This is a genomic window from Albimonas donghaensis (assembly GCF_900106695.1).
Taxonomy (GTDB): domain Bacteria; phylum Pseudomonadota; class Alphaproteobacteria; order Rhodobacterales; family Rhodobacteraceae; genus Albimonas; species Albimonas donghaensis.
On sequence record NZ_FNMZ01000004.1, the window covers coordinates 57,183 to 281,615 of the forward strand.

At 72.3% G+C, this 224,433-nt stretch carries 194 protein-coding genes, 3 tRNA genes and 3 pseudogenes (1 of these 200 cut by a window edge); 102 read left to right on the plus strand and 98 right to left on the minus strand.

Annotated features, from left to right (window positions below; all coding sequences use genetic code 11):
• The 3 genes from hydA to BLV24_RS12410 form a co-directional block, all read right to left on the minus strand.
• On the minus strand, positions 1–649 hold the start of the coding sequence (gene hydA, locus BLV24_RS12405; protein WP_092682209.1) for a dihydropyrimidinase. 812 nt of this gene lie to the left of the window's left edge; only the first 649 of its 1,461 coding nucleotides appear in the window; it begins with the start codon at positions 647–649; its stop codon lies off the left edge, out of view.
• Entirely contained in the window at positions 646–1,167 is a 522-nt protein-coding gene (locus BLV24_RS21590) for a hypothetical protein (protein WP_143040306.1), read from the minus strand. Before BLV24_RS21590 ends, hydA begins: the two co-directional genes overlap by 4 nt.
• Positions 1,168–1,394: 227 nt before the next feature.
• The gene (locus BLV24_RS12410) at positions 1,395–2,645 is read right to left on the minus strand and encodes a Zn-dependent hydrolase (RefSeq protein ID WP_092682211.1); all 1,251 of its coding nucleotides are present in this window, start codon (positions 2,643–2,645) and stop codon (positions 1,395–1,397) included.
• 347 nt (positions 2,646–2,992) lie between these two features.
• Between BLV24_RS12410 and BLV24_RS12415 the strand changes: the two are divergent.
• Positions 2,993–3,583: pseudogene (locus BLV24_RS12415) on the plus strand (TetR family transcriptional regulator C-terminal domain-containing protein); the annotation flags it as partial.
• Positions 3,584–3,759: 176 nt separating this feature from the next.
• Positions 3,760–4,517 (plus strand): IS5 family transposase gene (locus BLV24_RS12420; RefSeq protein WP_092682215.1). Its coding sequence is split into 2 segments (ribosomal slippage): positions 3,760–4,069 and positions 4,069–4,517, totalling 759 coding nucleotides; the frame shifts between segments, so codons are not numbered across the junction.
• Between the two features lie 9 nt (positions 4,518–4,526).
• On the opposite strand, the gene BLV24_RS12425 is transcribed toward BLV24_RS12420, so the two are convergent.
• From BLV24_RS12425 to BLV24_RS12435, 3 genes are all read right to left on the minus strand, one after another.
• The gene (locus BLV24_RS12425; protein ID WP_143040307.1) at positions 4,527–5,081 is read right to left on the minus strand and encodes a hypothetical protein; all 555 of its coding nucleotides are present in this window, start codon (positions 5,079–5,081) and stop codon (positions 4,527–4,529) included.
• 99 nt (positions 5,082–5,180) lie between these two features.
• A complete protein-coding gene (locus BLV24_RS12430; protein ID WP_092682219.1) occupies positions 5,181–6,410 on the minus strand; it encodes a DUF2333 family protein in 1,230 nt (409 codons plus the stop codon).
• 444 nt (positions 6,411–6,854) lie between these two features.
• The gene (locus tag BLV24_RS12435) at positions 6,855–7,556 is read right to left on the minus strand and encodes a type 1 glutamine amidotransferase (RefSeq protein ID WP_092682221.1); all 702 of its coding nucleotides are present in this window, start codon (positions 7,554–7,556) and stop codon (positions 6,855–6,857) included.
• A 369-nt stretch (positions 7,557–7,925) separates the two neighbouring features.
• Here BLV24_RS12435 and BLV24_RS12440 point away from each other — a divergent pair, with 369 nt between their 5' ends.
• Together BLV24_RS12440 and BLV24_RS12445 are read left to right on the plus strand one after the other, a co-directional pair.
• Complete coding sequence (locus BLV24_RS12440; protein ID WP_092682223.1) at positions 7,926–9,317, plus strand: glutamine synthetase family protein; 1,392 nt, start codon at positions 7,926–7,928, stop codon at positions 9,315–9,317.
• A gap of 103 nt (positions 9,318–9,420) precedes the next feature.
• Positions 9,421–10,710: an NAD(P)/FAD-dependent oxidoreductase gene (locus BLV24_RS12445; RefSeq protein WP_092682867.1), complete on the plus strand. Its 1,290-nt coding sequence runs from the start codon at positions 9,421–9,423 to the stop codon at positions 10,708–10,710.
• 294 nt (positions 10,711–11,004) lie between these two features.
• On the opposite strand, the gene metF is transcribed toward BLV24_RS12445, so the two are convergent.
• Positions 11,005–11,895 (minus strand): methylenetetrahydrofolate reductase [NAD(P)H], encoded by an 891-nt coding sequence (gene metF / locus BLV24_RS12450; RefSeq protein ID WP_281242915.1) that lies wholly within the window; start codon positions 11,893–11,895, stop codon positions 11,005–11,007.
• A 463-nt stretch (positions 11,896–12,358) separates the two neighbouring features.
• Here metF and BLV24_RS12455 point away from each other — a divergent pair, with 463 nt between their 5' ends.
• The 4 genes from BLV24_RS12455 to BLV24_RS12470 all read left to right on the plus strand — a co-directional run bounded on the left by BLV24_RS12455 (position 12,359) and on the right by BLV24_RS12470 (position 17,015).
• Positions 12,359–12,685: a virulence factor gene (locus BLV24_RS12455; RefSeq protein ID WP_092682227.1), complete on the plus strand. Its 327-nt coding sequence runs from the start codon at positions 12,359–12,361 to the stop codon at positions 12,683–12,685.
• Between the two features lie 50 nt (positions 12,686–12,735).
• A complete protein-coding gene (locus BLV24_RS12460; protein ID WP_092682229.1) occupies positions 12,736–13,674 on the plus strand; it encodes a methylenetetrahydrofolate reductase in 939 nt (312 codons plus the stop codon).
• 150 nt (positions 13,675–13,824) lie between these two features.
• Positions 13,825–14,778 (plus strand): methyltetrahydrofolate cobalamin methyltransferase, encoded by a 954-nt coding sequence (locus BLV24_RS12465; RefSeq protein WP_092682231.1) that lies wholly within the window; start codon positions 13,825–13,827, stop codon positions 14,776–14,778.
• Between the two features lie 983 nt (positions 14,779–15,761).
• Positions 15,762–17,015: an MFS transporter gene (locus BLV24_RS12470; protein ID WP_092682233.1), complete on the plus strand. Its 1,254-nt coding sequence runs from the start codon at positions 15,762–15,764 to the stop codon at positions 17,013–17,015.
• Between the two features lie 368 nt (positions 17,016–17,383).
• Here BLV24_RS12470 and BLV24_RS12475 read toward each other — a convergent pair whose 3' ends face one another.
• Positions 17,384–17,920, minus strand: coding sequence for an outer membrane protein assembly factor BamE (locus BLV24_RS12475; protein WP_176954730.1), 537 nt, complete (start codon positions 17,918–17,920; stop codon positions 17,384–17,386).
• A 323-nt stretch (positions 17,921–18,243) separates the two neighbouring features.
• Between BLV24_RS12475 and BLV24_RS12480 the strand changes: the two genes are divergently transcribed.
• From BLV24_RS12480 to BLV24_RS12530, 11 genes are all read left to right on the plus strand, one after another.
• A complete protein-coding gene (locus BLV24_RS12480; RefSeq protein ID WP_092682238.1) occupies positions 18,244–18,807 on the plus strand; it encodes a YceD family protein in 564 nt (187 codons plus the stop codon).
• 634 nt (positions 18,808–19,441) lie between these two features.
• Entirely contained in the window at positions 19,442–19,645 is a 204-nt protein-coding gene (gene rpmF / locus BLV24_RS12485; RefSeq protein ID WP_092682240.1) for a 50S ribosomal protein L32, read from the plus strand.
• 369 nt (positions 19,646–20,014) lie between these two features.
• Positions 20,015–21,169: a phosphate acyltransferase PlsX gene (gene plsX / locus BLV24_RS12490; RefSeq protein WP_092682869.1), complete on the plus strand. Its 1,155-nt coding sequence runs from the start codon at positions 20,015–20,017 to the stop codon at positions 21,167–21,169.
• A complete protein-coding gene (locus BLV24_RS12495) occupies positions 21,166–22,143 on the plus strand; it encodes a beta-ketoacyl-ACP synthase III (RefSeq protein WP_092682242.1) in 978 nt (325 codons plus the stop codon). Before plsX ends, BLV24_RS12495 begins: the two co-directional genes overlap by 4 nt.
• Before the next feature lie 356 nt (positions 22,144–22,499).
• Positions 22,500–22,802, plus strand: a complete 303-nt coding sequence (ihfA, locus tag BLV24_RS12500) for an integration host factor subunit alpha (protein ID WP_092682244.1) — start codon at positions 22,500–22,502, stop codon at positions 22,800–22,802.
• A 134-nt stretch (positions 22,803–22,936) separates the two neighbouring features.
• On the plus strand, positions 22,937–23,521 hold the full coding sequence (locus BLV24_RS22865) for a MerR family transcriptional regulator (RefSeq protein WP_092682246.1): 585 nt from the start codon (positions 22,937–22,939) through the stop codon (positions 23,519–23,521).
• 162 nt (positions 23,522–23,683) lie between these two features.
• Positions 23,684–23,760: transfer RNA gene (locus BLV24_RS12510), tRNA-Pro, on the plus strand.
• Positions 23,761–23,838: 78 nt separating this feature from the next.
• On the plus strand, positions 23,839–24,957 hold the full coding sequence (locus BLV24_RS12515; protein WP_092682248.1) for a 2'-deoxycytidine 5'-triphosphate deaminase: 1,119 nt from the start codon (positions 23,839–23,841) through the stop codon (positions 24,955–24,957).
• Positions 24,958–25,095: 138 nt separating this feature from the next.
• Positions 25,096–25,653 carry an HdeD family acid-resistance protein gene (locus tag BLV24_RS12520; protein WP_092682250.1) on the plus strand — a complete coding sequence of 186 codons (558 nt, stop codon included), beginning with the start codon at positions 25,096–25,098 and terminating at the stop codon, positions 25,651–25,653.
• Positions 25,654–25,787: 134 nt separating this feature from the next.
• On the plus strand, positions 25,788–27,002 hold the full coding sequence (gene ftsY, locus BLV24_RS12525; RefSeq protein ID WP_092682253.1) for a signal recognition particle-docking protein FtsY: 1,215 nt from the start codon (positions 25,788–25,790) through the stop codon (positions 27,000–27,002).
• Positions 27,003–27,045: 43 nt separating this feature from the next.
• A complete protein-coding gene (locus BLV24_RS12530; protein WP_092682871.1) occupies positions 27,046–27,960 on the plus strand; it encodes an EamA family transporter in 915 nt (304 codons plus the stop codon).
• Between the two features lie 324 nt (positions 27,961–28,284).
• Here the strand turns inward: BLV24_RS12530 and BLV24_RS12535 are convergent, their stop codons facing one another.
• Entirely contained in the window at positions 28,285–28,842 is a 558-nt protein-coding gene (locus BLV24_RS12535; protein WP_092682255.1) for a fasciclin domain-containing protein, read from the minus strand.
• A 242-nt stretch (positions 28,843–29,084) separates the two neighbouring features.
• On the opposite strand from BLV24_RS12535, the gene BLV24_RS12540 reads away from it, so the two are divergent.
• On the plus strand, positions 29,085–29,918 hold the full coding sequence (locus BLV24_RS12540) for an enoyl-CoA hydratase (RefSeq protein ID WP_092682257.1): 834 nt from the start codon (positions 29,085–29,087) through the stop codon (positions 29,916–29,918).
• Positions 29,919–30,121: 203 nt separating this feature from the next.
• Here BLV24_RS12540 and BLV24_RS12545 read toward each other — a convergent pair whose 3' ends face one another.
• Entirely contained in the window at positions 30,122–30,499 is a 378-nt protein-coding gene (locus BLV24_RS12545; protein ID WP_092682259.1) for a VOC family protein, read from the minus strand.
• A 40-nt stretch (positions 30,500–30,539) separates the two neighbouring features.
• Here BLV24_RS12545 and BLV24_RS12550 point away from each other — a divergent pair, with 40 nt between their 5' ends.
• Both BLV24_RS12550 and BLV24_RS12555 read left to right on the plus strand, forming a co-directional pair.
• Entirely contained in the window at positions 30,540–31,136 is a 597-nt protein-coding gene (locus BLV24_RS12550) for a winged helix-turn-helix transcriptional regulator (protein ID WP_092682262.1), read from the plus strand.
• Positions 31,137–31,329: 193 nt separating this feature from the next.
• The gene (locus tag BLV24_RS12555; RefSeq protein WP_092682264.1) at positions 31,330–32,319 is read left to right on the plus strand and encodes an NAD(P)H-dependent flavin oxidoreductase; all 990 of its coding nucleotides are present in this window, start codon (positions 31,330–31,332) and stop codon (positions 32,317–32,319) included.
• A 36-nt stretch (positions 32,320–32,355) separates the two neighbouring features.
• Here BLV24_RS12555 and BLV24_RS21595 read toward each other — a convergent pair whose 3' ends face one another.
• The gene (locus BLV24_RS21595) at positions 32,356–33,489 is read right to left on the minus strand and encodes an endonuclease/exonuclease/phosphatase family protein (RefSeq protein ID WP_143040308.1); all 1,134 of its coding nucleotides are present in this window, start codon (positions 33,487–33,489) and stop codon (positions 32,356–32,358) included.
• 595 nt (positions 33,490–34,084) lie between these two features.
• Between BLV24_RS21595 and BLV24_RS12565 the strand changes: the two genes are divergently transcribed.
• Positions 34,085–35,281 carry a M24 family metallopeptidase gene (locus BLV24_RS12565; protein ID WP_092682266.1) on the plus strand — a complete coding sequence of 399 codons (1,197 nt, stop codon included), beginning with the start codon at positions 34,085–34,087 and terminating at the stop codon, positions 35,279–35,281.
• Here the strand turns inward: BLV24_RS12565 and BLV24_RS12570 are convergent.
• The 5 genes from BLV24_RS12570 to moaA all read right to left on the minus strand — a co-directional run bounded on the left by BLV24_RS12570 (position 35,271) and on the right by moaA (position 42,134).
• Positions 35,271–36,653 carry a cation:proton antiporter domain-containing protein gene (locus BLV24_RS12570; protein ID WP_092682268.1) on the minus strand — a complete coding sequence of 461 codons (1,383 nt, stop codon included), beginning with the start codon at positions 36,651–36,653 and terminating at the stop codon, positions 35,271–35,273. The genes BLV24_RS12565 and BLV24_RS12570 overlap by 11 nt on opposite strands.
• A gap of 210 nt (positions 36,654–36,863) precedes the next feature.
• Entirely contained in the window at positions 36,864–37,526 is a 663-nt protein-coding gene (locus BLV24_RS12575; RefSeq protein ID WP_092682271.1) for a glutathione S-transferase family protein, read from the minus strand.
• A gap of 253 nt (positions 37,527–37,779) precedes the next feature.
• Positions 37,780–39,237 (minus strand): IMP dehydrogenase, encoded by a 1,458-nt coding sequence (gene guaB, locus BLV24_RS12580; RefSeq protein WP_092682273.1) that lies wholly within the window; start codon positions 39,235–39,237, stop codon positions 37,780–37,782.
• Positions 39,238–39,412: 175 nt separating this feature from the next.
• A complete protein-coding gene (locus BLV24_RS12585; protein ID WP_092682275.1) occupies positions 39,413–40,990 on the minus strand; it encodes a tetratricopeptide repeat-containing protein in 1,578 nt (525 codons plus the stop codon).
• Between the two features lie 88 nt (positions 40,991–41,078).
• Positions 41,079–42,134, minus strand: coding sequence for a GTP 3',8-cyclase MoaA (gene moaA, locus BLV24_RS12590; protein WP_092682277.1), 1,056 nt, complete (start codon positions 42,132–42,134; stop codon positions 41,079–41,081).
• Positions 42,135–42,417: 283 nt separating this feature from the next.
• Here moaA and BLV24_RS22555 point away from each other — a divergent pair, with 283 nt between their 5' ends.
• Positions 42,418–43,173, plus strand: a complete 756-nt coding sequence (locus BLV24_RS22555; protein ID WP_176954731.1) for a helix-turn-helix transcriptional regulator — start codon at positions 42,418–42,420, stop codon at positions 43,171–43,173.
• Positions 43,174–43,389: 216 nt separating this feature from the next.
• Positions 43,390–43,941 (plus strand): hypothetical protein, encoded by a 552-nt coding sequence (locus BLV24_RS12600; protein ID WP_092682281.1) that lies wholly within the window; start codon positions 43,390–43,392, stop codon positions 43,939–43,941.
• A gap of 90 nt (positions 43,942–44,031) precedes the next feature.
• On the opposite strand, the gene BLV24_RS12605 is transcribed toward BLV24_RS12600, so the two are convergent.
• Entirely contained in the window at positions 44,032–44,958 is a 927-nt protein-coding gene (locus BLV24_RS12605; protein ID WP_092682283.1) for an LOG family protein, read from the minus strand.
• Positions 44,959–45,383: 425 nt separating this feature from the next.
• Here BLV24_RS12605 and dapD point away from each other — a divergent pair, with 425 nt between their 5' ends.
• From dapD to dapE, 3 genes are all read left to right on the plus strand, one after another.
• Complete coding sequence (dapD, locus tag BLV24_RS12610) at positions 45,384–46,235, plus strand: 2,3,4,5-tetrahydropyridine-2,6-dicarboxylate N-succinyltransferase (RefSeq protein ID WP_092682285.1); 852 nt, start codon at positions 45,384–45,386, stop codon at positions 46,233–46,235.
• Between the two features lie 8 nt (positions 46,236–46,243).
• On the plus strand, positions 46,244–46,615 hold the full coding sequence (locus BLV24_RS12615) for a DUF8846 family protein (protein ID WP_245710547.1): 372 nt from the start codon (positions 46,244–46,246) through the stop codon (positions 46,613–46,615).
• A gap of 535 nt (positions 46,616–47,150) precedes the next feature.
• Positions 47,151–48,299, plus strand: coding sequence for a succinyl-diaminopimelate desuccinylase (dapE, locus tag BLV24_RS12620; protein ID WP_092682287.1), 1,149 nt, complete (start codon positions 47,151–47,153; stop codon positions 48,297–48,299).
• Between the two features lie 892 nt (positions 48,300–49,191).
• On the opposite strand, the gene BLV24_RS12625 is transcribed toward dapE, so the two are convergent.
• The 5 genes from BLV24_RS12625 to BLV24_RS12645 form a co-directional block, all read right to left on the minus strand.
• The gene (locus tag BLV24_RS12625; RefSeq protein WP_092682289.1) at positions 49,192–49,710 is read right to left on the minus strand and encodes a CarD family transcriptional regulator; all 519 of its coding nucleotides are present in this window, start codon (positions 49,708–49,710) and stop codon (positions 49,192–49,194) included.
• Between the two features lie 361 nt (positions 49,711–50,071).
• On the minus strand, positions 50,072–50,410 hold the full coding sequence (gene fdxA / locus BLV24_RS12630; RefSeq protein ID WP_092682291.1) for a ferredoxin FdxA: 339 nt from the start codon (positions 50,408–50,410) through the stop codon (positions 50,072–50,074).
• 167 nt (positions 50,411–50,577) lie between these two features.
• The gene (locus BLV24_RS12635) at positions 50,578–50,988 is read right to left on the minus strand and encodes an RNA-binding S4 domain-containing protein (RefSeq protein WP_092682875.1); all 411 of its coding nucleotides are present in this window, start codon (positions 50,986–50,988) and stop codon (positions 50,578–50,580) included.
• A gap of 64 nt (positions 50,989–51,052) precedes the next feature.
• Complete coding sequence (locus BLV24_RS12640; RefSeq protein WP_092682293.1) at positions 51,053–54,298, minus strand: helicase-related protein; 3,246 nt, start codon at positions 54,296–54,298, stop codon at positions 51,053–51,055.
• 234 nt (positions 54,299–54,532) lie between these two features.
• Entirely contained in the window at positions 54,533–55,117 is a 585-nt protein-coding gene (locus tag BLV24_RS12645; protein ID WP_092682877.1) for a tetratricopeptide repeat protein, read from the minus strand.
• 306 nt (positions 55,118–55,423) lie between these two features.
• On the opposite strand from BLV24_RS12645, the gene BLV24_RS12650 reads away from it, so the two are divergent.
• Together BLV24_RS12650 and BLV24_RS12655 are read left to right on the plus strand one after the other, a co-directional pair.
• On the plus strand, positions 55,424–55,717 hold the full coding sequence (locus tag BLV24_RS12650) for an SCP2 sterol-binding domain-containing protein (protein ID WP_092682295.1): 294 nt from the start codon (positions 55,424–55,426) through the stop codon (positions 55,715–55,717).
• A 10-nt stretch (positions 55,718–55,727) separates the two neighbouring features.
• A complete protein-coding gene (locus BLV24_RS12655) occupies positions 55,728–56,777 on the plus strand; it encodes an alpha/beta fold hydrolase (protein ID WP_092682297.1) in 1,050 nt (349 codons plus the stop codon).
• 125 nt (positions 56,778–56,902) lie between these two features.
• Here the strand turns inward: BLV24_RS12655 and tgt are convergent, their stop codons facing one another.
• Positions 56,903–58,033, minus strand: a complete 1,131-nt coding sequence (gene tgt / locus BLV24_RS12660) for a tRNA guanosine(34) transglycosylase Tgt (RefSeq protein WP_245710548.1) — start codon at positions 58,031–58,033, stop codon at positions 56,903–56,905.
• A gap of 164 nt (positions 58,034–58,197) precedes the next feature.
• Between tgt and BLV24_RS12665 the strand changes: the two genes are divergently transcribed.
• On the plus strand, positions 58,198–58,566 hold the full coding sequence (locus tag BLV24_RS12665; RefSeq protein ID WP_092682301.1) for an SUF system Fe-S cluster assembly protein: 369 nt from the start codon (positions 58,198–58,200) through the stop codon (positions 58,564–58,566).
• 110 nt (positions 58,567–58,676) lie between these two features.
• On the opposite strand, the gene chrA is transcribed toward BLV24_RS12665, so the two are convergent.
• Positions 58,677–59,834, minus strand: coding sequence for a chromate efflux transporter (gene chrA, locus BLV24_RS12670; protein WP_245710549.1), 1,158 nt, complete (start codon positions 59,832–59,834; stop codon positions 58,677–58,679).
• Positions 59,835–60,221: 387 nt separating this feature from the next.
• Between chrA and BLV24_RS12675 the strand changes: the two genes are divergently transcribed.
• The 3 genes from BLV24_RS12675 (at position 60,222) to tpiA (ending at position 61,908) form a co-directional block, all read left to right on the plus strand.
• On the plus strand, positions 60,222–60,578 hold the full coding sequence (locus tag BLV24_RS12675) for a HesB/IscA family protein (protein ID WP_092682305.1): 357 nt from the start codon (positions 60,222–60,224) through the stop codon (positions 60,576–60,578).
• 1 nt (position 60,579) lies between these two features.
• Positions 60,580–60,921, plus strand: a complete 342-nt coding sequence (locus BLV24_RS12680; RefSeq protein WP_092682307.1) for a TfoX/Sxy family protein — start codon at positions 60,580–60,582, stop codon at positions 60,919–60,921.
• 246 nt (positions 60,922–61,167) lie between these two features.
• The gene (tpiA, locus tag BLV24_RS12685) at positions 61,168–61,908 is read left to right on the plus strand and encodes a triose-phosphate isomerase (protein ID WP_092682309.1); all 741 of its coding nucleotides are present in this window, start codon (positions 61,168–61,170) and stop codon (positions 61,906–61,908) included.
• Positions 61,909–62,016: 108 nt separating this feature from the next.
• On the opposite strand, the gene BLV24_RS21980 is transcribed toward tpiA, so the two are convergent.
• Together BLV24_RS21980 and BLV24_RS12695 are read right to left on the minus strand one after the other, a co-directional pair.
• Positions 62,017–62,742 (minus strand): helix-hairpin-helix domain-containing protein, encoded by a 726-nt coding sequence (locus BLV24_RS21980; protein WP_176954732.1) that lies wholly within the window; start codon positions 62,740–62,742, stop codon positions 62,017–62,019.
• A 394-nt stretch (positions 62,743–63,136) separates the two neighbouring features.
• Entirely contained in the window at positions 63,137–64,513 is a 1,377-nt protein-coding gene (locus tag BLV24_RS12695) for a DUF6456 domain-containing protein (protein WP_092682311.1), read from the minus strand.
• A 232-nt stretch (positions 64,514–64,745) separates the two neighbouring features.
• Between BLV24_RS12695 and BLV24_RS22560 the strand changes: the two genes are divergently transcribed.
• Positions 64,746–65,252, plus strand: a complete 507-nt coding sequence (locus BLV24_RS22560) for a DUF6477 family protein (RefSeq protein ID WP_245710550.1) — start codon at positions 64,746–64,748, stop codon at positions 65,250–65,252.
• A 93-nt stretch (positions 65,253–65,345) separates the two neighbouring features.
• Here BLV24_RS22560 and BLV24_RS12705 read toward each other — a convergent pair whose 3' ends face one another.
• Positions 65,346–66,959: a trimethylamine methyltransferase family protein gene (locus tag BLV24_RS12705; protein WP_092682313.1), complete on the minus strand. Its 1,614-nt coding sequence runs from the start codon at positions 66,957–66,959 to the stop codon at positions 65,346–65,348.
• A gap of 650 nt (positions 66,960–67,609) precedes the next feature.
• Here BLV24_RS12705 and guaA point away from each other — a divergent pair.
• On the plus strand, positions 67,610–69,172 hold the full coding sequence (gene guaA, locus BLV24_RS12710; RefSeq protein WP_092682315.1) for a glutamine-hydrolyzing GMP synthase: 1,563 nt from the start codon (positions 67,610–67,612) through the stop codon (positions 69,170–69,172).
• 321 nt (positions 69,173–69,493) lie between these two features.
• Positions 69,494–70,264 (plus strand): short-chain dehydrogenase/reductase, encoded by a 771-nt coding sequence (locus tag BLV24_RS12715; protein WP_092682317.1) that lies wholly within the window; start codon positions 69,494–69,496, stop codon positions 70,262–70,264.
• A gap of 260 nt (positions 70,265–70,524) precedes the next feature.
• Here BLV24_RS12715 and BLV24_RS12720 read toward each other — a convergent pair whose 3' ends face one another.
• Positions 70,525–71,334: an SDR family oxidoreductase gene (locus tag BLV24_RS12720; RefSeq protein WP_092682320.1), complete on the minus strand. Its 810-nt coding sequence runs from the start codon at positions 71,332–71,334 to the stop codon at positions 70,525–70,527.
• Positions 71,335–71,652: 318 nt separating this feature from the next.
• On the opposite strand from BLV24_RS12720, the gene BLV24_RS12725 reads away from it, so the two are divergent.
• Positions 71,653–71,728: transfer RNA gene (locus tag BLV24_RS12725), tRNA-Lys, on the plus strand.
• Between the two features lie 108 nt (positions 71,729–71,836).
• On the opposite strand, the pseudogene BLV24_RS22565 reads toward BLV24_RS12725, so the two are convergent.
• Positions 71,837–72,594, minus strand: a pseudogene (locus BLV24_RS22565) (transposase); the annotation flags it as partial.
• A gap of 63 nt (positions 72,595–72,657) precedes the next feature.
• Here BLV24_RS22565 and BLV24_RS12740 point away from each other — a divergent pair.
• Positions 72,658–73,080: pseudogene (locus BLV24_RS12740) on the plus strand (transposase); the annotation flags it as partial.
• Between the two features lie 97 nt (positions 73,081–73,177).
• On the opposite strand, the gene BLV24_RS12745 reads toward BLV24_RS12740, so the two are convergent.
• Positions 73,178–74,080 (minus strand): LysR family transcriptional regulator, encoded by a 903-nt coding sequence (locus BLV24_RS12745; RefSeq protein ID WP_092682328.1) that lies wholly within the window; start codon positions 74,078–74,080, stop codon positions 73,178–73,180.
• Between the two features lie 114 nt (positions 74,081–74,194).
• Here BLV24_RS12745 and BLV24_RS12750 point away from each other — a divergent pair, with 114 nt between their 5' ends.
• Positions 74,195–75,043, plus strand: a complete 849-nt coding sequence (locus tag BLV24_RS12750) for a DUF4437 domain-containing protein (protein ID WP_245710551.1) — start codon at positions 74,195–74,197, stop codon at positions 75,041–75,043.
• Positions 75,044–75,219: 176 nt separating this feature from the next.
• Here BLV24_RS12750 and BLV24_RS12755 read toward each other — a convergent pair whose 3' ends face one another.
• Together BLV24_RS12755 and BLV24_RS12760 are read right to left on the minus strand one after the other, a co-directional pair.
• Positions 75,220–76,551, minus strand: coding sequence for a tyrosine-type recombinase/integrase (locus tag BLV24_RS12755; RefSeq protein ID WP_092682330.1), 1,332 nt, complete (start codon positions 76,549–76,551; stop codon positions 75,220–75,222).
• Entirely contained in the window at positions 76,548–76,850 is a 303-nt protein-coding gene (locus BLV24_RS12760; protein ID WP_092682332.1) for a hypothetical protein, read from the minus strand. The genes BLV24_RS12755 and BLV24_RS12760 overlap by 4 nt, the downstream gene beginning before the upstream one ends.
• A gap of 424 nt (positions 76,851–77,274) precedes the next feature.
• On the opposite strand from BLV24_RS12760, the gene BLV24_RS12765 reads away from it, so the two are divergent.
• From BLV24_RS12765 to BLV24_RS12800, 8 genes are all read left to right on the plus strand, one after another.
• A complete protein-coding gene (locus tag BLV24_RS12765) occupies positions 77,275–78,978 on the plus strand; it encodes an ABC transporter ATP-binding protein/permease (protein ID WP_092682334.1) in 1,704 nt (567 codons plus the stop codon).
• Entirely contained in the window at positions 78,975–80,672 is a 1,698-nt protein-coding gene (locus tag BLV24_RS12770; protein WP_092682336.1) for an amino acid ABC transporter ATP-binding/permease protein, read from the plus strand. Before BLV24_RS12765 ends, BLV24_RS12770 begins: the two co-directional genes overlap by 4 nt.
• A 105-nt stretch (positions 80,673–80,777) precedes the next feature.
• The gene (locus BLV24_RS12775; protein WP_092682338.1) at positions 80,778–82,400 is read left to right on the plus strand and encodes a cytochrome ubiquinol oxidase subunit I; all 1,623 of its coding nucleotides are present in this window, start codon (positions 80,778–80,780) and stop codon (positions 82,398–82,400) included.
• A 5-nt stretch (positions 82,401–82,405) separates the two neighbouring features.
• Positions 82,406–83,566 carry a cytochrome d ubiquinol oxidase subunit II gene (gene cydB / locus BLV24_RS12780; RefSeq protein ID WP_092682340.1) on the plus strand — a complete coding sequence of 387 codons (1,161 nt, stop codon included), beginning with the start codon at positions 82,406–82,408 and terminating at the stop codon, positions 83,564–83,566.
• A gap of 14 nt (positions 83,567–83,580) precedes the next feature.
• Positions 83,581–83,718, plus strand: coding sequence for a cytochrome bd-I oxidase subunit CydX (cydX, locus tag BLV24_RS12785; RefSeq protein WP_092682342.1), 138 nt, complete (start codon positions 83,581–83,583; stop codon positions 83,716–83,718).
• Between the two features lie 158 nt (positions 83,719–83,876).
• Positions 83,877–84,557 (plus strand): Crp/Fnr family transcriptional regulator, encoded by a 681-nt coding sequence (locus tag BLV24_RS12790; RefSeq protein ID WP_245710552.1) that lies wholly within the window; start codon positions 83,877–83,879, stop codon positions 84,555–84,557.
• 89 nt (positions 84,558–84,646) lie between these two features.
• Complete coding sequence (locus tag BLV24_RS12795; RefSeq protein WP_092682344.1) at positions 84,647–84,856, plus strand: YgaP family membrane protein; 210 nt, start codon at positions 84,647–84,649, stop codon at positions 84,854–84,856.
• 497 nt (positions 84,857–85,353) lie between these two features.
• Complete coding sequence (locus BLV24_RS12800; RefSeq protein WP_092682346.1) at positions 85,354–86,829, plus strand: amidase; 1,476 nt, start codon at positions 85,354–85,356, stop codon at positions 86,827–86,829.
• Between the two features lie 48 nt (positions 86,830–86,877).
• On the opposite strand, the gene arsH is transcribed toward BLV24_RS12800, so the two are convergent.
• From arsH to BLV24_RS12820, 4 genes are all read right to left on the minus strand, one after another.
• Positions 86,878–87,591, minus strand: coding sequence for an arsenical resistance protein ArsH (gene arsH, locus BLV24_RS12805; protein WP_092682348.1), 714 nt, complete (start codon positions 87,589–87,591; stop codon positions 86,878–86,880).
• Between the two features lie 186 nt (positions 87,592–87,777).
• Entirely contained in the window at positions 87,778–89,064 is a 1,287-nt protein-coding gene (gene arsJ, locus BLV24_RS12810; protein ID WP_092682350.1) for an organoarsenical effux MFS transporter ArsJ, read from the minus strand.
• On the minus strand, positions 89,061–90,059 hold the full coding sequence (locus tag BLV24_RS12815; RefSeq protein ID WP_092682352.1) for an ArsJ-associated glyceraldehyde-3-phosphate dehydrogenase: 999 nt from the start codon (positions 90,057–90,059) through the stop codon (positions 89,061–89,063). Before BLV24_RS12815 ends, arsJ begins: the two co-directional genes overlap by 4 nt.
• A complete protein-coding gene (locus tag BLV24_RS12820; RefSeq protein ID WP_092682354.1) occupies positions 90,056–90,901 on the minus strand; it encodes an arsenate reductase/protein-tyrosine-phosphatase family protein in 846 nt (281 codons plus the stop codon). The genes BLV24_RS12815 and BLV24_RS12820 overlap by 4 nt, the downstream gene beginning before the upstream one ends.
• Before the next feature lie 270 nt (positions 90,902–91,171).
• Here BLV24_RS12820 and BLV24_RS12825 point away from each other — a divergent pair, with 270 nt between their 5' ends.
• Positions 91,172–92,767 carry a GMC family oxidoreductase gene (locus BLV24_RS12825; protein ID WP_218133405.1) on the plus strand — a complete coding sequence of 532 codons (1,596 nt, stop codon included), beginning with the start codon at positions 91,172–91,174 and terminating at the stop codon, positions 92,765–92,767.
• 147 nt (positions 92,768–92,914) lie between these two features.
• Positions 92,915–94,000, plus strand: coding sequence for a hydrogenase nickel incorporation protein HypB (hypB, locus tag BLV24_RS21985; RefSeq protein WP_176954734.1), 1,086 nt, complete (start codon positions 92,915–92,917; stop codon positions 93,998–94,000).
• On the opposite strand, the gene BLV24_RS12835 is transcribed toward hypB, so the two are convergent.
• Genes BLV24_RS12835 through BLV24_RS12850 form a run of 4 tightly spaced genes read right to left on the minus strand, consistent with a single transcriptional unit; the run spans position 93,982 to position 97,633 of the window.
• On the minus strand, positions 93,982–94,710 hold the full coding sequence (locus tag BLV24_RS12835) for a GntR family transcriptional regulator (protein WP_092682356.1): 729 nt from the start codon (positions 94,708–94,710) through the stop codon (positions 93,982–93,984). The two genes, hypB and BLV24_RS12835, sit on opposite strands and share 19 nt — an antisense overlap.
• Before the next feature lie 32 nt (positions 94,711–94,742).
• Positions 94,743–96,023, minus strand: a complete 1,281-nt coding sequence (locus tag BLV24_RS12840; RefSeq protein WP_092682358.1) for a TRAP transporter large permease — start codon at positions 96,021–96,023, stop codon at positions 94,743–94,745.
• On the minus strand, positions 96,023–96,583 hold the full coding sequence (locus BLV24_RS12845; RefSeq protein WP_092682360.1) for a TRAP transporter small permease: 561 nt from the start codon (positions 96,581–96,583) through the stop codon (positions 96,023–96,025). Before BLV24_RS12845 ends, BLV24_RS12840 begins: the two co-directional genes overlap by 1 nt.
• A gap of 36 nt (positions 96,584–96,619) precedes the next feature.
• Positions 96,620–97,633: a C4-dicarboxylate TRAP transporter substrate-binding protein gene (locus BLV24_RS12850; protein ID WP_092682889.1), complete on the minus strand. Its 1,014-nt coding sequence runs from the start codon at positions 97,631–97,633 to the stop codon at positions 96,620–96,622.
• A gap of 205 nt (positions 97,634–97,838) precedes the next feature.
• Here BLV24_RS12850 and BLV24_RS12855 point away from each other — a divergent pair, with 205 nt between their 5' ends.
• The 3 genes from BLV24_RS12855 to BLV24_RS12865 are packed head-to-tail and all read left to right on the plus strand — an operon-like array spanning position 97,839 to position 101,199.
• Positions 97,839–98,726, plus strand: a complete 888-nt coding sequence (locus BLV24_RS12855; RefSeq protein WP_092682362.1) for an SMP-30/gluconolactonase/LRE family protein — start codon at positions 97,839–97,841, stop codon at positions 98,724–98,726.
• A complete protein-coding gene (gene araD, locus BLV24_RS12860) occupies positions 98,723–100,459 on the plus strand; it encodes an L-arabinonate dehydratase (protein ID WP_092682364.1) in 1,737 nt (578 codons plus the stop codon). The genes BLV24_RS12855 and araD overlap by 4 nt, the downstream gene beginning before the upstream one ends.
• A 29-nt stretch (positions 100,460–100,488) precedes the next feature.
• Positions 100,489–101,199, plus strand: a complete 711-nt coding sequence (locus BLV24_RS12865; protein ID WP_092682365.1) for a ribonuclease activity regulator RraA — start codon at positions 100,489–100,491, stop codon at positions 101,197–101,199.
• A 13-nt stretch (positions 101,200–101,212) separates the two neighbouring features.
• Here BLV24_RS12865 and BLV24_RS21990 read toward each other — a convergent pair whose 3' ends face one another.
• The 3 genes from BLV24_RS21990 to BLV24_RS12880 form a co-directional block, all read right to left on the minus strand.
• Positions 101,213–101,425: a hypothetical protein gene (locus BLV24_RS21990; RefSeq protein WP_092682367.1), complete on the minus strand. Its 213-nt coding sequence runs from the start codon at positions 101,423–101,425 to the stop codon at positions 101,213–101,215.
• A 182-nt stretch (positions 101,426–101,607) separates the two neighbouring features.
• Complete coding sequence (locus BLV24_RS12875) at positions 101,608–102,618, minus strand: NADPH:quinone oxidoreductase family protein (protein WP_176954735.1); 1,011 nt, start codon at positions 102,616–102,618, stop codon at positions 101,608–101,610.
• Positions 102,619–102,629: 11 nt separating this feature from the next.
• Positions 102,630–104,192 (minus strand): AMP-binding protein, encoded by a 1,563-nt coding sequence (locus tag BLV24_RS12880; RefSeq protein ID WP_092682371.1) that lies wholly within the window; start codon positions 104,190–104,192, stop codon positions 102,630–102,632.
• Positions 104,193–104,364: 172 nt separating this feature from the next.
• Between BLV24_RS12880 and BLV24_RS12885 the strand changes: the two genes are divergently transcribed.
• Together BLV24_RS12885 and BLV24_RS22870 are read left to right on the plus strand one after the other, a co-directional pair.
• Positions 104,365–105,501: a metallophosphoesterase family protein gene (locus BLV24_RS12885; protein WP_092682373.1), complete on the plus strand. Its 1,137-nt coding sequence runs from the start codon at positions 104,365–104,367 to the stop codon at positions 105,499–105,501.
• A complete protein-coding gene (locus BLV24_RS22870; protein WP_092682375.1) occupies positions 105,498–108,137 on the plus strand; it encodes an AAA family ATPase in 2,640 nt (879 codons plus the stop codon). Before BLV24_RS12885 ends, BLV24_RS22870 begins: the two co-directional genes overlap by 4 nt.
• 82 nt (positions 108,138–108,219) lie before the next feature.
• On the opposite strand, the gene BLV24_RS12895 is transcribed toward BLV24_RS22870, so the two are convergent.
• On the minus strand, positions 108,220–109,488 hold the full coding sequence (locus tag BLV24_RS12895) for a cytochrome P450 (RefSeq protein ID WP_092682377.1): 1,269 nt from the start codon (positions 109,486–109,488) through the stop codon (positions 108,220–108,222).
• Between the two features lie 296 nt (positions 109,489–109,784).
• On the opposite strand from BLV24_RS12895, the gene BLV24_RS12900 reads away from it, so the two are divergent.
• The 7 genes from BLV24_RS12900 (at position 109,785) to BLV24_RS12930 (ending at position 116,848) form a co-directional block, all read left to right on the plus strand.
• Positions 109,785–110,777, plus strand: a complete 993-nt coding sequence (locus BLV24_RS12900) for an NADPH:quinone reductase (RefSeq protein WP_092682379.1) — start codon at positions 109,785–109,787, stop codon at positions 110,775–110,777.
• Between the two features lie 163 nt (positions 110,778–110,940).
• Entirely contained in the window at positions 110,941–111,876 is a 936-nt protein-coding gene (locus BLV24_RS12905; RefSeq protein WP_092682381.1) for an IclR family transcriptional regulator, read from the plus strand.
• A 134-nt stretch (positions 111,877–112,010) separates the two neighbouring features.
• A complete protein-coding gene (locus tag BLV24_RS12910; protein WP_092682383.1) occupies positions 112,011–112,811 on the plus strand; it encodes an enoyl-CoA hydratase/isomerase family protein in 801 nt (266 codons plus the stop codon).
• Between the two features lie 14 nt (positions 112,812–112,825).
• Positions 112,826–113,641: an enoyl-CoA hydratase/isomerase family protein gene (locus BLV24_RS12915; RefSeq protein WP_092682385.1), complete on the plus strand. Its 816-nt coding sequence runs from the start codon at positions 112,826–112,828 to the stop codon at positions 113,639–113,641.
• A 563-nt stretch (positions 113,642–114,204) separates the two neighbouring features.
• Positions 114,205–114,522, plus strand: a complete 318-nt coding sequence (locus BLV24_RS12920) for a hypothetical protein (RefSeq protein WP_092682387.1) — start codon at positions 114,205–114,207, stop codon at positions 114,520–114,522.
• A complete protein-coding gene (locus tag BLV24_RS12925) occupies positions 114,522–115,469 on the plus strand; it encodes an HTD2 family dehydratase (RefSeq protein WP_245710553.1) in 948 nt (315 codons plus the stop codon). Before BLV24_RS12920 ends, BLV24_RS12925 begins: the two co-directional genes overlap by 1 nt.
• Before the next feature lie 266 nt (positions 115,470–115,735).
• On the plus strand, positions 115,736–116,848 hold the full coding sequence (locus BLV24_RS12930) for a pyridoxal phosphate-dependent aminotransferase (RefSeq protein WP_092682389.1): 1,113 nt from the start codon (positions 115,736–115,738) through the stop codon (positions 116,846–116,848).
• Positions 116,849–116,867: 19 nt separating this feature from the next.
• Here the strand turns inward: BLV24_RS12930 and BLV24_RS12935 are convergent, their stop codons facing one another.
• Together BLV24_RS12935 and BLV24_RS12940 are read right to left on the minus strand one after the other, a co-directional pair.
• The gene (locus BLV24_RS12935; RefSeq protein ID WP_176954736.1) at positions 116,868–118,034 is read right to left on the minus strand and encodes an MFS transporter; all 1,167 of its coding nucleotides are present in this window, start codon (positions 118,032–118,034) and stop codon (positions 116,868–116,870) included.
• Between the two features lie 191 nt (positions 118,035–118,225).
• Complete coding sequence (locus tag BLV24_RS12940; RefSeq protein ID WP_092682893.1) at positions 118,226–118,957, minus strand: amino acid ABC transporter permease; 732 nt, start codon at positions 118,955–118,957, stop codon at positions 118,226–118,228.
• A 1,066-nt stretch (positions 118,958–120,023) separates the two neighbouring features.
• On the opposite strand from BLV24_RS12940, the gene BLV24_RS12945 reads away from it, so the two are divergent.
• Positions 120,024–120,806 (plus strand): transporter substrate-binding domain-containing protein, encoded by a 783-nt coding sequence (locus BLV24_RS12945; protein ID WP_092682393.1) that lies wholly within the window; start codon positions 120,024–120,026, stop codon positions 120,804–120,806.
• A gap of 32 nt (positions 120,807–120,838) precedes the next feature.
• Here the strand turns inward: BLV24_RS12945 and BLV24_RS12950 are convergent, their stop codons facing one another.
• Complete coding sequence (locus tag BLV24_RS12950) at positions 120,839–121,561, minus strand: 4-hydroxythreonine-4-phosphate dehydrogenase (protein ID WP_176954737.1); 723 nt, start codon at positions 121,559–121,561, stop codon at positions 120,839–120,841.
• 357 nt (positions 121,562–121,918) lie between these two features.
• On the opposite strand from BLV24_RS12950, the gene BLV24_RS12955 reads away from it, so the two are divergent.
• Both BLV24_RS12955 and BLV24_RS12960 read left to right on the plus strand, forming a co-directional pair.
• Positions 121,919–122,905, plus strand: coding sequence for an amidoligase family protein (locus tag BLV24_RS12955; protein ID WP_176954738.1), 987 nt, complete (start codon positions 121,919–121,921; stop codon positions 122,903–122,905).
• Positions 122,906–123,024: 119 nt separating this feature from the next.
• On the plus strand, positions 123,025–123,675 hold the full coding sequence (locus BLV24_RS12960; RefSeq protein ID WP_245710571.1) for a gamma-glutamyl-gamma-aminobutyrate hydrolase family protein: 651 nt from the start codon (positions 123,025–123,027) through the stop codon (positions 123,673–123,675).
• Between the two features lie 285 nt (positions 123,676–123,960).
• Here BLV24_RS12960 and BLV24_RS12965 read toward each other — a convergent pair whose 3' ends face one another.
• The 13 genes from BLV24_RS12965 to BLV24_RS13025 form a co-directional block, all read right to left on the minus strand.
• Positions 123,961–125,007: an NAD(P)H-dependent flavin oxidoreductase gene (locus tag BLV24_RS12965; protein WP_281242926.1), complete on the minus strand. Its 1,047-nt coding sequence runs from the start codon at positions 125,005–125,007 to the stop codon at positions 123,961–123,963.
• Positions 125,004–126,659, minus strand: a complete 1,656-nt coding sequence (locus BLV24_RS12970; protein WP_218133406.1) for a class I adenylate-forming enzyme family protein — start codon at positions 126,657–126,659, stop codon at positions 125,004–125,006. Before BLV24_RS12970 ends, BLV24_RS12965 begins: the two co-directional genes overlap by 4 nt.
• 1 nt (position 126,660) lies before the next feature.
• Positions 126,661–127,911 carry an acyl-CoA dehydrogenase family protein gene (locus BLV24_RS12975; protein WP_092682403.1) on the minus strand — a complete coding sequence of 417 codons (1,251 nt, stop codon included), beginning with the start codon at positions 127,909–127,911 and terminating at the stop codon, positions 126,661–126,663.
• A gap of 24 nt (positions 127,912–127,935) precedes the next feature.
• Entirely contained in the window at positions 127,936–128,985 is a 1,050-nt protein-coding gene (locus BLV24_RS12980) for a phosphotransferase family protein (RefSeq protein WP_092682405.1), read from the minus strand.
• 32 nt (positions 128,986–129,017) lie between these two features.
• Complete coding sequence (locus BLV24_RS12985; protein WP_092682895.1) at positions 129,018–129,812, minus strand: FadR/GntR family transcriptional regulator; 795 nt, start codon at positions 129,810–129,812, stop codon at positions 129,018–129,020.
• A 249-nt stretch (positions 129,813–130,061) separates the two neighbouring features.
• Positions 130,062–131,669, minus strand: coding sequence for an acyl-CoA carboxylase subunit beta (locus tag BLV24_RS12990; protein ID WP_092682407.1), 1,608 nt, complete (start codon positions 131,667–131,669; stop codon positions 130,062–130,064).
• Positions 131,666–131,890, minus strand: a complete 225-nt coding sequence (locus BLV24_RS12995; RefSeq protein WP_092682409.1) for an acyl-CoA carboxylase biotin carboxyl carrier protein subunit — start codon at positions 131,888–131,890, stop codon at positions 131,666–131,668. Before BLV24_RS12995 ends, BLV24_RS12990 begins: the two co-directional genes overlap by 4 nt.
• Positions 131,891–131,924: 34 nt before the next feature.
• Entirely contained in the window at positions 131,925–132,731 is an 807-nt protein-coding gene (locus BLV24_RS13000) for a TetR/AcrR family transcriptional regulator (RefSeq protein ID WP_176954739.1), read from the minus strand.
• A 248-nt stretch (positions 132,732–132,979) separates the two neighbouring features.
• A complete protein-coding gene (locus BLV24_RS13005; protein ID WP_092682897.1) occupies positions 132,980–134,590 on the minus strand; it encodes an AMP-binding protein in 1,611 nt (536 codons plus the stop codon).
• Between the two features lie 64 nt (positions 134,591–134,654).
• Complete coding sequence (locus BLV24_RS13010; RefSeq protein WP_092682413.1) at positions 134,655–137,996, minus strand: carboxyl transferase domain-containing protein; 3,342 nt, start codon at positions 137,994–137,996, stop codon at positions 134,655–134,657.
• A gap of 44 nt (positions 137,997–138,040) precedes the next feature.
• On the minus strand, positions 138,041–139,348 hold the full coding sequence (locus BLV24_RS13015; protein WP_092682415.1) for a TRAP transporter large permease: 1,308 nt from the start codon (positions 139,346–139,348) through the stop codon (positions 138,041–138,043).
• A gap of 3 nt (positions 139,349–139,351) precedes the next feature.
• Complete coding sequence (locus BLV24_RS13020) at positions 139,352–139,915, minus strand: TRAP transporter small permease (RefSeq protein WP_092682417.1); 564 nt, start codon at positions 139,913–139,915, stop codon at positions 139,352–139,354.
• Positions 139,916–139,928: 13 nt separating this feature from the next.
• Positions 139,929–141,068, minus strand: a complete 1,140-nt coding sequence (locus BLV24_RS13025; protein ID WP_176954740.1) for a C4-dicarboxylate TRAP transporter substrate-binding protein — start codon at positions 141,066–141,068, stop codon at positions 139,929–139,931.
• Between the two features lie 356 nt (positions 141,069–141,424).
• On the opposite strand from BLV24_RS13025, the gene BLV24_RS13030 reads away from it, so the two are divergent.
• Positions 141,425–142,225, plus strand: a complete 801-nt coding sequence (locus BLV24_RS13030; RefSeq protein ID WP_092682421.1) for a helix-turn-helix transcriptional regulator — start codon at positions 141,425–141,427, stop codon at positions 142,223–142,225.
• 60 nt (positions 142,226–142,285) lie between these two features.
• Here BLV24_RS13030 and BLV24_RS13035 read toward each other — a convergent pair whose 3' ends face one another.
• The 3 genes from BLV24_RS13035 to BLV24_RS13045 form a co-directional block, all read right to left on the minus strand.
• Positions 142,286–144,271 (minus strand): acetyl/propionyl/methylcrotonyl-CoA carboxylase subunit alpha, encoded by a 1,986-nt coding sequence (locus BLV24_RS13035; protein ID WP_092682423.1) that lies wholly within the window; start codon positions 144,269–144,271, stop codon positions 142,286–142,288.
• Positions 144,268–145,881: an acyl-CoA carboxylase subunit beta gene (locus tag BLV24_RS13040; protein WP_092682425.1), complete on the minus strand. Its 1,614-nt coding sequence runs from the start codon at positions 145,879–145,881 to the stop codon at positions 144,268–144,270. The genes BLV24_RS13035 and BLV24_RS13040 overlap by 4 nt, the downstream gene beginning before the upstream one ends.
• Before the next feature lie 240 nt (positions 145,882–146,121).
• Complete coding sequence (locus BLV24_RS13045) at positions 146,122–146,865, minus strand: DUF1428 domain-containing protein (protein WP_092682427.1); 744 nt, start codon at positions 146,863–146,865, stop codon at positions 146,122–146,124.
• A gap of 97 nt (positions 146,866–146,962) precedes the next feature.
• Here BLV24_RS13045 and BLV24_RS13050 point away from each other — a divergent pair, with 97 nt between their 5' ends.
• Positions 146,963–147,448: a MarR family winged helix-turn-helix transcriptional regulator gene (locus BLV24_RS13050; protein WP_092682429.1), complete on the plus strand. Its 486-nt coding sequence runs from the start codon at positions 146,963–146,965 to the stop codon at positions 147,446–147,448.
• 130 nt (positions 147,449–147,578) lie between these two features.
• On the opposite strand, the gene BLV24_RS13055 is transcribed toward BLV24_RS13050, so the two are convergent.
• From BLV24_RS13055 to BLV24_RS21615, 4 genes are all read right to left on the minus strand, one after another.
• A complete protein-coding gene (locus BLV24_RS13055) occupies positions 147,579–148,382 on the minus strand; it encodes an enoyl-CoA hydratase-related protein (RefSeq protein ID WP_092682431.1) in 804 nt (267 codons plus the stop codon).
• Positions 148,383–148,415: 33 nt separating this feature from the next.
• Positions 148,416–149,981, minus strand: coding sequence for a class I adenylate-forming enzyme family protein (locus BLV24_RS13060; RefSeq protein WP_218133407.1), 1,566 nt, complete (start codon positions 149,979–149,981; stop codon positions 148,416–148,418).
• A 153-nt stretch (positions 149,982–150,134) separates the two neighbouring features.
• Entirely contained in the window at positions 150,135–151,277 is a 1,143-nt protein-coding gene (locus BLV24_RS13065) for an acyl-CoA dehydrogenase family protein (RefSeq protein ID WP_092682433.1), read from the minus strand.
• A 245-nt stretch (positions 151,278–151,522) separates the two neighbouring features.
• Positions 151,523–151,843, minus strand: a complete 321-nt coding sequence (locus BLV24_RS21615) for a hypothetical protein (RefSeq protein ID WP_143040311.1) — start codon at positions 151,841–151,843, stop codon at positions 151,523–151,525.
• 424 nt (positions 151,844–152,267) lie between these two features.
• Here BLV24_RS21615 and BLV24_RS13070 point away from each other — a divergent pair, with 424 nt between their 5' ends.
• The 8 genes from BLV24_RS13070 to BLV24_RS13105 all read left to right on the plus strand — a co-directional run bounded on the left by BLV24_RS13070 (position 152,268) and on the right by BLV24_RS13105 (position 162,364).
• Positions 152,268–153,938 (plus strand): long-chain-fatty-acid--CoA ligase, encoded by a 1,671-nt coding sequence (locus BLV24_RS13070; protein WP_092682435.1) that lies wholly within the window; start codon positions 152,268–152,270, stop codon positions 153,936–153,938.
• On the plus strand, positions 153,935–155,746 hold the full coding sequence (locus tag BLV24_RS13075) for an acyclic terpene utilization AtuA family protein (protein WP_092682437.1): 1,812 nt from the start codon (positions 153,935–153,937) through the stop codon (positions 155,744–155,746). Before BLV24_RS13070 ends, BLV24_RS13075 begins: the two co-directional genes overlap by 4 nt.
• Complete coding sequence (locus BLV24_RS13080; protein WP_092682439.1) at positions 155,743–156,558, plus strand: enoyl-CoA hydratase/isomerase family protein; 816 nt, start codon at positions 155,743–155,745, stop codon at positions 156,556–156,558. The genes BLV24_RS13075 and BLV24_RS13080 overlap by 4 nt, the downstream gene beginning before the upstream one ends.
• A 19-nt stretch (positions 156,559–156,577) precedes the next feature.
• Positions 156,578–157,726: a nitronate monooxygenase gene (locus BLV24_RS13085; protein WP_092682441.1), complete on the plus strand. Its 1,149-nt coding sequence runs from the start codon at positions 156,578–156,580 to the stop codon at positions 157,724–157,726.
• 15 nt (positions 157,727–157,741) lie between these two features.
• On the plus strand, positions 157,742–158,542 hold the full coding sequence (locus BLV24_RS13090) for a TIGR03084 family metal-binding protein (protein WP_092682443.1): 801 nt from the start codon (positions 157,742–157,744) through the stop codon (positions 158,540–158,542).
• A gap of 348 nt (positions 158,543–158,890) precedes the next feature.
• Positions 158,891–160,375, plus strand: a complete 1,485-nt coding sequence (locus BLV24_RS13095; protein ID WP_092682445.1) for an ABC transporter substrate-binding protein — start codon at positions 158,891–158,893, stop codon at positions 160,373–160,375.
• Positions 160,376–160,547: 172 nt separating this feature from the next.
• Entirely contained in the window at positions 160,548–161,498 is a 951-nt protein-coding gene (locus BLV24_RS13100; RefSeq protein ID WP_092682448.1) for an ABC transporter permease, read from the plus strand.
• Positions 161,499–161,530: 32 nt separating this feature from the next.
• Positions 161,531–162,364, plus strand: a complete 834-nt coding sequence (locus BLV24_RS13105) for an ABC transporter permease (protein WP_092682450.1) — start codon at positions 161,531–161,533, stop codon at positions 162,362–162,364.
• 21 nt (positions 162,365–162,385) lie between these two features.
• Here BLV24_RS13105 and BLV24_RS13110 read toward each other — a convergent pair whose 3' ends face one another.
• The 4 genes from BLV24_RS13110 to BLV24_RS13125 form a co-directional block, all read right to left on the minus strand.
• Positions 162,386–163,147, minus strand: coding sequence for an SDR family NAD(P)-dependent oxidoreductase (locus BLV24_RS13110; protein ID WP_092682452.1), 762 nt, complete (start codon positions 163,145–163,147; stop codon positions 162,386–162,388).
• A gap of 72 nt (positions 163,148–163,219) precedes the next feature.
• Complete coding sequence (locus BLV24_RS13115; RefSeq protein ID WP_092682454.1) at positions 163,220–163,963, minus strand: aspartate/glutamate racemase family protein; 744 nt, start codon at positions 163,961–163,963, stop codon at positions 163,220–163,222.
• The gene (locus BLV24_RS13120) at positions 163,960–164,904 is read right to left on the minus strand and encodes a polysaccharide deacetylase family protein (RefSeq protein ID WP_092682456.1); all 945 of its coding nucleotides are present in this window, start codon (positions 164,902–164,904) and stop codon (positions 163,960–163,962) included. The genes BLV24_RS13115 and BLV24_RS13120 overlap by 4 nt, the downstream gene beginning before the upstream one ends.
• A 113-nt stretch (positions 164,905–165,017) precedes the next feature.
• Complete coding sequence (locus tag BLV24_RS13125) at positions 165,018–165,542, minus strand: BLUF domain-containing protein (RefSeq protein WP_092682458.1); 525 nt, start codon at positions 165,540–165,542, stop codon at positions 165,018–165,020.
• Between the two features lie 203 nt (positions 165,543–165,745).
• Here BLV24_RS13125 and BLV24_RS13130 point away from each other — a divergent pair, with 203 nt between their 5' ends.
• Genes BLV24_RS13130 through BLV24_RS13140 form a run of 3 tightly spaced genes read left to right on the plus strand, consistent with a single transcriptional unit; the run spans position 165,746 to position 168,613 of the window.
• Positions 165,746–166,747, plus strand: coding sequence for a TRAP transporter substrate-binding protein (locus tag BLV24_RS13130; protein ID WP_092682460.1), 1,002 nt, complete (start codon positions 165,746–165,748; stop codon positions 166,745–166,747).
• Between the two features lie 10 nt (positions 166,748–166,757).
• Positions 166,758–167,309 (plus strand): TRAP transporter small permease, encoded by a 552-nt coding sequence (locus BLV24_RS13135; protein ID WP_218133408.1) that lies wholly within the window; start codon positions 166,758–166,760, stop codon positions 167,307–167,309.
• Positions 167,306–168,613 (plus strand): TRAP transporter large permease, encoded by a 1,308-nt coding sequence (locus BLV24_RS13140; RefSeq protein WP_092682462.1) that lies wholly within the window; start codon positions 167,306–167,308, stop codon positions 168,611–168,613. The genes BLV24_RS13135 and BLV24_RS13140 overlap by 4 nt, the downstream gene beginning before the upstream one ends.
• Positions 168,614–168,800: 187 nt before the next feature.
• Here the strand turns inward: BLV24_RS13140 and BLV24_RS13145 are convergent, their stop codons facing one another.
• On the minus strand, positions 168,801–170,438 hold the full coding sequence (locus BLV24_RS13145) for a hydantoinase B/oxoprolinase family protein (protein ID WP_092682464.1): 1,638 nt from the start codon (positions 170,436–170,438) through the stop codon (positions 168,801–168,803).
• Positions 170,435–172,510 carry a hydantoinase/oxoprolinase family protein gene (locus BLV24_RS13150; protein WP_092682466.1) on the minus strand — a complete coding sequence of 692 codons (2,076 nt, stop codon included), beginning with the start codon at positions 172,508–172,510 and terminating at the stop codon, positions 170,435–170,437. The genes BLV24_RS13145 and BLV24_RS13150 overlap by 4 nt, the downstream gene beginning before the upstream one ends.
• Positions 172,511–172,936: 426 nt before the next feature.
• Between BLV24_RS13150 and BLV24_RS22000 the strand changes: the two genes are divergently transcribed.
• From BLV24_RS22000 to recQ, 5 genes are all read left to right on the plus strand, one after another.
• Positions 172,937–173,587, plus strand: coding sequence for a TetR/AcrR family transcriptional regulator (locus BLV24_RS22000; protein WP_176954742.1), 651 nt, complete (start codon positions 172,937–172,939; stop codon positions 173,585–173,587).
• Positions 173,587–174,780 carry an efflux RND transporter periplasmic adaptor subunit gene (locus BLV24_RS13160; RefSeq protein WP_092682470.1) on the plus strand — a complete coding sequence of 398 codons (1,194 nt, stop codon included), beginning with the start codon at positions 173,587–173,589 and terminating at the stop codon, positions 174,778–174,780. Before BLV24_RS22000 ends, BLV24_RS13160 begins: the two co-directional genes overlap by 1 nt.
• Before the next feature lie 27 nt (positions 174,781–174,807).
• Positions 174,808–177,975, plus strand: coding sequence for a multidrug efflux RND transporter permease subunit (locus BLV24_RS13165; RefSeq protein ID WP_092682472.1), 3,168 nt, complete (start codon positions 174,808–174,810; stop codon positions 177,973–177,975).
• A 230-nt stretch (positions 177,976–178,205) separates the two neighbouring features.
• Positions 178,206–179,246: an MBL fold metallo-hydrolase gene (locus BLV24_RS13170; RefSeq protein WP_092682474.1), complete on the plus strand. Its 1,041-nt coding sequence runs from the start codon at positions 178,206–178,208 to the stop codon at positions 179,244–179,246.
• Positions 179,247–179,437: 191 nt separating this feature from the next.
• Entirely contained in the window at positions 179,438–181,549 is a 2,112-nt protein-coding gene (gene recQ / locus BLV24_RS13175) for a DNA helicase RecQ (RefSeq protein ID WP_092682476.1), read from the plus strand.
• Positions 181,550–181,863: 314 nt separating this feature from the next.
• On the opposite strand, the gene BLV24_RS13180 is transcribed toward recQ, so the two are convergent.
• A complete protein-coding gene (locus tag BLV24_RS13180) occupies positions 181,864–182,478 on the minus strand; it encodes a sterol desaturase family protein (protein WP_176954743.1) in 615 nt (204 codons plus the stop codon).
• Positions 182,479–182,897: 419 nt separating this feature from the next.
• On the opposite strand from BLV24_RS13180, the gene xth reads away from it, so the two are divergent.
• The 4 genes from xth (at position 182,898) to BLV24_RS13200 (ending at position 186,735) form a co-directional block, all read left to right on the plus strand.
• Positions 182,898–183,683, plus strand: a complete 786-nt coding sequence (gene xth / locus BLV24_RS13185) for an exodeoxyribonuclease III (RefSeq protein ID WP_092682480.1) — start codon at positions 182,898–182,900, stop codon at positions 183,681–183,683.
• Positions 183,684–183,885: 202 nt separating this feature from the next.
• Positions 183,886–185,007, plus strand: a complete 1,122-nt coding sequence (locus tag BLV24_RS13190; RefSeq protein ID WP_092682482.1) for an Mrp/NBP35 family ATP-binding protein — start codon at positions 183,886–183,888, stop codon at positions 185,005–185,007.
• Positions 185,004–185,471 (plus strand): MmcQ/YjbR family DNA-binding protein, encoded by a 468-nt coding sequence (locus BLV24_RS13195; protein ID WP_092682484.1) that lies wholly within the window; start codon positions 185,004–185,006, stop codon positions 185,469–185,471. Before BLV24_RS13190 ends, BLV24_RS13195 begins: the two co-directional genes overlap by 4 nt.
• Before the next feature lie 442 nt (positions 185,472–185,913).
• Positions 185,914–186,735, plus strand: a complete 822-nt coding sequence (locus BLV24_RS13200) for a transglutaminase-like domain-containing protein (protein WP_092682486.1) — start codon at positions 185,914–185,916, stop codon at positions 186,733–186,735.
• Between the two features lie 79 nt (positions 186,736–186,814).
• Here the strand turns inward: BLV24_RS13200 and BLV24_RS13205 are convergent, their stop codons facing one another.
• Together BLV24_RS13205 and BLV24_RS13210 are read right to left on the minus strand one after the other, a co-directional pair.
• The gene (locus BLV24_RS13205) at positions 186,815–187,864 is read right to left on the minus strand and encodes a zinc-binding metallopeptidase family protein (protein WP_092682488.1); all 1,050 of its coding nucleotides are present in this window, start codon (positions 187,862–187,864) and stop codon (positions 186,815–186,817) included.
• 115 nt (positions 187,865–187,979) lie between these two features.
• Positions 187,980–188,615, minus strand: coding sequence for a glutathione S-transferase family protein (locus BLV24_RS13210; RefSeq protein WP_092682490.1), 636 nt, complete (start codon positions 188,613–188,615; stop codon positions 187,980–187,982).
• A 302-nt stretch (positions 188,616–188,917) separates the two neighbouring features.
• On the opposite strand from BLV24_RS13210, the gene BLV24_RS13215 reads away from it, so the two are divergent.
• A complete protein-coding gene (locus BLV24_RS13215) occupies positions 188,918–189,592 on the plus strand; it encodes a DNA-3-methyladenine glycosylase I (protein ID WP_092682492.1) in 675 nt (224 codons plus the stop codon).
• Between the two features lie 30 nt (positions 189,593–189,622).
• Here the strand turns inward: BLV24_RS13215 and BLV24_RS13220 are convergent, their stop codons facing one another.
• Positions 189,623–190,066, minus strand: coding sequence for a PaaI family thioesterase (locus BLV24_RS13220; RefSeq protein ID WP_092682494.1), 444 nt, complete (start codon positions 190,064–190,066; stop codon positions 189,623–189,625).
• A gap of 212 nt (positions 190,067–190,278) precedes the next feature.
• Between BLV24_RS13220 and BLV24_RS13225 the strand changes: the two genes are divergently transcribed.
• Both BLV24_RS13225 and BLV24_RS13230 read left to right on the plus strand, forming a co-directional pair.
• Positions 190,279–191,028, plus strand: a complete 750-nt coding sequence (locus tag BLV24_RS13225; RefSeq protein WP_092682496.1) for an SCO family protein — start codon at positions 190,279–190,281, stop codon at positions 191,026–191,028.
• A 236-nt stretch (positions 191,029–191,264) separates the two neighbouring features.
• The gene (locus BLV24_RS13230) at positions 191,265–192,068 is read left to right on the plus strand and encodes a DUF2189 domain-containing protein (protein WP_092682903.1); all 804 of its coding nucleotides are present in this window, start codon (positions 191,265–191,267) and stop codon (positions 192,066–192,068) included.
• Between the two features lie 12 nt (positions 192,069–192,080).
• Here BLV24_RS13230 and add read toward each other — a convergent pair whose 3' ends face one another.
• The 5 genes from add to BLV24_RS13255 form a co-directional block, all read right to left on the minus strand.
• Positions 192,081–193,067 carry an adenosine deaminase gene (gene add, locus BLV24_RS13235; protein ID WP_092682498.1) on the minus strand — a complete coding sequence of 329 codons (987 nt, stop codon included), beginning with the start codon at positions 193,065–193,067 and terminating at the stop codon, positions 192,081–192,083.
• Positions 193,064–194,314 carry a phosphopentomutase gene (locus tag BLV24_RS13240; protein ID WP_092682500.1) on the minus strand — a complete coding sequence of 417 codons (1,251 nt, stop codon included), beginning with the start codon at positions 194,312–194,314 and terminating at the stop codon, positions 193,064–193,066. Before BLV24_RS13240 ends, add begins: the two co-directional genes overlap by 4 nt.
• Positions 194,311–195,633: a thymidine phosphorylase gene (gene deoA, locus BLV24_RS13245; RefSeq protein ID WP_092682502.1), complete on the minus strand. Its 1,323-nt coding sequence runs from the start codon at positions 195,631–195,633 to the stop codon at positions 194,311–194,313. The genes BLV24_RS13240 and deoA overlap by 4 nt, the downstream gene beginning before the upstream one ends.
• 158 nt (positions 195,634–195,791) lie before the next feature.
• A complete protein-coding gene (gene deoC, locus BLV24_RS13250) occupies positions 195,792–196,595 on the minus strand; it encodes a deoxyribose-phosphate aldolase (RefSeq protein WP_092682503.1) in 804 nt (267 codons plus the stop codon).
• The gene (locus BLV24_RS13255; protein WP_092682504.1) at positions 196,592–197,377 is read right to left on the minus strand and encodes a purine-nucleoside phosphorylase; all 786 of its coding nucleotides are present in this window, start codon (positions 197,375–197,377) and stop codon (positions 196,592–196,594) included. Before BLV24_RS13255 ends, deoC begins: the two co-directional genes overlap by 4 nt.
• Before the next feature lie 174 nt (positions 197,378–197,551).
• On the opposite strand from BLV24_RS13255, the gene BLV24_RS13260 reads away from it, so the two are divergent.
• Positions 197,552–198,199, plus strand: coding sequence for a hypothetical protein (locus BLV24_RS13260; protein WP_092682505.1), 648 nt, complete (start codon positions 197,552–197,554; stop codon positions 198,197–198,199).
• Between the two features lie 152 nt (positions 198,200–198,351).
• On the opposite strand, the gene cdd is transcribed toward BLV24_RS13260, so the two are convergent.
• The 9 genes from cdd to BLV24_RS13300 all read right to left on the minus strand — a co-directional run bounded on the left by cdd (position 198,352) and on the right by BLV24_RS13300 (position 206,455).
• Positions 198,352–198,756, minus strand: a complete 405-nt coding sequence (gene cdd / locus BLV24_RS13265; RefSeq protein WP_245710555.1) for a cytidine deaminase — start codon at positions 198,754–198,756, stop codon at positions 198,352–198,354.
• Between the two features lie 10 nt (positions 198,757–198,766).
• The gene (locus tag BLV24_RS13270) at positions 198,767–199,363 is read right to left on the minus strand and encodes a histidine phosphatase family protein (protein ID WP_176954744.1); all 597 of its coding nucleotides are present in this window, start codon (positions 199,361–199,363) and stop codon (positions 198,767–198,769) included.
• A complete protein-coding gene (locus BLV24_RS13275; RefSeq protein ID WP_092682511.1) occupies positions 199,363–200,328 on the minus strand; it encodes an ABC transporter permease in 966 nt (321 codons plus the stop codon). The genes BLV24_RS13270 and BLV24_RS13275 overlap by 1 nt, the downstream gene beginning before the upstream one ends.
• 1 nt (position 200,329) lies before the next feature.
• Entirely contained in the window at positions 200,330–201,439 is a 1,110-nt protein-coding gene (locus BLV24_RS13280; protein ID WP_092682513.1) for an ABC transporter permease, read from the minus strand.
• Complete coding sequence (locus BLV24_RS13285; protein WP_092682515.1) at positions 201,436–202,356, minus strand: GIY-YIG nuclease family protein; 921 nt, start codon at positions 202,354–202,356, stop codon at positions 201,436–201,438. Before BLV24_RS13285 ends, BLV24_RS13280 begins: the two co-directional genes overlap by 4 nt.
• A gap of 23 nt (positions 202,357–202,379) precedes the next feature.
• On the minus strand, positions 202,380–202,520 hold the full coding sequence (locus BLV24_RS22005; RefSeq protein ID WP_176954745.1) for a hypothetical protein: 141 nt from the start codon (positions 202,518–202,520) through the stop codon (positions 202,380–202,382).
• 82 nt (positions 202,521–202,602) lie between these two features.
• Complete coding sequence (locus BLV24_RS13290) at positions 202,603–204,165, minus strand: ABC transporter ATP-binding protein (RefSeq protein ID WP_245710557.1); 1,563 nt, start codon at positions 204,163–204,165, stop codon at positions 202,603–202,605.
• On the minus strand, positions 204,150–205,214 hold the full coding sequence (locus tag BLV24_RS13295) for a BMP family lipoprotein (protein WP_092682519.1): 1,065 nt from the start codon (positions 205,212–205,214) through the stop codon (positions 204,150–204,152). The genes BLV24_RS13290 and BLV24_RS13295 overlap by 16 nt, the downstream gene beginning before the upstream one ends.
• A 236-nt stretch (positions 205,215–205,450) precedes the next feature.
• The gene (locus tag BLV24_RS13300; protein WP_092682521.1) at positions 205,451–206,455 is read right to left on the minus strand and encodes a BMP family lipoprotein; all 1,005 of its coding nucleotides are present in this window, start codon (positions 206,453–206,455) and stop codon (positions 205,451–205,453) included.
• A gap of 416 nt (positions 206,456–206,871) precedes the next feature.
• Between BLV24_RS13300 and BLV24_RS13305 the strand changes: the two genes are divergently transcribed.
• Entirely contained in the window at positions 206,872–208,233 is a 1,362-nt protein-coding gene (locus tag BLV24_RS13305) for an adenylate/guanylate cyclase domain-containing protein (RefSeq protein ID WP_176954746.1), read from the plus strand.
• A gap of 72 nt (positions 208,234–208,305) precedes the next feature.
• Here BLV24_RS13305 and map read toward each other — a convergent pair whose 3' ends face one another.
• Positions 208,306–209,118, minus strand: coding sequence for a type I methionyl aminopeptidase (gene map / locus BLV24_RS13310; protein WP_092682525.1), 813 nt, complete (start codon positions 209,116–209,118; stop codon positions 208,306–208,308).
• Positions 209,119–209,390: 272 nt separating this feature from the next.
• Entirely contained in the window at positions 209,391–210,095 is a 705-nt protein-coding gene (sfsA, locus tag BLV24_RS13315; protein ID WP_092682527.1) for a DNA/RNA nuclease SfsA, read from the minus strand.
• Between the two features lie 42 nt (positions 210,096–210,137).
• Between sfsA and BLV24_RS13320 the strand changes: the two genes are divergently transcribed.
• Both BLV24_RS13320 and BLV24_RS13325 read left to right on the plus strand, forming a co-directional pair.
• Positions 210,138–210,896: a competence/damage-inducible protein A gene (locus BLV24_RS13320; protein ID WP_092682529.1), complete on the plus strand. Its 759-nt coding sequence runs from the start codon at positions 210,138–210,140 to the stop codon at positions 210,894–210,896.
• Positions 210,897–211,120: 224 nt separating this feature from the next.
• A tRNA-Leu gene (locus tag BLV24_RS13325) sits at positions 211,121–211,206 on the plus strand.
• Between the two features lie 14 nt (positions 211,207–211,220).
• Here the strand turns inward: BLV24_RS13325 and BLV24_RS13330 are convergent.
• On the minus strand, positions 211,221–212,498 hold the full coding sequence (locus tag BLV24_RS13330; protein ID WP_092682531.1) for an NAD(P)/FAD-dependent oxidoreductase: 1,278 nt from the start codon (positions 212,496–212,498) through the stop codon (positions 211,221–211,223).
• A gap of 331 nt (positions 212,499–212,829) precedes the next feature.
• Between BLV24_RS13330 and aroQ the strand changes: the two genes are divergently transcribed.
• From aroQ to BLV24_RS13355, 5 genes are all read left to right on the plus strand, one after another.
• The gene (gene aroQ, locus BLV24_RS13335; RefSeq protein WP_092682533.1) at positions 212,830–213,273 is read left to right on the plus strand and encodes a type II 3-dehydroquinate dehydratase; all 444 of its coding nucleotides are present in this window, start codon (positions 212,830–212,832) and stop codon (positions 213,271–213,273) included.
• A complete protein-coding gene (locus BLV24_RS13340) occupies positions 213,270–214,205 on the plus strand; it encodes a DMT family transporter (protein ID WP_092682535.1) in 936 nt (311 codons plus the stop codon). The genes aroQ and BLV24_RS13340 overlap by 4 nt, the downstream gene beginning before the upstream one ends.
• Before the next feature lie 119 nt (positions 214,206–214,324).
• Entirely contained in the window at positions 214,325–214,861 is a 537-nt protein-coding gene (gene ppa, locus BLV24_RS13345) for an inorganic diphosphatase (protein WP_092682537.1), read from the plus strand.
• A gap of 318 nt (positions 214,862–215,179) precedes the next feature.
• Positions 215,180–216,055, plus strand: coding sequence for an ATPase (locus BLV24_RS13350; RefSeq protein ID WP_092682539.1), 876 nt, complete (start codon positions 215,180–215,182; stop codon positions 216,053–216,055).
• Between the two features lie 135 nt (positions 216,056–216,190).
• The gene (locus tag BLV24_RS13355) at positions 216,191–217,138 is read left to right on the plus strand and encodes a homoserine O-succinyltransferase (RefSeq protein ID WP_092682542.1); all 948 of its coding nucleotides are present in this window, start codon (positions 216,191–216,193) and stop codon (positions 217,136–217,138) included.
• Positions 217,139–217,165: 27 nt separating this feature from the next.
• Here the strand turns inward: BLV24_RS13355 and BLV24_RS13360 are convergent, their stop codons facing one another.
• Positions 217,166–218,509, minus strand: coding sequence for a hypothetical protein (locus BLV24_RS13360; RefSeq protein WP_092682544.1), 1,344 nt, complete (start codon positions 218,507–218,509; stop codon positions 217,166–217,168).
• Between the two features lie 170 nt (positions 218,510–218,679).
• Here BLV24_RS13360 and BLV24_RS13365 point away from each other — a divergent pair, with 170 nt between their 5' ends.
• Entirely contained in the window at positions 218,680–219,351 is a 672-nt protein-coding gene (locus BLV24_RS13365; protein ID WP_092682546.1) for a TetR/AcrR family transcriptional regulator, read from the plus strand.
• An 82-nt stretch (positions 219,352–219,433) separates the two neighbouring features.
• Positions 219,434–220,156 carry a sulfotransferase family 2 domain-containing protein gene (locus tag BLV24_RS13370; protein ID WP_092682548.1) on the plus strand — a complete coding sequence of 241 codons (723 nt, stop codon included), beginning with the start codon at positions 219,434–219,436 and terminating at the stop codon, positions 220,154–220,156.
• Positions 220,157–220,183: 27 nt separating this feature from the next.
• Here the strand turns inward: BLV24_RS13370 and glsA are convergent, their stop codons facing one another.
• The gene (gene glsA / locus BLV24_RS13375) at positions 220,184–222,061 is read right to left on the minus strand and encodes a glutaminase A (protein ID WP_176954747.1); all 1,878 of its coding nucleotides are present in this window, start codon (positions 222,059–222,061) and stop codon (positions 220,184–220,186) included.
• A 239-nt stretch (positions 222,062–222,300) separates the two neighbouring features.
• Between glsA and BLV24_RS13380 the strand changes: the two genes are divergently transcribed.
• Positions 222,301–223,137, plus strand: a complete 837-nt coding sequence (locus BLV24_RS13380; RefSeq protein WP_092682552.1) for a fused DSP-PTPase phosphatase/NAD kinase-like protein — start codon at positions 222,301–222,303, stop codon at positions 223,135–223,137.
• Positions 223,138–223,182: 45 nt separating this feature from the next.
• On the opposite strand, the gene BLV24_RS13385 is transcribed toward BLV24_RS13380, so the two are convergent.
• Both BLV24_RS13385 and BLV24_RS13390 read right to left on the minus strand, forming a co-directional pair.
• A complete protein-coding gene (locus BLV24_RS13385; protein ID WP_092682554.1) occupies positions 223,183–223,773 on the minus strand; it encodes a hypothetical protein in 591 nt (196 codons plus the stop codon).
• Between the two features lie 194 nt (positions 223,774–223,967).
• The gene (locus tag BLV24_RS13390; RefSeq protein WP_092682556.1) at positions 223,968–224,312 is read right to left on the minus strand and encodes a YbaB/EbfC family nucleoid-associated protein; all 345 of its coding nucleotides are present in this window, start codon (positions 224,310–224,312) and stop codon (positions 223,968–223,970) included.
• Positions 224,313–224,433 lie beyond the last annotated feature (121 nt).

A 224,433-nucleotide genomic window follows, 5' to 3' on the forward strand; every position in this document is an offset into this window, starting at 1 on the left:
CCTCGCCCTCGACCTCGGGGGGGCGGGAATAGGCGTGGCCCTCGGGGCCGGTGACGCCCTCGGCCAGGTATTTCTGCTGAAGCTCCGCGACCACGTCGCCGTTCTCGGCATGGACCAGCGGCATGGCGCCGAGTTCGGCGCAGCGCTTGAAGGACGCGAACATCTCGTCGTCCTGCACCATCAGCGCGCCCTTGTAGGCCATGAAGTGCTTGAACGTGTTCACGCCGCGGTCGACGACCCATTTCATCTCGTCGAAGATGGTCTCGTTCCAGCCGGTGATGGCCATGTGATACGAGATGTCGACGCAGATCTGGTCCTTCGACTTGCGGTCCCAGGCCTCGATGGCGTTTTTCAGCGAGCCGTCCTCGCCGGGCAGGCAGAAGTCCACCAGCATGGTGGTGCCGCCGGCGGCCGCCGCGTAGGTGCCGGACGCGAAGGTCTCGGCCGCGGTGGTGCCCATGAAGGGCATTTCCAGATGGGTGTGGGGGTCGATGCCGCCGGGAATGACATAGGCGTCGGAGGCGTCGAGGGTCTCGTCCCCCGTCAGGTTCTCCCCGATCTCGATGATCTTCTCGTTCTCGACCAGAACGTCGGCCTTGTACGAACGGTCGGCGGTGACGACGGTGCCGCCCTTGATCACTGTAGTCATTTTTGCACACCTTCTGATAGAACTTTGCCGCTCACCCCCAACTCCGACAGAGAAAAGAATATAGCGCCAACGAAAATTAAGTAGATCGCCGCCCTGTAGAAGCGATTCTGGCGACGACGCTCGACTTCATTTTCAGATACAGCTTCGTCCGTGTTCTCACAAAGTCCGCGAAATATCATTCCGAACGCGATGCCGTCTTCAATCGCCTTGTCCAGGCTTTTGTAGTCTGCACCTTGCACATGCATCTTCACGGGCATCGCCGACCAAGCGCTAAAGAAAAAAGCCAATATAAATAGCAGCACTGAAAGCACCAAATAAGGCTTGTTGGTCCAAGCTTCACCATCTCCACGGACCAACGCCGCAGCAGCTATGGATACCCCCGCAAGAACAAGTGAACGTTGATCGGCCGCCAGCCCAAATCCATTCTGAGCCTCGAGGCGTTTCTGACATGCGGCATATGCTTCTCGCCAAAACGCGAGTTCCGCTTGCTCCCTAAGCCGCCTTTTCTCACTTCCCATGTTAGCACCGATTGATTAGTTTGGAGGGAGTTGAAATCTCGAGGACCAAGCAATGTCTGGAAACGGCAAAAAACCTCCGACAAAAATTGGGAAACCTGAGAGGCTAGAGAGAAGCGCGATTTTGAATTTTGAGACTAGGCGAATTCCTCCAGCACTAAGGGACGCAACTAACGTTTCAAAGTCGCGTCTACCGAGCGAAAAGCCTGACACACCGAAGAAGTAGTTTCTCACCCCACGATCTCCGCCGTCTCCAGCACCGCATGCAGCAGCACCGCGGTCCCGGCCGCGGCCCATTCCTTCGAGATCTCTTCGTCCTCGTTGTGGCTCAGCCCGTCCACGCAGGGGCACATGATCATCGAGGTCGGGGCGACCCGGTTGATCCAGCAGGCGTCGTGGCCGGCGCCCGAGATGATGTCCATGGAGGAATATCCCAGCCGGTCCGAGGCCCGCCGCACCGCCGCCACGCAGCCCTCGTCGAAGGTCACCGGGTCGAAATGGCCGGTCGCCTCGATCTCGATGCCCAGGCCCAGCGCCTCGGCGATCTTCGGGGCCTCGGCCTCCAGCTCCGCCTTCATGGCGTCGAGCGTCTCCTGGTCGGGGGAGCGGAAATCGACGGTGAACACGGTCTTGCCCGGGATCACGTTGCGCGAGTTCGGGTAGACCTCCACATGACCGACGGCGCCGACCGCGCGGGGCTGGTGACGCATGGCGATGGTATGGACCAATTCGGTGATCCGGGCCATGCCCAGCCCGGCGTTGACCCGCATCGGCATGGGGGTCGAGCCGGTATGCGCGTCCTTGCCGGTCAGCGTGACCTGAAGCCACCACAGGCCCTGGCCATGGGTGACGACGCCGATATCCTTGCCCTCGGCTTCGAGGATCGGGCCCTGCTCGATATGCAGCTCGAACATCGCCTTCATCTTGCGGGCGCCGACTTCCTCCGCCCCGATCCAGCCGATGCGCTGGAGTTCGGTGTGGAAGGAATGGCCCTCGGCATCCACCCGGTCATAGGCCCAGTCGAGCGTATGCACCCCGGCGAACACGCCCGAGGCCATCATGGCGGGGGCGAAGCGGGTGCCCTCCTCGTTGGTCCAGTTGACCAGCACGATGGGATGTCTGGTCCTGATATTGAGGTCGTTGAGCGTCCGGACCGCCTCCAGCCCGCCCAGCACGCCGAGAATGCCGTCATAGCGGCCGCCGGTGGGCTGGGTGTCGAGATGCGAGCCCATGTAGACCGGCGGCAGTTCCGGGTCCTCGCCCTCGCGGCGGAAGAACATGGTGCCCATGCGGTCGACGCCCATGGTCATGCCCGCGGCCTCGGCCCATTTCTGGAAGAGGCGGCGCCCCTCGGCGTCGGCGTCGGTCAGCGTCTGGCGGTTGTTGCCGCCGCGCACGCCCGGGCCGATCTCGGCCAGCTCGTGGATCGAGTCCCAGAGCCGGTCGGCGTTGATCTGAAGGTTGGAGCCGAGTTCCGTCATGTCGAGGCCGTCTTTCCGCCGCCGGAAAGCGGCTCGTCGCTGGGGCTGCGTCGGGGTCCGGAGAGGCGGCGGGCGGGCCGGTCTCCGGCGAAAGCGCTTGCGGTGTGTTAACCGTCTGGTCAAACTTCACGCTATCAGGACCGCAGGTCCGGTCAACACGAAAAAGCCGCGGCCCCCGGGTCACGCGGCGCCCTGCCCCGGAGGAGCCCCGCCATGACGGCGACCGTCCCGCCCCCCCTGTCCGCCCCCCCGGAAGGGCGGCGGCGTTGAGCGCGCCCCCGCAAGGCCCCGACTCGGATCCGGCCCCCGATTCCCCCCGCGCCGCGCGCACCAAGCGGCGGACGCGCATCCAGGCGGAGAACGAGGAGAAGATCCTCGACTCAGCGCTCGACGCCTTCGCCCAGCACGGGTTCCGCGGGACCACGCTGGACCAGATCGCCGAGGGCGCGGGCATGTCCAAGCCCAACCTGCTTTATTACTTCCGCCGCAAGGAGGACATCCACGCCGCCCTGATGACCCGCCTGCTGGAGGAGTGGCTGGAGCCGCTGGAGGCGTTCTCGGCCCAGGGCGACCCGATGCGGGAGATCCGCGCCTATATCCGCCGCAAGCTGGAGATGGCGCGGGAGAAGCCCCGCGAAAGCCGGCTCTTCGCCTCCGAGATCATGTCGGGCGCGCCGCGGATCGAGGAATACCTCTCGGGCCGGCTGAAGGCGCTGGTGGATGAGAAGACGCGGGTGATCCGGGCCTGGATCGCGGATGGCAAGATCCGCCGGGTGGACCCGCATCACCTGATCTTCGCGATCTGGGCGACGACCCAGCATTACGCGGATTTCGACGTGCAGGTGCGGCTGCTGCTGGACGCGAAGGCCGGGGCGGACGGGCATCTGGACGACGCGGCGCGGTTCCTGGAGGAGCTGTTCCTGCGCGGCCTGGCGCCGGGGACGGAGCCTGACGGGAGCCCCGGCGCGGGGTCCGGCGGGAGAACAGGCGCGGGCCCCGACGGGAGAACGGGCGCGGGCCCCGACGGAAAAACGGGCGGCTAGGGCGCGTCCCCATAAACGGGATTCCCATGACCTCGCATCTTTGATTCACTCTCCGAGAGGAGGAGGTAACGATGCGCCGTCACGAACTGACCGACCGGGAATGGGCGATCATCCAACCGCTGCTGCCGCAGAAGTCGCGGGGCGTGCCGCGGGTGGATGACCGCCGTGTGATCAACGGCATCCTCTGGAGGTTCCGCGCAGGCACGCCCTGGCGCGACGTGCCCGAGCGCTATGGCCCGCGCACCACGCTCTACAACCGTTTCGCCCGATGGCGCGCGGCCGGGGTCTGGGACCGCATTCTGGAAGCGATCTCAGAGGCCTATGACGGCGATATCGTGATGATCGACAGTTCCTGCGTCCGGGTCCACCAGCACGGGGCCGCGGTAAAAAGGGGGGTGACGACCATGGCTGCATGGGACATTCCCGCGGCGGGCTGACCACAAAGATCCATGCGCTGGTCGATGCCGAGGGCCGCCCCATCCGCCTGAAGCTGACGCCCGGCCAGGCGGGCGACGCGCCGGTGGGAACCGAGTTCGTCGCCGATCTGGACCCCGGCGCGACCCTGATCGCCGACCGCGCCTACGACACCAACCCGATCCGCGAGGGCGCGGCGGCCCGCGGCGTCTGGGCCAAAATCCCGCCCCGCGTGATCCGCAAGGACGCTTTCAGCTTCAGCCCCTGGGTCTATCGCCAGCGCAATCTGGTCGAGCGCTTCTTCAACCGCATCAAACAGTTCCGCGGTCTTGCCACCCGATACGACCGGCGCGCCGACAATTACCTCGCCGCCCTCAAACTCGCCGCAATCCGCATCTGGATCGCGAAGATATGAGTCCGCGCCCTAGCCGGGCGCGGCCCGCCGCGGTCCGCCCGGCCCGGCCTCCTCGCGTCGCGCGCCGCCCTGCTCGGCCGTCCCGCCCGGCGGGCAGCCGTCGCCCGGGGCGAAGACGCCGAACATGCCGGTGGTCAGCACCGCGGAGACCGCCCGCTCCGGCGCCGCCGAATGGCCGGAGCGGCGCGCGTAGTCCCCGGTCATGCCCGAGGCCTTGAGCGTGGCGATGTCGACGACCAGCGCCGGCGACCGCTCCTCCCCGTATCGCAGGTTGAGCCGGCCGGGCATCTCCTCCAGCCGCAGGGGCCAGGTGGCGGCGGTCACGCCCAGGCAAGCGGCGACCTTGGCGGTGAAGCGGCGGCGGATCTCGAAGGCGGGTTCGGAGGCCACGGCGTCGATCTCGGCCGAAGCGGCGGTGGCCAGCGCCCAGCGCGCGGTGGTCCCTCGGGGGCCCAGCACGTCCTCGTAGCGCAGCATCGGGGCTGTCACCGCCAGCCCGACCAGAGCCAGCGCGGCGGCCCCCACGCCGATGCGCGCGCGGCGCATGGAGCGGTCTCTCGTCATCGTCGCTCCCGGGATACGCAGGAACAGGTGCGGAATACGCGGATCGGGCCCGCCCCGCCGCGACGTGCGGCGGGGCGACTCAGGCGGTCATCTTGGCGCTCAGCGGTTCAGGATGTCACGCAGCTCGACCATGTTGGCGCGGGCGCGAAGCACTTTCTGCCCCATGACCGAGAGATGATCGGGCGAAATCGCGCCGTCCTCGCGCCCGTTGGAAACGACCATCGGGTTCAGCTCGGCGCCTTCGGCCAGATGCGCCTCCATCCGGTCCCAGACCTGGCCGAGATCGGACTGCTCGATCGACTTGCCGAAATCCATCTTCACCGCCTGCATCAGCCCGTGCAGGGCGAAGAGCTGGCCGCGGGCCTGGTGGAACAGGTTGTCGGCGCGGAAGTCGAACCAGCCGCGGTTGTTGCCGTCGGCGGGGATGAACTCCTTGCGCTGCACGGACCATTGCGTGGCATTGGCCCGCTGGGCGAGCTGCGAGGCCATGGAGCCGAGATCGGCGGCCAGCCGGTCCACCAGCGTCCGCAGGTTGTCGCGGCGCACGTCGAACAGCGCGTCGCAGGCGGCCAGACGCTCGTTGTAGCGGCGGTAGAGCGGGATGGCCCCGCGATAGGAGGTCGAGGCCGCCTCCATCACCGTCTGCAGCTGGGCGTCGAAGGGGTTGTTGAGCACCCAGGCGCGTTCATTGGTGCGCAGGCGCGACTGGGCGGCCTGCAGATCGGCGTCGGCGGTGGAGGTGCCGCGCACCCGGCCCAGCGTGTCGGCGAGGTCGAGCGAGACGCGGCGCACCATGCTCAGCATGCCGATCTGGAACGAGGCCTTGTTGTCGAACCAGGGCGTGTCCTCGAAGTCGACCAGGCCGAAGAAGCCGAGGTTGTACTGGGGCGCGCCGGGGATCCAGTCGTTCTGGTTCACCATCAGGTCGATGAGACCGATCTGCATCTGCACGACGCGGGAGGGCGCGCAGGTCAGGGTCTCGGAGGAGCCGGCGGTGGTGCTCTCGTCGTTCACCTCCACCGGGGCGTCGGCGGCGGTCGTCGCCGGGGCCGGGCCGGCCACCTCGCCGCGGGACCCGGGCGGGGGCAGGATGGTCTGGGGATAGGCCAGGTCCATGCCGGGGTAAGTGGTGGTGCGCCAGGTCAGGATGCCGAGATAGCCGATGCAGAACAGGATCAGCAGCACCGGCAGGGCGCTGACGAGCCGACGCATCAGGCTGCGTTTCTTCGGGGCGAACGGGTCGGTGGGATCGGGCTTCCTGCGGCCGATGCCGAAGAGCAGGCCGATCCGCTCGAGGAGTTCGACGAGGAAGTCGATGATGCGGGTCATGGGCCTCTCCGTTGCTGCGCCGGGATTTTAACTAGCGGCTTCGCGACGGGCTTCCAAGGCGCATGGGCGCGCAGGGGGGCGGAAGTCGGCGCGAGGATCGAGGAAAGCAGGCGCCGCGTCCGACCGGACGCGGGCGGAACCGGCGCGCCCGCGGCGCGTTGCGATGCGGCGCCGGGCGGCGCGGGAGCAGGCGGAAACGGCGCGCCCGGATCCCGCATGGACGGCGTGGGCGGCGGGCGGGGCGGGGCGGGCGCCGGGCTCCGGAAGGCCGGGCCAGTCGCCCCATGGACACTGCTCCGCGCGACTTGTCCCGGCCGGCGAGGTTCCACCCGCCGCTCCCCGCCCGAGACGGCGCCGCCGGGCGCCCCCGCATCAACGCGCCGCGGGCGCCCGGCCGCGGCCAGGCGTCCGGGTCGTCGCGGCGCCCGCGCCGGCCTCTCGCCCTCAGGCCTCCGCCGTCGCGGCGTGGTCGAGGAAGAATCGCGCGATCCGCGTGCCCATCGCCGGACTGTCGATCGGCTTCGACAACCCGTCCAGCGCCGCGCGCGCCACCGGCTCGGGATAGAGCGTCCCGATCCGTTCCTCGATCAGCCCGCGCGAAAACGCCGCGCTCATCTCCGGATGCGGCTGCCAAGAGATCGACGGCCCGTCCGTCCAGGCCAGCCCCGCCAGCGGACAGAACGCCGACTCGGCGATCACCCGGGTATGCGGCGGCTGCGCCACCACCTGGTCCTGGTGCGAGGCGATGATCGAGATGTCCTCGCCCGCCTCCAGGTCCCGATAGGTCTGCACGCCGATTCCCCAGCCCTTGCCGCTCTGCTCCACCTTGCCGCCCAGCGCCTGGGCCATCAGCTGATGCCCGAAGCAGATACCCACCAGCGGCAGGCGGGCGGCGTGGATCTCGCGCACCAGGGCCTCGGCCCGGCGGATCCAGGGAATGTCCTCGTAGACCCCGAAGCGCGAGCCGGTGATGAGCCAGCCGTCGGCCTCTTCCGGTCCTTCCGGGAAATCGTCCTTCAGCAGGGGCCAGGCGCGGAATTCCAGGCCATGCCCGGCGAGCAGCCGCTCGAACATCTGCGGATAGGTCCCATGGGCCTCCTGCAGATCGCGGGGCGGGAAGCCGGTTTCGAGGATGCCGATGCGCATGACGCTCCTTTCGAGAGGCGTTTGGGGAACGGGGGGAGAGGCGGGCGGAACCGCGGGGCCGCGACGTGAGCGCGCGCCGCTTTCTTTCGGCCGCGCGCCGTCGCAATATAGGGGCTCACGCCGCCTGCGTCAGCGCCCTCGCGCGCGGGGCCTCGCGTCGCGCGCCGCACGGCTCCCGCCTGCGCCCTCGCCTGCCCGGCCGACCCTTGCGAGGGCGGGTCGGGGCGGCGCGAGGGCGCAGGCGGGGGCCGCGCCGCGCGCCCGCCGCCTCCGCCCCCGCGGACCGTCCCCACGCCGGACGCGCCCCTTTTCTCAAGCCGCGCCGCATCCCGGACGCGGCTCACCGCCTGGAACCGGACCCGTCTCTGAATGAGCAAGCTCGCCCCCGAGATCAGCCTCGCCGTCTCCCCCGAACTCGACACGCCGGACCTTCAGTCCCTGCGCGACTGGATCCGCGCCCACCGGGTCGAGGAGATCGAGTGCGTCACCCCCGACTTCGCCGGCATCGCGCGCGGCAAGGTCATGCCCGCCTCCAAGTTCCTGCGTGAGAGCGAGATCCGCCTGCCGGTCTCGATCTATTTCGCGGTGATCACCGGCGAATACGCCGACGTGGACCACCCCGAGCTCTATTCCGACGGCGACATCACGCTGGTCCCCGACCTGACCACCGCCCGCGCCGTGCCCTGGGCGGGCGAGGCGTCGCTGCAGATCATCCATGACGTGGTCGACCGCCACGGCGTGCCGATTCCCTTCGCCCCGCGCGAGGTGCTGCGCCGCGTGCTGCGCGCCTACGAGGCCAAGGGCTGGACCCCCGTCGTGGCGCCGGAGCTGGAATTCTACCTCACCAAGCCCAACACCGACCCCGACTATCCGCTGGAGCCGCCCGTGGGCCGCTCGGGCCGCCAGTCCACCGGTTCCCAGGCCTTCTCCCTGTCCGCGGTCGACGAATACGACGCGGTGATCGAGCATATCTACGACTACGCCGAGGCGCAGGGGCTGGAGATCGACACCATCATCCAGGAGGCCGGGGCCGCGCAGCTCGAGGTCAACATGATGCATGGCGACGCGATGAAGCTCGCCGACCAGGTGTTCCTGTTCAAGCGGCTGATCCGCGAGGCGGCGCTGCGCTGCGGCTCCTACGCCACCTTCATGGCCAAGCCGATGGCGCGGCAGCCGGGTTCGGCCATGCATATCCACCAGTCGGTGCTGGACCGGGACGGGAACAACATCTTCACCGCCCCCGACGGCGAGGCGAGCCCGCTGTTCGAGGCCTTCATCGGCGGCCAGCAGAAATACCTGCCCGCCTGCTCGGCGCTGACCGCGCCCTATGTGAACTCCTACCGGCGGCTGGTGAAATACATGTCGGCGCCGGTGAACCTGGAATGGGGCTACGACAACCGCTCCACCGGGCTGCGGGCGCCGCGCTCCGACCCGCGCGCCCGGCGGGTGGAGAACCGGCTGACCGGGGCCGACGCCAATCCTTACCTCGCGCTGGCGGGCTCGCTCGCCGCCGGCCTGATCGGCATGGAGGAGGGGACCGCCCCCCGCCCGCCCGTCACCGGCGGCGCCTATGACAACGCCCGCGACATCCCCTATTCGCTGCTGGAGGCGGTGGACCTGCTGCAATCCTGCGAGCCGATGGCCGAGCTGCTGGGCCGCGATTTCGTGAAGCTCTACGGCACGCTGAAGCAATTCGAATACGATCAGTTCATGACCGTCATCAGCCCGTGGGAGCGCGAGCACCTGCTGCTCAACGTCTGAGGCCCGCGGGCCGGCTGAACCGGCTTCGCGCGACGTTCGGGCCGCGCCCCCTGTCGGGGGGCGGCTTGCGCGTCGCGCCCCTGTCCCTATCGGAGCCCCGATGATCACGACCCTTTACGCCAACGAGACGCAAGGGACCCATCCCCCGTCCTGGTACGTCGCCTCGGCGCCCGCCTTCCCCGACCAGCCGCAGCTCGACGGGACCGAGACCGTGGACGTCTGCATCATCGGCGCCGGCTTCACCGGGCTGTCCACCGCGCTGCACATGGCGGAGCGGGGGCTGTCGGTGGCGGTGCTGGAGGCGCATCGCGTGGGCTGGGGCGCCTCGGGGCGCAATGGCGGACAGATCGGCGTGGGCCAGCGGCAGGACCCGGAGGCGGTGGCGAAAATGGCCGATCCCGGGCTGGCGCGGGCGTCGTGGGAGATCGGGCGCGACGCGGCGGATCTTGTGCGGGACCTGGTCGACCGGCACGGCATCGACTGCGGGCTGAAAGCCGGGCTGCTCTACGTCAATCACCGCGCGCGCTACGACGCGGGGTCGAGAGCGCATGCGGCGTTCCTGCGCGACGAATACGGCGCCGATATCGAATATCTGCCGCCGGAGGAGGTCCGCGCGAGGCTCGGCGCGGCGGGCATGTCGGGAGGCCTGTCGATGCCGTCCGGCGGGCACCTGCATCCGCTCGCCTTCGCCCGCGGTCTGGCCCGGGCGGCGATGGCGGCGGGCGCGCGGATCTTCGAGCGGACCGAGGCCAGCTGGCTCGACGGGACCCGCGTGATCGCCGCCACCGGAGAGGTGCGGGCCGAGCGGGTGGTGGTCGCCTGCAACGGCTATCTCGGCGGGCTGCTGCCGGAGGTCGCGGCGAAGGTCATGCCGATCAACAATTTCATCATCGCCACCGAACCGCTGGACGAGGGCCTCGCCCGATCCCTGATCCGGGACGACGCGGCGGTGGCCGACAGCCGCTTCGTGGTGAACTATTTCCGCCTGTCGGAGGATCGGCGGATGCTGTTCGGCGGCGGCGAGAGCTATGGCTGGACCTTCCCCAAGGACATCGCGGCGCTGGTCCGGCCGCGGATGCTGGCGCTGTTCCCGCAATTGGCGGAGGCGCGGATCGACCATGCCTGGGGCGGCACGCTGGCGATCACGCCGACCCGCCTGCCGGTCTGGGGAGAGATCCGGCCGGGCGTGTTCAACGCCTCGGGCTATTCGGGCTCGGGGGTGGCGCTGGCGACCATGGCCGGCGCGGTGCTGGCCGAGGCCGCGTCGGGGGACCGCAGGCGGCTCGACATCATGTCCGCCCTGCCCGTCCCGCGCTTTCCCGGCGGCGCGTCGCTGCGCCGACCGATCCTGACCGCGGCCATGCTGCTGGCCCGGCTGCGCGACGCGCTCTGATCCGCCGGGGCGGATGCGCCGCGTCGAGGTCTCGCCCCCTGGGCCGGTTCCGCCCGCGGCGCGCTGGACCGGAGGCGCCGGATGGCGACCGTGCCGACGGCGCCCGGTTGCCCCGCGCCGCGGGCGGAACCGCGAAACCCACGGGCGGGTCGTCGCGGCGCTCCCGCGCTGGTCGTTCCTGAAACCGTCGAGGGGTGGCGTGCCGGCGTCGCCCGCCGAAAACGAAAACGGGACGCCGAAGCGCCCCGTTTCGATCCGTCTCCCCGTGTCGATCCGTCCCGAGACCCGAAAGGCTCAGGCGCCGCCGGCGGCGGCCGCGCCGAGCGGCTGGGGCTCCACGCCGATGGCGCGGCACACGTCATAGGGCAGATCGGGATTGTTGAGCGTGTAGAAGTGGATGTGCTCCACCCCCTCGGCCAGCAGACCGTCGCACTGCTCGGCGCAGATGGCGCGGCTCAGGGTCTCGGTCATGCCCTGCTCGTCGGCATTGCCATAGGCGGTGACCAGCCAGTCCGGGATCGTCGCCCCGCAGCCCGCCGCGAACCGCCGCATCTTGCCGAAATTCTCGATCGGCAGGATGCCCGGATGGATCGGCGCGGTGATCCCCGCCTTCGCCGCCGCATCGCGGAAGCGCAGGAACAGATCGTTGTCGAAGAAGAACTGGGTCAGCGCGCTGTCCGCGCCCGCATCCAGCTTGCGCTTCAGGTTGTCGAGATCCTCCGCGAGATCCGCCGAGTCCGGATGCCGTTCCGGATAGGCCGCGACCGAGATCCGGTCATGCCCCGCCGCGCGCAGCCCCGTGACCAGCTCCGCCGCGTTGCGGAACCCGTCGGGATGCGGCTCGAACCGGTCGGCGCCCTTGGGCGGGTCGCCGCGCAGCGCCACCACCCGGCGGGCGCCCAGCTTGCGGTAGCCGTCGGCCTCCTCCAGCGTCTCCTCGCGCGTGGCGCCGACGCAGGTCAGGTGGCCGGCCACCTGCAGGCGGGCGCGCTCCAGGATCGCCTTGATGGCGTTGCGGGTGCGGTCGCGGGTGGTGCCGCCCGCGCCGTAAGTCACCGACACGAAACTCGGCGCCAGCGGCGCCAGCCGCTCGACCGAGCGCCACAGCCGCATCGCCCCGTTGGGCGTGGCGGGGGGGAAGAACTCGAACGAGATGGACAGGCTGCGGCCGGACGGATCGGTCACGAGGGCTACTCCACGAATGGGTTCTTTCGGCGCGGCCCCCGCTGCGCGGGACGCGAAAGCGCTTCCCGCCTTCATACGGTTTTGTTCGCGACGCTTCAACGTCGCTTTGCGGCGCCGCGGCGCCGGCGTCCGGGCGCGGCCCGCGAGCCGGGGTTTGACGCAGCGTATCCTGACTCACGCCGCTCAAGAACCTCTGAACGAAACCCGGACGCGCCGCGACGCTTTCGCGCGCCGTTCAGGCCCCGCCTCCCCCCGCCGCCCCCCGGAAACACCCCGCCCGCCGGAGCCGCGCGGAGGCGACGCCTGCCCGATCCGCGCGAATCCGCAGCGACGCCGCGAGCCGATGTCGCGTTTCTCGCGCATGCCGTCGCTCCCATCACGCGAACGCGCCCCGCGAGCGCGTATCCGGGATTGAAGGCGAGGCGGTATCGGACCGGACCTTCCCCGCCCGGAGGAGACGGATTTGGCGCAGATCACGGTGGTTTGGTGGCGGGACATCCCCGCCCAGGTGATCGCGGGCAAGGGCCGTCGGGGCGGCGCCAAGCGCCAGCTCCCCGAGCGGTTCGAGCAGGCGATAGACCGCTGCGCGATGAAGGTGGGGGCGAAGGAGTCCGACGCCTACCTGGCCGAGTGGCGGCGCGGCGCGCCCTACCAGGTCGAAGCCGGGAGCGACGAGGCCGCGGCGGAGGCGGAGGCCGCGAGGCTCGACGCCGAATACGGGCCGGAGAAGATCAGGGCCCTGATCGCCAATGACGGCCGCGAGCCGGGCGACGGGGCGGAGACCCAGTAACGGGGCGCAAGGGCGACGGTCGCCCGAGCCCCAGCCAAGGAGGGCCGGACATGTCCCGGGTGATCGACTTCCTCGCGCGGCGACGCGCCGTCTCTCCGTCCTCGCCTTCGGCCGCGCCCGCGGAACAGGCCGGCTTCCTGCGCGGCTTCTCGGTCGAAGTCATGCCGCGCACCGCCGCGAAGATCGCGCGTTTCGCCGATCTCCTGCCCCGGGGCACGCGGGTCTACATCGCCCATATCGACGGCACGCCGATCGAGGACATGGTCTCCACCGCCCGCCGCATCGCCGGCGAGGGCTTCGAGGTCATGCCGCATTTCCCCGCCCGCTCTATCCCCTCCAGGGCCGCGCTGGCCGACTGGATCGACCGCTACCAGGGCGAGGCGGGGGTGACCTCGGCGCTGCTGCTGGGCGGCGGCGTGTCGGAGCCGCGGGGGGACTTCCACTGCTCCATGCAGCTGATGGAGACCGGGCTGTTCGACCGCGCCGGCTTCCGCCGCCTGCATGTCGCCGGCCACCCCGAGGGCAACACCGACATCGACCCCGACGGGTCGGATCGGAACGTCATGGCGGCGCTGCGCTGGAAGCAGGCCTTCGCCGAACGCAGCGACGCCGAGATGGCGCTGGCCACCCAGTTCGTATTCGAGGCCGCGCCGGTGGTGGACTGGGCCGCGCGGCTGCGGGCGGCGGGGGTGAACCTGCCGATCCATGTCGGCGTGGCCGGGCCCGCCAAGCTTCAGACGCTGATCAGATACGCGCTGGCCTGCGGGGTGGGGCCCTCGGTCAAGGTGCTTCAGAAGCGGGCCATGGACCTGACCCGGCTCGCCCTGCCCTTCACGCCCGACGAGGTGCTGGCCGACCTCGCCGCCGCCCGCGCCGCCGACCCGGACCTGCAGATCGCGCAGGTGCATTTCTTCCCGCTGGGCGGCATCGACAAGACCGCCGAATACGCCGCCGACCGGGCCGAACGCGGGGTCGTCCGCTACGCCTGATCGGCGGGGCGGGGCGCCTCGCGGGCCGGCCCCCTGACGAGCCCCGCCCCTCACGCCAACCGGGTTCCCGGCCGTCGGGCGCCTCCGAGCCCACGCCCGCCCGTCATCGCCCGCCCTACCCCGCCAGGCCCCACAAGGATCGCATCGCGCATGACCCGCACCATCGTCGAGTCCAAGTCGAAAACCGTCGTCATCGGCTTCGACGAGCCGTTCTGCGTCATCGGCGAGCGCATCAATCCCACCGGCCGCAAGAAGCTGGCGGCCGAACTGGAGATGGACGACTTCTCCACCGTCGAGAAGGACGCGGCCGAGCAGGTGGCCTGCGGGGCGATGATCCTCGACATCAACTCGGGCGCGGTGTTCTCCAACCGGATGGAGGCCGACCCCCGCTACGCCGACAACAACTTCGTCGAGCCGATGCTGATGAAGGCGCTGATCGAGCGGGTGCAGGCCATCGTCGACGTGCCGCTGTGCATCGACAGCTCGGTCCCCGGCGCGCTGGAGAACGGGCTGGAGGCCGCCGAGGGCCGCCCCCTGCTCAACTCCGTCACCGGGGAGGAGGAGCGGATGGAGCTCGTCCTGCCGCTGGTCAGGAAATACAACGTGCCGGTGGTGGCGATCTCCAACGACGACACCGGCATTTCCGAGGACCCCGAGATCCGCTTCGCCGTGGCGAAGAAGATCGTCGAACGGGCCGCGGATTTCGGCATTCCCGCCCATGACATCGTGGTCGACCCGCTGGTCATGCCGATCGGGGCCATGGCCACCGCCGGCAAGCAGGTCTTCGCGCTGGTGCGCCGCCTGCGCGACGAGCTTGGCGTGAACACCACCTGCGGGGCCTCCAACGTGTCCTTCGGGCTGCCCAACCGGCACGGGATCAACGCGGCCTTCCTGCCGATGGCGATCACGGCCGGAATGACCTCGGCGATCATGAACCCGGTGCGCCCGCAGGAGATGAACGCGATCCGCGCCGCCAATCTTCTGATGAACAACGACCCTCACGGCATGGCCTGGATCCAGGCCAACCGCGAGCCGACGCCCGAGGGCGAGGCCCCCGCCGGCGCCCGCGGCGCGCGCGAGGGCCGGCGCCGGCGCCGCGGCTGACGCCCACCGCTGGCGGCGGCGTCGGCGCAGGCGCCGGGCCGCGGGGGGAACAGCGGCGGTGGGCCTGTCCCGCCGCTGCACGACAGGGCGCCCGAAGGCCCGCCCCCCTGCGCAACCTCGCCTGCGCAAGCCGCGATGCGACGCCCCCCCGTTCCCGAAGCTGACGAACGCGTTCCAAAGGCGGTCAAATCGAAAAGGCCCCGGGCGCCGGGCTCGCCCGCCCACGCCTCCCCGACCAGGCCGCCGCGCGGAGGGGTCGAATGGACGCGCGTCCGCGACCCACTTCGCGGACGCGCGTCCGGGCTGCGGCCCTGCGCTTGCCGGCCCCGTGCGGCGCGGTCGCGCCGCCGTCCGGCCCCGCCCGTCCCGCATCGCGGCCAGCCGGGCGAACGCAGCAAGGTCCAGTCCGTTCCCACCGCCAGCGCCTCCGCCAACGCCTCCGGGCCGCCTCCCCAGTGGAGCGGCGCGGGACGCGCGGGACGCGCGGGTTCGCGGCCGAAGAACCGCGCGCGACGCCCTCGACGGGCGCGCGCGTCCGTCGAGGGCGTCGCGCCCCGGGGCGGCGCGGGAACCGCTCCATTTCCGGTTGATTCGGAGCGGATTGCAAGCCTGTTCATGGGCGAAGCGCATCCGGTCCGGCTGGAGACGTCGCCGCCATCGCCCCCGTCGCCGCGCGCCGCGGGCGAGCGGCCGCCGCCCGCGCCCGGGTCGACGCGGCGCCTCCCCGCTCATCCGTCGGCACGCGGCGGCCGGCCTGGCCGCTCCCCGGGGGTCGGGACCGCAGCCCGCGCCGCAGCGGTTCAACCGGCCCCTCGGCGCCGCGGACATGCGCCCGCGGCGGGTCTTGAAACCGGGTCTTCCAGCCGGGACGTCCGGGCGCCTGACCGCAAAAGTTTTGAATTCCACGATCACGCGTTGTGATATTGTCCCTCACAACGCTTCGCTTGCCTTCGCGTCCAAGCCCCGGCTACCTGACCGGCGCCATGGTTTCCGCATCCGACACACCCCCCGCCTCGCCCTCCGCGCCGCTCCCCGATCCCGACCGCCGGGCCCGGCGCAATGTCGTGGTGCTGGTCATCGCCCAGGCGACGCTGGGCGCGCAGATGCCGGTCAACTTCGTGCTGGGGGGGCTGGCGGGACAGATGCTGACCCCGATCCCCTGCCTCGCGACGCTGCCGATCTCGCTGATCGTGCTGGGCTCGATGCTGGCTGCGCCCAATGTCTCGGCGGTGATGGGGCGCTACGGGCGGCGCGCGGGGTTCTTCATGGGGGCCGCGGGGGGCGCGACCGGCGCGTCGCTCTGCGTCGCGGCGCTGTTCCTCAATTCCTTCTGGCTGTTCCTCGCAGGCGCTTTCTGCACCGGCATCTATATGTCGGCGCATGGCTTCTACCGCTTCGCCGCCGCCGACGGGGCGTCCGACACGTTCCGGCCCAAGGCGATCTCCTGGGTGATGGCGGGGGGGCTGATCTCCGCCGTGATCGGGCCGCAGATGGTCAAGCTCACCTCCGACATGCTGGCCCCGGTGCCCTTCGCGGGCGCCTACGCCTTCGTGATCCTGCTGAACCTGGTCGCGTGCTCGGTGTTCTGGTTCCTCGACTCGCCCAAGCCGGCGAAACCGCAGCCCGGCGACGCGAAGGGGCGCTCGGTCGGGCAGCTTCTGCGCACGCCGCGCATCCTGGTGGCGATGATCTGCGGCATGGTCTCCTACGCGCTGATGAACCTGGTGATGACCTCCACCCCGCTGGCGGTGGTGGGCTGCGGCTTCGCGCAGGCGGACGCGGCGGATATCGTCATGGTGCACGTGCTGGCGATGTTCCTGCCCAGCTTCTTCACCGGCAACATCATCAACCGTTTCGGCGTGGAGAAGGTCATCGCCACCGGGCTGGTGATCCTCGCCGGCGCGGGGATGGTGGCCCTGGCGGGCGTGGACCTGCTGAACTTCTACGGCGCGCTGTTCCTGCTCGGGATCGGGTGGAACTTCGGCTATATCGGCGCGACCTCGATGCTGGCCGGCGCCCATTCGGTGGCCGAGCGCAGCCGGGTCCAGGGCATGAACGACTTCGCGGTGTTCGGACTGGTGACGGTGGCCTCGGTCAGCTCCGGCGGGCTGATGAACTGCTGGGGCGGCGATCCGCAGACCGGTTGGGCGGCGGTGAACTGGGCGATGATCCCGTTCCTGAGCCTGGCCGGCGCCGCGCTGATCTGGTTCGCGCTGCGCAAGCCCGAGGCCGCCTGACGGCGCCTCGGGGGGCCTTCGCCTCCGGCGCCCTGCACGACGCCTGTCCCTCAACGTCGCCCGCCCCCGGCGACGCCATGCCCCGAAGGCGCGGCCTCCGCCCGTAGGCCCTGCGGCCAGGCGGCCGCGGCACGCCGGCTCAGGGTCGGCGGCGCGGCCGGCGGACGCCCAGGCGCCCGTCTCCCGCCGCTTCGCGACGCGCCGCGCGAGGCCTTCGCCCCGCGAATCGATGAGAGGAAGAGACGCGCCGCGCTCGGCATGAGCGCGCCGCCGACGCCCGAACCGGCCCGGCCGCGCGCGCCGTCCCCAAGGCGCCGCAGCGGCGCCTGCCGCCGGCCCGCCTCGGGGACCGGCGGCGTGGCGTCGCATCAGTTGTTCGTCGCGCCCTCGGCCACGGCGGAACCGGCGTTGGCCAGGTTGCCGAAGACCTGCTGCAGGATGGTCAGCTCGCGCCCGAAGGTGGGCGTGGTGCGGGTCACCAGGTTGATCACCCGGCCGTCCTCCAGCCCGTAAAGATCGGTCGAGGCGAGCGTGCCCTGATCGTCGAAGCGGATCGCCACAACGCGGCGCTCGGTCACTTCGGGGGCGTTGTAGGCCAGGGTCTCGACCCGCGAGGACACGTAATACCACGCGTCGTTGCGCATCACGCCGGCCGTCGAGGGACGGCCGATCTTGGCGGTCACCGTGGCGGCGCTGTCGATGCCTGGCTCCAGCTGCGCCAGTTGCGCCTCGGCCGGGGCGTAGCCGTGCACGCGCACGACCGGCTCGCAGGCCGCGAGCGCCAGCGCGGCGAGGGCGCCCAGCGCGAGCGTCGCGCCCCGCGGACGCCGCCGCGGCGCGACGGGCGCGCCCGACGCGCCCCCGGCCGACGCGGCGCCGCCGATCGTTCCGTTGATGGAAGTCATGCGCGGGTCCCGCACCTGAAAACCCCGTGTCTTCCGGATCATCACCGCTCCCGGGTCATCGCGGCCGGGCCGCTTGGGCCGGCCAGTCCGCGCCCCGGACGCGCCCCGCGCCGTGGCCGCGAAGCCGCGGCGGGTGCGGGCGGGCCAAGGTCGCCGCTTGCAGGCCTTGCCTAGCGCGCGCATGTTCGCAGTTCAAGCGGCCCCGCCGCCCGAGCCACACCGCCGGCCTCGCCGTCCGTCCCCGGACCGGTCCTGCGCGCCGCATCGCGGCCCAGGGCGATACGAGGCCGATGCGACCCGCCCCGCGCGAAGGAGTAAGCGCCATGTCCCGCTCCGCCGCCGCCGTCCCGGCGCCCGAATTCTCCCGGCCGGTCCGGGTCAACGATCTGCCGCCCAACGGCGACAAACTGCAGGCCAAGGCCGGCGCGGAGGAGCGCGCCGCCCTCGCCCGCCGCTTCGGCGTGAAGAAAGTGGAGCGGTTCGGCTTCCGCGGCGAGGTGCGCCCGGAGGCCGACGGCTGGCGCGTGGAGGGCGAGGTCCGCGCCCGCGTGGTGCAGCCCTGCGTGGTGACGCTGGAGGACGTGGCGCAGGAGCTGGCGGAGCCGTTCTCGCGCCTCTACCTGCCCGGCGCGCCGGAGCCGGACCTGGCCGATATCGACCCCTCCGAGGACGACGACCCGCCCGAGCCTCTGGGCCATCGCATCGATCCCGGCGAGGTCGCGGCGGAGATCGCGGCGCTGGCCATCGACCCCTATCCGCGGGCCCCGGGCGCGACCTTCGCGGCGCCCGCGGTCGGTCCCGACGGCGCGGAGGAGGAGGACGGCGCCGCCCGTCCCTTCGCCGCCCTCGCCGCGCTGCGCGAGCGCCTGGACAAGGACGACGGCTGAGTCGGGGTCCACGCGCCATGCGCCTCACCTCCTGCCTGTCCCCGTTCCCGCCCCTGGCTGCGCCCGTGTCCCCGCCCCTGGCCGCGCGTGCGCCTGGCCGCCCGCAGGTTCCGCCTGTCCCGACCGGGCGCCGCGTCCTCCCGCCCGCGGGTGGCGAGGGCGCGCCCGCGGCGCAGGGAACCCGGTCGCCGGGTGGCGACGTGGCCACCTGCGCGACGCCCGAACCGCGCCGCGGGCGGAGCGGCCGCACCCGCGCCACGGTCGTCGCGGCGCTCCCGTCCGAGCCCCCCGCGCGCCGCGCGGCCGCCGCGCGCCGCAGGCCCCGTCATGACGCCCCGGCGCCGGACCGACCGCCTTGCGGGCGCGACGAAATTCTCCGCTCCGGCCCCGCCGCGGGCGCCGCCCGAGCCCGGCCGCGCGCCCCCCTGCGCGCCGCCGCTTCCGCGCCCCTCGGCCGGCCCTTGCGCTCGCTCGGGTTTCGCGTATGTTCGCCGCTCCTTTTTCACGGGATTCGGCGGCTCTCCGCGGGACCTCTCCGGCGCATCGGCGACGGGCGGTCCGGCAGGGGAGCCGAGAGGGTCCCGGCCCATACGCGCGGCCACGCGGTCGCCGCGGTCAACCGGAGATCGAGACCATGGCGGTCCCCCAGAATCGAACCACGCCGTCGAAGCGCAACATGCGCCGCTCGCATCATGCCCTGTCCGCCTCGAGCTACGCCGAGTGCCCGAACTGCGGCGAGCTGCAGCGTCCGCACCATGTGTGCGGCTCCTGCGGGCACTATGCCGGCCGCGAGGTCGTCAGCATGGTCGAAGAGCTCGACCTCGACGACGAGTCCTGATCGCGGCCGCCCTTCCCCGCGCCTGACCGGGCCCGCATTCGCGGGGCTCCCGGTTCCGGCGCGGCGGAGGGGACCGGCGCGGCGCGGACCTCGCGTCGCGCTCGTCGGAACGCTGCGCGAGCACGCCCCTGCGCCTGTCCGGGCTTCGGCCCGGTCGCAGGCTCTGTCAGGGGCTGCGGACAAGGCGAGACCCGCGCGCCATCGCGCACGGGAATCGCGCGGCGAGACGACCTCGGCCGGGCGCCGCCCCGGCGCATATCCCGGGATCGCCGCGCCCTTCGCGGGACGCGGCGCCGGAACGCCGCCTTGCGCATGCTGCGCCTCGACCGGTCCGGACTCTCTCATGAAACGGTCGCCGAAGCGCATCAGATGACCTTTCTCAGCTCCTCCCACGACGACGATGACGACGACGGCTTCAGCCGTGGCCGCAATGACGGGCCCGCCCGCGGCGGCGTGATCTCGGTCGACGCCATGGGCGGCGATCGCGGCCCGGCCGCGGTGATCGGCGGCATGTCGATCTCGGCCCGCCGCAATCCCGACATCCGCTTCATCGTCCATGGCGACGAGGCCGAGCTCACCCGCCTGATGCGCCGCCGCGGCGCGCTCGCGGAACGCACCGAGATCCGCCACGCGCCCGAGATCGTGCCGATGGGGGCCAAGCCCTCGAAGGTCATGCGCCAGGCCCGCGGCACCTCGATGATGAGCGCCCTGCAGGCGGTGAAAAGCGGCGAGGCCTCGGTGGCCGTGTCCTGCGGCAACACCGGCGCGCTGATGGCGCTGGCCATGCTGGCCCTGCGCCGGGCGCCGGGCGTCGACCGCCCCGCGATCGCGGTGTTCTGGCCCTCGCGCGGGCCGGCGGGTCACAACATCGTGCTGGATGTGGGCGCCGATATCCGCGCCGATCCGCGCAATCTGCTGCAATACGCGGTCATGGGCGCGGAATACGCCCGCGTCGGCCTCGGGCTCGAACAGCCCCGCGTCGGCCTGCTCAATGTCGGCGCCGAGGAGAGCAAGGGCGGCGAGACCCTGCACGACGCCCATGAGATGATCGGCGCCGCCGCCGGGCGGACGGGCGCGGGGTTCTCCTATGTCGGCTTCGTCGAGGGCGGGGACATCCTGTCCACCCGCTGCGACGTCATCGTCACCGACGGATTCACCGGCAATGTCGCGTTGAAGACCGCCGAAGGCACCGCCAAGCTGATCTCCGACAGCCTGAAGGACGCGTTCCGCCACACCTGGCTGTCGCGGCTCGGCGCGCTCGCGGCCTGGACGTCGCTGCGGCGGCTGGGCAAGCGCATCGACCCGCGCCGGGTCAATGGCGGCGTGTTTCTCGGGCTCAACGGATCGGTGGTCAAAAGCCACGGGTCCGCAGACGCCACCGGCGTGGCCTCCGCCATCAAGCTGGCCGCGACCATGGGTCTGTCCGGCTTCGAACGTCGCGTGGCCGAACAGGTTGCCAACACCTTCCCCGGCCGGGAAACTGCGCCCGGGGAATCGACCAGGAGCGGGAAGAGCACAGGATGACCGTCACGCGCGCCGTGCCCATGGGATGCGGCCACCATCTGCCCGACCGGGTTGTCGAGAACGCCGAGTTCGCCGCCACCCTGGATACGACGGACGAGTGGATCCGCTCCCGATCCGGCATCGAGCGCCGGCATTTCGCAGCGAAGGACGAGAAGACCTCGGACCTCGCCATTCCGGCCGCCGAGCGCGCGCTGAAGGCGGCGGGGCTGGAGGCGTCGGATATCGACGCCATCGTGCTCGCCACCGCCACCCCGGACGAGACCTTCCCCGCCACCGCCACCCGCGTGCAGCAGGCCATCGGCATGCGCTCGGGCTTCGCCTTCGACATCCAGGCGGTCTGCGCGGGCTTCATCTACGCGGTGGCCACGGCGAATTCGCTGATCGTCTCGGGCCAGGCGAAGACGGTGATGGTGATCGGGGCGGAGACGTTCTCGCGCATTCTCGACTGGACCGACCGCTCCACCTGCGTGCTGTTCGGCGACGGCGCCGGCGCGCTGATCCTGACGGCGGAGCAGGGGGCCGGCACGCTGACCGATCGCGGCGTGATGTCGGTGAAGCTGCATTCCGACGGCGACCATCACGACCTGCTCTATGTGGACGGCGGGCCGTCCTCCACGGGCCGGGCGGGCTGCGTGCGCATGCAGGGGCAGAAGGTCTTCCAGCACGCGGTCAACAAGCTGGCCGCGGTGGCGCATGAGGCGCTGGACGATATCGGCGCCACCTCCGCGGATGTGGACTGGATGGTGCCCCACCAGGCCAACAGCCGGATCATCGAATCCACCGCCCGCAAGACCGGGCTGCCGATGGAGAAGGTGGTGATGACCGTGCAGAATCACGGCAACACCTCCGCCGCCTCGATCCCGCTGGCGCTTTCCGAGACGGTCGCCGCCGGGCGCATCGCCAAGGGCGACCTGCTGCTGATGGAGGCCATCGGCGGCGGTCTGGCCTGGGGCGCCGCGGTGATGCGCTGGTAGGTCTCCGACGCGCGCCCGGGCTGCGGATCCCGGCGCGACAGCGACGCGTCTCGCTCAGGCCGGGACTCAGCCGAGCCTCGCAACGAATTGACCCGTTGTGATTTTTTCGGGCGGCGCGGGATTGTCGCGGCGCCCCGACATCGCGCCCGCCCCGGCGCCTTGACGCCGCGCCCCATGGGGCCGGGACGGTTTCGCCGCCGTCCTGAACCCATCTCTGCGCCGCTCTCGCCAAGTCATTGACATTGACTCTGAAATCCCCGCGCGCCTACGTTCTTCCCGCGGTCGGAAACAGTTCCGGCCGATGATCAACGCATCAACGCGGCCTCGGTCGCGGCAGAACGGCGGGGGGCCTGCGGATGGCGAACAAGACCCACACGCGGCTGGACCTGACGGAAGCGGTCTACCGGGAAGTCGGCCTGAGCCGGAACGAATCGGCCGAGCTGGTCGAAAGCATTCTGGCCCATGTCTCGGACTCCCTGGTGAAGGGCGAGACGGTGAAGATCTCCTCCTTCGGCACCTTCCAGGTCCGCCAGAAAGGCGCCCGCATGGGCCGCAATCCCAAGACCGGCGAGGAAGTGCCGATCGAGCCGCGCCGGGTGCTGGTGTTCCGCCCCTCGCATATCCTCAAGGACCGTATCAACGCGTCGCTGAGCGAGTGAACGTCGGCGGCGACGGGGGCCTCGCCCTCCGCGCCTGACGCCCCCCTCCTTTCCGGTCGTCGGCGCGCGCTTCGCGCCGGCGCCCTGCCCGACCCAGACAGCGTTCGCCGAAGCCGCGACGGAGCCCGCCCCGCATGGACAAGTCCCCCGCCGCGTTCCGCACCATCTCCGAAGTGTCGGAGACGTTGGACGTGCCGGCGCATGTGCTGCGCTTCTGGGAGTCGAAGTTCCCGGCGGTGAAGCCGGTGAAGCGGGGCGGCGGGCGGCGCTATTACCGGCCCGAGGACGTGACCCTGCTGGTCGGCATCCGCGAGCTGCTCTACGATGACGGCCTGACCATCAAGGGCGTCCAGAAGATCTTCCGGGAGAAGGGCGCGCGCCACGTCACCCGCCGCGGCGCCGAGCATCTGGGCGAGGCCTTGCCCGAGGATGCGGCCCCCGCGCCCAGTCCTGCGCCGGCGCCCGCGCCCGCTCCTGCCCCCGCGCCGGAAGCGGAGGCCGCGCCGGAGCCGGTCCTTGATCTCGCCCCCCCCGCGCCGGCCAGGGCGCCGGAGCCCGCCCCCCCGGCGACTGAAAGCGCGACGACCGAAGCCGAGCCCGACCCGGCGCCCGCGCCCGCCGAACCCGACCCGGCCGACGCGGAACGGATTCGCGCCGCCATCTCCCGCCTCGAAGCCCTGCGCGACCGTCTGCGCTCGGAACCCGCGCCGCGAAGCTGAGATCGTCGCCGTCGCCGACTTCATCGCCGTCGCCGTGGCGCCCGGCCGCGTCCGAAATCCCGTGAAAACCGCCTCCGCCCCCTGCCCTTGCGCAAGGCGTCGGAAATTCACGCGGGCCGGGTCTTGCCACGGGTCGCGCGCCCGTCTAAACCCCCGCTCGAACGGGCTGTAGCGCAGCTTGGTAGCGCGTCCGTCTGGGGGACGGAAGGTCGTGAGTTCGAATCTCGCCAGCCCGACCAGTTAAGCGCCAGCCGGCAACGGCTGGCGCTTTTCGCATGCGCCGGCCCCCCAGGCCGACCAGAAGGGGAGGCACGCGGATGGCCCAGTCCGGAACCGACGCGCAGGGGAACGCCCCCGCCGGCGTCCTCCCCTCCCAGACCCTGCGGGCGATGATCGCCTCGGGCGCCATCTCGGCCCCCGGCGGCGTGCCCGAGGCGCTGATCCAGCCCGCCAGCCTCGACCTGCGTCTCGGCGACCGCGCCTGGCGGATCCGCGCCTCCTTCCTCGCCGGACAGGGCAAGACCGTGGCCGAGCGTGCCGAGCGATTCTCCATGCATGAGATCGACCTGCGCCCCGGCGCGGTCCTGGAGAAGGGCTGCGTCTACCTCGTGCCGTTGCAGGAGCGGATGCGCCTGCCCGGCGACGTCTCGGCCATGGCCAACGCGAAAAGCTCGACCGGGCGGCTGGACCTGCTGACCCGGCTGATCGCCGACAACGGGGTGGAGTTCGACCGGATCGAGCCGGGCTATGACGGCCCGCTCTACGCCGAGATCAGCCCGCGGTCGTTCTCGGTGCTGGTGCGCCCGGGGATGCGGCTGAACCAGATCCGCCTGCGCCGCGGCGATCTCACGATGGACGACGACGCCCTGCGCGCGCTGCATGCCGCGGAGCGGCTGGTGGACGGTGAGGCGCATATCGACGGCGGGCTGGGCTTTTCCGTGGACCTGACGCCGCGCGGCGCGGCCCCGGTGGGCTGGCGGGCGCGCGCCCATGCCGGGCTGATCGACCTCGACCGCATCGGCGCCTATGAGCCGACCGAATTCTTCGACCCGATCCATCCCGCGCCGGGCGGCGGCGTGATCCTCGATCCGGGCGCCTTCTACATCCTGGTCAGCCGCGAGGCGGTGCATATCCCGCCCCTCTACGCCGCCGAGATGCAGCCCTATCACGCCATGGCGGGCGAATTCCGCGTCCACTACGCGGGCTTTTTCGACCCCGGCTTCGGCCATGCCGCGGCGGGGGGCGCCGGGGCGCGGGGCGTGCTGGAGGTGCGCTGCTACGAGGCCCCCTTCGCGCTGGAGCATGGGCAGGTGGTCGGACGGCTGGTCTACGAGCCCATGGCCGAGGCGCCGGACCGGCTTTACGGAACCGATGTCGGCTCGAACTACCAGGGCCAGGGGCTGAAGCTCGGCAAGCAGTTCCGCGACCCGGCCTGAGGCGGACCGCGGGCGCCCTCCCGCCCCCATCAGACGTCACGTCGCCTTGCGCGCCGGATCGAGGCGCCCTTGAGTGGCCGCCCGGACGGGCCGCGCCAGGAGGGCGCGCCCGCCGCCCAGACTGACCGGAGACTTCCGATGTCCCACACCCCCGAACCCATCGGCGAAACCCTGTCGCGCAACTGGGGCTGGATCGCCGGCGCCGGCGCGCTGCTGATCGCCATGGGCGTGCTGGCGATCCTCGCGCCCTTCTTCGCATCGGTCGCCATCGGCATGTGGATCGGGTTCGCCTTCCTGATCGCCGGCATCGGGCAGGTCGTGCAGGCCATGCGCGACGGCGGCTGGAAGGAATCGCTGGGGCACATGCTGATCGGCGCGGTCTACGTGATCGGCGGGCTGCTCGCGATCTTCGATCCGCTGGCGGGGCTCTTCGCCTTCTCGCTGATCGTTGTGGTGATGCTGGCGATCTCGGGCGGGGTGCGGCTGGCGCAGGGGCTGCGGATGCGGCCGGCCAAGGGCTGGGGCTGGATGGCGGCCTCGGGCGCCGTGGGGCTGGCGGCGGCGCTGATCATCTACGCCTCCTTCCCCGGCGCGGCCTTGTGGCTGCTTGGGCTGCTGGCCGGCATCTCCTTCGTCATGGACGGAACCACGCTGCTGGGCCTGGGCCTGGCGGCGCGCAGGGCCGGGCGGGGCTGAACGCCCCCTCTCCAGGGTTTGCAGCCGGCGGATAGAGGGCGCGCGCAGGGTCGCGCGCCCTTTCCTCTGCGCCGCCGCCGCGCTATTCCGGCCCCTGCCCGGGGTCTGCGGCCCGGGCGGCGCCGGGAGTTCTCATGTCGTTTTTCTCGAAGCTCAAGTCTCGCCTTACGAAGTCCTCTTCGCGGCTCGACCAGGGGCTGGACGCGCTGATGGAGACGGGCGAGCCCGAGGCGCCCGAAGCCGCCGCTCCGGCGCCCGTTGCGGAGCCCACGCCCGAACCGCAGCCGGCGCCGCGAGCCGAGCCTGCGCCGGCGCCCGCGCCCCGAACCGAACCGGCCCCCCTATCGACGCCCGTATCGACGCCCGAACCGGCCCCCGCGCCGGCGCCGCAGGCGGAGGCCCCGAAGCGCGGCTTCTTCTCCCGCCTCATCGGCGGCGGCGGAGAGCCCGCGCCCGGCGCCGCGACCTCCCCCCCCTCCGCCCCCAGAGCGCCCGAGCGCAAGCGGGTGCTCGACGACGATCTGCTCGAACAGCTGGAGGAACTGCTGATCTCCGCCGATCTGGGGGTGGACGCGGCGCTGCGCGTCTCCGCCAATCTGGCCGAGGGCCGCTTCGGCCGGCGCGTCGGCGCCTCCGAGATCAAGGCCCTTCTGGCCGAGGAGGTCGCCCGCGTGCTGGAGCCCGTGGCGCGGCCCCTGCCGCTGACCGGGCTGAAGCCGCAGGTGGTGCTGGTGGTCGGCGTCAACGGCTCGGGCAAGACCACCACCATCGGCAAGCTCGCCATGCAGCTGCGCGGCGCCGGCAAGTCGGTGATGATCGCGGCCGGCGACACGTTCCGCGCCGCGGCGGTCGAACAGCTTCAGGTGTGGGGGGAACGCGCGGGCGTGCCGGTGATGACCGCGCCCCAGGGCTCGGACCCCGCGTCCCTCGCCTTCGACGCGCTGACCCGCGCCCAGGACGAGGGCGCGGACCTGCTGCTGATCGACACCGCCGGACGCCTCCAGAACCGCGCGGACCTGATGGCGGAGCTGGAGAAGATCGTCCGCGTGATCCGCAAGAAGGACCCCACCGCGCCGCATGACACCCTGCTGGTGCTGGACGCGACCGTGGGCCAGAACGCGCTGAGCCAGGTGGAGCTGTTCCGCAAGGCCGCCGACGTCACCGGGCTGGTGATGACCAAGCTGGACGGCACCGCCAAGGGCGGCGTGCTGGTGGCGCTGGCCGACCGTTTCGGCCTGCCGATCCACGCCATCGGCGTGGGCGAGAGCATCGAGGATCTCGCCCCCTTCGACCCCGAGGAATTCGCCCGGGCGCTGGTCGGCATGGCCGGACCGGAGGACATCGCGTGACGTCGCCGCCGCCTCGCGCGCTCCGCCCGGAGACGCGAACATGCTGACGGACCTGGTGCTTTCCGTCGAAGGCACCGAATTCGCGGCCACCCTGGCCCTGATCCTCGCGCTGTGCTCGGCCTTGGCCCATGCGGTGCTCGGCACGCTTCAGAAATCCCGCTACGACCCGTGGGAGGCGCGGGGCGCCATCGACGCCTTCGTCTTCGTGATGGCGCTGATGGCCGGGCTTTTCATCCTGCCCTGGCCGGAACCCGAGATCATCCCGATCCTTTTCGGGGTCTGGGCCATCCACCTGTTCTACAAGTCCCTGCAGGCGCTGGCCTATGAGCGCGGCGCCTTCACCGTGGTCTACCCGGTGGCCCGCGGCACCGCCCCGATCTGCACGGTGATCTTCGCCTCCATCGCCTTCGGAGAGCATTTCGAGCCCGGCCAGTGGCTGGGCGTCGCGATGCTGTCGGGCGGGATCATGTCGCTGTCGGTGGTGAACCTGCGCGGCCGTGCGGTGTCGCTGCAATCGGAGACCATGCTCACCGCGCTCGGCCTCGCGCTGCTGACCGGGGTGATGATCGCGGTCTACACCACCTATGACGCCTGGGGCATCCGGCAGAGCGCGGACCCCTTCACCTTCATCGCCTGGTTCTTCGTGGCGGACGGGTGGAGCTTTCCGCTGATCGCCTGGCTGCGCCGCCGCAGGCGGGCCGAGGCCGACCGGCTGCCGCTGCGCCCGCTGATGTGGCGGGGGCTGGCGGGCGCGCTGATCGCCTTCGTCAGCTTCGGCTGCGTGATGCTGGCGACCCGGCTCGACAAGGTCGGCGAGGCGGTGGCCCTGCGCGAAACCTCGGTGATCTTCGCGGCCCTGCTGGGCTGGCTGGTCCTGCGCGAGCCGCTGGGCCCGGCCCGCGCCGGCCTGATGGCATTGATCGCGCTGGGGGCGGCGATGGTGGAGCTCGCCTCCTGACCCCAGGCGCGGCGCCGGCCCCCGCCTCCTGAGCTGACGTCGCAGCGTCGCGCGGGGCGGCTGCTCGGCTCCGATCCGGGCGCGGCCGCCTTCGACGATCCGATCCGCCCCGCCTGTCCCGCCCGCCTGTCCCGCCCGTCTGGCCCGCCCGTCTGGCCCGCCCGCCTGCGCCTGACGCGAAAACGCCCGCGTCGGCCGGGGCGCGACGCGGGCGTTCAACCGATGACGGACGGACCCGGGAGCCCGGGCGCGGAGACGAACGGGGTGTGAAAACGCCGCCGCCGCGCCGGGGGCCCGACGGGCCTCGTCCGCCGTCGGATCAGGTCACGACTTGGGCAGCAGCACCGTGTCGATCACGTGGATCACGCCGTTGGACTGCTCCACGTCGGGCTGGGTCACTGAGGCGACGTTGCCGTTCTCGTCCTCCAGCATGATGATCCCGTCCTTCTCCCAGGCGATCAGGTCGCAGCCGCCGATCGTGGGCACGACATGCTTGCCGCCATCGTCGGCGATCATGCCCTCGATGGCCGACGACATCGCCTTGGCCGAGACCACGTGGCAGGTCAGCACGGTCTGAAGGGTCTTCTTCATGTTGGGCTTGAGCAGGCTGTCGACCGTGCCCGCCGGCAGCGCGGCGAAGGCTTCGTTGGTCGGGGCGAAGACGGTGAAGGGCCCCTCGCCCTGGAGCGTCCCCGCGAGGCCCGCGGCCTTGACGGCGGCGACCAGGGTCGTGTGGTCCTTCGAGTTGACCGCGTTCTCGACGATGTTCTTGTTGGTGTACATCGGCGCGCCGCCCACCTGCGGATTGGCGGCGTAGGCGACGGTGGCGACGCCGGCGACGGCAGCGGCGGCGAGGGTCAGGGCGCGAAAGGCGTCTTTCATGGCGGAGATCTCCCGGTTGGTGCGTCGTCCCGCCAGCGGGGACGTTCGAGGGGAGTTACCGGCGCCGCGCGGGAAAAGTTTCGCGCACACGGTTCCGTGATCGCCGCGCGGCCTTTCGGGCGAAACGCCGCCGCGCCCGCCGGCCCGCTCTTTTCGCATGCGGCGCTGGCGCAAGCCGGCGCGGGATGGTTCTGTGTTCCCTGATCAGAGCCGCCAACCGGCCGACAAGGAGGAAACCCCGCATGACCGACTACACCCAGATTATCTACGATGTGACCGACCGGGTCGCGACCATCCGCTTCAACCGCCCCGACCGGCTCAACGCCTATACCGGGACCATGGCGGACGAACTGCGCGCCGCCATCTCGGAGGCCTCGGCCGACGCCGGCGTGCGGGCGATCGTGATGACCGGCGAGGGCCGCGGCTTCTGCGCCGGCGCCGACATGGAGGTGCTGCAGGGCATCGGATCAAGCGGCGGCGAGATCACCAGGAAGGCGGCGGAGCCCGACTTCTCCGCCGCGCCGGGCCCCGACGTGACCGCGGATTTCCCGGGCCGCTTCGGCTACATGTTCGCCTGTCCCAAGCCGATCATCGCCGCCATCAACGGCCCCTGCGCGGGGATCGGCATGGTGCTGGCGCTGTTCGCCGACCTGCGCTTCGCCGCGGCCGAGGCGCGGTTCACCACCGCCTTTTCCGCCCGCGGGCTGGTGGCGGAGCATGGCATGGCCTGGCTGCTGCCCCGGCTGGTGGGCGAGGCCAACGCGCTCGACCTTCTGCTGACCTCGCGCAAGTTCGACGGGACCGAGGCGCAGGCGCTCGGGCTGGTCAACAAGGCGATCCCGGGGGCGGATCTGATGGCCCATGTCCACGCGGTCGCGAAGTCCATGGCCGATGAGGTCTCGCCCCGCTCGATGGCGGTGATGAAGCGGCAGGTGCGCGCCTCCTACCACCAGAGCTTCGCCGAGTCGCTCACCGCGGCGGATGCGGAGATGGACGGCAGCTTCAAGGCGCCGGACTTCAAGGAAGGCGTGCAGAGCTTCGTGGAAAAGCGCGCGCCGGCCTTCGCCAGCGTCTGAGCCTCACGCTCCGATCCCGCGTCCGGCGCCGGCCCGAAACGGCCCCGCCGGGCGCCCCCTTCTCCGCGCGCCGCGGGCGCCCCCTTCTCCGCGCGCCGCGGGCGCCCCCATTTCCGCGCGCCGCGGGCGCCCCCATTTCCGCGCGCCGCGGGCGCGACGCCCCAACCCGGCGCCCGGGCCGACGCGGCGCCCCCGCCCCGCCGTCAGGCGCCGCCGGTCAGGTCCTGCGCGACCATCAGCGCGTTGCCGTCCGGATCGTAGAAGGTGGCCGTGGCCACCATGCCCTCGATCACCTCGGTCTCGCCGTCAAAGCGCACCCCCGCCGCCTCCAGCCCCGCGCGCGCCGCCGCGATGTCGGCCACGCCGAAAACCGGGACCGTGTTGCCGGGGCTCGGCTCCGCCTGCTCGCCCAGACCCAGCGTCACGCCCTCGGTCAGCGTGGAGAGCTCGCTCCAGCCCGCCTCGTCGGCGTGGTAGAGCGGCGCGAAGCCCAGCATCTCCGCGTACCACGCGGCGCTGGCATGGCGATCCCGCACCGAGATCGCGAGGGTTATCGTGGACTGGAGCGAGGCGGCGGGCATGGGCTTCCCTTTCCGGCATGAAGTATATTAACTATACAAAATGGACATTGAGTTTCTTGTCAAGCTGACTGCGCGCGCCTGGTCGCTCAGCATCCTCGCCCGACTTGACGCCGGGGTTCCCGGCCGGCAGGCGCCGCTGCTCGCCGCCACGGGCGCCGGGCGGACCGCCTTCGCCCAAAGCCTCGCCCATCTGCACGCCCTGGGCCTGCTGGAGCGCAATCCCGGCCATGGCCACCCGCTGCGCCCGGAATTCCGACTCACGCCCCAGGGCCGCGCCGCCGCCGCCGCCGCCGCGCGGATGGAACGGGCGGGCGCGGGCGAGGCGCTGTTGCGGCGGGCCTGGACCGCCCCCGTGCTCGCCGCGTGCCGGGAGCCGCGGCATTTCAACCAGATCCGCGCCGCGCTTCCGCCCATCACCGACCGGGCGCTGTCCCAGTCGCTCAAGCGGCTGGAGACCCAGCGTTGGCTGCGGCGCGAGGTGGCCGCGGACCGGCGCCCGCCGCGTCCCGTCTACCAGGCGGTCGATGCGGGGGCCGAAATCGCCCGCGCCGTCCAGGCGCCCCTCCCCGTCCCTATCCCCGTCCCCGCCCCCGCCCCCGCTCCCGCCCCGGCCCCCGCGCCCGGCAGGCCGGCCTGAGACGGCTCCGCCCGGCGCCCCCGCCTCAGCGCGCCGCGGGCGTCCGGGCGCAGTCGGGTGCGCGCCCCGACGCGGCGCCTTTCGCATCCCTGATATCCGCCGCCCACGCCTCGAATGTCCGACAATCCGACTTGACGCCGCCCCTCCCCCGTCGCACCCCTGAGCCAACCGTCCAGCCACCGGAGCCCGCCCCATGACCCTCGACGACCTGCTCGGCCAGCTCGAGATCCCCGCGATCGTCGCGCCGATGTTCCTCGTCTCCAACCCCGCGATGACGCTGGCCGCCTGCTCCGAGGGCATGGTCGGCTCCTTCCCCGCCCATGGCACCCGCACGCGCGAGACCTTCGAGGCCTGGCTGATCGAGATGCGCGAAGGCATGGCCCGCCTGCACGACCGCGACCCCGCCGAAGGCAAGGTCGCCCCCTTCGCGGTGAACCTGGTCATGCACGCCTCGAACGAGCGTCTGGCCGGCGATCTCGACCTTGTGGTGCGCCACAAGGTGCCGCTGGTCCTCACCTCGAAGTCCACGCCCGAGGGCGCGGTGGAGCGCATCCACGACTATGGCGGCATCGTCCTGCATGACGTGGCCTCCAGGCGGCATGCGGAAAAGGCGCTGGCCGCCGGGGTCGACGGGCTGATCGCGGTGGCCGGCGGCTCGGGCGGGCATTGCGGCACGCTCAACCCGTTCTCGCTGGTCAACGAGATCCGGCGGATGCATTCGGGCGCGGTGGCGCTGGCCGGCGGCATGACCACCGGGCGCGACGTGATGGCGGCGGAGGCGATGGGCGCCGATCTCGCCTATATCGGCACCCGCTTCATCGCCACGGAGGAATCCGACGCCGCCCCCGGCCACAAGCGCATGATCCTCGACAGCGTGGCGACCGACGTGATGCTGTCGTCCGCCATCGACGGCGCGCCGGGCAACTGGCTCGCGCCCAGCCTGGTCGCCGCCGGCATCGACCTGGAGGAGCTGAAGGTCACCCGCCCCGGCCGCATCCAGTCCAACCACGAGAAGAAGCGCTGGAAGGACATCTGGACCGCCGGGCACGGGATCGGGAATATCGACGACGTCCCCTCCACCGCCGCGCTCTGCCGGCGGCTGAAGGCCGAGTACCGCGCCGCGCGCGAGGGGTTCGGACGGCGGCTCGCGCAGGACGCCGCCGCGGATGAGCGGGCGGCCTGAGAAGGGCCGCGCCCGCCCGGATTTCGCCCCTGCCGGTCAGCCCCCGGGATCGGCATCGGACCCGGCATCGGGCGCGGCGTCGGGCGCGGCGCGTTCGGTCGGGCTTTGCGGGGGATGCAGCCGCAGGCGGGCCACCTGCGCCAGGTGGTCCGATCCCGGGACCGGGACCATCCGGATCGACAGCACCTCGACCGAGGGCGTGACCATCATGTGATCGATGGCGAGCCCCAGCCAGGGCCGCAGCGCCCGCGCCGCCGCGCCCGCGCCGGGCAGCCAGCTCGGCCGCCATCCGCCGACCTGGCGGGCGCGGAGCGCGCCGGCGATCTCCGCCAGTTCCGGGGCCCAGGGCGGGGCGTTGAAGTCGCCGACCGCCACCAGCGGGTCGGCGGCGATCTGCCCGAACTGGGCATGTCCCGCGCGCTGGTTCACATGGCTCTGGAAAAACGGCGAGGCGAAGTGCACGCCCACCACCCGCAGCATCCGGCCGGGCGCGATCTGCACATCCACCGCGCTGCGCGCCGGCATCCGGCGGAAGAACAGGATGCGGGGGCTGAGCCGGGCGGGATGCGGGCTCAGCGCCGTGACGCTGATCCAGGGATAGCGCGCGAGGACCGGGTCGCCCAAGGGCGCGGCGGCGGGCGTGTTCAGCGCGGCGGCGAGGGGGCCGCCCGGGCGGGCGTCGGCTTCGATCAGCACGGTCACGTCGGGCGAGAGCGCGGCCAGCGCCGCCAGCGCCTCCTTCATGCGGGGGTTGCCCCTGCGGATGTTCGCCGAGACCAGGGTGATGTCGATCGGCCCCCCGTCTTCGACCTCGCCCCCGTCTTCGACCCCGCCCCCGTCCTCGCCCCCGCGTTCGGGCGCGCCGATGGCGGCGGCGGCGGACAGGCCGGGCGCCGCCGCCCGCCCTTCCGCGGGGGGCGCCTGCGCTGCGCGCCAGACCGGGCCCAGCCCCGTCCCCACGCCCCACCCGGTCGCGAGCCCCAGCCCCAGCCCCCCTGCCGCCAGCGCCATGCCCAGCGCCGCCGCCGGCGAGGGCCAGCGCAGCAGCGCGATCCCCGCCGCGGCCAGCGCCGCCAGCACCACCAGATGCAGCCGCACGGCCTGCAGCGCCACCAGCGCCTGCTGCGCCAGGTCGAGCGGAACCCAGCCGGGGATCGGATCCGGCGTCATTTCCCGGGCGCCCTCGCGCCGCCCGCGCCCGGGCGGGCGAAGGCGACGGCTACGGCGACGGCGCTGACGCGCGGGCGGAAAGGACGTGCGGCGCGGCGCATGGCGGAACTCACCCGGAAAAGGAGACGCGACAGTCCCCGGGGCCGCCGCGGTTTCCCAAGTCCTGACCTCGCCCGGAGCGCCATGGCAAGAGCGCGCGGCGCAAGCTGTCGTGAAATCCGCCGCGACGCCGCTCGGCCCGCCTCCCCGCGCCGCCCCGCAGGCCGCGACGCGGCCGGAGACGAAAGGAATGCCTCGCAGAGGCGCCGCCGAGCCGCCTTCCGCCCTCGATCACGCCCGCCGCGGGATCGGATCGTCGCGCCTCCGTCACCGCGTGTTAACCCTTCTCGCCGACTGTTTCAGGCGCCGCCCGACCGCGCCCCGGCGACCCCGCGGCCCCACGTCGCCCCGGTCCGGCCCTTGATAGGGCGCCCCGCGGCGCCGCAGGCTCGCCAGCAGGGGACGCCGACGCAAGCCGCCCGGCCCGCGACCGCGCCCCCCGCCTCGCCCCGCGCGCCCGCGCCCCGCCGGCCGCCCTTCCGACCACGGAGCCCAGATGCCGGCCATCGCCCCCGCCTTCTCCGCCGCCGAATACGCCCGCCGCCTCGCCCTGACCCGCGCCGAGATGCGGGCCCGCGGCCTCGACGCGCTGTTCTGCGAAGACCCGTCCAACATGGCCTGGCTGACCGGCTATGACGGCTGGTCCTTCTACGTCCATCAGGGCGTGCTGGTGACCCACGACGCCGACCCCTTCTGGTGGGGCCGCCGCATGGACGCCGAGGGCGCCAAGCGCACCGCCTGGCTCTCCGACGACCGCCTGCGCTCCTACAACGACGACTTCGTGCAGGCCGTCGACCGTCACCCGATGCAGGACCTCGCGGCCCTGCTGCGCGAGCTCGGCCTCGCCCGCGCCGCCATCGGGGTGGAGCTGGACAACTACTATTACTCCGCCCGCGCCCATCTCACGCTCGCCCATGAGCTGCCCGAGGCGCATCTCTCCGACGCCACCGCCCTGGTGAACCGCCTGCGCGCCGTGAAATCGGACGAGGAGCTGGTGTTCATGCGCCGCGCCGCGAAGATCTCCGAGCGGATCCAGGACGTGGCCTATGAGAAGATCGAACCCGGCCTGCCCAAGAACCTGCTGGCCGCCGAGATCATGTCCGAAGCGCTCAAGGGCTATGAGGAGGACGGCGAGCAGATCTGGGGCGACTACGCCGCCATCGTGCCGATGCTGCCCTCGGGCCCCGACAGCGCCGCCCCGCACCTGACCTGGGACGGCCGCCCCTTCCAGAAGGACGAGGCGACGTTCTTCGAGCTTTCGGGCTGCTATCGCCGCTACCACGCGCCGTTCTGCCGGACCGTTTGGCTGGGCAAACCCCCGCAGGAGATCCTCGACGCCGCCTCCGCCGTGGCCGAGGGGATCGAGGAGGGGCTGGAAGCCGGCCGCGCGGGCGCGCGCGCGTCGGACGTGGCGCGCGCGCTCTATTCGGCGCTGCACCGGGCCGGGCTGCAGAAGGAGGGGCGCTGCGGCTACGCGATCGGGCTCAGCTATCCGCCGGACTGGGGCGAGCGGACGATTTCGCTGCGGCTTTCGGACGACACGGTGCTGGAGCCGGGGATGACCTTCCACTTCATGCCCGCCCTGTGGACCGAGGCCTGGGGGCTGGAGATCACCGAGACCATCGTGATCCGCGACGACGGCCCGGCCGAGTGCCTCTGCAACCGCCCGAGGGAGCTTTTCGTCAAGGATTGAGCCGGGACCGCGGGGGCGCGGCGGGGTCGGTCCCCGCCTTCCCAGCCCCCGCCTTCTCCCCAAGCCCCGCCTTCTCAGCCCCGGCCTTCTCCCCAAGCCCGGCCTTCTCCCCATCTTCGGGCGCCTCGCCCGGCTCCCCCGCCTCATGCGCGAGCGCCGGGCCGAACAGCCGCGCGGCGGGGGCGGCGGTGGCCCCGTGCAGCAGGGCCGAGACCGCGACCGCCACCGCCGCCAGCGCCAGGATGGCCTCGCCATGGACCAGCGCGCCGCGGTCGAGCGCCAGCAGCGCGAACAGCGCCGTCGCCAGCCCCCGCGGCCCGAACCAGCCCAGGAACAGCCGCGTCCGCCACCCCGCCCCGGTCCCCGCCAGCGACAGCCAGATCGCCAGCGGCCGGATCGCGAACAGCGACAGGGCCAGCAGCGCGAGCTCCGCCGGCTCCACCCGCGCCAGGGCGCCGGGCAGAAGGGTCAGCCCGATCAGCAGGAACGCGCCGAGAACCAGCAGCCGGCCCTCGTTCTCCAGGAACTCGCCGACGAAGCCGCCCAGCGGCGAGGGACCGCGCGTCCGCCCGCCGTTGAGCCCGTCGCCAAAGGCCAGCCCGCCTGCGAAACAGGCGACGAAGGCGTTGCCGCCCAGGGTCTCGGCCAGGAAATAGGCGGCGGCGACGGCGGCCATGGCGGCCAGGCCCTCGGAATCCGCGCTGGTCAGCCGCCGCGCCCCGGCCGCCGCCAGCAGCCGCCCCGCGGCCAGGCCGACCGCGATCCCCGCCGCGATCCCGAAGCCGATCTGCGCCGCGGCGAAGCCCAGCCAGTCCGACCAGTCGGCGCCCCCTCGCCCCGCCACATCCTCGGCCGCGGCGAGCGACGCAAAGAGCAGCACCGCCGGCAGGGCCAGCCCGTCGTTCAGCCCGCTCTCCACCGTCAGCGCCCGGCGCACCCGCATCGGCAGCGCGGGGTTGGAGACCACCGCCTGCCCCAGCGCCGCGTCGGTGGGGGCGAGGATGGCGGCCAGCGCCGCGACCTCCCAGACCGGCCAGCCGGGCAGCAGCACCAGCCCCGCCGCCAGCCCCAGCGCCATCGCCAGCGGCAGGCCCAGCGCCAGCATCCGCGCCGGCCACAGATGCGCGCGGATCAGCGCCCGCGCATCGGTGCGCGAGGCGTCGGCGAAGAGCACCAGCGCCAGCGAGACCTCCGCCACCAGGTCGAAGGCGAGCGCCTGCGCCGCGCCCTCGCCGAACCCCGCATGCGCCAGCCCGAAGCCAAGGGCCACGAAGACGATGGGCGCGGTGATCGCCGTGGTCGCGAGGCGCCGGTAAAGCGCCGCGTAGGCGAAGACGACGATGGCGATGAGCAGCAGCGCGGAAGGAGGCATGGAACCCTTGGCGGATGACGCGGGCCGGATGGAGGGGGGCGAATGACGGGGGGGCCGGATGGCGGGGAAGGACGCCCTTCCGCAAGACTGCGCGTCCTTTCCGCGCCGGCGCAAGACCCCGCCGCGCCCGGCGCAAGACCCCGCCGCGTCCAGCGCAAGACCCCGCCGCGTCCGGCGCAAGACGTAGACGCGCCCGGCGGGCCGGGCGGCTCAGACCGCGAGCGGCGACGCCTCCGGCCAGGTCAGCCCCTGGCGGGCCAGCGTGCGGCGGAAGGCGGGCCGGGCCGCGGCCGCCGCGATCACCCGCGCGAGGTTCGGCCAGGTCCACATCGGACGCGGCATGTCCCGGCTCCACCGCGCCAGCATCGCCAGATGCAGGTCCAGCGCCGAAAAGCCGGAGGCGAGGAAGCTCGTCTCCCCCGCCACCGCCTGGTCGAGCAGCGCGAAATCCGCCTCCAGCCTGGCGATGCCGGCGGCGCGGACGCGGGGCTCGTCCTCGGGGCCGGCGGCCCAGCGCTCGGGGTAGAAATATTCGTGAAAGGTGACCTGCGGCGTGGTCGTCAGATGGAACAGCCATTGCAGGAACAGCGCGTGGTCCCGCCCGCCCGGCGCGGGGGCGAGGGCGGCGCCGGGCCGGGCGCCGGGATGCGCGCCGATCAGATGCAGCAGGATCGCCCCGGTCTCGAACAGCGTCAGGTCGCCGTCGATCAGCGTCGGGATGCGCCCCGAGGGGTTCAGCGCCAGGTAGTCGGGCGCCTTCTGGGCCCGCGTCGCGCGGTCGAGCAGACGCAGCTCGTAGTCGAGCCCCAGCTCCTCCATCACCGCCTGGGGCGCGATGGCGGCGGAGCCGGGGGCGTAATAGAGCGCGAGCATGGGCGGAGGCTCCGGGGTCGTGGGAAGGATGCGGGCGAGCGCGGGGACCTGAGCCGATTTCGCCGCGCCCGGCAAGGGCGGGCGCGCGGGGCATGGCCGCCGGGACCACCGGCGGCGAGGTTCCGGACGACACGGGCGGCGACCGGCGCATGGCCGACCTCGGAGAGGCCAGGTTCGAGGGCGGAGCCGCCTGAACGACGAAGGGCGGCCCCTGCGGACCGCCCCTGCGTCGTCTCCCGTTCCTTTGGCGGCGTCAGCCGACCCGGTAGTTCGGGCTCTCCTGGGTCATCTGCACGTCGTGGACGTGGCTCTCCCGCAGGCCGGCGCCGGTGATCCGCACGAAGCGCGAATTGGCGTGCATGTCCGCCACCGTCCGGGCGCCCGTGTAGCCCATCGCCGCCCGCAGCCCGCCGGTGAGCTGGTGCAGCACCGCCCCCGCCGCGCCCTTGTAGGCGACCCGGCCCTCGACGCCCTCGGGCACCAGTTTCTCGGCCGTGACCTCCTTCTGGAAGTAACGGTCGGCCGAACCGCGCGCCATGGCCCCGACGGAGCCCATGCCGCGATAGGCCTTGAAGGACCGCCCCTCCCACAGGATCAGCTCGCCCGGGGCCTCGTCGGTGCCGGCGAGGATCGAGCCGATCATCGCGCAATGCGCCCCCGCCGCGATCGCCTTGGCGAGGTCGCCGGAGAACTTGATGCCCCCGTCGGCGATGACCACGGAGCCATGCCGCGCGGCTTCCTCGGCGCAGTCCATGACCGCGGTCAGCTGGGGCACGCCCACGCCCGCCACGATGCGGGTGGTGCAGATCGAGCCCGGGCCGATGCCGACCTTCACCGCGTCCGCGCCGGCGTCGATCAGGGCGCGGGTGGCCTCGGCGGTGGCGACGTTTCCGGCCACCACCTGCACGGCGTTGGACAGCTTCTTGATGCGGGTCACCGCCTCGGCCACGGAGGCGGAATGGCCATGCGCGGTGTCGATGACGATGAGATCGGCCTGGGCGTCGATCAGCGCCTCGGACCGCGCGAAACCGGCGTCGCCGACGGTGGTCGCGGCGGCGACGCGCAGCCGGCCCAGCCCGTCCTTGCAGGCGCGCGGATGCAGCACCGCCTTTTCCAGGTCCTTGATGGTCAGCAGGCCCGAGAGCCGGCCTTCGGCGTTGACCACCAGCAGTTTCTCGATGCGGCGATCATGCATCCGGCGCCGCGCGTCTTCGGGCGTCACGGGCTCGGTCGCCACCACCAGGCGGTCCTGGGGGGTCATCATGGCGCGGACCGGGGTGGCCTCGTTCTCGGTGAAGCGCATGTCGCGGTTGGTGAGGATGCCGATGGGGCGGCCCTGCCCGTCGACGACCGGAAAGCCGGTGATCTTGTAGCGGGCCTGCATGGCGCGGGCGTCGGCGAGGGTCTGGTCGGGGCCGAGCGTGATCGGCTTGTAGACCATGCCGCTTTCGAACCGCTTGACCCGGCGCACCTGGTCGGACTGCTGGTCGATGGTCAGGTTGCGGTGGAGCACCCCGAGCCCGCCGGCCTGGGCCATGGCGATGGCCATGTCGCTCTCGGTCACGGTGTCCATGGCGGAGGACAGGAGGGGGATGTTGAGTTCGATTTCCTTGGTGACGCGGGTGCGCAGGTCGGCGTCGGCGGGGAGGACTTCCGAGGCCCCGGGCACAAGCAGCACGTCGTCGAAGGTATAGGCCTCGCGAATCTCCATGGGGTCCTCTTCAGGGCTGGGATCGGTTGGCGCTTCCCTCTGTCATGGTCGGGGCGAAAAGAAAAGCGGCGGAGAGGCCGCAGGGGGGCGGAAAAAGGGGGGTGATTTGCGTGCACGGGGCGTGCACCGCGCGTATGACAAGCGAAAGACTCGGGTATCGGGGGCGAGGGCCGGGTCAGGAGGCGGCGGCGGGAGGCGCGGCGGCGTCGTCCGGGAGCCAGCGGGCGCGGGCCTCGGCCAGGTCGCGATGCTCGAACGCCTCGGGCGCGAGCCTGCCGGCATAGAGCGCCTCCGCCGCCTCGAAGCGCCGCGCGGCCCCCTCCCGATCCCCTTCCGCCGCGGCCAGTTCGCCGAGCGGAAGCAGCACGCGGCCGATCCTGGGGTTTCCCTCGCCGAAGACGGCGCCGAGATCCTCCGGCAGCCCCGCCGCCGCCTCCCGCGCGCCCGTCACATCGCCGAGCCGCGCCCGCGCCGCGACCAGCAGGGCGCGGGTGGTGAGCGTGTGGGGATGCGACGCGCCCTTCACACGCTCCTCGTCCGGCAGCAGCGCGCGCCAGGCCGCCTCCGCCTCCGCCGCCCGGCCCTGGTCGAGCTGCGCCCGGGCGATGGAGGCGCGGGTGGTGAGCGTGTCGGGATGCGACGCGCCCTTCACACGCTCCAAGTCCGGCAGCAGCGCGCGCCAGGCCGCCTCCGCCTCCGCCGCCCGACCCTGATTGAGCAGCGCACGGGCGAGCTCGTGGCGGGTGGCGAGCGTCCCGGGATGCGACTCGCCCTGCGCACGCTCGTAGTCCGGCAGCAGCGCGCGCAAGGCCGCCTCCGCCTCCGCCGCTCGGCCCTGCGAGAGCGCGAGCGAACCTTGAACGCTTCTGAGACTCAGCGTGACGGCGGCGTCAGGTCCCTGGGTGCGTTTCGCGGCCTCCAGAGCCGGGTCGAGCACTTGTTCGGCGCGCATGTGGCGGCCCCCGAAAATCGCGCTTTCGATCATCCGGAACCGGACCCGGAGCCCGAACTCCCCGTCCGGGTTGCGGCCCGCGGCAGCGGCGGCTTCGAGCGCGCGTTCGGCGACCGCTTCGGCCAGCCGGTAGCGGCCGCGCTCGAAGAACTTCGCGGCGACGCGACGCAGAACGTCCGGGTCCTCCGGCGCGGCCTCGATCTCGCCCAGCAGGGCGTCGCGTTCGGCGCGCTCGGTCTTCGCGGCCTCGGTCTCGGGCGTTCGCGCCTCGGCGTCGAGAAGGGCGTCCACCGTCTTCAGCGACGCCTGGGCGTCGAGGTCGTGGGGATCGGCGGCGATGGCGCCCATGGCGTGGCGGCGGGCGGCGAGCAGGGCGGATTCGCCGTATTCGACCTGCGCCAGCCGCGCTTGCAGGAGAACGCCGTAGGCGTCCTTCAGGGCGGGGGCGTGCCAGTCGACATAGGTCTCGGCCTCCGCCTCGGCGGCGGAGAGGGAGGTCCTGCGCGCCGTCGCCAGCGTCTTGCGGAAGCGGTCCGGGTCGAGCTGGTCGAGCAGGTCGGCGTTGGCGTCGCGTTCCTTGCGCAGGCCCTCGATGATCCCGAGCTGCTTGTCCAACCGGGCCTTGAGGTCCCGTTCCGTGCCGACGAGCACGTCCACGCGTTTGTTGACGCGGCGCACGAACCATATGGCGACGCCGAAGACCGCGCCCAGAACCAGCGCGACGAAACCGATCTGCGCGACCGGCCCTTCGGTCTTGAAGTCGATCAATACGGCGATCAGAAAATCCGCGACGGCGTTCATGGCGCTCCCCCTCTATTGGGGAAAGCTGCCACAGCGCGCCGAGGCGATCGACAGGTTCGTCAACGCAGCCGCGGGGAAGCGGGCCGGATCACCCCCCCGTGACGCTCATGTGGCGGGTGACCTCGCCGCGGACCTCGCGTCTCGAATAGTCGAAGTCGTGGCCCTTGGGCTTGCGGGTGATGGCCGAGCGGATCGCCGCGCGCAGGGGGGCGTCGTCGGACGAGGCGCGCAGGACGTCGCGCAGGTCGGCGTCGTCGTCCTGGCCGAGGCACATGTAGAGCTGGCCGGTGCAGGTCAGGCGCACGCGGTTGCAGCTCTCGCAGAAATTATGGGTCAGCGGCGTGATGAAGCCGACGCGGCCGCCGGTCTCCTCCACCCGCATGTAGCGGGCGGGGCCGCCGGTGTTGAGCGGGATGTCGGTGAGGGTGAACTCCTTCGCCAGCTCCTCGCGCACCTCGGTCAGGGGGAGATACTGGTCGAGCCGGTCCTCCTCGCCCATGTCGCCCATAGGCATGACCTCGATGAAGGTGATGTCCATGCCGCGTTCGTGGCACCAGCGGGTCATCGAGCGGATCTCGTCGTCATTGACCCCGCGCAGGGCGACGGCGTTGATCTTGACGTGCAGCCCGGCCTCCTGCGCCGCGTCGATGCCGTCAAGCACCTGGGCGAAGCGGCCCCAGCGGGTGATGTCCTTGAACCGGCCCTCGTCCAGCGTATCCAGCGAGACGTTCACCCGGCGCACCCCGGCGTCGTGGAGCGGCCTGGCGAAGCGGCGCAGCTGGGTGGCGTTGGTGGTCAGGGTCAGCTCGTCCAGCGTGCCCGCCTCCAGCCGCCGGCCCATGGCGTTGAAGAAGGTCATGATGTCCCGGCGCACCAGGGGCTCGCCCCCGGTGATGCGCAGCTTGCGCACGCCGAGATCGACGAAGGCGCCGCACAGACGCTCCAGCTCCTCGAGGCTGAGGAGGTCCTTCTTGGGCAGGAACTGCATGTGCTCGGACATGCAGTAGACGCAGCGCAGGTCGCAGCGGTCGGTGACCGAAACGCGCAGATAGGTGATCGCCCGGGCGAAGGGGTCGACCAGCGGCGGCAAGGCGGCGGCGTCTGCGGCGCGGGTCTCGGCGGGGGTCTCGGCGGGGGAGGTCATCGCGATCCTTTTGCAGCGCGGGACCGGAGGGCGGGGGCCCGCGCATGTGTCCAGAAGCTAGGCGCTGCGCAGCGGTGCGGCAAGACCGGGGGCGCGGGACTTTGGCGCCGCCGCCGTGATGCGCAGGCGCGGGATGCGGAACCGCAGAGTGGAGCGATCGGCGTCAATCGCCGCGAAAACGGCGGACGAATTCCGGATCACGATCAATTTACCTGGCGTCCGTCACCCAAAAGCCGTGAGCGGGCATGGAAGCGCAACCCTGACGTGCTACCCTTGTCCGGTCATGGAGCACACGCCTTTCCGCGCCTTCGTGCTTGCGGTGGACGCCGCGCCCACCCCGGAGGCCGTATGGCTCGCGGCCCACGGGTTCGCGCGCGCCTCGGGCTATCCAAGGCTGCTGGTCACGGAACATCAAGAAGAGGCGGTCTTCGCGCCCCGCTTGTTGCTGTCGCAAGACGCGCCGCGCGACTTCGAGCGGTTCTTCGGCTCAGACCGCGACCCTTCGGTCGATCCGGTCGCCGCGCAGGCCCTGAAGGGGCCGGAGCCGTTCCGGCTGTTCGATCCCGCCTGGCGCGGCGCGTTCTCCCCGGAGGAAGCGCGCTTCATGGCCGTGGTGCGAAGCACGGTGCCCAACGACGCGGTCATGTTCGGCGTCTTCGGTCCCGAAGGGCGCCACGCGGTCTGCGCGCTGGGGTTCGATCCCAGGCGCCAGCGTCCTTCGCACGAGACGGCGCTCGCGATCCGGACGGCCTGCCAGATCGCGCATACCGCCGCCGCCCGCCTGCACGCCGCGCAACCGGCGCCGCGGCCTGCGCCGGCGGAACCGGCCGCGGCGCCCCGGCCGCTGCTCAGCGCCCGGGAGAACGAGGTGATCCACTGGGTGGCGCGGGGCAAGTCGAACTCGGTGATCGGCGACATCCTGGGATGTTCGGCGCACACGGTGGACACCCATCTGCGCCGGATCTTCGCCAAGCTCGAGGTCAGCGACCGCATCTCGGCGGCCGTGCGGGCGGTGACGCTGGGGCTCACCTCGCCCTGACAAGCGGCTGGCCGCCGCCCCCTGCGAGGCGGAGAAGGGCGTGACGCGGGGCCGGGCGCGCAGGCTCCCGCGTCACGCGATCACGGGACTCACCCACTAAAGCAATCATAGTTAATTAGCCCGCGCCCAAGCTGGACGTCCCGAAAGCGTGCAACTCCGGCCGGGCTCGCCTTGTGAAAAAACGTTATTGCACGCCCACGGAGTTGTTGCCCCCCGATGCGTAGAAGCCCCTGCCCCCCGCCCGGCGCCGACGAGGCGCCCCCCGAGCCCCTTCGCGACGCCGCCGACGGATCCCAACCGCTGCGCCTTCTGCAGGAATGGCGGGCGCTCGACATGTCGCTCCAGTCCATGCGCGCCAGCGCGGCCCGCAGTCTCGCGGCGGAGGCGGAACTGGAGGACATGCTGAGGACGCTGGAATCGGCGCAGCGGCAACTGGCCCGCGACATGGCCGAGGCGCCGGCGGCGAATGACGACGACCTGCTGGCCAAGCTGCTGTTGTGGGAGACGATCACCCGCGCCGAGGCGGAGGACGACGACGAGGCGGCGATGCCGGAGGATGATCCGAGGATCGGGCTGGTCCTGTCCGTCGCCGCCAGCCTGCGCCGGCGGCGCGCGATGGGCGCGGGGAACGGAAGCGCCGCGGGCGACGCCCAGGGCGGAGCGACGGAACCGGCGCCCGCGTCTCGGGAAAGCCTGAACGGCGCGATCCGCCTCCCCGCCTCCGCGCCCCGCGCGGGGGAAGAGCGTCAGCCCTGCCGCGACCGCTGATCCTCCGCGCCTCCTCCGCCGCCCCCCCTTCCGGCCCCGCCGGCGTCCCCGGGCGGGCGGCGAGGCCGGAACGAAAGGGGGGGGAGCGCCTCAGCCCTCGATCAGGGCCGCGGCGGCGTCGGCGTCCTCGAAGGTCGGGCGCAGGGCCTCGAACGCCTCCTCGGCGGTTTCGACGAAGCGGAACAGCTCCAGGTCGGCCTCCGAGATCGTGCCGGATTCGGCCAGCGCCTCGAAATTGATGATCGAGCGCCAGAAGGACTCGCCGAACAGCAGCACCGGCGCCGGCGCCATGCGGCGGGTCTGGATCAGGGTCAGCGCCTCGAACAGTTCGTCCAGCGTGCCGAAACCGCCGGGGAAGGCCACGATCGCCTCCGCCCGCATCAGGAAATGCATCTTCCGGATCGCGAAATAGTGGAAGTTGAAGCTGAGCTCCGGCGTCACATAGGCGTTGGGCGCGCTTTCATGGGGCAGCACGATGCCCAGCCCGATGGAGCGGCCGCCGGCCTCCAGCGCGCCGAGGTTGCCGGCCTCCATCACGCCGGGGCCGCCGCCGGTGACGATGACATGGCGCCGGCCGCCGGCGGCGATCGAGGCCTCGGTGCACAGGGCGGCGAAGCGGCGGGCCTCCTCGTAATATTTCGCGAGCCCCGCCAGCGTCGGCGTGCGCGCATCACCGGCCTGGTCGGGCGACGGGATGCGGGCGCCGCCGAAGAAGACGACCGTTGAATCCACCCCGGCCTCGGTCATCAGCAGCTCGGCCTTGAGCAGTTCGAGCTGCAGGCGCACCGGGCGCAGATCCTCGCGCTTCAGGAAATCCTGATCGCGGAAGGAGAGCTGGTAGGCGGGCGATTCGGTCTGCGGCGTGCGCGGCTGGCGCTCGGCCGAGGCGATGTCCTCCTGGGCGGAGCGGAAGACGGAATGGCGCTCCTCGGCCTTGGCGCGCTCGACCGCGGGGTCGAGGGGGCGGCCGGCGGCGAGGGGGGCGGCGGACCGGGGGAAGGCGGGCGTGTCGGACATGGCCGTGGGACTTTCGCGATACGAAGAGCGCGGCCGGGGCCGGCGCAGGGCGCGCGCGGGGGCCGGGATGCGGCCGGCGCGCGGAAACGGACGGGGCCCCGCCGGCCGCTTCGGGGCGGCGTCGGGGCGGCGATGGGGCGGCGATGGGCCGGGGCGAAACAGCTCGCCCGTGAGCGGACCTCGCGCGCGGGAGCGATTGCGCGCGGCGCCCGCCCCCTCTATAGCCTGCGCCGGAACCCGATGCGATGGGATGCGGCGGCCGGCCTGCGGTCTCGCTTCCCCGAACCGAAGCGCGCCCCGACCCGCGCCCCGAACCACGCGTCGCTTCGCCCGCCGCCCCAGGCGCGGGCCGGCGCCGACGACCATACGCCTTCGCGACAGTCCATCACGACAGTCCATCACGACCGACCAGCCGGAGACCCGCCATGACCGACGCCCACGCCGCGCTCGAAACCGCCATCGAAGCCGCCTGGGAGGCGCGGGACGGCGTCACCTCGGCCACCAGGGGCGAGACCCGCGACGCGGTCGAGGCGGCGCTGGAGCTGCTGGATTCCGGCAAGGGCCGGGTCGCCGAGCGCGGCGCGGACGGGACCTGGGTGGTGAACCAGTGGCTCAAGAAGGCGGTGCTGCTGTCCTTCCGCCTGACCGACATGGCGCCGATCCCCGGCGGACCGGGCAAGTCCGACTGGTGGGACAAGGTGCCCTCCAAGTGGGACGGCTGGGACGCGGCCAAGTGGAAGGAGGCCGGGTTCCGGGCGGTTCCGGGCTCGATCGCGCGGCGCTCGGCCTATATCGCGCCCGGCGCGGTGCTGATGCCCTCCTTCGTCAATCTCGGGGCCTATGTGGACGCGGGCACGATGGTCGACGCCTGGGCCACCGTCGGCTCCTGCGCGCAGATCGGCAAGGACGTGCACCTGTCGGGCGGCGTCGGCATCGGCGGCGTGCTGGAGCCGATGCAGGCCAACCCGACGATCATCGAGGACAACTGCTTCATCGGCGCGCGCTCCGAGGTGGTCGAGGGCGTGATCGTGCGCGAGGGCTCGGTGCTGGGCATGGGCGTGTTCCTGGGCCAGTCCACCAAGATCATCGACCGCAACACCGGCGAGATCTTCATGGGCGAGGTGCCGCCCTATTCGGTGGTGATCTCGGGCTCGCTGCCCGGCAAGCCGCTGCCCTCGGGCGAGCCGGGGCCGAGCCTCTATTGCGCGGTGATCGTGAAGCGGGTGGATGCGGGGACGCGCTCCAAGACCTCGATCAACGACCTGCTGCGGGACTGAGGCGGGACATGAGCGACGACGCCCCCAGACGCCCGAAGACGGCCAAGGTTCCCAAGCCCGAGCGCGCGCCGCGTCCCCAGCAGGTGTTCACCCTGCTGGTGGAGGTGGGGCGCGCGGCCGAGGACGGGTTGCCCGAGGGCGCCACGGGGGCGGCGCTGATGTGCTACGCGACCGGGGTGGATGAGGCCGAGGCGGTGCGCGAGACGGTGGCGGTGCTCAAGACCGCCGACCTGAACCCGCTGGAGGTCACCGGCTGGGGCACGTTGCAGGAGCGGGTCGAGGCCGGTGAGGACATCGGCCCGGAGGACCGCGCCCTGATGGACCGCGCCCGCGCCGACAACGCCGTGATCGTGGCGCAGGTCCAGCCCTTCTTCGACTGAAGGCGCCTGCGGGGCGGCCGAGCGGGGCGGCGGTTCATCGCCGGCGGGTCCGCCCTTTCCCGCCGGGTGGGGAGCCGCGCGACGACCCGGACAAGGGCCGCGCCGTTGCGCCCGCGCGGCGCGTCGCCCGGTCGAGGGCGGAGGCGTCCCCTGCCCCCGGCCTTGCGCCCCCCCCCCAAAAGCCGCAGCGAGACAAGACCCGAGCGAGAGTCGGGGCGGGTCAGGGCTCGCGCCGCGACGGGCGCGGCCGGCCTGGCCTGGCCTGGCCTTGACGCGCCCCGACTCTCGCGCACGCCTGGCCAGAGCCCGCTGCGGGCCGTCTCAGGGAAACGCGCGCCTCCCCGACGCCGCCGCGACGCCATTCGGTCGCGCGCCGCCTCGCCGCCCGCGCCCGGGGCCGCCGGCGCCCCGCCCGCCGCGCCGCGCGGGCGCCCCCCGCCCCACCCGCGCCGCGGCCGACGCGCGGCTCCCCCGCTTGCCAGCTGCGCGCCGGCGCCCCACCCTCCCCTCCGCCTTCCAAGGAGACCCGAAGCCGATGTCCGCAGAACTCGACCCGCTCGATCCCGTCGCCCTCACCTCCGCCCTGGTCCGCTGCGCCTCGGTCACGCCCGAGGAGGGCGGCGCCCTGGTCCTGCTGCAGGGCCTGCTGGAGGCCGAAGGCTTCCGCTGCACGCGGGTCGACCGGAACGGGATCGCCAACCTTTACGCCCGCTTCGGGGAGCAGGGCCCGGCGCTGGGCTTCAACGGGCATACCGACGTGGTGCCGACCGGCGACGTTTCAGCCTGGACCCGCCCGCCCTTCTCCGGCGAGATCGCGGAGGGAAAGGTCTGGGGCCGCGGGGCCTGCGACATGAAATCGGGCGTGGCCGCCTGGGTCTCGGCCGCCATCGCGGCGGCGCGGGGCGGGGTGCGCGGCTCGCTGGTCCTGATGATCACCGGGGACGAGGAAGGCGACGCCCGGGACGGCACCGTGGCGCTGCTCGACTGGATGGACGCGCAGGGCGAGCGCGTGGACCATTGCGTGGTGGGCGAGCCGACCTCGCGCCAGGGATTCGGCGACATGGTGAAGATCGGGCGGCGCGGCTCGCTCAACGCCCGCATCATCGCGCGCGGGCGGCAGGGGCACTCGGCCTATCCGCACATGGCGCTGAACCCGCTGCCGGCGCTCGCCGGGCTGTGCGCGCGGCTGGCGGCGCATGAGCTGGACGCGGGAACCGACCATTTCCAGGCCTCGACCCTGGCGCTGACCTCGATCGACACGGGCAACATGGCGACGAACGTGATCCCGGCCGAGGCCTCCGCCCGGCTCAACATCCGCTTCAACGACGCCCATGACGGGGCCGGGCTGGTCGCCTGGCTGGAGGCGGAGGCGGCGAAGGCGGCGGAGGAGAGCGGCGTCGGCTTCGAGCTGCGCGCGCGGGTGAGCGGGGAGAGCTTCCTGACGCCGCCCGGTCGGCTGTCGGACCTGCTCTCGGCCGCGATCGAGGCGGAGACGGGGGCGGCGCCGGAGCTGTCGACCTCCGGCGGCACTTCGGACGCGCGCTTCGTGAAGGCGCATTGCCCGGTGGCGGAGTTCGGGCTGACCGGGCTGACCATGCACCAGACCGATGAATACGCGCCGGTGGACGAGATCGAGCGGCTGCGCGCGGTCTATGCGCGGGTGATCGCGGCCTATTTCGCCTGAGGCGGGCGGGCTTTCGCCCCCCGCTGCGAGCGGGGCGCCGGATGGCGGCGAGGGAGCCGCGCGTCGACCCGCGCGACGGCGGCGCCGGCGCGCCCGCGCGGCGCGGATCCCGGGATGCGGGTGAAGAGGTTCGGGGCGGCGCGGCGTCGCCCCCCCGCTCATCCGGACGAGCTCGGGGGCGGGCGCCTTTCGCCGGAGGCCGCCGGGCGCCTGGGCCTGACGGCCGCGCGGGCGGAACCGGGACACCGGCGGAGCGGCGGTCGCGCGGCTTCCCTGCGCGGGGACCGGCGACAGGCGTATCCAAGGGTTTCGGGCGACAAAGCATGGCAGGCCGCAAAACAGGCGAACGCCGCCAACCGCGCCAGATCCCGACAGCCCCGACAGCGCCGCCGCGGGCCTTGCCGCCGCTGGCCCCCGCCATTCGGCTGTCGGCGGAGTGGAAACCCGCGCGGGCGCTGGTGTCCGGCCGCGCCGCGGCGAAGCAGCCGACGCCGCGGACTTTCGCGGGCTGCGCCTGGGGCGGCTGACGAATGCGCCCCAGATCGGCGGCCCCTTTGGCGGCGATGACGTCGCGCCTCGGGCAGCGGCCGGGCCGGGACGCGCGCCCCGGCGCAAGAGGCGAAGGGCTGGGGCGGCCCCGCCCCCTTCTATCGCCTCCCCGGCCTTCCGACGCATCGGAGCGCGGCGGCGGGACGGGAGACGGCGCAACCGGAGATCACGTCTCCGGGCCGCGCGGGCGCCCGGGCGCAACCGGCGCGAGGGGTGTCGCGCGGCTTCGCCCCCCCACTGCGCCTCCCGGTCGCCCCCCCCGCCGACGCCCCACGAAAAACCCCCGCGCCTTGCGGCGCGGGGGGGCGAATTCCGGGTCCGGCGCGCGGCCGGCGCGGGCCGGTCAGGCGGCGGCGCGGGAGATCAGCATCTGGCCGATTCGATCGGCGGCGTCGGTCTCCTCGATCCGCTCGACGGCGGCGAGCTCGCGGATCAGACGCTCAAGCGCGGCTTCGTAGAGCTGACGCTCCGAGTAGGACTGCTCGGGCTGATCCTCGGCGCGGTGCAGGTCGCGGACCACCTCGGCGATGGAGATCAGGTCGCCGGAGTTGATCTTCTGCTCGTATTCCTGCGCCCGGCGGGACCACATGGCGCGCTTCACGCGGGCGCGGCCCTTCAGGGTCTTGAGCGCCGCATCCACGATGTCGGGCGAGCTGAGCGAGCGCATGCCGACGGAATTCGCCTTGGCGGTGGGCACCCGGAGGGTCATCTTGTCCTTGTCGAAGGAGATGACGAACAGCTCCATGTGAGTGCCGGCGACCTCCTGCTCCTCGATCCGAACGATCTGCCCGACGCCATGGGCGGGATAGACCACGAAATCATTGGGCCGGAAATCTGACTTCTTCGCGCCGGTCTTGGTCATGTGAGATCGCCATCCTTCTTGTGCAGGCGCCCAGGCGAACACGGCAGGCGCCAAGGCGACGAAAGCCCGCGCTCCGCTTGCCAGGAAGCGGCGCTTCGGGATGACTGTCGCTATGGAACCGGAACCGCTTGCGGCCTCTGCAGGAGGCCGGCGCGCGTGGGCTGCCCTTCATGTTGTGACAACAATATAGCACAACACGCCCCTGATTCCCAGAGGCGCCGCCCAACGCATGATCAACGGGCGCCCGCCATGCAGGCGCCGAAGCGAAACGCCGGCCTTCGCGCGGCGCCCCGCGAGGCGATGTCGCCCCGCCGTCTCCGCCCCACGCTCCCCGGCCGGACCGGAGACGCGGCGCGCAGGTTCAGTCGCCCTCGCCCGGCGCCTCGGAGAAATGGGTCTCCAGCTTGCCTTCCATGCCGTCGAACTTCTCCGCGTCCTCGGGATGGTCGCGACGGGTGGTGAGGTTGGGCCAGGCCTCCGAGAACTTGCGGTTGAACTCGACCCAGGTCTCCATGTCCGGCTCGGTATCCGGCTTGATGGCCTCGGCCGGGCACTCGGGCTCGCACACGCCGCAATCGATGCACTCGTCGGGATGAATGACGAGCATGTTCTCGCCCTCGTAGAAGCAATCCACGGGGCAGACCTCCACGCAATCCGTGTATTTGCAGCGGATGCAGTTGTCGGTCACGACATAGGTCATCGGCGGGGCTCTCCTGGGGCCAAGCTTGGGGCCGCGTATCGAGGCCGTTCTAGGGGCGGGAAACCGGAGGTGCAAGACACCGCGCCGCGACAATAGGGACGCGGTGGGCGTGGGCCGCGGAGGGACGCGCGCGGACAGCGGGCGGACGGCGGGCGGCGCGGGGCGGCTCAGTCGCCGGAGCCGTCGCCGCGGCCCCGGAGCCGGTCGAGCGCCCGGCGCTCGGCCCCGGTGGGGCGGCCGGCGCCGCGGTCGCGGGGGGCGGGAGGCGCGGTGGCGGGGTCCGGGGGCGGGGCGCGTTCGCCCGGCTCGGGCGGCGGGGCGAGGTCTTCGTAGAGCATCCGGGCTTCGGGCGCGGGGCCGCGGCGGGTTCCGGGGGCGAGGATCCGCACGACCCGCACATGGGGCCCGAGCGCGAAGGTCAGCACGTCGCCGGGGCGCACCGACTGGGCGGATTTGGCGGCGCGGGCGCCGTTGATCCGCACGCCGGTGTCGGAGACAAGCCTGGCCGCCACGCCGCGGGACTTGGCGAAGCGGGCGTGGAACAGCCATTTGTCGAGGCGAATCGCGGCGTCGCCCATGGAAACGGGCCCGGAGGCGTCGCCCCCGGGCCCGTCCGAGCGGGGGTTTCCCCCCGCCGCCATCTCAGTCCTTGTTCTTCAGCGCCATCAGGGCGGCGAAGGGATTGTCCGGATCGACCTCGTTGCGGCGCTTGTCGCGGGGGGGCGCGGCGGAGAATTCGCGCGGACGCTCTTCCCGCGGGCCGCCCTTGCCCTTGCCGCCCTTGAAGCCCTTGCCGCCGTCGCGACGCCCGCCGCCGCCGCCGGGACCGCCCGGCCCCTGGCCGGGACCGTCGCTCCGCCGGCCGCCGCCGCCGCCGCCGCCGCCGCCCTTGCCGCGGCCACCGCCGCCGCCGGGCCCGCGACCGCCGCCATCGGCGCGCGCGCCGGGCTCGCCGCGGGCGGCCTGGTCGCCGCCGCCGCCGCCGGCGTGACGCCGCGGACCGCGCCCGCCGCCGCGCGGACGGGGGGCCCAGGTGAAGGTGTAGAAGACCTGCATCTCCACCGGCTCGGCATTGGCCTCGCCGTCGGGCGCGGCTTCGGCCGCCGTTTCGGATTCAGCTTCCGCCGGCGCATCCGCCGGCGCGTCTGCCGGGGCCTCAGCGGGCGTTTCGACCGTCACCTCTTCGGAAGCCGCTTCGGGCGCGGCTTCTGCGGGGGCTTCTGCGGGGGCTTCTGCGGGGGCCTCCGCCTCGACCGGCGCTTCGGCCTCGGCCGAGGTTTCCGGTCCGGTTTCGGACCCGGCTTCGGCAGGCGCCTCGGGCGCGGTCTCGGCGGGCGCCTCGCCGCTTTCGGCCTCGACGCTCTCGGACCCGGTTCCGGCGGCCGCCGGCGCGTCGGTTTCGCCAGGCGCCTCGCTCGGGGCGGCCGCTTCCGCGGGTTTGATCGCGGGCGCCGGGGTCGGGGCGGGGGCGGGCTTGGGCCGCTCGCCCTTCTCCGCCTTGAAGCCCAGACCGGCCATCAGGTCGGCGAACTGGTCCAGCGTGCAGCCGGTGATCGACAGCATGTCCGCCGTCGCCTCGAAGCCCGCCCGCTGATCCTGACCGCGCAGCAGGTCGGCCAGACGCTCCAGCATGTCGATGCGGATCGCCCGCTCGCCGGCCAGGCGGTAGCCTGCGCGCGACCAGAAGCCGCCCGGCATGCCCTCGACCGCGGGAATCGTCACCAGGCCCGGAGGCGGCGGCGAGGGATACTCGTCGAGCTCCTCCCACAGCGCCCAGAGCGCGATGCGCAGGCGGGTCGGCGCGGGCTTGAGCAGCGCCGGCATGAACACCGTGTGCTGGCCGAAGCGGACCCCGTGCTTGCGCAGCAGGCCCCGGCCCTCCTGGTCGAGCTCCTTGACGTCCTTGGCGATCTCCTGCCGCGGGATGACGCCCAGCGTCTCCACCAGCCGGTAGCCGACGCCCTTGGCGAGCCCCACCAGGGCCTCGTCGTCGCGCATCTTGGTCAGCGGCTCGAACAACGCCGCGATGCGGCGGTTGATCCAGTGGGTCAGCCGACGCTCGACCTTCTGGCGCGCGTCGTCCGCGGCCATGTCGTCGACGAAGGCCACCACGCCCGGCGCCAGCAGGTCCGGCCCCTTGGCCAGGCGCCCCACCGCGTGTTCGCCCCACATCAGCCCGCCCTGTTCGGTCAGGTCGATCTCCGTGTCGGGCGCGTTGTAGAATCGGTCCGCGCGGCGCGAGAACTCCGCCTCCAGCGCCTGCGTGGAGGCCGCGCGCAGCGTCTTGGCCTCATCCCCCGTCGCGCCGGGGTCGGGCGTGAAGCGGAAGCCGTCGAGACGGCCCAGCACATGGCCCTCCGCCGACACTTCGCCCTGATCGTTCACCTCGGCCACCAGCCTCTCCTTCTGTTTCAACCGCCGCATCAGCACCGAGGTGCGGCGGTCGACAAATCGCTTCGTCAGCGCCTCGTGCAGCGCGTCGGACAGGCGGTCCTCGACGTCGCGCGCCGTTTCCCGCCAGGTCTCCGGCGCCTCCACCCAGTCGCGCCTCTGCGCCACATAGGTCCAGGTCCGGATGAAGGCGAGCCGCTTCGACAGCGCATCGATGTCCCCGTCGGTCCGGTCCACCATGCGGATACGCCCCGCCATCCAGTCGGAGGGTATAGCGCCCCGGTCCGACAGGAGGAACCGGTAAATCCGGCTGGTCAGCGCGGCGTGTTCTCCGGGCGATACCTTGCGGAAGTCCGGGATCTGGCAGACCTCCCACAGCTTGCGCACCGCCTTGCCGTCCGCGGCCATGCTCCGCACCGCCTCGTCGTCGGCCAGCGCGCGCAGGGTGGCGAGGTCGTCGGCCTCCCGCGCGCGGACCAGACCCGGAAGCTCGGGCGGGCGTTCGAGCGAGGCGATGAGCGCGTCCACGGTTCCGAAATCCAGCTTCGGATTGCGCCACATCAGGCGTCGAACCGGCGCGAAGCGATGGTTTTCAATGGCCTCTATGACTTCCGGGTCGAGCGCGTGGGCCTCTCCGGTCACGCCGAAGGTGCCGTTTTCGGTGTAGCGCCCGGCCCGCCCGGCGATCTGGGCGAGCTCATGCGGGCGCAGTTCGCGATAGCCGCGGCCGTCGAACTTGCCGAGGCTGGAGAAGGCGACATGCCGCACGTCCAGGTTCAGCCCCATGCCGATGGCGTCGGTGGCGACCAGGTGATCGACGTCGCCGTTCTGGTAGAGCGCCACCTGCGCGTTGCGGGTGCGGGGCGACAGCGCGCCCATCACCACCGCCACCCCGCCGCGCTGGCGGCGCATCAGCTCGGCGATGGCGTAGACCGAATCGACCGAGAAGCTGACCACGGCCGAGCGCGAGGGCATCCGGCTGAGCTTCTTGCCCCCCGCATAGGCGAGGGTCGAATAGCGGTCGCGGCGGGTGAAACGGGCTTTCGGGATCAGGGCGGCGATGGCGCCGCGCATCGAATCGGACCCGAGGAACAGGGTCTCGTGCAGGCCCCGGGCGCGCATCAGGCGATCGGTGAAGACATGGCCGCGATCGGGATCGGCGCAGAGCTGGATCTCGTCCACGGCGACGAAATCGGCGCCGATCTCCATCGGCATCGCCTCGACCGTGCACACCCAATACTGGGCGCGGGGCGGGGCGATCTTCTCCTCCCCCGTCACGAGGGCGACGACGGAGGGGCCGCGCAGCGCGACGATCCGGTCATAGACCTCCCGCGCCAGCAGGCGCAGGGGCAGGCCGATGACCCCGGTGCGATGGGCCAGCATCCGCTCGATCGCGTAGTGGGTCTTGCCGGTGTTGGTGGGGCCCAGCACGGCGGTGACGGTCGCGTCGCGGGGATGACCGGGCGCGGCGCCCTTGGCGGCGGGAGCGTCGAGCATCCGGGGCGTTCCCTCCGGGTTCGAGGGCGTGGCGGGGTCCGGATCGGGCGGGGGGCCTGAATGCGGACCGGGCGAGGCCGGGGCGGCGGGGGCGCGAAGGCGCGAGGCGAGTCGGGCGCGTGGGATCGGGCGCGTCTCGGGACGGTAGCGGGCGGGAGGCTCCGGGGCGAGGGGGGAGGCGAAGACGGGCGGGCGGAGGGGCGGGGGCGGAGGGCGGCGGCTCGGCTCGGGCGATCAGATGCCGCGGCCGTCCACGCTGGTCGCCAGCCGCGCGATGGCGTCCTGCGCCTGCTCGATATGCGGGTTGATGCGCGCGGCCTCCCGCCAGGCGGTCAGGGCGTCCGCGTCGCGGCCGAGCTGTTCGAGGATCACCGCGAGGCCGGTCATCGCCCCGTAATGCCGCGGCTCCAGCGCCAGCACGCGTTCGATATCCGCCAGCGCCTGGCCCAGATCGCCGCGCAGGTAGAAGGCGGTGGCGCGCAGGTTCCAGCCCTCGGCGAAATCGGGGGCGTGATCGGTGACGGCCCCGAAATGCTGAAGCGCGGTGGTCAGGTCCTCATGCTCCAGCGCCTCGCGCCCGCGGGTGAGCAGGAGGTCCATGCTGTCGGAGCCCGAGCGGTTCCAGATCCGCCGGATCTGCGATTCCGCCTTGTCGGCCGCGGCCTCGTCCCCCTCCGCCAGGTCGGCGAAGAGCGCGTCGAGCCGATCCGCGCGCGCCGCGTCGGCGTCCAGCGTCGGGTCCAGATCCGGGTCCACGAGCGGCGGAGACGATTCGGTTTCGGACCCCGGAGCGGGCGCGATCAGGGTCGCATCGGGCATGACGGGCGCGGCCCCGGGCGCGCCGGGGGCCGACTGGGCGAAGGCGGGGCCGCCCGCGACCCCGAAAGACGCGACGGCGCCGGTCAGGACCGAAAAGACGGCCGCGTGGATAAGAGCTGTTTGGCGCATCACGTCTGGCAGTTTAGCGTTGCGCGTGCGAAATGCGAGCGTCGCGCGCGCGACGTCCGCGTCAATTTCTCGGGATCGGCCCGGGACCGGAGGCGGGCGCCGCCGCGTCACGGCAAGACATCCGCGCGGGAGACGACCGCGCGACGACGCCACGATCGGCCGAAAGGACACCAGGCGATGAGCGAGACCCTGAACGAAGCCGCCGAACTGCTGCGCGAGCGGCTGGACGGCAACTCGGTGAACGGTTCGGTGAAGTTCGATGTCGAGGGGCTCGGCGCCCTGCGCATCGACGACGACGTGGTCAGCGTCGACGAGGGCGGCGAGGCCGACTGCACCATCTCGGCGGACGAGGAGACCTTCCGCGGGCTCGTCTCCGGCGAAACCAGCCCGACCTCGGCCTTCATGACCGGCAAGCTGCGGGTCGACGGGGACATGTCGAAGGCGATGGCGCTCGCCTCCGTCCTGTCCTGAGGCGCGGAAGATGAGCGCGCCGGACGTGGGCGGAGACGGCGGCGAGGCGCCCTGGCTGGGCGGGCTCGCGGGCGGGCCCGCGCCGGCGCGTTGCGAATGGCTGGGAGACGGGGCGGGCACGCGGCTGCGCGTCGCCCTGTGGCCGGCGGAGACGGGCGCCGGGGCGGGGACGGGGTCGGGCCCCGGGTCGGGGACGGGGGCGGGCGCCGTCCCGCGGGGTCACGTGATCCTGTTCCCCGGCCGCACCGAATACCTTGAGAAATACGCGCCGCTGGCCGGGTTGCTGGCGGCGCGGGGCTTCGCGGTGGCGTCGCTCGACTGGCGGGGGCAGGGCCTGTCGGACCGGCTGGCGGGGCGACTGGGCCATGTGGGCGATTTCGCCGAGTTCCAGCGCGACGTCGCCGCCCTGACCGCCTGGGCGCCGGTCGCCGCCCTGCCCGGCCCCCGCGTGCTGGCCGCGCATTCCATGGGCGGCTGCATCGGGCTGCGGGCGATCCTGACCGGGGCGTTGTCCTCGGCCGATGCGCGTCCGGCGGCGGCGATCTTCTCCGGTCCCATGTGGCGCTTCGGGCTGACCGGCGTGACGCTGGCCGCGGCCCGCTTCCTGTCCTGCGCCGCGGTGCGGCTGGGCTTCGGCCGCCACGCGGCCCGCAAGGGCGCGCCGGACAGCACCTATGTGCTCGACGTCGGATACGACGGCAACCTGCTGACCCCGGACCGCCCCGTCTGGGACGCGCTGGCCGAACAGGCCCGCGCCCATCCCGAGCTGACGCTGGCCATGCCGACCTGGGGCTGGCTGGACGCCGGGTTCCGGGAGACGGCGGCCCTGCGCGCGGCCCCGGCCCCCACCCCGGCCGTGCCGCGGCTGCTGCTGCTGGGCGCGGAGGAGGCGATCGTGTCGCCCGAAGGCGTGCGCGCGCACGCGGCCCGGGGCGAGGGCGCGGAGCTGGCGGTGATCGAGGGCGGCCGGCATGAGACGCTGATGGACGCCCCCGACAGCGCCGTGGGCCGGCAGGTCTGGGCGGCGATCGACGGGTTCCTGGCGAAGCAGGGCATCTAGGCGCGGCGCGAGGACGGGTTCGCGCGAGGATGTCAGGGGACGGGGGCGGCGGGTTCGCACCCGCCCTACCCGTCTTTCGCGTGGGCTGAAGGGCGGGAGCGAACCCGCCGCCCCCCACCGCCGCCTCACACCGGCGGCAGATCCCCCTGCGCCCGCTGCGCGTCGAAATCGGCGGCGAAGGCGTCGAGCCTCCCGGCCTCGATCGCGTCGCGCAGGCCCTGCATCAGCTCCTGATAATAGTGCAGGTTGTGCCAGGTCAGCAGCATCGAGGCGATGATCTCCCCCGACCGCACCACGTGGTGCAGATAGGCGCGGGAATAGCCCGAGCAGCAGGGGCAGGCGCATTCGGGGTCCAGCGGCCGCGGGTCGTCCTTGTGACGCGCGTTGCGCAGGTTCACCGGCCCGCGGCGGGTCAGCCCCTGCCCCGTGCGGCCGGACCGCGAGGGCAGCACGCAGTCGAACATGTCCACGCCGCGCCGCACCGCCCCCACGATGTCGTCGGGCTTGCCCACCCCCATCAGGTAGCGCGGCTTGTCGTCGGGCAGCTGGCCCGGCGCGAAGTCGAGGCAGCCGAACATCGCCTCCTGCCCCTCGCCCACCGCCAGCCCGCCGATGGCGTAGCCGTCGAAGCCGATGGCGGCGAGGGCCTCGGCGCTCTCGCCCCGCAGATCCTCCTCCAGCCCGCCCTGCTGAATGCCGAACAGCGCGTGGCCGGGGCGGTCTCCGAACGCATCGCGCGAACGCTGCGCCCAGCGCATGGACAGGCGCATGGACTCGGCGATCCGCTCCCGGTCCGCGGGCAGCGCCGGGCATTCGTCGAAGCACATCACGATGTCGGAGCCGAGCAGCTTCTGGATCTCCATCGAGGTTTCGGGGGAGAGCATGTGCTCGGACCCGTCGATATGGGAGCGGAATTTCACCCCGTCCTCGCTGAGGCGGCGCAGGTCGGCGAGGCTCATCACCTGGAAGCCGCCGGAATCGGTGAGGATCGGGCGATCCCAGTTCATGAAACGGTGCAGGCCGCCGAGGTCATGGACCCGCTGCGCGCCCGGCCGCAGCATCAGGTGATAGGTGTTGCCGAGCAGGATGTCGGCCCCCGTCTCGCGCACCGAGCCGGGCAGCATCGCCTTGACCGTGGCGGCGGTGCCCACCGGCATGAAGGCGGGGGTGCGGATCTCGCCCCGCGGGGTGGAGAGCGCGCAGCGCCGGGCCTTGCCGTCGCGCGCGCTGATCTGGAAGTCGATGCCCTGGGCCACGCGAGCGCCCTCCGATGCGGTTGGGGATGAAGCGGGCTGCATATCGCCGCGCGGGGACGGGGGAAAGGGCGGGAAAGCGGGCGCCGCGCACTGGACGCACCCCGTCGCGGTTTCTATATCGTGGGGCAGCACCCCGATCCCACGATCCGTCGCAAGGATATCCCATGGACGGCGCAGAGCCGCATACCCCGGCCGAGGGCGAGCCGCTCATCGGCGAATCGACCCCCGATCACCCGCTCTATGACTCGGTGGTCGAGGCGTGCCGCAGCGTGCACGACCCCGAGATCCCGGTGAACATCTACGACCTGGGCCTGATCTACCGCATCGCCATCGACGCGGAGGCGAATGTGGAGGTCGACATGACCCTGACCGCCCCCGGCTGCCCGGTGGCGGGAGAGATGCCCGGCTGGGTCGCCGACGCGATCGAGCCGCTGCCCGGCGTGAAGGCGGTGAACGTGACCATGGTCTGGGATCCGCCCTGGGGCATGGACATGCTGTCGGACGAGGCGAAGCTGGAGCTGGGCTTCATGTGAGCCGCGCGCCGCGCGGGTGACGATTTCGGGGGCCGGGCGAGAGGATCGCCCGGCCCTTTCCGCGTCCGGCCCCTTGGCGCGCGGGGGGGCGCGCGCGGGGGGCGGCGGCCTCAGCCGAGCCCGGCCCAGGCCAGCCCCTGCCCCAGGGCCGCGGCGCCGGCGACGACGATGACCGGCGACAGCTTCGCCTCGACCAGCGCCAGCCAGGCGGCGAGCGCCGTGACCGCGCCGCCCGCCGTGGCCGCGCCCTGCGCGAAGACCGGATCGTAGAGCGCCGCCAGCAGCAGCCCGACCACCGCCGCGTTGACGCCCATGAGCGCGGCGCGGGCGCCGGGGCGGGCGCGGATCGCGGCCCAGAAGGGCAGCGCGCCGGCCACCGCCAGAAATCCCGGCAGGAAGATCGCGGCCAGCGCCACGCAGGCCCCCGCCGCCCCCTCCGCCATCCAGCCCAGAAAGGCGGCGAAGGTGAAAAGCGGCCCCGGAACCGCCTGCGCGGCGCCGTAGCCGGCCACGAAGGCGTCGGCGGGGACAAGGCCGCGGGCCACGGTCTCGGCCTCCAGCAGGGGGAGCACGACATGGCCGCCCCCGAACACCAGCGCGCCGGAGCGGTAGAAGCCGTCGGCGAGCGCGGCGAGGGGGCCGAGGCCGGCGAGCAGCGGGCTCAGCGCCAGCAGCCCGGCGAAGGCGGCGAGGCAGGCGGCCCCCGCGCGCCGGGAGATCGGGGAGGAGAGGCCGGAGCCCGGAGCCTCCGCCGCCGGTTCGGGAAGCAGGAAGAGCCCCGCGAGCGCGCCGAGCCCGATGGCGCCGAGCTGCCCCGCGACCCCGGGCGCCAGCAGGGCCAGCGCCGCCGCGCCGCCGGCCAGCGCCTTTCGACGCGCGTCGGGGGCGAGGCTGCGGCCCATGCCCATCAGGGCCTGGGCGACCACCGCCACGGCCGCCGCCTTGAGCCCCATCAGCCAGCCGGCGCCGCCGAACCCGCCTGCGCCCGCGCCGGCCACGCCCGCCGCGAAGCCCGCCATCAGCAGGGCGGAGGGCAGCGTGAACCCGGCGAAGGCGGCGAGCGCCCCCGCCCAGCCGGCCCGCAGAAGGCCCAGCGCGAAACCGAGCTGGCTGGAGGCGGGACCGGGCATGAACTGGCACAGGGCCACGAGCTCGGCATAGGCGGCCTCGTCCAGCCAGCCCCGGCGCGCCACCACCGCCTCCCGGAAGAAGCCCAGATGCGCGGCCGGGCCGCCGAAAGACGTCAGGCCGAGGCGCAGGAACAGCACGAAGACTTCCGCGGCCCCGCCCGGGGGGCGCGGGACGGGACGGGGGCCGGGATGGAGGCCGGGATGAGGGTCCGAACGGGGCGCCGCGCCGGGGCCGTCCCCGGCCGGGGACGCCGCCGGCGGCGTCCCGGCGGCGCCTTTCGGGGCGCCTCCGTCCGATCCCGTTTCCGCGATCCCGCCGCTCGCCATGCGCGCACCCTCTTTTCTTCATGCTCTTCGCGACATAGATGACGTAGCAGACGCCGCCGCGTCCAATGACGCTTGCATGACGCGGTCCCGCGCCCCGAAGATTCGCCGTCCGGCGCCCGCCTGCGCGCGCGGCGAGGATGCGTCGACGACGCGGCGCGATTCGGCTATCATCGCCGCAAGCGGACAGGAGAGAGCATCATGTTCGGACTTCCCGGCCAGGCGCCCGTCACCCTGACCCCGGCGGCCGCGGCCCATGTGCGAAAGCTGATGGACAAGGCCGCGGGCGAAAGCGCCGGCCTGCGCATCGGCGTCAAGAAGGGCGGCTGCGCGGGCATGGAATACACCATGGACTTCGCCCCGGCGGCGGAGCCCCATGACGAAGTGGTCGAACAGGACGGCGCCCGGGTGATGATCGCCCCCATGGCGCAGATGTTCCTGTTCGGGACCGAGATCGACTACCGCACCTCGCTGCTGGAATCGGGCTTCGTGTTCAACAACCCCAACGTCACCGAGGCCTGCGGTTGCGGCGAATCGGTCAAGTTCGGGACCGCCTGAGATGGCCGTCGCGGGGCCTGCCTGCGAGGATCATCTGCGCGAGCTGTTCGGCGGCCTCGGCGACATCACCCTGCGCGCCATGTTCGGCGGCGCCGGCGTCTATTGCGACGGGGTGATGTTCGCGCTGATCGACGGCGAGTCCACGATCTTCCTGAAGGCCGAGGGCGTTCTGGCCCGGGCGCTCGCCGCGGGCGGGTCCGAGCCCTTCACCTATCAGCGCGACGGCGCGGCGCGGACCATCAACTACTGGCGCATGCCCGAGGACGGGCTCGAGGACCCGGCGGAGGCCCGGCTCTGGGCCTCCCGCTCGCTCGACATCGCGCGCGCCGCCCGCAAGGGCTGAGCGCGCGGCGCCCCTCCTCCCCCCCCGACCGACGAACACCGTTGAACGGCGCGCAGGCGCCGCGTCGACCCCAGCGCCTGCGTCGCGGTCGCGCCCGCGGCGCGGATCGGCGTGCCGCGGGTTGAGAGGGGCGCCGGACGGGCGTCGACACCCGCCCGCGACGGCAGGCCGTCTTTCCCCCTGCGGCCCGACGCGCTACCGCTTCGGCGACACCTAGGGACACCGCATCGAGGATCAGGAGAGGTCATGCGCCGCAAGCTCGCCGCCGGGAACTGGAAGATGAACGGGCTCGCCGCCCAGCTCGCCGAGATCGACGCGCTCGTCGCCGCCTGCCCCGCGCCCGGCTGCGACGTGCTGATCTGCCCGCCCGCCACCCTGCTGGCGCCGATGGCGGCGCGGGCCGCGGGCTCGGCCGTCGCCGTCGGCGGGCAGGACTGCCACCGCAACGCCTCGGGCGCCCATACCGGCGAGGTTTCGGCCGAGATGCTGGCCGATGCCGGCGCCACCGCCGTCATCCTCGGCCATTCCGAGCGGCGCGCCGACCATGACGAGAGCGACGCCGCCGTCGCCGCCAAGACCGAAGCCGCCTGGCGCGCCGGGCTGCTGGCCATCGTCTGCGTCGGCGAGACCGAGGCCGAGCGCGACGCCGGACAGGCCCTGAACGTGGTCTCCCGCCAGCTCGCCGGCTCCCTGCCCGAGGGCTGCACGGCGGCCAATCTCGTGGTGGCCTATGAGCCGGTCTGGGCCATCGGCACCGGGCGCACGCCCTCCAACGACGACATCGCCGAAATGCATGTCCACATGCGCAAGGAGCTGACCGCCCGCTTCGGCGAGGAGGCCGCGGGGATGCGCCTGCTCTATGGCGGGTCGGTCAAGCCGGGCAACGCCGCCGAGATCTTCGGGCTGTCGGACGTGGATGGCGGGCTGGTCGGGGGCGCGAGCCTCAAGGCCGCGGATTTCGCCGGGATCGTCGACGCCGCCGGCTGATCGGAGCGCGGGGCCACGCGCCCCCCTTTCCTTCCGGACAAAGCGAAACCGGCCGCGAACCCCCCAAGGTTCGCGGCCGGTTCCATGTTCGGCCCCCAGCTCGGTCGATCAGCTCGCGAGGAGCTTGTTCGCCTGGCCGATCCAGTCGTCGCGCACCGAGCGACCCTTGAAGGTCGTCAGGTTGTCGTCGATCCAGGCCAGGTTGGCCTCGTTCATCGAAGCCACCTGCGCGAAGGTGTAGATGCCCATGCCGTTGAGCTCGGCTTCGAGCTTCGGCCCGATGCCCTTGATCAGCTTCAGATCGTCGGTCACGTCCGGCGCGGCGTCGTAAAGCAGCGCCGGGGCGGCGGTCGCGGTCTCGGCGACGGCCTCGGAGGTGGTCTCCACAGCGGTCTCGGCGGTGGATTCGGCAGCGGTCTCGGCGGCTTCGGTCGCCGCTTCGATCGTCTCGACCGGCTCGAGCGCCTCGGTCCCGCCCGGCGCGGCTTCGGCCATGTCGTCGGGAATGGCGGGCGCGGCGGTGGCGGCCATGGCTTCGGCCACGGCGGCGCCGGCGTCGATCTCGGCCTCCACCACGTCCCGGGCCTTGGCCGTCGCCCGCGAGGCCGCCTTCTTCGCCTTCGCGGGGGCGGCCAGAGCCGGCGCCGGCGTCTCGGCCGCCGGCGGCGCCACGGGGAAGGGCATCGCCGCGTCCGGCGTGAGTTTCAGGAACGCCGCGAAGCGATAGGGCACGCCGAAGAACGGCGCCAAGGGCGAGAAGCTCATGGCGTAATCGCGCAGGGACTCATCCTCGCGCTTCATCAGGGAGAACCCGAGCGCATAGTCCGCATTCATCACGGAGCCTTTCTCTGTCGTTCTGTGGTCGTTCTGTCGGCGGTCGATCCGGGCGTCTTTCCTGGATCGATCCCGCCTTTCGCAGTGCGGCGACGATAGCGCAGATTTTTGTGCAATGCAACATCAGGCAGGCGACGTCGCGTCGAGATATCCACCTGCCGTTGTATGGCGATAGGCGGGAACCCGTGGATCGGCCGGCGCGACGGCCGATTTTTTCGATCGCATATCGGAAGGTCCGGGACCTCGGCCGGCGCCGCCCCCGACTCGCGGTCGGAACGGAAAACGCCCCGGCCCGTCGGACAGGACGGGCCGGGGCGCGAAGGCGGGGGAAAGGGATCGGGGCGCGTCGCCCCATATCGGATCGGGCGCGGATCAGGCGAGGATCAGGCGCGGGTCACGCGGCGGCGGGTCCGCCGGCGCGGCGACGTCGGACGGGGGCCGCGTCCTCCTCCGCCTCCGCGGGCGCGGCGGCGAAGCCGAAATGCTCCGACAGGCGGGTCAGCGCGATCTTCAGCACCACCTTGCCCGAGCGCGCCGACCATCCCATGCGGCGCTCGGTGGCCTCCAGCCCTTCGAGGAAGCAGCAGGCGCGCAGGGCGGCGTCGTTGAGCCCCGGCCCCAGCGCCTGAAGCGCGGCGGCGACGCGGGCGCGGGCCTCGGCCGGGCCCTCGGCGGGGGTGCGGCCGGAGCCGCGGGCGCCGCCATTGCCGCCCGGCGTCAGGAAGCGCGCCCAGTCCTGCGCCACCCGCGGGCCCATCTGGGCGCGCTCGAACAATTCGCGCAGCATCTCGCCGGCGGCCACCTCGCTGGAGGTCAGGAAAGGCTTGCCGTCCGGCCCCTTGCGGCGGGCGAGCCACCCCAGCGGGGTCTCGCCCATGTTGACCGCGAGGCTGCGGGCGCCGCCCTCCTCCTGCACGCGCCGCACGCCCGGGACCTGGTGCTGCCGCGCGAAGACGCCGGGGGCCTCGGCCATGCCGGCGGCCTCGGCGCCCGCCCGGTTCAGGCCCGCCCCCATGCCCGGCAGTCCGGGTGCGAGACCGGGGCGGGCGCGGGCGCGGGCGTCGCCGTCCTCGCTCAGCGTCCGCTTGAGCCAGGCGCGGCCGACCGAGGTGATCTCGTAACGCGCCATGCTGGCGCCGGTATGCACGCAGTGGATCCACTCCTGCGCGGCGAAGCCCCTGGCCATTTCCAGCGGGGTTCGGGCCAGCGTCAGAAGCGAGTCGTCGGCTTTCTTGAACACGCAGGCGACCTGGGCGCCGCGGGCCAGCGCGAGAAAGGCGCGAGGCTCGCTGAGACGGCGCAGGATGCGGCGGGCTTCCTTGGCCAACGCCCGCTCATCGGGGGCGCCCAGCCCGGAGGCGGAGGATTTTCGCGCCCGGGACGCGTCCGGACCGGGCGTGGCGGCGGGCATCGCGACGGTCCGATTCGAACCTTCGGGCGTTGCGCGTGGGGTCGGGACTGGGACTGAGGGGGACAACGCACTCTCCTTGGCAAGCGGCGCGGGGGCGCCGGGGTCGCGCGCGACGGCCTCGATCCGGGTCAGCAGATCGTCGAGGAGGGGATCGTCGCGGCGCTGCTCCACGCGCCTGACTGCGCGCAGAACCGTAGACGGGTGGCGCCCCGAAACCGCGGCCAGCCGGCGCAGCGGCTCTCCCAGCGCGACATGCGCGAGGTAGAGCGCGGCGTCTTCGGCGCGCAGCCCCCGCCCCTCGCACGACAGGGCCTGGCCGGTGAGGAGACGGCAGGACTGCAGGTGTTCGGCGGCGGGCATGGCGGGGCTTCCCTATGACGGCATTCGTCTAAAATTCACGCTATGGTTGATTCCTGAACAACTGATTAAACCCCTGTGGACAAGTTCGGGAAGCGCCATGCCGTTCAACCATTTGGATGGTGGGCGATCTGTGGACAGCGCGCGCTGCAATCGGAAGTTGCGCAACACCCGTTCGGGCGGAGGCAGGATGATGGCGGAAACCAAGACGACGTGAAGGACAAGGAGCCTTGCCATGATGACCTTCGCCGCCCCCCGCCGGACGATGCGCGACGCCGCCCCCCGGAACGTCCGCGCCGCGCCGCGCGCCGCCGAACCCCGAACTCGCGAACCCCGTATTCTGGAGGCCCGCGCCCCGGAGACCCGCGCCCCGGAGGCCCGCCCCTGCCGCCGCTCGGCCGAGCCGCGCCGCCCGGCCGCCGCCTCGCCCGTCCCGATCCACGCCCCCGCCGACCCGAAGGCGGACGCCTCCGCCCCCGCGGGGGAGATGCGCCGCCCCAGGGTGCTGGCCCGCGCCGCGCGCGCCGGCGCCGCGCTTTACCGGCGCGAGCATCACCTGCGGCTCGCCCTGCCCGGCGCCGCGACGGTGGCCGCGCGCGATGTGATCGCGCGGCTGTCCGCGCTGGAGGCGGATCTCGACGCCGCGCGCCGCGCCGGTCGCCCGGACTACGCGCCGCGTCGTCATGTGCTGGTGCTGTCGGCCCTGTTCGCCGAGACCGCATCGCGGATGGCGGGGGCCTGAGGCGCCGCCTCGCCGCCCCGCCGCCCCCCCGCCCCGCCACCCTGGGGCCCCGCGTCGCGCGGAGCGCGCCCGAAATGATCCGGGCGCGCGCGATCAGGTGAAGCTGTCGGGCTCCGCCGCCTTGCGCGCCGCCACGAAGGATTCGAGCGATTCGGCCACGCCGGGATCGAGCGCCGGGGCCTCGTAGTCGCCCAGCATCTTCTTCCACCGCGCCTCGGCCAGGCGCGCGGTGTCCGGGGCGCCGGCCTCGGACCAGGTTTCGAACGGGCGGTAATCCAGCGTCCGGGACCGCCAGAACGCGTCCTTGAAATTGCGCTGCGTGTGCTGGCAGCCCAGATAGTGCCCCCCCGGCCCCACCTCGCGGATCGCGTCCATCGCCTGCGCCTCCTCGGAGACGTCGACGCCCCGAGCCATGGAATGCAGGACGCCGAGCTGATCCTCGTCCATCACCCATTTCTCATAGGACGAGACCAGCCCCCCCTCCAGCCATCCGGCCGCGTGGAGCATGAAGTTCACGCCCCCGGTCAGCGCGGCGTTGAGGGTGTTCGCGGTCTCGTATCCCGCCTGCGCGTCGGGCAGTTTCGACCCGCAGAGCCCGCCGCCGGAGCGGAACGGCACCCCCAGGCGCCGCGCGAGCTGCCCCGCCCCCCACAGGATCATCGAGGCCTCGGGCGTGCCGAAGGTCGGGGCGCCGGAATTCATGTCGATCGAGGTGACGAAGGCCCCGAAGATCTGCGGCGAGCCCGGGCGCACCAGCTGGGCGTAGGCGATGCCGGTCATGGCTTCCGCCAGCACCTGGGTGAGCGTGCCGGCGACCGAGACCGGGGCCATGGCGCCGCCGACGATGAAGGGCGAGACGATGCAGGCCTGGTTGGCCGCCGCATAGACCTCGAGCGCGCCCATCATGGTGGCGTCGAAGTTCAGCGGCGAGTTGATGTTGATCAGCGAGGTCATCGCCGTGCGGTCCGCGAGCCCGCCCTGATCGGCGAAGAGCAGCTCGCACATGGCCACCGAATCGCGGGCGCGGGAGGGCTCCGTCACCGAGCCCATGAACGGCTTGTCGGTCAGCGTCATATGGGCGTGCAGCATGTCGAGATGGCGCTTGTTGACCGCCACATCGGTCGGCTCGCAGACCGTGCCGCCGGAATGCTGGAGCCAGCGGGACATGTGCCCCAGCTTCACGAAGTTGCGGAAGTCGGCGATGGTCGCGTAGCGGCGCCCGCCCTCGTTGTCGCGCACGAAGGGCGGGCCGTAGACCGGGGCCAGCACCAGGTCCTTGCCGCCGATCTTCACCGAGCGTTCGGGGTTGCGGGCGATCTGGGTGAAGCTGGCCGGGGCGGTGGCGCAGAGACTGCGGGCGAGGCCGCGGGGGATGCGCACCCGGTCGCCCTGCACGTCGGCGCCGGCCTCCTTCCAGCGGGCCAGCGCCACGGGGTTGTCCATGAAGGCGACGCCGGTTTCCTGAAGCACGGTCTCGGCGTTGGTCTCGATGATCGCGAGCGCCTCCTCGTCCAGCACCTCGAAATTCGGGATGCGGCGGGTGATGGCGGGGGCGGCCTCGACCACGCGGGCGGTGCGCTCGGCCCGGCGCGCGGCGCCGCCGCCGCCGCGGGCGCGCCGGCGGCCGGCGGGCGCCTCGCCGGACGCGGGGGCCGCCGCGGGGATCTGGGTCTGGTCGGAATGGGAGAAACCGTCGCCGTCCGCCATGGGAACCTCCTCGCGCGGGGATTCGGGTCACGCTCCGGCTCGCGGGGGCCGGAGGCGTGGTTTCCCGCAACCTAGAGCGCGGCGCCGCGGCGCGCGCCACGAATGCGCCGCCCCCCCGCGCATCTGCGACATGGACGGGGCGCGAAGCGGGCCGAACGATCGGGGGAAGGCGGAAGAGCGGGGCGGCGTCGCGGGCCCCGGCGGTGGGACCGGTTCGCAGGCCGCGCGTCGACCGCGGCGCCGGTCGCGAGGTCTCGCCCGCGCGGCCGCCATCGTGGCGCGCATGTCGCGGGCGCGGACGGCGCGGCCCGTCCCCTGCCCCGCCCGTGCTTCGCGCGCGGGAGAAACGCTTGCGGGGCTCCGGGCGGCACGCGGCGCGCGAAGCGACGGGCCAGGCCGCCCCGGTCTTGAAGCGCCCGCGTCCCGCCAGGCGCCGCCGCACGCGCCCCCGCCGCAGCGCCGCGCGGGCGCCGCGTCCCGACCCGCGCGACGGCCGACGCGCGGCTCCCGGCCCTGCCCCGCCCCGCCCCACGCCCCGCCCCGCGCCCGGCGCCGCGCCCGGCGCCGCGCCAGTCCCGCCCCTGCGCCTTCCCGCCCCCTGCGCCCTCCCGCCCGCTTGCGCGCCCCGGCCCCGCGCAGTAGCAAGCGCCATGACCCAGCCTGCGCATGACCTGATCCTCATCCTCGACTTCGGCTCCCAGGTGACGCAGCTGATCGCGCGTCGTCTTCGCGAGGCCGGCGTCTACTGCGAAATCCACCCCTTCGACCGGCTCGACGCCGGGGCGCTGGCCGAAAAGGCGCCCAGGGGGATCATCCTCTCCGGGGGCCCCGCCTCGGTGCTGGATGAGGGCGCGCCCAGCGCGCCCGAAGCGATCTGGGGCCTCGGCGTCCCGATCCTCGGCATCTGCTACGGGCAGCAGACCATGGTCCGCCAGCTCGGCGGCCAGGTCGCCCCCCATGACATCCGCGAATTCGGCCGCGCCCAGCTGACCATCGGCGACGCGCATCCCCTGTTCGAGGGGCTCGCCCCCGTCGGCGGGGCCGAGCAGGTGTGGATGTCCCATGGCGACTCGGTGGCCGAGCTGCCCGAGGGTTTCCATGTCATCGCCCTGTCTCCCGGCGCGCCCTATGCCGCCATCGCCGACGACGCGCGCCGCTTCTACGCCGTGCAGTTCCACCCCGAGGTCCACCACACCCCCTGCGGCGCCCGCATCCTGCGCAACTTCACGCATGAGATCTGCGGCCTGACCGGCGACTGGACCATGGCCGCCTACCGCGCCGAGGCGGTGGAGAAGATCCGCGCCCAGGTCGGCGACGCCAAGGTGATCTGCGGCCTGTCCGGGGGCGTCGACAGCTCCGTCGCCGCGGTGCTGATCCACGAGGCCATCGGCGACCAGCTCACCTGCGTCTTCGTCGACACCGGCATGATGCGGATGGGCGAGGCCGAAGAGGTCGTGACCCTGTTCCGCGACCACTACAACATCCCCCTGATCGCGGCGGATGAGAGCGACCGCTTCCTCGACGCGCTCGAAGGCGTCACCGATCCCGAGAAGAAGCGCAAGATCATCGGCGGCCTCTTCATCGACGTCTTCGACCACCACGCCTCGGCCACAGGCGGGGCGGATTTCCTGGCGCAGGGCACGCTCTACCCGGATGTGATCGAGTCGGTGTCCGTCTCCGGCGGGCCGTCCGTGACCATCAAGAGCCACCACAATGTCGGCGGCCTGCCCGAGCGCATGAAGATGAAGCTGGTCGAGCCCCTGCGCGAGCTCTTCAAGGACGAAGTCCGGGCCCTGGGCCGCGAACTCGGCCTGCCGGAGGCCTTCGTCGGCCGCCACCCGTTCCCCGGCCCGGGCCTCGCCATCCGCTGCCCCGGCGAGATCACCCGCGACAAGCTGGAGATCCTGCGCAAGGCCGACGCCATCTACCTAGACCAGATCCGCAAGCACGGGCTCTACGACGACATCTGGCAGGCCTTCGCGGTGCTGCTGCCGGTGAAGACCGTGGGTGTGATGGGCGACGGGCGCACCTATGAATATGTGCTGGCGCTGCGCGCGGTGACCTCGGTCGACGGGATGACGGCGGATTACTACCCGTTCCCGCATGACTTCCTGGGCGAGACCGCGACCCGCATCATCGGCGAGGTGAAGGGCGTCAACCGGGTGGTCTACGACGTGACCTCGAAACCCCCGGGAACCATCGAGTGGGAGTGATCCTCACGCGCGACTCCGCAAGCTGAAGGCGCTCCTCCCCTGGGGCGCCTTTCGCGTTTCGGGACGGGGCTCGCCGCCCGCGCCCGCCGTCACGCCCGCCGCCCGCGCCCGTCGCCACGCGCGCGCCGGGCGCAACGCCGCGCGGGCGCCCCCGGCCCCGCCCGCGCCACGGCGGTCGCGCGGCCCCGGGCCGTCCTCGCCCCGCCCCGGCCGCATCCGCCGGCCGCGGCCCCGCCTCCCCCCTCGCCAAGCCCCGACGCCTGCGCCAGACTGCGCGCCGAACGCCGCCTCGACGCGGCGACCCACAGGGAGGAGGACCCCATGGATCTGAACCTGCGCGGCAAGACCGCGATGATCACCGGCGCGTCCAAGGGCATCGGTCTCGCCACCGCCGAGGCGCTGGCCGAGGAAGGCGCGGATGTCTGGCTCGCCGCCCGCTCCGCCGATCAGCTCGAAGCGAACTGCGCCGATCTCGCGGCCCGCTTCGGGGTGAAGGCCACGCCCTGCCCCGCCGATATCCGCAACCCGCAGGACCTGGCCCGGCTGGCCGCCATCGCCGAGGGGCTGGACATCCTGGTCAACAACGCCGGCGACATCCCCGCCGGCCGCATCGACGTGGTGGACGAGGAGACCTGGCGCCATGCCTGGGAGCTGAAGGTGTTCGGCTACATCAACCTCTGCCGCCCGGTCTTCGGGGCGATGAAGGCGCGGGGCGCGGGGGTGATCGTCAACATCATCGGCGCGGCCGGGGAGACCTTCCCCGCCGGCTATATCGCGGGGGCGGCGGGCAACGCCTCGCTGATGGGCTTCACGCGGGCGCTGGGGTCGAACTCCCTGCATTCCGGCGTGCGGGTGGTGGCGATCAACCCCGGCCCGGTGGAGACCGACCGCATGATCACCCAGGCCCGGCAGCGCGCGACCGACCAGTTCGGCGATCCGGAGCGGTGGCGGGATATGCTCAAGGGCATGCCGCTGGACCGGGCCGCGAAACCGCGGGAGATCGCGGACATGGCGGCGTTCCTCGCCTCCGAGCGGTCAGGCTACACCACCGGCACGGTGATCACCATCAATGGCGGCGGCGCCCCCGCCTGACCCTGAGGAAGCCGCGCGGGAGCCGTCCCGCCCGGCCGCGCCCGGGCGCCCGCGCGGCGTTGCGACGGGGGCGCCTGGCGGGACCGTCTCCCCGCTCCGCAGGGGCCGCGCGGGGACATGGCGAGATCGCGCGAGATCGGGCGAGGTCAGGCGCGGTCGGAGGCGGCGAAGAAACCTCCCCGCCCTCGTCCCCCGCGACCCGCCGCGCGGGCGCCCCGGCGCGGCCTGGCGCGCGGGACGTCGCGCGGCGCCCCCCGCCCTCAGCCCGACACCACGATGCCGCCGTCGAGCGCGATCACCTGCCCCGTGACGTAGGACGACGCCTTCGAGGCGAGGAAGATCGCCAGCCCCGCCGCGTCCTGCGGGCTGCCCACGCGCCCCGACGGGTTCCGCGCGCCCACCGCGCCCCAGTCCACGCCCTCGGTCTCGCCGCCGAAACCCACGCCCGTCGACAGCATCCAGGTCGGGAACGGCCCCGGCGCGATGGCGTTTACCCGGATATGCTCGCCCGCCAGATGCGAGGCGAAGACCCGCGTCATGTAGTGGATCGCCGCCTTGGCCGGCCCGTAGGAGAGGTTGTCCATCGACGGCGTCCGGATCCCGTCGATCGAGCCGATATTGATCACCCGCGCCGGCGCCTCCGGGCTCGCCGCCGCGCGCAACTGGGGCAGCAGCGCCTGGGTCAGGAAGAACGGCCCCTTGGCGTTGGTGTCCATGACCTTGTCCCAGCCGACTTCGGGGAACTCGCCCAGCTTCGCCCCCCAGGCGGCGCCGGCGTTGTTGACCAGGATGTCCAGCTTCGGCTCGCGCGCCGCGATCTCGCGGGCCAGCGTCTCCACCCCCGCCATGCCCGAGAGGTCCGAGGGGATGGCGATGCACTCGCCGTCATAGGTCTCGGAAAGCCGGGCCGCGGTCGCCTCGCACACGGCCGCCTTGCGCGAGGAGATATAGACCTTGGCCCCCGCCGAGAGGTAGCCGGCCGCGATCATCTCGCCGATCCCGCGCGAGCCGCCGGTGACGAGCGCGACGCGCCCCTTGATGGAGAACAGGTCGGAGAAATCGATGGACATGAGGGGCCTCCCACAGCGTCTGCCGCAGCGTTTGCGCGCTTCGCGTTTCACGGGGCTCCGGGGGCCGGCGCGCGGCGGTCGCTTCCGGGCCTCAACGAGGCCGGGGCCGGACCGACGCGCGGCCCACGGGGCCGGGGCCGATCCTGTCATTCGTCAGTCCGCTTGAAAACACCTCGCGCCGCGGGGCGCGGGCGACGCCCTCGCGAGGCCGCAACGCCCCCCCGCGCCGGGCGCCGCAAGGTTCCCTGAAAAACCTGCGAGAAATCCGTCCCATCCCTCTTGCGTCCCCCCGAGCCGCAGGCTACCTAGCGCCCCGTCGGGTGATTAGCTCAGTTGGTAGAGCAGCTGACTCTTAATCAGCGGGTCGTAGGTTCGAACCCTACATCACCCACCATTATCAAGCACTTGGCGTGCGCACCGTCCGACTGTCCGAGGCCGTCCGAGTCGGACGGAATTCGGACGGCGAGACTGAAAACGGCCTCCCGCTTTGGGAGGCCGTTTTCATTTGGTTGGCGCTTCGATGGCTTTCCTGCGCACGCTTGGCGACCCGCGCCAGGCATTCCCGGGTGAAGTCGTCGACGACCGCCAGAACGCGGAACCGCCGCCCGCCGGTGAACGCGTCGGAGACGAAGTCCAGCGACCATCTCCGGTTCGGCCGATCCGGGATCTCCAGCGGCCGCCGCGTTCCCAGAGCCCGCTTGCGGCCGTCGCGGCGCTTCACCTGCAGCTTCTCCTCGGCGTAGAGCCGCCTCGGCTTCTTGACGTTCATCCTGACGCCCTGCCGTTCGAGCATGACGTGGACGCGCCTGCAGCCGAAGCGTCGGCGCTCGGCCGCGACCTCCCGGATCTTCGCGCGCAGCTCGGCGTCGTCGCCGCGCCGGCCGACATACCGGATCGACGATCGATCCACGGCGAGAACGGCGCACGCCCGACGCCGGCTCGCCCCGTGCGTCCCGCACAGATGCGCCACCGCCGCCCTCTTCGCATCGGGCTTCACCATTTCTTTGCCGCCACGTCCTTCAACATGGCGTTGTCGAGCATCGCGTCCGCCAGCAGCCGCTTCAACCGGGCGTTCTCGTCCTCCAAAGCCTTCAACCGCCTGGCGTCGGACACCTCCAGGCCGCCGAACCGCGCCTTCCATTTGCAGAACGTCGCCGAGCTGATCCTGTGGCGGCGGCAGACATCCGCCGTCGCCACGCCGCTCTCCTGCTCCTTCAGGATCGCGATGACCTGCTCCTCGCTGAACCTTGATCGCTTCATCGTCCGTCGCCTTCGTCACGACGGAACCTACCTCGGGATGGAGGAAAATCAGGGTCTCAGGTCAAAGGCTACGACGCCGGGAAACGCATCCATGGGCGCAAGCGGCATATCCTGACCGATACCGATGGCCGCCTGCTGGGAGTCGAGGTCCATTCCGCCGACGTTCAGGATCGCGACGGCGCGAAAGGCATGCCGAAACGGTGGCGGCGCGGCCACCCCTTCGTCGGGCGGGTCTACGCAGACGGCGGCTATACCGGACGCCTCATCGCCTGGGTGCGGACGAACGCCCATGTCGCGCTGGAGATCGTGAGGCGGCCGCGCGGCGCGACCGGGTTCGTCGTGATCCGGCGTCGCCGGGTGGTCGAGCGCACCTCCGCATGGATCACGAAGCACCGACGGCTGGTCCGAGACCACGAGCAGCTCAACCGCGTCGCCGAAGCTCTGATCATCATTGCGGCTATCGCAACCCTCGTCAGGAGGCGGTGAATGGCCCTCTCAAACGCACTATGAATGAGCAACACGATCCGAAATGGAGCCGTTCGCTGGATGGAACGCATGTTGCCCGGATATGGAAAACACCGCTTCACGGTCCCAAATTCGGCGCCTGCGCCATCTTCTGCTTGATGAACGACCTGAACTGCCGGACCCTAAGCGGCTCGATCCCGCCGGGCGGGCGCATGAAGTGAATGTTCCACTCCGGCACTATAGTATAGCCGTCCAGGACAGATACCAGTTCACCACTCTTGAGGTGCTCGGCGACTTCCCATGTGCATTTGCGCGCGATGCCGAAGCCGGCGAGGGCAGCCTCGGTAACACCCTCCGCAAGGTTGGTGACGAAACGCCCCGAGACTTTGACGGCGTCCTCCTCTCCATGAGGCCCTTTGAATTTCCAGTTCTGCAATGCGTCGCGAATTACGCAGTCAAAATGAACCAGATCCCGTGGCGTTTTCGGCGCGCCCATCGCGTTCAGGTAGTCTGGAGCCGCAACCAGAATACGCGGACATGAACTCAGCTTTTGCGCCTTGAGGCTCGAATTTTCCAGAGCACCCATCCGGATAGCGCAATCGAACCCGTTGTCCACGATGTCAAAAACCGTATCGCTGAGGTGGAGTTGCACCGTCAAAGCCGGATGCATCGACAAGAATTCCGTCACAAATGGCGCAATGTATTTCCGCCCGAATGAGGCGGGTCCAGCCAATCGCAAAGTGCCCCGCAAGACTTGATCTGCACCACTTACGTCAAGCATGGCGTCCTGCACGGTCTCGAAAATCCGCTCCGCATGTTTCAGCAACCGCTCGCCTTCAAGCGTCACGCTGACGCTTCTGGTTGTGCGGTGCAAAAGCTGCGCCCCCACCTCGGATTCGAGCGCCTGAATGCGTTGGGTCGCGCTCGTCGGCGACAAACCGAACTCCGCGCCGGCCTTGCCGATGGCCCCCAGGCGCGCTGCCCGAACGAACAATTCCAGCAATCTCAGATCGTTAATCATTATTTGTCACGGCCAAATAGTCTATTTACTTTTGACACCATTATCATCCCTCAGGCCCATAGTATCTCACGCCATGCAACCCGCCAAGACGCTCTGTCCACGAGAGTATATGACATGATGAAACACGCCCTTCTGCCCTTGGCCGCCATAGCCCTGTCGCTCAGCGCACAGCAATCCGTCGCGCAAGAAGCCAACGAGATCGTGAAGTTTTCGGATGTAACTTATCAGCCGCTCAACCCAGCGCGCGGGGACGCAAGCCCGCAGGCCGGTGTGCTGTGGGGGGACATCAGCAAAGACGTTCCAACCGGCGCCATCATCAAGTTCGGAGAGAACTTTTCTTCTCCGCCCCATATTCACAATATCACCTATCGGGGCATCGTTATCGAAGGCGCTGTCCACAATGACGATCCCGATGCCGCTGATATGTGGATGGGGCCGGGCTCTTTCTGGTCACAGCCAGCGGGTGAGCCACACATCACCTCCGCAGCGGCAGAGGGCGGCGCTACAATCTTTCTGGAAATTCTTGAAGGTCCTTATCTGGTCCAGCCGACCGACGAGGCTTTCGATAACCACGAACTTCCGGTGAACTTGGATTCAAGCAACGTTGTCTGGCTAAGCACGGATGATGTGACATGGATCGATCAGCCGGCGGCCAAGGACAACACCGCCGCCCCGCAGCTCGCCTATCTTTGGGGAGAGACCCGCGCGACGAACGCAACCTTCCTGAAAATTCCGGCAGGAACCTCTGGCACGCTTGAAAGCAATGCCGGGTTGCTCCGGGCCGTTACGATCTCTGGGAAAACTGACCTGACAATCCTGGAGGGCCCCACAGAAAACGCGTTGGTTCCCGGCAGCTATTTTGGCTCGGAAACGGGCGGAACATACGATCTGTCTTGCCTCCCCGAGGCTGACTGCATGCTGTATGTGCGGGCGGAAGGCAAATACACTTTCACGGGGAAGTGATTGCAGTGGCGCGGTCGCTTGAAATCTGGATGCGATTCCTCGTTCAAGCGACCGCGGCCCATTGGAAAAGGAGATACCGAGCTCCTGTCTCTTTCCTCCCCCGCTTCCCGAAGTTGAACAAATCGGCACGCGGGCATGACACCTTTTTTGCAGATATTACTTCAGACACCAAAGCCTCAGGGGTTCGTGATACGTCCGCTTTCTCTATTATATTTTCCGATATTTTGAACCCGCAGTGAACTTCTCATTTCCGCCCAAGCCGACCCATGCGGATAGGCTGCCTTGAAGGCTTGGCGGGCATGCATTGGGCGATAGCGCGCTAACCTAGGCGTGGGCTCCATGGGCCGGCCCTCTCGCCTCACCGGCCTCCGCATAGCCTCCACCGCCCGCCCTGCCCCGGCCTGGGAGGCCGGGTTGTAGGTGATCCCCAGCCGCACGTCCTTGTCCGACTGGTTCCCCATCCCGTCCGCCCGGTCGCGGTCGCTGGCGCCGCCCTCGCGCGCCCACCAGGCCCAGCTCCGGCGCAGGTCGCGGAACTGCACGTCCTTGATCGGGGGCATCGTCCGCGCCGCCCTGGCGCGGACCTTGGCGAAGTGGGTTCGGAAGTTGTCGGGAAGGTAGGCGGCGCCCTCGGCATTCAGGATCAAGGGCCCCTCGCCCTTCGCCTCCGCCCGGCGAGCTTCAATCAACGGCGCCAGCTCGGAGTGCACGGGCAGCACCGCCGCCTTCTGCTTGCTCCCCTGCTTCGCTTTGGAGCGCAGGAAACGCCACATGCCGTCCGGTCCGAAGTTCTCCACCCGCGCCGCCAGCACGTCGGCCTGGCGCTGGCCTTGATACCAGGCCACCGCAATCGCCAGGCGCATCCCGGCCAGGCCAAGATCCTCGGCTGCGGCGCAGAGGGCGTCGAACTCCTCCCAGGACAGCACCCGGTCGCGGGGCGGCGGCGTCTCCATCCTCAGGCGCACCGCCGGGTTGGCCGCGATCCAGCCGCGCAGCTCGCCATAGCCCAGCACCACCGACATGACGCGGATGTCATGCTGGGCGATCCACTTCCCGTTCTCGCGGTAGAGCGTTTCATACCACTCGCGCAGGATCGGCTTGGTGAAGGCCGCGGCCTGCGTGGCGCCCCACTTCTTCTCGATCCGCCGCAACGTGGCGTCGTAGTCGCGCCGGGTCGCCTCGCGCAGCTTCGTCCAGAGGGGCGAGCGTCGATACTCGGCCGCAAGGCGGGAGAAGGTGCGCCCGCCCCGATCCCGCACGGTGATCCCGTTGCGGGCGTCGTCCACCTTCCGGTTCAGCGCCGTCGCCTGGCGCATCGACCAGGTGAGGCGGTGCGGATCGAGCGGCACGGCCTCGAAGCCGAACGCCTCGCGCTCGGCCTTGGTCGGCTCCCACCACAGCCGCCAGCTTTCATCGGCCCGCTGACGCTGGCGCACGCGGGCCGGCACGGGCTCGATGTCGTCGAGCGGCCCGGCCTCCGGCTTCGACTTGGCGGCACGGCCCTTCATGCCGTCCTCGCCATGCGCATCATCACGGCGCGGTCCACGGCCAGGTCGGCCGCAGCCATGCCCGGCACCCCTTCCACCCGGGCCGGCGGGCGATTCATCCAGGCGACGATTTCATCCCGCCGCCATCGGAGCGGGCAGACGGCGCGCTGCTGGATCGGTTCCGGGAAGCCCTCGTCCTCGACCAGGCGCGCGCGGGCGCTCAGAAACGTGTCGGCCGAGGCGTAGCCGATCAGCTTGGCGACCTCGGCCGATGTCAGGAACAGCCGGCCCTCGCCGCGGGGGATACGGCGCCTGGTCATCGCCCTGCCCTCCGCAGCGCCTCGCGATCTTCGGCGGAACGCGCGGCCGGGCGTCTCGGGGGGAGACCCGCGATGACCGGCGAACGCTCCCCGGTCATCGCTCTTGCGCTCCATGCCATGGCCTGCGCCGTGCGGGGGCGGACCCGCGCGCCGGACGGCGCAAACATGGCGGCGGAGAAGGGCGACGTTTCGCCTCCGCGATCGCGATTTGCGTCGCCCGCGGGCGGGCGCCAAGTAAAAGAAACCCGCGGGCGGGCGCCAAGCAAAGGCAACCCGCGGGCGGGCGCCAAGTAGAAGGGATCCGTGGGCGGGCTCCCATCAAAGGAACCCGCAGACGGGCGTCAGTTCGCATGGCCCGCGGGCCGGCGCCGGAAAGCGACGAGGCCCGGATGGGGCCGGGCACGGCAGGGGGGGCGCAAGCCGCATGACGCATGCAAGGGCGCGGCGCGACGCCGACTGTCCCGCCCGCCGGGCCGCGGAGCGCATCCTCGCCCCGGCGCGGCGTGAGCTGACGCGGGCCGGGCTGCTGTCCGCGCTCGCCGGCGCGCTCTGGCCGGTGCAGGCCGCCGCCATCGCCTGGGCGGTCGCGGCCTGGGCCGAGGGCGCCGACCCGCTGCCCCCCGCCGCCCTCGCCGCCGCCGTGCTGCTGGCCTGCGGCGCGGCGCGGGCCGGGCTCGACCATCTCGCGGGCGGTCTCCTGTTCCGCGCCGCCGACCGGGTGCTGGCCCGCGAGACCGAGGCCCTGCTGCGGCGCGAGGCCCGCGCGCCCTCGGCCCAGGGCTCGTCCGCCGCCGCCGCGCTGATCGTCCAGAAACTGCCCCTGCTGCAGCCCTGGATCACCCGCCACCACGTCGCCATGACCCGGGTGCGGATCCTGCCCCTGCTGCTGCTGGCGCTGGTCTTGCCGATCTCCTGGCTCGCGGGGCTGACGCTGCTGGTCGCGGGGCCGCTGATCCCGGTCTTCATGGCGCTGGTGGGCATGGCGGCGGAGGACGCCTCGCGCCGGCAGCTGACGGAAATCGGCTCGATGAACGCCCTGCTGATGGAGCGGCTGTCGGCCCTGCTCGACATCCGCCTGCTGGGGGCGGAGGCGCGGGCCGCGGCGGATTTCGAGACCCGGGCCGAGGCCCTGCGCGACCGCACCATGGCCGTGCTGCGCATCGCCTTCCTGTCCTCGACGGTGCTGGAGCTGTTCGCGGCGCTGGGGGTCGCGCTGGTGGCGGTGTTCGTGGGATTCTCCCTGATCGGGGAGATCGGGATCGGCGCCTGGGGCACGCCCCTGACATTGGGCGAGGGGCTGTTCGTGCTGCTGCTGGCGCCCGAGTTCTTCCAGCCCCTGCGCGACATGGCGGCCGCCTGGCATGACCGGGCCGCGGGGCTGGCCGTCGCCGCGGAGCTGGAGGCGCTGGACGCCGAGCCCCGCATGGCCCCGCCGGGCCGGGGCGAGGCCGCCGCGCCCCTGCCCGGTCCGCTCTCGGTCCGGCTGGAGGGGGCCGCGGCCGCCCTGCCCGGCCATGCGGTGGCGCTGCCGGATCTGGCCCTGGGTCCGGGGGATAGCCTGGCGCTGACCGGGCCGAGCGGCGCGGGCAAGTCCACCGCGCTGGCGGCGCTGGCGGGGCTGGCGCCGCTCGCCTCCGGCCGGATCGAGGTCTGCGGGCGGGCGCTGGACGCCGCCACCGCCGACGCCTGGCGGGCGCGGCTGGCCTTCGTCCCCCAGCGCCCGCATTTCCCCGACGCCCGGCTGGGCGACTGGCTGGACCCGCGCGCCACCGGGGCCGATCCCTGGCCCGCCCTGCGCCTGGCCGAGGCGGCGGAGATCGTCGCCCGCCTGCCCGACGGGCTCGACGCCCGGCTGGGAGAGACCGGCGGCGGCGTCTCGGGCGGGGAGGCGCGGCGGCTGATGCTGGCCCGCGCGGTGATGGCGGGCGGAGACCTGGTGCTGGCCGACGAGCCCACCGCCGACCTCGACGCCGAGACCGCCGCGAAGATCATCGCCGCGCTGGCCCGGCTGAAGGCGCGCGGCGTGGCGGTGATCGTGGCGACCCATGACCCCGCGCTCGCCGCCGCCATGGACCGGCGCGCCGCGATCGCCGCGCCCTCGCCCGCCTCCGCCGAGGTCCCGGCATGAGCCCGGTCCTCCAGGTCATCCGCGTGCTGCTGGGCGGGGTCGAACGGCGGGCGGTGCGCCGCGCCATGCTGCGCGGCGCGGCGCTGAGCGTGGCGGTGCTGGCCATGGGGGCGGCGCTGCTGGGTCTGTCGGGCTGGTTCGTCACCGCCGCCGGGCTGGCGGGGATCGCGGGCATCGGCATCGGTTTCGACATGTTCCGCCCCTCGGCCGGGGTGCGCTTCCTGGCGCTGGGTCGGGCCGCGGCGCGCTATGGCGAGCGGGTGCTGACCCATGACGCCACCCTGCGGGCGCTGACCGCGCTGCGGGTGTCGCTGCTGCGCGGGCAGGCGAGGCGGGACGCGCGCGGGCTGGCGCGGCTTCGGGGGGAAACCGCGCTGACCCGGATCGTGGCGGATGTGGACGCGCTGGACGGTCTGGCGCTGCGGGTGCTGCTGCCCGCCGCGGCGGGGCTGGCCGCGCAGCTGGGCGCCGCGGCGCTGCTGGCCTGGCTGGTCGGCTGGCCGGTGGCGCTGGCGGTGGGGCTCGGGTTCCTGCCGGCCTCGGCCTGGATCCTGGCCCGGCTGGCGCGGCGCGGGCTCGCCCCCTCCGACCGGCTGGAGACGGCGCGCCAGTCCCTGCGCCGGGGCGTGATCGACATGATCCGCGACCGCGAGGCGCTGATCCTCGCCGGGCGCCTGGGCGCGCGGGAAACCGACCTCGTCGCGCTGGACGCGCAGGCGAGGGCCGGCGCCGCGGCGCTCGACCGGGCGGAGCGGCGGGCGGGGTTCGCGCTGGCCTGCACGGCCTCGGTCGCGGCGGCGGCGGCGCTGATGGCCGGGGCCTGGCTGCTGTCGCGGGGCGCGGTGGATCCGGCGCAGGCGGTGATCGGGCTTTTCGTCGCCCTGGCGCTGGCCGAGACCGTGCTGCCCCTGCGCCGCGGCTTCGCGGAGCTGGGCCGCATGGTCGGCGCCGCGCGGCGCATCGCGCCGGAGACCCGCGGCGCCCCCCCGCCCGCCGCCGCCCCTTCGCACGCCGCCCCCCTCGCCCCGCTCCTGCGCGTCGACCGCCCCGAGGCCGCCTTCGACCTGGGCCCCGGACAGACCGTCGCGCTGACCGGCCCTTCCGGCGCCGGCAAGACCACGCTGCTGCTGCGCATCGCCGGGCTCGCCCCGGGCGGCGGCGTCGCGATCTCCGGCCGCGCCCCGCGCGACTGGCCCGAGGGCGACCTGCGCGCGCAGGTCGCCCTCCTGCCCCAGCGCAGCGCCCTGATCGCCGGCACGGTGCGCGAGAATCTGGCCCTGGCCGGCCCCGCCACGGACGAAGAGATGCGCGACGCTCTCGCCGCCGCGGGACTGGAGACCGCGCTGGCCCCGCGCGGCGGGCTGGACGCGCCCCTGGGCGAGGGCGGCGCGGGGCTGTCGGGCGGCCAGGCGAGGCGCCTCGTTCTGGCGCGCGTCCTGTTGAAGCGACCCGCGCTTCTGATGCTTGACGAGCCGACCGAGGGGCTCGACAACTTCATGGCCGACGCCGTTCTGAACGGGGTTCGGCGGGCGCTTCCGCACGCGGCGATCCTCGTCGCCCTGCACAGAGGCGCGGACCATCCGGTATTCGACCGGGTCGTCCCGCTTCGGCCCGTTCCATACGGTGACGCGACCCCGCGTCCCGAAGCGGAGACCCGATGCGGCGAAATCGCCGCGCTCCCTCCGCTTCGGTGACCTTGTCACCGACCTCGGCGGACGCCCGGCGCCATAACCGCCCGACCGCGCCGCGAGGGGCGAATGCTCGCCCCCCGTCGGCGGCCGCGCTACCGGGAGACCCCAATGGAGCTCGATGTCGTCGAGCTGTCTCGCCTGCAATTCGCGATGACGGCGATGTTTCACTTCCTGTTCGTGCCGCTGACCCTGGGCCTGTCCGCCCTGGTCGCGATCATGGAGACCGTCTACGTCATGACGGGCCGCCCGATCTGGCGGCAGATGACCAAGTTCTGGGGGATGCTGTTCGGCATCAATTTCGCCATCGGCGTCGCCACCGGCATCACCATGGAATTCCAGTTCGGCATGAACTGGTCCTATTATTCCCACTATGTCGGCGACGTCTTCGGCGCCCCCCTGGCCATCGAAGGCCTCATGGCCTTCTTCCTCGAAGCCACCTTCGTTGGCCTGTTCTTCTTCGGCTGGGACAGGCTGAAGCCGGTGCAGCACCTCATGGTGACCTGGCTGGTGGCCATCGGGTCGAACTTCTCGGCGCTGTGGATCCTCATCGCCAACGGCTGGATGCAGAACCCGGTCGGGGCCGAGTTCAACCCCGACACCATGCGCATGGAGATGACCTCCTTCACCGAGGTCCTGTTCAACGAGGTCGCCCAGGCCAAGTTCGTGCACACGGTCTCGGCGGGCTACGTGACCGCCTCGGTCTTCGTGCTGGGCGTCTCGGCGTGGTATCTGCTCAAGGGCCGGCACACCCGGCTCGCCCGGCGCTCGATCACCGTGGCGGCCTCCTTCGGGCTGGCCTCGGCGCTGTCGGTGGTGGTGCTGGGGGATGAGAGCGGCTATTCGGCCAGCCACACCCAGAAGATGAAGCTCGCCTCCATCGAAGCGATGTGGGAGACGCATCCCGCCCCCGCGCCCTTCACCGCCTTCGGCCTGCCCGACCGCGCGGCGCGCGAGACGCATTACGCCATCGAGATCCCCTGGGTCATGGGCCTGATCGGCACGCGCTCGACCACCGAGATCATCCCCGGCATCGACGAACTGGTGGCGGAGGCGGACGCCCGCATCCGCTCCGGCCTCATCGCCTATGACGCGCTGATGACCCTGCGCGCCGACCGCGCCGACGCCCCCCAGGTGATCCGCGACCGGTTCGAGCGTCACTCCGCCGATCTCGGCTTCGCCATGCTGCTCAAGCGCTATGTGGACGACCCGCGCGACGCGACCGAGGCCGATATCGCCATGGCCGCCGACGACACCGTGCCCGGCGTCGCGCCGATCTTCTGGGCGTTCCGGATCATGGTGGCGCTCGGCTTCGCCTTCATCGCGATGATGGTCTATTTCTTCTGGCGCTCGTCCTTCCGGCAGCAGAGCTACCCGCGCTGGGCGCTGCGCATCGCGGTGGCGATGATCCCCGCCCCCTGGATCGCGGCGGAGATGGGGTGGTTCGTGGCCGAATACGGCCGCCAGCCCTGGACCGTGGACGGGGTGCTGCCCACGGCGCTGTCGGTCAGCCATCTGGGCGTGTCGGACCTGCTGTTCAGCCTGGCCGGCTTCTTCCTGTTCTACACCGTGCTGTTCGTCGTCGAGATGGGGCTGATGCTGAAATACATCCGCAAGGGCCCCTTCGAGGACGTCGAGGAGACCGAGGCCTGGGAGGCCCGCCACGAACATCGCCTGAGCACCCATGACGGCCGCGGCCCGTTCGCCGACGCCGCGATCAACCCGGCGGAGTGAGCGACATGATCCTGCATGAACTCATCGACTACGACGTGCTTCGGGTGATCTGGTGGCTGCTGCTGGGCGTGCTGCTGATCGGCTTCGCGATGACCGACGGCTTCGACATGGGGGTCGGCGCGCTGCTGCCCTTCGTGGGGCGCACCGACGTGGAGCGCCGGGTGGCGATCAACACCGTCGGCCCGGTCTGGGAGGGCAACCAGGTCTGGTTCATCCTCGGCGGCGGCGCGATCTTCGCGGCCTGGCCGCCGCTCTACGCGGTCAGCTTCTCGGGCTTCTACCTCGCCATGTTCCTGATCCTCGCGGCGCTGATCGTGCGCCCCGTGGCGTTCAAGTATCGCTCCAAGCGCGACGGGACGGCCTGGCGCACGACCTGGGACTGGGCGCTGTTCGCGGGCGGCGCGGTCCCGGCGCTGGTCTTCGGGGTGGCGGTGGGCAACGTCCTGCAGGGCGTGCCGTTCGAGCTGACGCCGGAGCTGTTCTCGCTCTATCCCGGCGGCGCGCTGGCCAAGCTCTTCGGGCTGCTCAACCCGTTCGCGCTGCTTTGCGGGGCGGTGTCGCTGTCCATGCTCGTCACCCATGGCGCGGCCTGGCTGGCGCTGAAGACCGAGGGCGTCGTGGCGGCGCGGGCGCGGGCCATCGGGTCGGTGACGGGCCTGCTGACGCCCGCGGGCTTCGTGCTGGCCGGCCTGTGGCTGTCGGTGGGGATCGAGGGCTACGCCTTCGCCGGAGAGGTCGCCACCGACGGCCCCTCCAACCCGCTCTACAACGACGTGGTGCGCACGGCGTCCTGGATGACCGCCTACGCGGAGCGGCCCTGGATCGCCATCGCCCCCCTGCTGGGGCTGGCGGGGATGGGCATGGCGTGGCTGGGGATGCGGGCGGGGCGCGAGGTCTCCACCCTGCTGTGGTCCAAGCTGGGGATCTTCGGCGCGATCTCCACCGTCGGGCTGACCATGTTCCCGTTCCTGCTGCCGTCCTCGCGCCATCCGAATTCGTCGCTGTCGGTGTGGGACAGCTCGTCCTCGCACCTGACGCTGTTCACCATGCTGGTGGCGACGGTGATCTTCATGCCGCTGATCCTGCTCTACACCGCCTGGGTCTACCGGGTGCTGTGGGGCAAGGTCACCGAGGCCGACGTGGCCGACAACTCCCACAGCTACTGAGAGGAGATGCGCAGATGTGGTATTTCGCCTGGCTCCTGGGCCTGCCGCTGGCCGCGATCTTCGCGGTGCTGAACGCCATGTGGCTGGAGATGCAGCGCGACCGGATCCTCGCCGACGAGGACGAGACGCGCCGGCCCGCGGTCTCCGACTGACCGCCGCGATCGACCGGAGATGCGTTGGGGGGGGGAGGCGCGGCGCGGCGTCTCCCCCCCCTTCGGTTTTCGCCCCCGCGCAGGTTGACGCGCGGCGGGGGCCGCATCCAGGGTCGCGGTGAAAACCACAGACGCCACGCGTGAAAGGGGGCCGCCCCATGGGCCAGACCAGGATGAGCTGGATCGACCGTTTCCCCGGCCTCTCCCGCCTGCCGCCGGAGGTCCGCGCCGATCTCGAATCCGGGGGAAAGGTCGTCTCCGTCCCCGCCGGCGCCGCGGTCTTCGCGCCCGGCCAGTCGGCCGACAACCTGCTGCTGCTGCTCGACGGCGTGGTGCGGGTCCAGCAGCGCTCCGACACCGGGCGGGAGGTGACGCTCTACCGCGTCCATGCCGGGGAAAGCTGCGTGCTGACCACGGCCTGCATGCTCTCGCACGAGGCCTATTCCGCCGACGGGGTGGCGGAGACCGAGGTCTCCGCCGTCGCCATCCCCCGCGCGGTCTTCGACGACCTGACGGGACGCTCCCCGGTGTTCCGCGCCTTCGTCTTCGCGGCGTATTCCCGGCGCATCGCGGACCTGTTCGCGCTGATCGACGACATCGTGTTCCAGCGCATGGACGTGCGCCTCGCGGCCCGCCTGCTGGAGCTGGCCGATGCGGACGGCGTGGTCCACGCCACCCACGCCGCCCTGGCGAGCGAGCTTGGCACGGCGCGCGAGGTCGTCTCCCGCGCGCTGGCCGAGTTCCACCGCCGCGGCTGGGTCGCGCAGGCCCGGGGCGAGGTCCGCCTGCTCGGCGCCGAGGGTCTGCGCCGGCTGGCCCGCCCCGCCGGAGACCGCTGAGCCCCCGGCGTCAGGTTCGGTGACTTGGTCACCGTGTCCGACTCGTTCCCCGTGCGATGACCCTTCGCACAGGTTCCGAGGAGGACGTCATGACCCGCAACATGGGCGCCATCGACCGCGCCATCCGCATCATCGCCGCCGTCGCGCTGCTCTACGCGGCTTTCGCCACCGATCTGACGGGAGGCGGGCTGGTCCAGGTCGCCGCCGTGCTGGTGGCGGCGGTGTTCGCGCTGACCGCCGCGGCCGGGCACTGCCCGCTTTACCGGATCGTCGGGTTGCGCACCTGCCGCCGCGGCTGATCCGCCCGCGCCCGCGCCCCGGACGCGCCGTCCCCCTGCGGTCGGCGCGCCCGGATCAGGTCCGGCGGCGTCCTGCCGTCGGCCCGCCCGTCCGGCGCCCCGTCGACAGGGACGGCCGCCGCCAGCCGCAGGCCTCGCGCGCCTCGGAGAAGCGCGGCGCGACCATGTTCCTGCGCAGCCTGCCGGGGATCGTCTTCTTCCCCCCTTTTGACGTCAGCACTCATTTCGCCATCCCGCGCGTCCCTCTCGCGCATCCGGACCGCCCCGCGGGAGGGTGGCGCAGGGCGCGGGATTTTCGGGACGGCCGGGGCGCCCGGGCTGGCCCGCGGGCCGAACCTGCGGCAATGCTGGCCATGCCAAAACCCGCCGGCTTGGCTAGCATCGACGGAGCGAACGCCAGATTTCTCCGCGACGCGCGCCCCCGCATCCCGGGCGGCGCCGGCGTCCCCGCCCCCCGGCCCGGGCCGCCGCCCGGACCCACGACAGACGGAAATCCGATGACGGTTCTGAGTTGGGACGAATGGTCCGCCCGCGACGGCCTGGGACTGGCCGAACTGGTCCGCGCCGGCGACGCGACGCCCGAGGAGCTGGCCGCCCAGGCCGCCGAGGGCTGCGCGCGGGTCGACCCCGAGATCCGCGGCGTGGTCGAGCTGTTCGAGGACGCCGTCGCCGACGCCTCCGTCAACGGCGCCGACCCCGCGGGCCTGTTCGCGGGCATCCCCTTCGGGCTCAAGGACCTCGGCCCCACGCTGGCGGGACGGCTGCAGGAACAGGGCTCGTTCTACATGGAGGAAAACCGCCCCGTCGCGGACGCCTTCCTGACCTCGAAGATGAAAGCCGCCGGGCTCAACATCATCGCCCGCACCACGACGCCGGAATTCGGCTGCTGCAGTTCGGCCGAGAACCCCGCGCTCTACGTCACCCGCAACCCGTGGAACACGGATTACACCTCCTGCGGGTCCTCGGCGGGCTCGGCCGTGCTCACCGCCGCGGGGGCGCTGCCGATGGCGCATGGCACCGATGGCGGCGGCTCGATCCGCATTCCCGCGGGGGTCTGCGGGCTGGTGGGGCTGAAGGCCTCGCGGGGGACGTTCTCGGTGGCGCCCTACGCCTCGGACCTCGCGGCGCCGGTCTCCACCCAGGGTTGCCTCACCCGCTCGGTGCGCGACACGGCGGCCTTCGCCGACGCCTGCCGGGGCGGGGCGCCGGGGGAATACATGCCCTACTGGTCCCCCGAAATCCCCTTCCTCACCCAGATCGAGCGCGACCCGGAACCGCTGAAGATCGCCGTTTCCCACGAATGGGGGCCCTACAAGGCCACCCCCCATATCGCGGCGGAGCTGGAGCGGGTCGCCAGGATGTTCGAGGCGCTCGGCCATCACGTCGAATGGCAGGCGCCCAAGGTGGATCTCGAACGCGCCTACGCCGCCCAGACCACCTGCTACATCACCCAGTTCGCGCAGACCGTGAACAACCTTCTGCGCGCCCGCGGGATCGCCTCGCCGCCGCCCGACCTGATCGAGCCCATGAACATCCGCATCTGGGAGGCGGGCAAGGACGCCTCCTTCACCGAGCGGTCGGACATGCAGCTCGCCTTCAACGACACCTCCCGCGCCTTCGGGGCGTTCTTCGAGGAATGGGACGTGATCCTGACCCCGATCACCGCGCGTGAGACGCCGCGGATCGGGACCATGGAATACCTCACCCGCACCGACGAGCCTTCGCCCCACGCCTGGTTCGAGAACCTGTGGGGCTTCTTCGCCTACACGCCGCTGAACAACCTGTGCGGCACGCCGGGGATCTCCCTGCCTATGGCGCGCCACGCCAACGGGCTGCCGCTGGGGATGCATCTGCAGACCCGGCAGGGCGGGGACGGGCTGCTGCTGCAGCTCGCGGCCCAGGTGGAACGCTCGCTGGGCGGCGACTGGCACGGCGGCGCGAAACCCGCCGTGCATGTGGGCGCGGCAGGCTGAAGGCGGCGGCAGGCTGAAGGCGGCGGGGGGCGCCGCCGCCCCCCCGCGTCAAAGCCGGGACTGGTTGACCCGCTGGGAGGTCTTCTCCGCGCTCTCCACCCGCTCCGAATAGCGGTCCGTCAGCGCGGCGGAGCGGGCGCGGGTCATCCAGGTGAACTTCATCAGCTCCTCGCACACGTCGACCAGCCGCAGATAGAGCGGCGAGGCCCGCATGCGCAGGTCGTCGTCGAACTCGTCCCAGGCGCGGGGGACGGAGGACTGGTTGGGGATGGTGACCATCCGCATCCACCGCCCCAGAATGCGCATCTGGTTGACCGCGTTGAAGCTTTGCGACCCGCCGCTGACCTGCGCCAGCCCCAGCGTCTTGCCCTGCGTCGGGCGCACGCCCCCCGTCGCCAGCGGGATCCAGTCGATCTGGGCCTTCATGATGCCGGTCATGGCGCCATGCCGCTCGGGCGAGACCCAGAGCATCCCCTCGGACCAGATCGCCAGGTCCCGAAGCTCCCGCACCCTTGGATGCGAGGGGTCGGCGTCGTCGGGCAAGGGCAGCCCGCTGGGATCGAAGCGCCGCACCTCGGCCCCGAACCAGGTCAGCAGCCGCTCCGCCTCGTCGCCCACCCCGCGCGAGAAGGACCGCGCCCGGACCGAGCCGTGCAGGATCAGCAGGCGCGGCCTGTGGCCGGGATCGTCCGGCGCGGCGTAGAGCGTGGGGTCGATGGGGCGAAGCTGCTCGGGGTCGATATGGGGCAGGCCGTCGATCATGCGCGGCGTCTCTCCTTGTTCGAGGTCAGGGGGTCGGGTCGTTCGGGGTCGGGTCGTTCGGGGCCGGGTCGTTCGGGGGGGGACGTTCGGGGGGGACGTTCGGGGGGCGGCAACGGCGGAACGGCGCGCCGGCGCGCACCGTTCCATGGCGGGCGGCCGGGGCGGGCCGCGAGGGAGGGGGCCGGATCAGGCCGCGACGGGCGTCGCCGTCTCGGGCCGCAGGCGCCCGGAGGCGAGCGCCGACAGCGCCACCAGCGCCGTGGCGGTCCCCAGCATCAGCGCCAGCCCGCCCAGCTGATAGGTCAGCCCCGACAGCACCGTGCCCAGCAACCGCCCCCCGGCATTGGCCATGTAGTAGAAGCCCACGTCCATGGTCACCCGCTCGGCCTTCGAAAAGGCGAGGATCAGGTAGGAATGCAGCGAGGAGTTCACCGCGAACACCGCGCCGAAGGCCAGCAGCCCCGCCACCAGCGTCAGGGTCAGCCACAGCGCGGGCCCGGACGAGGCCAGCGCGGCCAGCGTCAGCGCCGCGGGCACGGCCGCCAGCGCCCAGGCCCAGCCGCGGGCCGCGCCGATCAGCTCCGCCTCCGGCCTGCGGGCGGCGCGCAGAAGGCGCGGGGCCGCCGCCTGCACGCCGCCGTAAAGGATCACCCAGACCGCCATGAAGGTTCCGATCAGGAAGAAGGCGGCGCGCTCCTCCATCCCCGCCTGCTCGGCCAGCACGGCGTGGAAATAGATCGGGATGCCCACCACGAACCACACGTCCCGCGCGCCGAACAGACACACCCGCGCCGCGCTCAGCCAGTTGACGTTGGCGGACTTGGAGAACACCTCCGAGAACTTGGCCCCCTTGCGCCCGCGCGGCAGTCCCGGCGGCATGAAGACCAGCACCGCCACCAGGATCGCGGCCAGCGCCGCCGCCATGCCCAGCACCGCCCCGACGAAGCCGACGACGCCCAGCAGCGCCGCCCCCAGCAGGAAGCCGAGCCCCTTCACCGCGTTCTTGGAGCCGGTCAGCGCCGCCACCCAGCGGAACAGCCCGCCTTCGCCCGAAGGCGCCAGCAGCTTCACCGCGGATTTCGAGGACATCTTGGCCAGGTCCTTGGCCACCCCGCTCGCGCCCTGCACCGCCATCACGAAGGCGACGGAGACGCCCACCGCCCAGTCCGGGTCCAGCTGCGCCAGCGCCACCAGCGCCGCCACCTGGATGCCCAGCCCCGCGTAAAGCGTCGAGGTCAGCCCGAACCGCGCCGCGATCCAGCCGGCGCAGAGATTGGTGACCATCCCCGCGATCTCGTAGAGCACGAACAGATAGGCCAGCTGCACCGGGCTGAAGCCCAGCGTGTGGAAATGCAGCAGCACCAGCATCCGCAGCGCGCCGTCGGTGAGCATGAAGGCCCAGTAGGCCGCCGTCACCGCGATATAGGCGGACAGGCCCTCGGGCCGGGCCTTGGGCGCGCCCGCCCCGCTCATCGCGCCCGCCCCGCCATCAGCGCCACGTCGACCAGCCGGTGCGCATAGCCCATCTCGTTGTCATACCACGCGTAGATCTTGGCCTGCGTGCCGTTGACCACCATCGTCGACGGCCCGTCCACGATCGAGGACCGCGTGTCGTTGGTGTAGTCGGCGGAGACCAACGGCCGGGTCTCGTATCCCAGGATCCCCTTCAGCAGCCCGTCGGCGGCGGCCTTGAACAGGGCGTTGAGCTCCTCCACCGAGGTCTCGCGCTCCAGCTCGAACACGCAGTCGGTCAGCGAGGCGTTGAGCAGCGGCACCCGCACCGCGTGGCCGTTCAGCCGCCCCGTCAGCTCCGGATAGATCAGCGTGATCGCGGTGGCCGAGCCGGTGGTCGTCGGCACCAGCGAATTCAGCGCCGAGCGCGCGCGCCGCAGGTCCTTGGCCGGCCGGTCCACGATGGTCTGGGTGTTGGTCACGTCATGGATCGTGGTGATCGAGCCGTGCCGGATCCCGATCGCCTCATGCACCACCTTCACCACCGGGGCGAGGCAGTTGGTGGTGCAGCTCGCCGCGGTCAGGATGCGGTGAATCTCCGGGTCGTAGGTCGCGTCGTTGACCCCGTAGACGATATTGGCCGTCGGCCCGTCCTTGACCGGGGCCGAGACCACGACCCGCTTCACCCCGGCCTCGAAATAGGGGGCGAGCGCCGCCTCCGACTTGAAGACGCCGGTGCAGTCGATGACCACGTCCACGCCCTCCAGCGGCAGGGCGCGCAGGTCGCGCGTCCCGATGAAGGGCAGGCGCCTGCCGTCGATGGTCACGCTCCCGGCGTCATGGGCGAACTCCGCCGCCCAGCGCCCGTGCACCGTGTCGAATTCCAGCAGATGCGCGTGCATCTCCGGATCCCCGACCGCATCGTTGATCCAGGCGATCTCCGCCCCCCGCTCCAGCAGCGGCTTCAGGGCCAGCTTGCCGATCCGGCCCAGCCCGTTCAGCGCGTAGACGGTCATGCGGTCTCTCCGGTCGCCTGGCGGCCGATCTCGTCCACCGCGCGCTGCAACGAGATCCGGTCAAGCGACGCGAAGGGCAGCGCCGCGAAACCCCGGATGCGGTTGGCGAGCGACCCGTAGGCCTGCTGGAAGGCGAGGCTCTTCTCGGCGTCCGTGCCCTCGGCCTTCACCGGGTCGGGCATGCCCCAATGGGCGCTGACCGGCTGGCCGGGCCAGGCCGGGCATTCCTCGTTCGCCGCCCGGTCGCAGACGGTGAACACGAAATCGAAGCCCGGCGCGTCGGCCCCCTGGAATTCGGAGACGTTCTTGGCGCGCAGGCGCGACACGCCATGGCCGTTGCGCTCCAGCACCTCCAGCGCGAAGGGGTTGAGCTCGGATCGCGGCAGGGTTCCGGCGGAGAACGCCTCGAACCGGTCGCCGGCCTCCTTGCGCAGGATCGACTCGGCGAAGATCGAGCGGGCGGAATTGCCGGTGCAGATGAACAGGACCTTGTAGGGCGTCGCGGACATGGGTCTGGGTTCCGGGTTCAGGCTGGGAAAGGCGGGGGCGCAAAGCTCCAGGCGCCCGCGGCAACAGTCGAGCAGGAGATAATCGAAGCTCCGTCGCGTCTCCGTCATGTCGATGGCGTATCGAAGCGACGTGCCGGCGCGTTCCTGGCTCACCAGCCCGGCCTGCATCAGGGCCGCGAGATAGGCCGAGAGCGTCGAGGACTTGAGCCCCAGCGCCTCCGCCAGCTCCCCCGCCGGCACCCGGTCGGGATAGCGGCGCATGAGCAGGCGGAACACGGCCAGCCGCTGCGGATGGCCGAGGGTGGCGAGCCGATCTGCGATTTCTTTCTCCATATTTCATGAATATCCGAAATAATGCCCTGCCGAAAGCCCGAAACGGCGGTGTCGCGAACTCTTCACAAACCCGCCGCCGCGCCTCCCGCAGCGCGACCATTCGGCCCGCCCCGGCCCGATTGCCGCCCGCCCGCGCGGCCCGCATAGTTCGGCTTTCCGACGCGCGCCCGGCCCGGTCCCCACGCCGTTTCGCCCTCCGCGCGCCTCCCGTCTCCGGGCCCCAGGCGGCCCCCGAACCGCGCGGGCCGCCCCTGCGCAGGAGATCCCCGAATGAGCGACATGTTCGACGTCATCGTCGTCGGCGCCGGGTCCGCCGGCGCGGCGCTGGCCGGGCGGCTGTCGGAGGATCCGGGGATCCGGGTCCTGCTGCTCGAAGCCGGCGCCGACTGGCGCGGCGACGACGTCCCCCATGCCGCCCGTTCGGCCAACATCTACCCGTTCATGTTCCGCCCCGAGCACCAGGCCGCCTGGCAATGGCCGGGGCTCCGCAGCCGCCGCACCGCGGTGCAGGAGCCCCGCCACTACTGGCGCGGCCGGGGGCTGGGCGGGTGTTCCCTGGTCAACGCCCAGATCGCCATCTGGGGCGTCGGCGCCGCCTTCGACGCCTGGGCCGAGGCCGGCTGCGAGGGCTGGTCCGCCGCCGAGGTCCTGCCGCTGTTCGCGCGGATGGAGGACGACCCGGAAATGGCCCATGCCAACCATCACGGCCAGGGCGGCCCGATCCCCATCCACCGCGCCCCGCAGGACAGCTGGGGCCCCGTCGACAAGGGCCTGCGCGACGCCGCCCTGGCCGCCGGCCATCCCTGGAACCCCGACCTCAACGCCCCCGACGGCGAGGGCGTGTCCTGCTACCCGATCAACAGCCGCGGCCTGCGCCGGGTGACCACCAATGACGGCTATCTCGACCCGGCCCGCGACCGCCCCAACCTGACCATCGTCGGCCAGGCGCTGGTCGACCGGGTGATCCTGGAGGACGGCCGCGCCGTGGGCGTCGAGGCGCTGATCGACGGCGCGCCCCGCACCTTCCGCGGCCGCGAGACCGTGCTCTGCGCCGGCGCCGTGCATTCGCCGACCATCCTGATGCGCTCGGGTTTCGGCCCGTCCATGCAGCTCCGCGCCCATGGCATCGAGGTGAAGCGCGAGATGCCGGCCGTCGGGCGCAACTTCATGGACCATCCGATGCTGCGCATCACCCTCCAGCTCAAGCCCGAGCACGCCACCTCCGACCCCGACCAGCGCCACACCAACTGCTGCGTGACCTATTCCTCCGGTCTGGGCGAGGGCGGGGTCCGCGACATGATCCTGATCGGCTTCAACCACCGCAACGACGCCGCCGACGGCGCCCCCGACCCGCGCGGCACGGTGGGCATCGGGCTTTACGACGCGTTCTCGCGGGGCGAGGTCACGCTGGTCTCCGCCCGCCCCCAGGACGACCCGGTGGTGGAGGAGAACATGCTCTCCGACCCCCGCGACCTGGTGCGGATGCGCGACGGCGTGCGCCGGATGCGCGACATGGCCCGCCAGCCCGGCCTGCGCGACATCGCCGAGCGGTTCGGGCTGGCCGATTCCGGGGTCAGCCTGGAGGACGCCGCCGCCCTGCCCGACGCCGCGCTCGACGCGCTGATCCTGGCCCATGTGGGCGACATCCAGCACGCCGCCGGCACCTGCCGGATGAGCGCGTGGAACGATCGCGAGGGCGTGGTGAACCCGGATCTGGGCGTGAAGGGCGTGCCGGGGCTGCGGGTGGCCGACGCCTCGATCATGCCGATGGACTGCCGGGCCAACACCCACATGACCTGCGTGATGATCGGCGAATGGCTGGCCCAGCGCCTGCGGGAAGAGGCCCGCGCCGGCGCCGCCGCCTGACCCTCCCGCCGGGCGGGGGGCGCCTCGCCCGCCCGGCGAGGGCTGGCGTTCCGGCGCCATGCCCGGGATAATCGTCAGAACCGGACACCCCTCGTCGCCGCGGCGTCAGCGGCGACGGACGGACATGCAGGACAGGGAGGCGGCCCGATGCGCAAGCGCCGCGAAGACGGCGACGTCGGCCCGGAAGACCATGACCACGGGCCTCGCCCCGCGCCGTTCCAGGCCCGGCGCCCCGGCCAGGGGAGCGCCCCCTCCCCCGTCCTATCCCCCGGCCCCGTCCCCAGCCCCGCCCCCGCCTGCTCGCAGGGTCGCGCCCACCCGGGCGCCGCCTGCGGCTGCGGCCGGGATCACGCCGATCCGGACTGGGCCGATTACGGCAAAGACCGCGACGAAGCCGCCCCGGCCCCGCCCCCCGTCGACCTGAATTTCGACCGGGGCCCGGCGGAAGACGGGAACTCGGACGCCCCGCGGGACCCGATCGCCGGGGCCGATGTCGGGGCCGGGAGCAACGCCCGCGCGCGCAACGACGGCTTCGCCGCGGTCAACCGCCGGATGCTCCGCGCGCTGGGGGTGCTGGCGGTCAGGCTCGCCTCCGCGCCGGGCGCGGGCAAGTCCACGCTGCTGGCGCGCACCGTCGAAGCGCTCGCCGCCCGCCCCGCCTCCCGCCGCGTCGCGGTGATCGAGGCCGACCCGCGGGCCGCCGAAGCCCCCGACCGCACCCGCCCCGACAGCACCCGCCCCGCCGACGCGCCCCCCGACGTCCCCGCGCTGCGCATCGTCACCGGCCCGGACCGCGACCTGGACGCCCAGATGATCCAGCTGGCGCTGGGTCGGCTGCCGCTTTCGCCCGGCGCGATCCTGTTCATCGAGGATGCGGACGCGCCCGCCCGCCGGCCCCCGCTCGACCTGGGCGAAACCGCCGCGGTCGCCCTGCTGTCGGTCGCCGAGGGCGAGGCGGCGGCGCTCAAGCGTCCCGAACGGTTCGCCGGGGCCCGGCTGGCGATCCTCTGCAAGACCGACCTCGCGCCCCATTGCGACGTGGATCTCGACCGCTGCGAGGCCGATCTGCGCCGCGCCGCGCCGGGGATCAAGGTGCTGCGCCTTTCGGCCCGCACCGGCGAGGGGATGGAGGCCTGGCTGGACTGGCTCGCCGCCGCCGCCGCCGAAAACGAAGCCGAAGCCGAGGCCGCCGCCCCCGGCTCCGCCCCGCCCCCTCAGACCGGGCCGAAATAGTCCCGATGCTGGGCGATGATCTCCGGCAGGCGCTCGATCGAGCCTGACAGGTGCCGGCGCATGGCGTCGGCGGCGGCGTGACGGTCGCCGGCCTCGATCGCCTCCAGCACCGCCGCGTGCCCCTCCACCACCGAGCGCATCTTGCTTTCCCGCGGCAGGTCCAGCGCCCGCACCCGCGCCATCTGGCTGGAGCGGTCGGCGACCAGCCCGTGCAGCGGCGCCTGGCCGGCGGCGGCGAAAAGCTCCCGGTGGAAGTCGGAGTCGAGCCTGCGGAACAGCTCGATCTGGCGCATGTCGTCGGCCAGCGCCGCCTGCATCTTCAGCACCCCCCGCGCCTTCAGCAACACCGCCCCCGGATCCGCCGTCGAGGCCAGCGCATGCGCCACCTCGCACTCGATCCCGGCGCGCAGGAAGTTCTCCTGCCGCAGCTGCGCGGGGTCGATCAGCGTCACCTCGGTGCGCGACTGGCGGAAGGTCGCCACCAGTCCCACCGTCTCCAGCTGCTGCAACGCCTCGCGCACCGGCGACTGGCTGACCCCGAAGGCGGCCGCCAGCTCGGACCGCGACAACCGCGTCCCCGGCGGAAGCTGCAACGAGATGATGCGCGCGCGCAGGGTCTCGTAGACCAGCGCCGAGGCCGGCACATGCGCGCTGGGCAGGGGCGGCTCGGCGCCCGGATCGCTGGCCTGCGCCAGTCCGCGTGGGGTCATCGGGGCCTGCGCCCTCCTTGTCGGTTCGCCGCTCACATCAGGGTCCGCGGCAGGTAGGTGGACAACCACGGTACCGCGGTCAGCACCACGAAGAAAATCGCGAGCGCGAGAAAGAAGGGCAAGGACGCCCGCGCATAGGCGCCCGTCTTCACCCCGAGAACGCCGCAGACGGTGAACATGATCACCCCCACCGGCGGAGTCAGCCCGCCGAGATTGATCAGCAGCACCATCAGCACCCCCATATGGATCGGATCCCACCCCGCCTGGACCAGCATCGGCATGACGATGGGCGTCACCAGCAGGATGTTCGCCGCCCCCTCCAGGAACATGCCCGAGATCACCAGCACCAGCACCACCAGCGCCAGCACCCCCACCGGGTCGGAGGTCAGCGCCGTCACCGCCTCGGCGCTATGCTGGGGCGCGCGTTCCAGCGTGATGGCGTAGCCCAGCACCCCGGCCATCATGATCAGCAGCATGATCATGCCCAGGTCCTGCACCGTGTCCTCCAGCGCCGCGCGCATCCGGGCCAGCGTCAGCTCCCGGTAGATCACCCGGCCGATGAAGGCCGCGTAGAACACCAGGAAGGCCCCGGCCTCGGTCGCGGTGAAGATGCCGAAGCGGAAGCCCACGATCAGGATCACCGGGAACATCAGCGCCCAGACGCTCTCGCGGAAGCTCGCCCACAGGTCGCGCGCCTTCGGCGGGGCGGCGAGGTCGGGGACGTAGCCGCGCCGCTTCGCCACGATCCAGGCCGCCAGCATCAGCACCGCGGTCAGCAGCGCGCCCGGCAGGATGCCCGCCAGAAACAGCCGGCCGATGGAGACCTCGTTGATGAAGCCGAACAGGATCAGCCCGATGGAGGGCGGGATCGTCGCGGTGATGATCGACCCGAAGGCCAGGATCGCCGCAGCGGTCGCCGGCGCATAGCCCTGCCGCAGCATCGAGGGGCCGAGCAGCCGGCTCTCCATCGCCGCATCCGCGACCGCCGAGCCGGAGATGCCGCCCATCATGAAGCTCAGCACGATGGAGACCTGCGCCAGCCCCCCCGCGATCCAGCCGGTCAGCAGGCGGGAGAAGCCCACCAGCCGCTCGGTGATGCCCGAGGCGTTCATCAGGTTGCCCGCGAGGATGAAGAACGGCACCGCCAGCAGCGGAAAGCTCTGGGTGGCCGAGACCATCTTCTGGATGGCGACCGAGGGCGGCATGGTCCCCGAGAACACGAAGACCGGGATCGCCGCCAGCCCCAGCGCGAAGGCCACCGGCTGGCCGAGGAACAGGAACAGCGCGAACAGCGCGCCGATCAGCAGCAGCATCACGCGGCTCCCTTGGGTTCGCGGGGCGTTGAGGGGGGTGTTGAGGGGGGCGTTTCGGGGGGCTCCCCGGCCGCGGGCGCGGCGCCGGCGGGGTCGGAGGCCAGCAGCCGCGCCAGGTTCACCAGCAGGGTGCGCAGCAGCAGCCCGAAACCCGCCAGCATCGAGGCGTGCAGCCACGAGCCGTGCATCTGCGTCGCCCCGATCAGCCGGGGATGCATCAGGATCATGTTGCGCCAGGCGTGAAAGGCCAGGAAGGCGAGCAGCGCCGCCAGCACCAGGTGATTGAAGATCGCCAGCCGCCGCGCCGCCCGCGGGCTGAGCGCGTCGACCAGAAACGACAGGCCGAAATGCCGGTCCCTTTGCAGGGCGAGGTCGGCGGCGAAGATGCACAGCCAGGCGAACAGCAGCTGCGCCACCTCCACCGACCAGATGATCGGGACCCCGACGGCGCGGGACACCGACGCCCCCGCCACCAGCGCCACGATGGCGGCCAGCAGGAGGAGGGCCAGCCAGCCCTCCGCCTGCCGCAGGCGCGCATCGAGACGGGCGATCAGGCCCATGCCGCCGCCCCCTCCGCGCCGGCCGTCATCCGCGGATCACTCACCGAGCACCCGCTTCACGATCTTCGCCTCCTCCTCTAGGTTCAGCTTGGCGTAGACGCCCGACACCGCCTCCTTGAACGGCGCCAGATCGACCTCCGACACGGTGACGCCCGAGGCGGCGACGTCGGCCAGCGCCTTCTCCCCCAGCTCGATGGTCAGGCCGGAGGCGTAGCGGCCGTCCTGCACCGCCAGATCGCGCACGATCTTCTGATGCTCGGGCGAGATGCCGGCCCAGGTGTCGGCCCCGATCACCAGGGCGGTGACCAGCTGGATATGCCCGGTCTTGGTGACGTTCTCGATGACCTCGTAGAGCTTGGCGCCCCAGATCGCGGTCGGCTGCGCCTCGGCGGCGTCGAGCGCGCCGAGCTGAAGGGCGGAATAGACCTCGCCCCAGGCGATCGGCGTGGGCTCGGCCCCCATGGCGCGGATGGTCTCGATCCAGATCGGGGCGCCGATGGTGCGCATCCGCACGCCCGCCAGGTCCGCCGGCCCGGTCACCGGCTTCTGGGTCAGCGCATGGCGCGGGCCCTGATACCAGTTGGAGGCGAGCATCACGAGCCCCGCCTTCTCCTCCAGCGCCGCGCCCCAGCCGAGATATTCGTCGCTCAGCGCGAACGTGTCGGCCTGCTCGTAGGTGTCGAACAGGAACGGCGCCGACATGATCGCCAGCGACGGCACGAAGGCCGACAGGCGGGCGACGTCGGTGACGGCGCCGACATTGGCCCCGGCGCGGGCCTGGTCGAGCATCTCGGTGGTGTCGCCGAGCTGGGAGTTGTGGAACACCTCCACCACCACCTCGCCGCCGGTGGCCTCCTTCACATCCGCCGCGAATTTCTCCAGCCCCTGCCCCATCGGGTCGTTGGGCGCGAGCACGGTGCCGATGCGCAGCGTCGTCTCCGCCGCCGCCGGTCCGGCCAGCCCCGCGATCCCCGCCAGCGCGATCAGCGCCGCGGCGGACACCGAACCGCGCCGCGCGGCGCGCGCTTCCGTCCTTCTGGTCCTGGTCATGTCGTCCTCCCTGCCGGCCTGATCGGCCAAACTAATATTTCAGTTGTGGTGAAACACTAGAAACGTCATAGATGACCTGTCAACGGGATTCCGGCGGCGGCGGGATCGCCGGGCCGCGCGACGGGACGCGGGGGGAAACGGGGAGGCGAGGGTGAGCGAACGGCGCGATCCGGCGGAAACTTCCGCTACGGCAGGATTTTCCCCGATGACCGAGACCTGCGCCGAGCTGGGCGAAAGCCCCGTCTGGCGCGCCGAAGACGACATGATCTGGTGGGTCGACGTGGAGGGGCTGCGCCTGCTGCGCACCGATTCCCGCGGGCGCACCCGCTCCTGGTTCACGCCCGAAGCGCCGGGATTCGTCCAGCTCGACGCCGCCGGCGCGCCGCTGGTGGGCATGGGCGCCGGCCTCCACCGCTTCGACGAGACGACGGGCGCCTTCGCCCGCCTCGCCGCCGTGGACGCGCCGGGCCGGCGCTGCAACGACGCCTGCGTGGACGCGGCCGGGCGGCTCTGGTTCGGGACCATGGACGTCGACAACCTCCGCCCCAACGGCGCGCTCTATGTCATGGGCCCCGACGCCGTTCCGCACCTGGTGCAGGAAGGCTTCCGCACCCTCAACGGCCTCGCCTGGGACGCGGCGCGCGAACGGCTCTTCGTCTCCGACAGCCACGCCCGCGCGCAGACCCTGTGGACCCTGCGCCTGCGCGACGACCGCCCGCCCCTGCGCGAGGTCTTCGCCCGCTTCGACGCCCTGCCCGGCCGGCCCGACGGCGCGGCGATGGACGCCGACGGGCATTGCTGGATCGCCGGGGTCGGCGGCGCCGAACTTCTGCGCTTCGCCCCCGACGGGCGCATCGCCGCACGCGTGCCCACGCCCATGGCGCAGCCCACCAAGCCGGCTTTCATCGGACCCGACCTTGGGCGCATGGTGCTGACCTCGCGCCGGGGGCCCGGCGGGGGGGGGCGACTCGCCGCCTGGGACGCGGCTCGCGCCATGGGCGTGCGCGGCGTCCCCGCCCCGCGCTGGCGCGGCCCCGCCGCCGCCGCCAACACAGAAGACAAGAACAAACGTCAGGAGGACAGACCCGCATGACCGAGAGAAAAACGCCCGAGACCCTGCGCAGCGCCCGCTGGTTCGCCAAGGACGACATGCGCAGCTTCGCCCACCGCTCGCGCATGATGCAGATGGGCCTCGGCCCCGAGGACTGGGCGGGCCGCCCGATCATCGCCCTGATCAACACCTGGTCCGAGGCCCAGCCCTGCCATCTGCACTTCCGCGACCGGGCGCTCGACGTCAAACGCGGCATCCAGCAGGCCGGCGGCCACCCGATGGAGCTTCCCGCCCTGTCGCTCTCCGAGAGCCTGGTGAAGCCCTCCACCATGCTCTACCGCAACCTGCTCGCGATGGAGGCGGAGGAGCTGATCCGCTCCCACCCCGTCGACGGCGTGGTGCTGATGGGCGGGTGCGACAAGACCACTCCGGCGCTGGTGATGGGCGCGATCTCGGCCGGCGTCCCGATGATCTACATGCCGGCCGGGCCGATGATGCGCGGCCATTATCGCGGGCGGTCCCTGGGCTCGGGCTCGGACATCTGGAAATACTGGGACGAACGCCGCGCCGGCGCCATCGACGACAAGGAATGGACCGAGATCGAGGGCGGCATCGCGCGGTCTCCCGGCCATTGCATGACCATGGGCACCGCCTCGACCATGACCGCCATCGCCGAGGCGATGGGGCTGACCCTGCCCGGCGCCTCCTCGATCCCCGCCATGGACGCCAACCATGTGCGCATGGCCGCCGGCTGCGGCCGCCGCGTCGTCGACATGGTGTGGGAGAACCTGACGCCCGACGCGCTCGTCACCCCCGCCTCGGTGCGCAACGCGGGGGTCACGGCGATGGCCATGGGCTGCTCGACCAACGCCGTCATCCACCTGATCGCCATGGCGCGGCGGGCGGGCGTGACCTTCGGGCTGGACGACTTCGACGCGCTGGGCCGCGACGTGCCGGTGATCGCCAATATCCGCCCCTCCGGCGACCGCTACCTGATGGAGGACTTCTACCTCGCCGGCGGCCTGCGGGCGCTGATGGCCCGGCTGGGCGAGCGCATCGACCCCAGCCCGATCACCGTCACCGGGCGCCCCATCGGCGAGACGCTGACCAACGCGCAGGTTCATGACGACGACGTCATCCGCCCGCTCGACAACCCGATCTATCCCGAGGGCGCGCTGGCGGTGCTGCGCGGCAACCTCGCCCCCGACGGCGCGGTGATGAAGCCCTGCGCCTGCGCCCCCCACCTGCTGGTGAACGAGGGCCGGGCGCTGGTCTTCGACAGCTATCCCGAAATGAAGGCCGCCACCGACGACCCGGATCTGGATGTGGAGCCCAACGACGTGCTGGTGCTGCGCAACGCCGGGCCGATCGGCGGGCCGGGGATGCCGGAATGGGGGATGCTGCCGATCCCGATCAAGCTGATCCGCCAGGGCGTGCGCGACATGGTGCGCCTGTCGGACGCGCGCATGTCGGGGACCTCCTACGGGGCCTGCATCCTGCATTGCGCGCCGGAGGCCGCGGTGGGCGGCCCGCTCGCGCTGCTGCGCACCGGCGACCGGGTGGCCGTGGACGTGCCGGGCCGGCGGCTCGACATGCTGGTGGACGAGGCCGAGCTGGCGCGCCGCCGCGCCGAATGGGTCGCGCCCGCGCCCCATCACCCCCGCGGCTACGGCGCGATCTTCGCCCGCCACGTCACCCAGGCCGATCAGGGCTGCGATCTCGACGTGCTGGCGCCGGTCCCCGGCCCCGGCATCCCCGAACCCGACATCTTCTGACCCCGCCGCATCCGCCGGAAGGACCCGCCATGAACCCCCAGACCCGCGACCGCCTGATGGGCGTCACCTGCGCCACCCTGACCACGGCGCTCTACAAACGCGGCCTGCGCAACGTCTTCCTGCGCGGCGTCGGCCCGGTGGACTGGAAGGGCCGCAACATGGTCGGCCCCGCCTTCACGCTCCGCTACATCCCTGCGCGTGAGGACCGCAACGGGCTCGACGTCTTCAGGAACCCCGACCACCCCCAGCGCGTCGCCATCGAGACCTGCCCCGAGGGCCATGTGCTCGTCATCGACAGCCGCATGGACGCCACCGCGGCCTCGGCCGGCGACATCCTGGTGCGGCGCCTGATGAAGCGCGGCGGCGAGGGGGTGGTGACCGACGGCGGCTTTCGCGACAGTCCGGCGATCGGGCGGCTGGGGATCCCCGCCTACCACCAGCGGCCCTCGGCGCCGACCAACCTCGTCAACAACGAGGCGGTGGAGATCAACGGCCCCATCGGCTGCGGCGGCGTGGCGGTGTTCCCCGGCGACGTGATCGTGGGCGACGGCGAGGGCGTGGCGGTGATCCCCGCCCATCTCGCCGACGAGATCGCCGAGGAGGCCGAGGAGATGACCCGCTTCGAGACCTTCGTGGCCGAGCAGGTGGACGCCGGCCGTTCCATCACCGGCATCTATCCCCCGACCGATCCGTCGGTGTCCGGCGAATACGCCGCCTGGCGCGACGCGGCGCGGGGCTGAGGCGCGGGGCGCGTCACCCTGCGAGGTAGCGGTCCACGGCGCCGTTCACCAGCGTCTCGCGGGTCTGGCCGACGCGCGCCAGGGCGCCGTCGTCGAGCTGGTTGATGCGCGCGATCTCGGCGGCCGTCGCGCGGGCCGAGGCGACGGAGGAAACCCCGCGGGAGAGCGCCCGGAAGGCGGCGGAGGAGGAAGAGCGGAAGGCGGCGGCGAAGTCGAGGGCGATCATTTGAACGGAGTCCGGGTCAGTGGGTCGGTCGATGTCATGGCCCGCATGTAGGCCGGCCGTCGCCGCCGAGGCGCCCCCGATCGCGCATAGCCGGCTTGCGCCGCGCGGGCGGAGGCCGCCCGCGGCCCCCCGCTTCCCGGCCCCCGGCCCCCGCCTCCGCCTCCGCCTCCGCCCTCCGGATCTCAGAGGGTCAGGACCACGCGCCCGATCGCCTCGCGCCCGGTGACCAGGCCCATCGCCTCGCGGAACCGCTCCAGCGGCAGCGCGGCGTGGATCTTCGGCGCGATCCGCCCCTCCGCCCACCACTCGGTCAGCTGCGCCACCCCGGCGCGATACATCGGCGCGAACCGCGCCCGCTCATCGACCACGCCCCAGCCCACATACTGGCCCATGTTCAGCCCGCAGACCGAGATGTTCTTCAGCAGCAGGATGTTGGACGGCACCTGCGCGATGTCGCCCCCCACGAAGCCGATCACCACATGGCGTCCGTCGTCGGCAAGGCAGCGCAGGGAGCGGTGCAGCACCTCGCCCCCCACGGTGTCATAGACCACGTCCACCCCGCGCCCGCCCGTCGCCTCCGCCACATAGTCGCGGAAATTCACCTGCGTGGAGTCGATGACGTGATCGGCCCCGGCCGCGCGCCAATAGGCGGCCTTGGCCTCGCCGCGCACCACGGCGAAGGTCTCGCAGCCCATGACCCGCGCGATCTCCATCGCCGGAAGGCCGACGCCGCCCGCCGCGCCATGCACCATGACCTTGTCGCCGGGCTTGATCCCGGCCCGCCAGACCAGCCCGCCATAGGCGGTCATCCAGGACATCGGGACCGGCACGCCCTCCTGCATCGGGCGGCCCTCGGGGATCTCGAAGACATGGCGGGCATGGACCACCACCTGCTCCGCGTAGCCGCCGAAATCGAGCACCGCGAAGACCCGCTGCCCGGCCCGGAACCCCGACTCCGCGCCCGCCTCCAGCACCTCGCCGGCCACTTCGGCGCCCGGCGCGAAAGGCGTGGGCAGCTTGCGCTGATACTTGCCCGCCACCATCAGCGTCGTCGCCCAGCTCACGCCGGAGACCTTGATGCCGATCCGCACGTCCTCGGCGCCGATCGGGCCGGGGACGGGGACGTCCATGATCTCCAGGTCGTCATAGTCGCGGTAGCTCTCGCAGATCACCGCGCGCATGGTCTCGGTCATTCCCATCCCCCTCAGATCGCCCGGTCCCGGCCCTGCCAGAACCCCTCGCGGATCACCCGCTTGAGCACCTTGCCCACCGGGCTGCGGGGCAGGTCCTCCCAGAACTCGTAGCGCTTGGGCGTGTTGACGCCCGACAGCCGCTCCCGCGCCCAGATCCGCAGCGCCTCGGCGTCCAGCGACGCGCCGGGCGAAAGCTGCACCACCGCGGTCAGCGCCTCTCCCCAGCGGTCGTCCGGCGTGCCGATCACCGCGCAGTCCTGGATGGCGGGATGGCCGAGCAGCACCCGCTCGACCTCGCCGGGATAGATGTTGAACCCGCCAGAGATCACCATGTCCCGCTTGCGGTCCACCAGGTAGTAATAGCCGTCCGCATCCCGCCGACCCAGGTCGCCGGTATGGTGCCAGCCATGGGCGAAGGTCTCGGCGGTGGCCTCCGGATTGTTCAGATAGCCGGCCATCACCTGGTTGGAGCGGACCACGATCTCGCCCACCTCGTCGTCGCCCAGCAGCGCCCCGTCCTCGCCCATGATGGCGAGCTGGGTGAACGGCCCCGGCCGCCCGGCGGAGGCGAGCCGATGGGCCAGCGCCGGGTCCGCGGCCGCGTCCGCGTAGTCCTTCGGCCCCATCCAGGTGATCGACATGGCGACCTCGGACTGGGCGTAGAACTGGGCGAAGCAGGGGCCGAAGATGTCGATGGCCCGCCGGATCTTGTCCGGCGACATCGGGGCCGCGGCGAACATGAAATGGCGCAGGGTCGAATAGTCGAAATCCCGCGCCCTGGGGTGGTCCAGCATGGCGTAGATCACCGTCGGGGGCAGCATCAGGTCGGTGATGCCGTCCGCCTCGATCAGCTCCATGATCCGCTCGGGATCGGCCTTGCGCAGCAGCCGCACCATGCCGCCCAGCAGGAACACCGGCGGCGCCAGCCCGCCCGCCGCATGGGTCATCGGCGCCGCCAGCAGATAGCGCTGCGGGGTCTGCGCGCCCCACAGGATCGCATAGGCCGCCGCGTTGATCTCATGCGCGAGATAGCTGTGCGGCACGCCCTTGGGCCGCCCGGTCGTCCCCCCGGTGAAGTTCAGCCGGTAGAGCGTGTCGCGGTCGGTCATCTCCGCCGGCGGCGGGACCGGGGCGCCGTCGTCGCCCTCGATCAGGCTGCGCAGGCCGGGCCGCCCCGCGTCGTCGCGGTCCAGGCACAGCCCCGCCGCCACCGTCTTCGAGCGCGCCACCCATTCCGCCGCCTCTTCGGCATGGTCCGAGTGGTAGATCAGCAGCTTCGGCCCGGTCAGGTCGAGATTGCCGAGATTCTCCTCGAAGGTGGAGCGGGGGTTGAGCGGCACCCACACCGCCTCCGCCCGCCCCAGGCCGAGACAGGCGACATAGCCCCAGGCGTCGTTGGGGGTGATCACGGCCACCCGGTCTCCCGGCCCGATCCCCAGCCGGTTCAGCGCGCGGGCGATGGCATGGGTGGCCTTCCGCGCCTCGCGGTAGGAGATCGTGCGCTCGTCGTCCTTCAGGCACGGCGCGTCGGGCGCAAGCATCGCCCCGCGGTCGAACAGGTCGATGACCCTCATGATGCGGTTTCCACCCTGTTGGTTTCTTGGTTTCGCTGTGCAGTACTAAGGATCGCATAGCGTGCGGTCAAACCAAGTCTCGCGCCGGCGCGCCCGCGCGTCTGGCCCCTCCGCCGGCGATGCTCTATTCCGGGAGGCGACGGGGCGGACCTCCGCGCCCCGGGGGGATGTCATGCTGCGCCTGCTTCACAGTTCCGATCTGCATCTGGGAAAGCGCTACGGCCGCATGCCCGAGGCGCTGCGCGGGCGGCTGACCGAGGCCCGGCACGGCGCGCTGGAGCGTCTGGCCGACGCCGCACGGGCCTCCGGCGCCGCCCATATCCTGATCGCGGGCGATCTCTTCGACGCCGAGACCCCGGCCCCCGCCACGCTCCGCCAGGGGTTTCAGGCGATGGCCGCGGACCCCGCGCTGACCTGGGTGATCCTGCCGGGCAACCACGACTCGCTGGCGGCCGACGAGCTCTGGCCCCGCGCCGCCGCCGAGGCCCCGGCCAATGTCCGCCTGGCGCTCTCGCCCCGGCCCATGGACCTCGCCCCCGGCGCCGTGCTGCTGCCGGCCCCCTGCCCCTCGCGCCGCCCCGGCCGTGACCTGACCGAGTGGTTCGACCGCGCCGAGACCCCGCCCGGCGCCCTGCGCATCGGCCTCGCCCACGGCGCCGTGCAGAGCTTCGGGGAGGAAGGCGCCGTGGACGTGCTCGCCCCCGACCGGGCGCGGCGGGCGGGGCTCGACTATCTCGCGCTCGGCGACTGGCACGGGCAGGTGCGCATCGACGCCCGCACCTGGTATTCCGGCACGCCCGAACCCGACCGCTTCCTGCATCGCGGCCCGGGCGCCGCGCTGGCCGTCACCCTCGACGCCCCCGGCGCGCCCCCCGCCGTCGCCCCCATGGAGACCGGCGATTTCGGGTGGGAGACCGCGGAGCTGGCCCTTCTCCCGGGCGAGGACCCCGCCGCCCGCCTCGCCGCCGCCCTGCCCGCCCCGGCCCGGCGCCGACGCACCCTGCTGCGCATCCTCGCCACCGGCCGCGCCCGCCTGCCCGAGCGCGCCGCCTTCCTCGCCGCCGCCGACCACGCGGCCCCGGATTTCGCCTATGCGGAGATCCGCGCCGACGCCCTCGCGCTCGAACCCGAGGCGGCGGATCTCGACGCCATCGACCGCGCCGGGGCCCTGCGCGACGCCGCCGAAGCCCTGCTGGCCGAGGCCCGCGACCCCGCCCGTCCCGCCCCCGACCGCGCCGCCGCCGCCACCGCGCTGGCCCGCCTGCACGCCTACGCCGCCGAGGATGCGGACGAGGGGGCCCCGGCATGATCCTGCGCGCGCTCCGGCTTGGAAACGTCCGCCGCTTCGCCAATCGCGGCGTGGCGATCGAGGGGATCGGCGACGGCGTCAACGTGCTCTCCGCCCCGAACGAGGAAGGCAAGTCCACCTGTTTCGACGCGCTCAACGCGCTGGTCTTCGTCCCCTACACCTCGTCGGCCGCCGCCGCGAAATCGCTGCGTCCGCATTCCGGCGGCAACCCGCTGGTGGAGGCGGAATTCGAGTTTCCCGACGGGACCTTCCGCGTCGCCAAGCGCTGGCTGGGGGCGAAACGCGCGCTGATCCATGACGCCGGCTCGGGGCGGCTGGTGGCGCAGGGCGACGACGCCGAGGCCTGGCTCTCCGCCCGCCTGCCGGGCGGGCCGCGGGGGCCGGCGGGGCTGCTCTGGGTGGCGCAGGGGGGCGCGGAGCTGGGCGCCGCCGACCGGGGCGCCCGCGAGGACGCGCTCGCCGCCGTGGCCGGAGAGGTCGAGGCCCTGACCGGCGGCCGCCGCATGGTCCGCGCGCTGGCCCGGTGCAACGAGGAGCTGGCCGCGCTGGTCACCGCCACCGGCCGCCCCAGGACCGGCGGCGACTACGCCAGCGCGCTCGACGCCGCCCGGCAGCACGAACAGGCGGCCGAGGCGCTGACCGCCCGCGTCGCGGCCCTGCGCGACACGCTCGCCCGCCGCCGCGCCGACCGCGCCCGGCTCGCCGCGCTCACCGACCCCGAGGCCATGACGCGGCGGGAGGCGGAGCGCGCCGCCACCGCCGCCGCCCTCGCCGCCGCCGCCGCCCGCGCCGACCAGCTCGAAGCCGCCCGCGCTCGCGAAGGCCTGGCCGAGACCCAGGCCCGCGCCGCGGCCGAGACCCGCGCCCGCGCCGCCCAGGCCGCCCGCGACCGGGCCGAGGCCGCCCGCCTCGCCGCCGCCGCCCGGGCCGAGGCCGAAACCGCCGCCGCCGCCGAAGCCGCCGCCGACACCGCCCGCGCCGCCGCCACGGAGGCCGCCCGCGCCGCCGAGGCCGCGCTTGCCTCCGCCCGCGCCCAGGCCGCCCGCGCCGAGGCCCGCGCCCGCGCCGAGGCCGCCGCCGCCCGGCTCGCCGAACTGGAGACCCGCCTCGCGGCCGCCGAAGCCGCCCGCACCCGCGCCGAGACCGCGCAGGCCGAGGCCCGGGCCCTCGCGCTTCCCGACAAGGCCCTGGATACGGTCGAGGATCTGGAACGCCGCCTCTCCACGCTGGAAGCCGCCGAGGCCGCGCAGGCCATGCGCTTTCGCATCGACTACGCCCCCGGCGCCGCCGGCCGGGTCCGGCGCGACGGCGCGGCGCTGGAGGATGGCGGCGGCGGCGCGGCGCTGGGCGAAACCCGGCTGGAGATCGACGGCATCGGCCGGCTGACCCTGATCCCCGCCCCCGGCGCCGGCGCCGAAACCGCCGCCGCGCTGGCCAGGGTGCGGGAGACGCGGGATGCGGCGCTGACCCGGCTCGGCCTGCCCGATCTTCCCGCCCTGCGCGCCCGCGCGGCGCAGGCCGCGGCGCTGGCCCAGGCCGCCCAGGTGGCGGCGGCGGAGGCCCGCGCCTCGGCCCCCGACGGGCTCGACGCCCTGCGCGCCCGCATCGCCGCCCTCAAGGCCGAGGCGCGCCCCCCCGAGGCGCCGCAGGACGCGCCCGCCGAAGCCCCCGACCTGCCCGCCGCCGAGACCCGCGCGGCCGAAACCCGCGCCGCCGCCGCCGCCGCTTCCGCCGCCCATGCCGCCGCGCGCGAAACCGCGATCCGGACCGCCGCCGACGCCAGCCACGCCGAGACCGGGCTGGCCCGGCTCGACGCCGCCCCCGCCGCCGACCCGCAGGCCCTGCAGGACGCCGAGACCCGCGCCGCCGAGGCCCTCGCCGCCGCCCGCGCCGCCCGCGAGGCGCTGGAGGACGGCGCCGCCGATCTCGACGCCGCCCGCGCCGCCGCCGACCGCGCCGCCTCCGTGGTCGCCGCCGCGACGGAGGAAATCGCCACCCTGCGCGCCGCCATCGCCGGCCATGACGCCGCCATCGCCGCCCGCGCCGAGGAGGAGCCCGAGGCCGCGCTGGCCGAGACCGCCGGCCTGGCCGAAGCCGCCCGCGCCAGGGCCGACCGGCTGGCGGTCGAGGTCGCCGCCCTCACCCGCCTGAAATCCGCGCTGGAGACCGCCCGCGCCGCCGCCCGCGACCACTATTTCGGCCCGGTGATAGCGGAGCTGCGCCCCCTGCTCGCGCTGCTGCTGGAAGATACGCCCGGCGGCGGGGCGGGCGGCGGCGGGGCGGGCGGCTTCGACCTGCGCTTCGACGAAGCCAGCCTGCTGCCCGCGGAGCTGGAGCGCGGCGGCGTGGCCGAACCCGCCGCGATCCTGTCGGGAGGGATGCGCGAACAGCTCGCCCTGCTCACCCGGCTCGCCTTCGCGCGGCTGCTGGCCCGCGGCGCGCAGGGCGCCGCGCCGGTGATCCTGGACGACGCGCTGGTCTGGTCGGACGACGACCGGATCGAGCGCATGTTCAACGCGCTCCACCGCCAGGCCCGCGACCTCCAGATCCTGGTGCTCACCTGCCGACAGCGCGCGTTCGAGCGGCTCGGCGGCCGCCCCCTGCGCATGGTCGACTGGACGCCTCCGGAATTGTGACGGCAAGGGCACGGCGGGGGGGGGACGGCGGGCGGGGCGACGGCTCCCGACGGGAGCCGAGCGCCCGACCCCGTCCCCTCCCTCAGACCCGGAGCGTGACGGGCAGCTTCGAGAAGCCAAGCACGAAATTGGACATGACCCGCTCGGCCTCGCCGGTCACTTCGACCCGCTTGAACCGCTTCTGGATCTCCTCCCACAGGATGCGCAGCTGCATCTCCGCCACCCGGTTGCCCATGCAGCGATGCACCCCGAATCCGAAGGACAGATGCGACCGCGCCTTGGCCCGCGCGATGTCGAACTCGTAGGGATCGTCGAAGAAGGCGTCGTCGCGGTTGCCCGAGACATACCACATCACCACCTTGTCCCCCTGCCGGATGGTGCGCCCGCCGACCTCCACATCCTCCAGCGCCGTGCGCCGCATATAGGCCAGCGGCGTCTGCCAGCGGATGATCTCGGACACCATGTTGGGGATCACCGCCGGGTCCGCCGACAGCCGGTCATACTGCTCCGGGAAATCGTTCAGCGCCATCACCCCGCCGGAGATCGAGTTGCGGGTGGTGTCGTTCCCCCCCACGATCAGCAGCATCAGGTTGCCCAGCAGGGTCATCGGGTTCTCGGCCATGTCCGCCGTGGCCGGGTCATGGGCCATCAGCGAGATGAAGTCGAAGCCCGGCTCCCGCGCCTGCCGGTCGCGCCACAGCCCGGTGAAGCAGCCGACGCATTCCATGAGGATCTTCTTGCGCTCCTCCGGGTCCAGCGAGTTGTTGCCCACCTGCGGGGTCGAGGTCACCACGTCCGACCAGAAGGTCAGCTTGCGCCGGTCCTCGAAGGGGAAGTCGAACAGCGTCGCCAGCATCTGCGTCGTCAGTTCGATGGAGACATGCTCCACCCAGTCGAACTCCTCGCCCACCGGCAGCCCGTCGAGGATGTCGCAGACCCGGCCGCGGATCACCGCCTCCAGGTCCTGGAGCCGCTTCGGCCCCACGCCCGGCATCACCGGCTTGCGCCACTTGGCGTGAATCGGCGCGTCGGAGGAAATGAAGCTCTCGGAGCGAAAGCTCTCGTCCCGGTCGCCGATGAAGATGCCCTCGGCCGAGGAGAACTGCCGGTGGTTGGTGTCCACCGCCACGATGGTCTCGTAGCTCGACACCGACCAGTAGGCGCCGAACTCGCTCTCGGCGCAGTAATGCACCGGGGCCTCGGCGCGCAGCCGGTCGAAGAACGGCCAGTGCAGGTTCCGCGCGAAGCGGTCGGCCTTGGAGACGTCCAGCCTGGCCAGCGGCGTGGACCAAGCCTCTTCGCGCGCCTGCGCCAGCGCGGCGCCGATGGCGGAGTCGGTGGATTTGAGCATCGGTGTTTCTCCCTGGGACCCCGGTCGCGGCGCCCCTCCCAAGGCCGGCCCGCGCCGTTGATTGACGCGCAGGATAACCCGACCCGCCCCCGCGCGCCACAACCGAAGGACAAGGGAACGCCACGGAAATCGCCTCTGGCCAGAGCGCGCCCGGCCGGGGCATGGTCTGCCGGCGGCGCGCCTGACGTTGGTCAGGCGCGGGAGGTCAGGCGCTGGGGTCAGGCGCTGGGGTCAAGCTCCGGGGTCAGGCGCCGGCCGCGACCGAAGGCGACGACAGAAGCGGGGGAGGGTTCGATATGCGCGCGGCATGGTACGACCGGCAGGGACCGGCGGCGGAGGTGCTCCAGGTCGGAGATCTCCCGACCCCAGAGCCCGGCCCCGGCGAGGCCCGCGTCCGCCTTCGCGCCTCGGGCGCCAATCCCGCCGACATGGCGCGCCGCGCCGGCCCCGCCCATGTCATGGAGGGCCCGCGCATCATCCCCCATTCGGACGGCGCCGGCGTGGTCGACGCGGTCGGGCCCGGCGCCGATCCCGGCCTGATCGGGCGGCGCGTCTGGCTCTATAACGGTCAGCGCGGGGGGCGCGCGCATGGCACGGCGGCGGAGGCCATCGCGCTCGACGCCTCGCTCCTCACCCCCCTGCCCGATCATGTGAGCTTCGAGGAGGGCGCCTGTCTCGGCATCCCCTGCATGACCGCCTGGGCCTGCGTGCATTCCGACGGGCCGGTGACCGGCAGGACGGTCCTGGTCACCGGCGGCGCCGGGGCGGTGGGGAACTACGCCGTCCAGCACGCCGTGCGCGACGGGGCGCGGGTGATCGCCACCGTCTCCGACCCCGAAAGCGAGGCGGCGGCGCGCGCGGCCGGCGCCCATGCGGTGCTGCGCCGGGACGCGCCCGATCTCGCCGACGAGATCCTCGAAGCCGCCTCCGGCCCCGTCGACCGCATCGTCGAGGTGGATCTGGGCGGCGACGCCGCCGTCGCCCAGCGGGTGATCGGCGTCAACGGCGTGATCGCGGCCTACGCCTCCAGGGGCGACCCGCGCCCGGCGCTCGACGTCTACGGCCTGCTTCGGCGCAACGTGACCCTGCGCATGTTCCTGCTGCCGATCTCGCCCCTGCCGCTGCGGCAGGCCGCGCAGGCGGCCATCGCCGCCTGGCTCTCCGACCCCGCGCAGCCGGCCCGCCACGCGGTCGCCGCGCGCTTCCCGCTCGCCGACATCGCCGCGGCGCACCAGGCGATCGAGGCCGGGGGCAAACGCGGCACGGTGGTTCTGCTGCCCGAACGCTGACCCCGCCCCCTCCGATCGCCCCGTTAGATCGCCCCGTCAGACGGCGCCGTCAGACCGTCCCGCGCCCCGCCCTCCGCCCGGCCGGGACCGCCCGGCGGCGCCCGCAAGTGGACATTCCCCGCCCGATGCGCCAAGCCTTTGGTTTGGTCCCCAAGGAGATCCGATGACGCCGTCTCGCGCTGATCCCAACGCCCCGCCCACCGCCGAAAGCGCGAAGGATGAGCGGTTCGCCGCGCCCGAGACCGAGGGCGCCGCGCGGGAGAGCGCCGGCGACGCGCCCTCGACCTCGCGTTCGGCCATGCAGCTGGGCCTGGACGAGGAAACCTCCGAGCGGCTGGCGCGCGACCGCAAGTTCGTCTGGGCGCTGGCCCGCGGGCTGGAGATCCTACGCGCCTTCTCCGCCCGCCCGGCGCCGCTGGGCAATTCCGAGCTGGCCGAGATCACCGACCTGCCCAAGGCCACCATCACCCGCCTGACCCATACGCTGACCGAACTGGGCTATCTGCGCCTGATCCGCCGGCTGGGGAAATACGAGCCCACCGCCGCCCTGCTGACGCTGGGCTACCCGGTGATCTCCTCGCTGCGGGTGCGGCTGGTGGCGCGGGAGCCGATGCTCAAGCTCGCCTCCGACGTGGACCTGTCCATCGCCCTCGCCGCGCGGGACCGGCTGGGCATGATCTACGTGGACGCCTGCCACCCGCCCTCGATGACCACGATCCGGCTGGAGGTCGGCACCCGCGTCGACATCGCCACCACCGCGCTGGGCCGCGCCTTTCTCGCCGGCATCGACCCGTCCGAGCGCGACTACATCTTCGAGCGCCTGGCCCGGAAGCTCGGCCCAGCCTGGCCGGCGCTGCATGTGCGGGTGCTCGATTCCATCGCCGAGGTGGAGGAGCGGGGATTCTGCATCGTCGACGGCGAATGGCAGTCCGACATCCGCGCGGTGGCGGCGCCGGTGATCTCTCCCGACCGGTCCGAGGTCATGGCCCTGAACGCCGCCGGCCCGCTCTTCGCCGCCAGCCGCGACACGATGGAGCGGGAGGTGGGCCCGCGCCTGGTGCATCTGAGCCGCGCCATCGGACCGATGCTCAACCGCTGAAACGCGTGCGGATCGGACGGGTCGGGCGGATGGGACGGAGGGGCGCGAGGCTGCCGGGCCTTGCATTCCGACGTTCCGCAGCGCAGAACTGACCGAAGAAACCAGAACGGCGCGCACGCGCCGCGGGAGGAACCATGTCCGACGCCCCCAACCAGGCCGATCCCGGCAGGGTTCTCGTGACCCGTGACGGCGGGGTCGCGACCCTGACGCTCGACTGTCCCAGCAAGCGCAATGCATTCACTCCCGACATCAAGACCGGGCTTATCGATGCGCTCAGCGCATCGATCGAGGATCGTGATGTCCGCGTCATCGTCATCACAGGCGCCGCGGGGCACTTCTCCGCCGGCGGCGACATCACCGGGATGACGAAGTTCGCCGGCGCGCAGGAGGGGCGGGAGTCGCTGCTCAAGCTGCACCGTCTCACCCGCCTGATCGTGGACTGCGAGAAGCCGGTGATCGCGGCGGTGGAGGGCGCCTGCGCGGGCGGGGGCCTCGCGCTCGCGGCCTCCTGCGATATCGTCATCGCCGGCGAGGGGGCGAAATTCTCCTGCGGGTTCCACAAGATCGGCCTGATGCCCGACCTCGGCGCGGTCTGGAGCCTGCCCCTGCGCATGGGTCTTGGGCGGGCCAAGATGTTCATGCTGATCGGCGACCCGATCTCGGCCGCCGACGCCTGCCGCGACGGGCTGTGCGAAAAGGTCGTGCCCACCGGCGAGGCGCTGGACGCGGCCATGGCCATGGCCGGCAAGATGGCGAAATCCGCCCCGATGGCATTGGGTTACACCAAATCGGTGCTGGCGCGGATGCCCGACGGGCTCGACGCCATGCTGAAGGCCGAGGCCGACGCCCAGTTCGCGCTGATGGCCTCCGACGACTTCCGGGAGGGCCGGACCGCCTTCCTCGAAAAGCGCGCGTCCAGGTTCACCGGCCGCTGAGAGAGGGACCGATCATGACCGACCAGGCCAACGCCCGTCCCGCCGAACCCGGCCCCTCCGATCCGCTCTGCGTGGGGGTCCGCCACGGGACCACGCAGGTGATCTGGATGAACGATCCCAGGCGCCGCAACGCCCTCAGCCTCGAAATCCGCTCGGTGCTGATCGCCGAGATGGAGGCCGCCATGGCCGACCCGGAGGTCCGCGCCATCGTGCTCGCGGGGTCGGGCGGGTGCTTCTGCGCCGGCGGCGACATCGCGGGGATGAAGGACATGAAGGCCGGCGCCTCGCGCGCACGGTTGCAGGACATCCACCGGCTGGTGCGGCTGATGCATTACGGCCCCAAGCCGGTGATCGCCGCGGTCGAGGGCTGGGCGGTCGGCGGCGGGCTGTCGCTGGCCGCGGCCTGCGACGTGATCGTGGCCTCGCGGGAGGCGAAGTTCGCGCTGAGCTTCGCCAGGATCGGCCTGATGCCGGACCTCGGCGCCCTGCAGGCGCTTCCGGCGCGCATCGGGGTGGGGCGCACCAGGCTGCTGGCCTACACCGCGCGCACCATCGACGCCGAGACCGCCGCCGCCTGGGGCGTGGCGGACGAGCTCTGCGCCCCCGGCGAGGCCGTCGCCGCGGCGATGAGAATGGCGGAGGAGACCGGGCGTCTGGCGCCGCTCGCCATCGCCGCCACCAAGCAGACGCTGGCCCGGGCGCCCCAGGGCATGGACGAGCTGCTGTCCGGCGAGGCCGACACCCAGGCCCTGCTGTTCTGCACCGACGACCTGAAGGAGGGCGCCGCGGCCTTCCTCGAAAAGCGCCCGGCCGAGTTCCGCGGGGCCTGAGGCCCGCCCCCTTCGCCGCAGGCCGGCGGAGGGGGAGGCCCGCCCGCGCGCCATGCGCAGCGCTTTCATATCGCACGCGTTCTTCCCGCCGCCCTCCTGCATCTCGCGCGGATTTCACGCTCCCGCCCGCGAAGGCCGCCCCCTCGGCTTGACCTTTCGCGCCGGGGACGGGCTATGTGCGGGAAACGCCGAGCTTCCGCCGCCCGTCGCGCCGCCGCGCGCCCGGGGACGGCGGCGGACAAGATGGAGGAAGCCATGTTCCCGCGCCACCTCGCCCCCGATCCCACACGCCGCCTCGCCCGCGGCCTTGTCGCCGGGCTTGTCGCCGGCCTTCTCATCGGGGCCGGCGCGCCGGCCCCCCGCGCCGCCGCCGCCGATGCCGACGACGTGGAAGCCCGCTCAACGCCGCGCTGGAGGCCTACCGGGCCGGCGACATCGCCCTGGCGCGCGAGGAGACGGCCTTCGCCGCCACCCTGCTCGACCAGCTCAAGGCCGACGATCTCGGGGCCTTCCTGCCCGAGCCCCTGCCCGGCTGGACGCGGGAGGAGGGCGGCGACGCCGGCATGGCCTCGGCGATGTTCGGGGGCGGGCTGGTGTCCCAGGCGGTCTATGTCCGCGACGGCGAAAGCATCGAGATCACGCTGGCCGCGGACGGGCCGATGGTCACCGCGATGTCGGCGATGTTCTCCAACGCCATGGCGCTGAGCGCCATGGGCAAGGTCTCGCGCATCGGCCAGCACAAGGCGGTGACCGACGAGGACGGCGAGATGCGCGCCCTCATCGCCCGCCGGGTGCTGGTGTCGGTGTCCGGAGACGCCGGCCCCGAGACCAAGGCGGCCTATTTCGAAGCGATCGACCTCGACGCTCTGGCGGAGTTCTGATGACCATGACCGAAGATCGACGTCCCACCCTCGCGGTGGTTTCCGGCGGCGCGCCCGACGCGCCCTCCGACCCGTCCGCGCCCACGGCCGGGGCGGCCGCGCAGGTCAACGGCGACGACGCCCTGCCCGACAGCGCCGGCGCCCCCCTGGTGATGGACGAGCGGGTGGATCCCTGGCGGGTGGCCTCCTGGCATACCTCCCTGGGCCGGACCGATGCGGAGCCCGCGCCCGGCGACCCGCTGCCGCCGATGTGGCATTTCCTGTTCTTCCCCGAAGTGCAGCGCCCCGAGGGCCTGGGCGTGGACGGCCATCCGCGCCCCGGAGGTTTCCTGCCCGACACCGGCCTGCCGCGCCGGATGCGCGCCGGCGGGCGGATGGAATTCCTGGCCCCGCTGCCGATCGGGGCCGAGGCGCGCCGGGTCTCGGTCATCCAGAACGTGGCGATCAAGCAGGGCGGATCGGGCTCGCTGGCCATCGTCACCGTGCGCCATGAGATCTCGGGCCCCGACGGGGTGGCGATGCGCGAGGAGGAGGACCTGGTCTACCGGGCCGCGGCCTCGCCCGACGACAAGCCCCGCCCCAAGGCGCCGGCCAAGGACGAGACGCCGACCTTCAGCCGCGACTTCACGGCGGATCCGGTGCTGCTGTTCCGCTATTCGGCGCTGACCTTCAACGGGCACCGGATCCATTACGACCTGCCCTACGCGACGCAGGAGGAAGGCTATCCGGAGCGGGTGGTCCACGGTCCCCTGATGGCGCAGCTGCTGGCGGACCTGCTGCGCGACAAGACCGGCAAATGGCCCAAGCAGTTCGACTATCGCGCGGTGTCGCCGATTTTCTGCGGGCAGACCTTCCGGCTCTGCGGGCGGACCTTCGGGGACCAGGCGGAGTTGTGGGTGCTCAACCCCGACGGCGGCCTGGCGCTGGAGGCGAAGGCGAAGCTCTGACGTCCCCCAGGGGCTGAACGGGGGGCCTAACAGGGGCGGGGAACGGGGGGACGGCGGGCGGGGCGATGCGCCCCGCAGGGGGCGCGAGCGCCCGACCCGACGTCGCCCCGACGTCACCCCGCCGCGCTCCCCCGCCGCCCTCCCGCGCGCCCTCCCCTGCGGCGCGCAGGACGCGGGACGCTTGACGCGACTGCCCGCGTATGGAATTCCCCGCGGCCCTCAGGCGCCCTCATCCGCGCCGGGCAGCCCGATCCGGAGGTCCCGCCATGTCCCGTCCCCGCTTCACCCCGCTGGTGCAGTCCCTGCCCTCCACCGTCCCCTTCGTCGGGCCGGAGACGCAGGAACGGGCCATGGGCCGCGCCTTCAAGGCCCGCCTCGGCGCCAATGAAAGCGTGTTCGGCCCCTCGCCCGCGGTGCAGGCGGCCATGCAGGCGGCGCTGCCCGACATCTGGATGTATGCCGACCCCACCCACCTGGCCCTGCGCGAGGCGCTCTCGGCCCGCCATGACGTGCCGGTGGAGAACATCGTGGTCGGCGAGGGCATCGACGGGCTGCTGGGCCTGCTGGTGCGGGTGCTGGTGTCGGACGGCACGCCGGTGGTGACCTCGCGCGGGGCCTATCCGACCTTCAACTACCACGTCACCAGCTTCGGCGGGCGGCTGGTGCAGGTCCCCTATCGCGACGATCACGAGGATCCCGACGCGCTGGTCGCCGCCGCGCATTCGGAAGGCGCGCCGCTGGTCTACATCGCCAATCCCGACAACCCGATGGGGTCCTGGCATGGCGCCGAGGTGATCGAGGGCATGCTCGACGCCCTGCCCGAGGGCTGCGTGCTCTGCCTCGACGAGGCCTATATGGAATTCGCCCCCGACGGGACCGAGCCGCGCATCGACCCCGAGGACGACCGGGTGATCCGGATGCGCACCTTCTCCAAGGCCCAGGGCATGGCCGGGGCGCGGGTGGGCTACGCCATCGGCTCGCGGCGGATGATCGAGGCCTTCGGCAAGGTGAAGAACCACTTCTCCATGACCCGCCTGTCGCTGGTGGGGGCCGAGGCCGCCGCCCGCGACGCGACCTGGATCCCCCATGTGCGCCGCGAGGTGGTCGCCGCCCGCGCCCGCATCGCCGCCATCGCGGAGGCCAACGGGCTGACGGCCCTGCCCTCCGCCACCAATTTCGTGGCGGTGGATTGCGGGCGCGACGGCGATTTCGCCAAGGCGGTGCTGTCGGCGCTGATCGAGCGCGGGGTCTTCGTGCGCATGCCCTTCGCCGAGCCGGAGAACCGCTGCATCCGCGTCTCGGCCGGCACGCCGGAGATGCTGGACGTGCTGGAAGCCGTGCTGCCCGAGGCGCTGGCCGAGGCCCGCGCCGCGCGCTGATCGCGGGCCGCCGCCGGTCTCACGCCTCCGGCGGGCCGGCCAGCCGGCGCAGGCGCAGCATCGCCCCGAAGGCGCAGAGCGCGGCGACGAAGCCCGCGGCCACCGGCGCCATCGGTCCGCCATGGGTCGAGAGCGCCGCGAAGCCCGGCGGCGCCGCCGCGAAGGCCACATGCATGGGCAGGCCCAGCCGGGTCCAGTGTCGGGCGTAGGCGGCGGGGTCGAAGACCTCCAGCGGCAGGGTGGCGCGGGCGACCGACATCAGCCCGCTCGCCGCCCCGTAGATCAGCGCGAAGGCCACGGCGCCCGCGGTCCCGCCCCCGGCGAAGGCCAGCACCAGGAAGGCCAGCGGCATGGCGGCGGTGGCGCCGATGGCCAGCCCCATCGCGGTGGACCGGCCGCCCAGCGCCATGTCCAGCGCCCGCGCGCCCACCTGCGCGACCCCGACCAGGGCCGCGACCAGCACCGCGGTTTCGGCATCGAGGCCAAGCGCCGCCAGCACCTCGGGCAGCGCCACCATCAGCCCCCAGGTCACCACCCCGATCAGCGAAACCCCCAGCGCCAGCCAGGCGAAGCGCGCGGTCTCGGCCCCGCGATAGGCGCGAATGACGGGCGCCGCCCCGCCCCCCGCCGCGCTGAGATGGTCCGCGGGCCGCGGCCCGGGCGCGAACCAGTGCAGCGGCAGGCAGACCAGCAGATGCAGCGCCGCGAAGACCAGCACCGTGCCGCGCCAGCCCAGGCCCGCCTCCAGCCAGAGCATCGCCGGAAAGCCCACCGGCGCCGACAGGCCCGAGATCAGCATCGCCGCCCCGATGCCCTTGCGCGCGCCGGGGCCAAGGCGCTCGGCCAGCAGGGCGTAGGCGCCGGTCGAAAGCGCCAGCGCCCCGCCGACGCCCATCGCCGTCCAGGCGACGAAGTAGCCGACCGGCCCCTGCACGACCGCGAGCCCCGCCAGCGTCAGCGCCAGCAGGGCCGAGCCCGCGGTCAGCACCGGCCGCGCCCCGTGCCGGACCATCACCGGCCCCAGCAGCGGCGACGCCACCGCCAGCGACAGAAGAAAGGCCGAGGCCGCCGCGAAGGCGGCGGGCAGCGACATCCCCAGCGCCTCGCCCATCGGCCGGCCCAGCACCGCGGGCGCGTTGAAGGTGGTCCCCCAGCCGATCAGCTGGGTGACGGCGACGGCGACCACCAGCCGCAACGATCCGGCGGAGCGGGGAGGGGACGGCGCGGGCGCGGTCTCAGGCGCGGGCGCAGTCTCAGGCGCGGGCTCAGGCGCGGGCTCAGGCGCGGGCGCGGGCTCAGGCGCGGGCTCGGGGGATGGGCGGGGGCGCGGTTCCCCGGCCGCCCGCCCGTCCGGGGCGTCGCCGGCGCGCGCGTCGCTCACCGGTCGCTCCGCGCCATGCGCCGCTCCAGCCAGCGCACCGACTGGGAGACGGCGAGGATCAGCACCAGATATTCCAGCACCAGCACCGTGTAGATCTCCAGCGGCCGGTATTCCGTCACCACCAGCTCGTTGGCCCGCCGCGTCAGCTCCTGCATCCCGATGACCGAGACCAGCGCCGACATCTTCAGCATGTAGGCGAACTGGTTGGCCAGGGGCGGCAGGATGTGGCGCAGCGCCTGGGGCAGGATCACCTGGCGCATGGTCTGGGTCCAGGTGAGACCGAGCGCCTGGGCGGCCTCGGTCTGGCCCTTGGGCACCGACTGGATGCCGGAGCGGAAGATCTCCGCCTCGAAGGCGCTGTCGGAGAGGGCGAGCGCGAACACTCCGGCCCAGAACACGTTGATGGCGATGCCGGCCACCACCGGCAGGCCGTAATAGACCCACAGGATCAGCACCAGGATGGGGATGGCGCGGAACACCTCGACATAGACCATGTTGGCCCGCCGGCCCCATTTGTTCTTGCCGATGGCGGGCAGCGCCACGATCAGCCCGGCGAGGATCGAGATCGCCATGGCCGTGACCGAGAGCAGGATCGTGTCCCAGACCCCGCCGATGAGAAAGCCGAGATTGGAGCGTCCGGCGGGTGTGAAGGGCGAGACCACGTACCACCCCCATCCGCCGCCGCCCGCGCCCTGCCCGCAGCCGGCCAGCAGCAGCGCGGCCGCCATCGCGGCGAGGGCGACGGCGCGGCGCGGAAGCGCGGAGCGGCCCGGCGCGTGGATCGGGGCGCGGCCCGGCGCGTGGATCGGCGCGTGGATCGGCGCGGGGCCCGACATGTGAATCGAGGCGCGGCGGGCGGGCGCCGGCGCCGGGCGGAGGCTTTGGGGGATCATCGGAAGGCGTCTCCCTCGCGGCGCGGGTCGCGGCGGTTCGGCGGGACGATAGACGCCGGCTCCCGCCCGCGAAACGCGCGGAGAAGCCGCGGCCGCTTTGGGAACGGGGCTTTCGGGTGGGCTTTCGGGGGGGCTTGCGGGGGGGCTTTCGGGCGGGGCGTGCGGATGGGGCGGGGTGGCGCCGCGCCCGGACCGCGCAGGGCCGGCAACGGGGAGGATGGCGAAGGCAGCGGCGCCAGGGGACGTTTCGCCGGCCCCGCGCCGCCCATCAGGCGGCCGGCTGCGCGGGGCGGGTCGCAACCGCAGCCCGCAGCTAATCCCCCCCGATCCTGACTTTTCTCCGCCGCGCGCGACCTTTCCCCCAGGGCCCCCGGGCCGCCCGGCGCCCGGCCGAAACGCCGCGCGGGCGACACGGCGACGACCCGCGCGCCGGTCGACGCGCGGCCCGGGTCGCGGTCCGGGGCGCGCGCTGAGAAGGCGGGCCGTCATCGGCGCCGTCACGCGCGGCGGCGGGCCTGTTCACCTTCATGTCAAGTTTGCGCGCGCCAGCGCCAAGTTGAGACTGACAGCCCCGTCCAACCTGCTATCGTGGCCGCGCGGCGGGTCCGCGCCCGGCCCCGCCGGCCGCCCCGCCCCGCCCGATCCGCCGGCGCGTCCCGCGCCAAACCCGCCCGGCGCGTCCCGCGCCAAACCCGCCCGGCGCGTCCCGCGCCAAATCCGTCCGGCGCGTTCCGCGCCAAACCCGCCCGGCGCGCATCCTGCGCCAGCCCCTTCCGGCGCCCCCGCGCCGCCCCGTCCCGGCGCGCGACCCGCGCCCGGACGGCGCCCATACCCGGCCCGGAGGCCCGGCGCGCCCCGCTCGGGCCGCCCCACGCCTCCGCCGCCCGACACGGAGTGAGACATGCGATCCATCCTCGCCCTCGGCCTGGCGGCCGCCCTGGCGCTCGGCGCCGCGGCCGGCGCCCAGGCCCAGTCCGCCCTCGGCGAAATCCTCAACGGCGGCGTGCTCAAGGTCGGCACCACCGGCGACTGGAACCCGATGAGCGTGCGCGACCCAGCCTCGAATTCCTACAAGGGCTACGACATCGACGTGATGGAGGCGCTGGCCGCCGATCTCGACGTCGAACTGGAATTCGTGCCCACCGACTGGAAGACCCTGGTCAACGGCGTGGTGGCCAAGAAATACCACATGACCGGCTCGGCCTCGATCAGCCCGGCGCGCATGAAGGTGGCGGGCTATTCGGACAGCTACCTCACCGTGGTGATCCTGCCCTTCACCACCAACGAAAAGCTGGAGCGGTTCAAGGACTGGGACGACATCGACCAGTCCGACGTGATCGTGGCCACCACGCTGGGCACCACCTTCGAGAAATACGTGAAGGAATGGTTCCCCAACGCCCGCATCAACGTGGTCGAGGCCCCGGCCCGCGGCTATCAGGAAGTGATCGCGGGGCGCGCCGACGTGTTCGTGACCTCGAATATCGAGGGCGCGACGCTGATCGAGAAGTTCCCCAACATCGCCCGCGTGCAGGTGAGCACGGCCCGCTCGCCCTCGCCCATCGCGATGCTGCTGCCCCAGGACGACCAGGTCTGGATCAACTACGTCAACAACTGGATCAAGGTGAAGAAGCTGGACGGGTTCTTCCAGAAGACCGCCGTGAAATGGGGCCTCGCCGCCGAGTAAGGCGCAGCCGCCCGCCTCCGCCCCGGCCGGGTTCAGCCCGGCCGGGCGCCCGCTCCTCCCGCCCCCGCGCCCGCCCCGGCCGCGCGCCGGGTGGCGGCGGAGATGGCGGAGAGCTGATCGGTCAGCCCCGCCCCCGCCCCCGGAAACGCCCCGTCCAGCGCCGCCGTGCCGATGGTGAACCCCGCGGCGCCCGAGGCCGCGGCGGCCTCGATCCGGCCCGGATCGGCGATCGACCCCGCCATGATCACCGGCTTGGGCGTGGCCCGGCACACCGCGCGCATCAGCGCCGGCACGTCCCCCGCATGGCGATAGGCCAGCAGGTCGAGCCCGTGGACGTCGTCCCGCTCCGCCAGCCGGGCGGCGGAGGCGGCGATCTCCTCCACCCCGCCCTCCAGCACGCTGGGATGCCCGGTGATCCGCCCCGGAAACGGCGAATAGCGGATCCCGGCCGAGGCCAGCACCGGCGCCACCAGTTCCGCCCGCGTGCCGCCCAGCAGGTGATCCACCCCGATGGCGGCGGCGACGGAGGCCGACCGCAGTTCGGTCTCCGCATCCAGCGACACGACCTCCAGATAGGTCGTCGCCCCGCCGGCGCGCAGGCGGGCGTTGAGCAGGGCGAGCTCGCGTTCCGGCAGGCCCACGTCCTTGAACCCGATATGGCGCAGGCCGAGCGCCAGCGCCGTCTCGGCATGGGCCATGGCGTCCGGCACGGTGCGGTCGTTGCGGGTCAGCATGAAGATGAAATCGAAACTCATCGGCGGCGCTCCCTGTGCGGCGCGGGCGGGCGGACTGGGCCGGGCGGGCTGGGGCGGGCGGGCTGGGACGGGCGGGCTGGGGCGGACGGAATGGGCCGGGCGGACTCGGGCGCGCGCCCAGCATCGGCCCTGCGCGCGCGATTGAAAAGCGCCGAGACGCCGCCCGGATCGAACCGCCCCCTCCCATGCGGACCCGTCCCAATTCGGCACTGACGGTTGAAGGGCGCGCCGCGCGGGCTAGCCTTCTTCCCGACTCCATCGGCCCCGCCGCGCCCTTTCCCGGCGCCCCCCGGCCCCTCGCACGATCCTCCGCAGGCCGCGCCCGCATGACCGGCGCGCCGCATGAAAGGAATTGCCATGACCGCCCGCGCCTTCCGCCCGCCCCCCGCCCCCGACAACCGCGAGGGCGCCCCCCGCCGCGTGGGGGTGGAGCTGGAATTCGCCGGCATCGCCCCGGCCGACGCCGCCCGCGCCGTGGCCGCCGTTCTGGACGCGACCCCGCGTGAGACCGGCCCCGGCGCCTGGGAGGTCGACGGCCCCGGCGGGACCTGGGAGATCTATCGCGACAGCGCCCTGCGCAAGACCGAGCGGGGGCGGATGCTGGTGGACCTCGCCGCCTCGGTGATCCCGGTGGAGGCGGTGGCCCCGCCGCTGCCGCTCGCGGAACTGCCGCGGGTGGAGGCCGCGGCGACGGCGCTGCGCGAGGCCGGCGCCTCGGGCACCCATGACGGCGCCCTGCTGGGGCTGGGGATGCATCTGAACGTCGAGGCGCGGTCCACCGAGGCCCGCGACCTGGTGCCGGTGCTGCGCGCCTACGCGCTGATCGAGGACAGCCTGCGCGCCGCCGATCCGATCGACCTGGCCCGCCGCGCCCTGCCCTTCGTGGACCCGTTCCCCTCGGCCTTCGCGACGGCGGCGGCGGCGGGCGCGGACTGGGATTTCACCGCCATGGCGGACGCGTATCTGGACCACAACCCGACCCGCAACCGGGGGCTGGACGTGCTGCCGATCCTCAAGCTCGTGGACGCGGCGCGGGTGGAGGCGGCGCTCGGCTCCGAGATCAAGATCGGCGCCCGCCCGGCCTGGCATTACCGCCTGCCAGACTGCCGCATCGACGAACCCGACTGGTCCGTCGCCCGCGAATGGGGCCGCTGGCTGCTGGTCGAGGAGGTCGCGGACCGCCCTGAATTGCTGGAGGCGCTGGCCGCGGCGCGGCTCGAATTCGACGATCAGCTGCTGGCCCTGCCCGGCGAATGGCGCAAGCGGTCCGACGCGATCCTGGAGGATGCGGGCCTGTCTCCCTCCGCCCGCATGGCCGAGGGGTCGCCGGAGGAAGCGGCATGAGGGGGGCGTCGCTGGGGCGGATCGCCCAGGGGCTCTGGGCGGCGCTGATCGGTCCGGACGATCGGCCGGTGATCGGGGTCACCTGCTCGCGCCGCTCGGGCTGGCGGATCTTTCCGCTGATGCGCCTGTCGGTGGCGGCGGCGGGCGGCAGGGCGCTGCGCTGGGACGAGGCGCAGGACGTGGATCTCGACGCCGTGGACGGCGTGGTGATCGGGGGCGGGGACGACATCTCGGCCGAGCTTTACGGCGGAGAGCTCATCGCGACCTCCCGCGTGGACCCGGAGCGCGACCGGATGGAGCTGGCGGTGATCCGCGGCGCGCTGGAGCGCGGGCTGCCGATGCTGGGGATCTGCCGGGGGTCGCAGATGCTCAACATCGCGCTGGGCGGGAACCTGGACCAGGACGCCTATGCGACCTACGGAAGCTCGGACCCCACCCGCACCATCCTGCCCCGCAAGACCGTGCAGGTCGCGGCGGACAGCCGGCTGGCGGCCCTGGCGGGGTCCGAGCCGATGGTGGTGAATTCGTTGCATTCGCAGGCCGTGGACCGGCTGGGTGAGGGGCTGCGGGCGGTGGCGCATGATCCGTCGGGCATGATCCAGGCGGTGGAGCGGGACCGCGAGCCCTTCGCGCTGGGCGTGCAGTGGCATCCCGAGCATCTGGTCTACGCCCGCCGCCAGCGCCGCCTTTTCCGCGGGCTGGTCCGCGCGGCGGCCGCCGGCAAGGCGCGGCGGCCGCATCTGGAAGCGGTGGACGCGATCGAGGCCTGAGGCGCGCGAAAGGCGGCCGTGCGGGCGGCGGCGGCGGGGGCGGCGGGTTCGCACCCGCCCTACGCGGAGGGGACCGAGGCGCGAAGCGCCGCAAGGGCGCCGCAGCCGGCCATACCGAAAGAACGAACGCGCCGGCCGGGGCGGACCCGGCCGGCGCGCGGCGTTGCGGACAGAGGAGGCGCCGGCGGCCTGCAGGAAGGTCCAGGCCACGCAGCCTGTCCGCCACCACGGCCGCGCTCCAGGGAGGAGAACGCGGCCGATCCCTCAGCAGAGCGTATGGCTTCCTCAGGCGACCCGCGAAGCCGCCTGGGCGAGGCTGGCCCGGCAGTCCGCCACGATGCGCTCGATCAGCTCGGCGCAGGTGGGGATGTCGTCGATCAGCCCGCAGACCTGGGAGGCCCAGACCAGTCCGCCATCGGTGTCGCCCTCCTCCAGCGCCGCGCGGCCGCGGGCGCCGGCGACGAGGGGGTGGATGTCCTTGAACTCGGCGCCGCCGGGGCGGGTCTCGATGGCCACGACCTCTTCGGACACGGCGTTCTTCAGAACCCGGCCGGTGTTGCGCATGGTGCGGAAGATCAGGATCGTGTCGCGCTCGCCGGCCCGGACGATGGCCTGCTTGATGTTGTCGTGGATCGGGGCCTCGGCCACCGCGCAGAAGCGGGTGCCCATGTTGATGCCCTCGGCGCCCAGCGCGAAGGCGGCGGCCATGGTGGCGCCGTCGCCGATGCCGCCCGAGGCGATCAGCGGCACCTTCACCGCGCGCGCCGCGGCGGCGAAGAGCACGAGCCCCCCGATGTCGTCCTCGCCGGGATGGCCCGCCGCCTCGAACCCGTCGATGGAGATGGCGTCCACGCCCGCGCGCTCCGCCGACAGGGCGTGGCGCACGGCGGTGCATTTGTGCACGACCTTGCCGCCGGCGGCGTGGATCTGCTCGATGAATTCCTTGGGGCTGCGCCCGGCGGTCTCGATCACCTTCACGCCCGCTTCCAGCGCGGCGGAGAGGTATTCCGCATAGGGCGGCGGCGAGGCGGCGGGGAAGATGGTCAGGTTCACGCCGAAGGGCTTGTCGGTCATCTCCCGGCAGCGGGCGATTTCCCTGGTCAGATCCTCGGGCGTCGGCTGGGTCAGCGACGTGAGGATCCCCAGCCCCCCCGAATTGGAGACGGCGGAGGCGAGCTCCGCCCGCCCGACCCATTGCATGCCGCCCTGGATGATCGGGTACTGGGTGCCGAGAAGCTCGGTGACGCGGGTCTTCATCTGGGTTTCCTCCTGGTCGGGCGCGGCCTCTGCGGGGGCGTCCCGAGGGTTCGGGGGGTGGCGCGCGGCTCTCAGCCGAAGCCGAGGGCGGCGCGGATCTCGCGCTTCATGATCTTGCCGTTGGCGTTGCGGGGCAACGGGTCGATGCGGAAGGTGAAGCTTTCGGGGCGCTGGTAGTCGGCGAGCGCCGCCGCGCAATGGGCGGCCAGCGCGGGCTCCGACAGCGGCCCGTCTGGGGCGACCAGCACGGCGTGGACCCGCTCGCCCAGCACAGGGCAGGGTTTGGCGATGACGGCGGCCTCGACCACGCCGGGGAAGTCGTGCAGCACGCCTTCGACCTGCGCCGTGAAGATCTTGAAGCCGCCGCGGTTGATCATGTCCTTCTTGCGGTCGTGGACATGGACGAAGCCGTCCGCGTCCTTCGAGCCGATGTCCCCGGATTTCCAGAAGCCGGCGCAGAATTCGCGCGCCGTGGCCTCGGGGTTCTCCCAGTAGCCCGGCACCACGTTGGCGCCGCGATGCCACAGCTCTCCGTGGACGCCCGGGGGGCATTCGCGACCGTCATCGTCCATCACCACGATCTCCGCGCCCGGAGCGGGGAGACCGACGGAGAGGCGGCGGGCGGAGGTCTCCTCGGCCCGCATGACGGTGATGGGGGAGGACGTCTCGGTCGCGCCGTAGCAGTTCACCAGGCCCAGCGAGGGGACCTTGGCCGCCATCCGCTCGATGGTCGGGGCGGGCATGGGGGCGCCGCCGAACAGCCCGAGGCGCCAGGCGGAGAGGTCATGCGCCGCCGGATCGTCCTGGTGAAGCAGGAGGTTGTACATGGCCGGGACGAGCACGACGAAGGACATGCGCTCGGCCGCGGCGGTGGCGAGGAAACGGGCGGCCTTGAACTCGCGGATCACGATCAGCGGCGCGCCGGCGGCCATGGCGGCGTGCAGACCGGCGACGAGGCCGGTGACATGCGACAGGGGCGCCACCACGCACATGCGGTCATCGGCGGTCAGCCGGCAGGTGCGATTGTAGATCAGCGACGAATGGATCAGCCCCAGATGGGTCAGCACCGCCCCCTTGGGCGTGCCGGTGGTGCCGGAGGTGTAGAGGATGGTGGCGGGCGCGTCCTCCTCCGGCACGGCCGCGGGGGGGGCCGCGTCAGGGTCGACGCGCAGGGCGGCGTAGGGCTCGAAGCCGGGGACGGGGGCGGCGCCCAGCGCGAAGCGGCGGGTCAGCGCCGGGGTCTCGGCCGGATCGGGAAGGCGGGCGGCGGCGGCGGGTTCGGCGATCACCACCCGCGCGCCGGAATTGCTCAGCGCATGGCGCAGGCCCGGCGTCTGGTCGCGGGTCGAGAGCGGGACCAGCACCGCGCCGAGCCGGGCGACGGCGTAAGCCAGCGCCACGAATTCCAGCCCGTTGCCAAGCAGGATCGCCACCCGGTCCCCCTGCCCCACGCCGGCGGCGGCGAGGCCGGCGGCGAGCCCCCGGACCTCGCGGTCCAGTTCGGCCCAGGTCAGGCGGCGGCGCGCGGGCGCGCCGTCGTCGAGGATCAGCGCCTCGGCGTCGGGACGGGCGGCGAGGGCGGCGGCGAGCATGGCGTGCAGATGGGGCGGCCGGTCGGGAAAGCAGGCCACGACCCGCTCCCCGTAATGCCGTTCCCGGCGCAGGGGGAAGTCCCAGGCGTAGCCGCCCGCTTCCCCGCGCCCGCCTGTTCCGCCGCCCTCCTCCACGTCAGTGGGCCTTGACGTAATGGGCCATGTTGGCGCCGATGCGGCCCTTGGCCTTGCCCAGCTCATCGCGGGCGATGACCATGAGATGCACCTCGTCCGGCCCGTCGATGAAGCGCAGGGCGCGGCCCCAGGTCCACAGATAGGACAGCGGCGTGTCGGGCGTGATGCCCGCGGCGCCGAAGACCTGCATCGCCCGGTCGGTGATCGAGGTCTGAAGCCGCGCCGCCACCACCTTGATGGCCGACACGTCCACCCGCGCCGCCTTCGGCCCGTCCTTGTCCATCTTCCACGCGGCGCGCAGCATCAGCAGGCGGGCCTGGTCGATGTCGAAGCGGGCCTCGGCGATCCAGTCCTGGATATTGGCGCGCTCGGCCAGGGCCTTGCCGAAGGTCTTCCGCTCCAGCGCCCGCTCGCACATCAGCTCCAGCGCCAGTTCGCACTGGCCGATGGTGCGCATGCAGTGATGGATGCGCCCCGGCCCCAGCCGCGCCTGCGCCAGCATGAAGCCGTCGCCCTCGGAGCCCAGCATGGCGTCCACCGGCACACGGACGTTTTCGTAGAGCACCTCGGAATGCCCCTCGGGGGCGTGGTGGTGCATGATGGCGACGTCGCGCACGATCTTCACGCCGGGCGTGTCCATCGGCACCAGGATGAAGCTGTGCTTCTTGTGGCGGTCGGCCTCGGGGCTCGGGTCCGACACGCCGAAGACGATCGCCAGCTTGGCGTTCGGGTGCATCGCGCCGGTGGAGAACCACTTGCGCCCGTTGATGACGTATTCGTCGCCCTCGCGGATGATGGTCGTCGACAGGTTGGTGAGGTCGGACGAGGCCGCGTCCGGCTCGGTCAGCCCGACGATGGAGCGGATCTCGCCCATCATCAGCGGCTTGAGCCAGCGCTCCTTCTGCGCGGGCGTGCCGAAGCGGTGCAGGATCTCCATGTTGCCGGTGTCGGGGGCCGAGCAGTTGAAGATCTCGGAGGCCCAGGGCACGCGGCCCATGATCTCGGCCAGCGGGGCGTATTCGAGGTTGGTCAGGCGGGTGCCCGGCTCATCGTCGCCCAGGCCCGGCATGAACATGTTCCACAGGCCGGCCTCGAAGGCCTTGGCCTTCAGCGGCTCGATCACCTCCAGCGGGTAGGTCCCGGCGGCGGCGAGTTCGTGGAACTTCTGGTTGGCCGGCAGGATGTGGGACTGCATGAAGTCCTCGAGCCGGTCCATCAGGCCCAGGGTCTTGGCGGAATATTCGAAATCCATGTGCGGACGGGTCCTTGTGCGGGGTCAGGCCGCGGTCCAGCCGGCGGAACCGGCGAGGATCGCGGCGGCCTTGGCGGCGGCGGGGGCGGAAAGCGCGCCGACCGCGGCGGCGTCCTCCCCCGCGGCCGAGCCGGCCTGGTGGCGCGCCGCGATCCCTTCGAAGATCACGGCGAAACGGAACAGCGCGAAGGCGCGGTGGAAGGGCGAGAGCGCGGTGTCGGAGCCGCCGGCGGCGGCGTAGGTCCGCGCGAAGCCGGCGAGGTCGGGAATGCCGAGACGGTCGAGGTCCAGCCCCTGCACGCCGCCGAGCTGGCCGGGCTCGAATTCCCAGAAACAGGCGGCATGGGCGAGATCGGCCAGCGGCTGGCCCAGCGTCGACAGCTCCCAGTCCAGCACGCCGAGCACGCGGGGCGCGTCCTTCGCCCAGATCACGTTGCCGATGCGGTAGTCGCCATGCACGATGGTGGGCGCGTCGTCGGCCGGCACGTTGGCCGCGAGCCAGGTCGACAGCGCCTCGATATTGGCGTCTTCGCGGGTGCGGGCGGTGTTCCAGTTGCGGGTCCAGCGGGCGATCTGGCGGGCGAAGTAGTTCTCCGGGCGCCCGAAGCCCTCCAGCCCCGCCGCGGCCCAGTCCACCCCGTGCAGGCGGGCGAGCACGCGGGCGAGATCGGCGTAGCCTTCGGCCCGCTCGGCGGCGGACCAGCCGGGAAGCGCGCTGTCATGCTCGACCCGGCCGTCAAGACGCTCCATCAGGTAGAAGGCGGCGCCGATGACCTCGGGGTCCTCGACCAGCGCGATCATGCGCGGGGCCGGCACGCCGGAGCCGTCGAGCGCGGCCATCACCCGGTATTCCCGGTCCACCTGGTGGGCGGAGGGCAGCAGATCGCCGTTGGGCTTCTTGCGCAGCACCAGCGCGCGGCCGCCATGGTCGACGAAATAGGTGGGGTTGGACTGGCCGCCGGAGATGCGGCGGATGCGGACCTCGCCGCCGCCCAGATACGCCGACAGGCGGGCGGGGTCGAAATCCACCGGCCCCTCGATCAGGCCTTCGGGGCCGGAAGTCGCTTCGCTCATGCCTAGGGTCTCGCTCCTGTCCGGTCCTGCGCTCACGCTTTGGGTTCCGCGCCGGGGCGGGCGCCGCCGGGGACCAGCGGCGCGATGGGCACGTCCATGGGCAGGCCGGCCATCTCGTAGCCGCGGCGGAAGTCGCGGATATGCTTGCGCATCCAGTCGCCGGCGCGCGCGGGATCGCCGGCGCGGATCGCCTCGATCATGCCGGCATGGGCGTCGACCTGGCGGCCGGGGGCCTGCGGCAGGCGCGGCACCAGCGCCTCCATCCCCGAATAGAGCAGGAAGCCCACAGGCTCGCGGGCCAGCATCAGGGCGCGGTTCTTGCCCGCGGCGGCGACGAGGCTGTGGAACTGGGTGTCGAGCGCCACGATCTCGCCGCGGGCGTCGGGGGCGCCGGCCTCGGCGGAGGCGGTGGCGGCCGTGAGGCGGGCGTGGTTGGCGTCGAGCCGGGCGATGTCCTCGGCGTCGGCGTTGCGCGCGGCGAGCTCGGCGGCCAGCGGCTCGGTGGCGATGGCCGTGGTCCAGAGTTCGTCGAAGGTCACTTCCAGCAGGCGCAGGGCGCGGGACGATCGGGTGGCGAGGTCGCGGGACCGCGGGATCGACACCACCAGCTTGCGGGGCGAGGCGCGGCGCACGAGACCCTCGGTCTCCAGCTTGCGGATGCCCTCTCGGATGGTGGAGCGGTTGACGCCGAAGAGCGAGGCCATCTCGACCTCGCCGGGGAGCTGTTCGCCGGGACGGAGGCGGCCGTCGAGGATGCGGGCCTCAAGCTCCGCCGAGACCATCTGGTAGGCGTGCGCCACCTGAAGCGGCTTGGCATCGAGCCCCATGGCGGCCATCCTTTTCCTGCCCGCGAGCCGTCGCGCGCCCTGGATCGGCGGGTCGAGCGCGGGGACCACGGCGCCGGCGCGCGTGGATGCGCGCGGCTCTGTATGTTTGTCGGACATTACTAAGGGAGGAAGCGAAGTCAACCGCTTGCAGGCGCGCCGCCGACGGTCGCGCGGGCCGCGCCGGGGCGCCGCGGCGCGCGGGAACCGGGGGCGCGGGCGGCGAGGGGCGCCCGGTCCGGCGGCATGGCCTCAGATCGGAGGGATGGCGCGGAACTTGGGCGGCATGAACAGGTCGCGCCGGGCCGGGGCGCGGGCGAGGATTTCCAACAGCCGGGCGCGGGTTTCGGACGGGTCGATGGCGTCGTCGAGCCCGAAGCCCTCGGCCCCGCCGAAGGGGGTGACGCGGGTCCGCATCTCCGCCACGCGGGCGGCGCGGGCGGCGGCGGGGTCCTCGGCGGCGGCGAATTCGCGGCGGTGGATCACCTCCACCGCGCCCTCGATCGACATGGCGCAGATCTCGGCGGTGGGCCAGGCGAAGCTGGCGTCGGAGTCGAAGCTGCGCCCGCCGCACATGGCGAAATAGCCCAGCCCGTAGCCCTTGCGCAGCACGACCGAGACGCGCGGCACCGTGGCCTGCCCCAGCTCCGCGATCAGCTTGGCGGAGCGGCGGCCGAGCTGGGTCTTCTCCGCGCCCGATCCGATGAAGAAGCCCGGCACGTCGATCAGGTAGATCAGCGGCAGCCCGTAGGCGTCGCAGGTGGCGACATGGCGGGCCATCTTCTCGCAGGCCGCGGCGGTCAGCATGCCCCCCAGATGCAGGGCCTGGTTGGCGAGGGCGCCCACGGGGCGCCCCTCCAGCCGGGCGAAGGCGCAGACGGCGTTCCTGGCGAAGCTCGGCTTCATCTCGAACGCGGAGCCTGGGTCGAAGATCCCCTCGATCACCTTGCGGACGTCATAGGCGCGGCGGGTGTTGGCGGGCACCAGCGACGCCAGGGCCTCGGCGCGGGCGGCCTCCGCGGCCGGGTCGGGCGCGGGGGCCGGGCGCAGGGCGGGCTCGGCGCGGGCGTTGGAGGGGAGATAGGCGAGGAAATCCCGGATCGCGCCCAGCGCCTCGGCCTCCGTGTCCACGGCGAGGTCCGCGAGCCCGTGGCGATCGACCTGGGCGGAGGCGCCGCCGAGCGTCTCCTTGTCGATGACCTCGCCGACGCCGGCCTTGACCAGCGCCGGACCGGAGAGACCCATGTAGGATCGTCCCCGCACCATCACCACGAAATCGGCCAGCGCCGAGTAGTTGGTGGGCGCCGCGAACCCCGCCCCGAGGATCGCCGCGGCCATCGGAACCCAGCCCGACATGCGCGCGAGATCGTGGAACAGCGGGTTGGCCCAGGCGTAATGCCGGCTGTCCTGACCCGACGAGATCCGGTGCCCGCCGCCGTCGAGCAGCATGACCAGCGGGCAGCCCTCGCGCAGGGCGCGGCGGGCGGCGTGCTCCAGCTTGACCGAGCCGATGACGCCGGAGGACCCGCCCTCCACGGTGAAATCCTGGGAGACGAGCACCACCGGGCGGTCCTCGGCCCGGCCGATGCCGTAGATCATGCCGTCGGCGGGTTTCTCGCCGGGGGCGGCGTCCTCGTCGCGGGCGAGGCCGCCGATCTCGCGGAAGGTTCCGGGGTCGCAGAAGGCCTGCGCGCGGGCGCGGGCGGTCATCTCGGCGCGGGCGTGCTGGCGGGCGACGGCTTCGGGCCGGGCCGCGTCGTCGGACAGCCCGCGCAGCCGGGCCAGGTCGGCGCGGCGGGTCGCCATGTCGTCGGCAGCGGGGGCGGGGGTCGGGGTCGGGGCGGTAACCGGCCGGGTCATCGGTCGATCCGGGCGAGCACCTGGCCCTCGGCCACCGCCTCGCCGGGGGCGACGAGCAGTTCGGCGACCACGCCGGGGGCGGGGGCGGGCACCGGGATCTCCATCTTCATGCTTTCGAGCACCAGGATCTCGTCCCCCTCCGCCACCTGCGCGCCGGGGGCGAGGGCAACGGTCCAGACCGTGCCGGCCACTTCGCTGATCACCTCGATGCGGGTCGTCATGGCATGTCCTTTCCGGGGGGCGAGGGAGAGCGGCTCATGGCGCGGAGATGTCGCGCAGGATCCGGTCGCAGGCGTCGACCGCGTCCTCGGGCAGCCGCGCGGTGTCGCCGGCGCCCAGATGTTGCAGGCACAGCCCGTGGATGATGGAGAGCAGCACGCCCGCGGTGCGCTCCAGGTCCACGCCGTCGCGCAGCTCGCCCGCGGCCTCGGCCTCGCGCAGGTGGCGCAGGAAGCCCTCGCGGTAGGTGGCGTGGAGCTGGGTGACGCGCGGGGCCAGCTCGGGCTCCGGCCCCGAGGCGTCGACCATGAGCTGGTAGAGGCAGATGGCCGCCTCGGAACTGTCGCGCACGCCTTCGCCATGGGCGAGCACCCGGGCGCGCAGGGCGGCGAGGCCGGATTTGCCGGCGAGGCGGCTTTCCAGGTAGCGGTCGAACCAGGCGAGGGACGCGTCCATGACCGCGCCGAGCAGGGCGAGCTTGGCGCCGAAGCGTTCGGCGGGCAGGCCGCGGGAATAGCCGGCGGCGAGGCCGATCTGGGCGAGGCTCGCGCCCTTGGCGCCGTGGCGGGCGATCAGGGTGATGGCGGCGCGCAGCATCCGGCGGTCGGATTCGCGGCGACGTTCGGCCTGGGCGCGGCGGGCCGGAGGCTCGGCCGGGTCCGGGGCGGGGGCGGGGGCGGGGGGCGGCGCGGCGTCGGCGCGGCCGCCGAGCGCCGGGACCGGGCCGGGACCGAGCGGGGCGGGACCAAGCGAGGCGGGGGCGTGCGGGGCGGGGGCGTGCGGGGCGGGACCACGCGGGGCGGGGGCGCCCTGCCCCGCGCGATCGCCCTCGGCTTCGCCCATGGGCGCCGCCGCGTCCGCTGTCCCATGCTCGCCGGCCGCGTCTCTCGCGACCGCCCTGGCGCCGGCGGCGGCGCCCAGGGCCTTCGCCCCCTGCGACTCGCGCGCCGTCTTCGCCACGCCGGCCTTCCGCCGCGCCGCGTCGTCGCTATTTCCGTCCGAGGCCCCGCCTGAGGTCATGCCCGCTCCCTGCCGCGGGCGCCGGCCGGGCGCGGGCGTCGTCGCCCCGCCCGCCTCGCACGCCCCGCGCGTCATCCGCCGATCTTCTCGCGCCGCACCCGGACCCCGGCCGCCTCGCGGTCCCAGGTGTCCCGGGTCACGCCCGTCTCCCGCAGCTCCAGCTTGCGGACCTTGGCCGTGGGGGTCTTGGGCAGCGCCTCCACCACCCGGATGTAGCGGGGCAGCATGAAATGGGCCATGCGCGGGACGAGAAATTCCAGCAGCGCCGCGGGGTCGAGGCTGCGCCCCGGCGCAGGGGCGACGACGATCATCACCTCGTCCTCCGAGACCTCGGAGCGCACCGCCACGGCGGCGCATTCGTTGACGTCCGGATGGGCCAGCGCCTCGGCCTCGACCTCGTAGGAGGAGATGTTCTCGCCCCTCCGGCGGATCGCGTCCTTGATCCGGTCCACGAAGAAGAAGTTGCCGTCCGCATCCCGCCGGAACCCGTCGCCGGTGTGGAACCAGCCGTTGCGCCAGGCTTTCGCGGTGGCCTCCGGGTTCTTGTAATAGCCGGAATTCAGCACCCAGGGCGCGTCGGCGCGCACGATCAGCTCGCCCGCCACGTCCACGCCGACCTCGCAGTCGTTGTCGTCGACGATCCGCGCCTCGATCCCCGCGCGCGGCCGGCCCGCGGCGTGCACGATGGTGGGATCGAGCCCGGTGACGATGGGCACGCTGACCTCGGTCATGTTGAACAGCGACATGATCCGCACGCCGAAACGGGCGGAGAACTCGGTGGCGTCGAAATCGTAGGGGATCAGGCAGACCAGCCGCAGCGGGTTGTCGGCGTCGCCGGGGGAAGGGGGCTGCTTGGCGAGAAACTGGGCCATGACGCCGAGCAGGATGACGAAGGTCGTCTCCGTCTCGCGGATCATGTCCCAGAAGGTCTCGGTCCGGAAGGACTCGATCATCGAGAACGAGCCGCCGCGGGCCAGCATCGTGTGACAGGGCAGCGTGCCGCCGACATGGAACAGCGGCAGGTTCGCCATGTAGCGATCCTCGGGGCCCAGCGGCAGGGCCTCGCCGGTGGCGGTGAGATGGGCGTAGGACGACAGCACCCCCTTGGAGGGGCCGGTGGTGCCCGACGTGTAGATGATCGACTGCACGTCCCAGGGCTGGAGCGGACGGGCGAGTTCCGGCGGCTCGGCGCCCTGGGGGGCGAGCGCGTCGGGGCCGTGGAGGGTCAGGCCGGCGCAGGGCGACGCGTCGCCGGCCAGCCGCACCAGGGTTTTGAGGCGCGCGGTCGGCACGTCCTCCAGCCTCGGCGCCAGGTCGCGATGGGCGACGATCACCTCGGCGTCGGAATTCTCGATGACATGGGCGAGCAACCCGCCCCTGTAGGCGGTGTTGATCGGCACATAGACGGCGCCGAGATAGTTGATCGCGTACCAGGTGCGCAGCGCGTCCTGCCCGTTCGGCAGCCAGGAGACCACGTGGTCGTCCTGCTTCACCCCCAGGGCGGCGAGCCCGGCGGCGGCCTGGCGGACCTCGGCGCGCAGGCGGGCGTAGGTCCATCGCTCGCCATCGGGGAAGACGGCGTAGACCTTGTCCGGCGTCTCCGCGGCGCGGCGGTCGATCAGGGTCCGGGTCACGCAGTCCCGCGCGGCGGGCAGGCGCGGGTCGATCGGGGTCTCGGTCATCGCGGCATCCTCCCGGATTGGGCGGCCGGCCCGCATCTGGCGGCGGGCTCGGCCGAAGATCATGTCACCAGGCGTCGATCCAGGCGTGTTTCTTGCCGTTGGGGCCGCGGCCGAGCCCCTGCCAGGGCGTGTCGAGCGCGGAGGAGATCCAGTCCCGCGTCTCGGCCGGGTCGATCACGTCGTCGATCTCGAACAGGCTGGCGGCGGACAGCGCGGCGCCGCGGGAATATTCGGCGGCGACGAGGCGCTGGAACTCGGCCTCGCGCGCTTCGGGGTCCTCGATGGCGGCGAGCTTGTCGCGGAAGCCGAGCCGCACGAAGCCCTCCAGCCCCATGCCGCCGAATTCGCCCGTGGGCCAGGAGACGAGGAACAGCGGGTTGTGGAACCCGCCCCCCGCCATGCCCTGCGCGCCGAGCCCGTAGCCCTTGCGCAGCACCACGGTGAAGAACGGCACGGTCAGGTTGGCGCCGACCAGGAACAGGCGCGAGCAGTGGCGCACGAGGCCGGTCTTCTCCGCCTCCGGTCCCACCATGTTGCCGGGCGTGTCGCAGAGATAGAGCACCGGCACGTCATGGGCGTCGCACACGGTCATGAAGCGCGCGGCCTTGTCGGCGGCGGGGCTGTCGATGGCGCCGCCCAGATGCATGGGGTTGTTGGCGACCACGCCGACGGGCTGGCCTCCCACCCGGATCAGCGAGGTGATCATGCCGTGGCCGAAGCCGCGGCGCAGCTCCAGCACCGAGCCCTCGTCGGCGATCAGGTCGATGGCGGCGCGGATGTCATAGGCCTGCCGGCGGTTCTCGGGCACCACATGGCGCAGGCGGCGCTGGTCGGCGGCGGTCCAGTCCTTCACCGGCCCCTGGAAATAGGAGAGGTAGCGCTTGGCGACGTCCACCGCCTCGGCCTCGTCCTTGACCAGCACGTCCACGACCCCGTTGGGGACCTGCACGGACATGGGCCCGACTTCCTCGGGGGTGTAGACGCCGAGCCCGCCGCCCTCGATCATCGCGGGGCCGCCCATGCCGAGATTGGTGTTCTCGGTCGCGATGATGACGTCGCAGAGGCCCAGCGCCGCGGCGTTGCCCGCGAAGCAACGGCCCGAGACGACGCCGACCATGGGGGCGAGGCCGGAATGCCCCGCCATCATGTGGAAGGTGGGGGTGTCGAGCCCGCCGGAATTGATGAAATCGGTGTCGCCCGGCCGCCCGCCGCCGCCCTCGGTGAAGAAGATCAGAGGCAGGCGGCGGCGGTTGGCGATCTTGAGCAGCCGGTCGGTCTTGGCGTGGTTCTTCCAGCCCTGGGTGCCGGCGAGCACGGTGTAGTCATAGGCCAGCACCGCGCAGCGGGCCTTGTCGGCGTCGAAGCGGTCCCCGTTCACATGCCCGACGCCCGCGATCAGCCCGTCGGCGGGGGTGCGGGCGATCAGGTCCTCGATGGGGCGGCGGGTGCGCTGGGCGGCGATGACCAGGCCGCCGTATTCGGTGAAGGAGCCGTCATCGGTCAGGTCGGCCACGTTCTCGCGCGCCGTGCGCTGGTTGGTCTTGCGGCGGCGCGCCACGGCGTCGGGGCGGGCCTCGTCCAGCGTGATGCGGCGGCGCTCCATCGCCTCAGCGAGATCGGGGCGGATATGGTCGAGGTCGATCTCCGCGGTCTCGGCGGCATCGGCGCCGAGGCTTTCGTCCGGGGCGTAGATGGCGACGGGCTGGCCCTCGGTGGCCATCTCGCCGGGCTTGACCAGAAAGCGCAGGACGCGGCCGGCGGAGGGGGCGGCGACCCCGTGCTCCATCTTCATGGCCTCCAGCACGATGACCCCGGCGCCGGCGGGGATCTCCGCTTCCGGCTCGACGGAAAGCGCGATGACCGAGCCCTCGATGGGCGCGCGCAGGAACTCCGCGCCCTCCGGCAGATCGGGAAGCGCGTCGGGGGCGCCCGTGGCGGCGGCGGCGGCGTGGGGCTCGGCGGCGACGGCGTGGCGGGCGGGATGCGCGGCCTCGGCGGTCAGCTCGGGGCCGTGGGCTTCGAGAAAGCCGGTGTCCACATCATTGGCCAGGAAATCCGCGCGCCGCAGCAGGTTGCGCAGGATGGCGGCGTTGGTGGCCACGCCCTCGATGCGGAATTCGCAGAGCGCCCGGTAGGTCCGCCGCACCGCCGAGGCGTAGTCGGAGGACGGGTCATGGCAGATCAGTTTCGCCAGCAGCGTGTCGAAACCGGGATTGGTGCGGAAGCCGGCGAAGCCCGCCGTATCCACCCGCACGCCGGGGCCGGAAGGCAGGTCGAAGGCCGTCAGCGTGCCCGAGGCGGGCTTGATGAGGCCCTTCGCCCCGTAGGTCTCGGCGTTCAGGCGAAGCTGCACCGCGAAGCCGCGGGGCTCGGGCGGGGGACCGGCGAGGCCGAGATCGGCGAGGCTCGCCCCCTCCGCCGCCCGGATCTGGAGTTTCACCAGGTCCAGCCCGGTGACTTCTTCCGTCACCGTATGCTCGACCTGGAGGCGGGGATTGGCCTCCATGAAGGCGAACTGATCCTCGGGCCGGGCGGCGTCGCGGTCCACGAGGAATTCGAAGGTGCCGAGCGCGCGGTAGTCGGCGGCGCCCGCCATGGTCAGCGCGGCGTCGAGGATGCGGGTGCGAAGGGCGGGGTCGAGGAAGGGGGCCGGCGCGATCTCGACGATCTTCTGGTTGCGGCGCTGGAGGGTGCAGTCGCGTTCCCACAAATGCGTCACGGCGGCGCCGTCGCCCAGCACCTGCACCTCGATATGGCGGGCGCGGCGGATCAGGCGCTCGGCATAGACCTCGTCGGAGCCGAAGGCCATTTTCGCCTCCGACCTGCAGCGGGCGTAGGCTTCTTCGAGATCGGCGGCTTCGGTCACCCGGCGCATCCCGCGGCCCCCGCCCCCGGCGGCGGCCTTGATCATGATGGCGGCGTTCGGCCCGAGGCCGTCGAAGAAGGCGCGGACCTCCTCCAGGGACGCGTTCCGCCCGGTCCCCGGCAGCATCGGCACGCCCAGTTCGGCGGCCAGCGCGCGGGCGGCGGACTTGTCGCCGAAAAGCTCCAGCGCCTCCGGCGAGGGGCCGACGAAGGTCAGCCCGGCCTCGGCGCAGGCCCGCGCGAAGCCGGCGTTCTCCGACAGGAACCCATAGCCCGGATGCACCGCGTCGGCCCCGGCCTCCACCGCCGCCGCGACGATCCCGGCGGCGTCGAGATAGGCCCGCGGGCCCACCCCCTCCAGCGCCACGGCGCGGTCGGCCTTGCGCACATGCAGGGCCTCGGCGTCGTCGGCGGAGAAGACGGCGATGGTCTCGATCTCCATCTCCGCCGCGGCGCGCATGACGCGGACCGCGATCTCGCCCCGGTTGGCGACGAGCAGCCGCCGGATCGGACGCGGGGCGGAGGAGGCGGCTTCAGACATCGGGAACTCCGGAAAGGGGGAACAGGGACGAGCCGGGGGCCGGCTCAGTCCATCAGCTCGGGCAGCCAGGTGATGATCTCGGGGAAGGCGATGAACAGCGCCACCGCGATGGCGTCGGCCACGAGGAACCACAGGATGCCCTGGAAGATCTTGGTCAGGCTCACGTCGTCGCCGACCACGCCCTTGATGACGAAGACGTTCAGGCCGACGGGCGGCGTGATCATCCCGATCTCCAGGAACTTGGCGAGGAACACGCCGAACCAGATCAGGTCGATGTCCTCGGCCCGCAGGACCGGCAGCAGCACCGGCAGGGTCAGCAGCATCGCCCCGATCGGGTCGAGGAACATGCCGAGGAAGAGATACAGCGCCGAGATGCCCAGAATAAGCATCAGCGGGTCCGCCTGCAGCCCGATCACCGCCTGGGCGATCAGCTCTCCCGATCCCGACAGCGCGAGGAAGCGGGTCAGCAGGTTGGCGCCGATGGCGATGAGGAACAGCGCGGCGGTGGTGGTCAGCGTCTCCTGCACCGCGGCCCAGATCGCCGGCCCGGTGAGCGAGCCCTTGGACCAGGCGATGACGATCGAGGCGAAGGCGCCGACGGCCCCGGCCTCGGTCGCGGTGAACAGGCCCACGAACATGCCGCCGATCACCACGATCAGCAGGGCGAGGACGGGCCAGGTCTCCTTCAGGTGGGCGATGCGTTCGGCCAGCGGCGGGCGGGTGGAGAGCCGCGGCGCGCAGGCGGGGTCGATAGCCGCGCGGATCCAGATGACCGCGATATAGAGGATGGCGGTGACCAGCCCCGCGCCCACGCCGCCCATGAACAGCTTGCCGATGGGGGCCTCGGCGAAGACGCCGAACAGGATCAGCAGGATGGAGGGCGGGATCAGCGCCCCCAGGGTGCCCGCGGCGGCGATGGAGCCGGTGGCGAGGCCCTTGTCATAGCCCGCGCGCAGCATCTCCGGCACCGCGATGCGGCCCATGGCGGCGGCGCAGGCGACCGACGATCCGGTGACCGCCGCGAAGCCCGCGGACCCGATGACCGACGCGATGGCCAGCCCGCCGGGCAGCCGCGCCATCCAGCTTCGGCACGCCTCGAACAGCCCGCGGGTGAGGCCCGCATGGTAGCACACGAAGCCCATGAGCAGGAACATGGGGATCGACGACAGCGTCCACTTGGCCGCGAAATCGTAGGGGACGGCGGAGAGGATGCCCCAGGCGGGCCGCTCTCCGATCAGGATCCAGACGCCGCCGAAGGAGACGCCGATCAGGCTCAGCCCCACCGGCACGCGCAGCAGCAGAAGGATGACCAGCAGGGCCAGTCCGAAGACGCCGATGACCTCGTTGCCCATGGCTCAGACCCCGCGGGTTTCGTCGGGCGCTTCGGCGGCGTCGGCCGGCTGGTCCAGCGGGACCTCGCCCATGGCGCCGGAGATCCCGGTGACGGCGGAGGCGGCGCGATAGAGCAGCACGGCGGCGAACAGGCCGAAGCCGATGGGCAGCACGAAATAGCCCGGCCAGGTGGGCATGTTGATGTCGAGCTCCTGGATATAGGTGCCGGAGCGGAATTTCTTCATCGCCTCGAACCACAGCCGCCAGGCGATGCCGGCGCAGCCCAGTCCGCAGACCAGCGCCACGATCCCGCCCAGCGCCCGCTTCCACGAGGCCGAGAGATGCGCGAAGACCAGCTCGACCGAGATGTGACGGTTGAGCTTCTCGGCCAGGGCCAGCGGCGCGAAGGCCACGAACAGCATGTAGTAGTTGGCCACGAGGATGGAGGTCAGGGGGATCGGCCAGGAGATCAGGTTCTTCAGGGCCACGTCCGCCACGATCTGAAGCATCATCAGGATCACCGCCGCCGCGCCCAGAAAGGTCGCGGCGACGATGAGCCAGCCGAGCAGCCGGCCGATCAGGGTCATGTCGGAGACCCGCTCAGTTCAGGACGGCGGCGTCGACCTTCGAGAAGATCTCCGCATTGTAGAGCTCGGCCACCGCGTCGATGTCGCCCGCGTCGATCCCGGCCAGCAGGCCCTCCCACTTGGCGATCAGCTCCAGCATCCGGGCGACCTGGGCCTCGGCGTCGGCGATGCCGTGCTTCTCCATGTTGTCCTTGGCGACGGTCTTGATGTCGTCCTCGCGGAACTTGACGGAAGCCGCGTGCAGGGCCTCGGACGGCTCGACCAGCTCGACGCCCACCGACGCGGGGTCGGCCAGCAGCTTGGCGTTGTCCTGAAGGTAGGTGACGGTCGCCCAGGCGGTGGCGGAGCCGGCGGCCTCGAGGAAGGCGCGCTTGTCGTCATCGCCCAGATTGCCCCACAGGTCCTTGTTCACGGTGTACATGGAGTTGCCGTTGAACAGGCCGATCGGCTCGTTCAGCAGGTAGTCCACGACCTCGCCCAGCGACAGCGACTGCAGGATCTCGGGGGCGTGGGTGTTGCCGTCGAGCTGACCCTGGGAAATCGCCTCGTAGATGTCGTTGGCCGAGAGCACGACCGGCGTGGCGCCCATGGCGTCGACCCAGCGGCCATAGGGGCCGAAGCCGCGGATCTTCTTGCCCGAGAAATCCTCGGGCGTGGTCAGCGGATCGACCGACATCATGTAGTAGGGCCCGGTCACGACCATGCCGAGGAACACCTGGTTCTGGTCGGCGTATTCCTTGAGGCAGGGCGCGCAGGAGAACATGAACTCGTTCACCGCGCCGGCCATCACCACCGGGTCGGTGGTCGCGGTGGCGAGGTCGCCCACCAGGTTGGTGTTGGGAAACTCGGCCCGGTGATAGGCGGGCACCACGAAGGCGCCGTCGGCGATGCCGTCGCGCAGGCCGGTCATCGACTCGGCGAAGTTCAGCAGCGAGGCCTCGAAGATCTTGCCGGTATAGGCGCCGTCGGTATTGGCCTCGATGTTGTCGGCGAACTGATACATGCCGCGCACCAGCGCGCTGGAGCCGGACATGCCGACGGCGATGCGCAGCTCTTCGGCCTGGGCCGGGGCGGGGGTGGAAAGCGCGGTGGCGCAGAGCAGCGCGGCGGCCGCGGGCACGGCGAAAACGCCGCCGAAACGGGTCTTGGTCATCTGGAGACTCCTCCCTGAGTCGCTATGCGGGGCGACTCGGGTCGCCTCCTTATGGTCCGACGCTACGCATTTCATGGTCAGCCAGCAAGTTTTTTCAAACCGTCGTTTTCCGTTGACATTCTCCCGAGTATGTCCCGGGATGCCGCCTTGAGGAATCCACGCGCCGCCCGGCATGGGGCGGGCGAAAGGCACGCGGATCAACCGCGGCCGACCTCGGGGGAGGAGACGAGAACGCGGGGGCCCTGTCCCCGCGGGATGCGCCTGCGCGCGTCACGACCCCTCCCTCCCATCGGCCCCAGACGGGCCGGGCGACGCGCCCGGACCGCGGCGGGGCGCAAGCCGCGGGGAGGACGCGCATGAAGATGCTGGCGGAGGGCAATCCGAACGTGATGCTCGTCGGGCCGGACCGGGTGTTCTACAACGGTCTGCTCGGCAATACCGGCAAGGAAAGGCAGCTGGGGGGGTTCGCGATCTACACCGCCCCGGTCGGAGATTTCGAAATCGCCATCGAGGACGGCCCCAAGCGGCGCACCCGCATCGCGGCCGTGTCGCCGCATGTGCGCCACCGGATCACCGCGGAGGCGAACCTGATCGGCTCGGTGGTGATCGAGCCCGAAACCGTGGCCCCGGGGGAGCTCGACGCCCTGGCGCGCCGCACGCTCGACGCGCAGGAGGCCGCGCGGATGCATGCCCGCATCGCCGACGCCAAGCGGCGGCTGGATGGGTCGGAGGACCTGTCGGGCTTTTCCACCGAGGATTTCGACGCCCTGCTGCTGGGGGCTCCGCTGACCCGCCGGCATCTCGACACCCGCGTCGAGGGCGCGGCGCGGGCGCTGCGGGACCTGGGCGCCGACCAGCCGGTGGCGGCGGAGGATTGCGCGATGGAGGCGGGGCTTTCGACCTCGCATTTCCTGCATCTCTTCACCCGTGAGACCGGGCTGCGCTTCCGCTCCTGCCGGATGTGGAAACGGGGCCGGGCGCTGCTGCGCCATGTCACCAGCCCCGAGACGCTGACCAATGTGGCGCTGGACCTGGGCTATCCGGACAGCACGCATTTCAGCCACTCGATCCGCCGGATCTACGGGCTGACGCCGCGGTCGATCTTCAAGGGCTCGCGGGAGCTGGAGATCGTGGAGGGGGCGACGGCGGCGCACTGAGCGCCGCGCCGCGCCCCCCTGCCCTGCGTATCGGTCCGCGCGCGCCTTCACGTTTCCGCCTCAGGCCTGGGGCGCGAGGCGCGCGAGCACCTGCCCGGCGGAGACCTGGTCGCCCTTGCTCACCAGCATCTCGGCGACCTGGCCGCCGCCGCGCAGGCGCTGGACATGCTCCATCTTCATCGCCTCCAGCGTGACCAGCGGCGCGTTGGGGGCGACGGTCTCGCCCGGCGCCGCATGGACCGCGGCCACCTGCCCGGTCATCGAGGCGCGCAGCACGCCGTCATCGGCCCCGTCCTCGGCGGTTTTCGCGGGCGCGTGGGCGAGGTCGGTCAGCGCCAGGTCCACGCTCCCCGCAGAGATCCAGATCCGCTCCCCGTCCCGCGCCCAGGCGAGCCGCGCCGTGCGGCCGCGCCAGCGCAGGGCGGCGGCGCCGGGGGTGAGAGAGACGACCGCCACGGGCTCCGGCGCGGCGTCGCCCAGGGTCACGGACCAGTCGCCGGTCGCGCGGTCGCGGGCGATGGCGGCCTCGCGGGTCGCGCCGCCCATCGCGAAGCGGATCGGGGCGGCGAAACCATGGGCGAGCGGGTGGGCGCGGAAGCCTTCCGCCGGCAGGGGCGCGGCGGTGAGCAGGACCAGCAGGGCCGCGGCGGGGGCGAGGGCTTCGGCGGCGTCCGGGTCCGGATCGGTGAGCGCGGCCCCGAGGCGGGGGCAGAAGTCGGTGCGCGCCTCGCCCGACGCGAAGTCCGGATGGGCGAGGGCCCGGACCAGGAACCCCCGGTTGGTGGCGAGCCCCGGAACCGCCGTCCGTTCCAGCCCTGCGATCAGGGCCAGCCGGGCGGCCTCCCGCGTCGGGCCGGAGGCGATCAGCTTGGCGGCCATGGAGTCGTAATGCGGCGAGATCTCCGTCCCCGTCTCCAGCGCCGTCTCGACCCGCAGACCGGTCGGGGCGGACCAGAGCGCCACGCGCCCGGTCTGGGGGAGGAACCCGGCTTCGGGATCCTCGGCGCAGAGCCGCGCCTCGATGGCGTGGCCCGTGAGGCGGATATCGGATTGCGTCAGCGGCAGGGGCTCTCCCATCGCGACGCGGAGCTGCCATTCCACGAGGTCGAGGCCGGTGATGGCCTCGGTCACCGGATGCTCGACCTGGAGACGGGTGTTCATTTCCATGAAGTGGAAGCCGCCCGCCTCGTCGAGCAGGAATTCCAGCGTGCCCGCGCCCTCGTAGCCGATGGCCTTCGCCGCGGCGACGGAGGCGGCGCCCATCGCCTCGCGCAGCGCCGGGGTCACGGCGGGCGAGGGCGCTTCCTCCAGCACCTTCTGGTGGCGGCGCTGGACCGAGCAGTCGCGCTCCCCCATGTGGACGGCGGCGCCGAAGCGGTCTCCGAACACCTGGATCTCGACATGGCGGGGGCGGAGGATGGCGCGTTCCAGCAACACGCGGTCGTCGCCGAAGCCGGCCATGGCCTCGGACCTGGCGGAGGCCAGCGCGGCGGGGAAGTCGGCCGCGGCCTCCACCAGCCGCATCCCGCGGCCGCCGCCGCCCGCGACCGCCTTGATCATCAGGGGGAATCCGACGTCGCGGGCGGCGGCGGTCAGGGCGGCTTCGGATTGGTCGGTCCCGTCATGGCCCGGCACGCAGGGCACGCCCGCCGCCGTCATCGCGGCCTTGGCCGAAGCCTTGTCGCCCATCGCCCGGATCGCCGCGGCGGAGGGGCCGACGAAGACCAGCCCGGCGGCGGCGCAGGCCTCCGCGAAGTCGGGGTTTTCGGACAGGAACCCGTAGCCCGGATGGATCGCCTCGGCGCCCGAGACCGCGGCGGCCGAGAGGATCGCGGCGATGTTCAGATAGCTTTCGCGCGGGGTGGCCGGGCCGATGGCCACCGCGAAATCGGCGGCGCGGACATGGGCGGCGTCGCGGTCCGCTTGGGAATAGACGGCGACGGTCTCCAGCCCCATGGCGCGGGCGGTGCGCATGACGCGCAGCGCGATCTCGCCGCGATTGGCGACGAGGAGGCGGCGGAAGGGGGTCGGGCGCGGCGCGCTCATGGCCGGGCCACCGCGAACTGCACGGGGCGCGGGGCGCGGGCGTCGCCCTCGGCGCAGATGCGCAGGGCCAGCGCCAGCACGGCGCGGGTGTCGCGCGGGTCGATCACGCCGTCGTCCAGCAGGCGGGCGGAGGTGTGGAAAACGTCCATCTGGCTCTCGAATATCTCGGTGATGCGGGCGGTCTGGGCGGCCAGCGCGTCCTCGTCGGGTTCCACGCCCTTGCGGGCGGCGCCGGCGCGGGCGACGATCTCCATGGTGCCCGAAGCCTGCTCGGCCCCCATCACCGCGGTGCGGGCGTTGGGCCAGGCGAAGCAGAAGCGGGGGGCGAAGCCGCGCCCGCACATGCCGTAATTGCCGGCCCCGAAGCTGGCCCCGCAATAGAGGGTGATCTGGGGCACGTTGGCGTTGGTCACCGCCTGGATCATCTTGGAGCCGTGCTTGATCATGCCGGCTTCCTCGAACGCCCGGCCGACCATGTAGCCGGTGGTGTTGTTGAGGTAGAGGATCGGCGTGCCGGTCTGGCAGCAGGCCTGGATGAAATGGGTCGCCTTGTTGGCGCCGGCGACGTCGAGGGGGCCGTTATTGGTGACGATGCCGACCTGCTGACCCTCCACCCGCGCGCGCCCGACGACAGTGGCGGGGCCGTAGCCGGCGCCGGTCTCCTCGAATTCGGAGCCGTCGACGAAGCGCGCGATGACCTCGCGCATGTCCACCGGGCGGCGATGGTCGGAGGGCATGACGGAGAGCATGTCCTCGGGGTCGCAGGCCGGGGCCGGGGCCGGTTCGGCGGGCGCGACCCGGTCCCAGCCGAGATCGTCGACGATCCGGCGGGCGATGCCGATGGCGTGGCGGTCATCCTCGGCCATGTGGTCGCCGAGGCCGGAGACCGTGGTGTGCATGACCGCGCCGCCCAGCTCCTCCTCGGTGGCGACTTCGCCGGTGGCGGCTTTCAGCAGCGGCGGACCGGCGAGGAAGGCGCGGGTGCGGCCGCGGACCATGACGATGTGGTCCGAAAGGCCGGTCTGGTAGGCGCCCCCCGCCGTCGAAGACCCGTGCGTGACGGTGATGACCGGAAGGCCCGCCGCCGACAGCCGCGCGAGGTTGCGGAAGGTCGAGCCGCCATGGATGAAATCCTCGACCCGGTAGGCCATCAGGTTGGCGCCGGCGCTTTCGACCAGCTGCACGTAGGGGAGCCGGTTCTCCAGCGCGATTTCCTGCGCGCGCAGGGCCTTGTCGAGCCCGTAGGGCTGCAACGCCCCCGCCGCGATGCCGCTGTCCGAGGCGTTGATCATGCAGCGCACGCCGCGGATCACCCCGATGCCCGCGATGATGCCGCCGCCGGCGATGCTCTTGTCCGCGTCGGGCGTGTCGCAGCGATAGCCGGCCAGCGTGGAAAGTTCGAGGAACGGCTGGCCGGGGTCGAGCAGCAGGGCCACCCTTTCGCGCGGCAGAAGCTGGCCGCGGGCGGCGAAGCGGGGGCCGGCGGCGGCGGAGCGGGCGCGGGTGCGCGCCTCGATCACGCGCAGGCGGTCGAGGGCGGCGAGCAGTTCGGCGCGGTTGGCGGCCTGGGCCTCGGCGGCGGGCGAGAGGGCGGTCTCGATTCGGGGCATGGGCGGCGGCGTCTCCCTTTCGGCCTCTCTGACGGGGCCTGCGATGGAAGGGAGCCTAGCGAACGGTTCCGGAACCCCGCTTGCGCGGATCGCGGGAGAGGGCGGACGCGGCGCAGCGCCGCCGGATCGGCCTGCCGGAACCGGCGGCGTGCCCGACCGGGAGCGGCGGGGTCGGGGTCGGGACTCGCGGACGGCTGCGCCGCCCGCCTCGCCCGCCCGCCGACCCCGATCCTGCGCCCGCTATTCCGCCGCAGACGCGGTTTTCGTCAGCGTGTCGAAGATCGGCGTGAAGCCGCCGAAGACCATGCGGCGGCCGTCGAAGGGCATGGGATCGCCCGGTTTCGGCATCCGCGGATCGGCCATGATCCTGGGCCAGCCCGCGTCATGGGCGGCTTTCGAGGGCCATTCGACGATGGAGAACACGCAGGTTTCGCCCTCCTCCGCCGCGATGGCGCGGAGAAAGTCGGTGACCTCGCCGCGCATCAGGTCATCGCCCCAGCCGTCGGTGCTGCGCAGGGCGCCGGCGTCGCGGAACACGGCGTCGATATTCGCGGCGCTGGCTTCGAAGGCGGCGCGGTCGGCGGTCTTCACCGGGATCAGGCAGCCGTTCACATAGCCGGCGGGGATCGTCTCCGGCATCGGCCCCAGCGGCGCGAAGCCGGAATAGATCATGCGCTTGCCGTCGAAGGGCATGTCCATCATCTCCGCTATGCGCGGGTCGGAATGCATCTTTGCATTGGCGGCGTCGCGGGTGGCGCGGTCGGGATATTCGCACCAGGAGAACACGATCGCCTCCTCCGCCGTCGCCTTCACGGCGCGGCGGAAATCGGTGAGTTCGCCGTCGGGGACGTCATCCTCCCAGGCCTCGACCATGCGGGTCATGCCGAACTCGGCGAAGATCGGGGCGGCCATCCCGGCCAGCGCGAGATAGGCGGCCTTGTTCGCCTTCGGCACCGCCACCACGAAGCCATCGAAATAGGACATCGGATTTCTCCTCCCGTCGCGCCATCCCCCGGACCGCGACTCGCGGCCGCCTTCGCAGGCGCTTGACTGTTTAGGTTGATATCAACATAATCAGCTCATGTCAAAACCCCGCACGCCCCCCGATGCGAGCCGCGCCGCGACCGAGGCCGGACCGGTGCCCTTCGCCACCACGCTGCATGTGCGCGACCATTGCCTGTGCCTGGCCGCCCAGCGCGCGGCGCGGGCGCTGGCGCGGCGCTTCGATGCGGCGTTGAAGCCGGTGGGGCTGACCAGCGGGCAGTTCTCGTTGCTGATGTCGCTGAACCGGCCGGCGCCGCCGAATCTCGGGTCGGTCGCGCGGCTGCTGGCCATGGACCGCACGACGCTGACCGCCAACCTCAAACCCCTGCGGAAGCGGGGATGGGTGGAGAGCCTGCCCGACCCGAAGGACGGACGCGGGCGGCTGCTGAAGCTGACCGGGGCGGGGGCGGAGGCGCTGGCCGCCGCCGTGCCGATCTGGACGGAGGTTCACGGCGCCGTCGACGCGGAACTGGCGGAGGCCGGGCCCGGGGACCTGCGCGGCGGGTTGCGGGCGCTGGCCTGAGGAGGGGACCGTCGGGACGGCGGGTTCGCCCCCGCCCTGCGGGGTGGCGCGGGGGCGCGAGGCCCCCGGCCCGGTGTGGATCAAGCGCGGTGCGAGTCGGGCTCGCGCCCGCCCCCGAGCGCCGCCAGCCTCAGCGGCCCTTGTAGACCGCGGGGCGCTTTTCGAGGAAGGAGCGCGGCCCCTCCTTCGCATCCTCCGAGGCGAAGACCGGGGCGGCGAACTTGCGCTCCATGTCCATCGCCTCCGCCTCCGGCCGGCCGAGACAGGCGCGGGCCGACTGCCGGATCGCCTTCACCGCCAGCGGGCCGTTGCGGGCGATCTTGCCGGCGAGCTCATAGGCCTCGTCCAGCACCTTGTCCCGGGGCACGACGCGGTTGAGGAAACCCATCTCATAGGCCTGTTCGGCGGTGACCAGATCGCCGGTCAGCAGCAGTTCCATGGCCCGCGCGTAGGGCAGCTGCCGCGGCAGGCGCACGGTGGAGCCGCCGGCGGGGAAGATCGCCCATTTGACCTCCTGCACGCCGAATTTCGCGGTGTCGGCGGCGATGCGCAGGTCGGTGCCCTGCACCAGCTCCATCCCCCCCGCGATGGCATGGCCGTTGATCGCCGCGATCACCGGCTTTTCCACGTCGAAGTTCCGCAGCAGGCCCTTGTCGCCGAGATTGGGCTCGGAGATGTAGCGGCGGTCGAAGTCGTCCGCGGGCTCCTTCGACTTGGAGATCAGCGGGATCAGCTTGCCCAGATCCGCGCCCGCGCAGAACACGTCGCCCTCGCCATGCACGATCACCACCCGCACGTCGTCGTCGTCGCGCGCCGCCACGAAGGCGTCGGCGAGCCCGCAGAGCAGTTCGGGGTCGAGCGCGTTCTTCACCTCGGGACGGTTCAGGGTCAGGCGCAGGATGTGGTCGGCCTTCTCGATCAGAAGCTTGGGCATGGGGTCTCCCTCGGGTTCCTGGACGGTGGGGTCTCAGGCGGTTGCGGTTTCGGGTTCGGCGGCGAGCCGGGCTTCCAGCTCGTGCCGCTTGATCTTGCCGGTGGCGGAGCGGGGCAGCTCGGCCTCCGCCACGAAGCGCACCGCGCGGGGCGCCTTGTAGCGGGCGATGGCGGCGCGGCAGAGCTCGATGACCGCGGCCTCGGTCAGGGCGGGGTCGCGGGCGGCGACGAAGGCCACCGGGACCTCGCCCCATTTCGGGTCCGGGCGGCGGACGACGGCGGCGTCGATGATGCGGGGGTCGGCCAGCAGGACGCGCTCGATCTCGGCGGGGTAGATGTTCTCTCCGCCCGACTTGATGAGGTATTTGCGGCGGTCGACGAAGCTGAGCGTGCCGTCGGGGTTGCGCGTGAACACGTCGCCCATGCGGAACCAGCCATCCCGAAAATCCCTGGCGTTGACCTCCGGCGCCCCCCAGTAGCCGGAGAAGAGACCGGGGCCGCGCACCGCCGCCTCTCCCGGCTCGCCCGGGGGGACGTCGTTTCCGTCCTCGTCCAGCAGGCGCAGGCGCGACCAGGAGGATTGCCGCTTGTCCAGCGTGGTCGGCGCGACCCCGATCCCGATGCGCCCGCGCGAGGCGGGGGCGGAGCCGGTCTCGGTCGAGCCGAAGGTGTTCAGATAGGGGGCGTTGAGCCGTGAGGTGACGGCGACGAGCTGGTCATGGGGCACCAGGTCCGCCATGACGCCGGCATAGCGCACGCCCACCGGGTCGCCCCCGTTGCGGTCGAGCGCATCGAGGAAAGGCGTGATCATGCCGGGCATCAGGGTCAGGCGGCCGAGCTTTTCGCGGGTGACGATGGCGGCGAGCCGGTCCGGGTCGAAGCCGTCGGTGACGAAGATGCGGCCGCCCTGCATCAGGGTTCCGAAGACCGAGTCCGTGGACACCATGTGGAACATCGGCGCCCAGGCCACGAAGCCCTCGTCGGGTTCCACATGCAGGTCGGTGGCGCCGCACATGGCCCGCGCGATCTCGGCGCGGTGGGAGATCAGGGCGCCCTTGGGCAGGCCCGTGGTGCCGGAGGTGTAGAGGATCACCAGCCCGGACTCGGGGTCGAGATCCGGCGGGGCGGGCGCCTCGGGCGCGGCGGAGAGCGCGGCCTCGTAAGGCGCGCCGAAGGTCAGCGGCGCGGAGGCCAGGCGGGCGGCGAGCTCCGCGTAGCGCGGCGAGGCCAGCGTGGCGCGAGGAGCGACGAGGCCGAGGCAATGGGCCAGCTCCGCCTCCGCCAGCCGCCAGTTCTGGCAGCACAGGATGAAGCCGCCGCGGGCGCAGGCCATCAGCGCCTCGACATATTCCGCGCGGTTCTCGGACAGGATCGCCACCCGGTCGCCGGGCGCGAGCCCCCGCCCCGCCAGATGCCCGTGCAGGGCCGTCGCCCGCGCGGCGAGCGCGCCATAGGTCAGCACGGCGTCGCCGAGGTCGAGCGCCACGGCGTCGGGGGCCTCGGAGGCGCGCTCGAAGAACATCTCCCAGACGGTGACGGCGCCCGTGCGACGGGCCGTGGCGGGGTCGATGCCGTCGCGGGCCGGGAGGATCGGGGTCATCGAGCGGTCTCCTTGAAGGACCGGCGCTTGCGGTCGCGGACATCGTGGGTCTTGGCCTCGGGGGCCTCTCCGGGGGCGAAGATCGCCGCGGGACGGCCGCCCGCGGCGGGGCGCGCGCCCGACGCCGCCCTCGTCGCGTCGCCGCGCGTCATGTCAAAGCCCCATCTGGCGCACGGCGAGGTCGCGCATGATCTCCTCCGACCCGCCGCCGATGGCCTGGATCTTCACCTCGCGCCACACGCGCTCGATCAGGTTGCCGCGCATGTAGCCGGCGCCGCCCATGATCTGCATGCCTTCCGAGGCGACGTATTCCAGCGACTTGGTGGCGTGGAACTTGGCCTTGGCGAGCCCCGCCACCGGGATCTCGCCCTCGTTGATCTCCCAGCACAGCCGGTCCACCCAGCTTTCCAGCGCGTCGACGCGGGCCGACATCTCCGCGATCTTGTGGCGGATCACCTGGTGCTTGATGAGCGGCTTGCCGAAGGTCTGACGCTCCTGCGCCCAGTCGATGGACTGGTCGAGCACCCCCTTCATCATGCCCAGCGACTGGGCGATCAGGGTCAGCCGCTCCAGGTTGAAGTTGGACATGATGGAGGCGAAGCCGCGGTTCTCCTCCCCCAGCATGGCGGAGGCGGGGACGCGGGCCTCGTCGAAGCTCAGCAGGGCCTGTTCGGCGCACCACCAGCCCTGTTTGCGGTCCATGGCGATGCGCGAGAAGCCCGGCGCGTCGGAGGGGACGAGGAACAGCGAAACGCCCTCGATCCCCGGGCCGCCGGTGCGGGCGGCGACGACGAAATGGTCCGCCTTCATGCCGCCGGTGATATAGGCCTTCTGCCCCGAGATGACCCAGTGGTTGCCGTCGCGCACGGCCCTGGTGCGCAGCCCCGCCACGTCGGAGCCGCCCGAGGGCTCGGTGATGGCGAGGCTGGACCCGGTGCGGCCGGCGATCACGTCGGGGAGGATGCGGGCCTTGGTCTCCTCGTCCGCCAGCTTGACGATGGGGTCGAGCGAGATGCCCCGCCCGCCCACCGCGGCCATGACGCCCGAGGAGCAGCGCCGCGCCACCTCCTCCGCCCAGGCGGCGCGCATGAAGGCGTCGTCAAAGCCCAGCCCGCCCCATTTCTCGTCGATGCCGAAGCCGAAGACGCCCAGCGCGGCGACCTTCTGGTGCAGCTCCCACGGGACCGCGCCGGCCTCGTCCCAGTCGTTGATATGGGGAACGAGCTCGGTCCTGGCGAAGCGGATGACCTGGTCGCGGAAGGCCTGGCGTTCCTCGGTCTGGAAAGGGCGGGGCATGGGGTCTCCTGCGGATTGCGGCGGCAGGATGATGCGCGGCGCGGGCGCGGCGGCGCTTGCGTGGAGAGGGGGGCGTCGGGCGGCGCAAGCGCACCGGTCAGGCGAGAACGGCCTCACTGACAGGTCGGCGCATCAGCCGCGCCGCTGCTATAGCGACGCCGCGTATTGCTTTCCCGAGTGCTGCCCGTTCGCGCGGGAAACAAGGGCGCCATCTCGGAATTGGCGATCGCTCGGCGCCCGAACGATCATTCGTTCTTCACAAGACGAAGGTCGGGAATTGCGGCTCCCGGCTCCGGTTGGGAAGGAGTGGGGGCGCTTAATGCGATCGCCATACCCCTCAATGCGCTGGAAATTTCCGGGAACCGCCCAGCTTCATCCGTCGGCAATGACGCGAACCGGCTCGCTTCCGCTTCGAGTTGAATACTCATCGACTCTCTAAAGGCATCACCTTCAGGCGTCTGTGAAAGCCATTTAACCAGCTCTATCAGCACCGAATCCTGGACCATAAGACTAGCTTCGATCGCCGCCAGCCGCGCGTCGATTTCAACATTTTTCCGATCAGCCATCACATATCTCCCATCGCAAATCTGGGCCCCAAGGGACCCTGATCGTGCTTTTACATTCTGCTACAGACCAATCTTTAGTCAATTCGGCACTCTCCCCCCAAAATGGATGCGCTGCGCAAGCCGATTTTATTTCGAATTTCAGACGCCAAGCGAAAAAGCGCTCCCGCCCCGGCGAAGCTGGCGGCGAACGAATTGTCACGGATCGCATCTTCCCGGGACCAACCGAAAGTTCGGAACCCGTCATCTCCGCCAGCGTAGCCCAAGTCTGGCGATGCAGGGCCACGCCGCCCCCTCCCCCCGCCCCCCTCCCCCCGTTTACGCAAGCGGCCCGTCCCGCCGCCCCGCTACGATTCCTCCCGAAGGCGTCGGCGCTGGAAAAGCCCGGAAAGCGGCTCGGCGGCGCCCGGGATGGGAGGATCACGACATGCTCGGCATGATGATGGACGCGCCCCTGCTGCTCTCGGGCCTCATCGACTACGCCGCCGACAGCCACGCGAAGCGCGAGGTCGTCAGCCGCGAGCTCGACGGCCATGTCGCCCGCGAGACCTATGCCGAGGCCCGCGACCGCGCCCGCAAGCTGGCGCAGGGGCTGGAGGCGCTGGGCCTGCAGGAGGGCGAGCGGCTGGGCGTGCTGGCCTGGAACACCCGCGCCTATTTCGAGATGTTCTACGGCGTGCCCGGCATGGGCGCGGTGCTGCACACCATCAACCCGCGGCTCTACGAGGACCAGCTCGTCTACATCATCAACCACGCCGAGGACGCGTGGTTCGCCTTCGACGCCGGCTGCATCGACCTGGTGCGCGCCGTGGCCCCGCAGCTGACCACCGTGCGCGGCTGGATCTTCATGGGACCGCGGGAGGCGCTGCCCGACGACCTGAACCTCGCCCGCGTCGAGTTCTACGAGGAGATCCTCGCCGCCCAGCCCGGCGGCGGCGAATGGCCGGAGTTCGACGAGAACCGGGCGGCGATGATCTGCTACACCTCGGGCACCACGGGGAACCCGAAGGGGGTGGTCTATTCGCATCGCTCCATCGTGCTGTCGGTGGTGTTCATGATGCTCGGCGACACGATTTCGGGCTTCCGCTCCGGCGTGACCGAGACCTTCATGCCCTTCGCCCCGTTGTTCCATGGCGGCGGCTGGTTCGGCCCGTATTCGGCCCCGCTGATGGGCGCGAACCTGGTGCTGCCGGGGCGGGATTTCACCGCCACCGCGCTCTATGACCTGCTGGAGGACGAGGGCGTGACCCTGTGCTTCGGCGTGCCGACCATCTGGATGATCGTGGTCAACTGGATGAAGGACCACGGAAAAACCTTCTCCACCCTGCGCGCCACGGTGATGTCGGGCGCGAAGCCGCCGCGCGCGCTTCAGGCGGCGTTGTTCGATCTGGGCGTGGAACCCATGCAGGGCTGGGGGATGACCGAGACGCTGGGCTCGTCGCGCATGGCGCTGATCGGGGGAATGGCGGACCTGTCGCGCGAAGAGAAACTCGACCGCTACCAGTTCGGCGGGCGGCGGACCTTCGCGACGAAATACCGGCTGGAGGACGATGACGGGAACCCGGTGCCCTTCGACGGCGTGTCGCGCGGGCATCTGCTGGTGCGCGGGCCGGTGGTGGCGGGCGGCTACCTCAAGCTGGGCGAGGATCCCGAGGGCAGGCGGCCGGGCGAAATGAAGGACTGGCTGCACACCGGCGACATCGCCATCCTGCACCCCGACGGGCAGATCGAGATCGCCGACCGCTCCAAGGACGTCATCAAGTCGGGGGGCGAGTGGATCAGCTCGGTCGAGCTGGAGAACGCCGCCATGGGCCATCCGGAGATCGCAGAGGCCGCGGTCATCGCCATCGCGCATCCCAAATGGCAGGAGCGTCCGCTGCTGGTCTGCGCGCGGCGCGCCGGCGCGACCGTGACCGGGGCGGAGGTCATCGAATTCCTGCGCGGCCAGGTCGCCGACTGGTGGCTGCCCGACGCGGTGGAGTTCCTGGACGAGCTGCCCCGCACCGGCACCGGCAAGATCTGGAAACTGAAGATCCGCGACGCGTTCGAGGGCTATGAGCTGCCGCTGACCGCCGCCGGCGGGACGGCCCCGGCATGAGCGCCCCCGCCACGCCGCTGCGCATCGGCGGCGCCACCGGCTACTGGGGCGACAGCGGCATGGCCACGCCGCAATTCCTGAAGGCCGGGGCGGTGGACGCCATCGTCTTCGACTATCTCGCCGAGATCACGCTTTCGATCATGGCCCGCGCCCGCGCCACCGACCCCGCGATGGGCTATGCGCGGGACTTCGTGACCGCGGTGCTGAAGCCCAACCTGGCCGAGATCGCGCGGCAGGGGGTCAGGATCGTCTCCAACGCCGGGGGCATGAACCCCGAGGCCTGCGCCGACGCCGTGCGCGACCTGATCGCGAAGGAAGGACTGGGGCTGAAGGTGGCCGTGGTCTCCGGCGACGACCTGGTGGCGAAGGCGGACACGCTGGAGGCGCATGAGATGTTCTCGGGCGCGCCCTTCCCGGACCCCGCGAAGATCGCCTCGATCAACGCCTATCTCGGGGCCGCGCCCATCGCCGCGGCGCTGCGGGCGGGGGCGGATTTCGTGATCACGGGGCGGGTCGCCGACAGCGCCGTGACGCTGGGCCTGTGCATGGCGCATTTCGGCTGGGGGGCGGAGGACTGGGACCGGCTGTCGGCCGGCACGCTCGCGGGCCATATCCTCGAATGCGGGGCGCAGGCGACCGGGGGGAACTTCACCGACTGGGAGGAGATCGCGGGGACCATGGCCGACATCGGCTATCCCGTCGCCGAAATCGCCCCCGACGGAACCTTCGACGTGACCAAGCCGGAGGGGACGGGGGGCCGCGTCTCGGTCGGGACGGTGGCCGAGCAGATGCTCTACGAGATCGGGGACCCGCAGGCCTACCTGGTCCCTGACGTGGCCTGCGATTTCTCCGCCGTGCGGCTGGAGGAGATCGCCCCGGACCGGGTCCGGGTGACCGGGGCGAAGGGCCTGCCGGGGCCGGCGACGCTGAAGGTCTCCTGCACCTGGATGGACGGGTTTCGCGGCGGAATGCTGTGGACCTTCGCGGGGCCGGGATCGGACCGCAAGGCGCGGGCCTTCGGGGCGGCGGCGCTGACCCGGGCGCAGGGCGCGCTGCGGGCCTCCAATCTCGGGGATTTCTCGGAAACCTCGATCGAGGTCATCGGCGCCGACAGCCAGTATGGCGATTTCGGCCAGGCCGGGGCGCCGCGGGAAGTGGTGCTGAAGCTGGCCGCGCGGCATCCGGACAAGGCCGGGATCGGGCTGCTGATCAAGGAGGTGACGGGCCTGGGGCTCGCCGGGCCTCCGGGCCTGTCGGGCTTCGCGGGGGGGCGGCCGAAGCCGTCGCCGGTGCTGCGGCTGTTCTCCTTCGTGATCCCGCGCGAGGCGGTCCCGGCCGAGGTGCTGCTGGAGGGCGCGCCCGTCCCCCTGCCCGCCCCGCCCGAGACGGTCTTCGCCGCCGCCGACATCGTCCGCCCCCCGGCGCCCCCGGCCCCGACCGAGCCCGCCGACGCCGCCGTGCCGCTGATGGCGCTGGCCTGGGGGCGGTCGGGGGACAAGGGCGACAAGGCCAATATCGGGATCATCGCCCGGCGCCCCGAATACCTGCCCTGGCTCTGGGCCGCCCTGACGCCCGAGGTCGTGGCCGCCCGCTTCGCCCATTTCGTGACGGGCGGGGTCGACCGCTTCCTGCTGCCCGGCCCACCCGCCATCAACTTCCTGCTGCACGAGGCGCTGGGCGGCGGCGGCGTGGCGAGCCTGCGCAACGACCCGCAGGCCAAGGCCTGGGCGCAGCTTCTGCTCGACATGCCGATCCCCGTGCCCCGCGCGCTCGCCGACAGCCTCACCGGAACCGGACCCGCTTCATGACCACGCTGCCCAAGACCGAGACCCTTCGCCTGACGCTTGACGAGGGATGGCTGACCATCCTTCTCGACCGGCCCGAGAGCCGCAACGCACTTTCCAACCAGATGGCCGACGAGATCACCGCCACCTTCCACGCCATCGCCGACGACCGGACCGTGCGCGGCGTGACCCTGCGCGGCGCCAACGGAACCTTCTGCTCGGGCGGGGACCTCAAGGGGTTCAAGTCGGACCTGCAGGGCGGCGACGGCGGCGTGGCGGCGGCGGCCGCGGCCAACGCCAAGGGCGGGGAGCTTTACGACCTGATCAACGAGGCCCCCCAGCCGGTGATCGCGCTGGTCGAGGGCGCGGCCATGGCCGGGGGGCTCGGCATGGTGTGCTGCGCCGACCTGGTGGCGGTGACGGCGGACAGCAAATACGCGCTGACCGAGACGCGGCTCGGCTTCCCCCCCGCCCAGATCGCCCATTTCGTGGTGGAGCGCGTCGGGCTCGCCGCCGCCCGCCGCCTGACCCTGACCGCCGCCCGCTTCGACGGGCGGGAGGCCGGGCGCATCGGGGTGGCCGACGCGGTGGTGGCGGACGCCGCGGGGCTGGAGGCGCAGGAGGCCGCGTGGCGGGCCGACATCCTCTCCGCCGCGCCCAACGCCAACGCCTGGACCAAGCGGCTGCTGTTCTCCTCGCGCCGGCTGTCGCGCGCCGACCAGCGCGCGCTCGCCGGCCAGGGGTTCGGCGAATGCCTGATGGGCCCCGAAGGGCGCGAGGGCGTCGCCTCCTTCATCGAGAAACGCCGCCCCTCCTGGGCGCCGGCGAAACGCTGAGATCCGAAAGGCTCCCCCCATGAAAAACGTGCTGTGCGAGACGCTGGGCGTCGAATTCCCGCTTTTCGCCTTTTCCCATTGCCGGGACGTGGTGGCCGAGGTCACGCGGGCCGGCGGCATGGGCGTGCTGGGCATCGTGTCGATGTCGCCCGAGCAGCTGGAGGCCGAGCTGAGCTGGATCGACGAACGGGTCGACGGCAAGCCCTACGGCGTCGACCTGATCGTGCCCTCCAAGTTCATCGGCAAATCCGAGGGCGACGGCCGCGCGCCCGACCCCGCGCAGGTGCTGGCCGGCCTGCCGGAGGAGCACCGCGCCTTCGCGGCCGAGCTTCTGAAGGCCTCGGGCCTCGACCCCGACATCCCCGACGCCGACCGGATCGCGCGCATGCGCTCGGGCGCCAACATGACCGCGGAGGGCGCGCATGCGATGATGGACGTGGCCTTCTCCCACCCCATCAAGCTGATCGCCAACGCGCTGGGCGTGCCGCCGAAGGAGATGCTGGACCGCGGCAAGGCCGAGGGCGTGCCGGTGGCGGCGCTGGTCGGCACGAAGGAGCACGCGATCCGCCAGGCCTCCGCCGGGGTCGACGTGATCGTGGCGGCGGGGGGCGAGGCCGGCGGGCATTGCGGGTCGATCTCCACCATGGTCCTCGTGCCCGAAGTGGTCGAGGCGATGAAGGATTTCGGCAACCGCCCGGTGCTGGCGGCGGGCGGGATCGTCACGGGGCGGCAGATGGCGGCCTCGATGGCCATGGGGGCCGCGGGGGCGTGGTGCGGCTCGGTCTGGCTGACCACGGCGGAGGCCGAGACCAACGCCGCGGTCAAGGCCAAGATGCTGACCGCCAGCTCCTCCGACACGGTGCGCAGCCGGGCGCGGACCGGCAAGCATTCGCGCCAGCTCCGCTCGCCCTGGACCGACGCGTGGGAGCGCGAGGGCGCCCCCGACCCGCTGGGCATGCCCCTGCAATCCCTGATATCCGAACCGGCGCTGGCGCGGATCAACAAGATGGCCGATGCCGGGCACGAGGGCGCGCAGGCGCTGGCCACCTACTGGGTGGGCCAGGGCGTGGGCCTGATGAACGAGGCCATGACCTGCCGACAGGTGGTCGAGGGCTTCATGGAGGATTTCGCCGGCGCGCATGAGACGCTCGCCGCGTGTTTCGATTAAGGGAGAGGACCCCGCATGGAACAGGCCGAGGATTTCCGGGCCGAGAGCCGGGCGCTGCATGCGCTGATCGCCCCGCTGGACGGCGCGGCGATGGCGCAGCCCACCGCCTTCAAGGGCTGGACCATCGACGCGGTGATCCAGCATCTGCATTTCTTCAACCAGGCCGTGATCCTGTCGATCCGCGACCCGGAGGGGATGGCGACCTTCCTCGCCCCCCTGCGCGCGGCGATGGCGGGCGGGCGGACCATGGTGGACTACACCAACGAGGCGCTGGACGGGCTGACCGGCCCCGCGCTGGTCGCGACCTGGGCCGAGACCTGCGAGGCCACCGCCGACGCCTTCCTGGGCGTCGATCCCAAGGCGCGGCTGAAATGGGCGGGGCCGGACATGTCGGCGCGGTCCTCCATCACCGCGCGGCTGATGGAGACCTGGGCCCATGGGCAGGAGATCTACGACCAGCTGGGCGTGGTGCGCGAGGACGCGGACCGGATCAGGAACATCGCCGTGCTGGGGGTGAACACCTACGGCTGGACCTTCGCCAACCGCGAGGAGACCCCGCCGGAGCCCAAGCCCTTCGTGCGGCTCGACGCGCCCTCCGGCGCGGTGTGGGAGTTCGGGGAGCCGTCGGAGAGCGAGCGGGTCGAGGGTTCGGCCACCGAGTTCTGCCAGGTCGTCGCCCAGACCCGGAACATCGCCGACACCTCGCTGAAGACCACCGGGCCGAACGCGACGCGCTGGATGGCGATCGCGCAATGCTTCGCCGGCAAGCCCGAAACGCCCCCGGCGCCGGGCGTGCGGGGCATCCGCAAGGGCTGAGGGGGCTGGGGCGGTGGCGGTGGTGGGGGGCGGGGGATGGCGGTCGAAGCCCCCCGCCCTGCCCGGCGGTCGTGGCGGGATGGCGCCCCGTCGCGGGGGCCCGCGCAGGGTTTCGGGGGCGAGCCCCCGGCGATTCGCGTCGCCGCGCGCGTTCATTCGCCTGCAAACAAGGACATGGCGGACCCTGATGTCAGGGGCACGCGCCGCCGGCCGGCTTCCCGGCCCCATCGCGCGCAAAAAGCGCCCCGCGCCGGCCCGCCCGCGACAACGCGCCTTGCCCGGCCGTCGTCAGGGCGTCATTCAGAAATCCTAACGTCCCGCGCGCTTCAACAGACCACGGAGACCGTCATGCGCCTGCAACCGCTCCTCCTCGCCGCCGGCCTCGCGGCCGCCGCGGCGCTCGCCGCCCAGCCGGGTCTCGCGCAGGATCGCGTGTCCATCGGGCTCCAGCAGGAGCCGACGGTGCTCGACCCCACGGCGGATGCGACGGCCTCCATCGACTCGATGCTGGCCCACAACGTCTACCAGAGCCTGGTGCAGGTGAACGAGAAGGGGGAGATCGTCCCCGACCTCGCCGCGTCCTGGGAGGTGTCGGAGGACGGGCTGGTCTACACGTTCGCGCTGGTCGAGGGCGCGACCTTCCATGACGGGGCCGAGTTCGGTTCCTCGGACGTGAAGTTCACCTTCGACCGCGCGATGGCCGAGGACTCGACCAACCCCAGCAAGAGCATCTTCAAGCCCATCGCCTCGGTGGAGACGCCCGACGCCTCGACCGTCGTGATCACGCTGAGCCAGCCCGACGCCTTCTTCCTGTTCGGGCTGGGGGAGGGCGACGCGTCCATCGTCGATCCGGCCTCGGCCGAGACCAACGCGACCAACCCGGTGGGCACCGGCCCCTACCGCTTCGCCGGCTGGACCCGCGGCGACCGCATGACGCTGGAGGCGGTGGAGGGCCATCGCGAGGCGTCCCCGGACATGATCCGGACCGTGGTCTACCGCTTCATCCCCGACGCGCCGGCGGCGGTGGCGGCCCTGCTGGCCGAGGAGATCGACGCCTTCCCCGGCATGCCCGCGCCCGAGACGCTGGCCCAGTTCGAGGCCGATCCCCGCTTCACCGTCGCGGTGGGCTCGACCGAAGGCGAGGTGATCCTGGCGCTGAACAATTCGCGCCCGCCCTTCGACGACCTCAAGGTGCGGCAGGCGGTGGCCCATGCCATCGACCGGCAGGCGATCATCGACGGCGCCTATTACGGCTACGGCACGCCCATCGGGTCGTTCTTCCCCCCGCATAACGCGGCCTACGTGGACCTGACGGGGATGTATCCGCATGACCCCGAGAAGGCCCGCGCCCTGCTGGCCGAAGCCGGGAAGGAGGGGGTGGAGATCACGCTCCGCCTGCCGCATTTCGCCTATGCCAAGCGGTCGGGCGAGATCCTGCAGGGCCAGCTTCAGGCGGCGGGGTTCGAGGCGAAGATCGAGAACGTGGAATGGGGCTTCTGGATCGGCGAGGTCTACAAGCAGAAGAACTACGACGCGACGGTGATCGCCCATACCTCGCCCAACGACCTGGGCAACTTCGCGCGCGGGCCGGAATATTTCTACGGCTATGACGATCCCGCCTACACCGAGCTGTGGGCGAAGATCCGCGCCGCGTCGGACCCCGAGACGCTGGCCGAGCTTCAGGGCGAGGCGCAGCGCCATCTGGCCGAGAACGCGGTGCATGGCTTCCTGTTCCAGCTGCCCAAGCTGGGGGTCTACAAGGCGGGGCTCTCGGGCTACTGGGCCTCGTCCCCGGTGCTCTACGCGCCGCTGAAGGACCTGCGCTGGAACTGAGACCCGGCCCGTCCGGCTTGCGCGGCGCCTCCGGAAAGGGGGCGCCGCGTCGACCGGCCCGCGGGTCGGGACGGCCCGCCCGCGGCGCGCGGCCCCGTGGCGCTTGCGGCGCGGGCGCCCGGCCGGCAAGGTCCGGAAAAGCGCCCCATCCCCGACAAGAGGAGGCCGCCGGATGATCCGGCTGCTGGCCACCCGCATCTCGACGTTGATCGCCACGCTGGCGGTGGTCTCGGCGCTGGTCTTCGGGGTGATGAACGCCCTGCCCGGCGACCCGACGCTGGTGATCCTGGGCATCGATTCCACGCCCGACGCGCAGGCCGCCCTGCGCGCGCGCTTCGGGCTGGACGCCCCGCTGGGCGAGCGATACCTGGCCTGGATCGGCGGCGCGCTGACCGGGGATTTCGGGGAGAGCTACAGCTTTTCCGTCCCCGTCTCCGAGCTGATCGCGGAGCGGTTGCCGGTCACGCTGCCGCTCGCCCTTCTGGCCATGGTCCTGACCGGGATCGCGGCGCTGGCGCTGGGCGTCGGCGCGGCGCTGCATCACGGGCGGCCCGGCGACTGGGCGGCGATGACGCTGAGCCAGTTCGGGATCGCGGTGCCGGCCTTCTGGCTGGCGATCCTGCTGGTCCTGCTGTTCGCCGTGCATCTGCGCTGGCTGCCGCCGGGCGGGTTTCCGGGCTGGGATGACCCGCTCGCCGCCCTGCGCGCGCTGATCCTGCCCGCCACCGCGCTGGCGCTGGTGCAGTCGGCGATCCTGGCGCGGGTGACGCGATCCTCGATCCTCGAAGTCATGCGGCTGGACTTCGCCCGCACCGCGCGGGCCAAGGGGCTGAGCCGCGGCCAGACCATGCGCCGCCACGTGCTGCCCAACGCGCTGATCCCCATCGTCACCATCGTCGGGCTGCAATTCGCCAATCTGGTGACCGGGACCATCGTCATCGAGAACGTGTTCTACCTGCCCGGCCTCGGCCGGCTGATCCTGCAATCGATCACCAACCGGGACCTGTTCACCGTGCAGGCGCTGGTGCTGTTCTTCGCCACCGTGGTGGTGCTGGCGAATTTCCTGGTGGACCTCGCCTATATCCTCGTCGATCCGCGGCTGCGCCGCCCGGCCGCGCGATGAGCCCGCGCGGGATCCCGACCGCCGCCCCCCGGATGGGCCGTCTGCTGCCCGTCGCGGGGCGCGCGGGGCTGATGCTGGGCGGCGTGCTGGTGGCGCTGGTGTTCCTCGCGGCCGGCGTGTCGCTGGTCTGGACCCCGCATGACCCGACCGTGATCGTGGTGACGGCGCGGTTCCAGCCGCCCTCGGCCGAGCATTGGCTGGGGACGGATCAGCTGGGGCGGGACGTGGCCTCGATGCTGATGGTCGGCGCCCGGCATTCGGTGACGGTGGCCCTGCTGGCGGTGGGGATCGGGGGGAGCATCGGGACCGCGCTGGGCCTGGCCGCGAGCGCCATCGGCGGCTGGGTCGAGGAAGCGGTGATGCGGATCGCCGATATCGGCTTCGCCTTTCCCGCGCTGCTCTTCGCCATCATGCTCTCGGCCATCTACGGGCCGTCGCTGAGCAATGCGGTGGCGGCCATCGCCTTCATCAACGCGCCGATCTTCGCGCGGGTGGCGCGGGGGTCCTCGGCGCTGATCTGGCGGCTGGATTACGCCATGGCGGCGCGGGCGGCGGGGCGCAGCCGGGCGGCCATAGCGCTGGCGCATGTGCTGCCCAACATCTCCGCGGTGCTGCTGGTGCAGGCGACCATCGAGTTCGCCGTGGCGATCCTGGCGGAGGCGGCGCTGAGCTATCTGGGCCTTGGCGTGCAGCCCCCGACGCCGTCCTGGGGCCGGATGCTGTCGGAGGCGCAGACGCTGCTGTTCCTGGAGCCCATGCTGGCGATCTGGCCGGGGCTGTGCATCGTCGTCGCCGTCATCGGCTTCAACATGCTGGGCGACGGGCTGCGGGACGCGACGGACCCGCGGCTGGCGCGGGCGCGCTGAAACGCGCCCGCAGGCCGGCGCTCAGGCCAGCATGCCGCCGTCGATCTGATGGACCGAGCCGGTGATGTAGCTGGCCTCGTCGCTGGTCAGCCAGGCGATGAGGCGCGCGACCTCGGCGGCCTCGCCATAGCGACCCATGGGGATGCGGGACTCGACCTGGGCGCGCACCGACGCCGCCTGCCCCGGCGCGCGGCCATCGTCGAGCGAGGCCATCATCCGCGTGTCGATCGGTCCCGGCGCCACCGCGACCACCCGCACGCCATCCGCCGCGCCTTCCTGCGCCGCCGAGCGCGTGAGCCCGATCACCGCATGCTTGGAGGCGACATAGGGGCTGAGCCCCGCCGCCCCGCGCAGCCCGGCGACCGAGGCCAGCAGCACGATGGCCCCGCCGCCCTGCGCCTTCATCCGGGGCATCAGGTCCATCAGCCCCAGCATCACGCCGCGCAGGTTCACGGCGATCACCTTGTCGAATTCCTCGATGGAGAATTCGCCGATGCGCTTGATCGGCCCCTCGATCCCGGCGTTGAGCACCGCGCCGTCGATCCGGCCCAGGCGCCCGCGCCCCGCCTCATGCGCCGCGGCGACCGAGGCCGGGTCCGACACGTCGCATGCCATGAAACAGCCCTGCTGGCCGATCTCGGCGGCCAGCGCCTCCAGCGGTTCGGCGTCGCGGTCGAGCAGCCACAGCCGCGCGCCCTCGTCGGCCAGCCGCAGCGCGGTCTCGCGCCCGATGCCGCCGGCGGCGCCGGTCAGCAGGATCCCTTTTCCGTCGTGGCGGCCCATGCGTCTCTCCCTTGGCTGGTAGGGGGGCAGAGGACCAGACGGGGGGCCGGGGCGCTTGCGTCGAAGGGGGTCTCAGCCGCCGCCCATATGGCGGGCGAGCGGGGCGGCGAGCCCGACCGACGCCTTGCCCGGCGGGCGGGCCAGCCCGCCCTTGCAGGCGCCGCCGGGGGCGAGGCGGACCAGCATCTCCGCCTGCATCACCGCCGCGGCGATGGGGTCGACGGCCACGCAGGGGAAATCCGGCCCCATCTCGAAGGCCATGCCGGCCAGGGGCGCGCCGCCGAAGATCACCACATCGGCCCGATCCTCGCGCGCCGCGGCCAGGGCGAGATCCACCAGCGTCTCGCGCATGGTGGCGGCGACATCGGCCACCGGCCCCTCCGCCGCGGGGGGCGTGCGCAGGCCGGCGAAACGGGGGGCGAGGCCCAGCGCCTCGACGGAATCGAGGAACCAGGACGACATCAGCGGCGTGAAGGTGACGATCGAGAACCGCTCCCCCAGCGGCAGGGCGGCCATCATCGCCGCCTCCGCCATGCCGGTGACGGGGAGGTCGAAAAGCTCCCGCGCCGCCTTCAGCCCCGGGTCGCCGAAGGCCGCGATGACCACCGCGTCGGCGCCCTCCAGGTTCCCGGCGATCATCTCGAGCGCCACGGCGCCGGCGATCTGCGCCTCGGAGCGGGACGAGATGTAGGGGAAGCCATGGGTGGCGGTGAGCGGCACGATCTCCGTGCCCGGCGCGGCGACCCGGCGGGCGACGGCGGCGAGCCGGTCGGTCATCGCCTGCGTCATGTTCGGATTGACCAGCAGGATCTTCATGCGGCGGTCTCCGGCGCGGCCGACGTGGCGGGGGTCCATTCGGGCAGGCCCGCGGCCTCGCGCCAGCGGGCGGCGATCCGGGCGCGGGTGGCGAACCAGACCTCGCCCGAGGCCGACATGCGGTCCAGCAGCGCCTCCAGACCGCCGATGCGGGCCGGGCGGCCGATGATGCGCAGATGCAGGCCGACCGACATCATGCGGGCCTCGGTCGCGCCCTCGTCCATCAGGCGGTCGAAGGCGGCGAGGCAGTAGCGCGAGAAATCCTCGGCATGGACGAAGGCCCCGCCGGGTTCGAAGCGCATGTCATTGGTGTCGAAGGCGTAGGGGAGCAGGACATGGGGGCGGCCGGCGACCTGCGCGATGCGGGGGACGTCGTCGTCGTAGCAGTCCGAATCGTAGAGGAACCCGCCATGCTCCCCCAGCAGACGGCGGGTATGGGGGGAGGAGGCCGAGCGGGTGTGCCAGCCCCGCGGCGCGACGCCGGTCGCGGCCCCGACGGCGGCATGGGTGCGGGCGATGATCGCGCGCTCCTCGGCCTCGGCCATGCCGGCATGGGTCTCCCACAACCAGCCATGGCACGACGCCTCGTGACCCCGGCGCGCCAGATCCGCCATCAGCCAGGGCAGCCGCGTCGCCGCCCGCCCGCAGGTGGAGAAGGTGGCCGGAACCCCGTGGCGGGCGAGCGTCCCGGCGATGCGGCGGTAGCCCGCGCGGGGGCCGTAGGCGTAGTGGCTTTCCATGCAGGGATCGGGGGCGCCGACGACTTCCTGGCGGGCCTCGTAGACGCTTTCGTTGACCGGGTCGCCATCGGCGACGGAACGTTCGGCCCCTTCCTCGACATTCACCACGACGGAGACGGCGAGCCGCGCGCCTCCCGGCCAGGGGGCGGCGGGGGCGCCGTCCCAGGCTCCGCGGAAATCCCGCCGGTCGGTCGAGGTCATGGGCCCTGCCCCCCGTTGCTGCTGCGCGTCGCCGAAGGGGTGAGCATGACCCGACCCGGCCGGCTTCGCCAGAGCGGGCGGCGGCGCCCTTCGCCGCGGGGGGGGCGCCGCCCTCAGGCGACGCGGGCCGGGGCCGGGGACGGGTCCGATCGGCCGCACGGCGCGCCCAGCGCCATGGCGGGGTATTTGCGGCACGCCAGTTCCAGCACCAGTTCGGCCGCGGCGCCGAGCAGGCGGTCGTCGGCCGGGGCCTCCGACACCTGGCGGATATCGCGGCCAAGGCCCATGGCGGCGGCCTCGGTCGCGTCGATCACGCCCAGCGGCAAGTCCGGCGACAGCCTCCGACGCGGCGCCGGCCGATACGCCCAGCACAGGGGCGTGTGGCGCCGGTCGGATAGGATCGCCGCGGCAAGCGTGCGCAGCCCGTCCCGCGGTCCTTCCAGGGCCTGGATGTAGCTGTGCGCGTCCCAGTACAGCGCGCCCGCGCAGCCAAAGCCGGGATTGCGCCGCTCCGCGCTGCGCAGGACATCGAACATGACGGCGGCCGGCGGATCGCGCCAACAGCTTCGCATCACGAGCAAACTAATTTTTTGATCAACACTTGTCATTACGAAACTGTTTCTCCTGTTCAGCAGCATATCGAGCGATTTCGCTGAAAATCTCCCTAAAAACTCAAGGTTAATGGTTCGTTAATCAGCCGGGAGCCGCGCCGGGCGGCGTCTTTGCGTCACGCCGGGCGACGCGTCGTCAGGGGGGCGCCGTCGCGGATAATGGCACGATTATTGCGATGCAAATGACTGAAGAGCGCCGCGCGCGCCGCCATAACCAACAGGAGAGACCCATGTTCTTCCCCCGCACGCTCGCCGCCCCGCTGAGCCGGCTCGCGGTCGCCGGCGCCCTCGCGCTGGGCGCCGTCGGCGCCGCCGCCCCGGCCTCGGCCGAAGACTGGCTGATGGCTTCGGGCTATCCCGAAGACAACTTCCTGACCAAGAACCTCCGCATGTTCATCGAGGAAGTGGGCGAGAAATCGGACCTGACCATCGACCTCCAGTCCAATGACACGCTCATCAAGCTCAACGCCATCAAGACGGCGGTGCAGCGTCAACAGGTGCCGATCGGCGAAATCCGGCTCGGCGTTTACGGCAACGAGGACCCGATGTTCATCCTCGCCGGCCTGCCCTTCGTCGCCTCGACCTATGAGCAGGCCTGGGCCCTGAAGGATCTTCAGAAGCCTTACTTCGACGAGGTGTTCGAGGACGCCGGCCTGATGGTGCTGTTCTACCAGCCCTGGCCGGGCCAGGGCTTCTACACCAAGACCCCGGTGAACGGACTTGCCGATTTCGAAGGCAAGAAACTGCGCATCTATTCGACGGCCACGCAGCAGATGGGCGAGATGCTCGGGTTCCAGGCCACCATCCTGCCCTTCGCCGAGATCCCGCAGGCCTTCTCCACCGGCCTGATCGAGGCGCTGTTCACCTCGCCCCAGACCGGCATCGACATCCAGGCCTGGGACAACACCGACCACTTCACCTATGCCGGCGCCATCTATTCCAAGAACGCCGTCATCGTGAACAAGGACGCCTTCGAATCCCTGCCCGCCGAGACGCAGGAAGTGATCCTCGCCGCCGCCGAGACCGCCGAGGCCCGCGCCTGGGAGATGTCGGCCGCCACCACCAAGGAGCAGATCGGCGTGCTCGCCTCCAACGGCATGACCACCACCGACGCCCCCGAGGAAGTCGTGACCAAGATGGTCGAGATCGGCGGCGAGATGATGAAGGGCTGGCGCGAGACCGCCTCGCCGGAGGCCATCGCCGTGCTCGACGCCTATCTCGAAGCCCGCTGAGGCGGTGAACGTGAGCGACCGCGTGGCCTCCCCCCTGCGCCGCACGCTCGACGCGATCTACCTCGCGTCGGGCGCGCTTTCCGGCATCTGCCTGGTCGGCATCGCCGTGACCATCGTGGCCCAGGTGGTCGGGCGGGAGCTCGGCTTCGTGGTCGATTCGACCGAGACGGCGGGGTTCTGCCTCGCCGCCTCGACCTTCTTCGGGCTCGCCTACGCCTTCCGGGGCGGGGCGCATGTGCGGGTCACGCTGCTGATCCGCTACGCCGGGCCCCTGCCCCGCAAGCTGGTGGAGCTGTGGTGCATCGGCTTCGCCATCTGCGCCTTCGCCTACTTCCTCTACTGGGCGGTGGACCTGGTGTATTTCTCCTGGAAATTCAACGAACTAAGCCCCGGCCTGCTGGCGATCCCGTTCTGGATCCCGCGGCTGGCGATGGCGGTCGGATCGGCCGTCTTCCTGCTGGCGCTGGTCGATGAGTTCATCGCCGTCGCCCGGGGCGGGACGCCCACATACGAAGCCAATGCCGAGACCGCGCTCGGCGATCTTCCGGAGGCCGGGGAATGAGCGTCGATCCAGGCATGATCGCCCTGATCCTGTTCGGGGTGATGGGGCTGCTGCTGGCCTCGGGCATCTGGGTGGCGGTGTCGCTGACCGCCGTGGGCTTCGTGGCGATGTCCCTGTTCTCCAAGGCCCCCGCCGGGTCGCTCATGGCGGCCACGGTCTGGGATGCGAGCTGGAACTGGGCGCTGACCGCGCTGCCGCTGTTCATCTGGATGGGCGAGATCCTGTTCCGCACCCGCCTGTCGGAGGACATGTTCCGCGGGCTGTCGCCCCTTGTCGGCCGGCTTCCCGGCGGGCTTTTGCACGTCAACGTGATCGGCTGCGGGGTCATGGCGGCGGTGGCGGGATCGTCGGCCGTGACCTGCGCCACCGTGGGCCGCATGTCGGTGCCCGAGCTGAAGGCGCGCGGCTATGACGAACGCCTGATCATCGGCACGCTGGCGGGCTCCGGCACGCTGGGACTGCTGATTCCGCCCTCGATCATGCTGATCGTCTACGGGGTGATCGCGCAGCAATCCATTTCCCGGCTGTTCATCGCGGGGGTCGTGCCCGGGGTGATGATCATCGGCCTGTTCATGGGCTATGTGGCGATCCGGGCCAGGCTGAACCCCTCGCTGGCGCCGCCCTTCACCGAGCGGCTGACCTGGCGCGAGAAACTCTCCCGCGCGAAGCTGCTGATCCCGGTGGCGCTGCTGATCGCGCTGGTGATCGGGTCCATCTACGGCGGCGTGGCCACCCCGACCGAAGCCGCGACCATGGGCGTGTTCGGCGCGCTGGGCCTGGCGGCGTGGTCGCGCTCCCTCACCCGGGCGAGCTTTTTCGAGGCGCTGATGGGCGCGGTGCGCACCTCGACCATGATCGCCTTCATCCTGGCGGGCGCGGCGTTCCTGTCGATCGCCATGGGCTTCACCGGGGTGCCGCGGGCCATCGCGAAATCGGTGGAGGCGTGGGAGCTGTCGCCCTACGCGCTGCTGGCGGTCCTGACGGTGCTCTATATCGTGCTGGGCTGCTTCCTGGACGGGGTGTCGATGATGGTGGTGACCGCCTCGGTGGTGCTGCCGATGGTCAGCGATGCGGGCATCGACCTGCTGTGGTTCGGCATCTTCACGGTGATCGTGGTGGAGATGGCGCAGATCACGCCGCCGGTGGGGTTCAACCTGTTCGTGCTGCAGGGCATGACCGGGCGGGACATCCTTCAGGTGACGCGGGCGGCGATGCCGTTCTTCTTCCTGATGCTGCTGGGCATCCTGCTGATCGTGATCTTCCCGGGCATCGTCACCTGGCCGGTCAGCTACATGGTGAACTGACCCGGACGCCCGCCGCCCGCATCGCCGGACATGAAGAAAGGGGGCCGCGAGGCCCCCTTCGCGTTGCGCCCCGCCGCGCGACCGCCGCCCATCCGCCGTCGATCCGCCGACCGAACCCCGGCGCGTCGGGGGAGGGCGGGCGGGCCGCGCGCCGGGGTTCGGTCGGCGCCCGGCGCAGGCGGCGCCCCTATTCGCCCGCCTGCGTCGCGCCTTCCGCCGGGACCAGCCCCGCCTCAAGGTCCGCCGCCACGCGCGCCGGGTCGCGGTCCTCGACCGGCCCGATCCCGCCGCCGCCCGGCGTCAGCACCACCAGACGCTCCCCCGGAGGCACCATCTGGAAGCCCTTGCCGCGGAATGCGGCGCCCGACGCGAGCCCGACATAGCCCGGCGCCCCGTCGCCCCCGCCCTCGGCGCCCCTCGCGGGATGCTCGATCCGGTCATAGGCGGCGAGCAGCTCGAAGGGCTGGCCGATGCGGCTTTCGACCTCGATCCGCTGGCCAAGCCCGCCGCGGTCGCGCCCGGCGCCGCCCGAGCCCTCTCGGAACTCCTTGGCCCAGAACACCAGCGGCGTGACGGCCTCCGCGATCTCCACCGGGGTGCCCTTCACGCCCGAGGGATAGGCCGTGGCCGACAGCCCGTCCTTGCCCGGCCGCGCGCCTGTCCCCCCGTTCGAGGTCACCGCCATGGTGAACCCGTAATTCCCGCCCTCGGCCGCGGCCACCCCGCGCACGTTGAGGTTCCACAGGCAGGACGTGCCCTCCGCCGGCACCTTGTCGGGCACCGCCTGGCGCAGCGCCCCGAACACCACGTCCGGCAGCATCTGCCCGGTGACATGGCGGGACGCCACCGGCGCCGGCTTGATGGCGTTGAGGATCGAGCCCTCCGGCGCCGAGACCGTCAGCGGCCCGAGCGACCCCGCGTTGTTGGGCACGCCCGAGGCCACCACGCAGCCCAGCCCGAACACCGTGTAGGCGGTGGTGTAGCTGAGCGGCACGTTGATCCCGCGCGGCGACTGCGGCGAGGTCCCGTCGAAATCCACGTGGATCCCGGTCTCCGACACCGTGACGGTGCAGGCCAGCCGCACGGGCGCGTCATAGCCGTCCACCACCATCTCCGACGACCAGCTCCCCTGCGGCAGCCTGGCGACCTCGGCCAGCACGGCCTCGCGGCTCCGGGTCAGGATATGGTCGGCGAGCACGTCGAGGCTCTCCAGCCCGAACTCCCCCATCATCTCCGCCAGCCGCTTGCAGCCGACGTCATTGCAGGCGGCGAGCGAATAGACGTCGCCCTCGGTGTCCACCGGCAGGCGGGTGTTGGCGCGGATCATCGCCATCAGCGTCTCGTTCAGCACGCCGCCGTCGGCGAGCTTGAGGAAGGGGATGTAGAGCCCCTCCATGAACACGTCCGTCGCGTCGGGGCCGAAGCCGATGCCGCCGATGTCCATCAGGTGCGAGGTGCAGGAGAACAGCGCCACCGGCTTGTCGCCCAGGAAGCAGGGCGTTGTCAGAACGAAGTCGTTGAGGTGGCCGGTGCCCATCCAGGGATCGTTGGTGATGTAGATGTCGCCGGGCGACATGGTCTCCACCGGGAACCGCTCGATGAAGTATTTCACCGATTCCGCCATCGAATTGACGTGGCCCGGCGTGCCGGTGACCGCCTGGGCCAGCATCCGGCCGTCCAGGTCGAAGACCCCGGCGGAAAGATCGCCGCATTCGCGCACGATGGGGCTGAAGGCGGTGCGCAGCAGGGTCTGGGCCTGCTCCTCGACCACCGCGATCAGGCGCGCCCACATGATCTGCAGGTCGATGGGGCTCAGGTCGCTCATGCCGCGTCCTCCCGGCGTTCCAGAACTAGGGCGCCGCCGCCATCCACCGTCAGGTCGAAGCGGTCGGTCAGGTAGGTGGTGGTCGCGTCCTCGACGATCAGGGCGGGGCCCTTCAGCTGCGCGCCGGGGGCGAGCGCCGAACGGTCCCAGACCCCGACCTTGCGGGATTCCCGCGCATGGGGGTCGAAGACGATGCGCTCGCCCGACGGCGGGGGCGCCGGAAACGCCGCCACGACCGGCGGCGCGACGGCCGCGACGGAGGCCGCGCCGACGGAGACCGACCAGGACAGGATCTCGATCGCCGCGCCGGGGATGTGACGCTCGAACAGTTTTCGGTAGGCGGTCTCGAACGTCGCCCGCACGGTCTCGCCGTCGGCGGGCTCCAGCGCCCGCAGGGGCAGGTCCACCGCGATCTCGTGCCCCTGCCCGGCATAGCGCATGAAGGCGGCGCGGGTCTCGGTCACCGGGCCCTCCGCGCCCTCGGCCAGCGCGCGGGCCTCGGCCGCCATGCCCTCCAGCAATTCGGTCGCGGCGGGGGCGTCGAAGGCGTCGAGCCGCATGTAGCGGCTTTGCAGCGTCTCATAGGCCACCGGCGCGCGCAGGAAGCCGACCGCCGAGCCGACGCCCGCATCCGCCGGGATCAGCACCCGGGTCAGGCCCAGCTTCTCGGCCACGCGGGCGGCGTGCAGGGGCGCGGCCCCGCCGAAGGCGATCAGCGTGTGATCGGCGAGGTTGGCGCCGCGCTCGACCGCATGGACGCGGGCGGCGTTGGCCATGTTCTCGTCCACGATCTCCGACACGCCCAGCGCCGCCATCTCCACCGACAGGTTCATCGGCTGGGCCACGTCGCGGCTCAGCGCCCCGGCGGACCCGGCGGCGTCGAGGCTGAAGGCCCCGCCCGCGAAACGGTCCGCGTCGAGCCGCCCCAGCGTCAGGTCCGCGTCGGTCACGGTCGGCAGCGTCCCCCCGCGGCCATAGCAGACCGGCCCCGGCTCCGACCCCGCGCTGTCCGGGCCCACGGCGATGGAGCGGGTGGCGTCGAGACGCGCGATGGAGCCGCCCCCGGCCCCGATCTCGATCATCTCGATCACCGGGATGCGCACCGGCAGGCCCGAGCCCTTGAGGAACCGCGCCGAGCGGTCGACCTCGAAGGTCCGCGCCTTCAGCGGCTCGCCATCCTCGATCAGGCAGATCTTCGCGGTGGTGCCGCCCATGTCGAAGCTCAGGGTGCGGGCCTCCGACCGGGACGCGGCGATGTGGGCCGCGAGGATGGCGCCGCCGGCGGGGCCGGATTCGACCAGCCGGATCGGGAAGCGGCAGGCGGCGTCCACCCCCGCAAGCCGCCCGCCGGAGGTCATCAGGCGCATCGGGGCGCGGCAGCCGCGCGCCTCCATCGCCGATTCCAGCCGGCGCAGGTAGCTCGCCATCAGCGGCTGCACATAGGCGTTGGCGACGGTGGTCGAGGTGCGTTCGTATTCGCGGATCTCGGGGCAGACCTCGGAGGACAGCGACACCCACAGCTCGGGCGCCTCCTCGGCCAGGATCTCGCGCACCCGGCGCTCATGCGCGGGGTTGGCGTAGGCGTGCAGGAAGGCGACGCCGACCGACACGGCGCCCGAAGCGACGATGCGCGCCGCGACCGCGCGCACCGCGTCCTCGTCCAGCGCCAGCAGGGGGGCGCCGGTCACGTCCATCCGCTCGGGCACGGTGAAGCGCAAGGCGCGGGGGACGAGCTGGGCGGGCTTGTCGATCATCAGGTCATACTGATCGAAGCGGCTCTCGTCGGCGATGTCGAGCACGTCGCGGAACCCGTCGGTGGCGATCAGGGCGGTCTTCGCGCCCTTGCGCTCGATGATGGCATTGGTGGCGAGCGTGGCGCCGTGGACGAAGACGGTCACGTCCTCGAACCCCGCGCCGATGCGGGCGAGCACGGTCTCCGCCCCTTCCAGCAGCGCCTTTTCCGGGGCGCCATGGGTGGTCAGCACCTTGACCGAGACGCGGGTCTCGCCCTGTTCGGCCACGATGTCGGTGAACGTGCCCCCGATATCGGCCGCGAGTCCTATGCCGGTCATGCGTGCGGGTCCTTTCGTGTTGCGGGTCGTGTTGCGGGTCGTATTGCGGGTCGGGCCGCAGCCTGCGGCGGACGCTTTCACGCAGCAAGCGTCATGCCAGTTTCAGGCCCGAACCCGCCGCCGGAAGGTCGACGCAGCGTCGTCCGGGGCCGACGCCGGGAGGGGGGGCGACGGCGCGGTCAGGCGGGCCGCCGCGTTGGCGCGCGCCGGCGCCCGGAGAACAGGCGCCCGGCCGGGAAAACCGGCAGGTCGCCGCGGTTCGCCCCCGACCTCGGCCGCCCCCGCGGCGCCGGGGCCATCGCATCGCCGCCAGTCCCACGCCGAGGACCGGCATCAATGCTGCGGCGCAACGAAAAGGCGCTTGACGCCCCCCGCCGCCGCCGATACCCAACCATCTGGTCGGAAAAACTATCAGGATTCTTTATAATGGGCCGTCGCCGCTCCGTGGACCGGGATGCCTTGCTCGACGCCGCCGAGACCGTGGTCCGGCGCGACGGCGCCGCGCGCCTGACGCTGGAGGCCGTGGCGGCCGAGGCCGGCATCTCCAAGGCCAGCGTGCTCTATGATTGCGGGTCCAAATCCGGGCTGATCGCCGCCATCGTCGAACGCCGGATGGCCGAAGGCGCCGCCCGCATGCGCGCGCTGGAGGTCGAATGCGGCGGCGGCGCCGACGCCTGCGTGCGCTCGCGCATCGCGCTGGCCGCCGAGGACGACCCCAACATCGACCGCGAAGTCATCATGTCGATCTGCGGCGCGATGGCCGCCGATGCGGCCCTGGCGGAGCCGATCCGCGCCGAGATCGGCCGGCTCATCGCCGAAATCCGCGCCCGATCCAGCCAGCCGCGGGGCGCGATGCTCGCCTTTCTCGCCGTCGAGGGGCTCCAGTCGATGGAGCGCTTCGACATCCACAGATTCGACCCCCGGGACCGCCGCGCCCTGCTCGCCGACATAGAGCGTCTGGCCGCGCAGGACCCCGGGGGCTGGCCCCATCACGACCACGCGCCCGCGCGGGCGGAGGCCGAGCCGCAGGATGCGCTCCGCCCCGACGGCGCCGGCGACGGGCAAGGAGACGCCTGATGAAACCCTTCCGATACGCCGCGCCCGCGGCCGCCCTGCTGGCCGCGCTGCTGCTGGCCGGTTGCGACGACGATCAGGCCAACGGCGCCCCCGCGGCCGGCGGCGGCGGCGGGCGCCCCCCCTCCCCCGTCGCGGTGATCGAGGCGACGCCCGCCGCGATCCCGCTGGTCAACGAACTGCCCGGCCGCATCGCCCCCACCCGCATCGCGGAGGTGCGCCCCCGCGTCTCCGGCATCCTGGTGGAGCGGGTGTTCGAGCAGGGCTCGGTGGTCGAGGCGGGCGACGTGCTCTACCGCATCGACAGCGACCAGTTCCGGGTGCAGGTAGAGCGCGCCGAGGCGCTGCTCGACCAGGCCGAGGCGACCCGCAAGGCCGCCTCCCAGTCCGCCGCCCGCCAGGTGGAGCTGCGGGAGCGCAACGTGGTCTCCGCCCAGGCCTTCGACGACGCCAACGCCGCGCTGGCGGTGGCCGAGGCCGGCGTGGCCGTGGCCCGCGCCGCGCTGGCCGCGGCGCAGCTCGACCTGCAGCATGCCGACGTGCGCGCGCCCATCGCCGGCCGCATCGGCCGGGCGCGGGTGACGGAGGGCGCGCTGGTCACGGCCAACGCCGTCGACAGCCTCGCCACCATCCAGCAGCTCGACCCGGTCTACGCCGACTTCACCCAGTCCGCCGCCGACCTGATGGCCCTGCGCCGGGCCCATGAGAACGGCGGGCTGACCCGGTCCGAGACCGGCGAGGCGCAGGTGCGCCTGCTGCTCGACGACGGGTCCGAATACGCCCATGACGGCAAGCTGCTGTTCACCGAGGCGACGGTGGACGCATCCACCGGCCAGATCATCCTGCGCGGCGAATTTCCCAATCCCGACGGCGACCTGCTGCCCGGCATGTATGTGCGCGTGCTGATCGAACAGGGCGTGCAGACCAACGCGCTGGCGGTGCCGGTGCAGGCGGTGCAGCGCGACATGGGCGGCAAGCCCCAGCTCTATGTGGTCGGCCCCGAGGGCCGCGCCCAGGTGCGCCCGGTGACGGCGGGGCGGGTGGTCGGCGACCTCTGGGTCATCGAGCAGGGCCTGAACCCCGGCGACAAGGTGATCGTCGAGGGGTTCCAGAAGATCGGACCCGGCGCCCCGGTGGCGGCGGAACCCTGGAGCGGCGGCGCCACGGCCGCCGCCCGGACCGCCGACGCCGGCTGATCGCGCGAAGATCCGAGGACCCAAACGATGCCCGCCTTTTTCATCGACCGCCCGATCTTCGCGTGGGTGGTGGCGATCTTCATCGTCATCGCCGGCCTTCTGGCCATCCCCATGCTGCCGATCGCGCAATATCCCAGCGTCGCCCCGCCCCAGGTGCAGGTGACCACCTACTATCCCGGCGCCTCGCCCGAGGACCTCTACCTGTCGGTCACCAAGCCGATCGAGGAGGAGCTCAACGGCGCCGAGGGCCTGCTTTACTTCGAGAGCACCTCCGACGCTTCCGGCCAGGTCCAGATCACCGCGACCTTCGAGCCGGGGACCGCGCTGGAACAGGCCTCGGTCGACGTGCAGAACCGTATCCGGCGGGTGGAGCCGCGCCTGCCCTCGGTGGTCACCGACCAGGGCATCGAGGTCGAGAAGGCCTCGGCCGGCTTCCTGATGGTGGTGTCGCTGATCTCCACCGACGGAACGGTGGACCCGGTGGGGCTGGGCGACTACCTCAGCCGCAACGTGGTGGGCGAGGTCCGGCGCATCGACGGCGTCGGCGGGGCCACCGTGTTCTCCGCCCAGCGGGCGCTGCGCATCTGGCTCGACCCCGACCGGATGCTGGGGCTCGACCTCAACGCCGACGACGTGATCGCCGCGGTGCGCGCCCAGAACGCCCAGGTCGCGGCCGGCAAGATCGGCGCGGCCCCCAACCCGACCTCCCAGCAGATCACCGCCACGGTGCTGGTGGAGGGGCAGCTCGACAGCACCGAAGAGTTCGACGACATCGTGCTGCGCGCCAATGCCGACGGGTCCTCCGTGCGGCTGTCGGACGTGGCGCGGGTCGAGATCGGGGCGGAGAGCTACACGTTCTCCTCGCGGCTCAACGGTCAGCCCTCGGCGGCGCTGGGCGTGCAGCTCGCGCCCACGGGGAACGCCATCGCGACGTCCGCGGCCATCCGCGACAAGATGCAGGAGCTGGAGGCCTTCTTCCCCGACGGGATCGAGTATCAGATCCCCTACGACACCTCGCCCTTCGTGGAGCTGTCGATCGAGAAGGTGCTGCACACGCTGCTCGAAGCCGTGGGCCTGGTCTTCGTGGTGATGTTCGTCTTCCTGCAGAGCTTCCGCTACACGGTCATTCCCACGCTCGTGGTGCCCATCGCGTTGCTGGGCGCCTGCGCGACCATGCTGGTGGCGGGATTCTCGATCAACGTGCTGACCATGTTCGCCATGGTGCTGGCCATCGGCATTCTCGTCGACGACGCCATCGTGGTGGTGGAGAATGTCGAGCGCATCATGTCCGAGGAGGGCCTGTCCCCCAAGGAGGCCACCAAGAAGGCCATGGGCCAGATCCAGGGCGCGATCATCGGCATCACGCTGGTGCTGACGGCCGTGTTCGTGCCGATGGCCTTCTTTCCCGGCGCGGTCGGCGTGATCTACCAGCAGTTCTCGCTGACCATGGTGGTGTCGATCCTGTTCTCGGGCTTCCTCGCGCTGTCGCTGACGCCAGCGCTGTGCGCGACATTCCTCAAGCCCGTGGCCAAGGGCCATCACGCGACCAAACGCGGGCCGTTCGGCTGGTTCAACAAGGGTTTCGACCGGCTCACCCGCGGCTATGGCTGGCTGGCGCGGCTGTCGATCCGGCGCGCCGGCCTGATGATGCTGATTTACCTCTGCCTGCTGGGCGGGCTGGGCTGGGGCTGGACGCAGCTTCCGTCCTCCTTCCTGCCCAACGAGGATCAGGGCTTCCTGCTGGTCGACATGCAGACCCCGCCCGAAGCCTCGGTGAACCGCACCCTGGACGTGATCGAGACCATGGAGGGCATCTTCGCGCGCGAGGACGGGGTGGAGACGGTGATCGCCATCCAGGGCTTCTCCTTCTCCGGCGTCGGGCAGAACGCGGCGCTGGCCTTCGTGCCGCTCAAGGACTGGTCGGAGCGCGGACCCCAGGACAGCGCCCAGGCCATCGCCGGACGCGCCACCATGCAGCTTCTGGGGATCAAGGACGCCATCGCCTTCGCGCTGTCGCCGCCGCCGATCCAGGGGCTGGGCACCACCTCGGGCTTCGAGTTCCGGCTCCAGGACCGCAACGGCGCGGGTCAGGCCGCGCTCAACGCCGCGCGCCAGCAGCTGATGGCCGCGGCGGCCGAAAGCCCGGTGGTGACGGGGCTGCGCGTCTCCGGCCTGCCGGCCGCGCCGCAGCTGCGCCTGATCATCGACCGGGAGAAGGCCAACACCTTCGGCGTGCAGTTCGCCGCGATCAACGCCGCGCTCTCGGCCAATCTCGGCTCGGCCTATGTCAACGACTTCCCCAATGCGGGGCGGATGCAGCGGGTCACGCTGATGGCCGAGGACCGGGCCCGGATGCGGCCGGAGGACCTGCTCGACCTCAACGTGCGCAACGTGCATGGCGGGATGGCGCCGCTCAGCGCCTTCGCGACGGTGGAGTGGATCCGCGGGCCGCTGCAGGTGGTGGGCTACAACGGCTATCCGTCGGTGCGCATCTCCGGCGCCTCGGCCCCCGGCTATTCCACCGGCGAGGCGATCGCGGAGATGGAGCGGCTGGCCGGCGAGCTGCCCCAGGGCTTCGGCTATGAATGGACCGGCCAGTCATTGCAGGAGATCCAGTCCGGCGACCAGGCGCCGTTCCTGATCGCGCTGTCGATCCTGTTCGTGTTCCTGCTGCTGGCGGCGCTTTACGAAAGCTGGGCGATCCCGCTTTCGGTGATGCTGGTGGTGCCGCTGGGGGCCATCGGCTCGGTGCTCGCGGTGATCGAACAGGGCATGTCCAACGACGTCTATTTCAAGGTCGGCCTGATCGCGATCATCGGCCTGTCGGCCAAGAACGCCATCCTGATCGTGGAGTTCGCCAAGGACCTGGCCGCCGAGGGCCGTGACCTGATGGAGGCGACGCTGGAAGCCGCGCTGATCCGCTTCCGGCCGATCGTGATGACCTCGCTGGCCTTCACCCTGGGCGTGACGCCGCTGGCGATCGCGACGGGGGCGTCCTCGGCCTCGCAGAACGCCATCGGCGTCGCGGTGCTGGGCGGCATGATCTCGGCCACGCTGCTGGCGGTGGCCTTCGTGCCGGCCTTCTTCGTGTTCATCATGCGCCGGGTCTGGAAGGACGGGAAGGCGCCGCGGCCGGCGTCGGAGCCCCCGCGCCCGCGCCCGGAAGAGGCGCCGACCAACATCTTCACCGCCTGACCGGCGGGGACGGCACGCGACAGGGGGGGGCGCGCGGGGAACCGCGCGCCCCCCTTCGCGTTCGCCCGAGCCTCCGCGCAAGTTTTTTTCGCAGGCGCGGGCTAGAAGCGGATATGATAAGGTCTCCATAATACGCCGCCGCTTCGCGCCCGGCGCGCCGCGCCATGCGCAGGCGCCGCCGGAGCGGAAGCCGCCCGAAGACCGCAAGACGCCCGAGGAAAGGACCCCGCATGCCCCGAGACGATCAGGCCGCCGCCCCCCTGCCCTTCGCCGCGCCCCCCGCGCCCGGCGAGGCGATCGAGGCCGCGCCGGGCGTGCTGTGGATGCGCTTCAACCTGCCCTTCGCGCTGAACCACGTGAACATCTACGCGCTGGAGGACGGGCCGGGCTGGGCGGTGCTGGATACCGGGATCGGCGACGAACCCACCAAGCTGGCCTGGGAGGCGGCCTTCGCCGGCCCGCTGCGCGGCCGGCCGCTGACCCGGGTCATCGTCACCCATCACCATCCCGACCATGTCGGGCTCGCCGGCTGGCTGTGCGAGACCCATGACGTCCCCCTTCATATGGGGGAGACGGAATACCTGACCTCGCGCTTCTACCTGTCGGGCCGCGACGCGGTGCATGGCGACTTCCAGCGGGATTTCTACAGCCGTCACGGCATGGACGCGGGCCTGGTCGAGGCGGTGGTCGGGCGCGGGCATCGCTATCTGGAGATGCTGACCGGCATGCCGCCGCGCTTCGTCTCGATGGATGCCGGCGAGACGCTGGACATCGGCGGGCGGCGGTTCGAGATCCTCAAGGGCGGCGGCCACGCCCCCGACCAGGCCATGCTGTTCTGCCGGGACGAGGGGCTGTTCTTCGCCGCCGACCAGGTGCTGCAGCGGATCACGCCCAACATCTCGGTCCACGCGCCCCAGCCGGAGGGCGACCCGCTGGGCCGCTTCTTCCGCTCGCTCGCCGCGATCAAGGAGACGGTGCCCGACGGAACCCTGACCCTGCCCGGCCACGAACTGCCGATGACCGCCCTGCACCGGCGGGTGGACGAACTGCGCGGCCATCACGACGCCCGCTGCGACCAGATCATGGAGATGGTCGCCGAGGGTCCGCTGACCACCGCCGAGATCACGCCGCGCCTGTTCCGCCGCCAGCTCGACGCGCACCAGACCAGTTTCGCCTTCTCCGAGGCGCTGGCCCATGTGAACCGCCTGCTGTGCGACGGGCGGCTGGTCGCGGCCGACGATGACGGCGTGATCCGCGTCTCCGCCGCCTGAGCCCTGTCGATGCCCGGCCCCCGCGGGTCGCGGCGCCCCCCCGCCCGAGGTCGGGGAGCGGGGGGGCCCGGGCCGGGCCGGGGTTTCAGGCCGCCGGACAGGGCGGCCTCTCCCCCCTCGCGTCCCGCCTCCGGCCGGTCTAGGTTGCGCGCGCCCGCCCCCTCCCTCGCCGGAAAGACCCCACGCGCCCGATGACGGATCTCACGCCCCTCCTCCGCTCAGTTTTCGGCTTCGACGCCTTCCGCCCCGGCCAGGAGGAGATCGTCTCGGCCATCGAGGCGGGGCGCGACGTGCTGGCGATCATGCCCACCGGCGGCGGCAAGTCGTTGTGCTTCCAGCTCCCGGCGCTGGCGCGCGAGGGGGTGACGGTCGTGGTCTCCCCGCTCATCGCGCTGATGCGCGACCAGGTGGCGGGGCTGCGCGAGGCCGGCGTGGAGGCCGGGGCCCTGACCTCGGCCAACGCGCCCGAGGAGAACGAGCGCATCTTCGACGCCATCGACCGCGGGACGCTGAAGCTGCTCTACCTCGCGCCCGAGCGGCTGTCCTCCTCCCGCGCCCTGCTCGCCCGGCTGAACGTCAGCCTGCTGGCGGTGGACGAGGCGCATTGCGTCTCCCAGTGGGGGCATGATTTCCGGCCGGATTACCTGAAGATCGGCGACCTGCGCCGCAGCCTCGGCGACGTGCAGACCGCGGCCTTCACCGCCACCGCCGACGAGGAGACCCGCGAGGAGATCGCCGCCAAGCTGTTCGACGCGGCGCCCGAGACCTTCCTGCGCGGCTTCGACCGCCCCAACCTGTTCCTGGCCTTCGAGCCCAAGACCCGGCCCCGCCAGCAGCTGATGGACTTCGTGCTGCCGCGCCGCGGGCGGTCGGGCATCGTCTATGCGGGCTCGCGCAACAAGACCGAGGTGCTGGCCCAGGCGCTGCGCGACGCGGGCATGCCCTCGCTCGCCTATCACGCGGGGCTGGACGGGCCGGTGCGCGCCGAGGTGCAGGACCGCTTCGACCGCGAGGACGGCATGGTGATCTGCGCCACGGTCGCCTTCGGGATGGGCGTGGACAAGCCCGACATCCGCTTCGTGGCCCATGCCGACCTGCCGAAATCGGTGGAGTCCTATTACCAGGAGATCGGGCGCGCCGGCCGCGACGGGGCCCCGGCCGACACGCTGACCCTGTTCGGCGCCGAGGACATCAAGCTGCGCCGCATGCAGATCGACGAGAGCCCCGCGCCCGAAGAGCGTCGCCGCGCCGATCACCAGCGGCTCAACGCGCTTTTGTCGCTGGCCGAGGCGCCGGGCTGCCGCCGCCAGACCCTGCTCGCCTATTTCGGGGAGGCCCGGCCCGAGCCCTGCGGGAATTGCGACCTGTGCCGCAACCCGCCCGTGCTTTTCGACGCGACCGAGGCCGCGCAGAAGGCGCTGTCCGCGATCTATCGCACCGGCGAGAGCTTCGGGGCCGAGCACATCATCAACGTGCTGATCGGCAAGACCGATGCGCGGGGGGAGCGGCTGGGCCATGACCAGCTCGCGGTCTACGGGCTGGGCCGGGACATGGACAAGGGAACCTGGCGCGGCGTGCTGCGGCAGCTGCTGGCGCTGGGGATGGCGGCGGTGGACGGGCGCACCGGGGGCTGGCGGCTGACCGAGGAGGCGCGCCCGGTCCTGCGCGGCGAGACCCGGCTGCAATTGCGCAAGGACGCCATGGCGCCGCGCGGCGCGGGGCGGCCGGACGGGCGCGCCGCCCCCTCCGCCCTGGTGGACCCGGAGGACGAGGCGCTGCTCGCCGCCCTCAAGCGCCTGCGGCGGGAGCTGGCGGAGGCGCAGAACGCGCCCGCCTACATCGTGTTCCCGGACCGCACGCTGATCGAGATGGCGACGAAGAAGCCGCGCAGTCTCGATGAGATGGGGCGGATTTCGGGGGTCGGCGCGGCCAAGCTGGCGCGCTACGGCGCGGCCTTCCTGGAGGCGCTGACCGGCGCCCCCGCGCCCGAGGAGCATCCCGCCCGCAACCGCCTGTCGGCCGCGGCGGCGCGAGGGGCGGGCCGCAACGGGGCGCGGGACGGGGACGGACCCGACGCCGGCGCGCTTTTCGACGCGCTGCGCGCCGCCCAGACCTCGCTCGCCCGCGGCGCGGACGGGACCGGCAAGCCGCTGGCCTGCACCGCGGCCACGCTCGCCAAGATCGCCGAGCGCCGCCCCGCCGACCTGGAGACGCTCGCCGGCATTCCGGGCATGAGCGCCGCCAAGGCGGAGCGTTTCGGCCCCGCTTTCCTGTCGATCCTCGCGGGCGACCCGGACGCCTGATCGGCGACGACGCGCGTCTCGCCCGCCCCCGAGCGCGCCCCGCAAGGACCGGCCCGCGCGATCGCGCGCCCCCCTGACCTCAGGAAAGATCCGCGCGCGATCCGCGACGTCGGGCGCGCCCGGCATGTCGCGGCGTGTCGCGGCGTTCCCGGGCGGCGCCGCTCCGGCCGCGGCCGCTCTCCCACGGCTTCCGGCCCTTTCGCCGCCCCGGACGGAGCCGCCGCGGGGGGCCCTTCACACCGGGCCTTTCACACCGGGCCTGCGAACGGGGCCTGTCTCACGGCGTCCCCTCTCCTCCGGAGCGGCCCGGCGCCTCAGCGCGGGCCCCGCGCGCGAGGCCGCTCCGCTGATTGGTCGGCGCGCGTCCGCTCCGGTCGCCAGACGGTGCCGAAAACATGATCCCAAAGCGGGCTGGTGACGCCGAAATTCGCCGTCTCGTCCCGGTGGTGGTGGATCGCGTGATGGCGGCGCAGGACCCGCCCGATGCGGGAGGTCATGGGCAGCTGGTGGCAGGCGAAATGCACGAACTCGTAGGCCGCGAACCCCGCCGCGCCGCCGGCCAGCGCCGCCAGCGCGAAGCCCGCCGGGAAGCCCAGCGCCAGCATCCCGGCCAGCAGCGACGCCCCCAGCGGAAGGGCGAAGCCGTGCCGGCCGCTGACCACGTCGTCCGGGTCCTGCGGATCGCGATGATGGCTGCGGTGGCCGGGGAGCAGCCGACGCACCCGCCGCAGTCCGGGCGCGCGCGGGGTCCAGTGCAGCACGAAGCGATGCAGCAGATATTCCAGCAGGCTCCACCAGATCAGCCCGTAAAGCAGGCCGAGCACCGCCTCCGGCCCCGACGCCGCCGCCGCGCGCCCGCCCGTGAGCCCGTCCAGCGACAGCGCCGCCGCGAGCAGCAGGGCCGAGGCCGGGGCGAACACCCGCGCCACGCGGGACAGGTCGGGATGGCGCGCGGCGGCGCGCAGGGTCAGGGCGCGGCTTGGGCCCGGCGCCTGCGGCGATGCGGTCTGCGTTGCGGGCGATATCCGGGGCTGCGTTCGGGGCGGCGATCCGTGGGGCGGACCCTGCCGCGATCCGGTCGATCCCGACGATCCGGGGGGCGAGGCTCTCATCGGCGGCTCCTGCCTGCGCGCCGCGAGCGGGGCCGGCGGCTTGTCTGCGCCCAGACTCGGCCCTCAAGGCTAATACTTCTTTAAAGGCCCGCCCTCCGCCCGCCCCGAACGCTCGCCCCGAACGCTCGCGCCGGACGCCCGCGCCGCGTTGCGCCGGCGCGCCCGCCGCCCTAGTCTCCGCCCCCGTTCCCCGCGCAGGCCCCCGGCCCGCCGGACCGCCAGCGAAAGGGCCCCCGATGCGGATCGCCACGTTCAACATCAACGGCGTCAAGGCGCGCCTGCCCGCACTGCTGGACTGGCTCGCCCGCGCCGAGGCCGACGTGGTCTGCCTCCAGGAGATCAAGAGCCAGGACCATACCTTCCCGCGCGAACCCTTCGAGGACGCCGGGTGGAACCTGGAGACCCACGGCCAGAAGGGCTTCAACGGCGTCGCCATCCTGTCGCGCCGCCCGATCGAGGACGTGACCCGCGGCCTTCCCGGCGACGATGCAGACGAGCAGGCCCGCTATATCGAGGCCACGATCTCCGGCGACGCCGGCGGCGCGATCCGGGTCTGCGGGCTCTACCTGCCCAACGGCAACCCGACGCCGGGGCCGAAATACGACTACAAGCTCGCCTGGATGGAGCGTTTGCGCGCCCGCGCCGCCGAACTGATCGCGGGGGAGGAGACCGCGCTGCTGGCCGGCGATTTCAACGTGATCCCCCAGCCCGAGGACGCCGCCCGCCCCGAGGCCTGGACCGAGGACGCGCTGGCCCTGCCCGAAACCCGCGCCGCCTGGCGGCGGATCGTCAACCAGGGCTGGACCGACGCCATCCGCGCCTTTCATCCGGGGCCGGAGGTCTACACGTTCTGGGATTACCAGGCCGGCGCCTGGCAGAAGAACGACGGCATCCGCATCGACCATCTGCTGCTGAGCCCGCAGGCCGCGGACCGGCTCGCCGGCGCCGGGGTGGACGTGGCCGCGCGGGGGGGAGAGAAGCCTTCGGACCACACGCCCGCCTGGGTCGACCTCGACCTCTGATCGCGCCGAGGCCGCTCGCCCCGGCGCCGCCCTCGGCCGGGTTCGGGGCGGCGCCGGCGCCCGGCCGACGCCCGCGGGCCCGCGGGGGCGCCGCTTCCGCCGTCCCCCCCCCCGCGAGGCGCGCCGCGTCGCCCCGCCCCGCTTGCGCATGGGCCCTGGCTTCCATAGGTAGCGCTCAGCATCCCAAGGAGTCCCGGACCAGATGAGCGTCACGCGCGAAGACATCCTCAAGGCGCTGTCGCGCGTCAGCGACCCCGCGACCGGCAAGGACCTGGTCGCCGCCGACATGGTGCGCGCGCCCGGCTTCGACCCGGAGACCGGTCTCGCCCGCTTCATTCTCGAAGTCGATCCGGCCCGCGGCAAGGCGCTGGAGCCCCTGCTGAAGGCCGCCGAGGCCGCCGTCTCCGCCCTGCCGGGGGTGACCAGGGTCTCCGGCGTGCTGACCGCGCACGGGCCGGCCGCGGCGCCCTCCGCCGCCGCCCCCGCCCGCGCCGCGCGCCCTGCGCCGGACGGGCCCGCGCCCTCGCTGAAGCTCGGGCGCCATCCGACCCCGCAGGCCTCGAAGAAGCTGGCGGGGGTGGACCGCATCCTCGCCGTCGCCTCGGGCAAGGGCGGCGTGGGGAAATCCACGCTCTCGGCCAATCTGGCGGTGGCGCTGGCGGCCGAGGGGCGCCGCGTCGGCCTGCTCGACGCCGATATTCACGGGCCGTCCCAGGCCCGCATGATGGGCGTGTCGGACCGCCCCAAATCCGACGGCGAGACCATCCTGCCGCTCCACGCCCATGGCGTCACCGTCATGTCCATCGGGCTGATGCTGCCCGAGGACGAGGCGGTGATCTGGCGCGGCCCGATGCTGATGGGCGCGCTCCAGCAGATGATGAACCAGGTGCGCTGGGGCGATCTCGACGTGCTGATCGTCGACCTGCCGCCGGGCACCGGGGACGTGCAGCTCTCGCTCTGCCAGAAGGCCGAGGTGACGGGCGCGCTGATCGTCTCGACCCCGCAGGACGTCGCCCTGCTCGACGCCAAGAAGGCGGTGGCGATGTTCCGCAAGCTCGACGCCCCGATCCTGGGCATGATCGAGAACATGTCCGGCTTCGTCTGCCCCCATTGCGGGGGGGAGAGCCATATCTTCGGCCATGACGGCGCGAAGGAGGAGGCCGGACGGCTGGGCCTGCCCTTCCTGGGCGCGATCCCGCTGCATCTGGCGATCCGGGTGGCGGGGGACGACGGCGCCCCGATCGTCGCCCGCGATCCCGACGGACCGCAGGCGGCGGCGTTCCGCGCCCTCGCCCGGCGCCTGATCGGGGAGGGCAAGGCATGAGCGGTCACGGAACCGGAGACGCGCCGGGCGGCAAGCCCCCGGCCGCCGCCAAGTCCCGCGCGAAATCCGCCGCCAGGCCCGCGGCCGCGCCGGTCGCGCGCATCGCCGCCGCGGATGTGGAGGCGATGGCGCTGGCCCTGCCCGGCGCCGCGTCGGGCGGCCATTTCAGCGCGCGGGACGTGCGCGTGTCGGGCCGGATCTTCGCCAGCCTTCCGGCGGATGGCGGCGTGGTGGTGCGCCTGACCGCCGATCAGCAGGCGGCGTGGTCCACGGACGCGCCGGGCGCGCTGGCCCCCATCGCCAGCCGCTTCGCCCCCCATGGCTGGACCCGCGCCGACCCCGCCCGCCTGAACCGCGAGCAGGCCGCCCGCCTGGTGCGCAACGCCTGGGAGAACGTGGCCCCCCAGCCGCCGCGCGGCCCGCAGCCGCCGCGCCGCGCCGCCCGTCGCCGCTCGGGCGCCTGAGCGGAGCCTTGAGACCGCCGGCGGGGCGATTCGCCTCGCCGGCGGGATGCGCCGGTCCGCGGCGGGGATTCGCGGCCGCGTCGCGCCCCGGCGCCCCGCCGGAGGCGCGCGTCCCCGCGCCGTCGCGCAAACGAGGCGCGCCCCGTGCCGGCCTCACGGCGCGATTTCGGCGCCACGGCATGAAAAAGCCCGCCCGAGCGCCTTTTCCCGCCCGGCCGGCCCCGCTAGACAGCGCCCGTCGCGACCCGTCGCCCGGCCCTTGGCCGAGCCCGTCGCGACCCCGCTCACCGTCCGTCGTCCGTCGCCGCCCGGTCCCCCCGCGCGGCCATGACGCGGCTCATGTCGGCGGCCCGCGCTTGCGGCGCCGCCGTCCTGCCGACCATGCTTCACCGATGCGTCCGCAGCCGCCCCGCGGCCGACGCATCCAAACAGGAGGGCGACCATGCGCCTGCGCCTCGGTTGCCGGATCGCCTACGATCTGGCCGCGCCCACGCCCATCATCGCGCTGCTCAACGTGCATCCCTCGCGCGAGAGCTGGCTGGAACAACCCGACCGCCTGCGCATCTCCCCCGCCGTGCCGGTGGAGAGCTATCGGGACGGCTTCGGCAACTGGTGCGCCCGCTTCGTCGCGCCCCAGGGTCGGGTGGTGATCTCCACCGACGGGATCATCCATGACGACGGCCAGCCCGACCCGCAGGACCGCGAGGCCGGGCAGTCCGCGGTCGAGGACCTGCCCGCCGAGACCATCCAGTTCCTGCTCGGCTCGCGCTATTGCGACACCGACCGGCTGATGGACGAGGCCTGGCGGCTGTTCCAGCACACCAAGCCGGGCTGGGAGCGGGTGCAGGCGATCTGCGAATTCGTCAACGGCCACATCACCTTCGGCTATGAGCACGCGCGCCCGACCCGCACCGCCTGGGAGGCCTATAACGAGGGCGTCGGCGTATGCCGCGACTACGCGCATCTGGCCGTCGCCTTCTGCCGCTGCCTGAACATTCCGGCGCGCTACTGCAACGGCATCGTGTCGGATGTGGGGGAGCCGCCGCCCTATGCGCCGATGGACTTCGCCGCCTATATGGAGGTGTGGCTGGGCGGGCGCTGGCATGTGTTCGATCCGCGCAACCTCAAGCCCCGCATCGGGCGGGTGCTGGTGGCGCGCGGCCGGGACGCCGCCGACGTGCCCCTGACCCAGAGCTTCGGGCCCGCCAACCTGGCCGAGTTCGCGGTCTGGATCGATCCGTTGTCGGACCCGATGATTCCCTGAACGACGCCCCAACTTAACGACGAACGGGAAGGCCGGCGCGCACCGGCCTTCCCGCGAACGCGCCTGCGAACGCTGGTCTTCAGGCCGGCGCGGGCGGCGCCTCGGGCGCCGGGCCGGGGTCGGGGGCGGGAGCGGGCGCAGGGACGGGCGCGGGCGCCCGCAGCCAGCGATGCACGAAGGCCAGCTTCTCGCGCGCCGGTTCGGGCAGCACGAACGGATAGAGATCCGGCTGCCCCATCGCCCGGTTGACGTGGTTGAGCGCGAGGCCCAGCGCGCAGGCCCGCTCGATCAGCGCCGCGGCGTCGGTTTCGGCATAGGCGTCGTAGCCGGCCGGCAGATCGGGCGAGGACAGGCCCGCCGCCTCGAAACTGTCGGCGATGTCGGTCAGGTGCAGCAGATGCGCCGTGCTCTCCGCCCAGTCCTCATGCGCGTGGCAGGACGCGTATTCCGACACGAAGCGCGTCTGCCAGTCGGCGGGCGGGCCCTCGGCGTAGTGCCGCTCCAGCGCCGCGCCGTAATCCTCCCGCTCATCCCCGATCAGCGCCCGGAAGCCGTCGGCGAATTCCGGGGTCTGCACCAGCCGCATCTGCAGGAAATGCGCGAGCTCGTGGCGGAAATGGCCCTGGAGGGTGCGGAACGCCTCGCCCAGGTCTTCGCGCCGCTTCACCCGCTCGGCCGGATCGGCCTCCGCGAGATTGATGGTCACCAGCCCGTCGGCATGGCCCATGATGACGTCGGCGGGGCCGTGGCGGGTCTCCTCGGCCAGCAGGTGGAAGGACGGGCGCGGGCCGGGGTCTTCGGGCCCGAACCAGCCCCAGCGGGCGAGGTTGGTCAGCACCCAGCGCTTGGCGGCCTCGGCCTCGGCCCATTGCTCGGCGGCTTCGGGGACCACCGGGTCCGGGGCCACATCGGTCATCATGCACGACCGGCAATAGGCGCCCGGCCCGTCGGAATCGGCGCGCCAGTTGCAGCGGATCACCGTGCGGTTGGCGCAGGGCCGCGCCTCCGCATCCGCCAGCGCGACGAAGGCGGCGGCGTCCGGGTCGAAGGCGACCTCGGCCCCGCAGCTGCAGGCGAGGTTGCGGAAGTAAACGGTCGTCCCGCAGGCGGGGCAGGCGAACAGGCGCATCTGGCTCTCCGTGTCGCCGCGGCCCGGGACCGGCCTGGCGGCGGTCCCGGGCTCGGGGCATGAGGTCGGTCGGGCCTGGCCGGGGTCGCGCCGCGGGGTCGCGAGCGCCCTTCCGTCAGGCGGAAACGGGGTCGAGCCCCTCGGCCTCCAGCGCCGCGCGCACCGGGGCCCGGGTCTCCATCCGGGCGCGGTGGGCGGCGACTTTCGGGAAGTCGGCGGGGTCGAGCGAGTCGCCCTCCATCCAACGGGCGACGGTGTAGAGATAGGGGTCCGCGAGCGAATATCCATCGCCCATCGCCCAGGGCCCGTCGCGGAGGCATTCGTCCTCCACATGGCGGAAGGCGGCGCCGACGGTCTCGGGCGTCTTGCGGCGCATGTCCTCGTGGGAGGAGGGGTCGTCGGCCCAGCGGGAGCCGCGGAACTTGTGGGCATGGGCGACATGGAGCGTGGCGCAGAGGAAGGCGACGAGGCTGTCCATGCGCGCCCGGGTCCAGGGATCGGCGGGGAGAAGGCCGGCCTCGGGGTGGGTGGCTGCGACATAGCCGAGGATCGCCGGGGTTTCGGTCAGCACGCCGTGGTCGGTGACCAGCGCCGGCACCCGGCCCTTGGGGTTGATGGCGAGATAGTCGGGGCCGCGCTGCTGGGAGGACTTGAAGTCCACCCGCGCCAGTTCGAAGGCCGCGCCGGCGTCGCGCAAGGCGATGTGGGAGGCGAGCGAGCAGGCGCCGGGCGAGGAATAGAGGGTGAGCATGGCGGGGCTCCGGGCTGGATGCGCGCGGCGGCGCCGGGAAGGGAGCCGCAGAACCGCACGGGGCGCGGGCGGCGTCAAGCGGGGGCGATCTGGGGCGCGGGCGGCGGCATGGCGGCGCGGGCGGGCGGAGCGCCATGCCCGCCCGCGGCTCCCCCGCAGCCGAGGACACGGGCGCGGGCTGTCGATGCCCCGGCGCCGGCGCGAGCGGTTAGCTTGCGCGCGGCTTTACGCAGCGGCCGCTGGCGCGGATAGTCATGCCGCCCGTCCCCTGCCCGCGCCCGCCCCTCGCCCCCGGAGCCCCCATGCCCGCATTCGCCCCCATCTGGGACCTCGCCGCCGCGCGCCACGGCGGAGACGCGGCGCTCGAAGCCCTGCTCGACCGCCCTGCGACGCCCGAGGCGCTGCGCGCCGTGTCCGACGCCGAGTGGCTGGGCGACATGACCCGCCGCGTGTTCTCCGCCGGCTTCAGCCAGAAGGTCGTCGCCGCCAGGTGGTCCGCCTTCGAGGCGGCGTTCGAGGGCTTCGACCCCGGCCGCTGCGCCATGCTGGACGAGGACGCGCTGGACCGGCTCGCCTCGGATCCCGGGCTGATCCGCAACCGGGCCAAGATCGCCTCGGTGCGCGAGAACGCGGCCTTCCTGCGGGCGCTGGCCGAGACGCATGGCAAGCCCGCCGGCCATGTCTTCGCCGACTGGCCGGCCGAGGACCATGTGGGCCTGCTGGCGCTGCTGAAGACCGAGGGGACGCGGCTGGGCGGGATCACCGGCGCCTATCTGCTGCGCGGGCGCGGGGTGGACGGGTTCATCCTGACCCCGGATGTGGTGATGGCGCTGAACCGGGAGGGCGTGATCTCCGGCGCCGGCGTCTCGAAATCCGCGATGCGGGCGCTGCAGGCGGCCTTCGACGGCTGGCGGGCGGAGACCCGGCGGCCGATGATGCAGCTCAGCCGGGTGCTGGCGCTGTCGGTCGGGGCCTGAGCCGGGGCGACGCGCCGCCGGGCCGGCCTGTCAGACCGCGCTGAACGTCGCCGAGGCCCGCGCCACCACCCGGTCCCCCGCCATGACCAGCGCATCGACGAAGCCCAGACGGCGCCCCGCGCGGATCACGCGGGGCCGGACCTCCAGCCATTCGCCGAGCTGGCCGGAGGCGACGTAGTCCAGCGACAGCGACACGGTGACGGCCCGCGCCGGCGCCGGCGCCTCGCCGTCGTCCGCCGCCGCTCTCGCGCCCAGCGCGCGGCCATAGCTCAGCCCCATGGCGTTGTCCGCCAGCGCCGCGATCACCCCGCCATGGGCGAACCCGCGGGAATTGCAGTGCGCCTCGCGCAGCCGGAGGCCGAGCCGCACCGCCTCCGGCTCGACGCAGGAGAAGAGCGGCTCCCACGGGTCGGTGACGGGGCTCTTGCGGAAATGGGGGGCGAAGCCTTTCGGGGGGAGCGGGTCGGGCGTCATGCGGGGATCTCCTGGCGGGCGGGTGGGGAGCAACGAATCCTGACACATGTCCGCCTGAGATGTCAGAAAATTGACCCTGCGTCGACGGCGGCGCAGGCGGGACGCCGGGGCGGGCGTGAGGGCGTGAGGGCGTGAGGCGGCGGCGCTTCCCAGCCGGCCCGGCTTGTGCGAGTCTCGTCACCGAAGCCTTCGACTTGCCGGATGGACCCGCCATGCCCTTCGCCCGCCCCTGCCCGCCGCCGCGGCGCTCCGGCCGCGCCGCCATCGCGCGCGCGGGTCGGCTGGCCTTGTCCCTGACGCTGGCGCTGGCCGGCGCGGCCCTGTCCCCGGCGCTGGCCGCGAGCCCCCGGCCCGCGCCCCCCGCGGAGGCCCCCCGCTTCACCGCCGCCGAGGCCGCCGCGCAGCGCGACGCCCTGCGCGCCCGGGGCGAGGCCAGCCTCGCCGAAGCCCGCGCCGATCTGCCCGCCGACGCGCCGCCCCCGCCCGCCATGGCCCCCGATTTCCTCCTGACGAACCAGACCGGGGCCCCGGTCGGGCGCGACGCGCTCGCGGGTCGGCCCTGGCTGCTGTTCTTCGGCTATATCGTGGACCAGAGCCTGTGTTCGGCCTCCCTGCCCCGGATCGCGGGGGCGGTGAACATCCTGGAGGATGCGGGCGTCGAGGTGACGCCGGTCATCGCGTCCATCGACCCCGCCCAGGACCGTCCCGGCCCCATGGGCCCGGCGCTCGCGCGGTGGCACTCCCGCATGGAGGGGCTGACCGGAGAGGCCGAGGCGCTGGCGGACCTGCGCCGCGCCTTCGGGGTGGAGCTGGAGCAGGTCGGCGTGCTGCCCGACGGCGCCCCGATCTGGATCCATGGCGGGCTGCTCTACCTGGTCGGGGCCGATGGCAGGGTGCTCGCCGCCCTGCCCCCGCTGATGGAACCGCGCAGGTTGGCGGAGGTGGTGGCCCACCTGCTCTGATCCGGCCATGATCGAGGTCAAGGCGGGCGCCGCCGGGCGCCGCGAAACTGATCCGGCCGGACCCGGACGCGCCGATCCGGGAGGGGCCGAAGGAGAAACGCCCGATGACCGAAACCGAGCCCCCCGCGCCCTCTTCCACCTCCCCCTCTTTCACGCCCCCCTCTTCGACGCCCCCCGCGCCCGCGCCGTCCGCGCTCACGCCGCCCGGCGCCCGCGCGCCGACCGGCATGCGGCCCATGCCCCGGGTCCGGCGGATCGGCTTCGACGACCTCGCCTTCGCCCTGCGCGCCGGCGTCGCGGACTTCCGCCGCGCCCCGCAATTCGGCCTGTTCTTCGGCGGCATCTACGCGGCCGGCGGCTGGCTGTTCTACTGGCTGCTGGCGGTGGTCGAGGCCCCGTGGCTGATCCTGCCCATCGCGCTGGCCTTCCCGCTGGTCGGACCCTTCGTGGCGGTGGGGCTCTACGACGTCTCCCGCCGGCTGTCCCGCGGCGAACGGCTGAGCTGGAGCGCGGTGCTCGGCGTGGTGTTCGAACAGCGGCGGCGCGAGCTCGGCTGGATGGCCTTCGTCGTGCTCTTCATCTGCTTCGTGTGGTTCTACCAGGTGCGCACCCTGACCGTGCTGTTCCTGCAGAACATGAGCTTTTCGAGCGTCGAGGGCTTCCTGACCGTCGTGCTGACCACCACCAGCGGGCTCGCCTACCTGGCGGTGGGCACGGGGGTCGGCGGGTTCCTGGCGCTGACGCTGTTCTCCACCACCGTGGTCGCCATCCCGCTGCTGCTGGAGCGGGACCGGGATTTCATCACCGCCATGATCACCTCGATCAAGGCGGTGACCGCCAACCCCGTCCCCATGCTGGTCTGGGCGGCGGCGGTGACCGCGACCATGATGATCTCGATTCTCGCGGGGTTCCTGGGGTTGCTGGTGGCGCTGCCGATCCTCGGCCACGCCACCTGGCATCTCTACGGCCGGCTGGTGGAGCCGGAGCCGGCGCCGGAGACTGAGACTGAGACTGAGACTGAGGCCGGCGCGGCGCCCTGACCGCGCCGCGCCTCAGCCCCGCAGACAGGGGGCGATGAGGGCGCGGGTGGCGTCGTCGCAGAAGGCGGCGTCGAGGCTGGCCCGGGCGATGGCGCGGAACTCGGCCTCGTCCCAGCCGAAGGCCGAGGACAGGCCCGCATATTCCCGCGTCATGTCGGTGCGGAAAAAGGGCGGGTCGTCGGTGGACACGCCGACCGACACCCCCGCCTCGCGCAGGCGGGCGATGGGGTGGTCGGCCCAGTCCTCGTAGACCTCCAGCGCCAGGTTGGAGCCGGGACAGGTCGCCAGATGCACGCCCCGATCCGCCAGCCGGGCGACGAGCCGCGGATCCTCGATCGCCCGCACGCCATGATCGACCCGGTCGAGATGCAGCGCGTCGAGCGCCTGGGCCACGCTTTCGGGCCCGCCGAATTCGCCCGCATGGGCGGTGAGGCCCAGCCCCGCCTCCCGCGCGATGGCGTAGGCGGGGGCGAAATCGGCCGGTGCGTGCATCCGCTCGTCCCCCGCGAGGCCCAGCCCCACGATCCGCGGATGCCCGGCGCCGACGGCGAGCCTGGCCGCCGCCACCGCGCGCTCCGGCCCCAGGCCGCGGATGCAGGTGGGGATGAAGCGGGCGACGATGCCGGTCGCGGCTTCCGCCGCCGCGGCGCCCTCGGAGATGGCGGCGAGATATTCCGCCCAGCGCCCGGCGTCGCCCTCGGCCACATGGTCCGAGGAGATCGCCAGTTCGGCGTAGAGCACGCCATGCGCGGCGCAGTCCCGCAGCACCGCCTCGGCCAGCCTGCGGTGGTCGTCGGGGGTGGCGAACATCGCCGCCACCCGGTCATAGGCGGCGAGGAACTCGGTGAAGCCGCGCCAGATGTAGAAGCCGTCCGGGCCGATCAGGTCGTCGGTGGGGATGCCGCGGGCGTCGGCCATCTCCCGCACCAGGGCGACGGGGGCGGCGCCCTCGATATGCAGGTGCAACTCGATCTTGGGCAGGGCCTTGAGCGGGCTCATGGCAGAGGACCTCCTTGCAGGGGGCGGCCGGCGTCGAGGAAGCTTTCCCCGTGGGCGCCGGGGGCGAGGCCCAGATGCGCGGCCAGCGTCTCGCCCACATCGGCGAAGGCGCGCAGGCCGGCGGAGCCGGGGGTCAGCCCCGGCCCGGCGCAGAGGGCGGCGACCCGTTCGCGGGTATGGTCGGCGCCGGTCCAGGTCGGGTCGTTGCCATGGTCGGCGGTGACGATCAGCAGGTCGCCGGGGCGCAGGGCGGCCAGCGCCTCGGGCAGGCGGGCGTCGAACCGCTCCAATGCGGCGGCATAGCCGGGCACGTCGCGGCGGTGGCCGTATTCGCTGTCGAACTCCACGAAATTGGCGAACACGAAATCGCCCTCGCCGGCATCGCGGATCGCCCCCACCGCCAGGTCGAACAGGGCCATGTCGTCCTTGCCCTTGAGGCTTTCGGAAATGCCCGCGCCCGACATGATGTCCTTGATCTTGCCCACGCCCACCGTGCGCCCGCCCGCCGCGACCACCCGGTCGCAGAGCGTCGGCTGCATCGGCGGCACCGCGTAGTCGCGCCGGTTCGGGGTGCGGTGGAAATCCTCCGCCGAGGCCCCGACGAAGGGCCGCGCGATCACCCGCCCCACCAGCAGACCCAGGTCGTCGAGGATGGCGCGCGCGACCTCGCACAGCCCCAGCAGGCGGTCGAGCCCGAAGGCCTCCTCATGCGCGGCGATCTGCAGGACGGAATCGGCGGAGGTGTAGACGATGGGCTGGCCGGTCCTGACGCTCTCCTCGCCCAGCCGGGCGATGATCTCGGTCCCCGAGGCGTGCTGGTCGCCGAGGATGCCGGGGATCGCGCCCTCCGCGATCAGGCGCTCGGTCAGGACGGGGGGAAAGGACGGCTCGGTCCGCGGGAAGTAGCGCCAGTTCCGCGACAGCGGCGCGCCCGCCAGCTCCCAATGCCCGGTGATGGTGTCCTTGCCGGGCGAGACCTCCTGCGCCACGGCCCAGGTGGCGGCGGAGGCCGGCGAAAGGCCCGGCGGGAACACCCCGCAGGCCGCCGCGCAGGCGTCGCCGAAGCCCAGCGCCGACAGGTTGGGCAGCGACAGCGGCCCGGCGCGGCCCATGTGATCGGCCCGCCCCTCGGCGCAGGCCTGCGCGATATGCAGCAGGGTGTTGGACCCGGCGTCCCCGAAATCGGCGGCGTCGGGCGCGCCGCCAACCCCGACGCTGTCCATGACGAACAGGAACGCCCGGCTCATCCCGCATCCTCCGGGCCGAGCCGGGAGAGCACGGCCTCCGAGTCCTCCGGCGCCGCGTCGCCCACGGTGTAGGCGGCGAGCACGCGGGCCGCGGCGCGGTCGGCGTCGTCGCGGGTGGCGGCGTGGATGCGCGCCAGCGGGAAATCCCCGTCGACCAGCGCGCCGATGCCGGCGCAGTGGCTCAGGCCGACGCGCGGGTCGATCTCATCGGCCGCGCGCCGGCGCCCGCCGCCCAGCTCCACCACCGCGGTGCCCAGGCCCCGCCCGTCCACCGCCTGCACGAGACCGGAGGCCGGCGCCGGCACGTCGACCACCACAGGCGCGTCGGGAAGGTAGGCGTCGAACCGCTCCACGAAATCGGCCGGGCCGCCCAGCGCCGTGACCATGCGCCCGAAACGCTCGGCGGCGGACCCGTCCTCGAAGGCCAGCGACAGGCGGGCGCGGCCGGCCTCCGCGTCCTCGGCCAGCCCGGTGAGGAACAGCAGCTCCCCGCCCAGCGCCACGGTCACGTCCCAGAGCCTGGCGTCCACCTCCGCCCCCGTCAGGAAGCGCACCGCGTTGGCGACTTCCAGCGCGTTGCCGCAGGCGGACGCCAGCGGCTCGTCCATGCCCGTGACCAGCGCCGAGGTCCGGCAGCCGGCCCCGTTGGCGACCCCGACCAGGGAGGCGGCCAGCGCCTCGGCCTCCGCCACCGTGCCCATGAAGGCGCCGGAGCCCGCCTTCACGTCCAGCACCAGCGCGTCGAGCCCGGCGGCGAGTTTCTTGGACAGGATCGAGGCGGTGATCAGGTCCAGGCTCTCGACCGTGCCGGTCACGTCGCGGATGGCGTAAAACCGCTTGTCGGCGGGCGCGATCTCCGCCGTCTGGCCGATCACGGCGCAGCCCACGTCGCGGACCACGCGCTCCAGCGCCTCGGGCCCCGGCGCAACGTCGTAGCCGGGGATGGAGGCGAGCTTGTCCAGCGTGCCGCCGGTATGCCCCAGCCCGCGCCCCGAGATCATCGGCACGTAGACCCCGCAGGCCGCCAGCGCCGGCGCCAGCATCAGGGAGACATTGTCCCCCACCCCGCCGGTGGAATGCTTGTCGGCCACCGGGCCGGGCAGGTCCCAGCGCAGCACCTCGCCGCTGTCGCGCATGGCCAGCGTCAGCGCCACGCGCTCATCCATCTCCAGCCCCTTGAAGAACACCGCCATGGCGAGCGCGGCCACCTGGCCTTCGGTCACCGCGCCGGAGGTCAGGCCGTCAACGAAAAAGCGGATCTCCTCCGGGGTCAGGACCCCGCCGCCGCGTTTCTTGAGAATGATCTCCTGGGGGAGCATGTGATGTCCTGTCGCCGAATGCCGCGCGGAGAGGTCGGCGTCTCCGCCCCTCGCCGCGCCTTTGCGGTCCTAGATAGCGCGCCGTCTCGACCCGATCCACCACCGGAGCGTGCGCGGCCGCCCCGCGCTTTGCGTTCCCGGCGGCGGCGGCGGGACGGTCAGTAGCCCTCGCCCCGCGCGTCGCCCGCGCCGCCGCCGAGCGTGTCGAGCAGCGCGTCCAGCAGGCCCGAGGCCCCGAAGCGGAACGTCGTCGGCCCCGCCCAGTCCGGCCCCATCACCCTGGCGGCGATGTCCAGATAGGCCGCGGCCTCGGCCGTGGTGCGCACGCCCCCCGCGGCCTTGAAGCCGACCCGGCCCCCGCCATGTTCGGCGATCGCGGCCAGCATGAGCTCGGCGGCCGAGAGCGTGGCGTTGACCGGGACCTTGCCGGTGGAGGTCTTGATGAAATCCGCGCCGCCCTGGATGGCGAGGCGCGCGGCCTCGGCGATCATCTCGCCGTCCTCCAGCACCCCGGTTTCGAGGATCGCCTTGACCGGCGCGGTCCCGGCAGCGCGCTTCACCCGCTCGACCCGGGCGCTGACGCCGGCGCCGCGGCCCTCCATCAGGTCGCGATAGGGGATCACCATGTCGATCTCGTCGGCGCCGTCGAGGATGGCGGCGCGGGTCTCCTCCATCGCCTGTTCGTCGGTGGCGAGGCCGGTGGGAAAGACCACCACCGTGGCGACCTTCACATCCGGCGCGACGATGCGGCGGGCGAGCCCCGCGAAGCGCGGCCAGACGCAGAGCGCGGCGACCGAGCCGTAGGGCGTCACCGCCTTGGCGGCGAGCTCGCGGATCGCGCCCTCGTCGCAATCGTCGTTGAGGTTGGTGAGATCGAGACAGGCCAGCGCCCGCGCCGCGGACTGCGCGAGGGTCGGCTCCGGCGTCTCGGAGGCGGCGGCGGCGGCGTCGGTGTCGGTCATGCGAAGCTCCTGACGAAGGCGCGGACCAGGGCGCGGAACCGGGTCAGGGCCTTGGCGGCCTCGGACTTGGTTTCGGCATGGCTGAGCGGCTGGCCGGTCATTCCGGCCGCGTAATTGGTGACGACCGAGACCGCGGCGACCTCGAGCCCGAGGAACCGGGCGAGGATGGTCTCCGGCACGGTGGACATGCCCACCGCGTCGGCGCCGAGGATGCGGGCGGCGCGGATCTCGGCCGGGGTCTCGAAGGACGGGCCGGAGAACCAGGCGTAGACGCCTTCGTTCAGCTCCGGATCGGCGGCCTTCAGCCGGGCGCGCAGATGCGGCGCGTAGGCGTCGACGAGGGACACGAAACGGTCGTCGGTCGCCTCCCCGATCAGGGGGTTCAGCCCGGACCAGTTGATGTGATCGCAGATCGACATCAGCGCCCCCGGGGGCATCTCGTCGCGCAGGGAGCCGGCGGAGTTGGTCAGCAGCACCGCCTCCGCCCCCAGCGCCCTGATGGTCTCCAGCGGCGTGCGCATGACGCCGGCGTCGCCGTCCTCGTAGTAATGCGCGCGGCCCGACAGCAGCGCGACCCGCACGCCCTCCAGCTCCCCCACCACCACGGCGCCGGCATGGCCCGAGACGCCGGAGACGGGGAAGCCGGGCAGGTCCTCGAAGGGAAAGGCGTGGGCGCGGTCCAGCTCGGAGGCCAGCGCGCCGAGGCCGGAGCCGAGCACGAGGCCCAGGCGGACCGGCGCGTCGCCGGCGCTGGCGCGGATCTTGTCGGCGGCTTCGGTCATGCGCGCTCCTCGGTCTTCGGCGGGCCCGTCCTCGGCCGACGGGGCGACCGTCGCCCGTCCGGCTCACGGGACCGCAGGTTTCGGCCGGCGGTCTTTCGCATCTAGTCTTTTTGGACGCCGCGCGCCAGTTGAAGCAGGGTGGCGGAACGCAGAGCGTGAAAGGGAACCATAGTGATGACGCGGAATGACAGGATCACGGCGCAGGCCGGGCGGGTGGCGAGCGGGCTGGCCGGCACGATGATCGCGGCGCTGGCGCTGGCCGGCTGCACGCCGCAATCGCCCGGCATGGGTGCTGCGATCGAGAAGCCGGCCGCGGGCGCCCCCGACGCCTCCGCCGGCCCGAGCCTGACCTCGGACGGCTACGGGCCGCTGGGCGTGGGCATGAGCCTCGACAACATCGCCCACGCCTTCAGCCCCGAGGGCGGCGGCGAGCTGATCGGCCGGGCCGGCGGCGACGCCTGCCTGGAAGGCGTGCCCACCGGCGCCCCCGAGGGCCTGCGGGTGATGGTGGAGAACGGCAAGCTGACCCGCGTGACCCTGGGCGAGGGCGCGACCGCCCGCACGTCGCTGGGCGTGGGCGTGGGCGACCCGGCCTCGGCGGTGGAGGCGGCCTACGGGCATCGCGTGGTCACCGACGCGGCGCGTTTCGACCCGGCGCCGGCGCAGGTGAAGACGGTCTGGACCCGCAACGGCCCGACCGGCCGCCGCCCCACCGCCGACGAGACCGCCCGCGGCCTGCGCTTCGAAATCGGCGCCGACGGGATCATCCACACCATCCACGGCGGCGGCCGCAGCATCCAGTATGAGGAAGGCTGCTCCTGACGCCCCTACCGGGCCGCGAGGCGCGGCAAGGGGGGCGGAGGCCGACCGTCCGCCCCCCTGGCGCAACACGCGTAGGGCGGGCGCCAACCCGCCGTCCCCCGGCCTGAAACGCCGCGCATCGCATACCCGCCGACGCGCGCCGCGCCCCGGCGTCAGCCGTCCATGGCGAAGCCGGCGGGCAGCAGTTCGGCCAGGGTCCAGCTGGCGCGGATGCCCTCGGCGTTGGCGGAATGGACCACCGTGTCGGGCCGCCCGAACTCCGCCAGCCGCTGACGGCAGCCGCCGCAGGGCGTGAGCGGGGTGGAGAGCTCTCCGGCCACCACCACTTCCTTGATGATGCGATCGTCGTCGGTCTTCGCGGCCATGATCATGTGCGAGATCGCCGTGGTCTCGGCGCACCAGCCCTCGGGGAAGGACTGGTTCTCGATATTGGCGCCGGTGAAGATGCGCCCCGACTCGGTGCGCAGCGCCACCCCGACCGCGAAATCGGAGAACGGCGCGTAGGCCGACTTGCGCGCGGCGAGCGCGGCGTGGAACAGATCCTCGGGGCCGGTCACAGGCGCATCCTCAATGTTCGACGAGCGAGGCCGGCGCGGCGGGGTCGCCCGCCAGCTCCAGCTTGCGCCACACGCCGCGATGCACATGCGCCGCGGTGGGCTGGGTGATCTCGCGCCAGTTCGCATAGACGAAATCGTCGGCCAGATGGGTGAGCGCGATGGACAGCACCCCGAAATGGCAGGCGAGCACCGGCTTTTTCGCCCCGCTTTCGCGGATCGCCATGAGCGCGGCCTGGGTGCGGTCCCAGACCTCGTGCATGGTCTCGGACCAGGGCGCGCGGAAATGCCGGTCGCCGGTCACCTGCGGGGCCAGCTCGCGCATTTCGCGCAGGGCGGAGGCGCTGATCTGCCATTCCTGAAGGCGACCGTCGACGATGATCTCCAGCCCCATGCGCTTCGCGAAGGGCTCGATCGTCTCCTGGCTGCGCCGGTAGGGCGAGGCGAAGATGGCGTCGATCCCCTCCCCCTCCAGCCGGTCGGCCAGCCGCACGGCGTCGGCCGCGCCGCGCTCGGTCAGCGGATCGCACAGCCCCTCGCCGGATTTCTCGCAATGGCGGAGGATGACGAGATCCATCTCCCGCAGGGTCGGGTCGGCATGGTCGCGCATCATCGCTCCTTCACATAGGGCGTGCCGCCGGCCTTGGGCGGAACCGCCTTGCCGATGAAGCCCGCCAGCAGCACCACGGTCAGGATATAGGGCAAAGCCTGGATCAACTGAACCGGGGCGGCGCCGATCAGCGGCAGCTCCTGCCCCTGAAGCCGGATGGCGGCGGCGTCGAGGAAGCCGAACAGCAGGCAGGCGAACATGACCTGGATCGGCCGCCACTTGGAGAAGATCAGCGCGGCCAGCGCGATGAAGCCCTTGCCCGCCGACATGTCCTTGATGAAGCCCGCCGACTGGGCGACCGCCAGATAGGCCCCCGCCAGCCCGCACAGCACGCCTGCGCAGACCAGCGCCAGATAGCGCATCCGCACCACCGAAATGCCGGCCGTGTCCACCGCCGCCGGGTTCTCCCCCACCGCCCTCAGCCGCAGCCCGAAGCGGGTGCGGTAGAGCACCCACCACGAGAAGGGCGCCGCGGCGAAGGCCACGTAGACCAGAAGGTAGTGCCCGGACAGCAGCTCGGAATAGATGCCGCCGATGACCGGCACGTCCGCGAGGCTTTCGGCGAAGGGCAGCTGGAGGGTCTGGAACCGCTCGCCCCCCATCAGCGGCGGCGTGCGGCCGCCCTGGTGGAACCAGGCCGTCCCCAGCAGCGCGGTCAGCCCGGCCGCCAGGAAGTTGATCGCCACGCCCGAGACGATCTGGTTGCCGCGATAGGTGATGCAGGCCAACCCGTGCAGCAGCGCGAACAGGATCGAGGCCCCCATCCCCGCCAGCGCCCCCAGCCAGGCGGAGCCGGTGACGCTCGCCGTCGCCGCCGCGGCGAAGGCGGCGATCAGCAGCTTGCCCTCCAGCCCGATGTCGAAGACCCCCGAACGCTCGGCGTAGAGCCCCGCCAGCGCGGTCAGCAGCAAGGGGGTCGAGAGCCGGACGGTCGAATCCAGCATCAGGATCAGCGCGTCGAACATCTCAGGCCTCCCCGGTCTTGCGGGCCGGCAGCGCGGCGAACAGCCGGGCGACGGCGGGGCGGAACATGAATTCCAGCGCGCCGGCGAACAGCACCACCAGCCCCTGGATCACCACCACCATGTCGCGGGTGATCGCCGGCATTTCGAAGGCCAGCTCCGCGCCGCCCTGGTAGAGGATGCCGAACAGGATCGAGGCCAGCACCACCCCCACCGGATGCGCCCGCCCCATCAGCGCCACCGCGATGCCGACGAAGCCCGCGCCCCCCGCGATGTCGAGGAACATGCGGTTCTGGTCCCCCATCACCGGGTTCATCGCCATCAGCCCCGCCAGCCCGCCCGACAGCGCCATGGCGACCAGCGTGATCTTCACCGGGCTGATCCCGGCATAAACCGCCGCGGTGGGGTTGGCGCCGAAGGTCCGGATCTCGTAGCCCAGCCTTGTCCGCCAGATCAGCGCCCAGACGAAGACGCAGGCGGCGAGCGCGAGGAAAAAGCTCATGTTCGCCGGCGCCCCCCCGATGTCCTGCCCGAAGAGCGCGAGGAACCCGTCGAGCTTGGGCAGGCGGCCGGCCTCCTCGAAGGTGCGGGATTCCGGGGCCATGGCGCCGGGAACCTTGAGCACGTTGACCAGCAGGTAGACCATCAGCGAGGCGGCGAGGAAGTTGAACATGATCGTGGTGATCACGATGTGGGAGCCGCGCTTGGCCTGGAAATAGGCCGGGATCATCGCCCAGCCCGCGCCGAACAGGGCGCCCCCGATGGCGGCGAGCGGCGCGATGATCCACCACGGCAGGTAATGGTCGAGCGCGAGGCACACGAGCCCGACCCCCAGCCCCCCGATATAGGCCTGCCCCTCGCCGCCGATATTGAACAGCGAGGCGTGGAAGGCCACGGCGACGCAGAGCCCGGTGAAGATGAAGTTCGTGGCGTAGAACAGCGTGAACCCGATGCCCTCTCCGAAGCCCAGCGCGCCGTAGAGGATATGTTCCACCGCCTCGATCGGGTCCTCCCCGATGGCCAGCACGACCAGGCCCGCCACGACGAAGGCCGCGATGAGGTTCAGCAGCGGGATCAGGCCGAGGTCGACCCAGCGGGGGAGTTGGGCGTTCATTCCACATCCTCGGTGAGCGAAACCTGATATTCCTTGAGGGTCTGACCGCCCTCTTTCAGTCGCCAGGATGTCCGGCCATTGACATTTCGACCGTAAATCACCGCCGCGGCCTGACTGGGACTCGAAAACGAGACGTCGCGCATAAAGCGAAGTAGGTTGCCGCCGGATGCGGGATCGTCGGCGAGCGACCCGTCCTCGACAAGAGAATTTCTGAGGTTCTCCACGGGATTGCTTGCATGATCCGGCTTCGCATCCGCGGTCGAACCCGCTCGCACAACGACTTCGCCATCCACCAGAACGGCTTCGGCGGCCATGCCCCTCTGGGCGGCGCGAAGGCGCAAGGCCAGCGCAGTTGAAGCGGCTCCAGCAGTGCTGAAGGCCGGCTCGACCTCATCTTCGCTCTCGCTTTTCGCCAGCCTGCTCGCGGCAGACGCCCGCAAGATGTCGTATCCCAGAACAGGCAGAATGATTTCGACCTGAGCGCGAAAGAACTCCATGTCGGAGACATCAGATTCCGGGAGGACGCCTTGCGTGGGCTCGATGCGGTTCAGCACGATGGAGCGCCCCGCCGATTTCGCCAGTTCGGTGAGGCGATTTTCCAAGTGGCGCGCATGAGCCTTCGTCAGGTTTTGATCCTTGCTCGTCACAATGCAAAAACTTTCGAAGAAGTCTTTTTCATCGGACTTGCTATGTTGCGCGAGCCGCTTGCCGACGTCATCTGACTCACCGACATAGACTTCTCGACGCCCTGACGCGTCGAGAGGATCGCCGAACAGAAAATAGACCCCCGTCCGCTTCGCTTCCGGGCGCTGCAACACCTCCGGCAATCGCTCGCGCGGCGCGCTAAGCGCATGGCCGGACCAATTCATGATCTCCGCGGTGACGATCCCTTTCGGGTTGCCGTCCACCAGAAACATCCGCACCGTTCGACCTCGCGAACTCACGCCGCCTCCCCCTTCTCGACGCCGCTCATCAACAGCCCGATCTCCCGCTCCCCGGCGTCGCCTGGCAGCTCGCCCATCACCCGACCGTCGAACATGACCAACACCCGGTCCGACAGCGCGCGGATCTCGTCCAGCATCGTAGGGCGGGTGCGAACCCGCCGCGCCCGGTCCCAACCCCGCGCTCCATCGGCCGCCGAGGACGGCGGGTTGGCGCCCGCCCTACGCATGGGCGGCCTCGACGCCGCTCATCAACAACCCGATCTCACGCTCCCCGGCATCGCCGGGCAGCTCGCCCATCACCCGACCGTCGAACATGACCAATACCCGGTCCGACAGCGCCCGGATCTCGTCCAGCTCCACCGACACCAGCAAGATCGCCTTGCCCGCATCCCGCAGCTCGATCAGGCGGCGGTGGATGGCCTCGATGGCGCCGACGTCCACGCCGCGGGTCGGCTGGCCGACGATCAGGACGGCGGGGTCCTGCTCGATCTCGCGCGCCAGCACGATCTTCTGCTGGTTCCCGCCCGAGAAATTCGCGGTCTTCAGGTCCGGCGCCGGCGGACGCACGTCGAAATCCTGCATGTGGCGCCGGCAGGCCTCGAGGATCGCGCCGCGGTCGAGGAACAGGCCGGAGCGGTATTCCGCCCGGTCGTGATAGCCGAGGATCACGTTCTCCTTGGCGTCGAACTTCGTCACCAGACCCATGCGGTGACGGTCCTCGGGGACATGGGCCAGCCCCTCGGCCCGCAGCCCGTTCGGGTCGGTCCCCGCGCAGGGCTTGCCGCAGAGCGTGATCTCGCCCGAGGCCAGCGGCCGGATGCCGGCGATGGCCTCCAGCAGCTCCGACTGCCCGTTGCCCGCGACGCCCGCGACGCCCACGATCTCTCCGGCGCGGACCTCGAGGCTGACGCCGCGCAGACGCTCCACCCCCTGCCCGTCGACGACCCGCGCGTCCTCGACCTTCAGGCGGATCTCGGCCGGGTTCGCCGGCCCCTTCTCCACCCGCAGCAGCACGCGGCGGCCGACCATCAGCTCGGCCAGCTCCTCCACGCTCGTGCCCGCCGTGGGCCGCGTCGCCACCATCCGCCCCTGCCGCATGACCGAGCACGAATCGGTGATCGCCATGATCTCGCGCAGTTTGTGGGTGATCAGCACCACCGTCTTTCCCTGCGATTTCAGCTGGGCGAGGATGCGGAACAGCTGATCCGCCTCGTCGGGGGTCAGCACGCCGGTCGGCTCGTCCAGGATCAGGATATCCGCCCCGCGATAGAGCGCCTTGAGGATCTCCACCCGCTGCTGCTGCCCCACGGGAAGGTCGCCGACGATCGCGTCGGGGTCGACCCGCAGGTCGTATTCCCGCTCCAGCCTCACCAGCTCGGCCCGCGCCTTCGCCCGGCCGCGGTTCAGAAGCGCCCCGCCCTCGGCCCCGAGCATGACGTTCTCCAGCACCGTGAACGGCTCGACCAGCATGAAATGCTGATGGACCATGCCGATGCCGAGCGCGATGGCGGCCTGGCTGTCAGGGATGGAGACCTTGCGCCCCCCCACCAGGATGTCCCCGGAATCGGCCTGGTAGAAGCCGTAAAGGATCGACATCAGCGTGGATTTCCCCGCGCCGTTCTCGCCGATCACGCCGTGGATGGTCCCCGCCTCCACCCGCAGGGCGATGTCGCGGTTGGCCTGAACCGCGCCGAAGCTTTTGGAGATGCCGACCAGCTCGATGGCGGGCGGGCGGCGCTGGCCGGGCGAGGGGGGCGCTTGCGGGGTCACTTCACTGGGCACGGCCCCTCCGTGGTGCTGTCATGGACCTTGATGCGGCCGTCGGCGATCAGTTCGGCGGCCTCGTTGACGGCCTGCTCCATATCGGGCGAGATCAGGTCGCGGTTGTGCGCGTCCAGCGCCCAGCCGATGCCGCCCTCGGCGACGCCGAGGCTGGAGATGCCGGGTTCGAAATCCGCGCCGGCGGCCGAGAACACCTCCTGCACCGCCACGTCGACGCGCTTGAGCATGGTGGTCAGGATCTGGCCGGGATGGATCCAGTTCTGGTTCGAATCCGTGCCGATCCCCAGCACGTCGCGGTCGGCGGCGGCCTGAAGCACGCCCAGCCCTGTGCCGCCGGCGGCCTGCATGACCACGTCGGCGCCGCGCTCGATCTGGGAAATGGCGAGTTCCGCGCCGCGGGCCGGGTCGGTCCAGGCGGCGGGGGTGTCGCCGACCATGTTGACCAGCACCTCGGCCGAGGGGTTGGCGGCGCGCGCGCCCTGGATGTAGCCGCAGGCGAACTTGCGGATCAGGGGGATGTCCATGCCGCCGACGAAGCCCAGCACCTGGGTCTTGGAGGCCATGACGCCGAGCAGCCCGACGAGGAAGCCGCCCTCATGCTCCCGGTAGACGATGGAGCGGACATTGGGCTGGTCGACCACCGAGTCGACGATGACGAAATGCGCGTCGGGATATTCGGGGGCGATCTTGGCCATGGCCTGGGCGTGGGTGAAGCCGATGGCGACGATGGGGTCGAGCCCGCGGCGGGCGGCGGCGCGCAGCGCCTGCTCGGACTGGGCGGGGCCGTCGATCTCGAACTCGGCGAAGGTCTCGCCGGTGCGCTCGGCCCAGGCCCTGGCGCCGTGGAAGGCGCCCTCGTTGAAGCTCTTGTCGAATTTTCCGCCGGTCGAATAGACCAGTCCGGGCTCGGCGCGCAGGCCGTCCGGGACGGGGATCGCGGCGAGCGCGGCGGCGAACAGCGCCGCGGACAGGACGGCGCGGGGCGAGAGCGCGGCGCGTGCGGCGCGGGGCGAAATCGCCGCCGCGGCGGCGCGGAGCAGGCGGGTCATGCCGTGTCTCCAGAGGAGGCGCGGGGCCGGACGCGGGTGGGGCCGCGGGGCCGGGCCGGCGGGACGAGGACGGGCCCTGCGGTTCAGGGCGGGAGGGGACGGGCGCGGCCCGGCGCGACGCGCCGGGCCGCCTGCGAGGGGGAGACGGACGGACCCGCGCGGGACAGGGCCGAAGCCCCGCCCCGCGCGGTCCCGCCGCCGCCTGATCGGCAGAGGCCGGAGCCGCAGGGGCCGGATCAGTAGGGGCAGGCGCTGTCGGACATGTAGTCGTGGACGGTGATCTCGCCCGAGATGATCCTGGCCTTGGCGTCCTCGACCGCGGTCAGCATGTCGGCGGTCACCAGGTCCTTGTTGTTGTCGTCCATGGCGTAGCCGACGCCGCCCTCGGCGAGACCCAGCACCTCGAACCCGGTGGACCACGCGTCGTTCTTGACGTCCATGAAGGCGTCGTAGACGGCGACGTCGACGCGCTTGAGCATCGAGGTCAGCACCTGGCCCGGGGCCACGCCGTTCTGGTTGGAGTCGACGCCGATGGCGAGCTTGCCTTCGTCGGCCGCGGCCTGGATGACGCCGATGCCGGTGCCGCCGGCGGCGTGATAGACCACGTCCGCGCCCTGGGCGAACTGGGACTTCGCAAGCTCGCCGCCGCGCACGGGATCGGTCCAGGCGGCGCCGGTGGTGCCGGTCATGTTGGCGAAGATCTCGCTATCCGCCGAAACCGACTTCACCCCGCCCTTGTAGCCGCATTCGAAGCGACGGATCAGGGGGATGTCCATGCCGCCGACGAAGCCGACCTTGCCGGTCTCGGAGGCCATCGCGGCCATGACGCCGACCAGGTAGGAGCCCTCCTGCTCCTTGAACAGGATCGAGCGGACGTTGGGCAGGTCGACGACCATGTCGACGATGCCGAAATTCACGTCGGGGAATTCCTTGGCGACCTTCTCCACCGCCGAGGCCTGCGAGAAGCCGATGGCGATGACCGGGTTGTAGCCGCGCTGCGCATAGCGGCGCAGGGCCTGCTCGCGCTGGGCGTCGTTCTGGATCTCGAAGCCGGCGTAGTCGATGCCGGTCTCGGCCTTGAACGCCTCGGCGCCGGTATAGGCGGCCTCGTTGAAGGATTTGTCGGCCTTGCCGCCCAGGTCGTAGACCACGGCCGGCTTCACCTCGGCCAGGGCGGGAGCGGCGGCGGCGACGGCGCCGAGCGCGAGCGCCGAGGCGGCGGCTTTCAGGGTGCGGATCATCGTGAGGGTGTTCCTTTGCCTCGCGGACCGGTCGTTGGCCGGTCCTCCTGTCGGATGCGCTGGACCTCCGACCCGACGGCGCGCCCAAGGGACGCGGCCCCCGAAGGCGAGCGCGGTCCGGGCGCGGGACCTGCTGCGGCGACCACGGTCGCGCGGAATCGGGGACAGGGCAAGTGTCGACGCAGGGGAAACGACGCGCCCGCGGGCGATTCCGCGGCCTGGCGGGGCGCGTATCGGGCGGCGGTGATCCGTTTCGGGATCGGAACGGGTTCGAAATGGCGCCGGCGCGCGCCCGTCCCGACCACGATCCCGCGAGCGCGCCGTGGGAAGGGCCGCGCCGGTTTGCCTTGAGCGGAAACCGGCCTCTATCTGGAGGACGGGAAACGGATGGAACGGAACGGATGGCACGGGACGTCATGGATCGGGACGCACGGCCGCAGGGCCTTTCGGGCGGGAGCGTGGGGGAAGGCGCCGGGAAGCGCGGCGACAACCGCGAGGGAGGCGCCGCGAGTCGCAGCGACGACCCCAACATCGCCGACTGGCTGATGCGCCGGGCGCTGCGCCAGACGCGGCTCTCCGACGCCATTCCGGCGCTGGGGCGCAAGCTGGCCGCGGCGGGCCTTCCAGTGGCGCGGATCAATGTCGGGGGGTTCATGCTGCACCCGGTGCTGGGCGCGCTGGACCTGACCTGGGACGCGCAGTCCGAGGGCGCGGCGCGGTCCCAGACCCGCACCCGCCGGGCGCTGGGGTCGGAGGCGTTCAAGAACGCGCCGTTCTACTACCTCTTCTCCCGCGATCTTCCCGAACTCCGCCACCGGCTCGCCGATCCGGAGGCCCGCACCCGCTTCCCCCTGTTCGAGCGCCTGCACGAAGAGGGGCTGACCGACTATCTCGCGCTGTATGTGGGGTTCGAGAAACCGCTGGCGGCGCCGCTGGACGACGGGGTCGAGGGCACGGAATGCGCCATGTGCTCTTTCGCGACGCGGGATCCGGAGGGGTTTTCGGAAGACGACCTGGCGCGGCTGCGGGCGCTGGCCCTGCCCATCGCGCTGGTCATCAAGACCGCCATCGCCGACAATTTCGCCCAGGCGCTGCTGGACACCTATCTGGGCCGGCTGTCGGGACGCAACGTGCTGACCGGGCATGTGCAGAAGGGCGACGGGCGGCTGATCGACTGCGTGCTGTGGTACAGCGACCTGCGCGGCTCCACCGCCCTGTCCTCGGAGCTGGAGATCGAGCGCTATTTCAGCACGATCAACGACTATTTCGACTGCACCGCCGAGGCGGTTCTGGACCATGGCGGCGAGGTTCTGAAGTTCATCGGCGACGGGGTGATGGCGATCTTCCCCATCGACGGAGAGACCCGCACCGCCGAGGCCATGGGCCGGGCCGCGGCCGAGACGGCGCGGGATGCGCTGGCCCGCGGCCATGCGCTGAACCTGCGCCGGGCGCGGGAGCGGCTGGACCCCATCGCTTTCGGGATCGGGCTGCATGCGGGGCGGGTGATGCACGGCAATGTCGGCACCGACCGGCGCCTGGACATGACCGTGACCGGCCCCGCCGCCAACCAGGTGGTGCGGCTGGAGACGGCGACCAAGGCCGCCGGCGTGCCGGTCATCGCCTCGGCCGAGTTCGCGGAGCTCTGCCCCGAAGAGATGGTCCCGATCGGCGCGCGCGAACTGCCCGGCATTCCCGGCCTGACCGAGCTGTTCGCCCTGCCCGAGGATGTCGCCCCCGAAGACGCCGACGCCGCGCCGCAAGACGACGTCGCAGGCTGACGGGGGCCGGGGGGGCTGACGGGGGGGGCTGACGGCGGCTGACGGGGGGGGCGACGCTCGGCCCGCGGGGCTTCAGCGGCTCCAGGTCGGGTGGAAGAGGCCGCCGGGCGACAGGGTGAAGATCTCGCAGCCGTCCTCGGTCACGCCGATGGAATGCTCGAACTGGGCCGACAGGCTCTTGTCCCGCGTCACCGCGGTCCAGCCGTCGGCCAGCGTCTTGGTTTCGGCCCGGCCGAGGTTCACCATGGGCTCGATGGTGAAGAACATGCCGGGGCGCAGCACGGCGCCGGCGCCGCGGCGGCCGAAATGGAGGACGTTGGGCGGCTCGTGGAATTCGCGGCCCAGGCCGTGGCCGCAGAAGTCGCGCACGACCGAGCAGCGCTCGCTCTCGACATAGGCCTGGATGGCGGCGCCGATGTCGCCATAGGTATTGCCCGGCTTCACCTCGGCGATGCCGCGCATCAGGGCCTCATGGGTCACGTCGATCAGCCGCTCGGCCCGGCGAGCGGGCTTGCCGGCGACATACATGCGGCTCGAATCCCCATACCAGCCATCGACGATGACGGTGACGTCGATGTTGAGGATGTCGCCGTCCTTCAGCCTTTTCGGCCCCGGAATGCCGTGGCAGACCACGTGGTTGACCGAGATGCAGGAGGCATGGCGATAGCCGCGGTAGCCGATGGTGGCGGAGACCGCGCCGGCGGCGTTCACCGCGGCCTCGATGCGGGCGTCGAGCTCCCCGGTCGCGGCGCCGGGGACCACATAGGGGGCGATCTGGTCGAGGATCTCGGCGGCGAGACGCCCGGCGACGCGCATCCCCTCGAAATCCTCGGGACGGTAGACCCGGATGCCCTCGGCGGTGACGGCCGGCTGAGAAACGTCCATGGCCTGATCCTTCTTCTTCTCGCGCAATCTGCGCGCAGTCTACTCCAACCCCGATGGGGATGCGATGTCCGCGAGGTCGCGGCGGCGTGATCCGGGGTCCGCGCGGCGGCGCCCGAGGGGGGGCCGCGTGGGTTCGGGGGCCGATATAGGCGCGGCGGGCCCGCGGCTCCACCCCTGCGCCCGGGCGACCGCGCGACAGGCCGGGCGGGAACGGCGCGGGTATCTCGGGTCGAGTGTCTCGGGGGGGCTCGGGGGGGGGGGCGGCTCGGGCCTCAGCCCTCCACCGGCAGGGCGGGGCCGATGGAAACGCCCTCGGGCGTGATGCGGGCGGCATGGGCGACCGCCTCCACCCCCGCGGCGCGGGCGCGCACGAAGGCGGCGGCATAGGCCGGATCGATGTCGTCCGCCACCGCCATGCGGGCGCAGTCGGTGCGCTGCACGACATAGAGCATCGCCGCCCGCGCGCCCTGCCCCGCCATGGCGGCGAGGTCGTCGAGATGGCGCGCGCCCCGCGCGGTGACCGTATCGGGGAATTCCGCCAGGCCCGGCGCGCGGGACAGGCTGACCGCCTTCACCTCCAGCCAGCAATCGGGCAGGCCCGGCGCGCTCAGCAGGAAGTCGACGCGGGATTTCTCCCCGTAGCGGACCTCCGGACGCGCGGTCCCGTAGGCGGCGAAGGCGGGAATCGCGCGGGCGGCCAGCGCCTCCGCCACCATGCGGTTGGGCAGGCCGGTGTCGACGCAGGCGAGACCGCCCTCCGCCAGCCCGGCCAGCTTCCACGACCATTTCAGCTTGCGCCTGGGGTCGGCCGACGGCTCCAGCCAGACCGGGGTTCCGGGAGCGGCGAGCCCGGTCATGGCGCCGGGATTGGCGCAATGCGCGGTGACCTCGCGTCCATCGGCGAGCGTGACGTCGGCCAGAAACCGCTTATAACGGCGCAGGAGCACGCCTTCGATCAGGGGGGCGGAGAAGTTCATGGCCCGCGGTCTGGACCGGGGCCGATGCGAAAGGCAAGTGGCATGAGCGAGGCGCAGCCGACTTCGGCGATGGTGGTGATCGGGGACGAGATCCTCTCGGGCCGCACCCGCGACAGCAACATGCATCACCTGGCCCAGGTGCTGACCGAGGCCGGCGCGCCCCTGCGCGAGGTGCGGGTGGTGGCCGACGAGCGCGAGGAGATCGTGGCCGCGGTGCGGGAGCTGGCGGGGAAATACGACCACGTCTTCACCTCGGGCGGCATCGGGCCGACGCATGACGACATCACGGCCGAAGCGGTGGCGGCGGCGTTCGACACGCCGATCTCGGTGCGCGACGACGCGCGCGCGATCCTGCTGGCCCATTACGGCGATCCCGAAAAGCTGACCGAGGCCCGGCTGCGCATGGCCCGCATTCCGGACGGAGCGGAGCTGATCGCCAACCCGATTTCCGGGGCGCCGGGGTTCAAGCTGCGCAATGTGCACGTGATGGCCGGCGTGCCGATCATCTTCAACGCCATGGTCGAGAGCCTGCGCCCCACCCTGCGCGGCGGCCCGAAGATGCTGAGCCACGCGTTCCGCATTCCGGTGGCGGAGGGCGACATCGCCGGGCCGCTGTCGGCGCTGGCCGAGGCGCATCCCGCGATCAGCTTCGGCTCGTACCCGTTCTACCAGGGGGGCTACGGCTCGACCGTGGTGGCGCGTTCGACCGATCCGGAGGCGCTGGCCGCGGCGGCGGACGGCTTGCGGGCGATGTGCGGGGCGCTGGGCGCGAAGGACGTGACCGAGCTGCCCCCGGTCTGACCGGCTCGCCCGGGCGGCGGCGGACGGCGAAGACGGCGGGGACGGGAGCCGCGCGTCCGCCGTGGCGCGGGGGGCGGCGGTCGCGCCCGCGCGGCGCCGAGAGGCCGGCGCCCGGCGGCGAGGGTCGAAGGGCGGCCCCGTCGGGCTCCCCGGACGCCCCGGACGCCCGGGATGCGAGGGCGCCTCTTTCCGCGGCGGCGCGGCTCCGTTAATCGGGGGACGTCCCCCGCTTGGCGGAATTGGTAGACGCACGGGACTTAAAATCCCTTGTCCACAGGGCGTGCCGGTTCGAGTCCGGCAGCGGGGACCAGCCCGCCCCCCGGCTCAGAACCGGGCGGGCGAGACATCCGGGTCCGGGGCGCGCCGGCCCGCCGCCATCTCGGCCGCCATGCGCCCGATGCGCGGGCCCGCGGTCAGGCCCACATGCTGACCGCCGAAGGCCGCGACGACCCGCTCCGCCCCCGGGACCGGACCGATCACCGGCAGGCTGTCGGCGGTGGAGGGGCGGTGGCCGAGCCAGTCGGCCTCGCCCTCCCACGCCATCCCGGGCCAGAGCCGCGCGGCGGCCCGGCGCAGCAGCGCCGGCGGGCCGGCGGTGGGGCCGGCCTCGGTCCCGCCGAACTCCACCACCCCGCCCAGCCGCACGCCGCCCGCCATCGGCGTCGCCGCCACCTTCAGCGCGGTGGCCATCCAGGGATGCGCGGGACGGGCGTTGGAGGCCGAGCGCAGGTGCAGGTGATAGCCGCGCTCGCTCTCCATCGGGACATCGCGGCCCAGCCCGCGGATCAGCGGGCGGGAATGCACGCCGGCGGCGAGCACCACGCGGTCGGCCCGCATCTTCGCCCCGCCGACCAGCGCCACCCGGCCCTCCCCGTCGAGCGCCGCGACCTCGCCGCGCCGAAGGGTTCCGCCCTCCGCCACGAAACGGGCGGCGAGCGCGGCCACATAGGTGCCCGGGTCGTGAATCCAGCCATGGTCCGGGTAGATCGCGGCGAAGCCCCATTCAGGGGCCAGCGCGGGGTCGCGGTCGCGCAGGGCGGCGCCCTCGGCCAGCGCGGGCGTCATGCCATGGGCGCGGCGCAGGGCGTGGCCGAAGGCATCGGCCTCGTAGGCGGCGCGGTCGCGGTAGAGGAAGCCGTAATCGCCGGTGCGGATCAGGGCGGCGGCGTCGGGGGCGCCCTCGGCCAGCGCCCGGTGCTGGTCGACGGCGTCGGTCAGCAGGCGGGCGAGCGCGGCGGCGATGCGGCGGACCTCGTCCTCGCGCCCGTGGCGCAGGAAGCGGACCAGGAAAGGCGCCAGCCGCGGCAGATGGGACCAGCGCAGGAACAACGGCCCGTCGGGGTCGAGCAGCATTCCGGGCGCCTTGGCGAGCAGCCCCGGCTGGGCCACCGGCACGATCCCGGCGCGGGCCAGGATGCCGGCATTGCCGTAGGAGGCCGCGGCCGGATCGCCGGGCGCGGCGCGGTCGATCAGCGTGACCCGCCAGCCGAAGCGCAGCAGCCAGGTGGCGGCCGAGACCCCGGCGATGCCGCCCCCCACCACAATGGCGCGCCGCCCGGCATCGGGGTCTGGGCGCCGGGGGGTCTCGTCGTCGTCGTCCATCGCCCGATCCCTCGCCCGATCCATCGCCCGTCTCCGGTTTGTCCGGGGGCAGGCTCCGGCCGGAGCGGGGCGCTGTCAATGCGCCCCCATCGCCGGCGCCCCCGATGGGCGACCCGCCCGCGCCGCGCCGCGGCTCGAAGGCCGCCAACCCCGCGGCGGGCGCCCGGTCCAGGGCCGCGCGCGGGACCGGCGGCCCCACGGCGCGCCCCGCGGGCGCCGGCGCCGGGCTCCGCGCCGGCGCGCTCTTGCCCGCTCGCGCGCTTTGGGGTTGAGTGCCGCGCCCGCCCCCGCCCCCGCCCCAGCGCCTCGTCCCGCCTTCCCGGAGAGCCCCATGTCCGCCCGCATCCTCATCCTCAACGGCCCCAATCTGAACCTGCTGGGCCTGCGGGAGCCCGAGATCTACGGGGCGGACACGCTCGCCGACATCGAGACGCGCTGCCGCGACCGGGCCGAGCGGCGGGGCGCCGATCTCGACTTCCGCCAGTCCAACCATGAGGGCGCGCTGGTCGACGCCATCCAGGCGGCGCGGGGCGATCGCGACGTGATCATCCTCAACGCCGGAGCCTATACGCACACCTCCGTCGCCATCCTCGACGCGCTGCGGGCCTTCGAGGGGCGCGTGATCGAGCTGCACCTGTCCAACACCCATCGGCGGGAGGAGTTCCGCCACCACTCCTACGTCTCGTTCCGGGCGGACGGGGTGATCATGGGGTTCGGGGCGCCGGGCTACCTGATGGCGCTGGACGCGGCCTGCGACATGGCGGAGGCGGCATGACCTCCGCCCCCGATCCGACGGCCCCGCTGGCGGCCGGCGAGGGCCGGTCGCGCGACGACCGCCCGCTGGCCGCCGCCGCATGGATGTGCGGCGCGCTGTGCTGCTTTTCGGCCATGGCCGTGTCGGGGCGCGAGGCGGCGGCGGAGCTCGATACGTTCGAGCTGATGTTCTACCGCTCGGTCATCGGGGCGGTGGTGGTGATCGGGGCGCTGATCTTCGCCGGCAAGATGCGCGAGGTCCGCGCCCGCCGGCTGGGCCTGCATCTGGGGCGCAACATCGCGCATTTCGCCGGGCAGAACCTGTGGTTCCTGTCGGTCACGCTGCTGCCGCTGGCGCAGGTCTTCGCCTACGAGTTCACCAACCCGCTCTGGGTGGCGATGCTGGCCCCCCTGCTGCTGGGCGAGCGCTTCCGTTGGAGCCGTCTCGGCGCCGCCGCCATCGGCTTCACCGGCATCCTGGTGGTGGCGCAGCCCTGGCAGGCGGGCGGCGCGGTGGGCGGGTTCGGCATCGGCCAGCTGGCGGCGCTGGGGGCGGCGCTGGGCTTCGCCTTCACGGTGATGAGCACCAAGGTGCTGGGCCGGACCGAGAGCACGGCCTCGATCCTGTTCTTCATGACGGTGATGCAGGCGGCGATGGGCCTTGTCTGCGCGGGCTGGGACGGGGACATGGCGTTTCCCGCCGCCACCCTGCCCTGGGTGGTGCTGGTCGCCTTCTGCGGGCTGGGCGCGCATTTCTGCGTGACCACGGCGCTGTCGAAGGCGCCGGCCTCCATCGTGTCGCCCATGGAATTCGCGCGGCTGCCGATGATCGCGGTGGTGGGCATGCTGATGTATGGCGAACCGCTGGAATGGTCGCTGGTGGCGGGGGCGGCGCTGGTGCTGGGGGGCAATTTCCTCAACCTGCGGGCGGAGCGGCGGCGGGCGGCGGGCTGACGCCGCGGCCCCCGCGCCTCATCCACGGCGCCCCCTGCGTCCGCGCGTCCCTTCCGCGGCGCGGGAACCCGTGCTATCCGCCGCGCGGCTGATACCGGACGCCGAACGAAGGACCAGACATGAACCTCGACGCGATCCCCGCGGGCAAGAACCCGCCCTCCGACATCAACGTGGTCATCGAGATCACCGGCGGCGCCGGCGGCGGCGCGCCCGTGAAATACGAGATCGACAAGGACTCGGGCGCGGTCTTCGTCGACCGCATCGTCAACACGCCGATGTTCTACCCCTGCAACTACGGCTTCGTGCCCAACACCCTGCATGCGGACGGCGACCCGACCGACGTGCTGGTGCTGTGCGACTTCGACCTCGCCCCCGGCGTCGTCATCCGCTGCCGCCCGGTGGGCGTGCTGAAGATGGAAGACGACGGCGGCATGGACGACAAGCTGATCGCCGTGCCGGTGGAGAAGGTCGACCCGTTCCAGGCCGGCATCCAGGACCTGACCGACATCCCCCAGAAGACCCGCGACCGCATCAAGCACTTCTTCGAGCACTACAAGGATCTCGAAGAGGGCAAGTGGGTGAAGGTCATCGGCTGGGGCGACAAGGCCGAGGCTGAGACCATCCTCAAGGCCTCGCTGGACGCGATGAAGAAGTAAGCGCCGCCGCACGCGACGCCGAACATGCGAACGCCCGGCCGATCGGCCGGGCGTTCCGCGTCTGGGGGGGGCGTTTCGAAACCGCCCCGCCGGACGCCCGGCGCCCGGCAGGGATCGGACGCCGTTCAGGCCGCGCGACGGCGCCGGCCCGGCGCCGCGAACGCGTCGCGCCGGGCCCGCCCCGCCCTTCACAAGCCCCGCCCTTCACAAGCCCCGCCCTTCACAAGCCCCACCCTTCACAAGCCTCGTGGCTTGGGCTACCCGATTGGGGTCGGCGCGCCCCGTCCGGGGCCTGCGCCCGCCCAGGAGGACCCGCAGATGCTCTATCCCGACGCCGCGAGCTGGCGCGCCGCCGAGCGCCGCTCTCTCGCCCTGATCGGCATGTCCGGCGTGGGCAAGACGCGGCTGTCGAGCCTGCTGCGCGACGAGGGCGACTGGTTCCACTACTCGGTCGATTATCGCATCGGCACCCGCTATCTGGGCGAGCGGATCACCGACGAGTTCAAGCGCGAGGCGATGAAGTCGCCCAAGCTGCGGGAACTGCTGCGCTCCGACAGCCTGTCGCTGCGATCGAAGCTGAGCTTCCACAACCTCACGCCGCTGTCGAACTGGCTGGGCAAGCCCGGGGACCCGGAGCTCGGGGGCATGGATTTCGACGAATACGTCCGCCGCCAGCGCCTGCACCGGGAAGCCGAGATCGCCGCCATGCTGGACGCGCGCGGCTTCGCCGATCGGGCGCGCGAGCTTTACGATTACGACCATTTCGTCTGCGACACCTCCGGCTCGATCTGCGAGGTGGTGGAGCCTGACAATCCCCGCGACCCGGTGCTGAGCGCGCTGAGCCGGGCCATGCTGCTGGTCCATATCCGCGGCGGCAGGGCGCATGAGGCGGCGCTGAAGGCGCGGTTCGACCGGGCGCCCAAGCCGATCTACTACCGCGAGGAAATGCTCCAGGGCTTCTGGACCGAATACCTGGCCGAGACCGGCCAGACGCCCGAACAGGTCGACCCGGACGCCTTCATCCGCTGGGGCTTCGCCCGCCAGATCGACGCGCGCCGGCCGCGTTACCAGGCCATCGCCGACGGCTGGGGCGTGACGGTGGAAGCCGACGAGATCGCCGAAGTCGAAACCCCCGAGGCGCTCTTCGAAGTGATCGCGCGCGCCCTTGAACGCCGCGACGCCGCGCAGATGTGAGAGCGGCCGCGCCGCGGCCGCCGAACCTCGAAAGGCCCTGATCCCGACCGCCGCTTTCCGAAAGCCCCCTGCCAGGCGGAGCGCGCCCCGACCTCCCCGTCCGCGCGCGCCCCCCGTTCAAGAGGCCCGACCGCCATGCCCATCAAGATTCCCGAGGGACTTCCCGCCATCGACGTGCTCGACCGCGAGGGCGTCATGGTGATGTCCGACGCCAGCGCCGCGCGTCAGGACATCCGTCCACTGCATGTGGGTCTTCTGAATCTGATGCCGACCAAGGTCGCGACCGAGATCCAGTTCGCCCGGCTGATCGGCTCCGGCCCGCTTCAGATCGAGCTGAGCCTGATCCGGATGACCGAACACCAGAGCCGCAACACCTCGGCCGAGCATCTGGAGGCGTTCTACGCCCCCTTCGCGGAGATCGAGGCCTCGGGCCGCAAGTTCGACGGGCTGATCGTCACCGGCGCCCCGGTGGAGCGTCTGCCCTTCGAGGCGGTGACCTATTGGGACGAGCTGGTGCGGATCTTCGAATGGTCCCGCACGCATGTGCATTCGACCTTCGGCGTATGCTGGGGCGGCCAGGCGATGCTCAACCATTTCAACGGGGTGCCGAAGCGGGACCTGCCGAAGAAGGCCTTCGGGATCTACCGCCACACGGTGCTGGCGCCGGCCTCGCCCTATCTGCGCGGCTTCGGGGACGTGTTCGAGACGCCGGTGAGCCGCTGGACCGAGAACCGGGCCGAGGACATCGTGCGCGCCGGGGGGCTGGAGATCCTGGCGAGCTCGCCCGAGGTCGGCCCCTGCCTGGTGCAGGACGCGGGCGCGCGGCGGCTCTACATGTTCAACCACCTGGAATATGACCGGGAGACGCTGGGCGCCGAATATGAGCGCGACGTCGCTTCGGGCGGCGAGGCCCAGATGCCCCTGCGCTATTTTCCCGACGACGACCCGACCCGGTCGCCCAGGGACCGCTGGCGCAGCCATGCGCATCTGCTTTACGGCAACTGGGTCAACCAGATCTACCAGACCACGCCCTACGAGATGGAGCGGATCGGCCTGGGCGAAGCCGTGGACGCCGCCGGCTGAGCCCTCGGCCCGGCGCCTGGCCGTCCCCTAGCGTGAGGCGCCCGCGGGCCGTTGGCGCGGCGGAACCGAGGGTTCCCGCCGCGGCGGCGCGGCGGCGGGCGCGTCCTCCAGGCCCAGCAGACGGGCGAGTCCGAACCAGCGGCGACGGACCGGCGCCGGCGGCGCGGCCGGCCGGGCGGCGAGCGGCGCCGGTCCCCGCTCCGGCTGCGGCGGCGCCTCCGCGGCGGGCGAAGGCGTATCCGGGGCGCCTGTCGCCCGGGCGTCTCTGGCGGGCGCGGGCGGCGCGCTTGGGGGCGCGGGCGCGGGCGCGGCGCGCGGGCCGGCTGCGGACGACGGCGCGACGACCCGGCGTGCGGCGCGGTCCGCAACGGGCGTGGGCGGCGACGCGGCCTGCCAGCGGGCGGGTTCCGGCTCGGCCCCCCGCTTGCCGGCGGGCGCGGCCGCGCTTCGCGCCTTCGCGTCGGCGGCCTCCGCCGCCGCCGCCCGTTCCCGGCGCCGCGTGGCCCAGCGCCGGCGCACGGCCTGGGCCCGCGTCCGGCTTCGGGGCGGCCCCTCCAGCGGCAGCTCCTGCTGGTCGGGATGCGGCTCCGCCTGCCAGTCGGTGTTGCGGCGATCTCCCGGCGCCGGCCCCTCCAGCGTATCGCGCGAGACCATGTTGCGCAGCGTGCCGGCGATGCCCGAGCGCCGCGCGCCCGGCGCGCCCGGCGCGCCCGCGGCCGCGGAGGGCAGCGCCGCGCCGATGAAGGCGGCGCGGGCCTCCGCGGCTTCGCGGGCCTCGGCTTCGGCCTCGCTCTCGGCTTCCGCATCCTCGCCTTCGATCTCGGGCGAGGGCAGCTCGACCCCATGGCTTTTCGCGCGCAGGCGCAGGCGGACGTCGGCCTCCCGGAACCGGATCAGCCGGGGCTCCAGCCCGTCGAGGATGAACCGCGCGTCGCGGCGGGAGGCCTCGGTGTCGATCAGCGCGCCGACGGGCGCCGAGAACATGCCGAACACGGTGTCGCGGATGCAGGTGCTGTCATGCACCAGCCCCTCCAGCAGGCCCATCGCGTCCATGTCGATGCGCACGCCGTTGCGGCTGGCGGCGAGGCGCAGGGCGTCGGCCGCGGCCTCCATCTCCGCCTCGAAACTGTCGTGGAGCGCGCGCAGGCGCAGACGTTCCGTCTCCGGGATCGCCTCCCCCTCCGCCAGATGGCGCAGGAAGCCGAGCGCGCCGCGCTCGTCGAAATAGAGCCGCCGGATGCGTCCCAGGATGACCGCGGCGCGGAGATCCCATTCGACGCTGGCGAAGCGTGATTCCAGGGTCAGGGTGACGCTGAGCAGCCGATCGAGGCTGCGCAGTTCCTGCTCGACGCGGTCATTCCAGTTCGGCAAGGCGCATCCTCCGGCCAGACGGGGCGGGACCATAGGACCGCGCGGTGAAGGAGAGGTTCAGGAAACCGGTGAACGGCGCGTCTCCGCCCCGCCCCGCCCCGGGCGGTTCCCGACGCCGCGGGCGCGCATGGCCGATTGGTCTCCCCCCTCCGCCCGTCTATAAGGGCGCGATGAGCGATGCGGGCGAAGAACGCGGAAACGGGCGCGGGGGCGAGGAAGGCGGACGCGCGCGGCGCGGCTACCACCACGGCAACCTGCGCGAGGCGCTGGTCGAAGCCGCCCTGCCCCTGATCGCCGAGCGCGGCCCCCAGGGCTTCACGCTTGCCGAAGTGGCGCGGGAGGCCGGGGTCTCCGGCGCCGCCCCCTACCGCCATTTCAAAGGCCGCGAGGACCTGATCGCCGAGATGGCGCGCCGGGGCTTCGATCTGTTCGCCGACCTGCTGGAACGGGCCTGGAACGGCGGCGAGCCGTCGCCGATCTCGGCGTTCGAGAAAATGTCGCGCGCCTACCTGCATTTCGCGCGGGCCGAGCCGGGCATGTATATCGCCATGTTCGAAAGCGGCGTGACGGTGGGCGCGGACCCGGCGCTGCTCGCGGCCTCGGACCGGGCGATGGAGGTGATGCGCCGCGCCTCCGAGGCGCTGGTGATGCGCCTGCCGCCCGAGAAACGCCCCCCGGTGCAGATGATGTCCTATCACATCTGGGCGCTGAGCCACGGGGTGGTGGAGCTGTTCGCCCGCGACAGCGCCGGGCGCAAGGCCTCGATCTCGGCCGAGGACCTGCTGGAATCGGGGGCCATGGTCTACCTGCGCGGGCTCGGGCTGATCCCCGGCGCGGACTGACCGCCAGCGCTGATCCGCGCACTGGACGCTGCGCGTTTCGCGCCGTTACGTTTTCCCCGACCGAGATCTCAGGGAGTTCCGCATGGACATCGCCAAGCTGGTCGTCACGGCGCGCCGGATGCGCGCCAAGTCGTCCTACCACGACGCCGCCACGCTCGGCTCGGCGCGCATCGCGCAGAATGCCGACCAGATCCGCGGCGTGTTCATGCATATCCACAAATGCGCCGGCACATCGGTGATCAACAAGCTGCAGGCCCAGCCGGAGACGATCTGCTGCGTGGCGCGCCCCGGCGATTTCGACGGCCGCACGGGGCGGGAGCGGATCCCCGACGAGATCTGGAACCGGGCGAAGAAGTTCACCTTCGTGCGCAATCCCTACGCGCGGATCTACTCGTCGTGGACGATGTTCTCCAAGGCCTGGATGTGGCGGCTGGTGTGGAAGGACTTCGACGCCTTCGTCGAGTCCATGTATTTCTGCGACGTCGACCGGCAGTTCATTCGCCATGAAGCGCCCGAGAGCGAGTTCAACGCCACGCTGGACACGGTGATCCATCACTGCTCCAGCTTCCACAACCCGAAATACCATATCGACGAGATGGACCATATCGGGAAGGTGGAGACCATGTCCGAGGACATGGACGCCATCTCGAAGATGCTCGGGGTCGACATCGGCTCGGTTCCGCATCTGCGCAAGAGCACGGGCGGCGGCGGCGGGAGCTACCGCGACCATTACACCGACCATTCCCGCAAGCTGATCGCCGACAAATACGCCGCCGACCTGGAGCGGTTCGAATACAGTTTCTGACCGGGGCGCGGGCCGCGCGCGCCGGGCCTATTCCAGCGCCCGGATCTCGTCGCTGGCCAGCCGCAGGCGGGAGGACAGCTCCCGCGACAGGTTTTCGAGAATGGCGATGAGGATGCCGGGGCGGGTCCGCGCCAGGTCGCGCAGCCGGTCGACGCCCAGCGCGTAGGCCACCACCGGCTCGTCCGCCACCACGTCGGCGGAGCGCGCGCCGCCGTCGAGCAGCGCCATCTCCCCCACCGACAGGCCGGGGCCGAGGCAGGCCAGCCGGCGGACCCGCCCGTCCTCACGCGGGACGGTGACGGAAGCCGAACCCCGCGCGATCACGAACAGCGCGCGGGCCGGGTCGCCGCGGCGCAGGATGGTCTCGCCGGCGGCGAACTGCATGGGCTGGACGATCTGCTCCAGCTCGCGGCAATCGTCCTCCGACAGGCCCTGGAACAGGTCCAGCTCCTTCAGCGCGTATTTGGCCCCGTGGCGCAGCTCCGGCGCGGCGGCGAGGAGGGCGTCCTCGCTCAGTTCCAGCGCCGCGTCGGCGTCCTCGATCAGCGCCAGCCGCGACGTCCCCAGCGCCTCGGAGACCTCCGACATCGCGGCATGCAGGCCGGCCAGCGGGCCTTCGGCGGTCAGGTGGGACAGGATCAGCGACGCGTCCCCGGGCGTCGACGCCTCGGTCATGTGGCGCATCAGGCCGATGGCGGCGGCGTCGGCCGATTGCGCGCGCTTGAAGTCGAGGATCAGGCGGTCGGTCTCCCCGGCCAGCGCCGCGGCGCGTCGGAGCAGACGCTCGACCGAGCCGAAATAGAGCTCGCCCTGCACCTCGATCACCGCCACCCGGGCGCCGCGGGCGGCCAGCAGGTCGCGCTCCCTCGGGGTGCGCAGGCGCTTGGAGGCGACCTTGTCGGCCCGGTATTCGCGCCGGATCACCGCGCGCACATTGGGCCGGGCGTTGAACACGTGCAGGCCGAAGGCCGAGGAGACCGCCTTGCACGCCTCCACCCCGCGCACCGAATTGCCATGCGCGTCGAGCCGCGGCGACCAGACCCCGATGCCGAGCTGCCCCGGGATCACCGCGATCACCCCGCCCGAGACGCCGCTTTTGGCCGGCACGCCGACCTCGTAGGCCCATTGGCCCGCGTAATTGTACATGCCGCAGGAATGCATGAGCGTCAGCACGTCGCGCACCGCCAGCGGATCGAGCACCTTGTCCCCGGTCAGCGGGTTCGCGCCGTCATTGGCCAGCGTCGCGGCCATCACCGCGAGATCGCGGCAGGTCACCGACACCGCGCATTGCTTGAAGTACAGGTCGAGCACATCCTCCGGGTCCCGCCGGATCATGCCGGAATTGAGCATCATGTAGGCGATGGCGCGGTTGCGGTGCCCCGTGGCGTGCTCCGACCGATAGACGGAGTCGTCGATGCTCAGCTCGCGCCCGGCGAACTGGGAGAAGAGCTCGCGCATGTTGCGCTCGCGCTGGGCCATGGTGGCCCCCTTCATCAGCTCGGCCACCGCGATGGCGCCGGCGTTGACCATCGGGTTGAAGGGGCGGTTGTGGACGTCGTCGAGGATGATCGAGTTGAAGGCCTCGCCGGTCGGCTCGACGCCCACATGGCCCAGCGTGAAATCCACGCCGTATTCGCGCAGGGCGTAGCCATACATGAACGGCTTGGAGACGGACTGGATGGTGAAGGGCTCGGCCTGGTCGCCGACGCCGTAGACCTGGCCGTCGACGGTGGCGATGCAGATGGCGAGGCCGTCGGCGTCGGCGCGGCTGAGTTCGGGGATGTAGTCGGCCACCGCGCCGCGCACGTCGTCGGCGAGCCGCCCGCGCAGACCGTCGAGCCAGGCTTCGATCGTGGCGCCCGAGGGCGTGGCTGCCGCGTTTTCGGGCGTATCCCTGCCGTCCATTCCCATGCGCGCGCCTCCCCCGATCCATTTCTGTTGACGAAGGCGAAGCAAGAACCCTGCCATTATGGCAGGTTTCGCCCCCTTCGACGGTCCGCCGCGGTGGGGCCGCGAGGTCGGTCGGGCGAGGCGCGCGCCCTTCCGAACGGCCTCGCGCTGGCCATGCGCCGCCCGAGGCGCTAGGGAACGCGCCAGGCGCCCGACCGGCGCCGCCCCCTTCGATCCGCCCTCCGGAGCGCGCCATGACCCGACCCGACGACGACCGCGAGCCGACCGCGCCGGATGCTTCGGGCGCGGCGCCTGTGGCCAGCGCCGACCCGCTGCAGCCCGATCTGGTGATGGAGCCCCCGCGCAACGCCAAGGAGGCCCGCAAACAGGCCCGCCGGCGCGCGGCCCAGGCCGACTGGCGCTCGGAACTGGAGGGGAAGGGCGCGCGGCTGCGGGCCTGGCTCGACATGCTCTTCGCCGATCACGCGGTCCTGCGCTATGTCTTCCTCAACCTGCACCCGGTGGGCGGCTCGGCCTGGCGTTCGGCCCAGCCGCTGCCTCACCAGGTGCGCCGCATGGCCCGGCGCGGCGTGCGGGCGGTGATCTCGCTGCGCGGCGGCGTGCTCTTCGGCTCCTACCCGCTGGAACGCGAGGCCTGCGAGGCGATGGGGATCGAGTTCCGCCGCGCCGTCCTGCGGTCGCGCGGTTTGCCCAGCCGGGAGGAGCTAGCCGCCCTGCGCGCCCTGATCTCCGAGATCCCGACCCCGGTGCTGTTCCACTGCAAGTCGGGCTCGGATCGGGCGGGCTTCATGGCGGCGCTGTGGATGATCGAGCGCGAGGGGGCGACGGCGGCCGAGGCGCAGGGCCAGCTGTCGCTGCGCTACCTGCATCTGAGCCGCGGGCCGACCGGGATCCTCGACCTTTTCTTCGCCCGCGCCGCCGAGGCCGAGGCCCGCGGCGTCCCCTTCGACCGCTGGGTGGACGAGGAATACGACCGCGACGCCCTGCTGGCCGAACATCGCGCCGGCAAGAAGAGCCTGGGCGCGCGGATCTCCGGCTGGATCACCGACCGGCTGCTGCATCGCGAGTAACCGGGGGCGCGCGATCGCCCCCCCGCACGTGAGGTCGGCGCGCGATCAGCGGGCGTCGGGCGGCGCTTCGGGCATGAGCGGAATGTCGGGGGCGGTCCCTCCGGCGAGCGCATCCGGCGCGATCATGTCCGAAGGCGTGGGCCGGCGCAGCGCCTCGACCTCGCGTCGGGTGAGACGGCCCAGCGGATTGGCCGCCGGATCGGCCAGCGGATTGGCCAGCGCCGCGGCACCGGACCCGCCCCCGGCCTCCACTGTCACCGCCATGTCCCCGAAAGCCTGGAATCCGAACGGTCCGATCAGGCCGGCCGAAGCGCGGGGCGCGGCGATGTCGATGCGCGGATACGGCCCCCCGGTGACCGCGACCGAATAGGTCCGTCGATCGGGATCGTCGAGCGCCCGGTGGACCTGGAAGGCGGCTTCCCGCGGCCCGATCTCGCCCCGCGCCATGGAGGCCAGCGCCGCGCGCCCCGCGCTCCGCATCCCGACCTCGGCGCGCACCACGACCAGCCAGTTGGCGAAGGCCAGCACCATGAAGGCCGCCACCGGCGCGACCAGCGCGATTTCGGAGGCGCCGCGCCAGCGGCGCGGACGGGCGAAAGCGGGCGCGGAGGCGCGGTCGGAATCGTCGCCTGGCATCGGCGCAGCGGGCCTTCCCGTGGGTCGATCCCGGCGAACGGCCGGGTTCGGAAGCGGACGAGGTTACGCGGTTGAGGCAGGCGACGCTGGAGGCGGCGGCGAAACGCGAACGCCGCCGCCGGCCGATGCGGCGCCGCCCGGAACGACGGGCGGCGCGGAGGTGGGCGGCGCCGGGATGGACGGCGCCGGACGGATCAGAAGGGCAGCTTCATGCCCGGGGGCAGCGGCAGGCCCTCGGCGGCCTGGGCCATCTCGGCCTGGGCGGCTTCGGCGGCGTTCTCCTGGGCGGTGCGGATGGCGGCGATGATCAGGTCCTCAACCGCCTCGCGGTCCTCGGGCACGAACAGGGACGGGTCGATGCTGAGGCCCCGCAGCTCGCCCTTGCCGGAGACGCGGGCCTTGACCATGCCGGCGCCGGCCTCGCCCTCGGCCTCGATATTGGCGATGCGCTCCTGCGCCTCGGCCATCTTGCCCTGCAGCTCCTGCGCCTTGGCCATCATCTTGGCCATGTCGCCGATGTTACCCAGTCCCTTGAGCATGGGAGGCTCCTTGTCGTCTGGCCGCCCGAGGGGGGCGGCGGAATGTCGGGGCCGGCGGGGGAGAGGCGGCGGAGAATCGCGCCCGGCCCCCCACGGCGCGGCGGATGGTCAGCATATGCGC

What these genes read in the sequence shown, in the direction of transcription:
- BLV24_RS21590 (WP_143040306.1), bottom strand. Translation starts at nt 1,167, where the DNA reads ATGGGAAGTGAGAAAAGGCGGCTTAGGGAGCAAGCGGAACTCGCGTTT.
- BLV24_RS12410 (WP_092682211.1), bottom strand. Translation starts at nt 2,645, where the DNA reads ATGACGGAACTCGGCTCCAACCTTCAGATCAACGCCGACCGGCTCTGG.
- BLV24_RS12425 (WP_143040307.1), bottom strand. Translation starts at nt 5,081, where the DNA reads ATGACGAGAGACCGCTCCATGCGCCGCGCGCGCATCGGCGTGGGGGCC.
- BLV24_RS12430 (WP_092682219.1), bottom strand. Translation starts at nt 6,410, where the DNA reads ATGACCCGCATCATCGACTTCCTCGTCGAACTCCTCGAGCGGATCGGC.
- BLV24_RS12435 (WP_092682221.1), bottom strand. Translation starts at nt 7,556, where the DNA reads ATGCGCATCGGCATCCTCGAAACCGGCTTCCCGCCCCGCGATCTGCAG.
- BLV24_RS12440 (WP_092682223.1), top strand. Translation starts at nt 7,926, where the DNA reads ATGAGCAAGCTCGCCCCCGAGATCAGCCTCGCCGTCTCCCCCGAACTC.
- BLV24_RS12460 (WP_092682229.1), top strand. Translation starts at nt 12,736, where the DNA reads ATGTCCCGGGTGATCGACTTCCTCGCGCGGCGACGCGCCGTCTCTCCG.
- BLV24_RS12465 (WP_092682231.1), top strand. Translation starts at nt 13,825, where the DNA reads ATGACCCGCACCATCGTCGAGTCCAAGTCGAAAACCGTCGTCATCGGC.
- BLV24_RS12470 (WP_092682233.1), top strand. Translation starts at nt 15,762, where the DNA reads ATGGTTTCCGCATCCGACACACCCCCCGCCTCGCCCTCCGCGCCGCTC.
- BLV24_RS12475 (WP_176954730.1), bottom strand. Translation starts at nt 17,920, where the DNA reads ATGACTTCCATCAACGGAACGATCGGCGGCGCCGCGTCGGCCGGGGGC.
- BLV24_RS12480 (WP_092682238.1), top strand. Translation starts at nt 18,244, where the DNA reads ATGTCCCGCTCCGCCGCCGCCGTCCCGGCGCCCGAATTCTCCCGGCCG.
- rpmF (WP_092682240.1), top strand. Translation starts at nt 19,442, where the DNA reads ATGGCGGTCCCCCAGAATCGAACCACGCCGTCGAAGCGCAACATGCGC.
- plsX (WP_092682869.1), top strand. Translation starts at nt 20,015, where the DNA reads ATGACCTTTCTCAGCTCCTCCCACGACGACGATGACGACGACGGCTTC.
- BLV24_RS12495 (WP_092682242.1), top strand. Translation starts at nt 21,166, where the DNA reads ATGACCGTCACGCGCGCCGTGCCCATGGGATGCGGCCACCATCTGCCC.
- ihfA (WP_092682244.1), top strand. Translation starts at nt 22,500, where the DNA reads ATGGCGAACAAGACCCACACGCGGCTGGACCTGACGGAAGCGGTCTAC.
- BLV24_RS22865 (WP_092682246.1), top strand. Translation starts at nt 22,937, where the DNA reads ATGGACAAGTCCCCCGCCGCGTTCCGCACCATCTCCGAAGTGTCGGAG.
- BLV24_RS12515 (WP_092682248.1), top strand. Translation starts at nt 23,839, where the DNA reads ATGGCCCAGTCCGGAACCGACGCGCAGGGGAACGCCCCCGCCGGCGTC.
- BLV24_RS12520 (WP_092682250.1), top strand. Translation starts at nt 25,096, where the DNA reads ATGTCCCACACCCCCGAACCCATCGGCGAAACCCTGTCGCGCAACTGG.
- ftsY (WP_092682253.1), top strand. Translation starts at nt 25,788, where the DNA reads ATGTCGTTTTTCTCGAAGCTCAAGTCTCGCCTTACGAAGTCCTCTTCG.
- BLV24_RS12535 (WP_092682255.1), bottom strand. Translation starts at nt 28,842, where the DNA reads ATGAAAGACGCCTTTCGCGCCCTGACCCTCGCCGCCGCTGCCGTCGCC.
- BLV24_RS12540 (WP_092682257.1), top strand. Translation starts at nt 29,085, where the DNA reads ATGACCGACTACACCCAGATTATCTACGATGTGACCGACCGGGTCGCG.
- BLV24_RS12545 (WP_092682259.1), bottom strand. Translation starts at nt 30,499, where the DNA reads ATGCCCGCCGCCTCGCTCCAGTCCACGATAACCCTCGCGATCTCGGTG.
- BLV24_RS12550 (WP_092682262.1), top strand. Translation starts at nt 30,540, where the DNA reads ATGGACATTGAGTTTCTTGTCAAGCTGACTGCGCGCGCCTGGTCGCTC.
- BLV24_RS12555 (WP_092682264.1), top strand. Translation starts at nt 31,330, where the DNA reads ATGACCCTCGACGACCTGCTCGGCCAGCTCGAGATCCCCGCGATCGTC.
- BLV24_RS21595 (WP_143040308.1), bottom strand. Translation starts at nt 33,489, where the DNA reads ATGACGCCGGATCCGATCCCCGGCTGGGTTCCGCTCGACCTGGCGCAG.
- BLV24_RS12565 (WP_092682266.1), top strand. Translation starts at nt 34,085, where the DNA reads ATGCCGGCCATCGCCCCCGCCTTCTCCGCCGCCGAATACGCCCGCCGC.
- BLV24_RS12570 (WP_092682268.1), bottom strand. Translation starts at nt 36,653, where the DNA reads ATGCCTCCTTCCGCGCTGCTGCTCATCGCCATCGTCGTCTTCGCCTAC.
- BLV24_RS12575 (WP_092682271.1), bottom strand. Translation starts at nt 37,526, where the DNA reads ATGCTCGCGCTCTATTACGCCCCCGGCTCCGCCGCCATCGCGCCCCAG.
- guaB (WP_092682273.1), bottom strand. Translation starts at nt 39,237, where the DNA reads ATGGAGATTCGCGAGGCCTATACCTTCGACGACGTGCTGCTTGTGCCC.
- BLV24_RS12585 (WP_092682275.1), bottom strand. Translation starts at nt 40,990, where the DNA reads ATGAACGCCGTCGCGGATTTTCTGATCGCCGTATTGATCGACTTCAAG.
- moaA (WP_092682277.1), bottom strand. Translation starts at nt 42,134, where the DNA reads ATGACCTCCCCCGCCGAGACCCCCGCCGAGACCCGCGCCGCAGACGCC.
- BLV24_RS22555 (WP_176954731.1), top strand. Translation starts at nt 42,418, where the DNA reads ATGGAGCACACGCCTTTCCGCGCCTTCGTGCTTGCGGTGGACGCCGCG.
- BLV24_RS12600 (WP_092682281.1), top strand. Translation starts at nt 43,390, where the DNA reads ATGCGTAGAAGCCCCTGCCCCCCGCCCGGCGCCGACGAGGCGCCCCCC.
- BLV24_RS12605 (WP_092682283.1), bottom strand. Translation starts at nt 44,958, where the DNA reads ATGTCCGACACGCCCGCCTTCCCCCGGTCCGCCGCCCCCCTCGCCGCC.
- dapD (WP_092682285.1), top strand. Translation starts at nt 45,384, where the DNA reads ATGACCGACGCCCACGCCGCGCTCGAAACCGCCATCGAAGCCGCCTGG.
- BLV24_RS12615 (WP_245710547.1), top strand. Translation starts at nt 46,244, where the DNA reads ATGAGCGACGACGCCCCCAGACGCCCGAAGACGGCCAAGGTTCCCAAG.
- dapE (WP_092682287.1), top strand. Translation starts at nt 47,151, where the DNA reads ATGTCCGCAGAACTCGACCCGCTCGATCCCGTCGCCCTCACCTCCGCC.
- BLV24_RS12625 (WP_092682289.1), bottom strand. Translation starts at nt 49,710, where the DNA reads ATGACCAAGACCGGCGCGAAGAAGTCAGATTTCCGGCCCAATGATTTC.
- fdxA (WP_092682291.1), bottom strand. Translation starts at nt 50,410, where the DNA reads ATGACCTATGTCGTGACCGACAACTGCATCCGCTGCAAATACACGGAT.
- BLV24_RS12635 (WP_092682875.1), bottom strand. Translation starts at nt 50,988, where the DNA reads ATGGGCGACGCCGCGATTCGCCTCGACAAATGGCTGTTCCACGCCCGC.
- BLV24_RS12640 (WP_092682293.1), bottom strand. Translation starts at nt 54,298, where the DNA reads ATGCTCGACGCTCCCGCCGCCAAGGGCGCCGCGCCCGGTCATCCCCGC.
- BLV24_RS12645 (WP_092682877.1), bottom strand. Translation starts at nt 55,117, where the DNA reads ATGCCCGATGCGACCCTGATCGCGCCCGCTCCGGGGTCCGAAACCGAA.
- BLV24_RS12650 (WP_092682295.1), top strand. Translation starts at nt 55,424, where the DNA reads ATGAGCGAGACCCTGAACGAAGCCGCCGAACTGCTGCGCGAGCGGCTG.
- BLV24_RS12655 (WP_092682297.1), top strand. Translation starts at nt 55,728, where the DNA reads ATGAGCGCGCCGGACGTGGGCGGAGACGGCGGCGAGGCGCCCTGGCTG.
- BLV24_RS12665 (WP_092682301.1), top strand. Translation starts at nt 58,198, where the DNA reads ATGGACGGCGCAGAGCCGCATACCCCGGCCGAGGGCGAGCCGCTCATC.
- BLV24_RS12675 (WP_092682305.1), top strand. Translation starts at nt 60,222, where the DNA reads ATGTTCGGACTTCCCGGCCAGGCGCCCGTCACCCTGACCCCGGCGGCC.
- BLV24_RS12680 (WP_092682307.1), top strand. Translation starts at nt 60,580, where the DNA reads ATGGCCGTCGCGGGGCCTGCCTGCGAGGATCATCTGCGCGAGCTGTTC.
- tpiA (WP_092682309.1), top strand. Translation starts at nt 61,168, where the DNA reads ATGCGCCGCAAGCTCGCCGCCGGGAACTGGAAGATGAACGGGCTCGCC.
- BLV24_RS21980 (WP_176954732.1), bottom strand. Translation starts at nt 62,742, where the DNA reads ATGAATGCGGACTATGCGCTCGGGTTCTCCCTGATGAAGCGCGAGGAT.
- BLV24_RS12695 (WP_092682311.1), bottom strand. Translation starts at nt 64,513, where the DNA reads ATGCCCGCCGCCGAACACCTGCAGTCCTGCCGTCTCCTCACCGGCCAG.
- BLV24_RS22560 (WP_245710550.1), top strand. Translation starts at nt 64,746, where the DNA reads ATGATGACCTTCGCCGCCCCCCGCCGGACGATGCGCGACGCCGCCCCC.
- BLV24_RS12705 (WP_092682313.1), bottom strand. Translation starts at nt 66,959, where the DNA reads ATGGCGGACGGCGACGGTTTCTCCCATTCCGACCAGACCCAGATCCCC.
- guaA (WP_092682315.1), top strand. Translation starts at nt 67,610, where the DNA reads ATGACCCAGCCTGCGCATGACCTGATCCTCATCCTCGACTTCGGCTCC.
- BLV24_RS12715 (WP_092682317.1), top strand. Translation starts at nt 69,494, where the DNA reads ATGGATCTGAACCTGCGCGGCAAGACCGCGATGATCACCGGCGCGTCC.
- BLV24_RS12720 (WP_092682320.1), bottom strand. Translation starts at nt 71,334, where the DNA reads ATGTCCATCGATTTCTCCGACCTGTTCTCCATCAAGGGGCGCGTCGCG.
- BLV24_RS12745 (WP_092682328.1), bottom strand. Translation starts at nt 74,080, where the DNA reads ATGATTAACGATCTGAGATTGCTGGAATTGTTCGTTCGGGCAGCGCGC.
- BLV24_RS12750 (WP_245710551.1), top strand. Translation starts at nt 74,195, where the DNA reads ATGATGAAACACGCCCTTCTGCCCTTGGCCGCCATAGCCCTGTCGCTC.
- BLV24_RS12755 (WP_092682330.1), bottom strand. Translation starts at nt 76,551, where the DNA reads ATGAAGGGCCGTGCCGCCAAGTCGAAGCCGGAGGCCGGGCCGCTCGAC.
- BLV24_RS12760 (WP_092682332.1), bottom strand. Translation starts at nt 76,850, where the DNA reads ATGACCAGGCGCCGTATCCCCCGCGGCGAGGGCCGGCTGTTCCTGACA.
- BLV24_RS12765 (WP_092682334.1), top strand. Translation starts at nt 77,275, where the DNA reads ATGACGCATGCAAGGGCGCGGCGCGACGCCGACTGTCCCGCCCGCCGG.
- BLV24_RS12770 (WP_092682336.1), top strand. Translation starts at nt 78,975, where the DNA reads ATGAGCCCGGTCCTCCAGGTCATCCGCGTGCTGCTGGGCGGGGTCGAA.
- BLV24_RS12775 (WP_092682338.1), top strand. Translation starts at nt 80,778, where the DNA reads ATGGAGCTCGATGTCGTCGAGCTGTCTCGCCTGCAATTCGCGATGACG.
- cydB (WP_092682340.1), top strand. Translation starts at nt 82,406, where the DNA reads ATGATCCTGCATGAACTCATCGACTACGACGTGCTTCGGGTGATCTGG.
- cydX (WP_092682342.1), top strand. Translation starts at nt 83,581, where the DNA reads ATGTGGTATTTCGCCTGGCTCCTGGGCCTGCCGCTGGCCGCGATCTTC.
- BLV24_RS12790 (WP_245710552.1), top strand. Translation starts at nt 83,877, where the DNA reads ATGGGCCAGACCAGGATGAGCTGGATCGACCGTTTCCCCGGCCTCTCC.
- BLV24_RS12795 (WP_092682344.1), top strand. Translation starts at nt 84,647, where the DNA reads ATGACCCGCAACATGGGCGCCATCGACCGCGCCATCCGCATCATCGCC.
- BLV24_RS12800 (WP_092682346.1), top strand. Translation starts at nt 85,354, where the DNA reads ATGACGGTTCTGAGTTGGGACGAATGGTCCGCCCGCGACGGCCTGGGA.
- arsH (WP_092682348.1), bottom strand. Translation starts at nt 87,591, where the DNA reads ATGATCGACGGCCTGCCCCATATCGACCCCGAGCAGCTTCGCCCCATC.
- arsJ (WP_092682350.1), bottom strand. Translation starts at nt 89,064, where the DNA reads ATGAGCGGGGCGGGCGCGCCCAAGGCCCGGCCCGAGGGCCTGTCCGCC.
- BLV24_RS12815 (WP_092682352.1), bottom strand. Translation starts at nt 90,059, where the DNA reads ATGACCGTCTACGCGCTGAACGGGCTGGGCCGGATCGGCAAGCTGGCC.
- BLV24_RS12820 (WP_092682354.1), bottom strand. Translation starts at nt 90,901, where the DNA reads ATGGAGAAAGAAATCGCAGATCGGCTCGCCACCCTCGGCCATCCGCAG.
- BLV24_RS12825 (WP_218133405.1), top strand. Translation starts at nt 91,172, where the DNA reads ATGAGCGACATGTTCGACGTCATCGTCGTCGGCGCCGGGTCCGCCGGC.
- hypB (WP_176954734.1), top strand. Translation starts at nt 92,915, where the DNA reads ATGCGCAAGCGCCGCGAAGACGGCGACGTCGGCCCGGAAGACCATGAC.
- BLV24_RS12835 (WP_092682356.1), bottom strand. Translation starts at nt 94,710, where the DNA reads ATGACCCCACGCGGACTGGCGCAGGCCAGCGATCCGGGCGCCGAGCCG.
- BLV24_RS12840 (WP_092682358.1), bottom strand. Translation starts at nt 96,023, where the DNA reads ATGCTGCTGCTGATCGGCGCGCTGTTCGCGCTGTTCCTGTTCCTCGGC.
- BLV24_RS12845 (WP_092682360.1), bottom strand. Translation starts at nt 96,583, where the DNA reads ATGGGCCTGATCGCCCGTCTCGATGCGCGCCTGCGGCAGGCGGAGGGC.
- BLV24_RS12850 (WP_092682889.1), bottom strand. Translation starts at nt 97,633, where the DNA reads ATGACCAGGACCAGAAGGACGGAAGCGCGCGCCGCGCGGCGCGGTTCG.
- BLV24_RS12855 (WP_092682362.1), top strand. Translation starts at nt 97,839, where the DNA reads ATGACCGAGACCTGCGCCGAGCTGGGCGAAAGCCCCGTCTGGCGCGCC.
- araD (WP_092682364.1), top strand. Translation starts at nt 98,723, where the DNA reads ATGACCGAGAGAAAAACGCCCGAGACCCTGCGCAGCGCCCGCTGGTTC.
- BLV24_RS12865 (WP_092682365.1), top strand. Translation starts at nt 100,489, where the DNA reads ATGAACCCCCAGACCCGCGACCGCCTGATGGGCGTCACCTGCGCCACC.
- BLV24_RS21990 (WP_092682367.1), bottom strand. Translation starts at nt 101,425, where the DNA reads ATGATCGCCCTCGACTTCGCCGCCGCCTTCCGCTCTTCCTCCTCCGCC.
- BLV24_RS12875 (WP_176954735.1), bottom strand. Translation starts at nt 102,618, where the DNA reads ATGACCGAGACCATGCGCGCGGTGATCTGCGAGAGCTACCGCGACTAT.
- BLV24_RS12880 (WP_092682371.1), bottom strand. Translation starts at nt 104,192, where the DNA reads ATGAGGGTCATCGACCTGTTCGACCGCGGGGCGATGCTTGCGCCCGAC.
- BLV24_RS12885 (WP_092682373.1), top strand. Translation starts at nt 104,365, where the DNA reads ATGCTGCGCCTGCTTCACAGTTCCGATCTGCATCTGGGAAAGCGCTAC.
- BLV24_RS22870 (WP_092682375.1), top strand. Translation starts at nt 105,498, where the DNA reads ATGATCCTGCGCGCGCTCCGGCTTGGAAACGTCCGCCGCTTCGCCAAT.
- BLV24_RS12895 (WP_092682377.1), bottom strand. Translation starts at nt 109,488, where the DNA reads ATGCTCAAATCCACCGACTCCGCCATCGGCGCCGCGCTGGCGCAGGCG.
- BLV24_RS12900 (WP_092682379.1), top strand. Translation starts at nt 109,785, where the DNA reads ATGCGCGCGGCATGGTACGACCGGCAGGGACCGGCGGCGGAGGTGCTC.
- BLV24_RS12905 (WP_092682381.1), top strand. Translation starts at nt 110,941, where the DNA reads ATGACGCCGTCTCGCGCTGATCCCAACGCCCCGCCCACCGCCGAAAGC.
- BLV24_RS12910 (WP_092682383.1), top strand. Translation starts at nt 112,011, where the DNA reads ATGTCCGACGCCCCCAACCAGGCCGATCCCGGCAGGGTTCTCGTGACC.
- BLV24_RS12915 (WP_092682385.1), top strand. Translation starts at nt 112,826, where the DNA reads ATGACCGACCAGGCCAACGCCCGTCCCGCCGAACCCGGCCCCTCCGAT.
- BLV24_RS12920 (WP_092682387.1), top strand. Translation starts at nt 114,205, where the DNA reads ATGGCCTCGGCGATGTTCGGGGGCGGGCTGGTGTCCCAGGCGGTCTAT.
- BLV24_RS12925 (WP_245710553.1), top strand. Translation starts at nt 114,522, where the DNA reads ATGACCATGACCGAAGATCGACGTCCCACCCTCGCGGTGGTTTCCGGC.
- BLV24_RS12930 (WP_092682389.1), top strand. Translation starts at nt 115,736, where the DNA reads ATGTCCCGTCCCCGCTTCACCCCGCTGGTGCAGTCCCTGCCCTCCACC.
- BLV24_RS12940 (WP_092682893.1), bottom strand. Translation starts at nt 118,957, where the DNA reads ATGGCGGCCGCGCTGCTGCTGGCCGGCTGCGGGCAGGGCGCGGGCGGC.
- BLV24_RS12945 (WP_092682393.1), top strand. Translation starts at nt 120,024, where the DNA reads ATGCGATCCATCCTCGCCCTCGGCCTGGCGGCCGCCCTGGCGCTCGGC.
- BLV24_RS12950 (WP_176954737.1), bottom strand. Translation starts at nt 121,561, where the DNA reads ATGAGTTTCGATTTCATCTTCATGCTGACCCGCAACGACCGCACCGTG.
- BLV24_RS12955 (WP_176954738.1), top strand. Translation starts at nt 121,919, where the DNA reads ATGACCGCCCGCGCCTTCCGCCCGCCCCCCGCCCCCGACAACCGCGAG.
- BLV24_RS12960 (WP_245710571.1), top strand. Translation starts at nt 123,025, where the DNA reads ATGCGCCTGTCGGTGGCGGCGGCGGGCGGCAGGGCGCTGCGCTGGGAC.
- BLV24_RS12975 (WP_092682403.1), bottom strand. Translation starts at nt 127,911, where the DNA reads ATGGATTTCGAATATTCCGCCAAGACCCTGGGCCTGATGGACCGGCTC.
- BLV24_RS12980 (WP_092682405.1), bottom strand. Translation starts at nt 128,985, where the DNA reads ATGAGCGAAGCGACTTCCGGCCCCGAAGGCCTGATCGAGGGGCCGGTG.
- BLV24_RS12985 (WP_092682895.1), bottom strand. Translation starts at nt 129,812, where the DNA reads ATGGGGCTCGATGCCAAGCCGCTTCAGGTGGCGCACGCCTACCAGATG.
- BLV24_RS12990 (WP_092682407.1), bottom strand. Translation starts at nt 131,669, where the DNA reads ATGACCCGGCCGGTTACCGCCCCGACCCCGACCCCCGCCCCCGCTGCC.
- BLV24_RS12995 (WP_092682409.1), bottom strand. Translation starts at nt 131,890, where the DNA reads ATGACGACCCGCATCGAGGTGATCAGCGAAGTGGCCGGCACGGTCTGG.
- BLV24_RS13000 (WP_176954739.1), bottom strand. Translation starts at nt 132,731, where the DNA reads ATGGGCGAAGCCGAGGGCGATCGCGCGGGGCAGGGCGCCCCCGCCCCG.
- BLV24_RS13005 (WP_092682897.1), bottom strand. Translation starts at nt 134,590, where the DNA reads ATGACCGAGACCCCGATCGACCCGCGCCTGCCCGCCGCGCGGGACTGC.
- BLV24_RS13010 (WP_092682413.1), bottom strand. Translation starts at nt 137,996, where the DNA reads ATGTCTGAAGCCGCCTCCTCCGCCCCGCGTCCGATCCGGCGGCTGCTC.
- BLV24_RS13015 (WP_092682415.1), bottom strand. Translation starts at nt 139,348, where the DNA reads ATGGGCAACGAGGTCATCGGCGTCTTCGGACTGGCCCTGCTGGTCATC.
- BLV24_RS13020 (WP_092682417.1), bottom strand. Translation starts at nt 139,915, where the DNA reads ATGACCCTGATCGGCCGGCTGCTCGGCTGGCTCATCGTCGCCGCGACC.
- BLV24_RS13025 (WP_176954740.1), bottom strand. Translation starts at nt 141,068, where the DNA reads ATGACCAAGACCCGTTTCGGCGGCGTTTTCGCCGTGCCCGCGGCCGCC.
- BLV24_RS13030 (WP_092682421.1), top strand. Translation starts at nt 141,425, where the DNA reads ATGAAGATGCTGGCGGAGGGCAATCCGAACGTGATGCTCGTCGGGCCG.
- BLV24_RS13035 (WP_092682423.1), bottom strand. Translation starts at nt 144,271, where the DNA reads ATGAGCGCGCCGCGCCCGACCCCCTTCCGCCGCCTCCTCGTCGCCAAT.
- BLV24_RS13040 (WP_092682425.1), bottom strand. Translation starts at nt 145,881, where the DNA reads ATGCCCCGAATCGAGACCGCCCTCTCGCCCGCCGCCGAGGCCCAGGCC.
- BLV24_RS13045 (WP_092682427.1), bottom strand. Translation starts at nt 146,865, where the DNA reads ATGTCCTATTTCGATGGCTTCGTGGTGGCGGTGCCGAAGGCGAACAAG.
- BLV24_RS13050 (WP_092682429.1), top strand. Translation starts at nt 146,963, where the DNA reads ATGTCAAAACCCCGCACGCCCCCCGATGCGAGCCGCGCCGCGACCGAG.
- BLV24_RS13055 (WP_092682431.1), bottom strand. Translation starts at nt 148,382, where the DNA reads ATGCCCAAGCTTCTGATCGAGAAGGCCGACCACATCCTGCGCCTGACC.
- BLV24_RS13060 (WP_218133407.1), bottom strand. Translation starts at nt 149,981, where the DNA reads ATGACCCCGATCCTCCCGGCCCGCGACGGCATCGACCCCGCCACGGCC.
- BLV24_RS13065 (WP_092682433.1), bottom strand. Translation starts at nt 151,277, where the DNA reads ATGCCCCGCCCTTTCCAGACCGAGGAACGCCAGGCCTTCCGCGACCAG.
- BLV24_RS21615 (WP_143040311.1), bottom strand. Translation starts at nt 151,843, where the DNA reads ATGGCTGATCGGAAAAATGTTGAAATCGACGCGCGGCTGGCGGCGATC.
- BLV24_RS13070 (WP_092682435.1), top strand. Translation starts at nt 152,268, where the DNA reads ATGCTCGGCATGATGATGGACGCGCCCCTGCTGCTCTCGGGCCTCATC.
- BLV24_RS13075 (WP_092682437.1), top strand. Translation starts at nt 153,935, where the DNA reads ATGAGCGCCCCCGCCACGCCGCTGCGCATCGGCGGCGCCACCGGCTAC.
- BLV24_RS13080 (WP_092682439.1), top strand. Translation starts at nt 155,743, where the DNA reads ATGACCACGCTGCCCAAGACCGAGACCCTTCGCCTGACGCTTGACGAG.
- BLV24_RS13085 (WP_092682441.1), top strand. Translation starts at nt 156,578, where the DNA reads ATGAAAAACGTGCTGTGCGAGACGCTGGGCGTCGAATTCCCGCTTTTC.
- BLV24_RS13090 (WP_092682443.1), top strand. Translation starts at nt 157,742, where the DNA reads ATGGAACAGGCCGAGGATTTCCGGGCCGAGAGCCGGGCGCTGCATGCG.
- BLV24_RS13095 (WP_092682445.1), top strand. Translation starts at nt 158,891, where the DNA reads ATGCGCCTGCAACCGCTCCTCCTCGCCGCCGGCCTCGCGGCCGCCGCG.
- BLV24_RS13100 (WP_092682448.1), top strand. Translation starts at nt 160,548, where the DNA reads ATGATCCGGCTGCTGGCCACCCGCATCTCGACGTTGATCGCCACGCTG.
- BLV24_RS13105 (WP_092682450.1), top strand. Translation starts at nt 161,531, where the DNA reads ATGGGCCGTCTGCTGCCCGTCGCGGGGCGCGCGGGGCTGATGCTGGGC.
- BLV24_RS13110 (WP_092682452.1), bottom strand. Translation starts at nt 163,147, where the DNA reads ATGGGCCGCCACGACGGAAAAGGGATCCTGCTGACCGGCGCCGCCGGC.
- BLV24_RS13115 (WP_092682454.1), bottom strand. Translation starts at nt 163,963, where the DNA reads ATGAAGATCCTGCTGGTCAATCCGAACATGACGCAGGCGATGACCGAC.
- BLV24_RS13120 (WP_092682456.1), bottom strand. Translation starts at nt 164,904, where the DNA reads ATGACCTCGACCGACCGGCGGGATTTCCGCGGAGCCTGGGACGGCGCC.
- BLV24_RS13125 (WP_092682458.1), bottom strand. Translation starts at nt 165,542, where the DNA reads ATGCTGCTGAACAGGAGAAACAGTTTCGTAATGACAAGTGTTGATCAA.
- BLV24_RS13130 (WP_092682460.1), top strand. Translation starts at nt 165,746, where the DNA reads ATGTTCTTCCCCCGCACGCTCGCCGCCCCGCTGAGCCGGCTCGCGGTC.
- BLV24_RS13140 (WP_092682462.1), top strand. Translation starts at nt 167,306, where the DNA reads ATGAGCGTCGATCCAGGCATGATCGCCCTGATCCTGTTCGGGGTGATG.
- BLV24_RS13145 (WP_092682464.1), bottom strand. Translation starts at nt 170,438, where the DNA reads ATGAGCGACCTGAGCCCCATCGACCTGCAGATCATGTGGGCGCGCCTG.
- BLV24_RS13150 (WP_092682466.1), bottom strand. Translation starts at nt 172,510, where the DNA reads ATGACCGGCATAGGACTCGCGGCCGATATCGGGGGCACGTTCACCGAC.
- BLV24_RS22000 (WP_176954742.1), top strand. Translation starts at nt 172,937, where the DNA reads ATGGGCCGTCGCCGCTCCGTGGACCGGGATGCCTTGCTCGACGCCGCC.
- BLV24_RS13160 (WP_092682470.1), top strand. Translation starts at nt 173,587, where the DNA reads ATGAAACCCTTCCGATACGCCGCGCCCGCGGCCGCCCTGCTGGCCGCG.
- BLV24_RS13165 (WP_092682472.1), top strand. Translation starts at nt 174,808, where the DNA reads ATGCCCGCCTTTTTCATCGACCGCCCGATCTTCGCGTGGGTGGTGGCG.
- BLV24_RS13170 (WP_092682474.1), top strand. Translation starts at nt 178,206, where the DNA reads ATGCCCCGAGACGATCAGGCCGCCGCCCCCCTGCCCTTCGCCGCGCCC.
- recQ (WP_092682476.1), top strand. Translation starts at nt 179,438, where the DNA reads ATGACGGATCTCACGCCCCTCCTCCGCTCAGTTTTCGGCTTCGACGCC.
- xth (WP_092682480.1), top strand. Translation starts at nt 182,898, where the DNA reads ATGCGGATCGCCACGTTCAACATCAACGGCGTCAAGGCGCGCCTGCCC.
- BLV24_RS13190 (WP_092682482.1), top strand. Translation starts at nt 183,886, where the DNA reads ATGAGCGTCACGCGCGAAGACATCCTCAAGGCGCTGTCGCGCGTCAGC.
- BLV24_RS13195 (WP_092682484.1), top strand. Translation starts at nt 185,004, where the DNA reads ATGAGCGGTCACGGAACCGGAGACGCGCCGGGCGGCAAGCCCCCGGCC.
- BLV24_RS13200 (WP_092682486.1), top strand. Translation starts at nt 185,914, where the DNA reads ATGCGCCTGCGCCTCGGTTGCCGGATCGCCTACGATCTGGCCGCGCCC.
- BLV24_RS13205 (WP_092682488.1), bottom strand. Translation starts at nt 187,864, where the DNA reads ATGCGCCTGTTCGCCTGCCCCGCCTGCGGGACGACCGTTTACTTCCGC.
- BLV24_RS13210 (WP_092682490.1), bottom strand. Translation starts at nt 188,615, where the DNA reads ATGCTCACCCTCTATTCCTCGCCCGGCGCCTGCTCGCTCGCCTCCCAC.
- BLV24_RS13215 (WP_092682492.1), top strand. Translation starts at nt 188,918, where the DNA reads ATGCCCGCATTCGCCCCCATCTGGGACCTCGCCGCCGCGCGCCACGGC.
- BLV24_RS13220 (WP_092682494.1), bottom strand. Translation starts at nt 190,066, where the DNA reads ATGACGCCCGACCCGCTCCCCCCGAAAGGCTTCGCCCCCCATTTCCGC.
- BLV24_RS13225 (WP_092682496.1), top strand. Translation starts at nt 190,279, where the DNA reads ATGCCCTTCGCCCGCCCCTGCCCGCCGCCGCGGCGCTCCGGCCGCGCC.
- BLV24_RS13230 (WP_092682903.1), top strand. Translation starts at nt 191,265, where the DNA reads ATGCCCCGGGTCCGGCGGATCGGCTTCGACGACCTCGCCTTCGCCCTG.
- add (WP_092682498.1), bottom strand. Translation starts at nt 193,067, where the DNA reads ATGAGCCCGCTCAAGGCCCTGCCCAAGATCGAGTTGCACCTGCATATC.
- BLV24_RS13240 (WP_092682500.1), bottom strand. Translation starts at nt 194,314, where the DNA reads ATGAGCCGGGCGTTCCTGTTCGTCATGGACAGCGTCGGGGTTGGCGGC.
- deoA (WP_092682502.1), bottom strand. Translation starts at nt 195,633, where the DNA reads ATGCTCCCCCAGGAGATCATTCTCAAGAAACGCGGCGGCGGGGTCCTG.
- deoC (WP_092682503.1), bottom strand. Translation starts at nt 196,595, where the DNA reads ATGACCGACACCGACGCCGCCGCCGCCGCCTCCGAGACGCCGGAGCCG.
- BLV24_RS13255 (WP_092682504.1), bottom strand. Translation starts at nt 197,377, where the DNA reads ATGACCGAAGCCGCCGACAAGATCCGCGCCAGCGCCGGCGACGCGCCG.
- BLV24_RS13260 (WP_092682505.1), top strand. Translation starts at nt 197,552, where the DNA reads ATGACGCGGAATGACAGGATCACGGCGCAGGCCGGGCGGGTGGCGAGC.
- BLV24_RS13270 (WP_176954744.1), bottom strand. Translation starts at nt 199,363, where the DNA reads ATGCGCGACCATGCCGACCCGACCCTGCGGGAGATGGATCTCGTCATC.
- BLV24_RS13275 (WP_092682511.1), bottom strand. Translation starts at nt 200,328, where the DNA reads ATGTTCGACGCGCTGATCCTGATGCTGGATTCGACCGTCCGGCTCTCG.
- BLV24_RS13280 (WP_092682513.1), bottom strand. Translation starts at nt 201,439, where the DNA reads ATGAACGCCCAACTCCCCCGCTGGGTCGACCTCGGCCTGATCCCGCTG.
- BLV24_RS13285 (WP_092682515.1), bottom strand. Translation starts at nt 202,356, where the DNA reads ATGTTTCTGGTGGACGGCAACCCGAAAGGGATCGTCACCGCGGAGATC.
- BLV24_RS22005 (WP_176954745.1), bottom strand. Translation starts at nt 202,520, where the DNA reads ATGCTGGACGAGATCCGCGCGCTGTCGGACCGGGTGTTGGTCATGTTC.
- BLV24_RS13295 (WP_092682519.1), bottom strand. Translation starts at nt 205,214, where the DNA reads ATGACCCGCCTGCTCCGCGCCGCCGCGGCGGCGATTTCGCCCCGCGCC.
- BLV24_RS13300 (WP_092682521.1), bottom strand. Translation starts at nt 206,455, where the DNA reads ATGATCCGCACCCTGAAAGCCGCCGCCTCGGCGCTCGCGCTCGGCGCC.
- BLV24_RS13305 (WP_176954746.1), top strand. Translation starts at nt 206,872, where the DNA reads ATGGATCGGGACGCACGGCCGCAGGGCCTTTCGGGCGGGAGCGTGGGG.
- map (WP_092682525.1), bottom strand. Translation starts at nt 209,118, where the DNA reads ATGGACGTTTCTCAGCCGGCCGTCACCGCCGAGGGCATCCGGGTCTAC.
- sfsA (WP_092682527.1), bottom strand. Translation starts at nt 210,095, where the DNA reads ATGAACTTCTCCGCCCCCCTGATCGAAGGCGTGCTCCTGCGCCGTTAT.
- BLV24_RS13320 (WP_092682529.1), top strand. Translation starts at nt 210,138, where the DNA reads ATGAGCGAGGCGCAGCCGACTTCGGCGATGGTGGTGATCGGGGACGAG.
- BLV24_RS13330 (WP_092682531.1), bottom strand. Translation starts at nt 212,498, where the DNA reads ATGGACGACGACGACGAGACCCCCCGGCGCCCAGACCCCGATGCCGGG.
- aroQ (WP_092682533.1), top strand. Translation starts at nt 212,830, where the DNA reads ATGTCCGCCCGCATCCTCATCCTCAACGGCCCCAATCTGAACCTGCTG.
- BLV24_RS13340 (WP_092682535.1), top strand. Translation starts at nt 213,270, where the DNA reads ATGACCTCCGCCCCCGATCCGACGGCCCCGCTGGCGGCCGGCGAGGGC.
- ppa (WP_092682537.1), top strand. Translation starts at nt 214,325, where the DNA reads ATGAACCTCGACGCGATCCCCGCGGGCAAGAACCCGCCCTCCGACATC.
- BLV24_RS13350 (WP_092682539.1), top strand. Translation starts at nt 215,180, where the DNA reads ATGCTCTATCCCGACGCCGCGAGCTGGCGCGCCGCCGAGCGCCGCTCT.
- BLV24_RS13355 (WP_092682542.1), top strand. Translation starts at nt 216,191, where the DNA reads ATGCCCATCAAGATTCCCGAGGGACTTCCCGCCATCGACGTGCTCGAC.
- BLV24_RS13365 (WP_092682546.1), top strand. Translation starts at nt 218,680, where the DNA reads ATGAGCGATGCGGGCGAAGAACGCGGAAACGGGCGCGGGGGCGAGGAA.
- BLV24_RS13370 (WP_092682548.1), top strand. Translation starts at nt 219,434, where the DNA reads ATGGACATCGCCAAGCTGGTCGTCACGGCGCGCCGGATGCGCGCCAAG.
- glsA (WP_176954747.1), bottom strand. Translation starts at nt 222,061, where the DNA reads ATGGACGGCAGGGATACGCCCGAAAACGCGGCAGCCACGCCCTCGGGC.
- BLV24_RS13380 (WP_092682552.1), top strand. Translation starts at nt 222,301, where the DNA reads ATGACCCGACCCGACGACGACCGCGAGCCGACCGCGCCGGATGCTTCG.
- BLV24_RS13385 (WP_092682554.1), bottom strand. Translation starts at nt 223,773, where the DNA reads ATGCCAGGCGACGATTCCGACCGCGCCTCCGCGCCCGCTTTCGCCCGT.
- BLV24_RS13390 (WP_092682556.1), bottom strand. Translation starts at nt 224,312, where the DNA reads ATGCTCAAGGGACTGGGTAACATCGGCGACATGGCCAAGATGATGGCC.